Below are 230,686 nucleotides of genomic sequence, written 5' to 3'. Positions count from 1 at the left end.
AGAGCGGGGGATAAAACGCGCCGATGGTTCGCCCCAGCAGCTGATGGCGGCGATGGGCGCTAGGGTTGTTGAATTCAGTGGTGATGATTTGCGCACCTTAAAACAATCACTTATTAGTGAGCCTGCGGTGTTGTCGGCGGCGCAGATCGGCAGTCGTTTGCGGGTGTTAGTGCGCAGTGATATTGAGGAGCCACTCGCTTGGCTTAAACCTAGGGTCGCGAGCCGGGCCATGGAAGAAGTGCGCGCCAGTCTTGAGGATGTGTTTGTCACTTGCACTGGCGGACGGACTCCCGTGAATGCTCTGGGGGAGGCAAGCCATGTGGCGTAGAATTTTTGCAATAGTCATCAAAGAGCTTAGGCAACTGTCCCGGGATCGCATGACCTTTGGCATGATAGTGATGATCCCGCTGGTGCAACTGATGCTGTTTGGTTACGCGATTAATACCGATGCGCGTAATTTACCCGCAGGGCTAGTGAATTTAAGTGATTCCGCCTACAGCCGCGCCTTAATCAAAGCGGTAGAAGCAACCCAAGTGGTGGATTTTAAACGCACTTATTTCAGTGCTCAGGAGGCCGAGGCGGCCATTACCCGCGGTGAAGTGAAGGCCGTGCTGTACCTTGGCGCCGATCTCGATGAGCGCTTAGTGCGTCATCCCGCCTTTGCGGGCCATGCTTATTTATCACAACCCGTAGGCCAATGGCTGGTGGATGGCTCTGATACGGTTGTAGCTTCAACCATTCGCAGCCTAAGGCAAATGCCCTTGGATGAAATCGCGGGCAGAGCGCTAAAAACCAGTACGCCGAGTTTTGAAGTGGTGCAATATTTCAACCCAGAGCAGCGCTCTGTGGTCAATATAGTGCCCGGTCTGCTCGGGGTGATTTTGACTATGACCATGGTGATGTTCACCTCCGCCGCCATAGTGCGCGAGCGCGAGCAGGGCAATATGGAGTTTTTGATCACAACGCCAGTGCGGCCATTGGAGTTGATGCTGGGGAAAATCGTGCCCTATGTGTTGGTGGGGTTAGTGCAGGTGAGCATTATCTTAACCGCTGGGCACCTGTTGTTTGCTGTGCCTATCCGCGGCGGCTTAGATTCTATCGCCCTGGCGGCCATGCTGTTTATTTGCGCCAGTTTAACCTTAGGCTTAGTGATTTCAACCATAGCCAAAACCCAGCTGCAATCGATGCAAATGACGGTATTTGTACTGCTGCCCTCGATTCTGCTGTCTGGCTTTATGTTCCCCTATGAGGCCATGCCCATCGCGGCGCAGTGGATTGCCGAAGTGTTACCCGCCACCCATTTTATGCGGATGTCACGGGCCATAGTGCTGCGGGACGCCGAGGTGATGGATCTGCAGTTTGATGCCCTGTGGTTGATAGCGTTTACTGGCATAGGGTTATTGATCGCCAGTTTGCGCTTCTCTAAGCGTTTAGATTGAGTTTACAAAGTTCCATCAGTTGTTTTTGCTGAGTGGTGGGGGAATGGCCTAGGGGCATGGCTAATCCGACGGTGCGTTTAAGTTCGATATCGTGCAAGGGGCGAAATACAATATCGGGCTGTTCGAGTAATGCCGGTATCGCAGGGATCAGCGCGATACCTAACCCGGCTGCCACTAAACCTACGGCATATTCCACCGTTTGGATCCTCGCCCTGATCTGTAGCTTAATCCCTTCCATATCTAATAATTGTTGCAGACTCGTCAGGGCCTCACAGGGGGCGCGGTGAATAAAGGGCTGCTGATGCAGATCCTCTAAGCGAATCGTGTCCTGCAGACTCAGGCTAAAGGACGGTGGAATGGCGAGCAGGTAAGTGTCATGCCACAGCGGTAAAAAACTTTCCTGGGTGGTTAAGTCGCTGGTGGTGATGATCCGTGCATCGGCATCCTCTGTGGGCTCCACTAAGGTGAGATCCATATCCGGACAGGCATTGGTAAAATCCTTTAGTAACATACTCATACGCTGAACCCCGAGGGAGCGGATCAAGCCTAATTTAAAGGGAACTTGGATTTCAGGCTTACTGAACAGGGAGCTAATGGCCTTGGATTCATTCAATAGCCGTTTTGCCAATGGGTACAGTCGATGGCCCGCATCGGTTGGGTTCACGCCTTTGCCATGGCGCTGGAATAATTGGGTATTGAGCTCAGATTCTAGGCTTGAAATGGCCGCCGAAATCGACGGCTGGGCGATATAACAGTGTTTTGCCGCAGCGCTAATACTGCCTTTCTCAAACACCACTACGAAATAGCTTAGGGCACGTAAATTCATCTTTACCTTTGCGTAAAATATAGAAAATAACTATGGATGATAGAGGAAAAGAATATTTTTCCTAGGGCAAAATTATGCCTATGCTAGGCAAATTAGCAAGCGGTACCGCCCATGCGCGTACCTTATTACCATCATTTTCTGGAAAGGAATCGACCTATGGCCCGTGTTAACTTTGACTGGCAAGACCCATTGCAATTTAACTCCCTATTGAGCGAAGAAGAGCGGATGATCCGTGACATGGTGCATGAATATGCCCAGGAAAAGTTGATGAGCCGGGTGTTAATGGCTAACCGTAATGAGCATTTTGACCGCGAGATCATGAATGAACTCGGGGAGTTAGGCCTGCTCGGGGCAACTCTGCCCGAGGAGTATGGTTGCGCCAATAGCAACTATGTGAGTTACGGCTTAGTCGCGCGGGAAATTGAGCGGGTCGATAGCGGATATCGTAGCGCCATGAGTGTGCAATCATCCCTGGTTATGCACCCCATTTATGCCTATGGCAGCGAGGCGCAGCGACGTAAATATTTACCTAAATTGGCTAAGGGTGAATGGATCGGCTGTTTTGGTTTAACTGAGCCCGATGTCGGTTCAGATCCCGGTGGCATGCGAACCCGTGCCGAACGCATCGATGGCGGTTATCGGATCTCGGGGGCCAAAATGTGGATCACTAACTCGCCTATTGCCGATGTGTTTGTGGTGTGGGCAAAACTCGATGGCGTTATTCGGGGGTTCGTGCTTGAAAAGGGCATGAAAGGCCTCAGTGCACCTAAGATTGAGGGCAAGTTTTCCCTGCGGGCGTCTATCACGGGGGAAATCGTGATGGATAATGTGGAGGTGGGCGAAGAGGCCCTATTGCCCAATGTTGAGGGCTTGAAAGGCCCCTTCGGCTGCTTAAATAAGGCCCGCTACGGTATCGCATGGGGCGCGTTAGGGGCGGCGGAGTTTTGCTGGCATAGGGCACGTCAATATAGCTTAGATCGCATTCAATTTAATCGTCCACTTGCCGCTAATCAGTTGATCCAAAAGAAATTAGCCGATATGCAAACCGAGATCACCCTAGGGTTATTTACCTGTCTGCAGGCGGGGCGTTTGATGGATGCTGACTGCTTACCCGTGGAGGCGATTTCGCTTATCAAGCGTAATTCCTGTGGTAAGGCATTGGACATCGCCCGCCTTGCCCGTGATATGCACGGCGGCAATGGTATTAGCGATGAATTCCATGTGATCCGCCATGTGATGAACTTGGAAGCGGTTAATACCTATGAAGGCACCCATGATATTCACGCGTTGATTTTAGGACGGGCTCAGACGGGCATCCAAGCGTTTGGCTAGCCACTAAGGCTTTTGCTATCAGCCTGCGTCAGCTCCTTAAAACGGTCAATTGGGTGGTGAATAAATGGAAGACAGAGCGATTGCCCTCGACAGACAATTTGTCGAACGAGTGCTAAAGGAAGAGTTTCAACCTTTGAGTCAGGGTTGGGATCATAGGCAACTGGGCCTGAGCGATGCCGACTTTTTGGGCATGTTTGAATCTCAGCTTAAGAGTCGGTTAGTGGATCTTGAATCCCGCCGTATGCGTGCCCGCAACCAAGGTTTTTATACCATAGGTAGCTCGGGCCACGAGGGGAATGCCGCCTATGGGATGGCACTGCGCCCCACGGATATGGCGTTTCTGCACTACCGCAGTGCGGCATTTATGCTGGAGCGGGGCCGCCACGTGCCGGGGGAGACGCAGCTTTGGGATATGTTGTTATCCTTCGCCGCCTCCAGTGAGGATCCTATTTCCGGTGGCCGTCATAAGGTGCTGGGCTGTAAGAGTTTAATGATCCCGCCGCAAACGTCGACCATAGCTTCCCATCTTCCTAAGGCCGTTGGTGCCGCCTTGAGTATTCCGCTGACCGAGCGGCTTAATTTGCCGGCTAATTTGCCCAAGGATGCCATAGTCATGTGCAACTTTGGCGATGCGTCGGCTAATCATGCTAGCGCGCAGACGGCCATTAATGCGGCGGGCTGGGCCGCCTATCAACAGGTGCCGCTGCCGCTCATGTTTGTCTGTGAAGACAATGGCATCGGGATCTCAACCCCCACGCCTAAGGGCTGGATTGCAGCGAACTTTAGCCAACGTCCTGGCATTGAATATTTTTACTGTGACGGCCGCGATCTGCTGGATTGTTACCGTGTTAGTCGTCAGGCCGCCGATTATGCGCGCAGCAAACGTAAACCAGTATTTTTGCATGTTCGCACTGTGCGTTTAATGGGCCATGCCGGCAGTGATGCCGAAATCGCCTATATGAAGAAACAGCAAATACTCGATAATGAGGCCCAAGATCCTTTGTTGGTCAGTGCCGAGCAAATTATTCGCGCGGGATTGATGACGCCAGCGCAAATCGTCGCGCTATACGCCGAATTAAAGGCGAGGATTGCCGCCATTGCCGCCGTCGCTGTGACTCGGCCTAAGTTGACGACAGTCACCGCGGCCATGGCATCGATAGTGCCACCTAAACGCGAGTCGGCGCTCTTGGGGACTAATAGCTTGGGGACTGAGCTTTCCCCACAAGCGCTGGAGTCATTGTTTATCGCCGATAAGCTATCCCTCGGTAAGCCAGTGCATATGGGCAAGCTTATCAACTTAACCTTAACCGAGTTGATGGCGCGCCAGTCTAATATCGTTATCTGTGGTGAAGATGTGGGCAAGAAAGGCGGGGTGTACCATGTGACATCGCGCTTAGTGGAACGGTTTGGGCCTAATAGGGTGATTAACACTCTGCTGGATGAAACCTCGATCCTCGGGCTCGCCATTGGCATGGCCCACAATGGCATTTTGCCTATCCCCGAGATCCAGTTTTTGGCCTATGTCCATAATGCCGAAGATCAAATTCGCGGCGAGGCGGCAACGCTGTCGTTCTTCTCTAATGGTCAATTCACCAATCCTATGGTGATCCGTATTGCGGGCTTAGGGTATCAGAAAGGGTTTGGTGGGCATTTCCACAATGACAACTCGTTTACTGTGTTTAGGGATATTCCTGGGTTGATTTTGGCCTGTCCGTCCAATGGCCAAGATGCCATGGGCATGCTCAGGGAATGCGTACGCTTAGCCCAAGAGGAGCAGCGGGTGGTGATTTTCTTAGAACCCATCGCACTCTATATGACCCGAGACTTACACCAAACGGGTGATAATTTGTGGAGCGCCGAATACCAACACCAGCATCAGGCCCCAAGGTTGCCCTTTGGTGAGATAGGCCAATACGGTCAGGGTAAGCGCCTGTGTATTATCAGTTATGGCAATGGTTATTACCTCAGTCGGCAGGCTGAAAAGCGCTTAAGCGAGCAGGGTATCGACTGCACTGTGCTCGATTTGCGTTATCTGGTGCCACTCAATGAACAGGCCATCGCCACTGCGGCGGGCCAATGTGAACATATCTTGATTGTCGACGAATGCCGTCGCAGCGGATCTGTGAGTGAGGCTATCTACACTAGCTTACACGAGCACTTAGGTGCCCATTGTCCGCCGATCCTGCGCTTAAACGCCGAAGATTGTTTTATTCCGCTCGCGGATGCCGCGACGCTGCCACTGCCGAGTGTCGAGGGCATAGTGAGCGCCGCATTGGCCTTAGTCGGGCCTCAGGGACAAAGCACATTAAAGAGGGCATCGAATATGACGCCTTTAATGGAAAGGGAGGAGATAATTGAGAGGGAGGTGCAGCCATGAATACCATATCGATAGACGCCGCTAAGCCTAAGCAACGTGTCGTGGTTATCGCGCCGGGACGCGGCTGCTACAACAAGGAAGAACTCGGTTATCTGGCTCGCTTTCATCCTGATAAACAAGAGTTTATTGCCGATATTGATGCATATCGCAAAGCTCTAGGCCAAGTGGGTATTGCCGCCTTAGATGCCGAGGCCAAGTATTCATTCAAGCTACATACCCCAGGGGAAAATGCCTCGGCCCTGATTTACGCCTGTGCCATGGCGGACTTTATGGATATAGACACAGATCAGTTCGAGATAGTCGCAGTGACGGGAAATTCCATGGGTTGGTATATTGCCTTGGCATTAGCGGGGGCATTGGCACCCGAGGCCGCCATTGAAGTGATCAACACTATGGGCTCCATGATGTCCGAGGGCTTGATTGGCGGCCAATTAATCTATCCAGAAATGGATGAACAGTGGCGCCGAGATGCGACTAAAACCGCACTGCTCGACAAGGTGATTGCGGATGTTAATCGCCATGAGGGTTGTGAACTGTTTACTTCTATCTTCCTTGGCGGTTATCGCGTGTTGGCGGGCAATGAGGCTGGGCTAAAGCTTGCCGAGGAGCAACTGCCCCAGCTCGATGATCGCTATCCGATGCGTTTATATAATCACGGTGCATTCCACTCGCCCCTGTTGCATGGGGTATCAAACAAGGGTTTTGCCCAGCTGCCCTTGAGTCTGTTTCAAACGCCTAAGATCCCGCTGGTGGACGGCCGAGGTCAGATCTGGACGCAATACAGTACAGATACGACCAAACTGAGGGAGTACACTTTAGGCGAACAAGTGGTTGAGCCCTATGATTTTTCTAAGGCAGTTGCCGTGGCAATAAAAGAATTTGCCCCCGATAAAGTGATCGTGCTCGGGCCTGGCAATACCTTAGGTGGCCCTGTGGCGCAATCACTGATCGCCATCAATGGTTTTGGCTGGCAGACAAAGGCCGATTTCAGTGCCGCCCAAGGTAGCGAGCCCAAGTTAATTGCCATGGGCAATGAACAGCAAAGGCCAATGGCGCTGGCGGATTAAGTCATCAGTGTCTACGAATAGGGATAAGCTTTATCCCTATTTTGCCTAAGCCTTTTAGCATAAGTCGAATTCTCACTGTGGTTCACAATATATGGCTTACAAAATATGGCTTGCGAGCCCCCTTTGATATAACGCAAAGTTAAAGGTAAACACTTTGGGTAAGATATTGAATAAATGATGCTTAACTTGCATTTTCCCTATACAGCCAAGGTTATCCCAGGACGTTCAGTATGCCTCCAATCAAATGTAACTGTGCGATCGATGCGGTTGCGTTAATTCAAAGCGGCGAGACGCTGTGGACCCATTCCATGGGGGCAACCCCACGAGTGCTACTCGATGCGCTGGCCAAGCACGCACTCACTAAAGATAATCTCACATTATTACAATTGCATACCGAGGGTGCTGAATCCTTAAGTCATCCAAGTTTAAAGGGGCATTTACGCCATCGCTGCTTTTTTGGTGGCGTACCGACGCGGGCCTTGCTGCAAAATGGTGATGCGGATTATGTGCCGATTTTCCTCTCGGAAGTGCCCAAACTCTTTCGTAGCGGCGAGCAAAAAATCGATACCGCGATTATTCAAGTCTCACCACCGGATAGGCATGGTATGTGCTCCCTCGGGATTTCGGTCGAAGCGACACTCGCAGCCTGCCAAGTGGCGGGCAAGATCATCGCCCATATTAATCCGCAAATGCCGCGCACCCACGGTGATGGTTTTATCCATATCGACCGTTTTGCTGCTGTGTATGAAGAAAGTGCGGCACTGCCAATCCATTCCTTCGGCACGGGCGATGCCGTGAGTTTGGCGATAGGCAAAAATGTCGCCCAGTTGGTGCGCGATGGCGATTGCCTGCAAATGGGCATAGGCGCGATTCCCGATGCGGTGTTATCTTGCTTAACCGAGCATAGGGATTTAGGCGTTCATACTGAGCTTTTTTCTGACGGTATACTGCAACTGGTTGAAAAGGGTGTGATTAATAACAGTAAAAAGCGTTTTTACCCCGGTAAATTAGTGACAGGTTTTGCCCTTGGTAGTCAGAAATTATACGACTATGTGGACGATAATCCCGGGGTGATTTTTATGGATATAGAGCAAGTGAACGACACATCCATTATCCGAAAAAATCCCAATGTGATGGCGATTAACTCGGCACTACAAGTGGATATCTCCGGCCAAGTGTGCGCCGATTCTATTGGCACTAAAATCTATTCCGGTGTCGGTGGACAGATGGATTTTATTCGCGGCGCGTGTTTATCCGAAGGCGGCCGCTCAGTGATTGCCCTGCCAAGCACAGCTGCGGAGGGCACCATTTCCCGTATCGCCACTGTGTTATCCCCCGGTGCAGGTGTGGTCACCACTCGGGCCCATGTGCATTACATTGTGACCGAATATGGCGCCGCCAATCTGCGTGGCCGCAGTCTGCGGGAACGGGCACAGGCGCTGATCGCCATTGCTCATCCCGATTTTAGGGAGCAACTGAGCCGCGATGCGTTCGAGGTATGGGGATTAAGGGTGTAGTTTTAGAGTTTTTTAGTCGTTTTTAAAGCCTTGGAGAAGCCAACGCTATGAATCAAGAAGCACCTTTAGTAGCAGGAAAATAGTAGCAGGAAAAGCCATCTTAGACGCCGTAGAACAGCAAATAAAAAACAATGATCCACCTAAGGTAAAACAAACATTAAAACGACTAAAATCCTTGGGCATAAGTCGAAAGGAATCAATAAAATATATCGCCAGTGCCTTATCGATTGAAATATTTGGCGTACTTCAAAACGAAGAGGGATTTAACCCTCAGCGTTACAATGAAAACTTGGATAAATTACCAGAGCTGCCGTGGGAAGATGAATAAATAAACACCATATTTGTAATCGCAATGCTTGCTCGGCACGAAAATGATTCCCAAGACGGATAACTTTACGACCTTTTGTATTGACCAAGATGTATCGAATGTTTTGTTGCTATTAGTCTTGTTGTTTTATTCTATTTTATTGTTTTAATTTGATTTTTATCTATTTTAAATCAAATGCAGTTACCTGCGCGACACGCATAATCCTCCTCTTTATATCGATCTATTCGCGGCCTTTTACGCTGACATGTATCACTCTTTTACTTTTGTCATTCCCGCAATGCTTTCTCTTCCCTCTGAGGTTCATAATACATCCTCGGTTAAAATGTTATACATATGATGTATTTTATAGATTGGTTAACTAGGTCAATAAACGGCTATGAAAAAATCATTACTATTGCACTGGAGTTGTTTATTCATTTTTAAATTTGATATGGGGTATTTAAATGGAAGGTTTGCGCCGCCTGCTAGGAAACATGAAGGTAACCAATAAGTTAAGGCTTGGTTTTGGGATCTTGTTATTGCTGATATTTATTGTGGCAGCGGCTGGATACAGGGGACTTACCTCAATTGATATCAGCAGCAGTCGGGTGGAGTTTATTGCCAATGTCGATAAAGCATTGCTTGCGGCTAAGGCCACACGCTTAGAATTTATCGCAAATGGCGATTTAACCAAATTGAATGAACTCCAGAGTTTAATTGAAAATACAAAAAGCGGTTTACAGCAACAATTATCAGAGCCTAGCGATGCCAACGATCGGCAGTATCTTCAAGAATCGTTAGTCGCGATGGATAAGTATCATCAATCGATAAATCAGTTTAGTGATGTGTTTAAGCATAAACAGGAATTGAAAGTCACGGGGGCTCAAGTGGGAGCCAAGTTGGTTGCCACCTATGCGGAGCTGGTCGATAGAATGACCGATAGGGCCCAAGCGACACAAAATACTGAATTATTAAAAGATGCCTTAAGTGTTAGCCAGCAAATGACCATGTTACGTTATCACATTCGAGGCTATGTCTATGATGCTAGTGATCTTAATTTAAAAACGGCAAAAGATGCCATTGCCAAATTATCCCAGACTATCGCCACCCTTAAGGGGGAAGATACCGCACAAGCCATCCAGATATTGGATCGGTATGACCATGATATTGATGCTTTGGTCAAGGTTAACCGTGATATAGATAACCTAACCCAGTCAATGGGCGGCGCAGCACAAACATTGATGGTGGATATTCGTGAACTAGTTGACATTCAAAAGCATAAACGTGCAGACGCTGATGCCCAAGCAAAGGCCGTGGTACTTGGTGCGTTAATTGTTGCCTTGGTTGTCGGCCCCTTACTTGCTTGGTTAATCAGTGGACAAATAGTTGGGCCACTTAAACAAACCCTTCTTACGGCGAGAAAAATTGCCGCGGGTGATTTAAGCAGCACTATCCACTCAGAGCGTCAGGACGAGATGGGGGAACTATCGCGTGCCATGGGTGAAATGAATAGCACCCTTAAGCAAGTATTGACACAAATAGGTGATAGCGTAGTGCAGTTGGCTTCATCGGCTGAGGTGCTTTCTGCGGTCACTGAACAAAATAGTGCGGGTATGCAAAATCAGCGTAGTGAAACGGATCAAGTTGCTACTGCGATTAATGAAATGGCGGCGACAGTGCAAGAGGTGTCTACCAGTGCTGAAAATGTTGCGCTAGCGGCTAAAGAGGCGGACCACACCACTGCGATAGGTAATAAAAAAGTCATCGAAGCGGTCAGTCAAATCGAACTGTTAGCCAAGGAAATCGCGACTACGGCACATGCGATGGAGCGTTTACAATCGGAAAGCGATAGTATCGGTTCCGTCCTTGATGTGATCAAATCGGTTGCACAACAGACCAACTTACTCGCGCTAAATGCGGCCATTGAAGCAGCAAGGGCAGGTGAGGCGGGACGGGGATTTGCAGTGGTGGCCGATGAGGTGCGAAGCCTTGCGAGTCGAACACAATCCTCTACCGAAGAAATTGAAAATATGATTGTTAATTTGCAAAAGGGGACTCTAGAGTCGGTACAAATGATGACCAAAAGCCGAACATTGAGTGATGGCGCAGTGTCCTTATCCCGCGAAGCGGGTGAAATGTTAGTGGATATTGCCGATGCGGTTAGCCGTATTCAGGATATGACACATCATATTGCTGCCGCCTCGGAAGAACAAAGTGCCGTGGCAGAAGATATTAATAAAAGTATTGTGAGAGTTAGGGATATTGCCGAGCAAACCGCTGATGGCGCGGCAGAAACAGCGCGCTCCGCCGATGATCTTGCTAGCCTGGGTGTTACGCTAAAAGGATTACTAAGACGTTTTCAGTTATAGGCTCAATAATTCTCTAAGTGTCTGCTGTGGTAAATATTTGCACTGGTTGACTAATAGGGAAACACACTGGCTAGCCGAATTAAGCACCCACTAGAATGAGTGTGCTTAATTGATGGATACCAAGGCTACCAGTTTATTTTGAACATAAAAAACCAGCACAAGTGCTGGTTTTTTGCTGCTAGAAGATTGTCGTTATGCCTGCAGGTGATTATTTACCTGAGCAGCCATAGGTGGTGAGGTAAGTATCGGCCGCTTTAGCGTTGACGATACCATAACCAAAGTAGTTATCTTTGCCAGCAGTACCCGCATCCATTGCGGTGGCTTTTAACGCCTTACGAATTTGGGTACCTGTACATTGTGAATGGTTAGACCATACCAGTGCAGCCATACCTGATACCGCAGGTGTTGCCATTGAGGTTCCGCTCATAAAGCCATAATCCACTGAATCGATAGAGACTGTGGCATTTTGCGCTGCCAGCAAGCTTGCTCTGTCTTCTAATGCCGCACCGACTGCAGGAATAGAAGTCGCATTGGTATCACCCAGAGTGCCGTAGAGCATGCCCGCTTCATTGTTGATCAGGATTGCGCCAACACCGCCTGAGTTTTCGCAGTTCAGCACTTTATCGTGGAAGGAAATCACGCCGCGGTCGATAACACAGACTTTACCGTTGGCGCCAGAATCAACGGCTTGCGCTGTGCCCATAAAATAAGTGTTGCCCGATGCCGAACCTGCGTTTTCCATTGCAGATGAGGTTACAGCTGCGCCATCGGCGGTTAAGGTTGACGCGGTTGCCATGCCAGCAGGGTAGGTTGAGAGGGTATCGACACCGCCTGCGGTGACTTCAACACAGATACCATCGTCGTTGACGGCTTTTTTACCACGGCCGCTCAGGCAACTTGGAAACTGTGAGAAATCGGCAATTTTATTGTTTGCATCGTTAGCGCCGATCATCATGACCGATGGGTATCCCGCAGGGTAAGAGCGTACTGAGTTACCGTCGTTACCCGCGGCAGCTACCACTAAACCACCTGCGGCGGTAAAGGCATCAAAGGCGTTCTTTTCGGTATTGTTTGCCGCGCCGCCACCTAAGCTCATGCTAATAATGTTCGCACCCGCATTGCTACATTTGTTAGCTGCATAGGCTAAGTCAGATGAATAACCCCAACCGGATGCATTGAATACTTTAACAATGTGCATAGGTACGCCAGGTGCCATACCGACCACACCAATGTTGTTATCCGCTGCGCCAATGGTGCCGGCGACGTGAGTTCCATGTGGGCCACCGTTTTGGAACCAGTTGCCAGTACCTGAATCGTTATCGCCTGTGATGTTATTCCAGTTGAAGTCTGGGTTTGAGTTGTCTAAACCTGAGTCAATAATACAGACCTTAATGCCCGCATTTGGGTTGAAAGTCACTTGATTTGCACGGGATTGATATACGGCATAGGGCGTCACTTGCTGTGTCATTGGGTTGCCAGCATCGTCGTTATATAGCGCCATTGGAGTACGGCGTACGTCTTCTTCAATCAGGGTAATATGTGGGTTATTCAGTAGTCCTTTCACTTGCGCTAGGTCTTTCCCTGCAAAAGTCGCCGCAATAAACTCATCCCCTTCGAGTTTGATTTCGCCACCTAATTTTTTAGCGAGTGCCTTAACGACGCCCTTGTGTCCCGCTTCAACTTGAATGACATAACGATTGTCATCGGCTTGTGCTTGGGCGATAACGCCAACAGATAAAGCGATGATGGCACTGGCAATTTTGGTTAATTTCATTGTTCTTGCTCCATTTGTTATCAAAGTTATAAGTCCTAAGCTGCATGGAATATCTAACTGCATCCCTATGCTGCGACTAAAGTCTGAGTACTTAGGAAATTGCAAACTAACACAGGGAAAATTAATTAACAAATAAATAACACACGTGCAAAAATGTAACATTGTGAAGGTGTAAAAAAATAGTGACAGATTTTATGGGGATAAATAGGGGGTTGGTTGTCGCGTGTTGAGGTAAGCGGATGAAGCTAATGGATTTTTAATGCATTAGCTCTTGGGATGTTTGGGGGTGGCGGGCTTAAAAAGTGATCTAAATAAGCAATGTAGGTTATTTACCCATGCACTCTGCTAACAGCTTGATGAAAAAGTCGCTGCCTTTGCGCTCGCAAAAGGCGATATTGCGCTCTGGAATAGATTCGGGATCGGTATAGCTGGCTAAGGCTAATTCCATGCTGGCTTCGCGGATAATATGCAGAGTTGGATAGGGCGCGCGGTTGGTAAAATTGGCCGGGGCGTCCTGTGGTTCACCATCGAAACAGTAATCGGGGTGGAAGGTGGCGAGTTGATAAACACCTTCATACTCGTTGTCGATTAACTCGTCATTCGCCAGATCGACAAGGTCGAGGAAGGCATAAAAGCCCTCAAAACCTCGGGGCAGAATAAACAGTGTGGTTTCGGCGTCGGGGTGCGTGTCGAGATATTGGCATTCTTCGATCAATGCCTTAAGCACAGGCTTAACTTTAGTCTGCTCCACCACATGATAGCGAATACTGCCACGCTCGACTTCTCGTCTGGCGAAGGGGCAAATATTGTATTTCATGATCACTTTTTTGACCCAGTTATCGGTTTGTTGGGTGATCATGTCGATTTCGTGCATGGTGGTCGTTTGCTCTTGCTTAAAAATTAGGGGGCAATCATAGGGATGATGGACGCCACAAGCAAGACTGCCATAGTGATATTAAAGATCTTCTGTTGGCGCTCATTTTTTAAAATGCGTTTAAGGGCCACGCCAAAACCCAGCCAAACCACGGCGCAGGGGAAGGCGACACATAAAAATACCGCCGCAATAGTAATCACTTGCGGAGTTAAATCTTGCTGTACTGACGTGAATGTCGCAATTGCGCCCACGGCCATAATCCAACCCTTAGGATTTACCCATTGAAAGGCCGCCGCTTGCATAAAACTAAAGGGTTTAGCCACGGTTTTACCTTCCATCTTGCTACTGCTGTTGGCAATCAGCCAAGAGAGATACAAAAGGTAACCTATACCAACGACTTTAATGATTTGGTGAATGATAGGATAGGCTTGGAACAGTGCGCTTAAGCCTAAGCCAATCGCCAAGATCATGGTTGGGAAGCCAAGGCTGATGCCCATCAGATGCGGAATACTGCGTTTAACGCCAAAATTAACGCCCGATGTCATTAACATTATATTGTTTGGCCCAGGGGTTATCCCCGAAGAAAAGGCAAACAGCGCGATAGCGAGTATTAACTCCATAGATAGATCTCACACCTTTCGTTTTGGTTTTATGACATTGTGATTTAAGGGGATGTAGCTGACTGCAAATTAACTGCCGATAATAGAGCAATCCATCTATCCTAAGCCTTTGCAGGCGAAGCATTCTAGCGGTTAAAGAGCACCGCGCCTATACGGCATGGCGAGTTTATAAAGTAAAAATAATAACAAAATATGTTTAGGCGATACCCTATCGGGATAAACGGATTTAACACTATGATGCATATTGACTTTCGGTCTTAGAAATAACAACTATCCTTAAGTTTTCAAAAATAATAGAGGTAAGGGAGCAAGAGTATGAGTGCACTACAGCAAGTTTGCCGCCAATTCGTATTACTCGTGTGTGGCCTACTGAGTCTGACGGCCTGTGTGAGTATGGATGACAACGAACAACCGCTCAGAACCACCATAGTCATGTCGGGGGATCTGAGTCAGCTACCGTCATCTGCTATGACCTACAGTTGGCATCCGCAGTTGCAAAAAATCTTTGTTGACGACCGCTTGGATAAGCAAGTCGTATTGAAACATATGCAAGATACCCTCAAAAAATCCATGTTGAGTAAGGGTTATCGCTGGGTTGAAGATCCACAGTTGGCGGATTTCCAGGTGGGGTTTGGTGTCGCCATGGGAACTGAAATGACGGATGAGCAAATTTTAGCCGCCGCAGGGCTAGTCGCAGGCCTATCGACCGAGGGGGTTAATACTAAAAAATATGATAAAGGTTCGATTCTTATCAGCTTTTTTAGGCCCATAGGCGTTGCCGGACAACCCTATGAAATGGTGTGGCGGGTATTAGCCCAAGGTTTTGCCAATATTAAAGATATGGATGAGCTTACGGAGAGGTTTGATGGATTAGTTGAGGAAATGTTGTTAACCCTGCCAGCGACCCAAGTGGTGCAATAAAGGCGATGCAATAAAGCGGTTATCAGTGTTGAATATTTAAGGCGAGTAACATACTCGCTTTATATTTAGCGCGTATAGATTCGGTAAGTGTAGGGGAGCAGTTACCTCAAGCAACATTCCAACATCCCGTACAGTGAGTTTTTGGGAACTATTTTCGTGTTGTAACAATTATATGCTGGACAAGGTGTTACGTCCGGTTAGCACTTATAAAGGGAGATTATTATGACTCAAAGCATCTTTGTTAATTTGGCCGTCGAGAGCGTTCAGGATTCTCGCGCTTTCTACTCAGGTCTTGGTTTTGGCATCAATGAGCAATACAGCAATGAGCAGGCTGCCTGCGTCGTCATTGCGGATAATATTTATGTGATGTTGCTGGCTAAGCCGTTCTTCTCAGGTTTTACCGATAAGCCGATTGCCGATGCCCGCACCACGACAGAAGTGCTCAACTGTCTTGACTGCGAAAGTCGGCAACGTGTCGACCAACTAGTTAAGCTCGCAGAGCAACATGGCGGTAAAGCCTATCGTGAAGCCAAGGATCAGGGTTTTATGTACGGCCATGCGTTTGAAGATCCCGATGGGCATATCTGGGAACTTGTCTACATGGAAGCGCAAGGTTAGTGCATCCTCTTGCACATTCCTCTAAACCAAGCTTGTCCAATAATAGCGCGCGTTGCGTGAGGCCTAAGCTGTACACAACGCTGCGCGCCTATGTTTAATTAACCAGCCTATCTTAAGCTGACTTATTCCCTCGGTTGGAAATATGAGTCTCAAGAAATTCCTTTATAAAATCAAAATCATCCACATTTATTTCCCTAGGCGTGAACGACACTTGGCCGGAAATGTGGGCAAAGTTGATCGTCAAGGTGCGTATGCCTCTGCGTTTTGAGTATTTTGTACTGGCAATCTCATCCAAAGGAACAAACTGCTGCTTCATCTCAAAAAGATGAAATTCGGCATCGTAAACATGAAAAATGAGGCCTTCTTGATAGATATCAATGTAATAGCCATCTGGCCCCGCTTCGGCTAATTTCCTTTGTTCATTTTTAGCGGCTTTGCCTAGTCTTATCGATTCAGAAATGATCATGAAGACGAAGAAAAATGCCACCACAACGGCTAAAACGACCACAATAGTAAATCCTATATCCCATGGTTCTGTCGAAAGCGATGCGGTCAGTTCCTTCCAAGGACCGCTTGCTATTATCAGCGGGATTATCAAGAGCAAAAATATTCCAGATTGCTTACTACGTAATGTTTGTTGGAATGCACAGCGACGGATAAAATTTTGAGGTCCTTGTTTCATCAAGAATATTCCATATAAAGATGTTTTTTACTTTGGGAAGCCAAGCGCCATTTTCATTCATACGGAGGCAAGGCTTGAGTTCCTCGGGGTAATAATGAAACGGCGGCAATCAATTAGCCTATGCTCTGGCACAGTATCAATACTTCAGCATGAGCCTGTCGAGGTTTCGCTATCAGTGTGTTGATAGCTATGACAGATAGCAACACACTAAGTTGAATAAAAATGAAGATATATTAGTCGGTTAGATCCACGCTCACCTCATAGGCCGTGAATTTACGAATGTTAATCACGCCCGTATCGAAGATCAGATACTGGCCTTTAATCCCCTGTAAAATCCCGCTTACCACCCCATTTTTATCGAAGTTGTGGGAAGTGATCTTCTTCGGAAAGGTGTCTATGGGATAATGAATCGGCTGAATCGTTTCATCTAAACGCTCGATACTGTAATCGCCTTTTTGCATGCCGATTTCGTGCAACTTAGCTTCAATTTGCGGGATCAGTTCCGCAGCCTTAGCATTTAAATCGATATCGTCGGCGTGGCCCTTGAGCATCGCTTGCCAATGGGTTTTATCATTAACCAGTTTGGCCAATTCTACTTCGACTAAGCCTGAGAGTTGTCTTGTTGAGACTTTAAAAATCGGCAAACCTTGGGTGGCACCTTGGTCAATCCAGCGGGTGGGTAGCTGCGTATGGCGGGTAATACCGACTTTAACGCCCGAAGTATTTGACAAATACACATAGTGCGGTACAAAACAATGGCTCTGGGCCCACTCAGGTTCGCGGCAAGTGCCTTGATCGAAATGACAGGTTTCTGGCTTCATGATGCACATATCGCAACTGGCGAGTTTTTGCATACAGACAAAACAGTGACCCTGCGAATAACTCTTCTTGCTCTTTTTACCGCAGTTGCAGCAGAAGATATTGCCCGTGTGGGTCAAGGTTAATTTCTTTCCTATCAATGGATTGAGCGGGAGTAACTCATCACCGACAACGAGTTGATATTGCACTAGCTGCGCGTCATCTAACTGTACGCGCATCTTTTTTAGCGTTCCTAACATGGGTGTTCCTAGTTTTTATTATGTCACTGGGTTTGGTAAGACATCCAGCGCACTTATGTATTCGTCATTGCTTGGTGTGCAGTATACAAGATTATCCCGCCGAGTTTAGATAGGAATTCTCGATTGAGAGCCTTACTGCCATTTGTAGCTAATCAGGGCTTTCTCGTGGCGTAATAGTGTTAATAATTTGAGTGTCTTGATAAAAACCAGTAACTTAGCTGCCATTATTCATGGAGGTTAACGATGCGGATTGTATTAGGACTGATTTTTTTCTTGTCGATGCAGGTGATGGCACAGGCAGACAAGATGCAGATCCATTCTGAAATATTGAATGATGACATTAACTTACAAATCAAACTCCCCGAAACCTATGGCCATTCCAGCAATTTTCGTTATCCCGTTTTAGTTGTCTTGGATGGTTCGACACAATTTGAGCATATTGCCGCGAATGTCGGTTTTTTAAGTAGTTATGCCATTATCCCAGAACTGATAGTGGTGGGTGTCAGCTCGAATAATTGCTTAAAGTCGTTTACGCCGACCCAATTAGAACAGTTTAAAGACCGAAGTGGCGGAGCAGAGAATTACAGGCAGTTTTTAGAAACTGAACTACTCAGCAGCTTGAGCCAGAAATATCGCATTGCCGATTACCACATACTGTCGGGACACTCTATGGCTGGACTATTTAGCAGTTATGTGGCTTTGATACCCGATACTCGGTTTAATGCGGTGATATCAATCAGCCCAAGCCTTTGGTGGGACAATAATTGGTTTGTCCGCGAGTCCGCTAAGTTAGCCGTCACCAAACGGACAAAACCCATGCGTTGGTTTTTGAGTATCGCCAGTGAACCCAACGAGATGGCTAGTGCTTTTGCTGCCCAAATCACCCAACTGCAAAATACGCTGGGTAACAGCCCGACAGTGAAGCATCCTTCAGCCCAAATGTTGCAATGGTTTGATAAACGATTCCCCGAAGAAACCCATGACAGTACGCCGCTTATCGGCAATGTTGAGGCATTAAAGACGCTGTTTGCGAGCTGGAATGCGGTGCCCGAAGTCGCGGTGATGCCGTTAAAGGAGTTAAAGCAGTTCTATCACCAGCAAACGGCGGTCTTCGGCTATGAATTTCCGCTTTCTGCCCAGCAGTACAATGTCTATGGTCTCAAGGCCAGCTATGAGCAAAAAACGGCGTGGGGTGTGGAGATTTTACAGGAGGGAACAAAGGTGTTTCCTATGTCTGAGGTGCTTTGGGATAGCTTAGCAACCGCCTACGATCTTGATGGCCAAACCGCTCTCGCGATTGATGCTTCCAACAAAGCGGTGCAGTTGGCAAAGCAATCCGACTCAGTGTTTTTAAATGAAATCTTGAGTCAGGCCAAAAGCCTACAACGCCAGACGCGCCAGTAGGGCGCGGCGTAAAAGCTAACAGTATCGCAACATACTTGGACAAGACCCCCGCATCTGGGTAATCTTGTGATCCCTTTGAATGCCGAGGTTTTATCTTGTCTGCCAACCTGTTATTACTGCTTGCCGCCGCCATTTGGGGCTTTGGCTTTGTTGCTCAAACCTTAGGCATGGAACATTTGTCACCCTTTGCCTTTAATGGATTGCGCTTTCTTATTGGCACCTTCTCCCTCGTGCCATTAGTCTGGTTTTTACATAGACAACATAAAATCCATGTGAGCACCCCCAAGGAGTTTGCCATTGGCAGTGGTGTCGTGGGCTTACTGTTATTTGCGGGGGCGTCATTTCAGCAGGTGGGCCTACTCTATACCACAGCGGCGAATGCCGGATTTATCACCGGCTTATATATAGTGTTAGTACCGATCTTGGGGTTGGCACTTAAACATGCCACGGGCGCCAATACTTGGGTAGGCTGCGCCATTGCTGCGCTTGGACTGTATTTTTTAAGTGTTAAAGAGGGTATGACCATAGGTTATGGCGATGCGCTGCAGCTAGTCGGTGCACTCTTTTGGGCGCTGCACATTTTAGCCGTTGATCATTTCGCTAAGCGAATTTCCCCTGTGTTGCTGGCGATGATGCAATTTTTGGTCTGCGGCGTGCTTAGCCTAATGGTATCGGCGGTGATTGAGGTCACGACCCTCGATGGCGTGCTTGCGGCCTGGGGTTCGCTTGCCTATGCGGGGCTGATTTCGGTGGGCATCGCCTACACACTGCAGGTTTTGGCGCAAAAGCATGCTCATCCCGCCCATGCCGCGATTATTCTTAGCTTGGAAACCGTATTTGCGGCCATAGGTGGCATTCTATTTTTAGGGGAAAGTCTAGGGATCCGAGCCTTGTTTGGCTGTGCCTTAATGCTGCTTGGTATGCTGATATCCCAAGTGCCGCTGCGGTATTTGATCAAGTCTAGGCACGAGAAAATCAGTTAATTTATCGTTGAAAACGCCACAGTTTTATTCGCGGCGTTTTATCCGGCGATTGAGCCGCAGCCTTGTCTCTTCGTGAAGTTGGACGCCTTTAACGGCTCAGTTTATCCAGCACTAAATCGTCACCGAGGGAATAGAGGGATTGCACCAGTTGGTCCTCTTGGGCGAGGTCGGTTAAGCCTAAGCCAATAGTGGCCCTAAAGAGGGCGATGCCGGTATGGCCTGCGGTTTCAAATTGGCTGCTAAATTGCTCAATATTGATCCCCAGCGCCGTGATCCTATTCGAAATATCCAGCACCAATCCGGGTCTATCGTAGGCCACTAGGCTATAGGTTAAGCGCTTAATAGGTTTTGGGACTATGGCGGTTTTAGAGTAGGTAAGGCTGAGATTGTCTATGCATTCTAGGGCCTCAATCAACTCATCCATCCGCATTGAGGGAATTTCGAGTAGTAAAATGGCGGCAAAAACCCCGTCGATATGGCGCAGTTCGGAGTCAAGCCAGTTGCCACCATGACGGCTTACCGCATGGGCAATTTGTTCTACTAATCCTTTTCTATCAGGTGCTTGAAGTGTTATTAAGTATCGTATCATGGCAAATGACTCCTATATTTTTGTAAAAGGCACCTGTTTTAAAATTGGGTGTAACACAACTGTCATCTTTGCGTCATATAATCCAACGCACTTAGAATGAAGGATGTTGTTATTGCTCAGTTTACGTTCAAACAGTGTAAGCATAGCAGTTTACGGATCCTAGCGAAAAACTCACAGGCTTTAATAATAGAGGTTCTTAATGGAAAGTCAGGTCACTCAACCTGGTTCTGCACCGCACAGTATGCTTAAAGGCGGGCGTTCGAGTCGCAGGGCATTTAAGGATAAAGCGGCTCAAGTCGGAGTCACTATTGGCGGCACTATGGTGTTTGTAGCCCTATTGCTGATTTTCTTCTATTTGCTGTACGTGATAAAACCCATTTTCGATAGTGCGGATGTCACTCCCGTGAAGAGTGTGGGCTATCAGCATGCCGAGGTAGCGACCTTAATGGTGGGCGCCGATGAGCAAAATGAGGTGCTATATCGTGTGGCCGTTGATGGCCAAGTCGACTTTTACAGCGTTATCGATGGTAGCCTAGTTGCTAGCTTTACTCCGTCTCTGCCTGCGGGCGTGACAGTCACCACCGCCAGCGTTGCCGCGCCGAGTGAGCAGCGTTTTGCCCTGGGTTTAAGTAATGGGCAGGCGCTCGTGATCGGCATTGAGTTTGTTTTAACCTATCCCGATAACAAACGCTTAATCACGCCTAAGTTGCGTTATCCCGCCGGTGAAACCCCTATTACTGTGGATGAGTCTGGCAGTGAACTCCATAAACTGACCTTTACCTATACCTCAGACAAAATGAGTTTTGCCTATCAAGATGATCAGGGTGTTTGGCGTTTGAGCCGCCTCGAAGGTCAAGAAAATATGATGACCGAAGAAGTGGAATGGACCACCACTAACACCATCATTCCCGATGCACCAAAGAAAGTGGCACATCAATTGATGACCCCCGATCAGCGTCAACTGATGCTGCAAATGGGCAATAAAGTGTTTATCTATAATATCCGTGATGCAGAAAACATTGATTTAATGCAAGTGATTGATGCGGAAAAGGATAAGTCTAAGGTCAACAATATCGCCTTGCTTGCGGGTGCAAGTTCCATTCTGGTCAGTTATGACTCTGGGATGGTGACTCAGTATTTCCAAGTGAATGGTCCAAAAGGGCGTTTATACCAGGAAATTCGTGAATTTAACGATTTAGCGCCTATCGCGTCTATTGCCTCGGAGTTTTACCGTAAGAGTTTTGCCGTAGTCAGCCCAGAGGGAGAATTGTCCCTGCTTTACACTACGAGCCAACGTGAACTGTTTGATGAAAAGTTTGATATTAAAAATCCCGGTGTGATGGGCTTTAGTCCGCGCTCTAACGGCATAGTCGTCGAGGCCGATAAAAAGCTGAATATTTTCCATGTGGAGAACTCACACCCTGAGGTTTCTTGGAGCGCGCTGTGGAATAAGGTGTGGTACGAGGGATATCCAGAGCCTCAATTTGTGTGGCAATCCACCTCGGGCAGCGATGATTTCGAGGCTAAGTTAAGCCTAATGCCATTGGCCTTCGGTACTATGAAGGCGGCGTTTTATGCCATGTTATTTGCCGTGCCATTGTCCATCGCTGGCGCTATCTATACCGCTTATTTTATGTCACCTAAAGTGCGCGGCCTTGTCAAACCGACAATCGAAATTATGGAAGCCTTACCGACGGTTATCCTCGGCTTTTTAGCGGGTCTGTGGTTAGCGCCACTGATTGAAGAACACCTCCCCGGCATCTTGATTTTACTTATTCTCTTGCCGACTTCTATTCTCGGCTCGGCCTATGGCTGGAGCAAGTTGCCCGGCAGGTGGAAACAACGTTTACCCGAGGTTTATCAAGAGCTGATGCTGATCCCGGTGATTTGTTTTGTGGGTTGGTTCTCCTTTGCGATAAGTCCCATGATTGAAGTGGCGCTATTTGATGGTAACACTCGCCAATTTATCACCAACGAGTTAGGGATCACCTTCGACCAACGTAATGCGCTGGTGGTGGGTATCGCCATGGGCTTTGCGGTGATCCCAACGATATTCTCGATTGCCGAAGATGCGATTTTCTCTGTGCCTCGCCACCTGTCCAACGGCAGTTTGGCCTTGGGCGCAACGCCTTGGCAGACACTGACTAGGGTGGTCTTACTCACCGCAAGTCCGGGGATTTTCTCGGCGGTGATGATGGGCCTTGGCCGCGCTGTGGGTGAAACTATGATCGTGTTAATGGCAACGGGCAACACCGCCATCATGGAATGGAGCGTGTTTGAAGGTATGCGTACCCTGGCGGCTAACATCGCGGTGGAAATGCCAGAGTCGGCTATCGGCAGTTCCCATTACCGGGTGCTCTTCCTTGCGGCATTTGTGCTGTTCGTCTTTACCTTCTTCTTTAACACCATTGCAGAAGTGGTGAGACAGCGTCTACGTGAACGCTATAGCTCGCTGTAACGGAGATAAGATAATGACTTTAAATACTATTTCGCCAGTGACCTTGAGAGGTTTGTGCAATGGGTAAGTGGGTAAAATCAGGCTCGCCATGGATTTGGATGACGGGCGGCGCGGTGAGCATCAGTTTGATTGCAGTACTAGGCTTATTACTGCTGATTGCATGGCGCGGATTAAGCTATTTTTGGCCTGCGGATATTTATCAATGGGAACTTGAAGATAGCAGCGGAAACCGTTCGACCTTAATCGGTGAAATCTATGATAGGGAAGAAGTCCCCAGCGAGCGTTTGATTGCCGCCGGACATGTGTTTAAGCAAGACCCTGGCGAGTTTGTGACACGTTACTTAGTCAAAACTGGTAACCGTGAATTTGTCGGCCTAGATTTCCGCTGGATATTAGCAACGGATATTCTTAGCCGTACAACGCCTAGCGATGTAGCCATGATTGAGCGGGCAAAAAACGGTAACTTTTACGGTTATCCCGTGGCCGTGATTGAAAATGGCAAACGCTTAGATCTAGTAAACGATGCCATCGAATCCTCCTTAAATGAGCATATTGAGCGAGCGGTGTCGCTGTCGGATAAAGCGCTAAAACTGCAGAAGCAAGATATTGGTGCCATTAACTATGCGATTGAAAAACTGCGTTTAAAAGAGCGCCGTTACGAGCTAGATGGGGAACTCACCGACAGCCGTAAGTTAGAACTGGCTGCGGCGAAGGAGGCATTGCAACAAGATTACCTCGTGCTGGAGAAAGAGCTATTCGCCCTGAGGGACGAAGCGGCCCGTGACGCTGTGCTTGTCCGCGATATGCGCGGCGTCGAGGTCGAACTTAAGCTAGATACAGTGCTAGATGTCAGCTATGTCAATCACTTAGGTTTGATGGGGAAAATCAGCCATTGGTTTATTGGCATGGGGCGTTTTCTTGTGGATGACCCCCGCGAGGCCAACACTGAGGGCGGCGTTTTCCCAGCTATCTTTGGCACTGTTTTCATGGTGTTACTGATGGCAGTTATAGTGACGCCATTTGGGGTTGTCGCCGCCATCTATTTACATGAATACGCGAAGAAAGGCCCTATCACTAAGATGATCCGCATCGCGGTGATCAACTTAGCGGGCGTGCCCTCGATTGTGTACGGTGTGTTTGGTTTAGGCTTCTTCGTTTATATGATGGGTGGTTCAATCGACCAGTTATTCTATGCCGAAGCCTTACCCGCGCCGACCTTTGGCTCACCTGGGGTGATTTGGTCTGCATTAACCCTAGCGATTTTGACCTTGCCTGTGGTGATTGTCTCGACCGAAGAAGGGTTGAGCCGTATTCCGAGCGCGGTGCGCCAAGGCAGTTTGGCGCTTGGGGCAACTAAGGCCGAAACCCTGTGGCGGATTGTGATCCCAATGGCGAGCCCTGCGATTATGACCGGACTGATTTTAGCGGTTGCCCGCGCCGCCGGTGAAGTGGCTCCGCTGATGTTGGTGGGTGTGGTGAAATTAGCGCCGACATTACCATTAGATTTAAACTTCCCGTTTGTGCATTTAGAACGTAAATTCATGCACTTAGGGTTCCATATTTATGATGTGGGCTTCCAGAGTCCTAACGTTGAAGCGGCACGTCCTCTGGTATACGCAACGTCCTTCTTGCTGGTGACTGTGATTGTCGCGCTGAACTTGACGGCCATTAGTGTGCGTAACCACTTACGTGAAAAATATCGTTCGCTTGAGCATTAATCAGCGATTATCCTGAAAGTATTAGGACTGAATATGATTTCTATAGATTCGACAGCAATGAAAACCAACAACTTTGACTTAGCCAACTTGAGCCAGAACGATACCGCACTGGAGATCCGTAACTTAGACCTGCGCTATGGTGATAAACAAGCACTGTTTAATGTGTCGATGAAGATCCCCAAGATGCAAGTGACGGCCTTTATCGGCCCCAGCGGTTGTGGTAAATCCACCTTACTGCGCTGCATTAACCGCATGAACGACTTAGTCGATAACTGCCATATCGACGGCGAAATATTGCTGCATGGTCAGAATATTTACGACAAGAAAATCGATGTGGCCGCACTGCGCCGCAACGTAGGCATGGTGTTCCAGCGTCCTAATCCATTCCCTAAGTCGATTTATGAGAACGTAGTGTATGGCCTGCGCCTCCAAGGCATTAATAACCGCCGTGAATTAGATGAGGCGGCGGAGCGTTCACTGCGCGGCGCCGCCATTTGGGACGAAGTCAAAGACCGTCTGCACGATAACGCCTTTGGTTTATCTGGCGGTCAGCAGCAACGTCTGGTGATTGCCCGCGCGATTGCGATTGAGCCTGAAGTTTTACTGCTCGACGAGCCAACCTCGGCCCTTGACCCGATCTCAACCTTGACGATTGAAGAGCTGATCACCGAGCTAAAAACCAAATACACAGTGGTTATCGTGACCCATAACATGCAACAGGCGGCGCGGGTGTCGGATCAAACCGCCTTTATGTATATGGGCGAATTAGTGGAATACGCCGATACCAATACCATTTTCACTACGCCGAAAAAACGTAAGACCGAAGACTACATTACCGGCCGTTACGGTTAATCAGTGATCAAATAAACGCCACTGTCTAGGCGAGAGCCTAGACCTTGAAACAGTTGAGTAAAAGGTTGGCCAAATGGAAAATATGAATTTAAGTAAGCACATCTCAGGGCAGTTTACCGCTGAGCTGGATGATATCCGCAACCGCGTCCTGGCTATGGGCGGCTTGGTTGAACGTCAGTTAGAGCAAGCTATCGATGCCCTAAGCACCTTGGATGCCGAGCTTGCCCAGCGAGTGATCGATGGCGACCATAAAGTCAACGGTATGGAAGTCTCTATCGACGAAGAATGCACCCGCATCATCGCTAAGCGTCAACCCGCGGCGAGCGACCTACGTTTGATCATCGCCATTTCAAAATCCATTGCCGATCTGGAGCGTATTGGTGATGCCTGTGTGCGTATTGCCAAGGCCGCATTAGATAAGCGTTTGAATAATCAGCAGCCATTATTAGTCAGCATTGAAAATATGGGCCGCCATGCGACCCGTATGTTACATGCGACCCTCGATGCGTTGGCGCGTATGGATGCCGATTCTGCACTGGAACTGCATAAGGAAGATGCCAAGCTAGACCGCGAATACGAAGGCATTATCCGTCAATTGATGACCTATATGATGGAAGATCCACGCTCAATCCCAGACATATTAGACGTACTGTGGGCGGCGCGTGCGGTTGAACGTGTCGGCGATCGCTGTAAAAATATTTGTGAATACATTATTTACTACGTCAAAGGCAAAGACGTTCGCCATACTTCCTACGAAGATATGGAAAAGGATATGAAAGGTTAAACGCCTTTTATCACACTGTTGAATCAAAAAGCGCTCTGCCTAATCCGCAGAGCGTTTTTATTTTAAGGTGTTCAAATGGAAAAGGGCATTAGCCTAAACTGTCGGTTTGAAGGAGATACCCTGTACGCTTTGGAACAAAAGTGAGCTGAATTTTTCGCGGAATTATCTCCATTTTGGATAAACAAGAATAATCCCAAACGCTGAATTGTCAGCAGTGATGCGCTTAAGGATGTAACGCTTGGCTTGACGCTTTGCCTTTACACCATTTGCCGCAGTTATGCTGCTTTTTAAACTCGCACATGCTATCCCATCGACCGCTTATACCACTGTATTGATGGTGAAACTCTTTAGCTGAAGTAAGCCAAGCAGCGGGCGCAATGCCTAATTTATTGAGCAGTTTTGGCCCTTGATTATCGATATAACCTTTTTTATCAAGACGAATGGATCTGCCAGTCCAATCAATCAGTTCGAGATAATCGGCAAAATGAAACGGAATGCTAGGTTGCTGACTTAAATATGTTGAACCATCAAACTTGGTAAGGGACTTGTGTGTTATTTGCGGTCGTTTATTTGCGGATTGGGCCAGTATATTAAGTGAGGGAAAAGCGACATTTTGCGGGTTTAGCGAGCTAATTCGCGCTTGAGAAACCCGCTCCGTCGTTGGCAGCGGGGCTCGCCTGACGAATATTTACTCTGCATATCCTTTCCGCACTAAGGAAAAGCCAACAACACATTTTGATAAACCCTGACCATCTTGATAACGGAATGCCACCTTCACATTTGGATTATCTAGTGCACCTTGCAATGCATTAAGCTGCTGTTCGTTCAGCACTCGACTGCCACAGGAGGTGCCGCCCCAGCGGTATTCCTCATAAGTACCCGAGGATATTTTGGTGAGTGCTTTACCGTGGTACTGCAAGTACGTATCTGCGCTGGTTGTGTTTATCTCAAGAAAAACCAAGGGGAACTCCTCGGTATCCTCATCAGCTTGCACGCTGGTGGCTAACAGCCCGGAAATAACCGCTGCCGATAAGCCAATTACTTTTGCCAGTTTCATCTTTGACCTCCATTTTTATCTGCATTTGATAAATCAGATTAAACGTAGGTCTAAAGTTGTAGGCATGCCAGTTTGGGGACCATTGGTGCGGGCACAGTTTCGGTTAATCTGTACCATGGATAAGATAACGTATAAAAAATTAATATATAAATACAATAGGTAACGACTAACTGACACTTAACTTTATAGCTTCGGAGTAGAACAGGGGAAAGTTAAAAATAATTGTAAAATTTTAAGTCTGGTCGCTTAACTACAAGCACATCTTGCTATGCAAGTGCCTAGAAAAAGATATGCCTGTATTAAAAAATCTATTAGGGCTGTTAGCTCTGGCTGATAGATGAGCTATGGCATGGATGCCAAAAAGCGGCCATGGAGTGAACGGTAGTCTCGCTAACCACCCTAGCTCACCTGTTTCACATCGGCGTAGCCTGTAGGTTTTAAAGAAGATATGTGACACGCATTGGGACAGATGTGCGTTAGATTTAATGCACTAAAGGTGAGTAATAGCATTATCAAAGTTATGGCAACCTGATTAGATTCTTTGGCTGATATCCACTAACGCAGGCTTGCCATGGTGTTCACTCACCGACACGCAGCAAGTCCATCCGTGGATGCTTGACCGCCCCGTCCATGGGGCGGACGGTCGTCTCGCTAATCACCATGGCTAGCCTATTTGGCATTTGCGTAGTCTGTAGGTTTTAAAGAAGATATGTGACTCGTTTTGGGACAGAAGTGCGTTAAATATAGAAGGGCAAATACCACTAAATGACTTATTGCTTGGTTATTAAGTGCAGGCCCATATTGAAGGGCGAACCATGGTATTTGCTCGACGACACGCAGCTAGTCCATCCGTGGATGCTCGACCGCCCCGTCCATGGGGCAGACGGTCGTCTCGCTAATCACCATGGCTCACCTGTTTAACATCGGTGTAGCCTGTTTGTTTTAAAGCAGATATGTGACTCGTTTCTGGACATAAATGAGTCAGTGGCTTTGCTTGATTAGTGTTTGACGGATTACTTTATATATTGCAAAACGTCAAACCTAGTGGCCAAATTCACTCATCCTCTACAGAGGCGCAGTTTCAAATTCAAAATTTCGAAAGTAGAGCGGTTGGTATAAATCGTACACGACGCCGATGAATAAGCATCCATCGAGAGTCTCACTATCAAACTTTATATCTGACATATCAGCGCTTGTTCCTAAGTTGGCTACGCCTAAATTCCTTAGCAGATTCTAGCCACTTGGGTTGCTTTAAGTTGTCTACAAACCATCTGATGAATTTTTCAGAATAGCGAGGTCTTCCATCAATCACCCAACGCATATCGGACTTTGTCTGATTATTAATTTTGTGTTTATTCAACACGGCCTGAAAAGCACCACTCTTAATTGAAATGGTTACCTGCCGTTTGTTTATTTCGTCAAGGGCATCGTTCATATGGTAGGGGTGAGTAGCATCTGGGTCTTTAGTCTTCGTGATGATAATAGCCCCTTCACCGGCATCACCAACACTAAGCGATAGATCACTTTCATCTTCCCGTTTAACGAGAGCAAGCCTGTAATCAACAGGGATTGAGAACTCTGTAGAATCAATTTTTTTCGATGTTTCGTCAAAACGTTGAATGAATTTTGCTACTGATTGAGCAGCATGTTTACCATACAACTTTTGAATTAATGCTACTTCTGGAGCGGGGCCATCTACTACCAAGCTCAGCATACCCACACTTTGTCCAGCAAGAGGTGCATTCCCCATTTCGTTCCTATAACGTGTTTGATAGTTCAGTACGGTTGCTTGAAAAAGTCGGGATAATTGTGGCTGTAACTCTGGTATCAACAAATGGATGGCGTGGTCACGTAAATCAATAATCGTCTCTAAATTGATTCTGACAGGATCTTTTTCTTGCAGCCTCCGTTTAACCGCATCTGAAATGGATATACTTTTATCCCCATCGTAAAAGATTCTTTCATACCCTTCAGCCTTGAGGATCTCTGCTTTAAGTAGCAGCTCCCAAGCATTGACCATCATGATTGCAAAGGCTTCAACACGATTTTTCATACTTGGTCGGTTATACACCTCCAGCGCCAAAGTGAATGCATCGAGGCTCCGACTAACCAGTTTGTCGTGAAACTGCTCTTCAGGTGTTTTCTGCTTAACCTTTGCTGACTGACTCATTACCGCAAGGAATGCGTCATTTGATAAGGCGCTTATTCCTTCAATACGGTATTTGGTACGAGAATCAGCATGAAAAATGTACTTATCAAGTAACTTCTCATTAATGTACTTGTTGATGGAGTTTTTACTATACGTGGTGCGTTGGGCTACCATCTCTGCGGTAAAGGTAGTGCCGTTGTCTTCAAACTCCCTTAAAACATCAGCCAACGCGATCTGGTTATTATTCCTTGCCAATTTATTCACATCCTTCTGTAGATTTTGATAGAAGCAAGTGTTCTGGTCTAAGCCCTTAGAACAATAGACACTTTTCAGCATTACTAAAATTAAGTCAACAGGCAAGTACCTACCAAAGCTAGTTCAGTCATGCGAAACAAGAAATGGGGCTATAGCTTTTTAGCTAAACGAACAGCAGAAGTGTTAGTTAAGATTGGCATTGTTGCACCAGTGACCGTTGGCGACATGGATGTCGCCGTCGAGCCTATATGGATATATTCACGGCGTGTCACTGGGGAAGCAATGACAATTAATGCGTAATGCGCGTAGCTCAACTGTATTGCTTTGGGGCAATAGCTTTTTAGCTAAACGAACAGCAGAAGTGTTAGTTAAGATTGGCATTGTTGCACCAGTGACCGTTGGCGACATGGATGTCGCCGTCGAGCCTATATGGATATATTCACGGCGTGTCACTGGGGAAGAAATGACAATTAATGCGTAATGCGCGTAGCTCAACTGTCTTGCTTTGGGGCAATAGCTTTTTAGCTGAACGAACAGCTAAAGGGCTCGTGAGGATTGGCATTGTTGCACCAGTGACTTTCTAAAACATGGATGTTTTAGTAGAGCCCTTAGGGACGCTTCTTGTTAAATAAAGGGGCGGCGTGTCACTGGGGAAATAGTGGCTATCAATGCCGTTCAACTGACGATACCTATATCTTTCATGGGTAACTCAATTAAAACCACCTGCAGTTCTGATCGCATCCAGCTCGCAGAACTGACTGATGACACTTTACCTACTGTGCGCAGGCGGGCAGGTATTCGGATAATTCCAACAGATTACAATCAGGGTCACGGATATAGACAGAGTTGATGCGGCCGGTGGCGCCAGTGCGTAACACTGGGCCTTCAATAATCTCAACTTCAAGGCTGTTTAAGTGGTTGATCACTTCTTCTATGTTATGGCTGACTACAAAACACAGATCGGCACTGCCGGGCGTGGCGAGGGCGGCTTTCGGTTCAAACTCGGCGCCCGCTTGGTGAAGATTGATTTTTTGATCGCCAAAACCTAAGGCGATTCGGCCCTGACCAAATACCGACTTTTTCATCCCTAACACGCGTTGATAAAAGTCGACGCTGGCCTCGATATCTTTCACAGTTAACACTAAATGGTCTAGGCGGGTCACGCGCATCTTACTGTCCTCGAGGCTAATTATTGTTATATGGCTTGCTTTGGCCTTACCTTACATCAAGTGCTGGTGCAAAAGTGACACTGTGGTAGCATTTAACGCGTTTTTGGGCGTAAATATTTTATGCCTTTTTTTTATCCCATTGATTAAATGAGACTGTAATGAAGAAAACCTTAGCCCGTGGCTTAATGAATCTGCTCCCCATGGCGCTTAGCCTGTGGCTGTTTTGGTCACTGTTTGTGTCTTTAGATGGTTTAGGGATTTTTATTTTAGAGTTGGTAGGGATTAACCAACGGTTTGTCGGCCTAGGTTTTATGCTGGTGGTGGCCTTAGTCTTTGCGGTTGGCTTACTGTTTTCAGTTAGTCCAATTGTGTGGCTTTATGGTTGGCTTGAGCGCCAGTTGATGCGTTTTCCGCTATTTAAATCGGTTTATGGCAGTATCCGCGATATTGCTTCCTTGATGAATCGTGAAGGTAAGCCGACAAGCCAAAAGACTGTGTTGGTGAGGCAGGCGAATGGCAGTTTTGTGGTGGGATTTATTATGACAGACACGCCACCACAGCCCTTGCTCGATGCATTGCCAGAGGGGGATTGGGTGCCGGTATTATTTCAGCTAAGCTATCAAATGGCGGGGGTGACGAGCCTAGTCAAGCGGGATGATTTGATCCTTGTCGACTGGTCCTTTGAAGAGGCGATGCGTTTTAATTTAACGGCGGGCATTTCACAGACACCTAATTCGGCTACGGTTAATGCTAAACCTGCTTAACGGCTGCTTTGGTATTAAAAATTAAAATAACCTTCTTTTGTGGTATAATTGCATGGCGACTTTGTTGTTCGCCATTTTTTATGCTGATTATTCCAACAAAGCTTAGCGTTATGTGGTGTTAAATGCCACTGGTACTATGCGCAGGTTTTTATCGTTTAAATACCTATACCCAAACAACCTTATTACACAGCTTCGTATATTGAGGTCGGTTGGATATAAGTATGAGATAACAAGGTATTGCAGCAATGTTGCCTATGTTATTGATGCTTTTGGGTGTGTTAATACCGCGAGTGTTGGAATGATCGTGAGTTGACTATTTGGCTAAAGTTTAGAAGCTTAGGCTGGGGTCATCCATCGAAAACCTGTCACCACTAGGGGTATTCATGTCGATTAAATCGAGTATCAATCCACCAGTATTTTATTCGTCGGTCTTTTTTATCATCTTAATGGTGATGATCTGCGCCATTTGGCCAACCGAGGCCAACGTGTTTTTTAAGTCAATGCAGTCATGGATAGAAGTTAAAGCCGGTTGGCTTTACATTTTGGGCGTCGCTATTTTTATGATTTTCATCATCTTTGTGATGGTGAGCCGCTTTGGTGATATCAAACTTGGGCCAGATCATTCAGTGCCTGACTATAGCTATAAGAGCTGGATTGCCATGCTATTTTCGGCGGGGATGGGCATAGGCCTGATGTTTTTTGGGGTGGCCGAGCCAGTGATGCATTATCTGGCACCGCCCGATGCCACACCAGAAAGCCTCGCCGCGGCAAAAGAGGCGATGAAAATCACTTTCTTCCACTGGGGGATCCACGCCTGGGCCATTTATGCTGTGGTTGCCCTGAGCCTAGCGTATTTTGCCTATCGCCATAAATTGCCCCTATTACCCCGCAGTGCCCTGTATCCCTTAATCGGTGAGCGTATTCATGGACCGATTGGCCATAGCGTCGATACCTTCGCCGTGCTCGGCACTATGTTTGGGGTGGCAACCTCCTTAGGCTTTGGCGTGTTACAGGTCAATTCTGGTCTAAGTTATTTGTTTAAAAGCTTTCCTAACAACACCTTAGTTCAGGTCGCTTTGATTATTGGTATTACATTACTTGCAACCCTTTCGGTGTTTTCTGGGTTAGATAAAGGCGTTAAACGACTGAGCGAGCTGAACCTTGGGCTAGCGCTTATCCTATTACTTATCGTCTTAATCCTTGGGCCAACCGTGATGCTCTTGCAGGCCTTTGTGCAAAATACCGGTAGTTATCTAAGTGATATTGTTAATAAAACCTTTAACTTATATGCCTATCAACATAAGGAAGACTGGCTCGGTGGCTGGACTTTACTCTATTGGGGCTGGTGGATTTCCTGGTCGCCATTTGTGGGGACTTTTATTGCGCGAGTCAGCCGTGGCCGTACCATACGTGAGTTTTTAGTTGGCGTATTGTTTGTGCCATCGGCGCTGACCTTCCTGTGGATGACAGTGTTTGGCAACTCCGCCATCGACGCCATTATGAATCAAGGCGCAACCTACTTGAGCGAAGCGGTGAATACCGATGTGCCTGTGGCCCTATTTGCATTTTTTGAGCATATGCCTTTTCCGAGTCTATTGTCGGGGATAGGGATTTGTTTAGTGGTGACTTTTTTTGTGACCTCGTCGGATTCGGGATCCTTAGTGATCGATAATCTGACCTCGGGTGGGGATAATAACGCCCCCGTTTGGCAGCGGGTATTTTGGGCCTTACTCCAAGGTGTGGTGGCTTCAGTGCTGCTATTAGCGGGTGGTTTACAGGCGCTGCAGACGGCGGCCATTGCCAGTGCGTTGCCGTTTTTATGTGTGATGTTATTGATGTGTTTGGGGCTTTATAAAGCCTTGAAAGACGATTGGCTGAAGATCAACAGCGTGCAACTCCATACCACCAGTGTACAGTACGCCAAAACCAATATCAGTTGGGAAGAGCGAATTGAGGTGCTCGTTGCGCACCCAACCGAAGAAGACGCGCGGATATTTCTTAATAATGTGGCAACCCCGGCATTATCTAAGGTGTGTCAGCACTTTATGACTAAGGGCATAGTGGCCGATCTCGAATATTTAGACGGTAAAGTGCGGCTAGTGATCAGTAATGAAGTCCATTTGCCCTTTGTATACGGGGTACGTATGCGCTGCTTTGAGATTGTGAATCCCGTAGGTGAAGAATTAGAGCAGGGCAATACCTTGTACTACCGCGCCGAAGTTTACCTAGAGCAGGGCGGCCAGCATTATGATGTCATGGGCTATACCGAAGAGCAGCTCCTAGCGGATATAGTGACCCAGTACGAAAAATACCTGCACTATTTGCACCTTTCTAATGCCGACCAAGGTCACGTGGCTTAGGCGCTGCGGGCGCTTTGTTAAAACGGGATATATTGCCCCAAGTGATAACTCGGATTATCCTTGGGGAAATTATCAGTGGTTGTTTTTAGGTTAGGTGTGAGCATGTCAACAAATCAAGGCCAGAGTAAGTTAGACCAAGTGTTAGCCGAGGCGCGGGAATACAAAGCCAAACGCGAGAGCGGCTACCGCGAACAGGCGTTAAAACTGTATCCTTGGGTGTGTGGCCGTTGTACTCGAGAATTTACCCCGAAAAATTTGAGTGAGCTGACAGTCCACCACAGGGACCATAACCACGATAACAATCCATCCGACGGCTCTAACTGGGAATTACTGTGCCTGTATTGCCACGATAACGAGCATTCCCGCTTCGAAGAACTGATCCGTTACGGCAACACTACAGAAACGAAGCAAGCGGCGGCGACCTACAATCCCTTTGCCGATTTAAAGGCCATGATGAAGAAATAAACTGGGGTAAACGCTGAGCGGGTCTATTATTTTTTAGCTAAGCGTGCCTCTGCTTCTAACCATTTGGCTCGGCTCAGAATGTGTTGGTTTTCAGCGTCTGCAAACTGGGCTTTGCGGGCCGGAAGTTGGTTGATGATGGCAGCTTGCTCGGCTTCACTGGCATCGCGCCAGGCAACAATTTCGTCAATATGGCGAAAGCAGCCCATACAATAGTCTTCATCATTTAGGCCGCAGCGGGCAACGCAGGGTGAAAGCATGGGTCTCTTCTTCGTCTATCCCTTGCCGCGCTTTGTTAGCGGCGAGTAGTGGGAGTAGTTAGTTAGGTTAAGGCGCGAAATATTAGCAGATTCTCTCTTAAAGTCAGCTGTTAAACTCAGTCGTTAAAGTTAGCTTTAGTCTTACTGAACCATCACACGTATTTTTTTACCGGGCATCTAGTGAATCAAGCAAATCCTTTGAATACCTCTCGCGATAAAGAGCAATTTAGCCAGATTAATCGATTGCTCGAGCAGAGCCGCCCCCTATGGCAAGTGCGTGCCTTTGAGACCAACCTCCTGCCATGGCAGGCGGATTTCCCTTGTTTGGCACAGCGGCTGTGGGACATTAGTGATGATGATATCGATTGCCTAGATGCCGAGCAAGCTAGGCTAGTCAAGGCCCTCTTACCCGCGTTAACTCAAGATCTTCACCAGCGAGGGCTAGATTGGGATCTGTCTTTGTTGACGGAGGCGCCTGCGATAAGTGACGCGGCATTAGTGCAAACGCCTGAGATGCAATTTGAGGATAGTGCGCATTTCAGCGCCCATATTAAGGGGCGTAAATGGGCGCAAATTACCGCCTTTGTGCAGCATTTACCCGAGTATGATTTACCTGTGCTGGAGTGGTGTGCGGGCAAGGGCCACCTAGGTCGATTGATTGCTAAGACCCGCGGCGTCGATGTGGTCAGCCTCGAGTGGCAAGCAAAGCTCTGTGAAGAGGGGCAAACCTTTGCGCAACAATGGCAGTTATCCCAACGCTTTATCTGTGCCGATGCCTTTGCTATTGGGACTGATTCTGGATTAACGGCGGCAGGGTTAACAGAGTCTGGGTTAAATGATGGGCAAGAGAGCCCCAATCGAGCCAATGAGAATCCGTTGACGCGCCAGCAGCAGGCAGTTGCACTCCATGCCTGTGGCGATTTGCATGTGCGTCTGTTGAAACTTGCCACTGAAGCGGGCACGCGGGCGCTGGCGATTTCCCCCTGTTGTTATCATTTAATTCAAGCGAGCCATTATCAGCCGTTATCGAAGCTTGCTCAGCAGAGCACACTTAAGCTCAGCCGTCACGACTTGCAGTTGCCACTGCAGCAGAGTGTGATTGCTAATGCGAAACAACAGGCGCTACGCCATCAAGAAATCGCCTGGCGCTTAGGTTTTGATGCGCTGCAACGCCAACGTCGACAAATTGATGAATATTTGCCTTTACCATCGTTAAAGCAGAGCCAGCTCAGTGGCAGTTTTGCCGATTTTTGCCTGTGGGCGGCACAGCAAAAATCTGTCCTCATACCGCAACATTGTGATTTTGCGGCTTGGCTCGAACTTGGGCGGCAAAGGCAAAGATTGACTCGGCGTATCGATTTAGTGGCGCATTTATTTCGCAGCTTACTCGAGCGCTGGTTAATCCTCGATCGCTGCTGTTTTTTACAGGAGCACGGCTATCGGGTTAGTGTGGGCGAATTTTGTGCAAACAGTGTCACGCCAAGAAATGCGCTGATTTTGGCATTAAAATCGGACGACTAAAAATAAGTGTCTTAAAATGTGCTGTACAGCAATGTTTTTTATGAATTATTTCTGTATTAGTCAATTTGAAATTGATCTTGCTAGCGCCTGTGTCCCTAGGCTGATGTGAGTCAGTGTGAGACAAGTCTTACGCTGAAGATGGTTTTTTATTGAATCATCGGGCTTTTCTTGTTCAAATGTCGCATTAATGACGAATAACAACTGAAAGCTGGCCCTTAAGCCAGCCATTCTAGTGAGCGAATAAAACAGTTTCATGAAATATTCCCGCGTATTTATTAATAGCCTGGCCTATGAACTGGCGCCTGTTGTGGTCTCCAGTAGCGAGCTAGAGTCTCGTCTTGCGCCTTTATATCAAAAGTTCCGTATTCCTATGGGACAGTTGGCAGCATTGACTGGCATCACAGAGCGCCGTTGGTGGCCAAAAGGGCATCAATTGTCTGACGGGGCGATTAAAGCGGCCCGTAAAGCCATGGTTGAAACGGGGATAGATGTTGCCGATTTAGGGGCTGTGGTGTACACGGGAGTGTGCCGCGATCAGCATGAACCCGCGACGGCATGCCGCATTGCCGCCGAACTTGGCGTGTCAAAAGACACCGCGATTTACGATATCAGCAATGCTTGCCTTGGGGTGTTATCGGGCATTTTAGATATCGCTAACCGGATTGAACTCGGACAAATCAAGGCGGGTATGGTGGTGTCCTGTGAATCGGCGCGGGACATTGTTGATGTGACTATCGATAATATGTTGGCCGATCCCACTATGCAGAATTTTGCGCAATCCCTTGCGACCTTAACCGGTGGCTCTGGCGCCGTAGCCGTGATCCTGACCGATGGTAGCTTACCGCTTGCGAATGTGCGTCAGCATCAATTGCTTGGGGCGTCACACCTCTCGGCGCCGCAGCATCATCAGCTGTGCCAGTGGGGATTGCAGGAAGTGGGTCATAATATTTACCGCGAGTTTATGCGTACCGATGCGGTAACGCTCCTCAAAGAAGGGGTCGAGCTGGCGAAACACACTTGGGAGCATTTCCTCGAGCAGCGCAATTGGTTGGTCGAGCAAGTCGATAAAGTGATTTGCCACCAAGTGGGCGCATCGAACCGCAAGCAAGTGTTGAGTGCGCTCAATATTCCACCAGAGAAAGAGTTTCCGACCTATCAATTGTTGGGCAATATGGGCACGGTTTCTTTGCCCGTGACCGCCGCCATGGCCCACGATCAGGGATTTTTACGCCCTGGGGATCAGGTGAGCTTTCTAGGCATTGGCAGTGGCTTAAATTGCATGATGTTAGGCATTAAGTGGTAAAGGCGTCTCGCGCCTTTATCTGCACTTTTACCTGCATTAGTGTGCCAGTTGCCCCAATAATAGCGTCGATAAGCTTGGGTGGCTCATTCACATAGTTCGCTTACAAACTTCTCACTCGCATTAGCTCGAATAAATAAAAGATAGGAAGCGTCATGTTAGACACTCTGTTGCCCTTTAAACGTCATTTTCTGAGCCTTAATGGCAACAAGTTACACTATATCAACGAGGGCCAAGGCGAACCTGTGGTCATGGTGCACGGTAACCCTAGCTGGTCGTTTTATTACCGCAATCTTGTTAGCGACTTAAAAGACACGCATCAATGCATAGTGCCGGATCATATTGGCTGTGGCCTGTCGGATAAGCCGGACGATAGCGGCTATGACTATACCCTTAAAAACCGTATCGATGATCTCGAAGCCTTACTCGATAGCCTGAATGTTAAAGAAAACATTACTTTAGTCGTCCACGACTGGGGCGGCATGATAGGTATGGGGTATGCGGCGCGTTATCCTGAGCGGATTAAACGCCTAGTGATTTTAAATACCGGGGCTTTTCATTTACCCGAAACAAAACCTTTGCCGCTGGCGTTGTGGATCTGCCGTAATACGATACTCGGTACTGTGTTAGTGCGAGGTTTTAATGCCTTTTCGTCTATCGCCTCCTATGTGGGCGTGAAGCGCCAGCCGATGTCGAAATATATCCGCGAAGCCTATGTCGCGCCCTTCAATTCTTGGGCTAATCGCATTTCGACACTGCGTTTTGTGCAGGATATTCCGCTGAAACAAGGGGACAGAAACTATCAATTAGTCTCTGATATTGCTGCAAGTTTACCTAAATTTGCCAAAGTGCCGACCCTGATCTGTTGGGGCCTCAAGGACTTTGTGTTCGATAAGCACTTTTTAGCCAAATGGCGCGAGCATATGCCCCATGCGACAGTGCATGAATTTGCCGACTGCGGCCACTATATCCTCGAAGATGCCAGCGATGAAGTGATTGCGCATATCAAACACTTTATGGCCGATGATGTGCCTGCAAGGGCGCAATTAGAACAGGCCGCAGGCTAATGTCGCGCGTGCTTGGGGCCGATTTGTCAACCTCGCCCTGTGATGACTCTTCTACATCAATGGTGGGCAATGATGCCAATATTTGCCGTCATCTTAAACACGCGGCACATGTCATTCCCCATCACTTAGCGGTAGCTGTCCAAAAGGCTCAGAGTTCTGGGCTTTTCAATCAAAGCGGTGCCCTTAGCAAGCTAAGTTATCAAGAACTCGATTTTGTCAGTTTAGATAGGCAAAGCGATGCCATCGCCTTTGCCCTCAATGCCCATGGTATAAAACGAGGCATGAAGACGGTGTTGATGGTGACGCCAAGCCTCGATTTTTTTGCGCTGACTTTCGCACTCTTTAAGGCGGGGGTTATCCCCATTCTCGTTGACCCAGGCATGGGAATTCACAACCTTAAGCAGTGTTTTGTTGAAGCCGCGCCCGATGCCTTTATTGGTATCCCTAAGGCCCATATTGCCAGACGGCTATTTGGCTGGGGTAAGGGCAGTGTGAAATGCTTGCTCAATGTCGATAGCGGTAAGTTGGGCCTGTCAGCCAAGTTAGCGCAAATGGTGACGGGCGCCCCTAGCTTAGCATCGCTGCTAAGATGCCCAAGCGAGCAGGTTGAATATCCCATGGTTATGCTAAAACCCGATGATATGGCGGCGATATTATTTACTAGCGGCAGCACGGGAGTCCCAAAGGGCGTGGTCTATAGCCATGGGATGTTTGAGGCGCAAATTCAAGCGTTAAAAAACGATTATGGGATTGCCCATGGTGAGCGTGATTTAGCCACGTTCCCGTTGTTTTCCCTCTTTGGCCCGGCACTGGGTATGGCATCAATCGTGCCCGAAATGGATGCCAGCAAACCTATTACCGCCAATCCCGAGTTTTTGTTTGCCGCGATAGAGAAATATCAATGCAGCAATATTTTTGTTAATCCGGCTTTACTTGAGCGCTTAGGCCGTGCGGGGGAACTAAAACAACATAAATTGCCCAGCGTGCAGCGGGTGATCTCGGCGGGTGCGCCCGCGACCATCGCCTCTATTGCCAGGTTTCGTAAGATGCTGAGCCAAGGCGTGCCCATTTTAAACTCCTACGGTGCGACCGAATCCTTACCCATTAGCATGATCGCCAGCGATGCTCTATTGACCACTACCGATATTACCGATAACGGTGGTGGTATTTGCGTTGGCCATGGGATTAAGGGCGTAGATATAGGGATTATCGCGATTTCTGAAGAGGTTATTCCTTCGTGGGATAATGCATTACTGCTGAAAAACGGTGAAATTGGCGAGATAGTCGTGCGGGGACCTATGGTCAGTCAGTCCTACTATCAAGACGATAACCAACATAATAGCCAAAATAGCCAACGGCGCAGCGCAACGGCTGCGGCGAAAATCTGGGATGAAGTGACACAAACCTTTAGACATCGCATGGGCGATCTGGGGTATCTCGATGATCAAGGGCGGTTATGGATGTGCGGCCGCAAGGCCCATAGGGTCGATGCGACCCATAATGGTCAATTTGTTAAGCGATATTATTCGATCCCCTGTGAGCGCATTTTTAATACTCACCCCAATGTGAAGCGTTCCGCCCTTGTGGGAGTAACAGTGGCGAACGAGATAGCGCCGTTAATTTGTATCGAACTCGACCAATCATTGGTGTGTAATAAGAGCCAGCAGTTGTACCAAGAGTTGATCGCTATCGCCGAGCAATTTGCCCAGACTAAGGGGATAAGGCGTTTTCTTATCCACCCTGACTTTCCCGTAGATGTGCGGCATAATGCCAAGATTTTTAGAGAAAAATTAGCCATTTGGGCGCAATCACAGACGAAAGGTTGATACCTAAATGACAAACAATCCAAGTAAATATGGGGCTCTGGCACCATTGGAGTTGCAAGAGCAAACTGCACTCACTCAGCTTGCCTTAAAGGTAAGCCATGCTTTTGTCACTGGCGCGGGGGGCTTTTTAGGTAAGGCCATCTGTTTAAGATTGTTAGCCGCAGGGATTAAGGTCACAGGTTTTGCCCGTGGAGATTATCCTGAACTTACCTCCCTAGGTGTTGTGATGGTGCAGGGAGATTTAGTCAATAAAGACCAACTGCAACAGGCGATGCAGGGCTGCGATATTGTGTTCCATGTAGCATCAAAAGCCGGCGTTTGGGGGGATAGAGACAGTTATTTTTGCCCGAATGTGAAGGGAACGGCTAATGTGATTTCTGCATGTAAGGCATTAAAAATCAATAAATTAGTCTATACCAGCACGCCGAGCGTGACCTTTGCAGGGCAGGATGAGTCAGGTATTGATGAATCCACTCCCCATGCGGCTAAATTTCTCAATTATTACGCCCATTCTAAGTCTATCGCCGAGAAGATGGTGCTGGATGCGAACCAAGTTGGTGATATACCGCTTGAAAATGCCGATTCAGCCCAAGCCGCTATTCCTGCCACTGTCTCCGCGACTATCCCTGCCTCGACTCAAGTTTCTACACCCTATGCGTTAAAAACCGTCGCTCTGCGGCCGCATTTGATCTGGGGCCCTAATGATCCCCACCTTGTGCCTCGAGTGCTGGCGCGTGGCCGTTTAGGTAAGCTTAAGTTGGTTGGTCGTGAAGATAAGCTGGTTGATACCATTTACATAGATAACGCCGCCTATGCCCATGTGCTCGCCGCGCTCGAACTCTGTGAGCCCCAGCCAAAGTGTCAGGGGAAAGCTTATTTTCTCAGTAACGATGAGCCCATCACTATGGCTAAAATGTTGAACTTGATTTTGGCCTGTGATGGATTGCCGCCAGTGACCAAGCGAGTGTCTCGAACTGTGGCCTATATCGCGGGGGCGGTTCTCGAGGGCGTGTATCTTCTGTTAAAAAAACAGCAGGAACCGCTAATGACTCGTTTTGTGGCTCGTCAGTTATCCTGCTGCCATTATTTTGATATTAGCGCCGCGAAACGGGATTTAGGCTATCGTCCGCTGATCTCTATCGAAGAAGGGATGAAACGCCTTAAAGCATCCCGTTAAACAAATTGTCGGCAGATGAGGTGGCATGATGGGATGTAATGATTGCAACACTTCGATTTTTAAGCAAAAAATTGGCCGCTGCCGCGCTTGTATGTGGCAACTTGCTGGCTTATCCGCTATCGGTTGGCCCCTGTGGTGGTTTCTCTATTGGGAAACTCCGCGGCAAGTTGACTCCATCGCATTATTGTTTTTCTGCTCAGCCTTTACAGGCTTGTTGTTACTGCACCTTGTTGTGTTAGCGCTGCGCCGGATCCAAGGGCGCGAGTAACCCCTCTTTTTTAACAAAGGATCAAGCACCAGCGACTGAGTGCGTGCTCGTCTTGAGCCAAGGATACTCTTTGGGATATAAACGAATTTTAATCTGATTTTATAGTTATTTTATGCTGTTTCACTGATCTTTGTTTAACTAAGCTGTAAGATTACCCACTGTAATTAGGCCGAAAAATGTCGGTATTTTAGGTTGTTAAGGATCAATATGGAATTTTTTACCACGCTCTTTGTGGACTACCCGATTTGGGTTTGGCTAATGTTCTTTGGCTTTGTATTAGCCCTGTTGGCCTTTGATTTAGGTGTGTTGCATAAAGATCAACATGAAATCAGTGTCTCAGAAAGCTTAAAACTCTCAGCGTTTTATATTTGCATGGCGATGTTATTTGGCGCTTGGCTTTGGTGGTATCGGGGATCCACGGCGGGGATGGAATACCTGACGGGTTATCTGATTGAAAAGTCACTGTCTATGGATAACATATTCGTTATCGCGCTTATTTTCAGTAGCTTAGGTATCCCACGCCTATATCAACATCGAGTGCTGTTCTGGGGCATTATCGGCGTGATTGTGTTACGCGCCATTATGATCGGACTCGGTGCCGTGCTTGTGGCCAAGTATCAGGGCGTTCTCGTGTTGTTTGGCCTGTTCTTGATTTTCACTGGCGTGAAAATGTTGTTCTCGCAGGAGGAACATAGAGATATCCAAGATAATAAGCTTTACAAGTGGTTACGCACTAAGATGCGGTTTACGCCAACCCTGCATGGGGAAAAATTTGTGGTACGTGGTGAAGAGCACCAGCTAAGTCAAGGCTGGTGGGCGACACCGTTATTTTTGGCGTTAATTCTGGTTGAAACCGCGGATTTAGTCTTTGCGGTTGACAGTATTCCGGCCATATTTGCCATCACTCAAGATCCTTTTATTATCTATACCTCAAATATTTTCGCCATTCTGGGTCTGCGAGCCCTGTACTTTGCTTTAGCGGCTATGGTGCATCGTTTTGAGTACCTTAAGTATGCCCTGTCGGTGGTGTTGATCTTTATCGGTACTAAGGTCGGCTTAGTGTATTTCTATCATATAGGGTTAGTGGGCTTTACCATCCCAACGGCACTTTCCTTAGGGGTGACCTTTGGACTGTTAGTCGCTGGCGTACTCTACTCACTTTGGAAAACCCGCGGGCAATAGATTGAAAAGTAAAGCGGCTTAGTTTCTGTTGTATTTTTGCTTACATCCAACGGAATAAGCCGCTTTAGCTTCGGTCAGAATCTCCTTTCACATCTGCTCATCCTTATTCTTGGTAAAAGTGCATAAACTGTTCTATTTTTCCTATAGACAGAAACTTTTGGTCGGTGTTTTCAGGCTTAGGCATATTGGGCATGACAATCACTCGCCGCTTGTTTATCTCTACCCATTCGCTCCAATAACAATAAATTATTAGCATAATTAAATTAATTAGTTAAACCTTATTCCTAATGATTGACCTGCTGTTGAGCGTGCTTTGGCGTTCAGGGAAAGGGAGTTTGCAACTATGTCAATTACAACTATGTCAATTACAGCTATATCAAAAAAATTAAAAATGTATAACGCGAGCCAATAGCCTAGTGGGTTGGTGAGCATAATGAGGAGAAAGATCATGTCTATGGTGAGTGCGAAGGAATTTGCCCATTGGTTAATGAAACGATTTGAAGGGGTTGAAAAGGGCGTTAGTCTGACAAGGGAGGATATTAATCAGCTGACCGGGCGCCAAAATTTTTCGCTCGTGTTTGTCAATGATATTCACTATGAACTGATGCGTTTTGGCATCGCATTTGTTACCGATACGAGCCGAGACACTTATTACCTAGTGCGTGTCTTTGATAAGCCTTGGCGAACTCAGCTCGAACAGGAGTCAGAAAAGGATCTATTTTCTAACGTAGTATCCATGAATATCTTGCGTTAGCGACGCTAAATTGAATGCGTTACCTGGCGGCAAAAAGATGGATAGGGCTTCCCTTTTGGCGATTCGCTCGAAGCGCCAGTGATTGTTGACTGCAACCTCGCTACTTTAATCTTCTTTATTAACATGAAATTAACTTCACTTTTACCCCAGAGGGAGTGACCCTGTGTCATTTCACTTTTGTCCCCTTAGTTAGCCAGTCTTTACACTCAATTGACGCTGAAAAATGCAAATTCACTTGTTCTTCGGTGTACTTTTTCCTAAGGTAATTGCAAATGATTTTCACTGAGGCGTGCTATGAATACCCCACTGCAATTACAGGTTAAACATTGGCTCGAAAATGATCCCGATCCCGCTACACAGGCGCAATTACAAACCCTGCTGGACACCCAGAATGAGGCGGAGCTCAAGGCCCGTTTTGCCGGGCGATTAGAGTTTGGCACCGCCGGATTACGGGGTGTGGTGGGCGCAGGGCCCATGGGCATGAATCGCCTAGTTATTCGTCAAACCTCAGCTGGCCTTGGCGCCTATTTACTCGAACAGATTAAGGATGCCGCCGAGCGTGGCGTGGTGATAGGTTACGATGGCCGCCACGATTCACGTACCTTTGCCCATGATACGGCCAGCGTATTGACCGCCATGGGATTTAAGGTGCGGATCACTAGCAAAGTGGCGCCAACGCCGCTGGTGGCCTTTGGGGTGAAGCATTTTAATGCGGCAGCGGGCATTGTCGTGACCGCCAGCCATAATCCACCGCAATACAATGGTTATAAAGTCTATTGGGAGAATGGCGCCCAGATTATTCCGCCGCACGACTCGGGTATTGCTGCGCAAATTGAGCGCGCCGCGAATCAAGCGATTCCGTTTTTAGAACATGATGACGCGGTAAAACAAGGTAAGTTGATTCTGTTGCTGGATGATTTTTATCAAACCTATCGGAGCGGCATAAAGCAATCCCCAATGCTACAAAACCATACCGCCACTGAAAAAGTCAGCCTCGCCTATACGGCGATGCACGGCGTCGGGGCCGACATGGCCGAAACTGTGCTTAAGGATGCGGGTTTTAACCAAGTATATTCGGTGGCTGCCCAACGCGAGCCCAATGGGGATTTCCCAACGGTGAACTTCCCCAATCCGGAAGAAAAGGGCGCAATGGATCTCGTTATTGCCGAGGCGAAAAAACACGGCGCTATGCTCGCCTGTGCTAACGATCCCGATGCCGACCGTTTTGCGGTGGCGGTACATAAGGGAGCGGGCGAATACCAAATGTTGACGGGGGATCAAGTGGGCGTTCTCCTTGGCCATTATCTGCTGAGTCATGCCCCTGAACATCGAGGATTAACGGGGACGACCATAGTATCATCTAGCCTGTTATCTAAGATCGCCAAAGGCTTTGGCCAGCAAAGTTATACTACGCTCACTGGGTTTAAATGGTTGATGAATGTGGGAATAGTGAAGAATCAGCCCGAAAATCCATTCCTGTTTGCCTATGAAGAAGCCCTAGGTTACACCGTCGGTAGCATGGTGTGGGATAAAGACGGCCTGTCGGCGCTGGTGGCCTTTGCCCAATTAACCGCCGAGCTTGCCGCCAATGGGCAAACCATTTGGGATAGACTCGAGCACATTTACCGTGAGCATGGATTCCATTTAAATGCGCAGGTGAGTATTGCCTTAAAACCCGATACGCCGAAAATTGGTGCTTATTTGCGTGAGCATCCACCGTTGAAGATTGGTGAGTTAGATGTACTCTCCACCGATGATTTAAAGGCGCTTGAGCGGCGTTTTGCCGATGGCCGAGTCGAGAAAATCGACTTACCACCGAGTGATGTATTGACCTATTGCTTAGCGGGTGGTGCTCGGGTGATCGTTAGACCTTCAGGGACTGAGCCCAAAATCAAATGTTACTACGAGGTGGTAGAGCCTATGACGGCGGATGACACCCTCATCAGCGCCCAAAACCGGGCAACCCAGGCCATGGAGGCATTTATCGCGGCCCACCAAGCCAGTTTGCCGAAATAGACTGGGGTGTTCTAAGCTAAAAAATTCGCTTTTATGAAAAGGCTACTGACATGATGTTGTCAGTAGCCTTGTTTTATTCTTGTTGTTGCCCGCTGGTGGTCCAGATTAATAACCTTATGGATCATTGGTATTTTTCAACAAGGAGAAAGTGAAAATGTTATCTATTGCACCGTTAGTTTGGGGTGAAATTCCTGTCAGTGATATGAATCGTGCCATCGCTTTTTATCAGCAGCATTTTGGGGTTGAGTTTAAGCGTGACGATATGGAAGACATGGAATACGCCACCATAGTGACCGAAGACGTTAGCGCCGCCAGCATTGGGTTAGTCAAATGCAGCATGAGCCAACCGTCGATGCAGGGCAGCACAGTGTATTTGCATTTCAGCACCCAATTGCAACCACTCGTGGATAAACTCACCGCAGCGAATGTCAATATTCTGTTGCCAGTGACCCCGATTAAAGAAGGGGAGTGTGGTTATATTGCCCTCTTTGTCGACAGTGAAGGTAATAAAGTGGGTCTGTGGTCTAAGGATAAGTAGTCTCGAGTATTAAATTTTTAGCGTCGTGCCTTAAGGGCACGACGCTAACATTAACCTATTGGTTTAGATTTCTATGGAAGAAACAATAATGGACGTGGTTTATATTGATGCTCGACCGCTACTTGGGCTGAGCTGCCGCACTAACAATAGGGCTGAAATGTCCGCCGACAGCGCTAAAATTGGCGGCCTGTGGCAAGCCTTTTTTGAATCATCCCAGCTCACGGCTATGCTCAACTCGCCTATGTACGGCGTGTACTATGACTATGCGTCAGATATGAATGGCGAGTTTTCTGTGCTGGTGGGCAAGGCCATCGATGTTCCTGTCGATACCAACCCTTTTACACCGCTGGAGCTTGAAGCGGGCAAGTACCTTAAATTTACGGCCCAGGGTGAAATGCCCCAGTGTGTGATTGACCTTTGGGGACATGTGTGGGGTTATTTTAGTGCTCCAAATTGCCCACATCAGCGACGTTATCAAACGGATTTTGAGCTGTATCTCGGCGCCACTGAAGTTGAAATTTATATCGGGATTTTATAAAGCAGACCTTGAACTTATCTTAGTATTTGGATAAGCCAGTTTAAGTGGTTAAGATCCCCATTATTGCTCGTTACCTCCGTTTTAGGGGCCAATAACAGTCCATGCGCCGCGCCGATCGCCTATTTCAAATAGTGCAAATTCTGAAACACAAACGCCTGACCACCGCCTTGGAGTTAGCCGAGCGGTTAGAGGTCTCCACGCGCACGATTTACCGTGATTTGCAGGATTTGTGTTTAAGCGGCATTCCCATCGAAGGGGAGGCGGGCGTGGGCTATTTATTGCGCCATGAGGTGAATGTGCCGCCCCTCATGTTTAACGAAGCCGAACTCGAAGCGATTCAAGTCGGCATGCGTATGGTGCAAACTTGGGGAGGAAAAGAGCTTGGCAGCGCGGCGCGCCAAGCGATGATCAAAGTCGAAGCCGTGTTGCCTAAGCGATTACAAGCCTATCAATCCTTGATGTTCTCGCCGGATTTTTATTTAGATTCCAATGAGTTTCAATTCCTTGACCCACTACGTAATGCCGCGCAGCGCCGCGAGTACGTTAAACTCTTCTACCAAGATGTAAAACTTGATGTCACCGAGCGGGAAGTTAGGCCGCTCGCCATCTATTTTTGGCGCGGCACTTGGACCTTACTGACATGGTGTGAATTGCGGGCCGATTTTCGCAATTTTAGGGTCGATCGCATCACAGGATTATTAAAACTCAACCGCCATTTTGAGCTAACGCCGGGACAAGAGTTAGAAGATTATATTTGTCTGATGGATGAGCAGTATAAACATCAGGTTCTATAAATGCCGACAATCTTTACTAAGTAGCCTGCTGTAATATTGTAAGATCAGCGCCCGCGATGGCGTGTAGGTGTTGAGTAATTTTTTCTATCGGCCAATCCCACCAAGCGATGGCAATAAGCTCATTTATCACATCTTGCTCGAATCTCAGCTTGATCACTGTGGCAGGATTACCGCCAACCACAGCGTAGGGCGGCACATCTTTTGTTACCACGGATTGACTGGCAACAATGGCGCCGTGGCCAATTTTTACCCCAGGCATAATTGTGGCGTTATAGCCAATCCACACATCGTTACCGATACAGGTATCGCCCTTAAAAGGTAAATCTTCGGGATTTGTCGCCGCTTTCTCCCAGCCATTACCAAAGATATAAAAGGGATAAGTCGAAAAGCCAGATACTTGATGATTGGCGCCATTCATAATGAATTTCACGTCTTTCGCAATGGCGCAGAATTTACCAATAATCAGTTTATCGCCAACAAAGTCAAAGTGATAAAGCACATTCGACTCAAATCTTTCAGGCCCCGCAGGATCGTCATAGTAGGTATAATCGCCGACGATAATGTTCTCGCGAGTAATAAAGTTTTTAAGAAAGCCAACCTGAGGGAAGCCTTTCATCGGCGCTTTATCGTTGGGGTTTGGGCCTAACTGCGGACGCGAGTGGGGACTTGACATGAATACCTCAGTGCTTAAAAGAGTCGCTTACTATGCTAATGCATTGTCTTTTTTGAATCGTCGTACTTTGGTACGCATATTCTTCATCGGGGAGTAAGTGTTGAATTGGATCATACGGCCCAGAGTCCATTTATCGTACCAAGTTACGCCATATAACTGCTGATCACTGAGACTTGCAATCAGCGTTGACAGTTTTTCCATTGTTAGTTCATATTCATCAAGTAAATCAGCATATTGCCACTGGCAATATTCTCGGTGAAATCGCTCTGCTAATAATCCCAGTTGATTCCATTTATAGCCCGTATCGGGAAAATCAACTGGGAGTGCTTGCGATGTTAACTCGTACCATTTGAGCACTAATTTACCCCAACCAATAAGGTAAGCGACGGTATCACTTACACTAATTTGTGTACCTTTGATGTTTCCTTCTATGCTGCACACACGGGACATTTGGGCTGGGATTGAGCGATAGTCTGCCATCAATTTTTGGAAAACTGAGTGAATAGCCAATTCAAGTTCTTGTTTTGATTGGGGTACAGATGACATCACTACCTCGCTTATGTCAGATGCTTAGGCTGAGTTTAACATCATCTATTGGGCTGTTTAGTATTCACCTGTCACAATAAGCTCTTGTTCAATAGATTCAACCACTAAGGCAAGCGTACTATTGTCTCGCTTAAAGCCGACAGAGCAAATTGCCATCGTGCCGTTACCACAGGTTATTTCAGGGTAATCTGCTGTCATTGGCGTTTCATCTTCTGCTACGGGCGCTAATACCCAGCCAGCAGCCAATAAACTTAATTTCACCTCAGCGTATTTTTTGCCCCATAACGCGCTGGTGTCTTGTGCTGGAGCATATAAAGGCAATGCACCAAGGCTTAGCATGAGCAGTGGGAGAATTATTTTTCGCATGTAAGGCCTTAGTTCCTATATGATTTAGGGCGGTGGGTGAGTAAGGCTACCATATAGCAACGCTCACGTGCTTGATGATGAGACTATAAACCGTGTCACAATTAAGCACTTTCATTCCAGTGACACGCCATTAACTCATCCCTGAGGGCTCGACGACGGCATCCATGCCGTCAACGGTCACTTCCATGATAGTGCTTAATTTCGTTAATTCCGGTGTACCTTTTAGCCAGTTCCCACACTATCAATTTCCATTTTCAAGTCGGTACATCAGGGCATAAATTCACTTCTAGCCTTAAAAATATGTGGATGCTGGGATGGTCACCTCGGTCTCGGCATCGCAATGTGCCATGATTTAGGTGCACAAAATCTGACGCGAGGTGACCGATATGAACTATAAACTCATCAGCATTGATTTGGCAAAAACTGTCTTCCAAGTGGCTGCCTTCAATCATGACAATACCATTGCTTTTAATCGTAAAATCAACCGTTCTGCATTGCTCAATACCCTTAGGCAATGTGAACCGACATTAGTGGTGATGGAAGCCTGTTACAGTGCTAATTACTGGGGGCGGGCTATCGAAAAGCTCGGCCATACCGTCAAGCTTATCCCCGCCAGAATGGTAAAAGCCATGCTAGTCGGTAATAAAAATGACGCCAATGATGCGGTTGCCATCGGAGAAACCGCTGGCCGTCCTAAAGTGAGTCTACTTCGTCCAAAAACGGTCGAGCAGCAGGACATTCAATCTTTGCTGCGCATTCGTGAGCGCTTGGTGGAGAATCGTACCGCTAACTGCAATCAACTGCGTGGTTTCCTTGCGGAATACGGCCTGATTATCGCAAAGACTCGCCGCCAGTTGATGTTAGCCATTCCGCTCATTCTTGAAGATGCTGACAACGAGTTATCCACGGTTGCCAGAGGGTTTATTCAACGACTCTATGAGTTTCAGTTGTATTTAAATGAACAAATCGACCAGATTGCACAGGAAATATTAGCCCTTGCCCAAGCGATGCCGCTGTACTCCCTACTGCTAACCATCCCCGGTGTCGGTCCTATCGTGGCATCAACCCTATTAGCCAGCATTAATGAAGTGAATGATTTTAAAAATGGCCGGCAATTAGCAGCATGGCTAGGGCTAACCCCTTCACAGTACAGTAGCGGTACGACAAATCGGCTCGGCAAGATAACCAAGCGCGGCAATCAAACGCTCAGGCGGTTACTTATCCATGGCGCAAGAACCGTGGTGAACTGGTGCGATAAGAAAGACGACTCACTAAGCCTGTGGCTACAACGACTTAAACAACGCCAACACGTTTGCAAAGTGGCGGTCGCCTTGGCGAATAAGATGGCGCGGATGGTGTTTGTGGTGATGAGCCGCGGGCAAGCATTTGATATGGATAAGGCATGTAAAGTTGCGGCGTAATACAGCGTTTTTTGCGTAAATAGACTCAAAATGTAAATAGATAAATGTCCATCAAAGCACAACAGCGGTAATGGTATTAATGAGTTAAACGGTTTGTCTTACCCAAAACCTGATCGGGACAGTGGCCTTCGAGGTCATGTGGATGCCAAGGAGGGTAAGACGTCAATTTGGATCTCATTAGGGCGCAACAGACGCCGGATATATGTCGCAAGACCGCTAATCATTAACGACCGATACCCCGTTGTGAAAGGTAAATTATCGATTAACGTAAATGTAGTTTGAATAAAATGGGACATTGGCCTTGCTAACACCGAGGTGACCATATATGTCCTCACTCTTTTGCTCACTCTTGTTACTGCCATGGTTAGTAAGTGGCATAGCAGTAGTCAGCATGTAAGACGTTAACGAAATGCAGAAATGCTCACAATTACACTTTCAGATTTGCAGCTAATTATCTGTTTTTAAATATTAATTATATATTTTAGTTTTAACGCAGTGATTAAGGCCATACTTATATCCATGTCAACAAAAAATCATATCCATCAATATATCCATATAGCTATCCAACTGTGTAGCCATAAATTATATATCTATATGAAAAAATGGATGTTTTACTAATTTTTGTTAAGGCTATAGTTTGAAGTGTCATTACATTTGGAGCATTAGTATGAATACATCAGCACATGCGATTCAGAGAATGGGTCAACGCGGAGTAAATCAATTTATGGTCGATTTGGTCATGGAATTTGGATGCTGTGAATATCATAAAGGCTGTGAAATATATCTCATGACAAAGTCTTCTTGTAGGAGGGTTAATGATTATATTGGCCATCAGTTTGCAAAGCAATTGTTATCAAAAATAATTGGGGTTTATGTTGTTATAAGCGAAGGCACAATATTAACCGTTGCGAGGAAAAACAACCATTTCAAAAAGAATAGAAAGTAAAAAAGACAAAAGGAAGAGTAGATATGAAAAATGAAAATGAATCCAATGTCATAAATGACAAAGAATTATTTTATATTATGGCAGACCGAGTTGATGAAAAATATGACTTGATTCCTTTTTATAAAGAGGTAGCTAAATTACAAACAGAGTATTTTATAGAAAATGGCACTCTTTTAGAGAAGGACATAAGATTTTCTGGTGTTGACCTGTTTAGTCTAACACCAAATCAATTGTTTCGTACCGTTGAAAAATTGGATTCAGATTTGCTCGATAAACCATTATCTTCATTAACAAAAGAAGAGTGGGATATGGTCGTTGTTGATGATTTAGGTTTAAAGATATGGAGTAATCTTTATCATGAACTACATAATTATGTTTCAACTCAAGGTAATGATACCGAAGATAATGATGAAAGTTTACCTGATGACTTCGACTTTGATAGACTAAACCAAAGTTCCTTACGGACTTTGTTAGACTACTTTTTTACCCAATTGGAAATTGTAGGGATATCCGAATTAAAATTTAAATCATTTCAAAAAATAGACTGGGAATTGTTGAGTAGTTGTATATTTTAGGTCTTTGTTTTTAAAGGTGTAGGCGATTATTTGTATATGTTTGAGTTTCGGATCTCTAAGTATTTTGAATTGATGGATGTTGATTCAGCAATAATCAAGAAAGTAGTTAATTATAGTCTGGATGAACATATCTTCTTGAAGCAGTTTCCTCATGTGCTATTGGGGATGTGTAATTTTGCTATTTTGGATGAACCTGATATATATAACTCGCCTAACGAATACTCTAGTGAATATTCGAGTACATTGAGTTTGGCAAGAGAGTTATCTGGTCATGGTGAGTTTTTAGAAGACCAATTTAGTTTGTTGTATTTAGTTTTGATGCCTGATCTAAATAATAATCGTATGTTTCCTTGTTTTTTTTCGGATATTTCTGACTTTGGGGTTGATCTTTTTCCTATGAAAGATTTTTTGTATTCAAGGATTGATACTGATTCCGGAGATAAAATTCCAGAATATAGATTTTTTACAGACATTGGCTCCAATGGCTTTCCATCTGTAAGATTGTTTAAAGACGTTTTTTATAAAAATTATGAAATGATTATGGATGAGATGAAACGAACTGCTAAATATGCTTTAACACAAAACCCATATATAAATAGAAAATTGTCTATTTTGAAAGATCTTGAAAATATGGAAATGTTTTTTGATAGTGATTCAAAGTTAATATTGTAGAGGTGATTTATGGATGCTAAGTTTGACGCATTATTAAAAGGCTTTTATTCAGAGGCTAACTTGGTTTGTGGTTCTGAGGGGCTGTTCCAATCGATTTTTTATCATGAGGCCAGGAAACATTTTGAACAAAGCCAGATATGGCGAGAACAACCAGTAAACGGCGGAGCTATCGATTTCTGCATTGATGGTGGTGATAAGATATTTGCTATTGAGATTAAAGCTGGTGCAAATGGCCATCGAAATTCCTTGGCTAAGATGAAAGAGGTTGAAAGTAAAGGACTTAGTCACGATCTCAGGAAACTACAGTTTTTTTCTTCAGAATCTACTAAACCGGTAGAAACTTGGTTGATTTGTGTTGACTTATCTCCATTGGGAATAGCGTTTAATAAAGATGATATATTTTACTATTCAGAGTTTGCATCTTCATATGGAGCAAATTTTTCATATGCATCACAGTTGGAAAATTCATTTTATTGCTGGTATAAAAATGGAGAACGCTGCATAGAATTAAATGTTTCTGATTCTGATAGCGTTTCATCTATACAGGATTTATTTTCGTCTACAAGATTTTGGTCTCAGTTTTTTGATGAGACAGTTTCTGATTTTGGGTCTGAGTGTTCTCACGTTGGCTTACTTTATCATCATCTTAGAAAAAACGGACTGAATTATAATCAAGTTGCGGTAGAAGTTTTCTTTAACTGTAATAAGTACGGCGATAGACAATATAGAATACCGGATCTGGCTATTTTTGATAGACGTTTTAATGCACAGTTTCAGCTCTATGGTGATAGTAAGAAAATAGTCAAGAATGATCAGTTCAAGCTACCTAGTTTGGTATCAGTTATTGAGTTCAAAGGCGGTAGTTCATTCAAATCAAAGTCTTTAAAGGAACGAGAGAGAATGATTGAGGCTGATATTGATAAGATGTTAAGTCACATCATTCCAAACATCCAAATCGCCTCACAGACACTTAGTATGGACTCTGCGCAATCAAAACCAATATATATATTTGTTTTGACTGATTTTGACAAAAGACTTGAACCATTAATTATTAACTTAAGAGAGCGAGTGAACGGTAAAATAGACATTCGCTGGATAGGCGATTATTTATAGGCGATATATTCTGGGCTTGGAAACTGCATAAACCACTCCGAAGATAATAAAAATGCATAACGTCTTAGTATTTATGCGCTGCGCTGTTTGCAGGGCATAGTCGCTTGTTAGACTTGGTCGCTGCCACATCCGCATAAATTGGTATGAATGATGCTGTAGGAATTTGCTTTTTGCGGTAGCGGTTTTTATACCGTTTGATGGGTAATCGCTTGATATCGTTTTAGATGAGTGAGGACGCCCATAGTTTTCATGGTTACTCTTTCACATCATAATCCCTATATGATGTGTGCAATATCACTGCCATATGCTCGCGGTATTTGTGTTTCTATGTGCTACAGATTATGCAGAAATTAACTAATGCGAAGTCGGCTGCTGACGTGACCTTCGATGACATGGATGTCATCGTAGAGCCGCCATGGATGGCTTCACGGCGTGTCACGGAAGCAATGGAATTCGGCGTACCTGCTACAGGTGCAGAGTGCTTTGTTTTTGTTATTTAACGTAAGGTTTCGCTAATTTTGTGCCGTGAATCAAATCAGCCGCAAAGATCTTTGCGGCTGTTTTACTATTTGAAACTTTATATCTGAAAGCCGCTATTGGAAAATTCACTCTTCACAACTCGCTATTGCGCCACCATCGCCATTAGTGCGGGTAAAAACTCTTTATCTAATGCGGCGATTTCGCTTTGTTCAACCAGTACTTGATTGAGAATATCATGGCTAGTCAACGGGTTGGCTAATACCACACGAAACACCACGGTCGCTTGCCTAAAATAGCGGGCAGGGGAGATGCGGGTGCGGGATACAAAGGATTTACCCTGTTCGCGTTGGTGCTTTTGAATAAACTGGGTAAGCCCATCGAGCAGTTCATTAAAGCGCGCAAGTTTTACTGTGTCACCTTGCTCAATAGCAACTTGCATGGCGGCTTGGACGCGAGCGGGGACATAACGATAAGTCAGTAGACAAAGTTCTGGCTCAGTGACCAGCTCAAAATCCTGATGGGCTTTGATTTGTTCGGCAAAATAGCGCGCTTTTTCAAGGCTGTTGTTGATTAAGATTTCATAACCATCGCGGCCGATGATTTGTAAGCAAGCGTGCACTAACATCGCCATGCCGGGGCGTGAACCTTCGAGCGTTTGGCTGCCGAGATCCTTTGAACCGCGGCGCAGAATATATTCGGCGTGATGGGCAATGGCGTGGGCAAACTCAGGGTCTTTAAATAACACCATGCCCGCGCCCATAGGCACATACATTTGCTTGTGGGCATCGATGGTCACTGAATCGGCAAGTTCGATACCTGCGAGTAAGTGGCGGTATTTATTGGATAATAAACTCGCGCCGCCCCACGCCGCATCCACATGAAAATGGCTGTTTAACTCTTTTGCCAGCGCTGCTAACTCTGTTAACGGGTCAACATTACCTGTCTCTGTCGTGCCCGCCACGCCAACAATTGCCAATACCTTGATGTTTTTACTAGCAAGTTCAAGGGCGGCTTGGCGCATTTTAGCCACATCGACCTTGTTATCGCTGCCCGTGGGAATGCTGATGATATTGTCGCGACCGATGCCAAGCAGATCGACCGCTTTACCTAGGGAATAATGGCCGCGTTCCGAGACTAAAATCGCTAAATCGTCATAGCCATAGTGGCGTAGCGCCTTGAGTAATCCTTCGCGGCTGACGCCTTTAAACTCACCATCGGCCTTCAATAATTGATTGCGGGCAATCCACAGTGCCGTGATGTTGGCTACTGTGCCGCCGGAGCAAAAAGCCCCGAGGGAATGATTAGCGCTGTGCATCCAGCTTTGATAAAAATCCGTATCTTGGGCATAAATCAAATGGTGCATCATGCCGAGCACTTGTCGCTCAAGGGGCGTAAAAGCCTTAGAGGTTTCGATTTTGACCAGATTTTGATTCAGTCCCACCATCATTTTTGACAGCGGCAACACAAAGTAAGGTAGTGCCGACGTCATATGGCCGATAAAACTGGGCGCCGCCGTATGCACCGAATGGGCCACCAAGTTTTGCATAATTTCATCGGTGTAATCGGAGACAAAACGCGGCTGGGTTGGGATCTCAAAGGCCTGAAAATCGGTTTCAATTTCCGATAAGGGCTTTTCGAGCGCGGCGATGCTGTCACCCAAAAAGCCTGCTAAATCCTCGGAAAGCTTCTGCTCGATAATACTTAAGGTCGATTCTGCATCTTCCGGCACAGTAAATATGCGCATTAGACTGGCTTCGGATGCGGTGGCTTGGCGAGGGAGTTTTTGGGTCATGGGGCGTGCCGTCTATTAATTCTTATAGTGAAACCGCAAATTTGTTCAAAGAGTATAACCAAATCAGTGACTCTCGAAAGCAATCAAGGCGGATTACCAAAAAGGGAGCTCACTTTACTGCAAGGCCTTTTAGGCATCAAGCATTAAAATATCAAGCTCTCAAATATAACGCAGGCACGGCGGAGGAGTAAAAAACAAGGCGCCATTTGGGCGCCTTTGCTCGATTTCCCCTCGGCCTTATGGCTAAGGTTTACCTAACATCAGTACCGCACCGATATTTCGAGCGGTATTACAAAGGTTTAGCTTGGCATTGGCCAGCACATCATCGAGCGGACTTAAGTGCGGGATGATAGGGAAAATCGCCGCCATACCTTGATCCAGAATGGCATTGGCGTTGTCACCTAAGCAGCCCGCGATACCGATAGTGGGAATGCCCTGCAGTTTGGCTTGCTTTAACACGCCCATCGGGGTTTTGCCAAATACAGTTTGACCATCGATGCGGCCTTCACCAGTGATCACTAAGTCAGCGTCACGAATTTTGTCAGCAAGGCCAACGGTTTGCATTACAATCTCGACACCGGGTTTAAGCTCGGCATTTAAAAAAGCCATCACGCCAAGGCCCATACCGCCCGCAGCACCTGCACCGGCCTGTTCACGGTGATCGTTAATGCCACTTTGGGCTATCACATCGGCGTAGTGGGCAAGGGCCGTATCGAGTTGCTTAACCATCTCGGGTGTCGCACCCTTTTGCGGACCAAAAATCGCCGAGGCACCACGTTCTCCGCACAGCGGATTGTCAACATCACAGGCGACTTCGAAGGTGCATTGGCTCAGTAGTGGATGGGCGTTGGTCATATCGATACGGGCAAGATTGGCCAGCGCCGCGCCGCCAGAAGGCAAGGTTTTACCTTGGCTATCGAGCAATAAAATGTCCAGCGCCTGGGCCATACCCGCGCCGCCATCGTTGGTGGCACTGCCGCCTAGACCTAGAATAATGTGCTTTATCCCCCGATTAAGCGCATCACAAATCAGCTCGCCAGTGCCGTAACTGGTGGTAAGTAGCGGATTACGTTGCTCCCTTGGCACATGGTGCAGCCCTGAGGCTGAGGCCATTTCAATCACGGCAATGGCGCCATAATTTGCATGGCTCGCAGTGCCATTTGAACAATCGCCGAGGATGCCACCAAGGATGCCATAGTGCGCTTGCACTCTATTTCCGAGTGGTCCCATAACCTCTAAATTGACTATGCTGCCACCCGTGGCATCGACCATAGACTGCACAGTGCCTTCGCCACCATCGGCAACGGGAATTTTGACTATGTCGCAGTCGGGGATCACTTGCCTTAAGCCCTGTTCTATGGCGTTAGCCACTTCGAGTGCGCTTAAACTTTCTTTAAAGGAGTCGGGGGCGATAACTATTTTCATTAAAAATCCTACAACTAATTGGGCGCGGTATGCGCCCAAGGACACAGAATCAAATCAAGGTCAAAACAATATTAGAGCAAGACTAAGCTCAGCACATACACAGTCACCATGGCGGTAACACCTTGGATCAGCGTCGCCATAGTTTGTGCTTTATAGGCTTGCTTGACGCTCATGCGGCTAAATTGGGCCACGACCCAGAAGAAGCTGTCATTGGCGTGGGAAACTGTCATAGCGCCAGCACCAATCGCCATTACCGTTAATACTCGGCCCATATCGCTACCAAGGCCAATATCGCCCAGCATAGGCGCAACCAGCGCCGAGGTCGCAACTAAGGCCACAGTGGATGAGCCTTGGGCTGATTTAAGCGCCGCGGCAACGATAAAGGGCATAAAGATACCGACCCCGAGTGCCGACAGTGAAGTGCCTAAAAAGTCACCAATAGGTGTGGCTTTTAAGACTGCACCAAAGGCGCCGCCTGCACCTGTGATCAAAATAATCGGCGCCGCCGCGACTAAGCCTTGGCTAATGCGCTCGCTAAATTCACTGATTTTATTCTCACCCTTTAACAGCAGCAGGGATAAAAATAAGCCAATCATCAGGGCATTAACGGGTTGGCCGAGGAACACGAGCGCGTCAAACAACCCTTCTTTACCCAAAGGCGCTGAGGGGAAGTTAGCGATAGAACCTAAACAAATTAATACGATAGGCACAAAAATCGGCGCGAAGGCTTTGAGTGGGCTGGGCAGAGTGCCATAGCTTTTCTTTAGGGTTTCATAGTCATTGGCCTGTGCTTTTAGCTCCTCTGCGCCTTCACCATCGGGTTCAACATCGGCAAAACGGTTCGCCCATAACATGCCCGCTAAGGAGGCAACGGCGGCGACAAATAGGCCCACGCCGATCACTAAACCTAAATTAGACTCTAAACCTAAGTTACCCGCGGCGGCGATAGGGCCAGGTGTTGGCGGCACAAAGGTGTGTGTAGCGTAAAGCCCTGTGGCTAAGGCAACACTCATGGAGACGCTGGAGACCTTCATGCGGTTCGCCATGGATTGTTTAAGAGAGTTTAAGATCACAAAGCCCGAGTCACAGAATACGGGGATCGAAACGAGGTAACCGATAATCGACATAGTGAGCGTCGGGAAGCGTTTACCCAATAGTTTGATCACTACGTCGGCCATGGTAATGGCGGCGCCACTCTTTTCGAGAATAATCCCGATAATAGTCCCGAGCACAATTACAAGCCCGATATAACCTAAAATATTGCCAAAGCCCGTGGTAATGGTTTTGGCTATTTCACCGCTCGGTAAGCCATAGGCGAAGGCCGCGATAAAGGCGGCCAGAATCAAGGTTAAAAAGGGATGGAGTTTAAATTTTGAGGTCGCGATAACAATAAATGCAATCACGCCGATAAGAATAAGCACTAAGTTCATAGTTTGTCCCGTTCAGTTCTTGGCTGAAGTTTTTGAGTAAGTTTCTTTAGTGAGTTTTGACGGATATTGTAGGGCGCAGTGTTGATTTGGGCCTGAGTCCAAATGAAAACTGCTCTAAGGTCAGCTTATTATTGAATACTGCGGATTGAATAGCTTTGGCTAAAACCACGGAATTACCGCATTGTGATGGGTGATTTTTGTGCCCACGCACAAAAATCTTCGGCTGAATTCGAATTTTATAGGGATAATCTTGTCGAGAGGCGTTGGCAAATAGACTCATTTGCCAACGTTAAAAAGGAATAATTGGGTTTAGCTCATCGTCTTTATTGACGACGAATAAAGGATTCTACATAGGCAGCGGTGCGGGCATTGAGTATCGGATCGGCCGATGGGGCAATACCCTTAGGTAATAACAGCGGGTTGAAAATACCTTTATCGCATTGTTGAACTTGGGGATCGCTGTCTCGCTCACCGTTAATCACCACTTGGCCTACCAGTAAACGCCGACGAGTCTCAGGCCAGATAACCGTTGGGTCATTAATCTCATCACCCGTTTCGGCGAGTTGAATATACAAGTTCCATTGTGCCGGCTGGGTTTTAATGCGCTCGAGTAATTCGGCTTTTAAAAAATCGTCACTAAGATTAGCCAGTTCGCTGGCGGATAACGCCGCAGTGCCTGCAACGGGTTCAAAAATCCATTTACCCGCAACCATTTCACCCTGTTGTTCAGCGTTTTTTGCGGTGCTAAACAGGAAGCTATTTACGCCATAGTAGCGACTGTTGGCAAAACTTGGACTGGGAGGCAGCTGTTTTACATAATCAAAAAAGGCTTTGGCGCTGGGTTGATTGTCAATAAGCCATTGTTTACCTTCAGCGCCCTGTTTCACTTTGGTCTGAAAGGTAAAAAAGTCTTCTAGATTACTGGCGAAGAAAACGGGGACGTTAGTGGTGACAAAGTTAAGGTTTTCTTTATCGCCATCAATTTTGAGCGACATAAAGCGCCCTGGGGTTTTATCAGAAATCTGAGGGTTAGTACCGCCAAGGGAAAAGCGGGCTGTCACCTTAATAACATCTTGATTAAAAAGTGGAATCGCCAAGGTTTGTTGTAATTGTGGATCGGGTTTAAAACTGCCCGAAGTACAAAATCCCTTAGTGTGATTACGCAGTTTAACCTTTTTAGCCGCTTCGCGACTGGCCGCATCGGGTGTGCCATTGACGGCATCGACCAGTTCGGGAATGGTTTTCTCGGCGGCGATTAATGTCGGCGAAGTCAGTGCAATGCCGCTAATAAGGCAAGCCTTGGCGAGTAAAGTCAGTTTGATTGGGTTCATAGCAATTCCTTTCGATGGACTGAATCGAGCGTTCTAGAATATAGACGCGATACCTTATGAAACGATAGGAAAGGGGATACGGTATAAATCTTTCAATCGATCTGTTAATTAATGTCAAATTTTACTCAATGGTGCAGAAATAACGCCACCGCCGTCAGCTGCTAGTGTGTTTTTGAGCTGTTCGTGTCAATGGTTAAGCCATTTTGGCGTTAAGTTGAGCGAGTCGAAGTATCAATCAATTGCCCCAGATACAGGCTCAATAGCCCGTGCAGGGATTGGATATCTGTTTTAGTGAGCTGCTGAATTTTATCAAGGCGATACCTTAAGGTATTACGGTGAATAAACAAGGCATTAGCACATTGCTGCGCATCACCAAAATGGGTGATATAGGCGGCTAAGGTTTTGCGTAACTGGCCGTTTTTATCCGCCTTGGCGAGTTGCTGATAGGGCGTTGCCAGCGCCTGACCACGCCAGTCATGTTTAAGCCCTGCGAGTAACACTTGCAGGGAATAATCTTCGAATAGGTATTTAGTGCCTCCGGGGTGGAGTTGTTTACCTAGGCTCAAGGTTTCCTGTGCTGTTTGGTAAGAGCGCGCGATACCGCCTTTTTCGGGGAAAAAATGGCCTAGGGCAATCTTAAAGTTTAAATCCATCTGGGCGGGTAAACGTTGCAGTAACTTATCGATGCGCTGGTTTTCAAGCTCAGGATCCCATTGTTTGCCATCTAAAAAAGCCGGTTTTAAGATCACTAACTGCGACATAGATGTCATGGCGATTAAGTTACCGCGATCCGGGTTTTGCAGTAGATGTAACACTTGCTTTAGGGTTTCGCTGACGCGGGGATTTTGTCCATCAATGCTTTGCTCTGCATTGCTTAACCCATTAAAAGGGCTACTGACCTCGACAAGGGAATGTCGGTGCTTTTCACTGACCTCAATAATGGCCGCCACCCGTGGCAGGCTGATATCAATATCGAGTTGTTTAGCCCAGCGATATAGCTGCTCATCGTCAGCGGTTTGCGCCTTGATAAGCTGCAGAATAAATTCTTCCCGCTGGCGGTTCTCCCACTGCAATTGATCCTGCAGGTTGGCTTGTTCGACAATCATTTCGGCGGTCATTTTGAGCAACTCGCCGTAATGGGTTAACTCACTGGGATCGCCAGTAATGCCGATAACACCAATGATTTGTCCTTGATAATGCAGGGGTAAATTGATGCCGGGCTTAACGCCATGCAGCCCAGAGGCAACTTGCTGGCTGATTTCCACATTGCGATTTTGTGCAATGGCCAGCAGTGCACCTTCGTGGGTAGAACCAATACGTTTAGGATCGCCTGAACCTAGGATAACCCCTTGGCCGTTCATCACATTGATATTGTGGCCGATAATTTTCATCGTTCGACTCACAATTTGTTTGGCGATTTGCTGATCTAAAACGTACATAACTAACCTTAGATTTCAATCTATTAATAAATATTGCGTGGCTAGATTTACTGATAACTAAGCCAATAGCAAGCGCCTTTAAAAAAGCAGGCGTTTTTATAATCTTCTATAATCAAGCTGTATCAATATTGTTAAATTATTAACTGTGGTGTAACGAAGTCGTTTGTGAGCTCGTTTTATTTCTGACACTTTGTATCCGCTGAGCGCCGTTTATCCAGTACCGGAAAATGACAAAGGACATGAAAATGAAGATCTATACCTTACCTTCGGCTCTGGCTATTTGCATAGCGAGCAGCTTTCAAGCACAAGCAGTCGAAATAAAAGTTAATCATGGTCAATCGCTTCAGTCTGCGGCGGGATTAAGCCAAGGGCATAGTTTTAAAGAAACCAAGGCTATTACTACGGCCCGCGGGCAGAAAAAAACTAAAGAACAGCAATATTACAATGGTGTCTTGGTCTACGGGCATCATTTGGTTGTGAGCCATGATGGCTTAACACAAACCGCCATGGGTGAAGTCGCGCAAATTGGGGATGATTTTTCGGTGGAGGCGGGGATCACTCAAGGTCAGGCAATTGCGGCGCTGAATAAGCTATATCCGGGTTCGGCAGCCTCGGGTAAAAAAGAGGTGGAACTGGTCATTTTAATGGAAGATTCAATTCCTAGACTGGTTTATCGCGTTTCTTATTTGAGTGATCAAAATGACACTCTCTTGCGCCCTACGGGTTTTGTCGATGCACAAACCGGTGAGGTATTAAGGCATTGGAACGAGATCATGACCGCGAAGGGCGGCAAACCTGGCGGTGGTGGCTCGGGTGGCGGTACCAGCATTCCTTTTGATGCTACCGGCCCTGGTGGCAATGCTAAAATCGGTGATTATTACTACGGCAGTGATTATGGCTATCTAAAGGTAAGTGAGTCTAATGGTGTTTGCACTATGCAAAATACCAATGTGAAGACAGTTAATATGGCGAATGCGACACGCCGTGGCACAGTTTATTCGTTTGCATGTCCTGAAAATACCTACAAAGTGACTAATGGTGCCTATTCGCCGCTCAATGATGCCCACTACTTTGGTGGGGTCATTTTCAACATGTATAAGGATTGGTATAACACAGCGCCATTGAGTTTCCAGCTAGAAATGCGAGTGCATTATGGCCGCAATTATGAAAACGCCTTCTGGGATGGGGCAGCCATGTCCTTTGGCGATGGAGCCAGTTATTTCTATCCCTTGGTGAGCTTAGATGTGTCGGCCCACGAGGTGAGCCATGGGTTTACCGAGCAAAACTCAGGGTTGAATTACAGTGGTCAGTCCGGTGGTATCAATGAGGCTTTCTCGGATATTGCTGGTGAAGCGGCTGAGTATTATATGCGCGGCAGTAACGATTGGAAGGTGGGCTATGACATAGTTAAAAGCTCGGGGGCGCTACGTTATATGGATAATCCGCCTCTGGATGGGCGCTCTATCGGTGATGCTGCCGATTATACCAGCAGTATGGATGTGCATTACTCATCCGGTGTGTATAACAAAGCATTCTATTTGTTAGCGAGCAAAAGTGGCTGGAATACCCGTAAAGCGTTCGATGTCTTTGTATTAGCAAATCAGCTGTATTGGAATCCAACATCAAACTTTAATCAGGCCGCCTGTGGTGTGCAAACTGCGGCAAGTGATTATGGTTACTCGGTTGCCGATGTGACTTCCGCCTTTTCATCCGTTGGAGTGACTTGTCAGTAATGCACTGATTTGAATCTCCCTAAAACTAAAGCCTCGAGCAATTAACTCGGGGCTTTTTAGTTTGATGGGGGATGTGAAACCTCGAGCAATGTTGCGATCCTTTGCCTCAGCCTTGGCAGCATATCGCGTTCAAATTCGGGGTGCTGCTTAAGCCAGAGGTTATTGCGTGGGCTAGGGTGTGGCAAAACCATAAACTTGGGCCAATATTGCTGCCACTGCGCCGTTGCCTCTGTCACTGTGATGCTCTTTGCCTTTGCTTTTGCTTGAGTATTGGGAGTGGCATCAGGACTTATTTTTGTCTGGGTATCTAAAGCGGCGGTATCCATCCGATGAGCGGTTAAGTGGTAATCGATGGCGTATTGGCCGAGGATCACGACTAATTCTATTTGTGGCATCAGCGCCAGTAGTTGCCTATGCCAAGTGGCGGCGCATTCGGGGCGAGGCGCTTTATCGCCTTGCTTCTTACCGTTTTTCTCTATGCTTCCCGGAAAACAAAACCCCATTGGCACTATGGCAAATAGGGCTGGATCGTAAAATTGCTCCCGAGTGACATTTAGCCAATTGCGTAGCCGCTCACCGCTGGCATCGTCGAAGGGGATGCCTTTATGGTGGGTTTTAATGCCCGGCGCTTGGCCTGCAATTAAAATCCGTGCTTGACTACTGGCTTGCAAAATAGGTTTAGCTGGCAAAGGCAAATGGGCCTGACAAAGTGTGCAGGCCCTGATTTTTAGCAATAGCGTGTCCATGGCGGTTAAGCCTATTGGTTCCGGCGGTCGCTTTTGCGCTTGTTTCACCATAATGAATAGTTAAGCCAGTTAGGATTGGAACATGACTAGCGTTTGGTATAGCCAGTAGCCAAATAGGCCATAGCCACTCACTAAAGCTAAATAATTTAATAGTTTAGGCATTTGTTTCGGTGTAGAGGCTAAGCCAATATGGGCAACGATAATGGTAAAAAGTGCGAGCGGGGCAATGATATAGCTTAAGCCTAAAATCGTTAATGCCCCAAGACTAAGGATCCAGTCGGCTTTTGCATGGACGGTTTTATTGATTTGATGGAGCTGCAGTGGCAGCAGGATAAGACCGGTACCTATGCAGATAATGCCGACATTGAGGGCGAAATCGCTCCAGCCCCTGTGATCATAAATGGCAAGGGCGAGGGTAATCAGCGGCACAAGTAAGGCACTGAACACATGGCGCTTGGTAAATGTGTGGCTGCTATAGCGACCGGCAAAGAAAAATAATCCCTGTAAAAGAAGATTGATTAAGGTAAAGCCACCTAGGCCTAAAATGATAAATAGGCTGGCGGTGCCACCCGAGGGATCGAAGGCAATGGCGGGCACTGGGAGTAAACTTAGCCCGAGTAATGCGGGTATAGATGCCAAACGTTGAGTTTGAGCGTGTGAAAAATGATTCAACATGGTTTTAGACGATTAACGAAAAGATTGAATTAAGATCCGCTAAAGTGACTTAAAACTCAAGGAATAAGCTTTTTATGGGCGGATTTTCGCGCCAGAGTCTGATCTTATTCAAGAATTTGGCTTTTGTACTGCCGCATGTATTGCCACAATCCTTAAAATACATATAAACAAAAGCCCGCAGCAGCGGGCTTTTGGATGACAGCGAACCGTGCGCTAGAGTTTGTAACTCATACTGAGCATGATCATCTGTGCCGTGTAGTCATGGCTATTGCTACCAAAGCCTACGACGTTCCAGATCCCATCGACGGCGATATCATTGGCGGCGTCATTGTCCTTATAGTTCTCAACTTTGTAATCCAAGCGCAGCGCCATTTTGTCGGTGGCTTGATATTGAGCATATAAGTTAATGTTATGTACTTTGGCAAAATAATCGCCATAGTCGCCTGTGATACCTTGTCTAACTTGGGTGTTACTGTCGGAGTCTGAATAAGTGTAATCCAGTCCTAAACGTAACTTGTTCTCGAGCAGGTTGTTGTAGCTGATACCTGCGCCAAGGACGTCCACTTTATCCTCAATGAAACCTGTCCAAGTTGGGGTGCTGTAACTGCTGCTTCCCGCCTGTTCAGATTCAATGGTTTGGTGGTTGTAGAAGGCCGTTGCCAGTAAGTCTGCGGTGATCATATAGCTGATATTGGCATCATAACTGGTGTCTTTTGACTCAGTTAAACCAATCACAGTATCGGTATAATCATCGAGTGCGTAACGGGCACCGAAGTCGAGGGTCAGGCTGTCAATCGGCGTATGAGTGACGCGGGCTTCTACTTGGGTTCTGTCACGATCCGCTAGGTTGTACTTACGTAACAAACTGTTGGTTTCGGAAGATGTCCACTCAGAAGCTTGATATTCAGAGCCATCACGTTTGCCGTAGCTGCCCTTAACCCACATGTCCCACATCTCGAAGCTGTTGACTCTAAAACGTGCCCACACTGTGTTCTCATCCGTGGTTTCACGGTCTTGATAATCACGTTCGTCACGTTTGAAATCATAACCACCGTCTAGCTTCATGCCTTGGGTAATACGGTAATCTGCGGCCACTTTGAAGCGTTGACTGCGATTATCGTAAGGGGTGTTATAGGCCACCTTACCGTTGACATTATTGACGCTGATCTGGGTCCATTCTTCGATTTGGGTGTTGTTATCGCGGTCGTGGTAATCGTAACTACCTGATAAGCGAAGATCTTTGCTCACTTTACTGACGACTTTGAGGTTCATCCCGAGCAGATCCACTTTGGCATCAACGGCTTCTGTGGGCACTTGATAACCATAGCCAGAGGTGACTAAGGCTTGATCTTGGCTCATTTGCCCAGCCAGTATGCGGCCCGATAACACATTAGTGCTGTCGTTATATTGACCCATTAATGTCACTGTGTGTGACTGGTTGTCTGGGTCAAGGGCGATAGCACCTGAGGTTTGGGCACCAAAGGTTGGGTTGAATACGCTGTCAAAATTGAGCTGGTTATATTCGTTTTTGAAAATAGAGCCATTGTAGTTAAGTGCGGTGAACCAACGATCGCCTTTAAGCTTAACGCCAGCCTCTATGGTATCTGTGGTGTAATCCACAGGTTCGGCGAGCATCATCGATTGGTTGAAGAAACTGCCTGAGGTTTGTTTTAAACCGGTTTTTTCTTCACGCATATAATTTACATAGGTGCTCCACAGGGATTCGCCTTGGTACTCAAAGCCTAAACCTGTACGTTCGCGCTTGAGTGATAGCTCCAGAGAGTTCAGGCTATCCATCAATAGTGGCATTTGGCCGCTCGAACCTGCGGTAATCCAGTTATCGGGCAGGGTCAAATGGTCGCTACCCACACCTGAGTAGGGCGTTAGGGCGCTGTTGCTGTCATAGGTGGCAATTTGGCGGTAGTTAACATTGATATTGTACTGGCCTTGTTTGCCCGCATTCACATCTAAGCGGCCGCCATCCATGCCAAGTTGATAGGCTTCAACACTGGCACGGTAACCTTTTTCCCCTTTGTAGCTTAAATCGGCGTCGAGTTTACCCGCCACTTCATTGGATGTACCAAAGGCATTGGCGGAGCGAATATCGTCTTCACTGTTATAACCTACACCCACACCAACGGTGCCGGATGTGCCGGTTTCTACGACGCAGCCTTTACAGCTCCAAGCGGAGAGTTTGACTTTGTCGGTATTGGCATTACTGATGCCATAACCATCTGCTGCCACTGCAAAACCTGTGTTTGCCAATAACGCCAGAGTGATCAAATTGAGTTTAAATTTCATTTTCTCGTCTCCTTAGCGCTGTAATAGCTTGCCAGATGGATGGTTAGAACCATGGACCTGACTATGGCAGTTTAAGCAGCTTCTTCCACCCGTAAAGGCATTGTCACCAACATTTGAACCTAAACCAGTATTACCTAAGTAAGCGTTGCTGGCATGGCCATCACTGGCGTGACATTGCTGACACAGCTGCGGTGCGCGGGTTTTTAGCATGGCATCATTCACACTACCGTGAGGATTATGGCAGGTGACACAATTCTCAGTGACGGGTGCATGCTCCCACAATTTTGGGCCGCGTTTTTCGGCGTGGCAGGAGTAACAGGTATCATTAACGCTAGGTTTGTTAAGATCGGAATCTGTCATGCTCCCATGGGGATTATGGCAATCGCTACAGGTCATTTGCGCCCATTTGAGTGGGTGACTTGAGCGTTTGTTCATATCCGCTTTTTGCTTGGTATGGCAGCTGGTACAGACTTCCATTTCAGTGTTTTTTGATAACACTGGATCTTTAGCAACGTGCACTTGGTGACAAGAGGCACAAGCAACATCGGCGTTGTCATGGTGACCGCCATTCCAAGACATGCGTTTATCGTCTTGGTGACAGCTCATACACACGCTGTTTTGCTTGTCGGCACTTAAGGTTGATTGCTTACCGAAAGTGATCATCGGCTCGTTGCCGCCCTTGTTGTGCTGACCCATAGGGCCGTGGCACGCCTCACATTGCAGGCCAGCCATTGGGCTCTTAGAGGAGTCAATGGTGCCGTGGACACCTTTGAAAAGGTCCATCACTTTTTCAGATTTTTTATGGCACATGATGCAAGAATCTGCGCCTTTAGGGGAGTAGTTGCCTTCGGCAAACTTCTTATCTAAGGTCGCTTCAACTTGCTCAGGGGTCATTTTTTCATCCCACTTGGAGGCGTGAGCGCTCGGTGCGATGGCTAATGCCATAACTGCGGACATCATTAATGCCGGCAGTAGGTTTTTCATTTTGTGGCTGTTCTTCATAATAGGCTTCCCAATTTGTCCCAACAACATTCAAGAAAGGGGGAGCGAACTCCCCCTGCTTGGGCAAATTACATTTTCACTTGAGTGTGATCTGTTGGTGTGGGTTTGTGACAGTAGAAACAGGTTTCTGACTGCGCCGCTTGGTTCGCTTGAACATAGTCGCCATTCACAATCGCACCCATATTTTCTAGGCCGTGGCCGATAGATTCTGGCGCATGGCAAGAAGTACAAGTAGCGGTAATTGGGGTGGTGTATTTACCCGCTGAAGTTGCCAGTGCACCTTTAACCTTGAATGCATCTAGGTTGAAGTCGTTATGGCACTGAGTACATTCTTTGATCACGCCTTGCTCACCGTGAACAATGTGCAGTTTCATTTCGAAACCACCTTTATTTGCACCGCTCGCATAGGTGCCGTCAGGAGTATGACAGGCTACACAAGCGTCGACACCGACTATGGGGTTACCATTGGCATCTTTAGTGTGTGATAGTTGTTCTGTCATCACAAAGCCTGAATGGTGACCTTTGTGAAGCTCGAAGGTATCACTGTGACAACCTTGGCAAGTGCTGAAGTTAACCGAATTTACATGGCGCATGCTTGGGGCATTGCCGGATTTAGTACCAAAGACTAAGTCCGCTTTCATACTCGTGGTTGCGCTATCAGTCGTACATGCCGTTAGTGTGGTGCCTGTATTACACATTTCTAAACCGATAAAGGTAAAGGCTGTGTCGGTATCGCCAGCACCAAAGGGCAGTGCAGGTGTGGTGAAGACGAACTTACCGTCAACTAAGGTTACACCTTCTTGCAGTACACCATCTTTAACTAAGTCTTTTGCGATTTTCGCAGCACCACTACCTGGGCTCTTGTTGTAACCCATGATGGGGAAGTTAGGGCCGACGTTGGTGATGGTTTCTAGGCGTTTGATCTTACCTTGAACCGCTGCGGCATCCATGGCTTGACCGTTTTGATCAAGGATAGATACGGTCAATACTGCCGTGTCATCGGCTTGACCAGCCAGTGTGGCTGACATACCTAACTGAGCGATAACTGCTTTTTTATCCGCAGTCTTGCCAGTGTGAAGTTCAGTCGTCCAATCGCTGTTATGGCAGGCGATACAGTTGGAGTTGTCGAGCTGTTGTGAGTGGCCGTTACCCGCAGCGAAATCGACGGCGGTATGACAACTTCCACAAGTTGCGGCAGTTGGAATACGAGACCAATTGCTCCAATCTGGCGCGGCGTCATCTTGTGTATGACAGCTTTGGCAGCTTTCTAATGAACCTAAGGTTAAGTCTTTGTGTTTAGCGTGGACCAGAACGTTAAATTCTTTACCTACGCCCACTTTGCCTGCCGTGTGGCAAGTCGCACAGTAGTTTACATCGGAGTAAGCACCACCGTGTTTCACATTGGCTAAGTCTTGGTGGCAAGTGTTACAGCTTTCTGTGGCAACAATTTTGCGGCTGTATGTCGGGGTTGCACCCGTATCGGCAGTGAAGTCGACAAAGGCATTACTATTTGGAACCGGAGTACCATCGAGTAATGGGGTGTTATAGGCACGAATTAACACACGTTGGGCTAATTGTGCATTGTAGGTGACCTTAGCGTTTGCGGTCAGGTTCATTTTGAAGGTATAGCTGTAGTGACCGTTTTTCTGGTCAACAAAAGTACCTGGGCAAGTGGCGGCAAGATCACAGGTTTCATCGCCAAAGTATTGCCACTGTGAGGCATCGCCTGCACCCGTAGCACCCTGGGGGAGCAACTGTGCTGCTGCAAAGCGCATTTTTTGCAGACCAATCACAGGTAAGTCATCTTCGTTGGTGACGGTGAATTCAACACTAGGCACACCGTTGGTCACAACTGATTTGTTAAAGGTAAAATTAAGGGTTTGAATCGCTGGTGCAGGTTCACCACCAGGTTCGCCAGGATTACCATCTTTACCATCGCTGCCACCACAACCCGTTAAGGCCATAGTGACTGCACTTGCTGCCAGCAGCAGTGCGATTTTAGATTTTTGTGCGTTCATCATTTTTTTCCCTGCATAGGTTTGGCATTGCTTAAGTTTTTATGTTCTAGATCCGACAGATTCTATGTCTGTGTTTTTGGTCACTAGAGGCGACTTAAGTTGATGCTGGAAATAGAATTCCCCAAGGAAAGGCTAACCTAACATGCCGTTAAAATCTTCAAGGCCTTTGCTAATGTGTGACTTGGATCTTTCTATTTCTAAAGAGGTAGTTAAACCAGATGGGAAAAATGATTTTAGATCAAAAAAACAGCGAGTTTTGACGTTGAGATAATAAAAAGAGAGAGGTTTTATCCTCTCTCTTTAAAATGGTCACTTTACTTTATTAAGTATTATGACTAATTACCGTGAACTTCACGTAATTGAGTTGGTGTATGGCAAACTGCACAGCTTTCTGATGCACGAGTTTGAACATCGGCAGCACTGGTACCATTTAAGATACCACCGTTAGTCTCAATGTGAGATTTAGCAGAATCAGACAGATATTTCTGATGGCAGCTTAAACAAGCACCCGCATCGGACGATACCCAAATATCAGCACCATTGTTATTAGTATCACCATAGCGCCATGCACGTTCTGGAGCACGTCCTAAGGTAATACCTTTATCGGTATGACAGGTTGAACAATCAGTTTTTAGTACAGTACCTGATTGAACGCCACCATACTTCAGATAATGGCCTTCACGCTCGTGCGCTTTCCAAGCAAAGCTGGTTGGTATCTTACCGCCTGGATAGGCCGCATCATTTTTCAGGGTTTTGTCCGATGTATGACAAGTTTGGCAGTTGACGCCATTGTCATAATGGTGGATTTCTTGATTATGACAACCTTGACACTTAGCTGGGTCAATGATTTCACGGCGTACACCTGGTTTAGCACTTTGGTCAGCAGCTGTTCCGTTCCAAACAAAATGGAATGGAGCTTCTTTGATCATAACTTTGCGTACATTGGGTGTAGAACAATCGGTCATCACAACATCTGAAACACCGTAACCGCCGTTGTTGAAACAAACTTCAAGAGTTGACCATAGTTCGAAAGTTTTACCTACTGCGTCTGCAGGAAATACCATTTTACTAGCAGTTAACGAATAAGTTTTGTTAGCCGCATCAAATGTACCTTCCGATAGTGCAACGCGACGAGAAGAAGATGAAGCGTATTCAGGGTAGTTTTTATCACTATCCCATGCAATAAGCACTCTACTTGACTGATTTATGCTGGGTTTATCTACCGCATTACCAGAACCGTCTAAGATTTGGACTTTGAATGTTAATTTGCCATTGGCATCTGCTGCAATGTCAGTGAACTTAACGTTCATTGCTTCAGCATCTGTGTAAGCTTTTAGCACATCACCATGACGCTTAGCCGCACTGCCTGTGCCGCCGTAAGGCTCGGTAGCATTGTGGCAAGATGTACAATCTGTGCTGCTATGGTGGGCAGATGGTTTTTCAGTGTGGCAACCAATACAGGCTTGATTGCTTAAATCTGCTTTAAATAGATCAGCATTGGCTGGTGCGCCAGTTCCTTCAACGTGACAAGCTGAACACTCAGCCGCAGGTTTTAATGGGAAACCAACTTTGCCGTAGTCAATGACTTTACCGCCATAGCCGACAATTTTATAAGGAGCAGGTACTTCTGCACCTGTTGCATCAAAGGTATGGCGTTCGCCACCTTTGTGGATAGCATGGATCATGTAAGTGAATTCAATGCTATTGCCTGACTCTGGATCGCCTGAAGTTGCAGTATGGCAAGATGCACAGTTTTCAATATCGACACGACGACCACCGTGCAGTTCTAGACTTTCAGGTTGGTGGCAGGTGTAACAAGCTTGGATTGAAACGACATTGCGAGTTTGAATGCCTTCTGTTTTACCTGTTGATGGTTGCCAATCTAAGTGAGCATTTGCCGCCAATTGTGGTAATTGAAGTTCTAACGTAGCTCGCTGGGTAGCGTCTGCACTATAAGTGACGGTTAAAGGTTCAGTCACATTTGCAATGTTAGTTTGATAGGTGTAGCTATAACTACCATCGCCATTGTCGACTAAACATGTATCACACTTACTGGCTGATTCGACGTTAGCTTGATATTGTGCCGAAGGGTTTAAGTTATCAACGCCTGCTGGCGCAGTGCCGGGTTCTTTCTTGGCATTGATATAGGCTTGCCATTGGAGGCCACGATCAGCCGGTTTCGCTGGATCGGCTGTTGCTTCAGTAACGTGAGTCAGCTGTGCGATACCAAAACGTATGTCGTGATCTTTCGTTAAACCAAGAACGGCAACACCGTTAGCATTTTCCAATGTAAAGTTAACAGTCACTTTACCCGCTTCGACCGTAGCATTGGTAAAATTGGCTTTAAGTGTCGAAGTAGAGTCGATATTTACACCGACAACGCCTGGTTGACCGTCTTCACCATCTTTACCATCATCGCCACCGCAACCGACGAGTAGTAGAGAGAGTAAACCGGCACCCAACATCGCTTTTGTTGCGGTATTGAAATTGAACCGTTTCATCATGATATTTCCCTGCAATAGTTGTAATCATCATCAAATACTTTTGTAGATAAGAATAAATCTCATTACCCGCATAAGATGTGTGGAATTAGTTTTCCATCTGTAAGGCTAACTAAGTCACTGGTATTTATCAGTCATTTTAAGTGGGTAATGTGACTGAGATCTGACTATTTCTTTAGGGGTAGATGACTGCATAGTATGAGTTCCTTTTATATCTGCAGTTGCTGGCCTTTTAGACCAGCATCAGAGGGTTAGTTTATAGGGTGTATTTTAAGTACGTCGGCCATGGCACCTTGTCCATGACAGAAAGTGCAGGTTTCGGTGCCTGCGGTTGCATCGGCTTTGGTCCCCGCAAACACTGCACCTTGTTGCATCATGTGGCTATGGGTTGCATCGCTGGCGTGGCAGTTACTGCACACCGCCGCAATGGGGCTAGTGAATGTACCGTTATTGAGGGCAAGGGGTTGTACGGCTGGATTTAGCGGCAAGGCAACCGTAGAGATACCCGCGGCATCTTTGACATGGCACTGGGCACAGTTACCTATTTTCCCTGGGTAGTTTAGGCTTTCAAAGCCAGCAAACTGGCTGGTGTGAATACCGTGGATCAGTTGTTTAAAATCAAATGATGTCGCCGAAGGATTCGCTGCTGTGGCATCGGCCTGCATATTGGCGTTATGACAAAGCTGACATTGTCCTTCAAGATCATTACGCGAGCCGTGAATATTAAGCTTTTGATCGCCATGGCAATGACCACAGGTGGCATTACTGACGACAGTCCGGCGTCCTTCGGTGCTTAGGGCCGACATATCAAAATAGCTGTGGCTGGATTTAATCACTAGTACTTCTGCGAGTTCAGTACTGCAGTCCACCAGAACGCTGTCTTTAGCACAAATTCTACCTTGAATCGCCAATCCGCCATGGTCTGCTTCTGTGCCCGCTGGCACGGTAAGACCCGATATAGTGTAGGTATAAATACCATTCGCACCCGATACGGGGAGGGATTCAAGGAGTTTGATTGAACGAGCCGACCTCGTTGAATAATCAAAGCTGGTCCCCCAGTTAGCATAAACTCTTAGGTCATTGATGAATTTGAGTTTATCTGCACTTTCGTTATATACGCTTCCTGTGCTTGGGTTCATCAGTTTAACGGCGACTGTGACAGTACCATTGGCATCCATACTGGCACTGGTGATGCTAGGGCTAAATTGTTTGAGTGCTGCGGTTTGAGCTTCATCGCTGTGTACACTGGCGGTCCACTCTGCGTTATGGCAAGCCACACAATTACTATTATCCATTTGTACTGGATGGCCTTCTCCCGCGGGGAAGTTTATTTGTGTGTGACAGGCGCCACAAGCTTGCATTGTCGGGACTCGATGCCAGTTTTGCTGTTCGGCTAACTCTGGGTTATCGGCATGACAAGTTTGGCAGTCACTCGTCGATTGTGGGAATCCGGTTAAATGTTTGCTGTGGATCATCTGTGGGAAAATATCTGCAGGGTTACTGACTTTTTTACTGTTATGGCAGGTGACGCAGGTTTCTACTTGGTTATATTTACCGCCGTGGAAAGTCAGGTCGCTGTGGCAACTGTTGCAGGTTTCTATGGTGACTAAGTTACGGGTGTAGGCGACGGTTTGTCCGGATGATTGCCAGTCATAATGTTGATTCGTGGTCGGTAATGGGGTGCTATCGGCAAGGGTATCACCGCCGATTTTGACTACCATTCTTTGGGTCGCATCGGGGATAAAAGTCACGCCATTCATACCATTGAACGGGGCGCTGAAGGTGTAAGTGTAGTGACCGTTTTTATGATCTGTCAGACTGCCTGGGCAACTTGCTGCGCAGGTTTCGGCGGTAAAGTGTTGCCATTCGCTGCTATTTCCCGCCCCCGTAAAACCTTGGGGAAGCAATTGCGCAGCGATAAAGGTGGCCGATGGAATACCAATAATGGCCTCGTCATCTTGGTTACTCACTTGGAAGTCAACTTGAGCAATGCCTTCCTGTAGGATGACTTTATCCACTGTCAGGTTAAGATCGGTAATGGTGAGTGCTGGTGGCTTGCCTGGTTCACCTGGATTGCCGTCTTTTCCATCATCACCACCGCAGGCGGTAAATAGGGTGACTAAGGCCAGCATCAGACTGAATTGAGTGCTAAATTTTGCAAACTTGTTCATATTTCTATCCTTGGAATACGCTGTAAATGCCTAAGTTACATTTGGTAGCTTAAGGTCAAGCCTAGGTAATGGGCGTTATAGTCATGGTTCATATCGCCAAAACTGAGCACATTGGGGATGCTATCCCACGTCGTGCCTTGGTTTTGCCAGTTAGCATCTTGATATTTCTCGAATAACCAATCGACGCGCAGCGACATACTCTCGGCAAACTTATATTTGGCGTAGGCATTAATATTGTGTTTGCGGGCGTAGTAGTCGCCGTAGGGACTGGTGATACCATAGGTGACGTCGGTGTCACTCTGACCATCGGAGTAGCTATAGTCCAAGCCTATGTCGAGGTGGTTATCGAATAGATTTTGATAGACTATGCCTGCGCCAATAAGGGTGGATTTTTCTTCGGATGTACTGTACCAGTCGGGGGTTGAGAAGCTGTTACTGCCTGCTTGGTCCGAGTCGCGCCAATCCTGATTGAGGAAAGCATTTAAACTAAGATCATTACTGAAGGCGTATTGCGCCGACATGTCATAACCTAGGTAGGATACTTGGGTTAAGCCCACGGAGGTATGGTGATAGTCATCGTCGACACTGTGTAAACTTGCGCCGAGAGAGAGCCCCATATCGCTCTGATAATCAGTGTGTAAGGTGACTTTATGTCTTTTCCTGTCCGCAAGGTAGGATTTTCGTAACCAAGGATTACTGGGGCTCTGGGTTGTAGTTACAGGATCGTATTCACTGCCATCACGCTCCAGTGCTTCTCCTTTTAACCAAGCAGACCAGCTGGGTGAGTAGCGATAACTCAGTTTCGCAAATACGCTGTACTCATCGACGGATTGCCGATCAAGCTCGGTGTAATCATTTTCATCACGAATGTAGCCCGCTTCGGCATAGGCTGATGATGTAAAACGGTATTTACCTTTAAGCTCGAACTTTTTGGTTTGTTTATCATAGAGGCTGTTTTGCGCCGTGCCCTGATGAAAACTGTCGGTGATAACCTGTGGGAAGTCTAATTTATCGGTTTTATTGTCCCTATCTTGATAGTTGTAGTTTGTCTGCACGCTGAAATCTTGGGTGATCCGCCCTGAATATTTCAGGATCATCTCTAGGATATCCACTTGGCCTTCTAGGCTATCTGTGGGTAATACAGGTGAGGGACCATTGATAGTGGCAGGGACAAATGCCTCATCTTGGGACATGCGGCTAAAACCTGTGTGCATGAGTACATTATGACCATTGGCACCACCGGAGGCTTCTGCTGCCACTCGGTAGGCCTTATTGTCAGGGTCAACTGCATTTTGCCCTGTGTATGCGGCACCAAAGGTGGGCGTGTATGCCGATTGCCACTGCAATGCTTGATGATCATTTTTATATTGGCTCATCTGGCTATTGATACCAGCCTGCCAACCCGTACCACTAAAATAAACGCGAGCGTCGACTTGATCGTTACTGTCATCAATGGGTTGAGCGAGCATCACGCTATTGGTGAGTATATTCGCGCTGGTTTTCTTAGCTCCGCTGCGGTCTTCATGTTGGTAGCTTAGTGAGGCTTTATATTGGCTGCTCGATGATATTTTGCCCGCATAGTAACCACCGAGTGTGAAGCGGTCCCGCTGCAGGCTTAAATCTTGATTAACAAGGCTGCTCTGCAACATAGGCATAGTTTGCGTGGTGCCGCCCGTGACCCAGTTATTGGGTAACAGCATCTTATCTTGTTCTGCAACGTAGGGGCTCTTTAACTGATTGTGGTTATAGGTTGCTAAGCCCCGATAACCTAAGTTGATTTGATAGTTGCCCGGTCTTCCCGTGGTGAGTTTGGCCGAGCTTGCATCATAACCTAAGTTATCGACAACGAGTTCGGTTTGATAACCCGTCGGTGTTTTGTACTGCATATCGGCACCGACGGCGCCAACGAGGCCATCCTTATCCGTTTCTGTCATATTTCCGAAGCGACTGTCTTCGCCATCATTGTAGGCGAGGGTGGCACTTACCTCGCCAATATGGCCCGTTTTAGGTTGGCATTGCTTACAACTCCAGGCCGCAGTTTTAATGCTATCCCGATTGGCTTTTTGTAGTTCATAGCCTTCGGCATGGGCTTGAGTGAGGGCACTACTTATCGCCCAAGCAAGCACAGTGACTGAAAAACAAGTGTTATGATGAGACATTTTAGCTATTTGCATGATCATTCCCTTGTTATCTCTGTAGTAACTTGCCCGATGGATGGTTTGAACCATGTACTTGCCCATGGCAATTCATACAGGAATTTCCAGAGGTGAAGGCATTGGTTTGATTGCCGAAGTAAGCATTGCTGCTATGGCCATCTGACGCGTGACACTGCTGACACAACTGGGGTGGCTTACTAATTAACATTGCCTCGTTCACGCTACCATGGGGGTTATGGCAATTGGCACAGTTGTCTGTGACTGGGGCATGCTCCCATAGCTTGGGCCCCCGTTTTTCGGCGTGGCAGCTATAGCAATTTTCATTCACGCTCATTTGTTTCAAGCTCGAATCGTTCAAGCTGCCATGGGGGTTATGGCAATCGCTACACACCATTTGTTGCCACTGTAATGGATGGGCTGAGCGTTTGTGGATGTCGGCTTTTTGCTGGGTATGACACTGGCTACAGATGGCGACTTCATTGGTTTTATCACTGATAGGATCTTTTGCGGTATGAACTTGATGGCAGCTACTGCAGGCAATGTCGGCGTTATCGTGGTGGTTGCCTTTCCAGGCAATGCGCTGGTCATCATTGTGGCAACTCATACAAACACTATTTTGTTTCTGAGCCGGTACCGGAGAATTTTGGCCAAAGGTGATCATCGGCTCTTTGCCACCTTTATTATGGGCACCGAGCGGGCCGTGGCAGGCTTCACACTGCAAGTCAGCCATAGGGGAGTCTTTAACATTGGGATTGCCATGCACACCATCAAATATTGCCATTACCACAGCACTTTTTTTGTGGCACATCAGGCAAGTATCTGCTCCCTTTGCAGAGTACTGACCTTCGGCAAATTTTTTGTCTAATGTTGCTACAACTTCCTCTGGGCTTTTATCATCCCAGGGGGTTGCGGGGGCCGAAAGGCTCACTATTGCCAACATAACAGCAAACATAGCTTTCACTATGTCATTGAACTTTAGCCTTATATCCATGTTCATCTTTTCCCGAGTGCGTTTTATTTGTTATTTTTCAAGCTTTCGACATTGCTAATTTAGCTTAATTAAGCTGATTAATATTAGAACACCTTTATGACAACTGCTTAACATTTTTGTGGGATTTTTGACTGTAAAGAAGGATGATTTCGCTGGTTATAATGACTAAGTGTGATTTAGATCACGCCCTTGTTAGATGACTGTTTGTTTACCTTCTTTTTAACCTTGGGGAGCGGATGAGGTTGAATATGGATTTTTATTTTAAGCTGGCCGTTTATTCATGGGGATTTTTGTCACATAATACCCAACACAATTGAAAACTATTATCGTTACCAGTCAAAAATATTGATCTAGGTAAAATTATTCGGTTTATGGCTCAGTTACAATGGGCACAGTTTTTCAAGCTGAAGCGGTTGCAAGGTGGAATACGTAATGAAGTTAAGCGAGCTCAGTCCCGGTGATCGTGGCATTATTTCTGAAATCGGGCGATTAGATCTGCCGCAAACAGTGAAGCGCAAATTATTATCTATGGGGATCACGCCGAATACGCGATTTGCTTTGATCCGACGTGCGCCTATGGGCTCAGGTTTAGAATTGGATATTCGTGGTAGTAAACTTTGTATGCGCAGAGACTTGGCAGACATCATTGAGGTGGAAAAGGCGAATGACTAAGCAGTTTCATTGCGTCACCGTCGGTAACCCTAATGCGGGTAAATCGACACTCTTTAACGCGCTGACTGGCGCGAATCAACAGGTCGGTAACTGGTCCGGTGTGACAGTTGAGAAGAAAACGGGTCATTTCACCTTAAATGGTGCCGATGTCTATCTGACGGACTTGCCCGGCATTTATGATTTATTGCCCGCGGGCAGCAGTTGTGATTGTTCCCTCGATGAGCAAATCGCGCAGCAATATATAGCCGAGCAAAGGGTTGATGGCATTATCAATTTAGTCGATGCCACTAACATTGAGCGGCATTTATACCTTACGGCCCAACTGCGAGAGCTCGCGATTCCTATGGTGGTCGTGCTCAATAAAATTGATGCGGCGATCAAACGCGGCATCAAAGTTGATGTGCAGAAAATGAGCCAAGAGCTGGGATGCCCAGTCATCGGTGTTTGCTCACGGGATAGCGCCGATGTCGCTAAAGTACAAGCACAAGTACTGGATTTGCTCCAAGGCAAAGTGTCTGAAGCACCATTAATGCTCAATTATGATGCGCAAATTGAAGCGGGTGTGAGCTTACTTTGCAGCAAAGATCCCCAATTAAGCCGTGGCCGTGCCTTGGCAATGCTCGGAAATGGTTCGGGTTGCGGTAGCTGCAAGAATGCCGAACTGCAGGATGAAGTGAATACGTGCACTGCGCAAATATCGTCGCAAGGCCATGATATTGAAGTGATGGTTGCCACCACAAGGTTTGATTTTGTTGAGCGTGTTTTTAAAAGCTCAGTGAAAGCGGATGACTTTCTGACACTGACCGACAAACTCGATAAGCTGGTGTTGCATCCCGTACTTGGCATTCCCGTGTTTTTATTTGTCATGTACTTAATGTTTATGTTCAGCATCAATATCGGCAGTGCCTTTATCGATTTCTTCGATGTGTTTGCTGGCGCACTTTTTGTCGATCACTTTGGTTCATTCTTGACGAGTATGGGATCACCAGACTGGCTAGTCACCATCTTAGCGGGTGGTATTGGCCAAGGTATTCAAACGGTATCGACCTTTATTCCTGTGATTGCCGCGCTGTTCCTCGGTTTGTCGGTGCTTGAAGGTTCTGGTTATATGGCTCGTGCCGCGTTTGTGGTCGATGGTTTAATGCGCCGTATCGGTCTGCCAGGCAAAGCCTTTGTGCCTATGATTGTGGGCTTTGGTTGTTCAGTACCTGCGATTATGGCGACACGAACCCTAGGCAGCGAGCGTGAGCGTATTGTCACCGGCATGATGGCTCCTTTTATGTCATGCGGTGCTCGTTTACCCGTTTATGCACTCTTTGCTGCGGCCTTTTTCCCAGACTCTGGGCAGAACCTGGTTTTCTTACTTTATATCCTGGGCATTTTTGCCGCGATTGGCACAGGTTTATTGCTAAGAAGCACCTTATTACCGGGCACTAGCAGCGCGGTGGTGATGGAGCTACCCAGTTACGAATTGCCTAAGCTTAAGGCTGTTATGGTCCGTACAGGCAAACGCACTAAGAGCTTTATTCTCGGTGCGGGCAAAACGATTGTGCTGGTGGTGACCTTATTAAACTTTATCAATGCCATTGGTGTTGATGGCACCTTCGGTCATGAGGATAGCCAAGCATCCTTGCTGAGTGTTGCGAGTCAAAAGGTGACGCCAATATTTGCGCCAATGGGAATCGAGCAGGAAAACTGGCCAGCCACGGTGGGAATTATTACGGGGATTTTTGCGAAAGAAGCCGTAGTCGGTACCTTAAACAGCTTGTACAGCACTGCAGCGCCCGCTGATGAAGAACTGACACCATTAAGTGAAAGTTTTAATGCAGCTCTGGCGACGATTCCTGCAAACTTGTTTGGAATAGATCTTGAAGATCCGCTCAAGTTATCGGTTGGTGATTTGACCAATAAAGAAGCGATAGCAGAAGAGCAAGGTGTGGCGACATCGACCTTCGGTGCTTTGCAAACTGGTTTCAGTGGTCAAATTGCTGCGTTCTCTTACTTGCTATTTATCTTGTTGTATACGCCTTGTGTTGCGGCTATGGGGGCTTTAGTCAATGAGTTTGGTTCTCGCTGGGCAACCTTTGCCGCGACCTGGACTTTTGCTTTGGCCTATGGCTCGGCCACCGTTGTGTACCAAGGGGCGACCTTTAGTGCGCATCCGCTGCAATCGAGCCTGTGGATTGGTTTCTTCCTATTGGCTTTAGCGGGATTTTACCTTTGGCTTAAACGTAAGGGAAAAAGAACGCAGCAGATCATTCCTGGGATACGTATCATTACTGAATAACAAATGTCAGCCCAGTGAAGACAAAGATAAAAGCAGCTTTCATGGCTGCTTTTATTGTTTTACTATCACGGCAATAACCCATACTGCCTAAAAGCCAGAGTTTTTAGCACTAGGCATTGTAACTAGTAGTGATCTGTAGGATCATGCTGGTTTTCTTAAAATTGCCATTGTTCGCAAAGAGGAATTCCATGAGTCATGTGGACACTGAAGTACGTCCGAGTAACTTTATTCGTAATATCATAGATGAGGATCTGCAAAGTGGTAAGCACACGACTGTGCAGACTCGTTTCCCGCCAGAACCAAATGGCTACTTACATATAGGCCATGCTAAGTCTATTTGCCTAAACTTTGGCATAGCGCGTGACTATAAGGGTCTATGCAATTTACGTTTTGACGATACCAATCCTGAAAAAGAAGACATTGATTATGTTAATTCTATTCAGGCGGATGTGCGTTGGCTTGGATTCCAGTGGGATGGTGATGTTCGTTATTCATCCAATTATTTTGACCAGTTACATCAATATGCGGTGGAACTGATCAATAAAGGCTTGGCCTATGTGTGTTTCTTAAATGCCGATGAAACCCGTGAATACCGTGGCACTCTAAAAGAGCCGGGCAAAAATAGCCCATATCGCGATACTTCTGTAGAAGAGAATCTGCGTTTATTTGAAAAAATGCGTTTGGGTGAATTCAAAGAAGGTGAGTGTGCGCTGCGTGCCAAAATCGATATGGCATCGCCCTTTATGTGTATGCGCGATCCGGTTATTTACCGCATTCGCTTTGCACATCATCATCAAACGGGTGATAAGTGGTGCATATATCCTATGTACGATTTTACCCACTGTATTTCCGATGCGCTGGAGCATATCACCCATTCGCTGTGCACATTAGAGTTCCAAGACAACCGCCGTTTATACGACTGGGTGCTCGATAATTTAGATGATTTCCAAGCACCAAACCGTACTCGCCAGTACGAGTTTTCCCGCTTGAATCTCGAATATACCTTGATGTCTAAGCGTAAACTTAACGATCTGGTGACTCGCAAACTCGTATCAGGCTGGGATGACCCACGTATGCCAACGATTGCTGGCCTACGTCGTCGGGGCTACACACCCGCATCAATCCGTGAGTTTTGTCAGCGTATTGGCATTACTAAGCAAGAAAATATGATTGAAGCGGCCATGCTCGATGCCTGTATCCGTGAGGAGCTCAATGAGCATGCACCGCGGGCGATGGCCGTTTTACGCCCATTAAAAGTGGTGATTGAGAATTATCCAGAAGGACAAATTGAGACCATTCAAGCGGCTTCTCATCCAAGTGATGAGAGCATGGGCACCCGTGAACTCGCCTTTGGCCGTGAAATATTGATTGATGTCGCCGATTTTAAAGAAGAAGCCAACAAGCAATACAAACGCTTAGTTACCGGTAAAGAAGTGCGTTTGCGTAATGCCTATGTGATTAAAGCTGAGCGTTGTGAGAAAGACAGCGAAGGCAATATCACGGCGGTTTACTGTACTTATGATCCTGAAACCTTAGGTAAAAACCCAGCTGATGGTCGTAAAGTCAAAGGCGTAATTCACTGGGTTGAGGCTTCTAGCGCCAAACCTGCAGAATTCCGTTTATACCAACGTTTATTTACCGATCCAAACCCTGCAGCGGCAGAGACTGTGGATGAAGTATTAAATCCTGAGTCTTTAGTGGTGGTAAATGGGGTGGTTGAGGCTAGTCTAGTGAATGCGCCAGCCGAGAAGGCTTATCAGTTTGAGCGTGAAGGTTATTTCTGCGCCGATAATAAAGACTCAACGCCACAGCATTTAGTCTTTAACCTCACGGTTGCACTGCGCGACTCTTTTGAATAACAGTTTGAATAAGCGTTTGAATAAGTGTTGCACTGATATGTTGATTGAACGTTAGGTCAAGCTCGACGACTCACCGATAAAAGAGAAGGCCCATAGATGTTATCTAGGGGCCTTTTTTATTTTCACGGCTTCTTTATTTTTACTGAATAGGACAAGCTAGTGCCAATAGGCTTTCGCCGTTATAGATACTGGCCGTTATTGATACATAGGGCCAAATCCTAAACTCCAAAGGATCACACTCGTAGCCATTAATCCTACGAGGAGCACAAGACCCGCAGTAACCATGGAACTGGCGTAGATAAAGCCTTTCTCCTCAGGAATATTCATAATGATAGGTACGCCAGCGTAGAGTAAGTAGACCGAATAGGCCAAACCAATCAGCCCAACAATCATAATAAACCAGAGTACGGGATAAAGTGCTGCGAGCCCCACCATAAACAAGGGAGTTGCAGTGTAGGAAGCAAGCTCTAATGCTTGCGTAAAAGTTGGCTGTGCATCGAAGGTTTTTGCCATCCAATAGGCTAAATAGGCGAGGGCGAATACACCGCCAATCAGACCTAGATACATGCCCGCAGACATAAACATCGCGCTTTGAGGTGTAAGGTAAATAGGATCGCCAGCCCCAGGATTCCAGCCTATATATGCCGTGGCAATAAAACTGCAAATCGCAGGGATTAAGGCAATAAGTAACACATGACTTAAGCTACTTTTGAGTGCCTCATGGTTCTTTTCAATCGTTTGCCACTCTTGTTTTGGATGAGTGTATAGCCCCATTAAGTGATTTAGTATCATTATAATTATCCTTGTTCAGCATTGATGGATGGCTCGCCAAACGTCAGACGAGCTGATAACAGCTCTGCAATTGGGGTTAAAACGATCTCCTGTCTTTTTTAACCCAATTGGTTTCACCCTTGGGATCCGTCTTAGTGATCCGGATCTCAGTTCTTTAGAGTGTAGATTATTTATTGGACAAAAAGTTCAGGCCGTCAAGTTTACTGAAAGCTAATGCTACAGCTTATGGCTAAATATGCGTAAGATAGCCTGATTTTTTTTAATGAGGTTGAGTGAGCTATGCAGCAATTATTGGCCCCTATTCATGCTTTTCTTCGTTGTGAAACGCCCCAAACTTGGATTGATATCGCACGTGCAGAGGCTTCTTTAGACGAGTTACTCATAGATCACTGTAATTGTGAGTTAAAGGCCGCTCAGACCGCTATGTTCTTGTTAAGACGTTATGCCTTGAGTAAGGACAGCGGCCGCTCGCTATTAACATGGGCCAAACCCTACGAGGAGTTTGTGTATCTTAAGGATCGCAATATTGAGCAATTTCTTGCCCGCGATGTAAAAAAGAATGAATTGGTCGCACAGTTGCTACCTAATGAGCACTTTACATTTGCACAAGACCTTATTCCACCACTGATCCGATTGATTAAGGAAGAGTTCCACCACTTCGAGCAAGTATTGGAATTGATGCACGCCAGACACATTCCTTACCGAAATATCCGAGCTGGCCGTTACGCCAAGGGCATGATGAGCCATGTGACAACCCATGAAAAAGATATCCTGAGGGATAAACTCATTGTCGGAGCGTATATCGAAGCTCGCTCCTGCGAGCGTTTTGCTAAGCTAGCGCCTTATTTAGATGCGGAATTAGGCAAATTTTATGTGTCTTTACTGCGCTCAGAGGCGAGGCATTATGAAGACTATTTAAGTTTGGCGCAGTTGGTTTCACCTGAGGATATCAGTGAGCGGGTGGCCTATTTTGGTGAGCGGGAAGCAGAGCTGATTATAGCCGCGGATGATGAATTTCGGTTTCATAGCGGGCAACCCCTATAACCTTGCCCATGCTTAATCGAGTGACGTAAATGGCTGTGATAATGATTAACGGCTCTGTCGAGCCGTTAATATGTTTCATTGTTTGTCTATTGTGTTGAATCGAATGATAAAGATGCTGTATCGAAGGGTAATCGAATTAAATTAACACCTTCGGGACTCACACTGAGCACACTGCCTTGTTCGTACCAATCTCCGACTACAATGCGCTTATTGCCATTATCAAGTTGATGAATAGCAGGTCTATGGGTATGACCATGGATCATATGTTGAGTGTGCGTTTGGGTAAATAGCGCATCGACAGCATTGGGCTCTACATCCATGATAGTGTCGCTTTTTTGCTTGTTACTGCTCTTACTTTTGCTACGGATCTTATCGGCAATACCTTGGCGCCTTTTTTTAGACAGGCAACCGTAAAGCCAACGGGCGAGGGCAAAACTACGTAATTTTCTAAAGCGTTGATAGGCTTTATCTAAAGTGCATAGGCTATCGCCGTGCAAAATGACAGTGTCGACACCGTATAACTTTAGACAGGTGACTTCGGGTAAAATCTGCATGCCAGCAGCGCGGGCAAAGTGTTTGCCTAGCATAAAGTCACGATTGCCGTGGATAAAATACACCGGCAGTTTATGTGACACTTGCTTAAGCTTTTCGGCGAGTTCAAGTGCAAAAGGTGCGGCGATATCATCGCCAACCCAGACCTCAAACAAATCACCAAGAATATAAAGCGCCTCGGCATCATCGAGCCCAGTGTCGAGGAAACGAATAAAAGCTTGAGTAATATCAAGGCGATCTGCACTTAAATGCAGATCGCCTATAAATAGAGTTCGCATTCGCAGGGATTATGCCGCAACGCTGACTTTTTCAATTACAACGGCTTCTAATGGCACATCTTGATGCATGCCGCGATTGCCTGTGCTCACCGCTTTAATTTTTTCGATAACGTCCATACCTTCAACGACTTCACCGAATACACAATAACCCCAGCCTTGGGTCGTTTCTGATTTAAAATCGAGGAATGTATTGTCGTTCACGTTAATGAAAAACTGCGCTGTAGCTGAATGGGGATCAGAAGTACGCGCCATGGCGATAGTACCAGTGCGATTTGATAAGCCATTGTTGGCTTCGTTTTTTACTGGCTCACTGCAGCGTTTTTGGTTCATATCCGCAGTAAAACCGCCACCTTGGATCATAAAGCCATCAATTACACGGTGGAAAATCGTGCCGTCGAAGAAACCTTCGTCAACATATTTCATAAAGTTTGCTACGGTTAATGGGGCTTTTTCAGCATTCAGTTGCAGTTTAACGTCGCCAAAATTGGTGTGTAATGTGATCATGTTTTCATACTCTCTGTAAATAGTGGCGCGATTCTAACTTATCTCGGATTGCGCGCAAAGTGCAGTATTCAAAAGCCGTCCGGCCATGATAAACTGACCCCTTGATTTTACTCCTGAATGTACTATTGAAGAGAATGCCGATGTTGAAGATTTACAACAGTATTACCCGCCAAAAACAGGAATTTAAGCCAATCAATCCCGGAAAAATTGGGATGTACGTGTGTGGTGTGACCATATACGATCTCTGTCATATTGGTCACGGGCGTACTTTTGTTTCCTTTGACATGATAGTGCGTTACCTGCGTTATGTGGGTTATGAGGTGAATTTTCAGCGCAATATTACCGATGTCGATGACAAAATTATTAAACGCGCTAACGAAAATAATGAAAGTTGCGAAGCCTTAACCGAGCGTTTGATTGGTGAAATGCATCGGGATTTTGATGCATTAAATATGTTGCGCCCTGACTTTGAGCCACGGGCAACCCTACATATTGAAGAAATCATCGATATGGTTGAGCGTTTGCTTGAACGTGGTCATGCCTATGTTGCCGCCGATGGCGATGTGCTATTTAGCGTGGCATCTTACCCTGATTATGGCCGTTTATCTGGGCAGAATTTAGATCAACTGCAAGCCGGTGCTCGAGTTGAAGTCGACGAAAACAAACAAAATCCAATGGACTTCGTGCTGTGGAAAATGTCTAAACCCGGCGAGCCAACGTGGGAATCACCTTGGGGACCGGGGCGTCCTGGCTGGCATATCGAATGTTCAGCCATGAACAGCAAACATTTGGGACTGCACTTTGATATTCATGGCGGCGGCTCAGATTTACAGTTCCCACACCATGAGAATGAAATTGCCCAGTCTTGCTGTGCCCATGACACGCCATACGTAAACTATTGGATGCACACGGGCATGGTGATGGTTGACCGCGAAAAGATGTCAAAATCCCTAGGCAACTTCTTCACCATTCGCGATGTACTCGGTCATTACGATGCCGAGACAGTGCGTTACTTCCTGTTATCGGGTCACTATCGTAGCCAATTGAATTACTCTGAAGAGAATTTAAAACAAGCTCGTTCGGCGTTAGAGCGTTTGTATACGGCGATTAAAGATGTCGACTTGACCGTTGCCGCTGCGCCTGCACAGGAGTTTGTCGCTAAATTTAAAGCGGCAATGGACGATGACTTTAATACGCCTGAAGCCTATTCCGTCCTCTTTGACATGGTGCGTGAGATCAATCGCTTAAAACTGACCGATATGGCTCAGGCATCTGCACTGGCTGTGGCGATGAAACAATTAGCCGATGTACTGGGGCTGTTAAGCCAAGAGCCAGATGCTTTCTTTAAAGGCGAGGGCAGTGACGATGAAGTGGCAGAAATTGAAGCCCTAATCGTTGAACGTAACCGTGCTCGCAGCGAAAAAGATTGGCCCGCCGCCGATGTGGCGCGCAATCGTTTAAATGAACTTGGCGTGGTATTGGAAGATGGCCCAAGTGGCACCACTTGGCGTAAGAAATAAGCTGATTAGCTATATTCTTCAATCAAGATAAGCTTCAGCCAATAAAAAAACCTGCATAATGCAGGTTTTTTTATGCTTGCCGAACCTAGAACCTAGAACCTAGAACCTAGAACCTAGAACCTAGAACCTAGAACCTAGAACCTAGTCATGATACTGCTCGGCGGCATATAAGGTATTTTCTAATAGGCTGGCAATCGTCATCGGGCCAACACCGCCGGGAACCGGGGTGATAAAGCTGGCATTTTGCGCCGCCACTTCATATTGCACATCGCCGACTAAGGCGCCGTTATCTAAGCGATTAATACCCACATCAATCACAATCGCACCGGGTTTTATCCACTCACCGGGAATAAAACCGGGTTTACCCACGGCAACTACGACTAAATCAGCTTGGCGGATTTTTTGCTCAAGGTTCTTAGTAAAACGATGACATGTGGTCGTTGTGCAGCCAGCCAGCAGCAACTCTAAGGTCATAGGACGGCCAACAATATTCGACGCACCAACCACAACTGCATCTAAACCATAGGTATCGACGCCAGTGGATTTTATGAGTGTCATAATGCCCATCGGCGTACATGAGCGCAATACCGGAATACGTTGTGCTAAACGGCCAACATTATAGGGATGGAATCCATCGACATCTTTATCGGGGCGAATTCGCTCGATAACCTTAGAGTCTTCAATATGAGCTGGCAATGGCAGTTGCACTAGGATGCCGTCAATGCTTGGATCATCATTGAGGTTATCGATGAGTTTGAGTAATTCTTCTTCGGTGCAGCTTGTTTCGAGATCATATGAACGGGAAATAAAGCCGACTTCTTCACAGGCCTTACGTTTGCTTCCAACATAGACCTGGGAGGCAGGATCGGCTCCCACTAATATGACGGCTAAACCCGGTACGCGTTGTCCAGCCTCTTTGCGGGCGGTGACTTTTTCACGAAGTTGAGTGCGGATGGATTGAGCAATCGCCTTGCCGTCGATTATTTGGGCTGTCATGGGTGTAGGATATCCTTTATATGGGCGATGGTTAAAACGGTAGTTAACACAGAGATTGGCAATCGCGGCTATTTTAACAGGACCCAGCAATTGTGTCATGGTTAAAGCCAAGGTCGAATAGACAAAAAAAGCCGTATTAGCCTGATAATTCAGCACCTAGAGTCAATCACTAAAAAAATCGTTGACGGGTGTAAAGTGAGGGGATAAGATGCGCTCCGTTCTCAGGCAGATGTGTTCATCTAGTACTGAAAATGTAAGACCTTCGGTGATTAGCACAGTCCGGTAGCGCATCCAGTTTTTGGATGAGAGCGGACCAGAGGGAATCCTCTGAGTTGATACCCAATAAAATGTAAGACCTTCGGTGATTAGCGCAGTCCGGTAGCGCATCCAGTTTTTGGATGAGAGCGGACCAGAGGAAACCCTCTGAGTTGATACCTAATAAAATGTAAGACCTTCGGTGATTAGCGCAGTCCGGTAGCGCATCTGGTTTGGGACCAGAGGGTCAGAGGTTCGAATCCTCTATCACCGACCACTTTATTGCTATTTGCTCATCGAGTTTAATTGAATTCGAATGAGTGAATAACATGGATAGCCAAACGCTATCCAACGCCGGTTAGGATGCAGATATTCTGTAAACCATGCGCCCGTAGCTCAGTTGGATAGAGCACCCGCCTTCTAAGCGGGTGGTCGCAGGTTCGAATCCTGCCGGGCGTACCAGTTTCAGTGGTGATTGTAGCTCAGTTGGTAGAGTCCCGGATTGTGATTCCGGTTGTCGTGGGTTCGAGCCCCATCAGTCACCCCATTTTTAGTACTTAGAGTACAAAATAAAAAAAGCGACCTCGGGTCGCTTTTTTTATACCCCAGATTCGGCTGTTGAGGCTCGACTCTGCAGAAAACGGTGGCTATAATGTCGCGTCTTGATAGATATCAACTATGAGCGACCTGTGCCAAAAGCCAGTAGTGGTGGGCATTGTAGTCAAATTTAATGATCAAGAAACGAATACCTGAATAGTTGATGACTCGGCTATTACAAAGGACGTTAGACAAATTTCGAGGTAAAACAATGCAAGTTTCTGTTGAAGCAACCCAAGGCCTAGAGCGTCGCCTGACCATTTCTGTTCCTGCGGAACAAATTGAAAAGCTGGTTAAAGACAGTTTACAACGTGAAGCTAAGCGTGCTCGTATCCCAGGTTTCCGTCCTGGTAAAGTGCCTGTCACTGTTATTAACAAACGTTATGGCGCGGCAATTCGTCAAGATATCACCGGTGAAGTCATGCAACGCAACTTCATCGAAGCCATCATTGCTGAGAAATTAAACCCAGCAGGTGCACCGACTTTTATTCCTGGTTCAACTGATGGCGAAAAATTCGAATTTATCGCTACCTTTGAAATCTACCCAGAAGTTGAGCTAAAAGGCTTAGACTCGATTGAAGTTGAACAACCAAAAGCACAAGTGACTGACGCTGACGTTGACACTATGATCGAAACTTTACGTAAACAACACGCGACTTTCGCGGCTGTTGAGCGTGAAGCTGCCGATGGCGACAAAGTAAAAATGAACTTTGTTGGCTCAGTTGACGGCGTTGAATTCGAAGGCGGCAAAGCGGACGATTTCGAACTGCAATTAGGTAGCGGCCGTATGATCCCTGGTTTTGAAGCCGGTATCTTAGGTCACAAAGCGGGCGAAGAATTTGTCATCGACGTGACTTTCCCAGAAGAATATCACGCTGAAAACCTGAAAGGTAAAGCGGCTAAATTCGCCATTACACTGACTGAAGTGCAAGCGGCTAGCCTGCCAGAAGTCAACGATGAGTTTGCTGCTCTGTTCGGTATCAGCGAAGGTGGCTTAGAAGCGCTGAAAACTGAAATCCGTAAAAACATGAACCGTGAACTTGAGCAAGCGTTAAAAGCTAACGTGAAAGAGCAAGTGATCGCAGGTCTGTTAGCAAACAACGACATCACTCTGCCAAAAGCATTGATCGATGGCGAAGTTAATGTACTGCGTCAACAAGCGATGCAACGTTTTGGCGGCCAAGCGGCTAACATGCCAGAACTGCCAGCTGAACTGTTCACAGAACAAGCGGCCCGTCGCGTTAAAATCGGTCTGCTATTAGGCGAAGTCATCAAGACTAACGAACTGAAAGCAGAAGACGAGCGCGTACAAGGCCTGATCGCTTCTATGGCGTCAGCCTATGAAGATCCAAGTGAAGTTATCGCTTACTACAACAGCAACAAAGAACTGATGCAGAACATGCGCAACGTTGCTTTAGAAGAGCAAGCGGTTGAAGCACTGCTTAAATCTGCCAAAGTGACCGAGAAAGAAGTTGCTTTTGAAGAATTTATGAACAAGGCTACCGGTCGCGCATAAGCTAAGCTTGACTTGATTAGCTGTTCGCCATTTATAATGGCTCGTATGAGGCTCCTCATGCGAGCCATTTTTATTTAGGGAAGTGAATAATGCATAATGCGTCAGACATACAAAGTGCTTTAGTGCCTATGGTGATCGAACAGACTGCTAAGGGTGAACGTTCATACGATATTTATTCTCGTCTATTGAAAGAGCGGATTATCTTTTTGGTGGGTCAAGTTGAAGAACATATGGCTAACCTGATTGTGGCGCAGTTGTTATTCTTGGAATCAGAAAGCCCTGATAAAGATATTTTCTTATATATCAACTCACCTGGCGGCTCAGTTACTGCGGGTATGGCGATTTATGATACCATGCAATTTATTAAGCCTAACGTGAGCACCGTGTGTATTGGCCAAGCGGCCAGCATGGGCGCCTTCCTGTTAGCGGGTGGCGAGAAGGGTAAACGTTTCTGTTTGCCAAACTCTCGGGTGATGATCCATCAACCACTGGGTGGTTTCCAAGGTCAGGCTTCCGATATCGCTATTCACGCACAAGAAATTATCGGCATCAAAAATAAGCTCAACCTGATGCTTGCCGAGCACACTGGCCAGCCACTCGAAGTGATTGAGCGCGATACCGATCGCGATAACTTTATGAGTGCAACTCAAGCCGTGGATTACGGTTTAGTTGACGCTGTGATGACAAAACGCGGCTGATTTTTGCTTTTGACTGGGCTATGCTCTGTAAAAGGTTAAGCAAGTTTAAGACTGGCAGTAGAGCAGACTGCAAATGAGGTAATTAATGGGCGACAACAAAAATAATGGTGACAGCGGTAAATTGCTGTACTGCTCTTTTTGCGGTAAGAGCCAGCATGAAGTGAGAAAACTGATTGCTGGTCCATCAGTATACGTATGCGATGAATGCGTTGAATTATGTAACGACATTATTCGTGAAGAGATTAAAGAGATCTCTCCAAAACGTGATAACGATAAACTGCCAACGCCACATGAGTTGCGTGCGCATTTAGACGATTATGTTATTGGCCAAGACCGAGCCAAAAAAGTGCTCTCTGTTGCGGTTTATAATCACTATAAACGCTTAAAAAATTCATCCCCTAAAGATGGGGTTGAATTAGGCAAAAGTAACATTTTGCTGATTGGCCCAACGGGTAGTGGTAAAACGCTGCTAGCAGAGACACTGGCGCGCTCATTAAACGTACCTTTCACCATGGCCGATGCTACCACTTTGACCGAAGCGGGTTATGTGGGTGAAGACGTTGAGAACATCATTCAAAAATTGCTGCAAAAGTGCGATTACGATGTTGAGAAAGCCCAGCGCGGTATCGTTTATATCGATGAAATCGATAAAATTAGCCGTAAGTCAGACAATCCATCGATCACCCGTGATGTTTCAGGTGAAGGTGTGCAGCAAGCACTGCTTAAGCTGATTGAAGGCACTGTTGCCGCGGTTCCACCCCAAGGTGGCCGTAAGCATCCACAGCAGGAATTTTTACAGGTTGATACCTCTAAGATCCTGTTTATCTGTGGTGGCGCATTTGCCGGACTTGAAAAAGTGATTGAGCAGCGTGCCCACGTTGGCTCAGGCATCGGTTTCGGTGCGCAGGTAAAAGGCGAAAAAGAGAAGGCGACGATTTCTGAAACCTTATCTCAAGTTGAACCCGGTGATTTAGTCAAATATGGCTTGATCCCTGAGTTTATCGGCCGTCTACCTGTGGTTGCGACACTGACTGAACTCGATGAAGAAGCCCTAGTGCAAATTCTATCTCAACCTAAAAATGCCCTGACTAAGCAATACAGTGCGTTATTTGAGATGGAAGGCGTAGAGCTTGAGTTCCGTGAAGATGCACTAAAGGCGATTGCCCATAAAGCCATGTCCCGTAAGACGGGTGCCCGTGGTCTGCGTTCAATTGTTGAAGGTATTTTACTCGATACTATGTACGACATTCCTTCAACCGAAGGCGTGGTGAAGGCCGTCGTTGATGAGTCAGTGGTCAATGGTGAGTCTGCACCTATCCTGATTTATGAGCGAAATGAGGCGCAGGCGGCTTCCGGCGAGCAATAATCGTACTGTTTGAAAATAAACTGAAAAACAAGGAGTCCAATGGGCTCCTTTTTTCGTATTGACCATTGAAACTGATTAAACCGTCCCAATATACTCCATTATCAATCCCATTCACCAAAACGGAATCGAACTATGACCCTAGAGCGTGAAGCGCATATCGAACTCCCCGTGCTGCCACTGCGAGATGTGGTGGTCTATCCCCATATGGTAATTCCGTTGTTCGTTGGCCGAGAAAAATCGATTCGTTGTCTCGAAACGGCAATGGCCCAGGATAAACAGATTATTTTAGTGGCGCAGCGAGATGCCGAGCTCGATGAACCCACCAAAGATGATATTTTCGATGTTGGTACAGTTGCCTCTATTTTGCAGTTACTGAAATTGCCTGATGGTACGGTAAAAGTGCTGGTTGAAGGTGGCCGTCGCGCCCGTATCACCCGTTATACCCAAGAAACTGAATTCTTTGTGGCTAAGGCTGAGTATCTGGAATCAGAGCCGCTGGAAGACAAAGAAGAAGAAGTGCTAGTGCGCAGTGCCATTGGTCAGTTTGAAGGTTATATCAAGCTGAACAAGAAGATCCCGCCAGAAGTCTTAACCTCGTTATCGGGTATCGATGAAGCGGCGCGTCTGGCGGATACTATGGCCGCACATATGCCACTTAAGCTTGAAGATAAGCAGTCTGTACTTGAGATGGTCAACGTCGGCGAACGTCTGGAATATTTAATGGCGATGATGGAATCGGAGATCGACCTTCTGCAGGTTGAGAAACGTATCCGTACCCGCGTTAAAAAACAGATGGAAAAAAGCCAGCGTGAGTATTATCTGAACGAACAGATGAAAGCCATCCAAAAAGAACTGGGTGACTTAGATGAAGGCCATGATGAGTTTGAAGCCTTAAATCGTAAGATTGAAGAGGCTAACATGCCAAGCGAAGCGAAGGAAAAAGCCCTCGCCGAGCTGAACAAATTACGCATGATGTCACCCATGTCGGCGGAAGCCACAGTTGTGCGCAGTTATGTCGATTGGATGACGTCAGTGCCTTGGAGCCAACGCTCTAAAATCAAACGTGATTTAGCCAAAGCCCAAGAAGTGCTCGATACCGACCATTATGGCCTGGAAAAGGTTAAAGAACGTATTTTGGAATACCTCGCGGTACAGAGCCGTGTGCGCCAGCTCAAAGGGCCAATCCTGTGTCTCGTTGGGCCACCAGGTGTGGGTAAAACGTCATTGGGTCAATCCATTGCTAAGGCAACTGGGCGTAAGTATGTACGTGTAGCCTTAGGCGGCGTGCGTGATGAAGCGGAAATCCGCGGACATCGCCGTACTTATATTGGCTCTATGCCGGGTAAAGTCATTCAAAAGATGGCCAAAGTGGGCGTGAAGAACCCGTTATTCCTGCTCGATGAAATCGACAAGATGAGTTCTGATATGCGCGGCGATCCCGCTTCTGCGTTATTAGAAGTATTAGATCCTGAGCAAAACGCGACCTTTAACGACCATTACCTCGAGGTCGATTACGACTTATCCGATGTGATGTTCGTGGCAACGTCTAACTCTATGGATATTCCTGGGCCGCTGCTGGACCGTATGGAAGTTATCCGTCTGTCGGGTTACACCGAAGATGAGAAGCTAAACATTGCTAAACAGCATTTGTTGACCAAACAAATTGAGCGTAACGGTCTAAAAGCCAATGAAATCCATGTGGATGACAGCGCGATTGTCGGCATTATCCGCTACTACACCCGTGAAGCGGGTGTGCGTTCGCTTGAGCGTGAATTGTCGAAGATTTGCCGTAAGGTCGTGAAAATGATTTTGCTGGATAAGTCAGTTAAATCTGTGACAGTTAACCAAGAAAACTTGAAGTCATTCCTCGGTGTACAACGTTTCGATTACGGCAAAGCCGAGTCGAAGAACCAAATTGGTCAAGTGACTGGTTTAGCTTGGACACAAGTGGGCGGCGATTTACTGACGATTGAAGCAACATCGGTTCCGGGTAAAGGTAAGTTGACTTATACAGGTTCACTTGGCGACGTAATGCAAGAGTCGATTCAAGCGGCGATGACAGTCGTTCGCGCCCGCGCCGAGCAGTTAGGTATCAATGGCGACTTTTACGAGAAGCGTGATATCCATGTGCACGTACCAGAAGGCGCAACGCCTAAGGATGGTCCATCGGCCGGTGCGGCCATGTGTACCGCTTTGGTTTCAAGCTTAACGGGTAACCCAGTACGTGCCGACGTAGCCATGACAGGTGAAATTACCTTACGTGGTGAAGTGTTACCTATCGGCGGTTTGAAAGAAAAACTGCTGGCAGCACACCGCGGCGGCATAAAATTGGTGCTTATTCCAAAAGAGAACGAGCGTGATTTGGAAGAAATTCCTGCCAATGTGATTGCCGATTTAGAAATTCGCCCCGTGCGTTGGGTCGATGAAGTGTTAAAACTGGCTCTAGAAAGACCGGTTGAAGGCTTCGAAGTGGTTAAAAACTTGGCATAACGCAAGAAAATGCGCTACCACGCTAAAAAAAGTGAAAAAAGGGGCTTAACAAAGCGCAGACCTGTGGTAGCCTAGGTCTGTGGAGAGCCAGCTGCTCCAAGCCCTTGGCGCAACTGGCTTTGAGCTGTATCCAGTTTTATTTCTTTGGTTTTCGAACTCAGCTTGAACTTTGAATTCAAGCTTGTTATAAAAGCCTCCGCAGACCGCTCTAGAGACGGATTTGGTTGCGGCGCAAAAAAAATTACATTCAAGGGGATGACATGAACAAATCTGAACTAATCGAGAAAATCGCTTCTGGTGCTGACATTTCTAAAGCCGCTGCTGGCCGTGCACTGGATTCTTTTATCGCTGCTGTGACTGAAGGTCTGAAAGAAGGCGATAAAATTTCTCTTGTTGGTTTTGGTACTTTTGAAGTGCGTGAGCGCGCTGAGCGTACTGGTCGCAACCCACAAACGGGTGAAGAAATCAAAATCGCCGCAGCAAAAATTCCTGCATTTAAAGCAGGTAAAGCTCTGAAAGACGCTGTCAATTAATTTTTGATATCGTAGCCTTTGTAAGGCATTCGTAATGATAAGCACTGTTTAATCAGTGCTTTTTACGAATTGAAAGTAATGGATTTTGACGTTTTACATCAACCATTACTCGGGGTTTTAGCACTTACCTGTGGTAGCGTCTGAATTATCCCCATAAATTACAGAAAGGCGCATCTCAAACTGATGCGCCTTTTTATTTTGTTAATCGCAACAAGCGAGAAATCTGATGTTAGAAAAGATCCGCGACGGTTCGCAAGGCGTGATAGCTAAAGGCATTCTCGTACTTGTGATTTTATCTTTTGCATTTGCAGGTGTCAGTAGCTACTTAGGCTCAACAACTGACGTACCCGCCGCAGAAGTCAATGGTGACAAGATCACTAAAGCCGAGTTAGAGCAAGCCTACCAGAGCGAACGCTCTCGTATGGAGCAACAGCTGGGTGAAATGTTTGCTGCATTATCTGCCGACGAAAAATACCTAGAAAGCATAAAGCAGAGCGTGTTAGAACGTTTAGTTGCCGATAAACTCATCGACCAAGCCGCACATGCTATGGGTCTGAGAGTGTCTGATGAGCAAATTATTGCAGCTATTAAAACAGAACCTGCTTTTCAAACTGACGGTAAATTTGATAACGAACGTTATCAAGCGATTTTGCGCCAGTTAGGCTATCAGCCACAAACCTTTAGAAGCATGATGCGCGTCGATATGACTCGTCGCCAGCTGACTGCGGCCTTAGTAGGTACCGAGTTTGTGTTGCCCGGTGAAGCTAAGCAATTAGCTGAACTGCAAGGTCAAACCCGTGATATTCGTTACTTGGTGGTGGATTCTGCGCCATTCCTTGCCAATGCCAGTGTTACCGATGAGCAAGTGAAAAACTACTACGATGCTAACCAAGGGCAATTTATGAGCCCAGAAAAGGTGAGCCTAGAGTACGTTGAGCTAAATACGGCTGATTTTGCTAAAAATAGCCCTATTTCGGACGAAGAAGCGCAGGCTTATTACGATGAGCACAAAGCCCAATATGTGGCGAATGAAAAGCGTCTAGCGGCTCATATTCTGGTTACTATTGATAGCGATGAAGCTGCCGCAAAAGCCAAGGCGGAAGATTTAGCTAAGCAATTAGATAATGGTGCCGATTTTGCTGAATTAGCGAAAGCTAACTCCGACGATACCTTGAGTGCAGAGCAGGGCGGTAAGCTGGAGTGGTTTGAACCCGGTGTGATGGATCCAACCTTCGATGCTGCGTTATTTGCGTTAAATAAGGGTGAACATTCAGGGGTTGTTAAAACTGATTTTGGTTTCCACATCATTAAATTACTCGATGTGCAAGCGGGTGCAACAGTGCCTTTTGCCGACGTGAAAGCTAAAATTGTGGCCCAGTTGCAGGACAAGAAGGCTGTCGACCAATTCTACAGTTTGCAAAGTAAGTTGGCCGATACCAGCTACGAGGTACCTGATACCTTAGCTGAAACGGCAAAAGCCGTAGGTATTGCGGTTAAAACCACTGCACTCTTTTCCCGCGACGATGTTCCCGCTGAGTTTAATAAGCCGGATTTTGTAAAGGCAGCCTTCTCAGAAACGGTTATGTTAAAGGGCTTGAACAGCGAAGTGATTGAACTTGCGCCTAACCACGTGATTGTTATCCGTGCCAAAGAGCATCAGGATGCAGGCACTTTGCCATTAGCGACTGTGAAGACCGACATCACGGACCGTTTGAAGCAAGAGCAGGCGAACGATGCCGCCCGTGCCAAAGCGCAGGAAATACTGTCACAGGTTAAAGCGGGTGCGACCGATATCGCGCTAATCGCTAAAGCTAAATTGGGCCGTGGTGAGCAAACTATTGACGCTGCCATTGTGGGCAAAGTGTTCCAAATGCCAACACCGAGTACTACCCCTGTGGTGGATACTGTGGCTTTAGCCAATGGGTATGCCGTGGTCGCGCTGGATAAAGTCAATGCCGCTGAGAGTGTTAGCGATGAGCTAGTCAATGCGCTTAAGCAACGTTTGAATGCGCAATACAGTGAAGCAGACTACCGTGGCTTGATCGACTCACTCAAAGCCAATGCCGAGGTATTGTACCCGGTAGAAGGTTAATCTAAGTATGGATAGCGGCCAAGGCTGTTATCTCTAATAGATTGAATAAAAAGGCCAAGTGAATTCACTTGGCCTTTTTGTTTGCGTATTTCTCTATGACTTAAAACGAAGAATTAATCATCCACTCCAATCATTACGCTGCTCGCTTTGATAAGTGCATAAGCTGAATCGCCAACTTTAAGCCCTAAACGTTCGCAGGATGCTTTAGTGACCACGGAGGTGAGCACTACGCCCGGTGCGAGTTCAATCGTGACCTCGTTATTCACTGAGCCGATTTCGATGGCGGTAATTGTGCCACTAAGGGTATTGCGTGCACTGATCTTCATTTTTTTGTCCTTATGCTACCTGTGAAAAGTCATCCTAGTTTAGCCTATCGACCTAGTTTTGCAGCAAATAAAAACACCACCCTAAGGTGGCGTTTAGTATTAACGCTGGTAATTCACGGGAATTAGAGTTCGATCACATCAAATTCAACGTAAGGATTTACATCAGCGTCGTAATCAATCCCTTCAATGCCAAAGCCGAAGAGTTTAATAAATTCAGCCTTGTATTCTTGATAGTCAGTAAGTTCAGAGAGGTTCTCTGTGGTGACTTGGGGCCATAAATCGCGGCAATGCTGCTGAATATCTTCACGCAGTTCCCAGTCGTCCAAACGTAGACGATTATCGCTGTCGGTTTCAGGCTTGGCACCGTCGGCGCGGAATAGGCGCTCGCTGAACATGCGATAGATTTGCTCCATACAACCTTCGTGTAGCCCTTCTTGGCGCATTTTCTTAAATACCATAGCGATATACAGTGGCATTACAGGGATAGCTGAACTGGCTTGAGTCACAACGCTCTTGAGCACTGCTACATTAGCGCTACCACCGGTTGCGGACAGTTGCTCATTTAAGGCTTTTGCTGCGCGGTCCAGATCCATCTTGGCCTTGCCAAGGGCCCCATGCCAGTAGATTGGCCAGGTCAGCTCAGTGCCGATATAGCTATAGGCTACTGTTTTGCAGTTATCGGCTAGTACACCAGCTTCTGATAAGGCTTTAATCCACAGTTCCCAATCTTCGCCGCCCATAACAGTGACGGTATCGGCAATTTCCTGCTCAGTTGCGGGCTCAACGGTCGCTTCAATAATGCAGTCTTTATTGGTATCAACGGCAGTTGCGGTATAGGTTTCGCCAATGGGTTTTAAAGCTGATCGGATAAGCTCACCTGAATCTGGGTGTTTGCGCACAGGGGAGGCCAGTGAGTAAACGACCATATCGATTTCGCCGAGATCTTGCTTAATAAGCTCGATGACTTTTTGCTTTGCTTCATGGCTGAAGGCATCGCCGTTAATGCTTTTTGAATACAAGCCTTCGGCTTTTGCAAACTTATCGAAGGCGGCGGAGTTATACCAACCGGCAGTGCCAGGTTTGGCTTCTGTACCTGGCTTTTCGAAGAACACGCCAATGGTCGCTGCATCGCTACCGAAAGCGGCGGCGATACGTGAAGACAGACCGTAACCGCTGGATGAGCCGACCACTAAAACTTTTTTAGGGCCATTAGCGATTTTGCCTTTCGCTTTGGTTAAGGCGATTTGTTCTTGAACGTTTGCTTCACAGCCAACGGGATGAGTGGTGGTACAAATAAAGCCACGAATTTTTGGTTTGATAATCATGTTTAAGCTTCTTCTATCAAAATAGCCAATAGGATAAATATTTCAGCGAGTAAATGGCATCTATTTTTAACCAATTCGCCTGATTATTTAAGTGGTTGGAGCAGTTTAACGCTTGTGAACAAACAGGCTCTGCTCTTGGATCAGCCTCTGGGTGTATTCATGTTGTGGCGAGTTAAATATCTGTTCTGTTGGGGCTTTCTCAACCATAACCCCCTTATGCAACACCATAATTTTATCGCTAACATGGCGAATAATATTGAGATTATGGGAGACGAAGATATAAGACAAGCCGAGATCTTTTTGCAGTTTCAGTAATAAATTTAGAATTTGTGAGCGTACAGAAAGATCAAGAGCCGTTAATGCCTCATCGGCAATAATAATCTTAGGATTGAGCATAAGAGCCCGCGCCACCGCGACCCGTTGCTTTTGGCCTTCGGAGATCATATGCGGATAGAAATCAGCATGCTCCGGCAATAAACCGACTTTCCTTAAGGTGTCTATAACTTGGCTATGACGCTCTTTGGCCGAGAGATCAGTATTAAACCGCAGTGGCTCATCGAGCAACTGACCAATAGTGAGTCTGGGATTGAGTGAAGTATTAGGATCTTGGAAAATCATCCTGATCAAGCGGCAACGCTGTTTGATGTTGCGGCTATCTAAGGCTTCACCCTCAAAGTAAATTTCACCGCCGCTGCGGGGTTCTGCACCGACTAATATGCGCGCAAGAGTACTCTTACCCGAGCCCGCTTCACCGACTATGGCTAAGGTTTCGCCACTATTGAGCTCAAAAGAAACGGGGGCTAATGCATCGTTATATTGGCGTGAAAAGCCTCTATAACCTGTATCATATCTTTTATAGAGATCGTTAACTTTAAGCAGTGGGATCGTCATTTGTTGTTTCGCCGTGGTAAGGGAAATGGCATGCAAAGTAGCGGTCTTTGATATGACTCAAATTTGGCTGATTAACACATTTCTTTTGTGCTTCGGGGCACCTTGGCCCTAGGCGGCAACCAATGGGAAGATGTTGTAGCGCAGGTGCTGAGCCTGGGAGTGTTGGCATGATAGCCTTGTGCGCTTTGATGCCCGAGTAGTCAGGCATGTTATCGAGTAATGCCTTAGTGTAGGGGTGATAGGGGGTGGCAATCAGTTCCTCGGTCGGTCCCGATTCCATCACTTGGCCACAGTAGAGTACTGATAAGTGATCACACCACTGGGCTAAGGTTTCAAGCTCATGGCTGATGATCAAAATCGACACGTTTTGCAGTTGATTGAGTTGGGATAGTAAGCGAAAAATCTGGGCCTGAGTGCTAAGTTCCATGGAGTTTGTCGGTTCATCGGCAATCAACAGTCGCGGTTGATTGGCGACGGCCATGGCGATCATCACCTTTTGGCATTCACCCTCGGACAATTCCCAAGCGTAGCTCGCCATGACTTTCTGTGGGTCTTTAATACCGACCTTATGTAGCCATTTTTGAGCGGTGAGTTTGGCATGTTTATGCTTTTGCCAAAAATAGGCTTTGGGATTTTTGGGCATAGCCTGCATCAACTGACTCCCAACCGTTTGGGCTGGGTCGAGGCTACCCGAGGGATCTTGGAAAATCATCGCCATATCTGAGCCCATCAGATTGCGGCGCTCCTTTGAACTCATCGCCATCAGATTATTACCGTCCCACATCATGCGATCGGCGGTAATAGTCCAATTGGGGCCTGGGATCCCAAGAATGGCTCTGGCCAACAAACTTCGTCCAGAGCCGGATTCACCGACTAGGCCATGAATCTCCCCCGCATTGAGCGTTAGGCTGACCTTTTCGAGTGCCCGCACTCTGCCGTGGGGCGTATCGAGTTCAATCGTTAGATTTCGTACGTCGAGTAAAGGCATAAGTTAGTTTCTGATGGGCGCGAGCGCCGACCGTAGGCCATCACCAACCAAATTAATGGCCAGCACACTAAAAAGAATCGCTAATCCCGGAATCGTTACCGTCCAAGGTGCGGTCAATAAATTATCTATGCCCTGAGCCACCATAGCTCCCCATTCCGGGCTTGGCGCCTGTGCGCCTAAGCTTAGAAATCCGAGGGCGGCTATGTCTAAAATAGCGGCAGAAATGGCTAAGGTCGTCTGAATGATCACCACTTCCCAGACGTTTGGCATGATGACATACCAAAAAATTTGCAGCGAGTTGGCACCATCTAATCGCGCTGCGGTAACGTATTCTTTTTGCAATTCCTCATGCACAGATTGATGAATGGAACGCACAAACTGGGGAGTTAAGGCGATACCAACGGCCCAAAACACATTTTCAAGCCCTGGCCCCATCACGGCCACCACTAAAATGGCCATCAAGAGTGACGGAATTGACAGCAGCGCGTCGAGTAAATGACCGAGGATACTGGATTTCAAGCCGCGCATCATGCCGGACAATGAGCCGATAATAAAACCCGTCACTAGGGCGGTAATTACGATTAAAAGTGCCATGCCGAAGGTCAAATGGGCACCGTGCAGTAAACGGCTAAATATATCGCGGCCGAGATCATCAGTCCCTAAAAAATGAGCAACTGTACCCGAAGGGTCCCAAGATGGAGGCAATAATAACGCTCTAGGATCTTGGGCTTCTGGGGGAAAAGGCGCAATCATAGGGCCAAACAGCGTTAGCAAAAGCAGGAATGCAATCGTCCACAGCCCCGCCAAGGCAAAAGGGTTGGCCGAAAAATTTTGCCATACCCGCATCATAGGGGAGGCGATTTGATCTTCTTTATAGATTTTAACTGGCGGCATAAAGGTCTTTTCTGCTCAGTGGATTGAAGACAGTATGCAATACTTCAATCAAGATACTTAGGAAGATGATCAGCAAGGCAACAGCCAGAATACCCCCTTGGATAACAGTATAATCCCGCTGATAAATTCCCGATACCAACCATGAGCCGACCCCGGGCCAAGAGAAAATCATTTCGACCACAATGGCATAGCTGGCAAAGGAACCAAGCATTAACCCTAGGTGCTTAAGCACAGGGATTAAGGCATTGGGTAAGGCATGGCGCAGAATGATAGTGCCAGTGTGCATTCCCCGGGCTTCGGCGGCGCGAATAAAGGTTTGATTCATCACATTCATCATGGCTGAACGGGTGCTGCGAACGACCACGGTAAAAGGTAAAACGGCTAAGGTTGTTGCGGGTAAGACAATATGTAACAGCGCATCTTTAAAGGCTGACATGCTGTATTGTGACTCAGAAAGTAAAATATCAGCTAACATAAAGCCAGTGATCGGCTTAATCTCATACAACAAGTTAAGCTGTCCCGAAATAGGTAACCAGCCCAGGTCGACCCCAAACCAGAGCGACAGATAAAGCCCCAACCAAAAAACGGGCACTGAATAGCCCGTAAGGGTAATGGCCATAATGGTATTCTGGGTGAGTTTATGCTGGCTTTGAGAGGCTAAAACCCCGAGCGGCACCCCTAAGCCAATAGCAATGATTGCCGCCATAATCGCTAATTCAAACGAGGCAGGAAGCACAGCACGTAATTCTTCGGCAACGCTTTGGTGAGAGGTGACCGATACCCCTAAATTCCCGCTTAATCTCTGTTGCAAATACGCAAAAAATTGCAAAGCTTGATTATCATTTAATCTGTAGTCTTGCTCTATTTGCACCAATTGGCTTGCCGTAGGGGCATGAATGCCCGTCAGTGCAAAGCTACGTTCAACGGGAAATAATCCCGTGCTGTAAAACAGCACCCCAATCATCACCAAGGATGTCGCAAGAAAGAGATAAAGGCGTCGCAAAAGGTATCTGAACATCAGCGAGCCTCCTGCGGAGTTTGGCTTGTATGGGCAAAGGAAATGCCTCCAAAGGGAGTGAGTTGCATGTTGTGGACATTGCTACGAGTTAATGCAACACGTTTGGCGTGGGCTAAATTCACCATAGGCACTTGGTCGGCTAGAAAGGCCTCGGCCTCTTGGTAAATGGCTTTACGTTCTGCCTGGGATGACATCTCTCGGGCTCTATCTAAAATGGCATCAAATTGGCGATTACACCAGCGAGAGCGGTTGTTGTTCGACTGCATTGCCGAGCAACTGAGTAACGGAGTGAAGAAATTGTCAGGATCGCTATTATCGGCATTCCAGCCAATAAGCACTGAGTCATATTCATCGCGGCTGAGTCTTTGACTAAATACACTCCAGTCATAACTAATAATATTGACCTTAACGCCGATATTCGCTAAATCAGATTGAATTAATTCTGCAGTTTTCAATGTATTAGGATTATAAGCTCGGGCTACTGGCATGGCCCAAATATCGATACTGAGATTTTTTATTCCCACGGTTTTGAGTAAGTCCCGTGCTTTTTGTGGGTTGTAATCGTTCAGACCTTTATTGTTGTCGTAGGCCCAAGAGGCGGGGGGCAGCACCCCTGTAGCCTCAATGGCGGTATTTTGGTAAACAGCCCGCAGGATATTTTGTTTATCGACCGCATAGGCGAGGGCGCGGCGTACGCGAACATCATCTAGTGGTGGCTTTAGGGTGTTAAAGGCCCAAAATGCAACGTTGAGCCCAGGTTGGGATTCAATGGTTAACTCGCTATGTTGTTTGATAACAGGCAGTTCACCCGCCTTAGGTAGTGCTGAAACGCTGCAATCCCCCGCGATAAGTTTAGCCAGCCTGACCGTACTTTTGGGGGTTATATCAAATACCAGCATATCAATTTTTGCTGGCTCGCCCCAAAAATCGGGATGACGGCGGTAGCGAATATATTCGTTTTTAGCGTATTGGACTAAGGTAAATGGCCCTGTACCTATGGCAAAGTGGTCGACGTTTTCAGGATGACCAAGGGCTAACTGCTGCTCGGCATATTCAGCGGATAAGATCACTGCAAAGTCGGTCGCTAAATTTGATAGAAAAGAGGCGTCTTTGCGAGCTAAATAAAAAACGACTTCATGGTCATTAATCTTTTTTATTTCTTTGACTTGCGCTGAAAAGCCAATGCTTTGGAAGAAGGGATATCCAGTATGAGAGACCCTATGGTAAGGGTGTTGAGGATCAATGATACGATTAAACGAAAATAACACATCGTCGGCATTAAAAGTGCGAGATGGGGTAAAACGCGACGAGTTTTGGAACTTGACATTTTCCCTGAGGACAAACCGGTAGCTTAGGCCATCCTCTGACATTGACCATTGGGTCGCCAATGCCGGCACGAGTTTGCCTGATTGAGTATCGTAGTCGACTAAGCGGCTATAAATTTGGTGCGAGGTGGCGTCGATAGTGGTGCCAGAGGTCACCAATTGCGGATTAAAAGACTCGGGATTCCCTTCGGAGCAATACACCAAACCAGAGGGAAGTTGTTGGGGGCCACACCCGACCAACAACCAACTCATGCAGCAAACTGCAGTTGTTAGGCACAGGCGTCTAATTAGCACACTCATTTATAAATCATTATTTTATCGACTATGAAAGGCTATTTTAGCAGTGCATCTCCCCCGTGGGCAATCTGCTTATGCTTTATCGAGTAAATTGTACTTTTTCAGGATGCCACGCAGCTGGTGATAGCTTAATCCTAAAAGCTCAGCCGTCTTTTTCTGATTATATTGGCTGTTTGAGAGTGCCTGCTGCAACAAGTCCATCTCGTACTTCTCCGTTTGCTCTTTGAAATCAAGCGGAAAATTAAAAGTATTCATTGCAGGATCATTGTTGGTAACCGCTGCCGATTCGAGTGTTGGTACAACTTGGGGCGTTGCGGCCACTGCTGGCGCGACTAAAGGTAGTTGACGCTCGCGGGTCTTGACCCGAGTTTGGGGCCGATACGGTGACGCAAAAGGGTCGAGTGTAATATGATCGATTGGCCTATTTTCACCACCATTGCGATAGACGCTGCGCTCGACCACGTTTTTCAGCTCACGGATATTACCCGGCCAATCGTGGCTCATTAATTGCTCGACCGCGCGGGTGCTAAATCCACTAAAGAGTTGCAGCTTTAATTGGCGGGCCATGCCAACGGCGAAGTATTCCGCCAGTGTCATAATATCTTCTGGGCGGCAACGCAGCGGCGGCAGCGTGATCACATCAAAGGCAAGCCTATCGAGTAAGTCGGCACGAAATTCGCCAGCTTCAGCCAATGAGGGGAGATCTTCGTTAGCGGCGCAGATTAAACGGACATCGGCCTGCACGGTTTTACTGCCGCCGACCCGCTCAAATTCGCCGTATTCAATAACGCGTAGTAGCTTTTCTTGGATAAGCCCTGAGGTATTGGCTAATTCGTCGAGGAATAAGGTGCCGCCGTCGGCGCGCTCAAAGCGGCCTTCGTGTTTGCCTTTGGCGCCGGTAAAGGCGCCAGACTCATGGCCAAACAATTCACTCTCGAGTAAATTTTCACTCAAAGATGAACAGTTTAGCTTAATAAAACTTTGATCCCAGCGCTTAGACAGATAATGTAAGCGTTCGGCAATCAGCTCTTTACCTGTGCCACGTTCACCAATAATCAGTACGGGTTTAGACAGGGGCGCAATTTGCGACACATGTTCTAACACTTCGAGTAGGGCGTTGGATTGACCGATAAGGTTGTCTTGCTGAAATTTATTATCCACGATATTTTTTAGTCTTTCGCGCTAAAAATTGGTGAAAATGATAATAAGTGGCTTGGAGCGTAAAAGGAAGTAAAAGTTAATTTTTTGTTTAACTTGCTGTATTTTAATAATAATTAAAAGTTGGCACGGTTAGTGTATTACCCTGTACGAGACCAACATCAATTTGAGGATAGGATTATGGGAATTTTCTCTCGTTTCGCCGATATCATTAACTCTAATATCAGCGCATTGCTGGATAAAGCCGAAGACCCAGAAAAAATGGTTCGACTGATTATCCAAGAAATGGAAGACACACTCGTTGAAGTGCGTTCGACCTCAGCTAAAGTATTAGCTGAAAAGAAAGAGCTGCAACGTCGTATCAACCGCGTGTTAGAGCAAGTGCAAGATTGGCAAGATAAGGCTGAACTGGCACTGTCGAAAGACCGTGAGGACTTAGCGAAAGCCGCTTTAGTTGAAAAACAAAAAGCGACTGGTTTAGCAGACACGCTGAATCAAGAATTAACTGTTATTGATGAGCACATTGCACGCTTGAAAGATGAAGTGAGCATGCTGCAGGAAAAGCTGCTCGATGCTAAAGCGCGCCAAAAGACCATTATTCTGCGCACTCAAACCGCGTCATCGCGCTTAGAAGTGAAAAAGCAGTTAGATTCAAGCAAAATCGACAACGCTATGCTCAAGTTTGAGCAATATGAGCGCCGTGTCGAAGGCTTAGAAGCCCAAGTTGAATCCTACGATCTTGGCGGTAAAAAGACTTTAGCCGATGAGTTTGCGGCGCTGGAAGCGGAAGACTCTGTGAATGCAGAACTGGCAGCGCTCAAAGCCAAGGTAAAAGCTAAAGCGCCAATTAAGTCAAAAGAATAACAATTCAGAGGTGAGTTATGGATATGGACGTACTGATGGCGCCGATTATTATTTTCATGGTGATAGTCGCGCCAATATGGTTAGTTCTTCATTATCGCAGTAAGCGACAAGTGAGCCAGGGACTCACTGAGGAAGAGTTTTCACAACTCAATGATTTGATTGCTAAAGCCGACAAAATGGCGGCGCGCATTGAAACCTTAGAGGCCATTCTGGATACAGAATCGCCCGAATGGAGGGGGAAACATGAGAGGATCTAATGGCCGTACTTTGTACCGCATTCCCCAGTCCGGCAAAATAGCAGGTGTATGTGCAGGGATTGCCGAGTACTTTGCGATTGAAACATGGTTAGTGCGTGTGTTGACTGTGTCTATCTTCTTACTCGGTGGCTCAGGTGTGGTGTTTATCATCTATGTTGCCCTGTGGGTGATTTTAGACATCAAGCCTCAAAAGTCGTACGATAGGGACGATATTGAGGTGAAGAAGAAGCCGTGGCAGTCGGGAGAGCCCGCAAAGCAAGCACTGAGCGACGTGAGTCGTCAATTTCGAAATTTGGAAGTCAGGCTGCAAAATTTAGAACGCCACGTCACCTCTGACAACTTTGATTTAAAAAGACAAATCAATAGTTTGTAACCCTTCTAAAGGGCGGACATGTCCGCCCTTGTTGCTTAATCTCTTTTCCATTCCAGTGTATAGTCAACATCACTTGACATAAGTTAACATCATTCGACATAAGGGAAGTCTCTATGGGAATGCTTGATGCCTCGCTCCATAAAATAACCCAAAAGGGCCAATCCCTGTTACATCGCACCGCGGACCGACATTTACGTTTGGCGGTGACGGGGCTTTCTGGTGCGGGAAAAACCGCGTTTATCACCGGGTTAGTCAATCAGTTACTCAATTCTGGTCCTGTATCTAGCTTAACCCATGCCCGTAATAACAGCGCTTTGCCATTGTGGCAGGTGAGCCGTGAGCAGCGTTTGCTCGGGGTTAAGCGTGCCATGCAGCCGGATCTGGAAATCGCCAGTTTTGATTATCAAGGCGCCATGTTAGCGCTCACTTCCGAACCTGCGACTTGGCCTGCCTCCACCCGCACGATTTCAGAGCTACGCTTGGCGATTAAATACCAGCCGCAAAAGGGCTTGCTGGCCAAGTTTTCCGATACCGCGACCTTATATTTAGACATAGTCGATTATCCCGGCGAATGGTTACTCGATTTACCTATGCTGCGCCAAGACTTTGTCCAGTGGTGCCGTGCCCAGCAAGTTCGCATCGAGAATCTTAAAAGCTCACCCTTGTATGCCCAGTTTGAACAATCTTTGATGTCATTGGATTTAGCCGCCAGCGCCGATGAACAGCAATTGAAACTGATTGCCGATCAATATCAGCTATTACTCAATGATTTAGTGCATGTGCAAGGGTATTATCAAGCGCAACCCGGGCGCATGTTATTGCCGGGCGAATGGCAGGGCGCTCCCTTATTGGCTTTTTTCCCCCTGTTATTTGTCAGTGATGAAAAGTTCACTGAACTTTCGCAAAGCGATAAACACAGTGGCTTCCATGTGCTTGAAAAACGCTATCAAGAATACGTCGCTAAAGTGGTTAAGCCTTTCTATAAAAACCATTTTGCCGGTTTTGACAGACAGTTAGTACTCGTTGACTGTTTTAGTGCGTTGAATCGCGGTAAAAAGCAATTTGAGGATATGGGCGCGGCGCTCAACGCCATTATGGAAAGTTTCCATTTTGGCCAATCGAGTTATTTACGGCGTTTATTTGCCCCCCGCATCGACCGTTTGTTATTTGCCGCGAGCAAGGTTGACCATGTGACCCGTGATCAGCAGGGCCATGTGTTGTCCCTGTTAACTGATATGTTGAAACACAGCCAACATTTTGCCAGTTTTGATGGTTGTAAAGTGGAGACGATGGCGATTAGCGCCATCAAGGCGACTCGCCATGGCATGGTAACAACCCAAGAGGGCGAGGTGGAAGTTGTGCAGGGGACGGGACTCAACGGTAAAGCCCTGACCTTGTTTCCCGGCGAAGTGCCTATTCGCTTACCTGAACCCGATTTTTGGCGTGACCAAGGGTTTAACTTTATCGGTTTTGCACCGCCGAGCAATGTGAATGTTGACCCCTCTCAAGTGCACTTTGAGCATATTCGTCTCGATCATCTGCTGCAGTACTTACTGGGAGATAAGTTGGAATGACGTTAAAGCTATCGGATAACCCAAATGAACAGGCTGCCAATTCATCTGCCAAAACAGCTGAACGCTCGGCTGAGCAATCAGTTGAACAATCCATTGAACAACAGGCAGTTAAACAGCAGGCCATTAAACAAAAGCCGCTGAAAAAGCAGCAGCTGTTTGACCCACAAGTCGTTGAGCTTAAATCCAGTAAAGAGGAACTCAAAGGCGCGAAAGCCTTTGATCCCCATACGCCAGTGCAAGAAATCACTACTGATATTGAGGAATTAATGGATGCGACACTGTCCGCCCATCCCAATATGATTGATGCTAAATCCGTATCGCCTCAACTGGTTAAATCACGCCGTTGGTCCTGGCTCGCCCGTTTAGCAGTATCGAGTTTATTGCTGCTCGTGGTCGTTCAAACGGGATTAGGGCTGAGGGATGCATGGCTTGAGAGCCCTTGGTTGTTCAGTTTTTATGGTGTAGTGCTTGGGGTCGTCAGTACGTGGGCATTAGCGGGCGCCGTCAGTGAATACCGTAAGCTTAAGCGGCTCAAACAGGTCGCCGATACCCAAGAAACGGGCGCAAGGCTGGCGCAGAGCATGCAAATGGGTGAGGCTGACAGCTTTATCGATAACATAGTGTGCCACTATGGCGACAGCCAAGGTTTGCAGCAACTTCGCCGTTCATTAAAAGATGAACATAATGATGCCGAGAAGGTCTTGTTATTCGAGGATTTAGTGTTAACTGAGCGGGATGAACTGGCCAAAAAAGTGGTGCGACGCTATGCGGCAGAGTCGGCGGTGCTACTGGCAGCAAGTCCGTTAGCTGTGCTCGATATGGCGATCATCCTATGGCGTAATCAACGTATGCTGCGTGATGTGGCCCGCTGTTATGGTATCGAACTAGGTTACTGGAGCCGAATTAAGCTTATCCGCAGTATCATCATTAATATTATTTATGCGGGTACCAGTGAGTTAGTCACGGATTTAGGGACGCAGCTGTTATCGGTTGAAATGACAGGTAAATTGTCAGCTCGCCTAGCTCAAGGCTTAGGCGGCGGCATGTTAACTGCGCGCCTTGGATATCAAGCCATGGCACTGTGTCGGCCGATTGTGTTTAGGGAAGAGCAAAGGCCTAAATTGTCTAAAGTGCATCAGGAATTGTTAATTGAGCTGAAGCAGTTTTCAGGCAAGCTGTTTACTAAAGAAGGCCGCGACGCATTAAAAGGCCAGTTCGCCGATGTTGATGACAAAGTTTCTCGGTCGGCTAAAGATAATCCAAGAGAGTAGATGCTTTAAATATCAAATAGTGTCTGATTTAAATGGTTGAACATAGATGCGCTAGTGGGTTTATTCCTTAGCGCATTTTTTATGATTTTTTGCCGAGCTTGAGTAGCTATGTAACAAGTTAATTACACTTTGTGCGCTGCTATTTTCTCCGTGCCACTGGCTTAAGTGTTTGGCCGCGTTATGGTAGGGCTTATTCGATAGGGCTAATGTTTCATTAACTTATCTATTGGATTATCCATAACGCGGGCATTGAGCATCCCAAACGAACAATCAATCAAGAACGGAAATCGCTTAATGCCAATTACAAGGAGCTAGGTATGCAAGATGAGTCAGGCAAGATGTGGAAGGCGGCAACACAGGTTATTCATGGCGGCCACGAACGGGAGGCTTTTGGCGCCTTAGTGACGCCGCTTTATCAAAGTGCGACTTTTGTGTTTGAGTCGGCGCAGCAAGGTGGTGAGCGATTTGCGGGTGATGAACCGGGGTATATTTATACTCGCTTAGGTAATCCGACAACCGCCGAGCTTGAGCGTAAAATGGCGATTTTAGAAGGGGCAGAAGCCGCCGCTGCGACCGCATCTGGTATGGGGGCGGTATCCGCTGCATTATTGGCTAACCTGCAGATGGGCGATCATTTAGTGGCATCCAATGCCGTATACGGCTGTACCTTTGCCTTAATGACGTCCCAGTTTGCGCGCTTTGGGATTGAAGTGTCCCTAGTGGACTTTTCATCGGTAAAAGAAATAGAAGCGGCAATTAAAGCCAATACTAAGGTCATTTTCTGTGAAACCCCAGTTAACCCCCATTTGCAGGTGTTTGATTTAGCAGCAATTGCGACTATTGCTAAACGTCATCAGTTGGTCAGTATTGTCGACAATACCTTTATGACGCCATTACTGCAGCGGCCGCTGGATTTTGGTATCGATTTGGTGATCCACAGTGCAACTAAGTATCTCAATGGTCATGGTGATGTGATTGCGGGAATAGTGTGTGGCAGTGAAGAGCAGCTCCATAGAGTGAAGTATGAAATCTTAAAAGATATAGGGGCTGTGATCGCCCCACGATGCTTGGCTTATCCTACGCGGCCTTAAAACCTTAGATGTGCGTTTACAACGCCATTGTGATAGTGCCCAGCGCGTGGCGGAGTTTTTAGCACAACATCCAAGTGTTACGCGAGTTTATTACCCCGGACTGAAATCCCATCAAGGGCATCAATTTATGGGTAAGCAGATGAAACGCGCTGGTGGGGTGATCGCGTTTGAGTTGGCGGCAAATTTAGAACAAGCCATGGCCTTTGTGGGTTATCTAGAGTTATTTTCTATCGCGGTGAGCCTAGGGGACGCTGAATCCCTCATTCAACATCCGGCATCAATGACGCACTCTCCCTATACGCCAGAGGCGAGGGCAGAGGCTGGGATTGGCGATAATCTACTGCGAATTTCTGTTGGTTTAGAGGATTGTGATGACATTATTGCCGATCTAAGCCAAGCCTTAGGGAGATTGGCATAATGGCAAAGTAGCGCATTTGACTGCGGTAAAAATGGGGCGCAAGTAAGCGCTCTATTTTTTGTTCAAGCATGCCTGAATAGGCCTTAAGTTTAGTGATAGATAATATTTGTTGTGGTGATTTGGTAATTCAGCAGACCTTAGTCTATTTTTGATTTGAGGCCACGGAAGTAGGACGAAAGGCCGAATATCATGGAAAGAGGAACTATTATGAAAACCACACTCAATATAACGGCTATTGCGAGTGCCATTGCGCTTACTGCATTAGTAGCCATCCCAGCAATCGCAGCGGATCCCGTCAAAGAAGCCACTAAAGTACAGACTCAAGCAAACATGGATGTGAAAGATGCGGCATCGGAAGCGAAAAAAGCGATGCCTGATACCGCACAAGTCAATATCAATACCGCCTCCGCTGAACAGTTACAAATGTTGAAGGGGATCGGCGCCGCTAAGGCCCAAGCCATCATAGATTACCGTACTCAAAATGGTAAGTTTAAGGCGGTTGATGATTTAGCGAATGTATCGGGTATAGGTGCAAAACTGATTGAACAGAATCGACATTTGATAAAGATCTGAGTTAATAATCCGTATTGACTAATGATTATTTGAGCGTACTAACGATGAAAAGCCTACAAATGTAGGCTTTTATCATTTAAATACGATGCATACACAATGGCACACGCGGCGGTTTGCCTATAGATTGTCCAGTTAAGCGGGATATTTGCCAAATGGGTGGATTAGCACTTGATCCCTTAGGTGCCATAGGGGATAATCCGCGTCGTTCAACTAATGTCCTCACTTAATTGTGGGCTGTTATTTGAAGTTATGGTGACCCTAGGGTCCCCCCGCAATGATAACTTGTGAACTCGGCCAGGCCCGGAAGGGAGCAACCGCAGCAAGCGACTCGTGTGCCGGGGTGTCGGCTCTAGGGGAACCTCCAATCTCTGCTCGTTTATCCTCTTTTTAGCAAACGTCCACTTTTTTAGCTTCACATTTTACTATTTTGCTAGCGAATACCGCCTGCAAAAATTAATATTCTGTTTCTTCCTGCAACCTTTTTTGTAGATTCTGCTTGAGGAAGGCTCGGGATTTTTCCAATGCGGCTTGAATTTCTCGCTTCAATTCCTGTAACTCGTTGTAGTCTTCAAAAAAGTAAGTGTCGACGAGGTGGCGTATATAACGCACGGGCAGTTGGTTGAGGGTTACACAACAGAGATCGGCTAAATAATCCTCTGGCAGTTCATCCATAAGTCCTTCATCGGATAACATTTCCATTAAGAGAACTTCGTAATAATTACGGATTTCGAGTTGCATCGCTGTGCTCCATGATGGTTTTTATTGAGTGTGCTACCACAAATGGTTTGCCGCAATAAAAAGTTGGCTGTGTCTTTGGCTTAATTGTAGTGTGTCTCTGCTATAACCGCCGCCTATCACAGCTGCAATTGGAATATTTGCCGATTTTGCCATTGATAATACAGTTAAATCCCGTCTGAATAGCCCTTCTTGGCTGATGTTAAGTAAACCGAGATCGTCATCTTGATGAATATCGACCCCTGCATCATAGAGGATTAGATCCGGCTGATGGATCCGAATAAGGAGGGCGAGCGTTTGCTCAACGGTTTCAATATAGGCTTTATCATCGGCGCCCTTGGAAAGCTCAATATCATGGTGGGAGCTTTGTTTACGGCTAGGGAAGTTTTCTTTGCAATGGATTGAGCAACTGATGATCCCATTATGCCTATGGCTCAGGGTAGCGCTACCGTCACCTTGGTGAACATCACAGTCAAAGATGAGCACCCTATGGAGTTGCTTTTCTGCAGTGACTTTTTGGGCAGCGATGATTAAGTCATTGAAAATACAGTAACCACTGCCAAAGTCATAGTGCGCATGGTGATAACCACCGGTTAAATGCAGACTAATGCCATGCTCGAAAGCGAGTGAGGCCGTGAGTGTGGTGCCCGCCACTGAATGTAAAGTGCGCTCGACTAAGGCTTCACTCCAGGGAAAACCAATTCGTCTGAGCGCCGCAGTTGGCAAAGTGCCGGCGATAAACTGCTCAACATACTCTTTTTGATGCACTTGCATGACATCCAGTGCCGTCATTGCGATGGGTGCGTGAAACTGCGCTGGTGTGGCAAGCTGATTATCGAATAAGTATTGCCGAAGGTTTGCGTATTTAGTGGTGGGAAATCTGTGATGAGAGGGAAGCGCCAGCTTGGAATAGCTGGCGTGATAAACCAATGGGATCATAGTCAATATCGACTAAACCTTGTTAGCGCAAGGTGTTATAGCTGTGAAATCGCCCAGCTCATAAATTCTTTGCGTGTTTTCTCATCGGCTTGTAGCCACCAATACTGCAACATTTGCTGGGGATTGGCTGTCGCAGCCTTAGATGCATCGACTGGTGCCGTTAATGACGTTGCATTGACAGCGGCTTGGGTAGCGGTGGGCGCCGATGCTACCACGACGGCCGCAGCCCCTGCTGCCCCCGTTGCTGTAGCAGCCGTACCGGATACATCAACGGCTTGGTTACCACTGAATAGACGGGAAACAAAACTTTCTTCTTCAATATCGGTATTGGCAACTTGGTAGTTGACTTGGCCCTTGTCGCTGCGGGTTAACACTACCTGTGGGTTTTGAGCATAGGACTTAGGTTTTTTGACCACTTCGCCTTCGGCGGCCTGTAGGTGGTATTGATGATCACCATCGACTTCTAAGGTCACGATAAAAGGAGCTGATTTTACAAAGGTTTGGCTATCACTAAAATCATCTTCAACCATCTCATGGTAACGGATGGCGATTTTGTGAGTTCCGGGGGCCAATTCTAAGCTGCTCTTGTGATTAAATACGCTGGACTCGACTTTTTTACCATCGAGGGCAAGGTATTCGAAGGACATGGGAATATTCAGATCTGCAGCAAAGGCTGAGGCAGAGCCGAGTAACACGAGCAGACTACTGATTGGCAAAAGTGATTTCATTATTGTTCCTTAACGATTATGGCTCTGATGCGGACGTTCGAATGCTTGAATGCGATCTTCTATATAACTGATAGCTTGTCTGCATTTCCCTAAACGACGATGCATCAAAAGGATGTCATTTTGCAAACTGATTTTGTCAGCACTATGACAGTTTTCAAGTTTTGATTCCATTTCTGCAATTTTTTGCTCAAATTTTTTCGCCCAGTTTAAGTGCTTGTTCAGTTCTTCGTAAATTTCATGGCTATTTTGTAACACATTGCTGGCGATCCAGCCAAATCCGCTTTCTTGATGGGATTGGGCTTGGCGCTTAGCAAAACGTGCGCGGCTACTGGCGCGTTGCTGATTTTTTGATTTTAAATCAATGGATGTGGTCAGGAGTGCACGTTTTACCGCTGTGAATCTATCTTGAATGCGTTCACAACTCAACGCGATAGTGTGATGCGCGAGTTTGAGATTAATTTGTTTTTCCAACTGACTGATGCTACTGCGGATTTGCTCAATGCAGGGCATTAACTGGGCACCATGCTGAATAAATAACGATTGGTTAAAACGCTCAGTATCCTGCAAGAGTTTTCGTTGCTGCGGTGCGAGGTGGTTATCGTACAGAATGACTTCCTGCTCGAGTGCTTTTAGTTGATTTTTCAGGATGCTGAGTAGCTGCTTTGTATTCAAAACCATGCACTCCAAACTAAATTTGCCGCAATCGCTAGGACAATTAACACAAATAAAGGCCGAATAAAGGGGAGGCCCAATTTAATTGCACAACGGGCGCCGATAAACGAGCCTAACATCATGCACAAGCCCATCCAAAGTCCTATTTGCCATTGGACTTGCCCAAGCCAAGCAAAAATGGCTAAGGCGGTGAGATTGCTGGTAAACGTCATCGCACGGGCAAGGCCGCAGCTGTGAAGCAAGGGTAATTTATAGAGTGAACCTGCGCTGACGGTCCAAAATGCGCCAATGCCTGGGCCAGCAAAGCCATCATAGGCGCCGAGGATCAGTCCTTGTAGTCCTTGTTTTTGTCTCGGCGGTGGTTGAGTCAATGCCTGACAATCGGTATCGGATATCGCGTTTGGGCTGACTAAGCTATAAACAGCGATACCGATTATCAGTAAGGGTAAGATCTTTTCGAGCCACTGTGTGTCTAGCAAATAAACTAATAGGCTACCAAGGATAGCCCCCACAAAAGTGGCAATAAATGCCATGTACCAGAATGCGGGTTTAAACAGATGTTGGCGGTAGTAGGTCCATGCCGCCATCGATGAGCCAAAACTTGCTGCGAGTTTATTTGTGCCAAGGGCTGTGTGTGGGGCAATACCAAGGGTTAAGAGTGCCGGAATTGACAATAGACCACCGCCGCCAACTACGGCATCGATAAAACCAGCGATTAAGCCAATGACTGCCAACAGGGCCCAGTTGCTGGGCTCGAGTAACAACTCCAAATTTAAATCCTACTCTATGACACGTCTAAAGGGAGGCAAGGCATCTAACAGGGATTTACCGTAACGTTTAGTCACTAAGCGCCTATCTAAAATAGTGACGCGGCCATAATCCTGTTCTTTACGCAGTAATCTACCACAACTTTGGATGAGCTTGCGCGAGGCATCTGGAATGGTCAGTTGTAAGAAGGGGTTGCCACCTTTAACTTTGACATATTCCGCATGGGCTTGCTCAACGGGTGAGGTGGGTACCGCAAAGGGCAACTTAGTGACAATCAGATTGGTCAGATAATCCCCCGGTAAGTCGAGTCCTTCTGAAAAACTGCCCGTACCAAACAAAATGCTAGGTTCACCTTTATCACACTTGGCTTTATGATTTTCGAGCAACTGTTGCCGTGGGGCATTGCCTTGGATAAGCAGCTCAGTGGTCAGTTTACCTTCAAGCAATTCAACCACTTTTTCCATTTGCCAATAGGATGCAAATAGCACTAAGGTTGCCATTTCTCCCTCAATTAATTCAATGATTTGCTCGGCTAACTCCTCGGTATAGGCATCATCCGTAGGCTCAGTCTTCATTTTGGGTAAATAAAGTGTGGCATTATTGGGGTAATCGAAGGGAGATTGCAGTGCTAAATAACGACTCCCATCGTTAAGGGATAACCCGACCTGATGGGCGAAGTGATCAAAGTTATTGAGTGCACGTAGGGTGGCACTGCATAACACGACCCCTGCGGCCTTTTGCCACAGCATAGATTCGAGCATAAAGCCGACTTCTATGGGGGATGCACTAAACAGATAATCCACTTGTTTTCCCGTGATAAGTTCAATCCAGCGTGCCATTGGCGCACCTTTATGGGTGTCCTCCTTGGCCATCATGCGCCATAGTTTTTGCAAATTCTCGAGGCGCTGTAACATAAACCCCATTTCGGCTTGCAGCGCTTCGGACTGATGTTTGGGGATATCACCGTCTTTAATGGCCTCGGTGAGCAACAATTGCATCTTGTTAAATTGCTTAAGAGCAAGATTGGCTGTGGTGGCTAAGTTTTCAGCGGGGGTCCTAAGGGCCTCAGGCAGCTTGCCATGCTCGAAGCGATAACGGCTTTCTGGGTTGGCAAATTGTTTAGTTTGGGTATCGCAATAATGGGCGACTTGATTAAGCTGGCCGATAAGATCGCCAATATGGTCCTGCATTGCCTGTGCTGGGGCGATGATATTATTGCTTTTTATCTGATTTTGTAATTTTGCGCTGGTCTTACCGACCTTTTCAAGCCAATCGGCGGCGCCCCTCAGGGTTGCCTGTGCGCTGGAAAAATCCCGCGCCACAATGGGCAGATGGTGGGCTTCATCGATAACATAAAACACCTCTTCGGGATCGGGCAGGATCACGCCGCCACCTAGTTCTAAATCGGCAAACAGCAAACTGTGGTTAGCGATCAGTACATCCCAGGTATCGACGTCTTCACGTGCCTTGTGGAAGGGGCAATTCCTATGACTCGCCACTTGCCGATGACAACTGTGTTTATCGCAGGCGATTTGCTGCCAAAGATGATCTGGGATGGGTGTCGATAGCGTATCGAGTTCGCCATTCCAGCGACCTTCGGTATAGTCCTTTAGCAATTCATGCAACATGGCAATTTGGCTGTTATCGGGCTTAGTTTGCCACATGGCCATTTGGGTACTGTTATCGTCGCCAATCAACATGGCAAGCTTGGACAAACAGACATACCGCTGGCGACCTTTTACTAGGCCGAAGCGAAAGTTTAACCCAGATTGCTCAAGGAAGAAGGGCAGATCTTTGTGCAGTAACTGCTCCTGAAGCGCGACAGTCGCGGTGGCAATACAGACCTTTTTTTTGCTTGCTAAGGCGAGCGGAATAGTCCCCAAAATGTAAGACAATGATTTACCAATGCCCGTACCCGCTTCGACCACAATAATGCGCCTGTCTTTGTCGTAATCACCGGCGAGGGTCTTAGAAATTTCGGCCACCATATAATTTTGTTCGCGGCGCGGCCTAAAATTAGGCAAGGCGCTGGCGATATCTTTATAGATGGCGCGGATCTGGGTTTTTACATTGTCAGGTAACATGCGTCATTACTTTATCGAATTAATGCTGTACATAATAACAGTGATTGCATAGCCTAAGAAACTTTTCTGCCATTTAACGGCATTTAAATTGGAAACCCATGCAGATGAAGCCTGAGACTATGGCACCAATGAGTGTACAAGGTCGAGTCTTAACCCGCCATGCGAGCCAACGTGATGGGCATTTAGTGTTGCAATATTATTTGGCAACTGAGCAAGGCCCTGTGCTGGTGGAAGTGCACGATACGGAATACCTCTGTTTTTGTCATCAAGTGGATGTGGCCGCCCTACAGTTGCAGACGCCGGGCCAAGTCCTACGATTTGTCCCTTTAGCCCTAAAAAGCTTCAAAGGCGCTGCCGTGGCTGGGATTTATGCCAAATCAAGTAGCACAATGCGGACCGTGCAAAGGATTGCGAAGGACGCCGACATTCCCTTATTTGAGGCGGATATTCGGCCAGAACAGCGATTTTTAATTGAGCGTTTTGTCGCCCTTGATGTGGCTTTTTTAGGGCATTTCTCTGCGACGAGTAGCGACAGTCTTGAGGCTAATTCGCTGCCCGTGTTTATCGCCGAGCGGGCTAAGAGTATTGCTCCTTTAACGGTGGTGAATTTACGCTGTATCTCACTGGATTTTGAATGTAACTTTGAGGGTTTACTCTATTCGGTCGCGCTATATGGTCAAGACAGTAGCCAAGTCGAGGGGCAAGGCAGCCTCAAGCAGACTTATGAAAAAGTGATTATGGTGGGCGAAGCTGAATCAAACGCCCCCGAGTATATTGAATGGGTGACCGATGAAGCAGCACTTATTCATCGATTAATCGCGTGGTTCCATGAGTTTGATCCTGATTTTATTATCGGTTGGTCGGTGGTGACTTTTGACTTGGCGTTGTTATTTCGCCGAGCACAATTGCATCACATTCCCCTTCGAATTGGGCGCGGCGGTACTTTACTCGAATGGAAAGTTGATAATAAATTCCGCCCAGAAACCTTGAGCCTACCAGGCCGTGTGGTACTCGACGGTATAGATTGGCTTAAGGCGGCGTTTTATCATTTTGAGCGATTTTCCCTGGAGTTTGTCTCCCAAGCGCTGCTAGGTGAAGGCAAAGCGATTCATAACGTTGATAATCGTGTGCAAGAAATCGATGCACTTTTTGCCAATGATAAGCAGGGCCTCGCACACTATAATCTTACCGATAGTCGCCTCGTTTGGGATATTTTTCACCATACGCAGTTATGGGATTTTGCCCTTGCAAGGGCTGAACTGACGGGGTTAGAGCTTGGGCGCGTCGGTGCTTCGGTCGCTGCATTTAATCATTTGTACTTACCTCATTTGCATAGAGCGGGCTATGTTGCACCCGATACGCCAGCGAGTCAGGGGATAGAGAGTCCCGGCGGTTATGTGATGGACTCTGTCCCCGGACTATATCAGCATATTTTAGTTTTTGATTTTAAGAGCTTATATCCTTCGATCATTCGCACTTTTCTGATTGACCCTAAAGGGTTGATCGAAGGGTTACAGTTGCCCGAGTCAGAATGCGTCCCTGGGTTTCTTGGTGGGCGATTTAGTCGCCAGCAACCCATTTTACCTAAACTCATCCATAATCTTTCCGAGCAGCGTGAAAAAGCCAAGCGTGAATCGAATGCGCCCTTATCCCAAGCTATTAAAATTATTATGAATTCGCTTTATGGTGTTTTAGGTTCCCAAGGGTGTGTATTCCATGATGCCAAGTTGGCGAGTTCGATCACTATGCGTGGCCATCAAATTATGAAGCAAACGCGGGCTTGGATTGAAGACATGGGATATCAGGTGATTTATGGCGATACCGACTCGACCTTTGTATGGTTAGGTACAGATCCTGAGCTTACAGATGTTGCCAAGTTAGGTAAGACCATGGCTGCACAAATTAACGCTAAATGGCAGGCAAAAATTAAGCAGGAATTCCAACTTGAGAGTTTTCTTGAATTACAGTTTGAGCGGCATTATGAGCAATTTTTTATGCCGACTCTACGAGGTTCGCTGGAGGGCAGTAAAAAACGCTATGTTGGCGCTTGGCGAAACGATCAAAATGAACTTGAAATCACCTTTAAGGGGATGGAGCAAGTTAGAAGCGATTGGAGTCCTCTGGCGCGAAACGTTCAGGCTGAATTGTACAAACGCATGTTTAATCAAAGGGATATTAGTGGTTATCTCGCATCGGTGATTGATGAGCTCTTAGCCGGAAAGCGGGATGATGAGCTTATATTTCGCAAGCGGATGCGGCGTAATTTGGAGGAATATACCGCCAAAGCCTCTCCCCATGTCAAAGTGGCAAAACAATTATGTGAACTAACAGGAAAAACTTCATTTGGCAAGAGAGGTGCGCAGATTGATTATGTTATCACACTCAATGGTCCGGAACCTGTACTGTACAGAACGTCGGTAATTGACTATCAATATTATATTGATAAACAGATCCGCCCCATCGCCGAGCCTGTATTTTCAATAATGAAACTAAACTACATGGGCATTACATCGAAACAACTGTTGTTAATATAGTGTTTTTATTGTTCTTTACCTGTTGGCTTTGCTGGTGGTTGTAGCGTTGCAACCTGTTTTGTAGTGGTTAACTGGTGTATTTTTGTGATGCTAATCGACATATTCTTTAGGTTTCGCTTTGAGAGCTCGTTGAAAGTTTGCTACCCTCAAAGGGAAATTGTAAGGAAATATAACAACGGAATGACGTTGATAGAACATAAACGAAAAAGGTTAAGCACCAAATGAATAAAACGTTAGTAGCAACTGCGTTAGCAGCAATATTCCTCGCTCCAACCGTCTCGGCAATTGAGATCTACAAAGACGATAAAAATGCCGTCGAAATCGGTGGATTTATTGATGCTCGCGTAATCAATACGCAAGGGGAAACTGAAGTTGTTAATGGTGCTTCTCGCATTAATTTTGGTTTTAGCCGTGAACTGACCCACGGCTGGAATGCATTTGCCAAATTAGAATGGGGTGTTAATCCCGTTGGTAGCAGCGACATCGTTTACAACAATCGTTTTGAATCTGTTCAAGATGAGTTTTTTTACAACCGCCTCGGTTATGCGGGTATTTCCAATGATGACTATGGAACGATTAGCATTGGTAAGCAATGGGGTGCTTGGTACGATGTGGTATATAACACCAACTACGGTTTTGTATGGGATGGTAACGCCGCGGGTGTTTACACATTCAACAAAGATGACGGCGCGGTTAACGGCGTAGGCCGTGGTGATAAACTGGTTCAATACCGCAATGCATTTGGTGATGTGAGCTTTGCGGTTCAAGCCCAATTGAAAAACAGCAGTTTCTACACCTGTGATGTTGAAAATATCACCGAAGAAGCTTGTGAGGCACGTTGGAACCAAGGTGAAGCTGACGCGCAGCAAGTGACTTATAACTATACCTATGGTGGAGCTGTTACCTACAAAGCAACGGATATGTTGAGTTTAATGGCGGGTATTAACCGTGGTGAATTTGATATTGATTACGGTAATGGTGATCAAAAGACTGCTGTTGACCTCATCTACGGTGCGGGTATTACTTGGGGTAATTTTGACAATAACGGTTTCTATGCTGCTGCTAACGTTAACAAGCAAGAAAATCACGATACCGATAATATTGGCCGATTAATCAAAGACGCTTATGGTATTGAAACCTTAGTATCTTACAAGTTTGACAATGGGTTACGTCCATTTATCTCTTATAACCTGTTGGATGCCGGTAAGGATTACGTGATTCAGCCAAACTTTAACGCCGATCCTAATGATGTATTTAAACGTCAGTTCGTGGTTGCAGGGCTGCATTTTGTCTGGGATCCGAACACTGTTCTCTATGTAGAAGCACGTAAAGATTTCAGTGATTTCACTAGTGCCAATAAAGAACAAGAAGCTAGAATGTCAATTTCAGAAGATGATGGCATCGCAATCGGTATCCGCTACACTCTGTAAGAGCAACATTTTATAAAGTAAGCGCTAAACTAAGCTCAATGTTTTTATTGCCAAATGCCAGTCAGCCATGACTGGCATTTTTGTTTGCGTAATACGCATATCGATAAGCGCTTTAATATCAATCTTGGTTGTTTTGGGAAAATGAAACAAAATTGACTGTTTAAAAGGTGAGCAGTTGTCGAGTTAACTTCTACTTCAGGACGCCGTAACTTACATTTTAAAGCCGTTCTCAATGAGCATATTTTTTTGTAAATGGAAGACTATTTTTTGTTAGATCAAGGGCATAAATCTTAGTCGCTCTAAACTTGCTTTTAAGCCAACATGTTACTTTGAATGATTTTAACTTTACTTAAGATGTTGATTTTTATATTTTTTGTTTAATTCGGCCATTTTAAAATGCATTACTATTGTAATTCTGTGGTTGTATTTGTTGATTTTATGTTTCCCATGTGTTTTTATTGTGTCGCCTATACGTAGCTTTGTGGCGCATTTGGTGCCTAAAGGTTGCTCAAAGTAAAAAATAATAAATAACAAATATCCAGGGAGATAGACAATGCATAAGAATAGCTTATTGGCTAAATCAGTACGTTTTGCGTTGATTAGTGGTGTTACTGCCGCAACGTTAAGCGTGCCTGTTACTTTTGCTGCTGAAGAAGACGGCGCGAAAGTTGAACGTATCGAAGTTACTGGTTCACGTATTAAACGTAGTGATCTAGAAGGAGCTTCGCCTGTAACAACAATCACAACTGAAGATATGAAAGTTGAAGGTAACTTTACCGTTGCGGACGCACTTCGCAACAGTAACCTTAACTCTTTCGGCTCATTCTCTGAGCGTTCTGGTAGCTCTGCACAGTCACAAGCGACTATCGATCTACGTGGTGCAGGTTCGGCCCGTACTTTAGTGTTGATCGATGGCAAACGTTTCCCTGGCTCTCCAACTCTTGGTGGTGCCTCTGCTAACTTGAACGCCATCCCAATGGCAGCCGTTGAACGTATTGAAATTTTAACCGATGGTGCGTCATCAACCTACGGTTCAGATGCGATTGCGGGTGTAGTTAACATCATCATGAAGAAAAACTATCAAGGCATTGAGTTCAATGTCGGCGGTGGTTCACGTGAACGTGATGGTGGCTTAACAAGCAAAGAATTCTCTGTCGTTGCTGGCTATCAGATGGACAAAGGCAATCTTACGTTTGCATTTGATCACCAAGATCGTGAAGGCATTGCAGATGCGGACCGTGATTATACCGCACCAAGTTTAAACGATTTGAACGGTGATGGAGAAATTCAGTTCGAAGAAGCTATTGGTTGGAGCCAATACGGTGCAACTGTTCGCAGTCCCGATAAAACGATGAAACTAGCGTCACCACTTTGTGACGATTTGGAAGCAAAATATGGCTCTGATAAGTTTCAAACTATTAAAGCAGATAACGTATCAGGCCCAGGTCATACTTATTGTGCTTTTGCACCAGCTAACGTTTCATATAACAAAGCATCTGTAGACCGTAATACAGTATATGTTGATGCTAACTATGAAGTTGCGGAAGATGTGGAATGGTTTGGACGTATAATGTTCACTCAGAACAACTCATTTGGCCGTTATGCTCCTCCTGCCGCACCTTGGAACAACATGGATGCTGATAACCCACACAACCCTTTTGGTGAGGATGGTGCTACAGGTTATTTCCGTTGGGTAGATATTGGTAATCGTGATGGGAACGTTGACGATTATAACCAAGATTACTTAACCGGTTTACGCGGAACTATCAGTGCTCTGAATGATGCAACTTGGGAAGTCTATTATCATCATAATATTGCAGACAATAAATCTATTGGTGAGTATTATTTAAGCTATTCTGGCTTAGCATATAATGAGGCCAATGGTATTGATCTCGGCTCTGAAGCCGGTGTTAATAATATGAAAGCAACGACATTAACTCAGGACAGTGCAACTTTCCAACAATGGAACGCTGGTATCGGTTTCGATGCATTTGAATTGCCTGCTGGTGCAGTTGCCCATTACTTTGGCATGGAGTATTTCGAACAAGATTACTCTTCTGTTTATGATGCTCAATCCGAGGCTGGTTTAGTCGGTGGTAGTGCTGGTAACTCCGCAGGCGGTGATCGTCAAGTTTGGGCTGCATTCTATGAAGCAGTATTACCTATTACTGATACTATTGAGTTAAACCTTGCTGCTCGTTACGACGATTATAGCGATTTTGGTAATAACGTTGCGCCAAAGGCTGCCGTTCGTTGGCAAGTGCTAGAAAATCTAGTTCTTCGTGCATCATACTCTGAGGCTTTCCGTGCTCCTGCCTTAGACCAATTGTATGCAGCAACAACATTCAGTGCAGAGTATGGTACTGACTATCCATATTGTGAATCAAATGGCATTAGCGAAACTGCTTGTTTGGAAACACAGTATGATACATATATCACTGCAAACAAAGACTTAGGCCCTGAAACATCTGATTATATCAATTTAGGTGTGGCGTGGGATGTTCTTGATAACTTTGGTGTTAAAGTCGATTACTTCGATTTAAATATCGATGATGTAATTAGTCAGCGTAGCATTACTAACGTTATGGAAGGTATTGCCTCTGGTTCTTTGACGGCAAATGATACTTTCTATGTCTTACGTGCACCAGGTACAGGTGGCGCTCTAGGTCAAGCGTATGAAGTTGGTACAGGTTATGGTAACGGTGATAAATTAGAAATTGAAGGTGTGGATGTTACATTAAACGGTAACTTAGAAACTAGCTTTGGTGACTTCTCTTTTAGCTGGACTAACAGCTTTATCCTGAGTTATATAGAGGAAGTCGAAGGCGGTTCTGAAGCAATTGATACCGCTGGATGGAATGGTCAACCTGATTATAAATCTGTATTTACTACAGTTTATAAAATTGGTAACAACTCTCTATCATGGAACATGAACTACACAGATTCTACATATGAAGATAAAGAGTCTGGTAGTTTGGATTCATGGTTAATTCATAACATCAGCTACGGTTATGACTTTGGTAACTATGGTTCAGTGTTACTCGGTGTTAATAACTTAACCGATGAAGATCCAGTCTTAAGTTCTTCAGGTGCTTATGAAAACCCTGATTTATATAACAACTATGGCCGTGAGTATCGTGCTAGTTATACTTTGAAGTTCTAATTCTAGATATTAGAATTTATATAAGGCCAGCAAATATGCTGGCCTTTTTCTTTATAAATGGATAATAAATTGGGTGGAGCATGAAGCAACATTGGAGTGAATATTGGAAACAAGGCCATTTGACTTCTTTTGGGAGTGATTTTGAAAGAAATTATGCTGGTATTTTACGCGATGTTTGGTTTCCAATTTTTGATGGACTTAAGCCTGGTTTCGAAGTTCTAGATGTTGCAACAGGCAATGGAGCGATACCATTATTAATTAGAGATTATTTAGGTCAATCTAATATCAATGGTCGGGTTAGAGGTATTGACTATGCTGAAATACACACCTCTATTAATGAACATGATGGTCAGATAGCGATTGATTTGATTGGTGGGGTAAACTGCGAATCAATTCCATTCGAAGCACAAGTGGATTTAGTGACATCCCAGTTTGGTATTGAGTATTCAAATGTGACTGAATCACTAGTGCAAATATCTAATATTTTGAAAATTGGCGGGCGTATTTCACTTGTATGTCACCATTCTGATTCAGTGATTATGGTTCGTAACAAACGGATTTTGGCGATAGTTCAAAATGGTTTGGTAGCTGAGCTTATTGATAACCTGCATTTACTAGTTGAAGCAATGGGAGATATTTTCGATAAGTCAGATTTACAACGATTGAAAGAAGACGCTATTTGTGAAAAATTGCGTATGAAAGTTAACCATCAACTAGGCGAGCTTGTTGCTATTGACCAGTCGGCATTACAAGACTCTGAAATTTTAAATTATGTAATGACGTTCTTTAAAAAAGGTATGTTTTGGTCAGTAAAAGATAAAAAAAATTATCTTAAATTTATTCAGCAGCAAATCAATAACTTAGGGTTAAGACTTACGGAGCTAATTAATGCGGCATTAGATGTACCTAAACTGGCTGGCATGGCAACACTACTGAGTAGTGTTGGAGTAAGGCTCTCCTCAATTTCAACATTAAAAACAGATGATCATCAAATAATCGCTTGGCACTTAGTATTTGATAAGTTGGTTAAATAATTGTTAATTTAGCGCGTTGTATATGACATGAAAGACCAGACTGACACTCAAAATGTTCATATAATAACCTTCCATGGTAGGTTCGTTTTGAAACACTTATTTCTATGACTTTTCATTCACGCCAATTGTTGACACAGGTCAACATTTTGTGAAATGATGCCAGCGGGTCTATGCCTGCAGAGGCATAGGAAAGGGAAGAAAAAACTAAGAAACACAAGAGAAAGACGAACTTACAGTATTTATGGCCTGACGCATTTGTTGCTGAAGGAGATGTTGCTGGTAAGTTAAACCTTTTTATTCACTTCAAATTGGTTGGGAACTATGTCCAAGGTAAGTAATAGAACAAAAATCGCTACTGCACTTGTTGGCGTGCTGGCATTAGCGAGCAGCAACTTCGTGGTTGCAGATCCTCTTGCCGACGCGCAAAAAGCGGATAGTTTGATCCACGCTGATGCCGCTGCGTCGCAAAAGAATGTTGATAAGTATTTCGATCAAGCACAAGACATGCTTTTTGAGTATGGTTCTGTAGCTGATGAGCGCGAGTCACTGAAGTCGTACAACGATTACGTTGCCAGCTTAGTTGCTGACCAGCAAAAGTCTATGGACGCGATTCAAAACGACATTAATGGCGTTGATAAATTACGTCAGGGCGTAGTGCCTTTAATGTTTAAAATGGTTGAGTCTTTAGAGCAATTCGTTCAATTAGACTTACCATTCAACTCTGAAGTACGCGCTAACCGCGTAAAAGAGTTAAAAAGACTGTTAAACACAGCTGAAGTAACCCTAGCTGAAAAATACCGTTTGATCCTTGATGCATACAGTATCGAGCGTGACTATGGCAGTGCTGTAGATGTTAACCAAGGATCATTAAGCGTTGATGGTAAAGAAGTGTTAGTTGACTTCTTCAACTTAGGTCGTGTTGCTCTTTATGCACAAAGCTTAGATCAAAAGACCGGCTGGATTTATAACTCTCAAACTAAGTCTTGGGATAAGTTAGAAGATAGCTACCTGCGTGAACTGACAAAAGGTATTCGCATTGCCCGTAAACAAGGCGCTCTAGATCTATTCGCATTACCAATTCCTGCTGCGGAGACTGCACAATAATGAAGAAGTTAATTACTACAGCTGTATTAGCTGCAAGTTTTTCTTTAACTGCTGGTATGGTTAGCGCAGCTGATGCACCTAAGACCATCGATCAACTATTGCAGCAAGTTAAAGTTGACCGTGCTGCTGAAGGCAAAGTGAATAGCAAGCGTGAGCAAGAATTCCAAGCAGAACGTGGCGATAAAGCTGCGCTGTTAAAACGCGAGAAAGATGCTCTAGCTGCTGAAAAACAACGCGGTAAAGATTTGAACCAAGCGTTCTTAGATAACGAGCGTAAAATCGCTCAGTTAGAAGAAGATCTGAAAACTGCTCAAGGTGACTTGGGTGAGATGTTTGGTGTAGTTAAAGGTGAAGCCGGTGATTTTGCTGGTAAACTGGCAAGTTCAAACGTCAGTGCTCAATATCCAAATCGTGACAAGTTTGTTGCCGATTTAGGGGCTCGTAAGCAGTTGCCTAAGATTGAAGAACTAGAAAAGTTTTGGCAGGAGCAGCTATTTGAAATGGCTGAATCTGGCAAAGTGGTTAAATTTCAAGGTTCTGTAACAGCGATTGACGGTTCGGTTAAGACCACTACTATCCACCGTGTGGGAGCTTACAACTTAACTGCAGATGGTAAATATGTTGTATTTAATCCAGAGTTAAACTTAGTACAAGAACTGTCGATTCAACCTGAAGGTTATCAAGTTAGCTCAGTCAAGAAGTGGGAGCAAATTACTTCTGGTACAGCTCCTTTCTATATTGACCCAGCTCGTGGTGTATTGCTGAACATTTACACCAACAAAGCTAGTTTTGAAGACCGTTTAGAATCAGGCGGCACAATTGGTTATATCATCTTAGTATTGTTAGCACTTGGCTTATTAATTGCTGCTGAGCGTTTCATTGTGCTGGCTGCTATCGGTGCAAAAGTTAAACGTCAAGCTAAGAATGTTGATAATCCAGGTAACAATGCCCTTGGTCGTATTTTGAAGGTTTACCATGAAAACAAAGATGTTGATGTTGAAACATTAGAGTTGAAATTGGATGAAGCCATTCTGAAAGAAACACCAGCATTAGAAGCTCGAATCCCTATTTTGAAAGTTATTGCGGCTATCGGTCCAATGTTAGGTCTGTTAGGTACAGTAACGGGTATGATTGCAACTTTCCAAAGTATCCAGTTATTCGGTACTGGCGATCCAAAACTGATGGCTGGCGGTATTTCTATGGCACTAGTAACAACAGTTCAAGGTTTGGTTGCCGCACTGCCATTGATGTTACTGCATGCAATGTTAGTTGCGCGTAGCAAATCAATTACCCAAATTTTGGAAGAGCAAAGTGCGGGTATTATCGCGGCGCATGCTGAGAAGAGGGCGGACTAATGATGTTATACCTGATGGACATTTGGGATTCCGTCAGGGGCTTCATGGCCGCTGGAGGAAACGTCCTTTGGCTGGTTGCGTTTGTATTGTTCGTCATGTGGGCTTTGATGATCGAGCGTTATTGGTACCTTAAGTGGATTTCACCAAAAAAACATCGAGCTATCATCGCTGCATGGGATGCAAGAGAGGAAACCACCTCTTGGTACGCACACCGTATCCGTGAAGCTTGGCTGTCCCAAGCTAGTCAAGAGTTGAACGATCGCATGCTGATGATTAAAACCTTAGTAGCCATTTGTCCTATGATAGGTTTGTTAGGTACCGTTACCGGTATGATTTCAGTGTTCGATGTGATGGCAGTTCAGGGGACGAGTAATGCTCGTTTAATGGCGGCCGGTATTTCCATGGCTACCATGCCCACAATGGCGGGAATGGTGGCAGCATTGTCCGGGGTGTTTGTTAGTACTCGGCTTGATCAACAAATGAAAATCCGGTTAGAAAAGCTAAAAGACCGCATGCCGCACCACTAGAGAGAGATTGAACATGGCACGTAAAAAGCATTCCAGTGTAGATGAGGAAGCGCAAATTGACATGACCCCGATGCTAGACATCGTGTTTATTATGTTGATCTTCTTCATTGTGACAACGTCATTCGTAAAGCCATCTGGTTTGGATTACAACAAACCAAAGGCTTCACAAGCAACTTCGAAACCGTCTTCTAACATTTTTATTGGTGTCAGTAAGAATGGGATCATTATGATGGAAAACCGTCAGGTTGATATCGAGCGTGTAACTGCAAACGTTGAGCGTATGCTCGCAGAAGCACCTGAGGCAGCAGTAATGATCCAAGCGGATAAAGATACCACTCATGGCTTAGTGGTTAAAGTATTAGACCAAGTCAAAGCGGCCGGTATAGATAAGATTTCGGTATCTGCGGGGAACGATTAATATGTTAAGAGCACTAGTATCGATCATTATTGGTGCTGCTGTGACTTTGGGATTGTTCTGGTTTATGGCTTTTCTGGTCGGGGGCGGCGCCCAGCGCGCCGAAACCTCAACCGAGACTCCAGTGATCGAAATCACCATGGACAGACAAGATTCAAAAGCACAGAGCAAACAAAGGGTCGTACCTCAACCTCCGCCACCACCAGCACAGCCTGAGAAACCTCAAGCTGCGCCGCCAGAAACATCATCAAATATTGATACGGCAATGTCGTTCAATATGGGGGGCGTGGAAGCGGGTGGTCATAGTGCCGGTGGTTTTAAGCTGGGTAATATGATGAACCGCGACGGTGATGCGACTCCTATTGTTCGTATTGAGCCTCAGTACCCAATAGCTGCAGCACGTGATGGCAAAGAAGGTTGGGTACAATTGCGCTTTACCATTAACGAATTAGGTGGTGTTGATGACGTTGAAGTTATCCAAGCCGAGCCTAAGCGTTTATTTGATAAAGAAGCCGTTCGCGCACTGAAAAAGTGGAAATATAAGCCAAAGATTGTTGATGGCAAACCACTTAAGCAACCAGGTATGACAGTGCAACTTGACTTCACTTTAGATAAAGGAGGCAACTAACGATGCGTAATGCTAATAAAATCGCAGCTTTATTATTGCTTTCTCTTTGTGGTGGATTTTCTGTTTCATCTGCGGTCGCGGCTGAAAAGTGTGAAATTGATAAACGCCAGGCTAAAGCTGTAGGTGAAGGGGCCGCGAAGAAAGTTCAGAAGTCTTTCGAAGCTTATACTAATGGCCAACTTGATGAAGCTATTGCTATTTTGCTTGAAGCAAATGCTAGGAATGATTTTGATAAAGCCTATGTAGCACGTATGCTTGGTAACTTTTATGCCGAAAAAGGCAAAATGGATACCGCGATCAAATACCTAAAACAAGCCGTTGAGGCGGATATTTTAGGTGGAACTGATCATGCTGCGACTCTACGTCTTTATGCTGATTTGCTGTTACAAGAGAAGAAGTTTAAGGAAGCGATTCCTTATTACTACAAGTGGATGGATTTCACTTGTAAGGCCGATTCTCAAATGTATCGTCGTATCGGTATTGCGCATTCAGAACTGAAGCAGTGGGATAAAGTGATTGAAGTGGCTGATAAGGGCCTTTCTCTCGCTGAAGCTCCTGATAAAGGTCTGTATCAGATGAAGCTAACGTCTTACTTCAACCAAAAGAAGTATAAACAAGCCGTTGGTGTGTTAGAAGTCATGGTGCCTTTATTCCCGGATGACGGCAGATTATGGGTTCAGTTAGCACAGTTTTATCTGATGGTAGAAGACTATGATAAGTCTCTTGCAACCTACGATTTAGCTTACAGAAATGGTTTCCTTGATAGTGCGGGTAATATTACTCGTTTAGCACAGCTGATGGCGCAGAAAGGTGCACCATATAAAGCCGCTAAAATCTATCAGAAACACATGAAGTCAGGTTTGATCGCTGAAGACGCAAAAACGTTTGAAATTTTAGCGGGTTTCTACCAAAACGCGAAAGAGTTTAAACAAGCCGCTGAGTTTTATGGTAAAGCTGCTGCGATCAGTAATGATGGTAAACTTTATTTGAAACAAGGCCGTTTATTGAGCTTAGATGAAAAATACGCAGAGTCGATCCCTGTGCTTGAAAAGGCAATTTCGCTCGGTATTGAACATCCAGGTGAGGCAAACTTTGAGTTGGCTTTAGCTCATTTAAGTTTGAAACAGTACAAGTCTGCTTATAATCGCGCAGTATTAGCTGCTAAAGATAAGAAGACTGAGAAGAGTGCAAATAGCTATATCTCTTATATTAAAGAGAAAGCACGTATGCACAACGTCACACTGTAATCCTTAGTCTGTATTAACAGCGTACTAAAAGCCCCTATCTAGGGGCTTTTTTATTGAAGCCTTATCAATACTTGGGATTGCTGCAGATTTTTCTCTAACTCCAAGGATAATTTCGATACGTTGGTAAATAGGGTTTCAATTTTCTGCTCTTGTGTTGGTAAACAAATACAAGCAGCGAGTTTATAGTCAATTTTTAGTTTGTGGTTTTTACCAAAATCCTGATTAAACGCTTGTATATGCTGTTCAATTCGCTCCAATACCACCTCAGTACCTTCTTCATCAATGTTAAATAAACCTAAGGCAAAATGGTTATGATCTAGCCTTGCAATCATATCCGTTGCCCGCAGCAGGGCTTCTTGTACTTGTTTAGTGAAGAATTCGAGTAAATGGGGTTGTTTGACTGTTTCATGAATGTGGGGGCACAGATACAATAGTGCCAAGCTTTGGTGTTCCCTCATATGCCGATGCCATTCTCGGTTAAATACTTCCATGAAATAGGTTTGATTGTAGACCCCGGTTTCTGGATCCCTAAATCCCGAGTTGCGAAATGAGTAGATCATAGATTAACTCCGTTAGCAGACTTTTTACTAAGTATAGGAACTGTTCCGCTATCACGGATCTAAAAGGAGAAATATAAAAAATGAAATTGAATTTATTGGTGGGAACGATAGCGTTACTTTTTGCTGTGCAAGGTTGCTCTAAGCCAGAGGTGACCTTAGCTGAACAAACTAGCTCACCTAATACCACAATCCAAAAGGCTGATGAGCAGACAGCTGAACAGCGTTATGTCGCCCTCGTCGATGCCTATTTTAAAGATTATCTAAGACTCGAGCCTATTTACGCGACTTTTGTTGGTGTGAACGATTATAACGATCAGTTTGGTGGCGATTTGACCGAAGAGTATCTAAAGGCACGTCATGAGCTAAATACTCGCTACTTAGCTCAAGCAAAGGCAATTGATGCTGCGCAATTACCCGCTGATTTACAATTAAGCTATGCACTGTTTGTCTATGATCGTGATATGGCGCTGGTGGATGAAACTTTCCCATCACGCTTTATGCCGATCAGCCAGTTCTACAGCACTGTGATTACTATGGTGCAACTCGGCAGCGGTGAAAGTGCGCAACCTTTTAATACAGTTCAAGATTACCGTAATTGGGGACAGAGAGTCGAGGGGTTCATCAAATGGATCCAATTGGCGCAAAATCGCATGAACGAAGGGATTGAGAGCAAAGTGGTGTTACCAAGAGTGCTAGTGGAGCGGATTATTCCACAGCTCGACACTATGCTAACAACGGATGCAACTCAAAGTATTTTCTACTCGCCAATATCGCACTTTCCTGAAAGCTTTTCCGAGCAGGATAAGTCCACATTAAGTGCGTCCTATCAAGCGATGATTAGCGAGCGTCTGGTGCCTGCGTTGACTGGGCTTAGGGATTATTTCAAACAAACCTATTTACCTAAGGCCCGCGCGACCGATGGCTGGTCTGGTTTACCCAACGGAAAAGCTTGGTATCAACACCTCGCAAATTCACATACAACGACTGCGATGCCAGTGGATGAAATCCATCAAATTGGTTTAAGTGAAGTGGCACGGATCCTTTCTGAAATGGATAAAGTGCGTGAGCAAGTGGGTTTCAAGGGTGATTTAAAAGCGTTTTTTGCCTCTTTATCTTCCGAACCACAGTATTTTTATACTGATCGCCAAGGTTTAATCGATGGCTATATGGTGCTTAAAGATAAAATTAACCAAGTATTGCCGCAGTATTTTAATGTTATGCCTAAGGCTGATTATGTGGTTAAACCCGTCGAAAGCTTCAGGGAACAATCGGCAGCGGGTGCATCCTATGAATCGCCAGCCGTGGATGGTACTCGTCCTGGGGTGTTTTATATCAATACCTATAATTTAAAAGCGCAGCCTAAATGGGGTATGACGACGCTATCTTTACACGAGGCCGCACCTGGGCACCATTTCCAAATTGCGATTAAACAAGAGCTAACCGGCGTACCTGAGTTCCAGCGTTTCAGTGGTTATACCGCCTTTGAAGAAGGTTGGGCGCTATATGCGGAATACCTTGGTATCGAGATGGGCTTATTTAGCGATCCTTATCAATATTTTGGTAAGCTCTCCGATGAAATGCTGCGGGCAATGCGTTTGGTTGTGGATACAGGGCTGCACGCTAAAGGGTGGAGCCGTGAGCAGGCGATTCAATATATGAAGGACAACTCGCCCATGGCCGAATCTGATATTGTGGCCGAAGTTGAACGTTATATGGCGATCCCTGGTCAAGCGCTTTCCTATAAAGTGGGTCAGTTGAAAATTCTGGCACTGCGTGCCCGCGCCGAAAAGGCTTTAGGTGATAAGTTTGATTTAAAGGCATTTCACGATCAAATCTTAACCTCTGGCTCATTACCTATGGCTGTTATGGAGCAGAAAATTGACCGCTGGATAGCGTTGAACCAAGCGTAAGCTGTTCACACAACAGTTATTTATATTAAAAGTGAGAGACGGTATTTTTAGTTCTTTTTAATTAAACAGAATGTTTTTATACTGGGCATTCTCACCCCGTTTGGAACAGTTAACTGAATGGGAACTACATGATATTTGGGGCAAATGTCTCATGATCTTCAACGGAGTTTTATTATGGTCCAGGCAACAGCAAGACATTTGTTAGTCAGCAGCGAAGAACAGTGCCAAGCGCTCAAACAACAAATTATAGACGGTGCGGATTTTGCGCACCTTGCCCGTACACATTCTTCTTGTCCATCGGGGGCTCAAGGTGGTGAACTGGGCTCATTTGGCCCAGGTATGATGGTGCGTGAGTTTGATGAAGTGGTCTTCAGTGCGCCATTGAACCAAGTCCAAGGTCCAGTGAAAACTCAATTTGGCTATCATTTGCTGGAAGTGACCAGTCGCGGTTAATTGTTGAGCAGTAGATAAAACGGCAGCTTATGCTGCCGTTTTCTTTTATAAGCCCTTATCACGGAGTCGCTATGTTAGAACTCTATACAGATAGACTAAAACTCAGAAGCTTACACGAGAGAGATTGGGAGCATTTTTATATGCTGCATCGCGATCCACAAATTAATCAATATGTCCGTATTCCTGAGTCAGAAGAGGTGATCCGCGCTAAGTTTCAGCAGCGTTCAGATACTTGGTTTTATGGCTCAGGTGAATGGCTCACCTTAGCCATTGAGACGCTTGATACTGGCATGTTTGTTGGGCTGACGGGGCTCTATTGCCAGAGTATGGAGGACCAACGTGCAGAAGTGGGTTATTTGCTCGCGAAAGAAGTCCATGGGAAAGGGTATGCGACCGAAAGCCTGCAAGCCGTGATTGACTGGGGTTGCTTGAGTTTTGATGTGCATAAATTTGTTGCCCATTGTGCCCAAGATAATCATGCCTCGGCACGTGTACTTGAGAAATGTGGTTTCAGACTTGAAGGGATACTCAGGCAGGAATTTAAGATAGGCGAACAATGGTTTGACGATTGCGCCTATGGGTTACTGAGCGCCGAAAGGCAAAGATAATTGAAATTTCTGCATCGCAGAGGACATGCTGCTATAATGCCGCAGGTTTATTTTTAGAGGCGTGTTTAAGTGGCGCAAATTAATCAGTTAGCTTTGCATTCTGGTGATGATTTCATTGAGTTGTACAAAGTATTAAAAGTACAGGGCATGACGAATGCGGGCGGTGAAGCCAAGCATTTTATCGACGAAGGCCTAGTCACTGTCAATGGCGAAGTGGAAACGCGTAAACGTAAAAAGATCGTAGCGGGCGATATCGTCAGTTTTAACGGTGAATCAGTTCAAATCATTGCGGCTGAATAAGCCTATCCAGTGGAGAAAGATATGCAATTTCCTGATGATGATAATGGCAAAATGCTGGCCGCAATGGCTGACGCAGGCATCGACTTAACTAAAGCGTTAGATGTTGATTTCTTTTTGGTTTTTGATGACCAACGTGATGCTGAGTCTGCATTAGAAGAATTAGCTAATTCTGATTTAGACGGTGAACTTGAGCTCAATCTGAACGATGAGCTGGGTAAGTGGGAAATTATTGCCTGCATCAATATGGTGCCTGACTACGATGATTTAGTTGAGCAAGAGACTATGCTCAACGAATTCGCCGCAGAGTTTGGCGGCATGACCGATGGTTGGGGTGTCATGCAACACCAAGACGGTGACGATGAGTTTATGGACGATGATGACCATGTCCACGATGAGCATTGTCAGCACTGATCCAATAGGGTCACGGTTAAATAATAAAAAACCACCGCAAGGTGGTTTTTTCATATCTAATTAATTCCTTATGCAGTGACTGTTGGATGTAGTGTGTGGATATGAGTTGTTCAATCTTTGAATACACTTTTATCGCAGCAGTTAGCCCAATAAATTAATCGCAAATAGATCAATGACGATAGGGCGCAAAGATCTCCAACAACCAGTCGATAAAGGCTTGTACTTTGAGTGGCATACTCGGGGATTTTGGAGTGAGCAAATAGTAGGCATATGGGCTGATAAAGTTAGCATCGAAGGGGATCACTAGGCTGCCGTTTGCGAGTTGATCTTCAATAAAAAATCGTGGGATGAGTGCCGCGCCCATCCCACTGGCCGCAGCTTGGCTCAACATATAAAAATGTTCAACCCCAAAGGTTTGTTCCTGGGTGAGTTTAAGTCCGACTTTTTCTGCCCAATATTCCCATAGCTCTGGTCTGGTAGTGTGCTTAAGGAGAGTGACGCTATTAATATCTTCAATACACTGAAGCTTAGGTGCTAGCGAGGGAGCACACACAAGGCATAAATCCTCATCCATCAGTTTGATATAGTTGACCCCTTTGGGTATGACAGTGCTGCTACGAATGGCGATATCGTAACGGCCTTGGCTAAAATCGACGGCAAAATCCCCAATAGAGAGATCCACATACAAGTGTGGATAGCGGGATTTAAACTGCTCCATTCTTGGGATTAACCAGTTGATGGTTAAACTGGGCAATACGTTTATCGCTAAGCTTTGTGGCACCGCACTTTGGCGGCGTAAATCCCCTGTGGCACTGGAGAGAGTTTGCAGCGCAGCTTGCACATGGGGTAAATAGCGTTTGGCTTCATCGGTTAGTCCGGCTTTTTTGTGTAAGCGTACAAAGAGCGCAAAGCCAAGATAATCCTCTAATATTTTGATCTGTTTGCTGATCGCGCCATGGGTGACATGCAACTCCTTGCTGGCGAGTGTCATACTTTGCAATCTCGCGGCAGCCTCGAAGGCGCGAAGGGCATTGAGTGGTGGCAAATCGGGAAACATAGCGATATCCAAGCATACTGACATGGGCCAAAAATAATGGTTTAGTGTGACTTTATCTCACGCTATGGCGACAATAACTCCTTTGCGTTTATAAGGCAAACGCAGTCTAATGCACTGCAATGACACCCATTTACCTAAAAAGAATCATAAATCATGCTCGAGTTTGAACTCACTCTACAAATTGCTGCGTTACTTTTTGCCGTTGCTATGGTGGCCGGATTTATCGACTCCATCGCCGGTGGTGGCGGTTTACTGACAATACCTGCCTTGATGTGGGCGGGTTTACCGCCAGCGGTTGCCTTAGGTACAAATAAACTCCAAGCCTGTGGTGGCAGTTTTTTTGCGAGCCTGTATTTTGTGCGTAAAGGACTCGTTGATCTTAAATCTGTGAAATTGTCGCTCTTTTGCGCGTTTATCGGCGCGGCATTGGGCACTATTCTCGTTCAGTTGGTTGATACTAAAGTGCTGGAGCTGGTCTTGCCCTTTTTGATTTTAGCCATTGGTTGTTATTTCTTATTTTCGAAAAAGATTTCTGAAGACGATAAGCATCAAGTGCTGACACCGACTGCGTTTGCGTTCACCGCGGCTTTAGGTGTGGGCTTATACGATGGCTTTTTTGGCCCAGGCACGGGCAGCTTTTTTGCGCTGGCCTTTGTGTCCCTTGCGGGCTTTGGTCTAGCAAAAGCCACGGCCCACGCCAAACTACTTAATTTCTCGACTAACATCGCTTCGCTGATTTTTTTTGCCTTGGGCGGCAAAGTGATTTGGTTATTGGGCTTAGTAATGCTAGCAGGGCAAGCGATTGGCGCAACCTTAGGCTCGCGTCTGGTTGTCACTAAAGGCACTAAGATCATTAAGCCGTTAGTCGTGACTATGTCCCTTGCCATGAGTTTTAAACTGCTGGTGAATCAATATCAGCTGTTTTGATCGATTGAGTCAATTTAGGGTATTTCCATCCTGCGTGGATGGAAATTCCTCCGCGTGTTTCTAATTCATTCACTCCTTTTGCTTTGGCTATACACTGTTAGGTTTTTTGCATAGTATAACCTGTCATTTCTCATGCACTTTTTGAGTTTGTTCCCATTGTTTTTCTTGTATTACTCAGTGCGTTACATTATCTGCGTTTGGCCAAATTACAGCCAATATGAATATCAGCCCTCGGTTTGGCTGCAATAGGGTTTAAGAGCGATTATGAAATTTATCCACACCTCAGATTGGCACATAGGCCGTCAGTTACACAATCAGTCATTACTGGATGATCAGGCCTTTGTGCTCGATCAAATTGTGGCTTTGGCAACGGAACATAATGTCGATGCCGTGATTGTGGCGGGGGATATTTATGATAGATCGATTCCGCCAGCCAATGCGGTCGCGCTATTAGATAATGTACTCAATCGGCTAGTGCAGGATCTTAAACTGCAAGTGATTATGATTGCCGGTAACCATGATAGCCACGAGCGCTTAGGGTTTGCGGCCAAACAAATGGCGGCAAGTGGATTACATATTATAGGGCCGCTTAGCGCAGCACTTTCGCCTATTAGGCTAGAAAGCCCAACGGGCGCCGCCTATTTTTATCCGTTACCTTACGCTGAACCTGCCACAGTGCGGCAAGTTTTTGAATGTGAAGCACCAAGCCATGAGGCCGCCATGGCACTATTGCTTGAACAAGTGCGTCAGCATGATAGCCAAGGTTTGCCAAAAGTGGTGATAAGCCATTGCTTTCTGGATGGTGGCAGTGAGTCGGAATCTGAGCGACCACTGAGTATTGGCGGCGCCGACAAGATATCGCCAGCACTATTCACTGAGTTTGATTATGTCGCCCTTGGGCATTTGCACGGACCGCAATACAAGGGCGCCGAACATGTGCGTTACTCAGGATCGATTTTGAAGTATTCCTTTAGCGAACAGCATCAACACAAGTCGGTGACTTTAGTTGAGCTTGGCGCACAAATGCCGATGGATATTCGTTTATTACCGTTAACCTCGATGCGTGATGTTCGGGTTTTGGAAGGGGTGCTAGCTAACCTCATTGAGCAAGGTAAAACCGATACAAAGCGTGATGATTACCTTATGGTTAGGCTCCTCGATAAACACGCTATTTTGGATGCAATGGGTAAACTCAGAGCCGTTTACCCTAATGTGCTGCATTTAGAACGCACAGGGCTAATGGCGGGGCAGCAACAAGTCGCTTTGAGCCGGGATCATATCAAAAAAGGCGAGATGGATATGTTTTGTGACTTTTTCACTCAAGTGTCTGGCGAGTCATTAACGCAGGCGCAGCAAGCTGTGATGGATGAGCTGTTGACTAAGCTACACAATGAGGAGCGCCAAGCATGAGACCGCTACATCTTTCCATGTCTGCCTTTGGTCCCTTTGCTACGACTCAGACGATTGATTTCACTGCATTAGGTCATAATCCGTTATTTCTGATCAATGGCCCAACGGGCGCGGGTAAAACAACCTTGCTCGACGGCATTTGCTTTGCGCTCTATGGTAAAACCACGGGTAACGAGCGTGAAGGCAGCCAAATGCGCTGCGATATGGCAGACAATAGCTTGCTTACAGAAGTCACTTTCAGTTTTCAACTGGGCAGTGATAGCTATCGCATCCGCCGAGTGCCGGAGCAGGACAGAGTCAAAAAAAGTGGTGATGGCTCGACGGTGCAAAAGAGCGAAGCGCAGCTCTATAAAATTGACGCCGATGGCAATGAAAGCTTATTAGTCGCCAGTAAAGTGTCCGAGGCCACCGCTGAGATTGAAGCCCTAACCGGGCTCGATGTGGAACAATTTCGCCAGGTGATGGTGTTACCCCAGGGCAAGTTTCGTGAATTGTTAATGGCGGATTCTAAGGCACGTGAACTGATATTTAGTCAGTTATTTCAAACGAATATTTACCGCCGGATTGAAGATACCCTAAAAAATAAGGCTGCTGACATCAGCGCCCTAGTGAAAGACCAACGCAGTCGCCGCGATGGCATTTTGCAGAGTGCGGGCCTAGCATCTGATGACGAGCTTAGCAGCGAATTAGCCAAGCTCACGCCTGAACTGGCGCTCGCCCAAAGTGCGAAGGAACAGGCATTACAGCAGCAACAATTAGTGATTAAAGTAAATGATGCCGCCCAGCATCTACAGGCTGAATTTGCACAGTTGGATGCCTTAACGCAAAGTGTAGCTGAGCTCGATGCCCAGCAAGAGAGCATAGCCGCGCAAACCCACAAGTTAAATTTAGCCAAGCAAGCGCAGCGCTTAGCGCCCATGGTTGAGGTGTTTGTGGCCCGTGAGCAGGAAGCCAAGGCGGCCAATCTTGCCTTGAGTCACGCGCAAACGGCACTGACTCAGGCCAAGCAAGCCTTTGATGAGGCTGAGCTCAAAGCGCAAGATTTGCCTGCGTTGGAGGCCTCGCTACTCGAGCAGGAACAAGTTAAACAGCAACTGAATACGCTGGGGCCGCAGCTTAGGGAGTTGGATCAACTCAATAAAACCCTAGAGCAGGAGCGAGCGCAGTTAGTGAGGGCGAAAGCGCAGCTTCAGGGCAGTAAAAATAAGTTAACCGCCGTTACTCAAAAACGTTATGAACTGGAGTCTGCTCTGCCACCACTGCAGGCCAGTAGTGAAACTCGACTCTCACTGCAGCAGGCGCACCAACAGCAGCAACAGTTATTATCTACCTATCAGCAATGGCAGCAAGTAGCGGCAAAGGTCGCGGCGACACAGGCTAAAATTGCCGAGGCGAAAGCCCAAGGGCAACAGCTCAATGTCCTGCATCAGCAAGCGCAGCTTGCGCATAAAGCCTTATTAATGACTTGGCACCAAGGGCAGGCCGCCATTTTGGCTAAGCAATTACAGCAAGATGCGCCTTGCCCCGTCTGTGGTAGCCACATTCACCCGCAGCCAGCACAGAGCCAAGAGGCGCTCCCGAGTGAAGAAGCGCTGCAAGTGGCGCAAGAGGCAGAAGCGACGGCCCAAGAAATTCTGAGTAAAGCCAGAGCGGAATACCGTGGATTACAGGCACAGTTAGAAACCCTGCAACAACAAGTGCAGGATCTTGCTACCCAATTGGGTACAGCGGTTGATATTCCTGTAGATGAACATACGCAAACCCTGTCGCAATACGCTTTCTCACTCGCGCAGGCCGAGCAAGCGCATCAACATTTGCAGCAGTTACAACAAGAGATTGCCCTGTTGCACGCACAGGAAACGCAGCTGCAACAAAAGCTGGAGCAAGGGCAAGCTCAGGACAACGCATTGCAATCTAAAGTGGATTTATTGCAGGGGCAGTTAGCGCAAATGCAGCAAAGCGTGCCATCGGCGCTGGCAACGCTTGAGGCATTAACCGCAGCGATAATGCAAAACCAGCAAACTCTTAGCCAAATTAAACAACAGATTGCGAGCGTGAGGGAGCGTCAGCAACAGGCCGGGCAAACCTTTGTTGCGGCAAAAGCTGCGCTTAATGGGGCCGAAAATGCCGCAGAGGTTGCATTAGCCCAACAAACCCGCGCCCAGCAGCAACTCAATCAGCAACTCGTCGCTGCTGGTTTTGTCGATCAACAGGCCCTATTTGAGGCCATGCTAGATGAAACGCAACTGCATGCATTGGCAAACGAGATTGAAACTTATCAGCAACAGAGTGCGTTGACTAAGGCCCAGTGCGAACAGTTAGCTCTTAAGCTTAAAGATAAAGTGCCGCCCGATAGCATTAAGCTTGCTGCCGAGCTTGAGTCGGCGCAGCAAGCATTGCAAGTGGCAGAGCAGGCATGGCAGCTACTTCACACTCGCACAGTATTACTGACGCAAACCCAAACCCAATTGAGTCTCGCAGATACGAAGGCTAAGGCCTTAGAGAATGAATATGCGGTTATCGGCACACTTGCCGATGTGGCTAATGGAAAAACCGGCAATAAAATCAGTCTGCAACGTTTTGTATTGAGCGTACTGCTAGACGATGTGTTGCTCGAAGCGAGCCATAGGCTACATCTGATGAGTAAAGGGCGTTATCGTTTGCTCCGTAAGGAAGATAGGGCAAAGGGTAACAAAGCGTCTGGACTTGAGTTAGAAGTGGAAGATGCCTACACCTCAAAAGTGCGTCCGGTGGCGACCCTAAGCGGCGGCGAAAGCTTTATGGCGGCATTATCTATGGCGCTAGGGTTATCCGATGTAGTGCAAGCCTATGCGGGAGGAATTAAGCTCGATACCCTGTTTATCGATGAAGGTTTTGGCAGCCTTGATCAGGACTCATTAGAACTTGCCATTCGAACCTTGATGGATCTGCAATCCTCTGGCCGCATGATAGGGTTGATCTCCCACGTTTCTGAGATGAAAGAGCAGATAAATACCCGTATTGATATCCTAAAAACCTCCCATGGGAGTGAAATTGCAATCGTTTTGCCTTAGTCAGGGTTTACCGTGATAATGACTTTATAACAATATGTTTTAAAAGATAAATTTAAGTTCGTTTCAGTATTTATATAGAGAGATATAGAGCATGTAACAGGTTTAAAATGCAAACTGGCGCATATTTTTAGTAAATAGTGTCGCAAAACTGTGAAATAGCGTTTGTCATAATCGATTTTTTGAGATAAGTTGACAAAATTAGGGCTTCCCCCAAAGGGACTGATTCAAAAATATAACGCCATAACGATAACAAAAGGTGAAAGCGTTGCAGACAGGCAAACCCACATTTAACTATTTTTCGCAAACCCGTTTGCAGAATTTATCGCCCACCCACAAGAATATTCTTTTAGTGGGTGGTTTGTTGATTGGCGCAGCCATGCTAATGCCCAATGCTAATCACGTTGTGCCGACCGCACAGCGAATTCCCGTTACCCTCGATCTTGACAATATTTTACCTCCGGTATCAGCACCCCTTGAGCAAGATCCCATAATAGACAACAGCCCTGATTTCGAGCGTATTATTGCTTCAGGTGATACTTTAAGTAGTTTATTTTCTAAGGCGGGCATCGATCAGCAGACTATGTATAAAGTATTGGAGGCAGACTTAAACGTACTCGCCCTCGATACCTTATTACCCGGTAACCGTATGCGGTTTTGGCTGGATAATGAAGGCCAACTGCAAAAATTAGAACTTTACTTCAACGCAGCACGCCAAGTGGTATTTACTCGTTATGAAGACGGCAGCTTTAACGTTGAAGAAGTGAATGTGGAAGGTGTTTGGCAAAATCGTATTGTGACTGGAGATATTAAAGGTTCATTTTACGTTTCTGCTCAAAAAATGGGTTTAGCAGCCGCCGATATTCAGCGTATTGAAGATTTACTCAAAGAGAAAGTGAATTTTGCACGGGATCTACATGCAGGAGACAAATTCTCTGTTTTGGTAAATGATCAATATGTTGAAGGTGAAGCGACGGGTAGCAGCCAAATATTAGGCGTGAGTATTAAAACGGGCCGTTCTGAAATTAGTGCATTCCAACATACCGATGGTAGTTATTATGATGCCAAAGGCCGAAGTTTAGTGCGTGCATTCCAGCGTATTCCGTTGACTAAACAGCCACGAATGAGCTCTCGTTTTAACTCCCATCGCAAGCATCCGATTACTGGCCGTATTTCTCCCCATAATGGTGCTGACTTTTCGGTGCCTATTGGCACTAAGGTCATTGCGCCTGGCGATGGTGTCGTGAGTTTAGTCACCGACCATCAGTTTGCGGGTAAATATATAGTGATAGAACACGGTGGTAAGTATCGCACCCGATACCTGCACCTTTCTAAGGCTTTGGTGCGTAAAGGACAACGGGTAACTCGCGGTCAAGTTATTGCTTTATCAGGTAATACGGGGCGTTCGACGGGGCCCCATCTACATTATGAATTCCATGTTAATGGTAAGCCTGTCGATCCGATGAAGGCCGATATTCCGATGTCGAGTCAATTAGCAAATCAAGAATTGAATAGCTTTGCTAATACGGTTAAAAGTCGCCAAGCTTTAATGAATTTGGGTTAATTAATTTACTCAATCGGCGATTTTTCAAAACCGATTAGATGAATTAAAAAATGCCGATGAAATTTATTTTCATCGGCATTTTTTATTGCTTTGTTTATTTTTTGTTAAAGCTAAAGGCAGTTATGCGATACGCTGTTTTAACTCGCTTGGCGCTTTTGCATTGCCTTTAAGGCACATTTGCATAGTCGTCCTTTTAAAGCTGGACAGCCACTACAGGGGGATTTTTTATAGGGACGCAGTGCAAAACTGCGGCCCGTCGGTGAGGGGGATAAACGTTTAATGACGGCCGATGACAGGAAACTTGCATCATTAGCGGCAATAAACTGGGCTTTAGCGAGTTTTAATTGCTTTTTAAGTGCAGGCTTGTCGAGATGCTTAATGTGCTGTTTAGTGAGGTGGTCGGATAATAGTTGACTTAAATATTTACGTTGAGCTTTTTTACTTTGCAATCGAGTATCTGGATTTAAATTCGCCGTGGCGTTAGACACGGGTGACATGAATTTCATCGAAGCCGATATTTCAACCGATTTAGCCTGTTGCTTTTGCAGTTTTTTTGCTTGTTTTTTACACCACTTTTCAAGCTTTTTATCAATATTCGGCTTTTTCATACGATCTGACAATGGCTGATAACACGAATTTATTCTAAATGAAAATTATTATCAGTCAATATCGGGTGGTATAAAAATGAGATGCAAAGGAAAAAACTGTGACTAAGTCGTGTAAGGTGATGTATTTGTATCTATGCAGGTGAGTAATAAGCGCAAATCAAATTCGAACTGGTGGTAATCTGGCTCCATATAAGTACACAGATTATAGAAAGCCTTATTATGATCTTTTTCTTTAAGATGGGCTAATTCATGTACTACGACCATTCGAAGTAAAGGCTCGGGGACGCGTTTTAATCTGGAAGATATACGAATTTCATTCTTAGCTTTAATTTTGTTCCCTTGTACCCGTGATACATAGGAATGTAAGCCAAGTGCATGATGACTAATGCTAATTTTGTCGTCGAAGATCACTTTTGACAAAGGTGAGGATTGACGCAAGAAGCGGTTTTTTATCCCTTGGGTATAGTCATAAAGTGCTTTATCACTGCGAATATCATGGATTTCAGGATGACGGCGTAGGAGGAGTGCGGGTAAGGTTCCTGCATCTAGATGCTGTCGTACCTGTTGCTGGATATCGGGGCTATAGCCGCTTAAATATTTTAATAATGGCATAGGAAGTTGGCTCCGAATCGCTTCGGAGCCAATAGTCTGGGTATTAGGCTTTACCAAAAATACGACGGTTTTGCTGTGCGAAAGCGGCCTCAAAGGCCCCCTGTTGCACACGCTTAAGATCTAAGCTGTCAAAATCGACTTGGGGTGGGTTGCGTTTATTTTGCTCTTTGATCGTCACTGGGGATAGCAAAGTCACTGGTAGTTCGCCTAACTGAATGGCGGCTTCTAGTTTAAAACTCGTTGCAGAACCTGCTAACTTACCTTTTTGTTCACGCTCAATAATCACTATTTCATCGACTTTGTAGTCTTGCATTAACTTATGGAAAGCAAAATGAAAGTCACGGATCGCCTCTGCGGTTGCCGATTGCGAAACACTGAAGGACACCTTACGGCACTCAGGCACATTAAAGGTCTCACCTTCATAACTTAATAAACTGATAATGGCTTCGCCACCTTTTAACTCAACACCACAAACTCTCATGTTACACCTTCAAAATATCAATAACTGCGCTATTGTAGCTGGAATGCGGCTCAGAGAGCTTACGACATGGATCCCAGCCAGTTTCAAGTTGATGGTAATGAGCCTTAGTATTCAGTTACCATCAACGCCAATTTAAAAATTAAACTTCTTCAGTATCATTGTCTTGCAGCAAGGGGGCCGCGGGCTTTCTACGCATTGGCGCATCGCCTACATCGACGCCCGTAATAAAGCGTTTATCACGGGATGGCGCGGCTTTAGCCGCTTTAGCCTTGATGCTGCCCTTTGCTGGCGCTGTTTTAGCGATTCGTTTTGCCGGTGGCTGTTTAGACTTATCTTTAAGACCGCTAAATTTTGCTTCTAGCCCAGGAATAACACTGATTTCAAATGTTTTTCTGAGGAAAACTTGGACTTTCTTGAAGTTATCCCAATCCTTTGGCCCTACGAGTGATATTGCATCGCCTTTGGCTCCTGCACGACCGGTACGACCAATACGATGAACGTATTCTTCGGCAAACTTTGGCATGTCGAAGTTAATGACTAATGATACGTTAAGCAGGTCCAATCCACGGGATGCCACGTCGGTAGTGACTAAAACTTGCTGCTGCCCACGGGCAAATTGATCCATGATCTGATTGCGGGCGGTTTGCTTTAACTCGCCACTGAGTGCTGCCGTTGCAAACCCGTGAGCCGAGAGTTTGGTCGCTAATCGTTCGGTATCAGGACGCGTCGCTGTAAAGATAATCACTTGTTTATGCTGTTCATCTTGCAGTAAACGCGTTAATAGAGCCTCTTTATGATCTAAATGATCACAGAGGAAAATACGCTGATGAATATCGTTATGCTCACTGTGGGCTGCGCCTATGGCCACATGGGCAGGATTTTTCAACAAAGTTGCAGCAATATCATTGATTTCACTGTGATCTAACGTTGCCGAGAACATTAAGGTTTGACGGCGTTTATGATCCGCTGCTTCATTGATGGCCTTAAGTTGCGGCGCAAAACCTAAATCCAACATACGGTCGGCTTCATCGAGGATGAGCAGTTCTAGTCCGTTGAGGAATAAATGTTTTTGTTCTAAATGATCCGCAATTCGCCCCGGTGTTGCAACGATAAAATGTGGTTCTTTGGCGAGGGCTTTAGCTTGATCGTTAAAGTTTTCGCCCCCCAGAACGCTAATGGCCTTGTATTGAGTATTGGCAACGAGTAAACGAAGTTGGCTATAAACCTGATGGGCTAGCTCGCGGGTTGGTAATAAAATCAATACTCTAGGATCGCGTTTGGTGAGTGCACGGGTAGATATGACTCTTTGCAATGCTGGCAGCAAAAACGCAAGGGTTTTACCCGAGCCTGTTTTTGATGACGCCATTAAATCTTTACCTGCCAATGCGATAGGCAGTGCTTGTTCCTGGATGGCGGTAGGGGCAGTGATCCCCATATGCTTTAAGCTTTGTAACAGACGCTGGTCCAGAGAAAAATCGGTAAATTGCAAAGGTATATCCCCTAAATCTTAGTAAGGGCAGATTATAGCCTTAAACGGCTGTTCTCAGCTATCCACATCGATAATTATCTCGCCATTAGTGCTAAGTTGCTGCCAAAAATAGGGCAGATAATGTTAGGGTTCAATATTTATTTACATTGATGTTACAACCACTTAATTCCATCTATTTCACTCTCTATGGTCGAAATGTTGGGATTTTAGGTTATTCTGTGACCGAGTCTATTTAGGGGGAACATTTTATGGTCAAAGGATCAGCACCAACTATTGGCATCGCCTTAGGCAGTGGCGCGGCAAAGGGGTGGGCACATATTGGGGTGTTAAATGGATTGGCTGCGCTGGGCATTAAACCCGATAAAGTGGCGGGTTGTTCCATTGGCGCTTTAGTTGGGGCGGCCTATGCCCACGATCATTTGCCTGAACTCGAAGAGTGGGTGCGTAGTTTTTCGAGCTGGGATGTTCTTGGTCTAATGGATATTCGTTGGCGTAAAGGAGGATTGATTGGCGGCGAAAAAGTGTTTGATGTGCTGCAGTCTCGCATCGGAGATCTGACTATTGAACAACTTAATCGGCCTTTTGCGGCGGTCGCAACGGATTTATATTCGGGTCAAGAGATTTGGTTCCGCCACGGCGATTTGCGCCAAGCTGTCAGGGCATCTTGTTCTATGCCGGGGATTTTAGCGCCTGTGCGCCAGGGAGATCGCTGGTTAGTTGATGGCGCAGTAGTGAATCCAGTTCCTGTGTCCGTTAGCCGTGCTATGGGAGTGGATATCGTTATTGCTGTCGATTTAAACGGATACCATTCGGGGCGATTGCAAGTATTGCCTGTCAATATGACCAGCCAAAAGGTGACGGAAGCGTCTGATTTACCCGCTCGACAAGAAACGGGCTTTATGGATTTATTCGCCCGTGGCCGGGAATATGTTAGCAGTTTGACCGATAAATTTTCCCTAGGGACTAAATCCAACCCAGGCATGATTGCCGTGATGTCCCAGTCCATGGGGATTTTAGAGCAAAGACACAAACGGGTTCGCCTAATGGGCGATCCGCCGGATATCCTTGTTGTGCCAGAAGTTGCCAATATTGGCACTATGGAGTTTCACCGCGCCGATGAGGCGATTGCCGCAGGTGAGGCTGCCGTTGCGAAGGTGGCCCATTTGATAGAGGCTGCGATGTGGAAGGGCTAATGTAGACGGAAGGGCTGAAACTGTGCCGCTTTAACTCAAAGATTTGAGTTTTAAAACAATTGGCTTATTTTTTGCTTTAAAAAGTCACGCAGTTTTAGACGCCGAATATTTGACATGAGTTCTATTTTAAATACCTCAAATCTTAATCGCAGCAACACCAGTATTGCCGATGCCTACGGCCTCAATAGCCAAAAAGCGAGCACGGCCAAGACGGAATCGAGTACTGAAAAACCCTCATCCCAGAAAGGCACGGCTCAGACCGAATCGGCGGGGGCAGATGCGATTGCACTGTCACCACGGGCGCTGCGGGCACAAAAAATCCAAGCGATGTCGAAGGATTTTTTTTCTAACGGTCAATTCAGTGTAACGGATATTCCTGCGTTAGTGTCTCGTTTACAGAAGGATGGCATCCTCTCGGAGAGTCAGCTTGAACGTCTATCGCAAAATGGGATTAATCCACTTACTACAGAGAAGACGAACACCCAATCTCTGCAGGACTTCATCGATGATGAGCTTAAGTCACTGAGTAAAACGTCTCCTAACAGCCCATTGATCAACACCTTAGCCGATGCTAAGCATGTACTAACGAATATGGATGATGCCCAGTCCCCTCTTTTAGCCCAAAAAGCGGCCAAAGTGTTTGGACAATTAACGGATTATTTAAACTCAAATCCTCCCATGACGGACACGCAAAAGCAGCAATGGCAGGGACTTAAATCCACCATGCAAGTGGCCTCGTCTATGGGATCTCAGCAGTCGGCCCTTGGGCAGTTGAGTAGTTATTTAGCTTTGGCAAAGCGTTAACTAGCCTGCTTTTTTACTCAGGTCAAGGCTCTACTTGCAGATCATAGGGCTTTGCTACAGTTCTTCTTTGTTCTTTTCTTCCATCTTCTAAATCATGATCTGGATCATGGAAGTTTCAACACCGATATCGCTTAATGCTCTATATATTGTGCTTACTGATTATTTAATCACTATATATAGTGTTAATTTTAGTCGAGATGGAGAGGAACTGAACAATGCCAGTCGTGATTAAGCGGGATGGTTGCCGCACGCCTTTTGATGAGACAAGGATAAGAGATGCAGTTATCGCCGCTGCAAACTCAGTTGGGATAGAGGATGCCGACTATGCCGCCACCGTGGCCGCTTGTGTCAGTCAACGGGTGGCATCTTTAGCCGAAGTCGATATCCACCATTTGCAAGATGCCGTTGAAAATCTGCTGATGGAGGGACCCTATAAGTCATTGGCTCGGGTGTATATTGAGTATCGCCATGATAGGGATATTTGCCGCGAAGCCACCAGTAAATTGAATTTAGAAATTCGTGGTCTGGTTGAGCAGAGCAATGCTGCGCTGCTGAATGAAAATGCTAATAAAGACTCGAAAGTTATCCCGACCCAGCGGGATTTACTCGCGGGGATTGTGGCTAAACATTATGCCAAGAGCCATATTTTGCCAAAGGATGTCGTGGCTGCCCATGAAGCAGGGGAAATCCACTACCACGATTTAGATTATTCGCCATTCTTCCCCATGTTTAACTGCATGCTGATTGATCTGGCTGGCATGCTAACCCACGGTTTTAAAATGGGTAATGCCGAGATTGAAACACCCAAATCGATCTCAACGGCAACCGCTGTCACCGCCCAAATCATCGCCCAAGTGGCCAGCCATATCTATGGCGGTACAACCATCAATCGAATCGATGAAGTGTTAGCGCCCTTCGTGGCAAAGAGCTATGACAAACACTATCAAGTTGCATTGAACTGGCAGATTAAAGATGCCAAGGCTTTTGCTACGGCGCAAACCGAAAAAGAATGCCACGATGCTTTTCAGTCACTCGAGTATGAAGTCAATACCTTACACACGGCTAACGGCCAAACACCCTTCGTTACCTTTGGTTTTGGTTTAGGCACTTCGTGGGAGTCACGCCTGATTCAGCAATCTATGCTCAAAGTGCGCATGGCCGGCCTAGGAAAAAACCGTAAAACCGCGGTCTTCCCCAAATTAGTGTTTGCCATTCGAGATGGTATTAACCATAAAGCGGGCGATTGCAACTACGATGTCAAACAAATGGCCTTGAAATGCGCGAGCATGCGGATGTATCCCGACATTTTAAACTACGAGCAGGTTGAAAAGGTCACTGGTTCATTCAAAACGCCCATGGGATGTCGTAGCTTTTTAGGCACCTATAAAGAAAATGGTGAGCTGGTCCATGAAGGGCGTAATAACCTCGGGGTGGTAAGCCTTAACCTGCCACGCATTGCCCTAGAGGCCAAGGGGAATGAAGCCGAATTTTACCGTATTTTAGATGAACGCCTATTACTTGCCCGCAGGGCCCTAGATACCCGTATTGAACGTTTGAACGGCGTGAAAGCCCGAGTGGCCCCGATTCTTTATATGGAAGGTGCCTGTGGCGTGCGCTTACGTGCCGATGACGACATAGCTCAGATATTCAAAAATGGCCGCGCGTCTATCTCATTAGGCTATATAGGGTTGCATGAAACCATCAATGCACTCTATGGCACAGAACACCATGTCTTTGATAATGCAGCACTGCGTGAAAAAGCCGTGGCAATCGTGGCCCATTTAAAAGCGGCAACAGAAGCGTGGAAGAACGAGACAGGTTATGGGTTTAGTTTATACAGCACGCCAAGCGAGAGCCTGTGCAGCCGTTTTTGTAAACTCGATGCAAAACAATTTGGTGTCGTCGCAGGCGTCACGGATAAGGGATATTACACCAATAGCTTCCATTTGGACGTTGAAAAGCATGTTAATCCCTATGATAAGATTGATTTTGAACAACCTTATCCCGCCATCGCCAATGGTGGTTTTATCTGCTACGGCGAATATCCCAATATGCAGCATAACCTAGAGGCGTTGGAAAATGTCTGGGATTACAGCTATAGCCGCGTGCCTTATTACGGCACGAATACGCCGATAGATGAATGTTATGACTGTGGTTTTACAGGGGAATTTAGCTGCACGAGTAAAGGTTTTACCTGTCCTAAATGCGGTAACCACGAACCGAGCAGAGTGTCGGTGACCCGCCGAGTCTGTGGCTATTTAGGTAGCCCAGATGCCCGGCCATTTAACCACGGCAAGCAGGAAGAAGTGAAGCGCAGGATCAAGCACTTGTAACATTTCTGAATCATTTCATCTAGTACACTGAGCTTGAGGCGCAGCGGGATACACCTTGCTGCGCCGCATGTTTTAGCCGACTTAGGATCGGGCGGCTCATCGGGAACTGACATTATGAATTATCACCAATATTATCCCATCGATGTGGTCAACGGCCCCGGAACCCGTGCCACCTTGTTTGTCTCGGGTTGTGAGCACCAGTGCCGTGGTTGCTATAATCAAAGCACTTGGGATGTGCGCTCTGGGCATCTGTTTGATCAAGCAATGGAAGATAGAATTATTGCCGATCTTAAGGATACGCGTATTGTGCGCCGTGGTCTGTCACTCTCTGGCGGCGATCCACTGCTACCTGCAAATGTCGAGGCTATTCTGGCGCTGGTTAAGCGGGTAAAAATAGCCTGTCCCGAGAAAGATATCTGGCTGTGGACGGGTTATGTACTTGATGAGCTCACCGACTTACAAAAAGCCGTACTTGAGTATATCGATGTGCTGGTGGATGGAAAATTCGAACAAAGCTTAGCTGACCCAAGTTTGGCTTTCCGCGGCAGCAGCAATCAGAAAATACGTTTGTTATAAAAGCGGTAACGAGGATCGTCAACTTGCTGTTATAATCCCAAACCTTGACACAGATGCTAGCACTAACAGGCGAAGATATTACTGTGGCTAACTTAGGTAAATTAAGGTAAGAGAATGAATTTAAAGCAAGAACTGCAGCAGCTAAACGATAAATTAGATAAATTTCGTCGTAAACTTGCTGCGGCAGAGCAAAGGGGCGATGATGCGATTATTGCCCAGTTTAAACGCGAAATCGCTGCGGTCACTAAGCAAATTAGCAGTGTGAAGGGTCAGCAGACGCGTCTATTAAACAAGCAGGGTAGCGATATCCAACATTTGCCCTTCCACCGTGCGCTGACGAAAGCCGAGCAGGCCGATATGGGCCAGCTGAAAAAATCCGTTAAAGGTTTAGTCGTGGTTCACCCCATGACAGCTTTAGGGCGTGAAATGGGACTGACTGAAGTGACCGGTTACGCACCAGCAAAGTTTTAACCCGAGTCAGCCGTTTAGCTCTGTTGAGCACCAAGGGATTGGCAGCATAGCTTCGAATATCGATGCTGTGTTTGCGGCCCTAATAGGCTAAAAGTCACTGGGATGCGTCAAGATTGCGATTGAGTACAAGGTATTCTAGTTGGGATTGATTCAATCACAACAGTTTTCTTGATGGCGTAAAACGCTTTAGAATAGGGCGCTTCATTGGCTAAGTGCCTAATTACGGTTTTGTTTTTATGGATGTTCCCTCGTCTCATGGAATGAGAGTTGTCGTTAAGGTTAAGTCATGTCGATAAAATATGTCGCGACGTCAAAATTACCCACTCCTTGGGGTGTGTTTGCCATGCATGGTTTTGAAGATACAGAAACCGGCAAAGAGCATGTTGCACTCACGTTTGGAACTCTCAGTGCGGATGAGCCAGTATTAGGCCGTATCCATTCAGAATGTTTAACCGGTGATGCCCTATTTAGCCTACGTTGTGACTGTGGTTTTCAGTTACAGACCGCGATGCAAAATATTGCCGAAACGGGCAGTGGTTTTATTCTGTATCTGCGCCAAGAGGGGCGAGGCATTGGTTTATTAAATAAGATCCGCGCCTACGAGTTGCAGGATAAAGGGGCTAATACGGTCGAAGCCAACGAACAGTTAGGTTTCCCTGCGGATATGCGTAAATACGATATGATTAAGCCTATGCTTGAACAGATCGGTGTGAAGCATGTGCGTTTGATGACCAATAATCCTCGTAAAGTCAAAGCGATGAAAGATCTTGGAATTGAAGTTGTTGAGCGAGTACCATTACAGGTCGGTAAAAATCGCTATAATGAAGCTTATTTAAAAACTAAGTCTACCGAGCTTGGGCATATGATGTCTGAACATCATTTTATGGATGAAGATGAGTCGCCTCTAAGCTGAAAAGTCTACCGATTAAGTGCTGAACATCAGGACTGTTAGAACAAATTGAGCAATTTTTTCAGTCGGCTATTATTCACGGTTTTTTCTGTGCCTACGCTGTGTATCGGCGTTATTGCTTCTATGGTTGCGTGGGCACAGGATGTTTCTGCTGCCTCCCTCACATCGAGCCAATCATCGACGGATCCTTTGGTAACAATATCCGCCGATTCTCCCATCGATGGTAAGAACAATCCCAATTCCGCTTATGCCTTTGGCAGCTATCTCGGCACTGGGGTTTATCGCGCCGCAGAACAGAATGCGACCGTTGTCAGTATTCCTTTAACCTTTGATTTACAAAAAGAGAAAGACAGCCGGACTTGGCTGCGTATTCCTTTATCCTTCGGTTTTTTTGACTACTTAGCTAGGGACTTAACCGAAGGAGAATTACCTTCTTCGGTGGGCACTATGACGGTGACGCCCGGTGTGGAGCATCATTGGCAGGGGAGTGAGAATACCCGCATGGAAGCCTATTTTGACCTCGGGTTCGGCACTAACTTCGATACCAATGATAATGTGGCGATCTTCGCCTCCGGCGTGAGTAGTCTTTACGATTTTACGTTTGCGGGTGAAGAGAGCGTTTGGGTGTCTCGCTTACACTTTGCGGGCTACAGTGAGCGGATTGGTACATTAACGGATCAATTTGCGGTGTTGCAAAGTGGTGTCGATATTGGACTCTCACCGCGCTGGCAATGGTGGAATATACAGGTCCAACCGAGGATTTTTGCCATAGGGTATTGGTATTTTAATGAGCTGAACTTTAGCAGTAATGCCGAGGAAGATACTTTAGTCTCAGGCAGCTATGAAGTGGGTGCTACGCTCGCGTTCTCAAAACCCTTGGGTGGCGATTTACTCGGGGTTGACCGTATAGGGCTCAGTTACCGTACTGGTGATGGGTTAAATATCTGGCGATTGGTGTTTAGTTTCCCGATTTAGTCGTAAACGTATTCAGCCCCAGCAAAGTTAAGGGGCAATTTTTAAGGCGCAATTCTTAAGAAACGCCTCTCAATAAACCCTTCCAACAAGGAACCCTACTCAAGGGGCTAATTCTCAAAGGTGGGTGATGTCACTATCCCGCCGACTCTTGGGCATCGCGCATTTTTTTATCCATTAACACCGCTACTTGATTACTGAGTAGCATGATCTGCTCTTGGATCAACTTACGTTGCTGTTCTGCCGTCTTAGAGTTATCGCCTGCGAGTTTAGTGAGCATTTCCTGGAGTGCTTTTATTTGCTCTTTTATGCGTTCAATTTGTCCATCGATAAGCGATGTGGGTTCTTCAGCATCGGCGCTTTCGGCTTGTTGTTTTTTCTCTGCGTTACTGCTTCGCAATGCTGCGCCCACTTCCGTCGCTAAAGCTGCGCGCCCAGCATCGGATATTGACACACTTGCTTGAGTGTCATCGCTTTGGGGATCCGCTGTCGCGGTTGAGGTTGCCGTTTGAGTGGGAGCAATAAAGGCGTTTGAGACGGATTTAAATTCCGAACTATTGGCCGCGATGTTTAATCCATTAATGTTCATCGGATATTCCTTATAACGCTTGATGTATAGAATTTAACCTATATCGGCGGCGGTCCAAAAAACTAGAGTCGATTAACCAATAAATTATCGGCAATGGGCTATCGTTGGGGCGTTGTGTGTGCAGCCCTTTGTTGTCTAAAGGGCTGCGTTAGGCGGTGCTGTTTGAGACTTACTGTTTTAGCGGTGCTGTCGGTGTGAGGAGGCGTTAGTCCCGCGTTCCCCAAATATGACTGTTGACATTGCTATCAGTGGCATTGCTATCAGTGACAGTCGGCTCAGTCCCTTTGCTCGGCTTTTTATTCGAAGCCATACTTTTAGGGGGAGCAGCCTTAGCCCTGTGGGGAGCAGAAGTGCTCGCCTCTGGTTTAACCGGTAGGGGGAGTTTATTGGCTTTTAAGTATAAATATTCCACTTTTTCCCTTGCCCAGTCGGTTTTTCTTAGGAAGCGTAGGCTCGATTTAATGCTGGGATCATGGGTAAAACAACGGATTTTGATCCGTTCGCCCAATTCTTCCCAGCCATAACGCTCAACGAGGTCGGTGATAATGGTTTCTAATTTTATACCATGCAGCGGATTATTGGCTTGAGTCATATTTTACATATTGCAGTGAGCTATGGCGGGATTATAGCAGTTTAGTGGCTGAAGTTAGAGCCTATTTATGGGCATAAAAAAACAGGCACTATTGAAAGTGCCTGTTTGGGATCATTTGCTTAGATTAAGCTTGTTAGACGCTTACGCTTCGTCGGGTAACTCCGCATCGCTATCGACTTCGCCTTTACCTTTGGTTTTGACAATTAAAAGCCCTGTAATCACTAAGGTAGAGATTACCCCTGCAATGGTAGATAAGGTCATAGGTAAACCCGCACCTAAGGTCGCAGAGTTGAGCAAGAAGGTGATCACGACTGTGGTCATAAACATGGCTGGAATAGTACAAATCCAGTGCAGTTTATTATGGCGTAGCAGATAGGCTGAAGCTGTCCACAGCATAAGCACTGCAGTCGCTTGGTTCGCCACACCGAAATAGCGCCAAATCACCCCAAAATCGACTTGAGTCAGCAGACCACCAATCACAAACAAAGGTATCGCAAGCACTAAGCGTTTAGGTAAGGTCACCTGTGGCATTTTAAAGAATTCAGCCAAAATCAGACGGGCTGAGCGGAAGGCGGTATCACCTGAGGTAATAGGCAGGATAATCACACCTAGGATAGCCATAAACCCACCGACAGCGCCTAACAAGCCAGTAGAAGCCTCATATACGACGTTAGCAGGGTTACCAGCCATACCAGTGCTAAGGCCTTCAACACCACCGAAGTAAGAGAGTGCAATCGCACACCAAAGTAGCGCAATAATACCCTCACCAATCATGGCACCGAAGAACACAAAACGGCCATTTGTTTCATTTTCAACACAACGTGCCATTAAGGGAGACTGGGTTGCATGGAAGCCTGAAACGGCACCACAAGCGATAGTGATAAATAATGCAGGCCAAAGTGGCATGTCATTTGGATTTAAATTTTGGAAGAAATCGCCAGCTTGTACATTGGATAGTAAGGTATGCTCGCTCGACAGAATAATGGCGAAGGCCAGTCCAAAGGACATAAAGAACAGTAGGGCGCCAAAAAATGGGTAGAGTCTGCCGATAATTTTATCGATAGGAACGACAGTCGCGATCAGATAATAAACGAAGATAACACCTACAAAAATGCTGACATCCCAACCTGTCAGTTTGCCAAGCAGGCCCGCTGGTGCCGAAATAAACACCACGCCTACGAGCAGTAGCAATATGATTGCAAACACATTCATAAAATGTTTTGCACTCTTGCCTAGGTATTTGCCTGCGAGGTTAGGCACGGATTGGCCACCGTTACGAACGGATAACATGCCCGAGAAATAATCGTGAACCGCACCGGCGAAAATACAACCGATCACAATCCATAGCATAGCTGCAGGGCCATAGAGCGCACCGAGGATAGGACCAAAGATTGGACCCACACCAGCGATATTAAGTAGTTGGATTAAATAGACTTTACCCTTTGACATCGGCACGTAGTCGACGCCATCCGTTTGGCTGTAAGCCGGTGTTTGACGTTTAGCGTTAATGCCGAAAACTTTTTCAACAAAGGCGCCATAGATAAAATAACCGCCGATCAAAAGACCGACACAGAGTAGGAACCACATCATTTTTGTTATCTCCCCATTTGAGTTCAGCAAAGTGTAAACAAATTGTTTACCTAAAACAGGGTGATTTAGTTAAGAGGTCGATAATGCAGTGCCAGCGGCAATAGGATAGCGTGAGCGGTTACATAGGTATGTCTTATACCCAAGCTACCTGAAGATACGAGTTTCAGAGCGCCTAGGGTGCTTCAATTCAAGGCGCATCAATGAAAGAATGTGGGCCACCTTTTGAATTGATGCAACACGGAAGTGGAGTGCCCTAGGCGCTCCGTCCCGGCGGGTTTTAACGCACTTTATGCTGTGTTGGTTATTTTTAACTTAGCCCACTAGGTCTGCAAATAACCGCCTTGCCTAAAGCGCGTTAAGTTCCCGCTGAATCCTGCATCTTCAGGTTGTTTGGGTATATAAGTATGCATCGCCCTGAGCGGTATTCTGCAACGATTAAATGGCATTATTGAAAACCAAACAATTGCTTAAGGCTTTTAAGATAACGGCGCGATACGGGCACTTTGTCTCCGAGTAAGGTGGTGACCTCGGCGCCAGTATCGAGCAACTCAATCTCGGCGATAGCCTTTGGTGAGATAAGATATTGACGATGACAACGCACGAGCGGCGTTTTTTCCTCTAGTACTTTCAACGTGAGTTGGGTGTGGACTTTTCCCTTATTGCAGGCGACATGGACGCCGCTTAAATCACTAAACACGTATTCCACATCCCCAATAGGAATGACTTTTAACTTGCTACCGCTGTAGCAGGGCAAGTGCTCGAGGCGAGATGGTGCAATAGCGCTGACGGCCTGTGGTGTAAGATCTTTGCGAACACGCTTAAGGGTTTGGTTGAGTCTGTCGGCATCTATGGGTTTGAGTAAATAATCGAAGGCATGGCTATCGAATGCCTTTACGGCAAACTCATCATAGGCGGTAACAAACACGATTTTAGGTAAGGTTTCAGGATCGAGCATGGCAATTAACTCCATCCCTGAGATCCGTGGCATTTGAATATCGAGGAAAACCAGTTGGGGCTTTTCCTTAGCAATGGTTTGTAGCGCCTCGATGGCATTAGCGCATTGGCCGATAATATCTATGTCGGCTTCTTGACCGAGGAGATCGGCGAGTTCCTCACGAGCAAACAGCTCATCATCCACAATTAAACAAGTGATCACGTGTTTGTTTCCGTTGATTCTATGGGGAGACGAATGGTGATTTTAGTGTATTCATCCGGCTCGCATTCTACTGTGATGCCATATTGTTCGCCAAATAGGTTTTGGATCCGTTTATGGACTAAGTTCATCCCCAGCCCTTCAGAACCCGATACTGGCTGATATAAACCTGCATTATCCGTGACATCTAACGTTAAAATATTGTCTTCTAGCTTGCCTGTTACTTTGATTTGCCCTTGCTCTATCATATGGGATGTGCCGTGTTTGACGGCATTTTCTATGATAGGTTGCAGGGTAAATGCAGGCACTTTGCAGTGGTAGAGTGACTCAGGTATGGCGATGTTAACTTGTAATTTATCAATAAAACGCGCCTTCTCAATGGTGAGATAGGAGGCGATGTGATCGAGCTCATCTCCGAGTGTGACTAGGCCTGTGGTGCGCTTTAGATTTATCCGTAAAAACTGCGATAATTGTTGTAATAGCTGTTTTGACATATCAGGATCGCGTTTGATAATCGCACTGATAGTATTGAGCGCATTAAATAAAAAGTGTGGATTGACTTGGGCTTGCAGCAGTTTTAACTCCGCCTGTGTGAGTAAGTTTTGCTGTTGTTCGAAGCGGCCATAGAGAATTTGGTTGGATAGCAAGCGTGCTATACCTTCACCTAAGGTGCGATTAATATTCAAGAACAGCTTATTTTTAGGTTCATACAATTTAATGGTGCCTATGACCTCAGTGTCACTACGCAAGGGGATCACTAGACTCGAACCGAGTTTGCATTGGGCTGAAATCGAACAGGCATAGGGCGTTTCGACGCCATCGGCAAACATCACCTTATTTTGATTTATGGCCTCAAGGGTGATTTTTGATGAAATAGGCGTGCCAGGAATATGGTGATCGGCGCCGATCCCGATAAAGGCTAAAAGTTTTTCCCTATCCGTAATTGCGACTGCACCAACATTGGTCTCTTCAATCACAATTTGCGCCACCTTGCCGCTGCTTTCCTCATTAAAACCTTTAGAAAGTAAACCCACACTGCGTTCGGCAATTTTGAGGGCTTTAGTCGAAAAGCTGGAGGAGAGTTTATCGAACATCGTCTTTTGATCGCGGATCATGCTCATAAACAGCGCTGCACCGATGGAGTTAACGAGTAACATCGGCGGCGCAATTTGACGAACAAGTTCCCATGCATCGTCAAATGGGCGTGCAACCAACAGGATAATGCTCATTTGCATCATCTCAGCGTAGAAGGTAACTAAACACACGAGTAATGGATTGTAGATAAGTTCGCTCTTACCCGCTCTGCGTAGATAAAAACTGATCATCCCCGCCGAAAGGCCTTCTAGTGTCGTCGATATGGCGCAGGCGACATCGGTAAAACCGCCCATACTGTAGCGATGCAATCCCCCCGTCAATCCAACTAATAATCCGGTTACTGGACCGCCTAATAAACCACCCAGAACGGCACCCATGGCGCGGGTATTGGCAATCGCACCTGAGGTTTGCTCGCCAAAGTAGGTTGCCATAATGCAGAAGCTGGAAAAATTAAATAGATAAAAACTTTGTGGGGTAAGCGTGGTGAGGTTTCAGCAAATAGTTTAAAAAGCGGTGTTTTACTGACTAAGTAAACAATCACTAAGTACAGTGACATCTGCTGGGTGAGTAAAAGGATCAAGGACATAGAGGCTCACATTTTCGTCACAGATGTCGGCGCCGCGGACCAAATTAATAGTATGTGCGCGAGATCAGGGTTCAAATTCAACAGTTCGGCTATAAAGAGCAATCTTAATTGCATCTTTTGGAGGATACATGTCCGACTCTGTTCACGGTCATGACGTTATGGCGCTGATGGTAGCTCAAGGAAGCCCCATTTTAAAGCATGAATTGATCGCCCTTATGGCGCAGAAATTTGGTGATTCTGCGCGTTATCACACTTGTAGTGCTGAAAATCTCACTGCAATTGAGTTGCTAATCCTACTCACGAGTAAAGAGAAGCTCCAAGAAACGGCGCAGGGAATGACACTCGTCGCTGGACGGCAGTGCCATCATTGAGATCGCTAAATAGGTTTAAAGGAAGATAATTGCTGCTGATTAACGCTCATCCTCATCTTTATGGACGATTCTGTGTTGCTCGGCGGCAGTGCGTTGGCTGAACTCTTCAATTAAAATCCGCAATAAGCGAGACTTAGCAACTTTAGTGTCCTTTGACAGTATATCGAGTTGGGAGATACTGGTTTCTGTGAGCGTAAAAGTGGCGTGTCGGTATATTTTGGCCGACTTTTTATCTAAGCCCCGTTGGACATTTGTCGGCGGCGCAGCTAAAAGACTCGCCTTACCTAAGGCGTAGTTATTGGCATCCTCAATAAAATCATCGACAGAAACCGGCGTGATGATTTGTTTGGGTTTCTTGCGTTTAAGATCAGTTAAGCTCATAGCTATTTTCTGGTGGTAAAGTGAATAACTCATCCACTATGGCGCGAATTTCATCAGCGGCTTTACCATCTGGCTCAATTTCGATGACCGAAGAGCCTTTTTCCTCACTGTCATCATAAATGTTACGGCAAAAGGTAACAGAGTTGAGCACCCTTAGCCCAAAGGATTGCACTACGTCTTTTGCCTCTAAAATACGCTTAAATTGTGTTGGCAGAGCAGGGCATTGCGTTAGCACTATGGTGGCCACCATTTTAGGATTGACCATCTTACAGGTACTTAGCATATCTTCCATATGGGGGAGGGTTTTAAGATCTCGCCTCTTAGGCCTAAGGGGGATCACCACATAGGTCGCTACCGACATAGCGGCACGCATTGCGAGGTTATCCTGACCACCACAGTCAACAATCACGTAATCGAAACGTTCATTCAGGCTCAGTAAGTCATTGCGAATTTTGCCATAGAGCTGGATACAGTTGATGGCGGGCAAACTGGGATCATTGTTTCGGGCTTGGATCCAATCTGAAGTGGTTCGCTGTGGATCACAATCGACCATCAGGACGTTGGCATCGAATTTCTGCTTAATATAAACCGCGAGGTTTTGCGCGAGACAACTCTTGCCACTTCCTCCTTTCTCACCACCTACCAACAAAATCATAGTGACGTCCCCTGCGTGGATCTTTCAATTAATTCAGTGTAGAACAGCCCGGCTTACCCTGCGTAGCTTAAGTCAAATTAAAGCAATTGCATGGCGATATGGTAGCTTTGCTCGTGGCATTGAGAGCAACGGCATACTTGGCCCTTAACGGTATTTTGCTGGGTGGTGTTGGGATTAAAAGTGACTTCGATTAATTCACCCAGCGCGAAAGGTTTTTTATAGTCGAATAAAATACCTCTTCTGGCTAAATCGATACAAACGCCTTCATCTGTGTGTTCGACTCCCAGTTGATCGCTCCAATGTAGGAGGATACGTTCCGCTTCCATATCCACTCGCAGTGATGTGCGTTTTTCTTCAAAACCAGTAGCATGGTCACCCATAACTCGATTGCCCCGTAAATAATTGATCCTAGTAAAACTTAGCATAATTGCTTTTTCACAGAATACCAATGTGAAAGCTAGGTCTTTGATAATAGTTTTAAAACGAGGACAGCAGGTGCTAGTGAATGAGCCTTCAATAGCACCAACTCAGGTGATTGATTAATTGTCGTATTCTTGATTTTTAGGGTAAGGCATTTTTAATTGACCCCAACGGATAACGATCACAGTTCCCGCTAAGATCAAGGTTGAAATAGAAATCGCCGCAATGCGCCAATCATCCATGCTTTTCATATCTAAAATCAGGTAACGGGCTAAGGCCACAATAGCAATATAGAGTGGCATACGTACCGGGAGTTTGCCTGACTCTGCGTAGTTAGCCACCATGGCTAAAACTTCGAGATAAATAAACAATAAGAGCAAGTCAGCAAGTGCGACCGAACCAACTGAGAAAATGTGAACAATTTCTTGTCCGATGGCGACGACGGTGGCGATGGCGATAATGATTAATACTAAATGCTCTACGGCTTTTAGCCCTTTGGCACCGTATTGGCGATAAAATGGCATAACAACTCCCTACTAAATATTTTTATAAATAGTAACAGTAAAAATACGTTAGTAGGGAAAAGTGCGGGAATTCTCTGTGACTCAATTCACAAGATATGAATTGGTCACAGAGAAATTGACAAGCTTAACCTGGACGTCCATCGGCCCTAGGTTGGCAGAGCATTGGGCCATAACAATAGCAGAAGCAGCCAAAGGCTAAGATCCAGCCACTAATAGCTCCTAGCAGAAACTCACTTGACCATTGGGTGAGTATCCCAGCGAATACTCTAAGGAGGGTTGCTAATAAGATGAGAATAAACCCGAATACCACAGGACGCGGTGGCTTAAGTTGTCGACCCGTATGACCGAGGGATACCCGTGACATCATCGCGAGTATCATGCCGCCTAAACCGCCTACCGTGATGGCATGCATGCCAACCGAGAGTGGCAGTCCTACGGCAATTAATGCCAATCCTATGGGAATGCACAAATAGCTTAAGTGTAGCGACCATAGTAGTGGGACTCCCCAGCTTGCCCGCCATCCCCAGCGATTCCAACGTAGCAACAGCACTAGGCCTGCCAGCCCTGCTATGACTCTGATGCTAAGTTCATGTTGTAAAAACAGGCTCATCGTTAAGGCGAGTAAACTGGCAAAGCTTAACCATTCAAGCCAAGGTAGTGAACTTTCGCGCTGCCATTGGGTTGCTCGCTCGGTGAAAAAGGGGATAACGCGGCCACCGAGTAGGGCGACGATAATGCTGATTACCAAAATTGCGCCATATAACCCATTGTTAATCCACTCAAACTTTTGGGTAAGTAGCCCGTAATAACTGGCCGCATTAAGTAGGGTGAGCAAGCTTAAGATCGGGATAAAGACAAAATTACGCCATTGACGCACTAGGATAACTGCAATGGCGAGTAATAAGGCGGTAAGGGGTAAAAAGAGTAAATCGAGTACCATTATCAGAGTAAATGGTATTCCAAAGGGGGCGAACAATAAAATCCGTGGTAGTAGCCAAACACAAAAGAGTCCGAGTAAGGCTAAGCCTTTTACCCCAGGTCGACCTGTCCAGTTTTGTACCGCTGTGAGTAAAAAACCAGCGACGACGGCACATGTAAAACCAAAGATCATTTCATGGCCATGCCACCATAATGGATTGAGTGTGCTAGGTAATACATTTATCCCTGAGAGAAAGCCCCCCCAGACAATCAATGCAAACACGCTAAATACACTGGCAAAGAGGAAGAAGGGTCTAAAGCCTAATCGAAAAAGTGCCATTTTAGGTTGGAGGTGCGCGGGCTCGTCGATGTTTAACATAAAATATGACTTAAGTTGGGAGAAAACTTGCCATATTTTAAGCTGCAAATTAAATGGATGTATATATCCCATAGTGAGTACTTGACTAACACAGTTGGGTATTGCAGCTATTTTAGGGAGGGATTTAGAGGGGAGTTGATACTGTGTTTAACGTCAAGCCAGCTTAGGCCCAGAAGCATCGTCTGGGCTATATATTGCTAGCGTAAGCGATTGAATTACTTATTCTTACGTTTTTGCCATTTAAACATAATGGAGTATTTCCAAAGGTTGCTGATCAGCAAATAGCCCGTTGCCGAAAAAATTACGCCTAATGTTAAACAGCCTAATAAAAAGGCCGGGCCAATAGTGGCCAGCGAGGCTTCAATCCACTGCCAACTTGCCTCGAAGGCAAATTCCTGTGGCGCATGGCCGAGGATTTTTGCGCCTAATAGATAAGCACCATAAAACATTACGGGCATAGTTAAGGGATTTGTGATCCATACTAAAGCGACCGAGACGGGGATGTTGACGTTAAAGAAAATAGCAAATGCCGCGGCAACGACCATTTGAAATGGCATAGGTATCCAAGCCACAAATAGACCAATAGCAAAGGCACCAGGGGCTGATTTTCTGTTCAATGCCCACAGATTAGGGTTGTGCAGTAATCGTCCGAACATGCGTAAGTGTTTATGCTCACGCAAAGTTTCAGGCTTTGGCATATATCTTTTTATTAATTTTTTTGGCATAGGCTGAAATTGCTGTCTTAACTTAATTCACTATGAATCGATTCATCTTTGGCTTTAGTGCCACCTTGTTGTCGGCAATGTTGTGGCCATCGTTGCCGCCAGTCAGTTATTTATCCTATCTTTTCGTTGGGGCCATTATCCTATATCAAAAAGCCCCCATTTGTTCGGGTGGACTCTTTGCTATGGTTTGGCTAACTGGTTTTTGCTTAGGATTATCTAGGCAGGATCTTCCAGTGTTACAACAACCTATTCAGGTGAGGGGCGAAATCATATCACTAGTTAGTCAAAACAGCGACTGGCTAAGTTTGGATATCGCCATCATTAAACCAAATTTAATCTTAGGGCCACAGGCTAAGTTAAGGCTGACTTGGAAGGAGCCCCTTGAGGTTGAAGTGGGCCAGGTTTGGTTATTTACCTTGATGCCTAAGAGCATCTCGAGTGTTTTAAATCAAGGTGGATATAACGAACAAAAGCAATTGATTAGCCAGCATATCGTCGGGAAAGGAAGAGTTATAAAAGCTGAGTTGCTCGAATCCAGTCCTTCATTACGAAATCGGCTTATTACACAGCTAAGCCCACAACTGTCGACATTGCCACAGGGGGACATACTGCTGGCGCTTATTTTAGGCGATAAGCGGCTTATCTCCCAAGAGAGGTGGCAGGCACTCAGGCAAACGGGGACGGGCCATCTAGTTGCTATCTCTGGTTTGCATTTATCTGTGGTGACTGCATGGATTTATGTATGCGCCTTGTTTGTACTGATCCGCTACGCCCCCAATCCGAGCCGTCGAAATATAGTGCTTTCCTTAGTGCTTGCCGGTGGCGGGGCGCTTTTTTATGCCTATCTCGCTGGTTTTGGGGTATCGACCCAGCGGGCACTGGTGATGATCCTACTATTGATGTTGTTGAGCCTATTAAAGCGTTTTTCTAGCCCTTGGGAACGCCTATTATTTGCCTTATTTGTGGTGTTGTTGATTGACCCATTATCGTGTTTAAGTGCTGGATTTTGGCTGTCATTTTGCGCGTTAGCGATCATTTTATACACCCTAGAAACGGCCCCAAAACCGCGACTTTTGGCTGAGAATGCTAATCTTGCGGTACGTTTGGGGGCAGGTTTAAAGCAGTTCTGGTCGATTCAGTGGCGGCTAAGCCTCTGCCTTGGGTTAGTGCAAGCGATTCTTTTTGGGGGGATGAGCGTCCACAGTTTATGGATGAATATGCTTGTCGTGCCCTGGTTTAGTTTTGTGGTTATTCCAATGGCGATGGCGGGATTTGCGTTTTGGTGGCTGAGTACACTTTGGGAAGCCTCATGGATAGGGTTATTGCGCCTAAGCGATTGGATGTTAATGCCCTATGACAAATTATTAGATATCAGTGGCAGCTTGCCAGCCCACTGGCAAGCTGTGCCAGAGAGTGCTTTGGCCATCGGGCTTTTTGCATTATTAGGAGGAATACTTTGGCGTTATATCCCTCGCCAGTATCAATACTGGCAATGGTATGTCGTGATGGGGTGCTTCTTTATCCCACTAATATTCATTGTTTTATCTAAATGGTTACCACTTAAATCATCCTCTTGGACAGTGCATCTATTAGATGTTGGCCAAGGGCTCGCCGTAGTGGTGGAAAAGGATGGCAGGGGGCTCATTTATGATACTGGCGCCGCATTTGGTGATAATTTTAGTTACAGCGAACGGGTGATTGTGCCGTTTTTGCACACTAAAGGTATTGAAGAGATAGATTATATTTTTATTAGCCACAGTGATAACGATCATGCAGGCGGTGCTGCCGTACTCGTTCAAGCTTATCCGCAGGCTCAGTGGATAACCGATGTGCCTCATATAGTTGGGCAGGCTTGTCGTCCTAACCAAATAGAATGGCAATCGCTTAACTTGTCGGTTCTGTCACCTGACACAGCCATCGCGGGGAATAATGGTTCCTGTGTGCTGCGGATCGGTGATGGTCTGCAGAGCATATTATTGACCGGCGATATCGAGAAGGAAACGGAGGCAAGATTAATTAGACAGGCACAGATGCAGTCAACACCTTTAGCGAATCAGGTGCTTATCGCGCCACACCACGGCAGTAAAACCTCATCGACCGATGCTTTTATTGATGCCGTTGCACCGGAACTCGTATTGTTTCCTGCTGGGCTTGCTAATCGATATGGATTTCCTAAGCCCGCAGTTGTAGAGCGATATCAACGGCGCAATATTATGTATCTAACAACAGGGGAAGAGGGGCAAATTAGTGTGATTTTTCAGCAGAATGAGCGGATCGTTAAAACCTACAGGCGGGATTTAGCGCCATTTTGGTACAACCGCTTGTTTAGATTTGGTGACTTGATTAATCCAGAGTAGAATGGCTACTTTGCCATAATTTAGTGTTATCAATGACAGCATCTCCTAAAGACGAAATGTGGACAGTTTTCAAACGATTACTGGGCTATCTTAAACCGATGAAGGGCATGTTTTTGCTTTCTGTTACGGGACTTATTATCTATGGTCTCGTCGATGCGGCTTTTATCGCTTTCATCGGCCCTTTTATCGATAAGGGTTTTTCTAGTGGAACGCCCGCGGCCATCAGTAATGGCATTGCCTTGCCAACGAGCCAAGGCTTCCATGCCGACAACAATATACTGATGATGGCGCCCATCGTTGTTATTTTAATGTTTTCCCTGCGCGGTTTTGCCAATTTTGTGTCGACCTACGGCATCTCGTACATGAGTGCGCGACTGATCATGGATATGCGTCAGCAAGTATTTGAGCATTATCTCAGTTTGCCTGTGAGTTATATGGATAAGGAAAACACCGGAAATTTGATTTCTAAGGTGACCTTTGACACTGAGCAAATTGCCCGAGCTTCGGGTAGCGCCTTGATCTCCATCGTCCGCGACAGTGTGACTGTGATGGGGATGTTAGTGCTGATGTTTTATAACTCATGGAAACTGTCCCTGTGCATTCTGGTGATCGGCCCCATTATGGGATTAGTGATCACTGTAGTGAGTCGCCGTTTCCGTAAAGTCTCTAAGCAGATTCAAACGGCCATGGGCGGCGTAAGTGCCACCACAGAGCAGATGATCAAAGGCCATAAAAACGTCTTAGCCTTCGGTGGGCAAGAAACCGAAGTGGCTCGTTTTGCTAAGGTTAATGATCAAAATCGTCATCAAAATATGAAGTTAGCCGTAGCTCAGGCAATCAGCCAGCCGCTGATCATGGTGATAGGCTCCTTCGCATTGGCATTTGTATTGTATGCGGCCAGTTTAGATAGCATGAAAGCCGATCTGACCGCTGGGACCTTTGCCACTATCCTCGGGGCAATGATGGCCATGTTACAACCCATTAAAAACCTGACTAAGGTCAATGCTGAATTTCAGCGGGGTATTGCCGCTTGTACTACGGTATTTGAACTGCTAGATACCCAGCCCGAATCCGATACTGGTACTTATACCGTTGAGCGAGCAAAGGGGAATTTACGTTTTGAAGGGGTGAGCTTTAGCTACGACGGACAGGAGCGACTCGCCCTAGATAAAGTGGATTTTGAGGTAAAACAAGGGCAAACCTTAGCCCTAGTTGGTCGTTCTGGATCGGGTAAATCGACCATTGCGAGCCTAGTGACGCGTTTTTATACTGGGCTTGAGTCCGGTGATATTCTACTCGATGACATCAGTATCTACGATTACACATTAAAATCCCTGCGAAATCAGGTGGCCTTGGTCTCCCAGCAGGTGACCCTGTTCAATGACACTATTGCCAACAATATTGCCTACGCCTATCCAGGTTCAGTCACCCGCGAACAGATTATCCAAGCGGCAACCTTAGCCCATGCGATGGAGTTTATTGAGCATCTGCCCGAAGGGCTCGATACCCAAGTGGGTGAAAATGGTGTCTTACTCTCCGGTGGACAACGCCAGCGTATTGCCATCGCGCGGGCCATGCTACGTGATGCGCCTGTGCTTATCCTCGATGAGGCGACATCGGCACTGGATACTGAGTCTGAAAAAGCGATCCAGCAGGGCTTAGATAATTTGCGGCAAAATCGTACCTCAGTGGTGATTGCCCATAGGCTCTCCACGATTGAGAGCGCCGATCAAATTCTGGTGGTCGATCAAGGCCGTATCGTTGAGCGTGGCACCCATAAGTCCCTATTGGAATTGGGTGGTATGTACGCCAAGTTGTATCAAATGCAATTTGGTCATTAGATGCAGGCACTCGTTAATAAAATTTGGTATCACGGTCATCCACTGCAGTGGCTATTGCTGCCGTTTTCAGGGTTATTTGCGCTGATCACTGCGGTGCGCCGCGGTTTATTCCGTCTTGGCATTAAATCCCAAACAAGTCTACCAGTACCTGTAATTGTGGTTGGAAATATCACAGTCGGCGGCAGTGGCAAGACACCAACGGTTATTTATCTTATCGAGTTACTCCGAGCAAAGGGATTTACCCCAGGGGTGATTAGCCGGGGGTATGGCGCGGATATTCGAGGCGTTAGAGTCGTTTCAACCGGAGCAAGTGCTGCTGAGGTTGGGGATGAACCGGCGATGATAGTGGCCCGCACTGGGGTGCCTATGGTGGTGGGGAGTAAAAGGGTTGACGCGGCTAAAACCTTGATCAGCGAGTTTAGTGTCGATGTGATCATCTGTGACGATGGGCTACAGCATTATGCGCTTGGGCGGGATATTGAGCTGGTGGTGATCGATGGTCAAAGGGGATTAGGTAACCAACATCTTCTCCCTGCAGGTCCACTCCGTGAAGGTGCTTGGCGGCTCGAACAAGTGGATTTTGTGGTGGTTAATGGCGGTCCTGCTAATGACGGGCAATTTGCGATGCAATTGCTCCCTACAGAGGTGAGGGCGGTAAAGGGAGGCGCTGTGAATGGGCTATTTGATAAAACTCAGCCTCTAATCGCTATGGCTGGAATTGGTAATCCCGCGCGTTTCTTCGACTCTTTGCAAGCCGAGGGCTACCAGTTAGCCTTATCCCACGGGTTTGATGATCACCAAGCCTATGATAAAAAACAGTTATGTGATTTGGCGAAAGATTTTCCGTTGATGATGACCGAAAAAGATGCGGTTAAATGTCGCGATTTTGCACAAGAAAACTGGTGGTATTTGGCGGTCAATGCCAAGCTATCCCCACAATTTGATGAGCAGCTGTTAAACCGTCTTCGCGATGTGGTTGCAGCGAAACAAGGAAACTTTCATGGCATTCGATAAAAAACTTTTAGATATAGTAGCTTGCCCAGTTTGCAAGGGAAAACTTGAGTATGATAAGGCAGCGCAGCAGTTGATCTGTAAAGCCGATAAATTGGCTTACCCTATCACCGAAGGTATCCCTGTGTTGCTGGAGAATCGTGCGATTCCGCTCACTGACGCCGTTTAATCTCAAGACTGTGATGCGCGTCCCTGATACGCGCATCGCATTTATACCAAGCGTATCAATTATGTAGATTAATAATTCACAAATTTTTGCCTGTCAGTCGCTGTCGCCCCTTCCTTACATTCGCCGCGGATCTCTCCCCGCCCAGATTCAATGATCCGACTCAGTTCGAAATAGCCCTCACGGCAGTACCCCGTCATTTCTAAGGTTTTAGTGAGGCCGAGCACGACCTGTTCCCCCCAAACTTCGAGAATGTCTTCATGCTCTTTTCGGCTTCGACGTTGTTCGCGGGGATCTTGGTCCATCTGCCGCATACGCTCTTCATGGGGAAGTGGGCGTTCAGCCATATCACGACTCGATTTATCTTCGACTAAAGCCGCCTGATAGGTAAATAGCTTTAGGCCATCGGCTTTAATCTCTGTGGTCAATTTATCTTTTAATTTACCCGCCAACTCCGCGGGGTCTATCGGCGCACTACTGCAGGCAATAAGGGTAAAGCAGCCGAAGATGGCGAGACTGAGTGATTTACGGGACATAATAAACGTTAACTCTTAGGTTATTAACTCCCAGAAGAATACCTTAATATGGCGGCAAATATCATAGATTTATGGCATTTTTTGCCAAGTGCGACTAAGCCATTTAAGCTCTACTAATTTGCCGTGTCGTCAATAAGGGATTTACATCAATGTGGGAGTTCTGGTCGAACCGATTAACGCAAATTGAATGGACCTTAAATCCAGTGCAACTGATGGCTTTATTGCTGTTAGGGCTATGGGTTTATGCCATTTGGCCGAAGGAGGAGTTACAACAAGTTATTAAAAATAAAGGATTACAGTGGCGATTGTTGCTAGTCCTGGTGGTGATTAATAGCCTGTGGATGTTGAATGCCAGTATCCAAATTGGGTTACATCTGCACTTTTTAGGATTAGTGACCTGTTTGTTGATGTTTGGCTGGCGCTTAGCCACTGTGGCTTTACTTCTACCGAGTGCTTTTTTTAGTGTTTTTGTGTTGAAGCAACCGGGGGAATTTGGCGCGTTTAGTTTATTTTCCACGGCCATTCCGTTGTTTTTATCTTTTATGTTTTACAGTCGCAGTTATCATCTTTTCCCTAAACATATTTTTGTCTTTATCTTTGTGGGAGCCTTTATCAATGCGGGGTTATCGACGGTATTTCATCAGTTAAGTTGGGCGGCTTGGCTTTGGTTAGCTGCCGATTACGATTGGGGAGTGTTAGTCGATAATTATTTGATGTTGATCCCTTTGCTGGCGTTTCCGGAGGCCTTATTAAATGGGATGGCGGTGACATTGCTGGTGGTGTATCAACCCCAATGGTTGTTTGATTATTCTGATCGTGAATATTTGTGGCGTAAATAGAGGCAGTGAATGTGAACAGCAAAGGCACGCAGTATTCACTGCGCGCCTTTGACGCTATGCGAAACGTTGGTCTAAGTAACTGATAATATCCTTAGACCATATAACCATTGCACCCCATCATTTGCTTCGATACGCAAACAAGGGACTTGTTGTTTGCCACCTTGGGTGGTGAGTTCATCTTTGTGTGGCGACTTTTTAGCATCGAGTGTTTGGATATTGAGCCCTTGACGGCGCATCGCGCGGCGGACTTTGACGCAAAAAGGACAGGCTGGATATTGATAGAGGGTCAGAGCTTGCGTTTGGGCATCGATTTTTTGTTGTTCGGCTAGGGGACGATGACGCTTTTTAGGTGTAAAAACAAAGTTTAACAATAAAATGATCCGGCCTAAAATCCAACGAATAATAAACATGTTTACCTCAAATAATCAGGGAATAAGGATTGTCATCGGCATTTACTGCCATGCTATTTTGCAATCCAACTTTGCAATCTTTAGCGTGCTTAGGGCAAATTCCTGTGTGAAAGGGATTATTTCGCCCGCTTTTGCCTAGGGCGCCAAAGTGTAACCTAAGCCACTAGGCTGACCAACAGTTAAGTCGCAAACCCTGTGCTAGATGTATTAACGCCCAGCAATGGCTGGGCGTTAACTTATTTGTTGGATAAAGCAATGGTGATTTAGTTAGACAATTTATGGTACATCTATTGTCATATTAACTTGCGCGGCATCTTGGCTGAGTGTCACTCGGCTCTCGAGCAAGAAAATCCGCTCAGGTGCTATGCCCTTCGACTCAACGAGATAGGTTTTGACTGTTTTTGCCCTTTCTTGAGCGAGATCCCCAAGCATACCGTCGGTGACATTCTGGGCTTTTACGCACAGGTTATAGAGTGCAATGTGCCAACGGGTCGTGATTTCATCATCCGTTAGTGGAGTGTCTTTGGCGTCATTGATAACAGTGTCCTTAATCAACTGCGGATCCGCTGCCACTTCCTGCTCGTAGAGTTTGACTAATGCCTCGGCCAGAGGCCCTTGAGTTGGAAATTGGCTGGGGCTTAAATCTGCCGGTAATTCACTAAACTGGATGTTGGCCAGTTTGGCTAACTTACGCTTCATCATGCGCTGGGCGATGGTTTGACTGTCGTTAATGGCATCGACGCTACCTTCAATACTGAGTTTTAGCATAGGCCTATCGGTTAAGGCGCTGGCAAGTTTATCTAGGCTTTCTTGGGCTTTGCTATCGAGGGCAAAATTACCCGCGCTGAAGCTGATTTTATCTAAGGTTTCATCCGAACCAACGAGGCCCGCGAGGAAGGAGAAGGGTGCGGTTACCACCTTAGTGATCACATTGGTGAGCGCCGTCATAATGATACTGCCGACACTGAAACTGGGAGAGTCTAAATCCCCTGAGACTTCCATGCCTAAGTCGATGACGCCATTTCGATCCTGTAACAGGGCAATGGCTAAAGTGATGGGTAAACTGGTTGCTAAATCACTATTACTCGGTTTGCCAAGTTTGAGCTGATCGATCACTAAGTGATTACTGCCCTTAAGTTGGTTACGTTCGAGCTGATAGTTGAGTGCAAGTGACAGCTGCCCTTTATCGATATAGTAACCCGCATAGGTACCCGAATAGGGATTGACCGAGGTGAGTTCAACACTTTTAAAGACTAAATCAAGGTCAAGATAAGGCATATCTAACAATGGGTTAATATCACCTTTGAGGGTAACTGGGGCATATTTATCAATCTTGCCTTTTATATCGACCGAAGCTTTTGTCCCCGGAGTTGACGATAAATGCTTGATATTTCCTTCCAGCTGTTCAATGCCCGAGGCAAAGTTTGGTGTTAAGGAATTATCGGCAAAAAAGGCCGAGCCTTGGCTAAAGCTTATCTGTTGAATATCCAAACTTAGCTCTGGTCGCGCAGATACCGCTGGTGTTGCCGATACATCACTCGAAGCCTTTGGGGTGGAGGCCGTTTTGACCACGTTAGTACCTGTCTTAGACTCTGGGGGATTGATAGCCGCGCTTTGTGTAGTTGGACTTTGCGCGGCGGGCATCTCAACAATCAGATTGCTAATATTGGTGCTTCTATCTTTCGCGATAACAACCTTAGCGTAGGGCTGATTAAAGGCTAAATGATCAATGTCGATTCGATTCTTTTGCTGGTCAAAATCCAACTGATTAATGTGCATTTTCTGCCATTTCACCAATGGAGCATTACGCAAATTGTCCAGAATGGTTAAATCATCCAGCTCAACACTGCCCCGATAAATGGCTTGACCTTTAGCATCGGCACTGACTTGCCCCGCGGTGCTAAGGACGCCGCCCTTGAGTTGGATATTTACATAGGGGGCTAAGTAGGGCTGAAATTGCGCTAATACGAGTTTATCCACTTGTAGTTTCGCAGCAATTGCACCAGCGGTGGCATCAATTTGACCTTGGGAGGCGAGTTTGCCTTGGCCATTGACGGCCAATGAGACCTCATAATCAATGGGATCCTTTAAATCACTCACTATCGCTTGGGTGGCTAGATCCAGTGGATAGATGCGCCATTGCTGGGCTGTTGTGCTGAGTTTGTGTTCCGTAATATTGATGTCGTAATTTTTGAGGCTGAGTCCATCGAGTTGGATTCGCCATGTCGGTTCTGCCACTGCTTGGGTTGTTGGCTTTAGATCCGTGTTTTCGGCAATATTGGCGGCAGCATCCTGGCGTTGACTTTCGTTATCTGGAGCCGTGCTTTGGTCTGGATTGGAGGTCTGTGATGCAATCTGGGATCTGGGCGTCAATAGCCTTTGGAGATCAATACCTTGTTCATCAAACAGCGCGTGTAGCGCTAAGCCTTCACTGTGTAGCTGTTTGATGTGGATTGTTTGTTGCTGCAGATCCGTGTCAATACCATCAACGGCCAACAGGGGAAGATGGATAACTTGCTGTTCTTTATTAATTATATTGAGTTTCTCAAGAATTACTTGGCCACGATCGGAGTGCAGCTGTAAGGGCATATTCTCTGATAACTCAATTTGATAATCTGTTTTCGCGCTGATTTCGCCGTTGTCTAGGGCGACGTAAAATTGCTCATCGATAAATTGCCACAGAGGTGCCAATTTGAGCTTGGCAATTTGGACATCTCCAACCACCTTAAGTGGCGAAAGTTGAAACTGTCCCGCGAGGCTTACTTCCCCGTCATGCTCATCCTTAAGTTGCACTGCGTAGTGGTTATTGGCCAGCAAAGGGGGGATATTCGAAGTGTTATTTGCAGCAGCGGGCTCAGTTTTAGGCTTGGGTTGCTCCGACGGGGCGGCAGTTGTGTTTAGCGCTTGCCCCTTTGTCGCCATAGTGTACTCAGTATCTAACTGATTGAGTTTTATGTTGATACTAGGGTAATTAACCCGGGCTTGAGCGATATGATCATCGAAGCTAAATTTGCCTGCGGTTAAGGTGAATTGCCCAAGCATGATGCGTAGGGGCTTAGTGGGCTCCTTGGGTTCTGCCGCTGTGGATGGCGCCGAATTTTGCGCCAGTGTTGTCAGTATATCGTCAAAATTAAAGCTTTCTTTGCCTTGCTGTTGAGTGCGACGGATCTCAACATATGGGCCTTGTAGATGAACATTTTCAATGACGAGCGCTCGATTAAACACCGATTGCCAAAAGTTGACCTCGAGTTGAATCGCATCAATACCGGCAAATGGACTATTGTCTTTCTCATTTAGCGTAAACTGAGTTAATTCTACTTGATAAGTAAAGGGATTGAGTCGCAATTCTCCCACAGAGACTGGGCGGCCTAAGAGTTGGGATATTTTCTCTGGAGCGAAAGACACTAAGGTGTAGGGGATAATGAGCCCTAGGGTGATGACATAGCTTAGATAGGCCGTGGCCAAATAGGCAAAAATTCTTTGGTATTTGGGGCGTTTAAAGAAGGCATATTTTAAACGTGAGAGCTGGGTCATCATAGTAGGATCAAGGCTCCAATGCGCAAACTAGCGCTAAATCTATCCATAAATGATGACATTCTAGCGAATAATACTTAGTTTTACACATATTGTTTTCCATATTTTCGAGTAAAATCTGAGTATTACCTTATGGTTACTCATCTAACCCTAAGCTGACATTAAAGGGCAACTTCTATTTTACAGTTGTACTTTTTAACGCTTGTGATCACGTAATAACCCCAAATGAGTCGTGCTTAGGGCGCAGGCGAAAGAAAGAGAGCCGCAAAATAAGGTTAGGATTTGGCATAGCTTATCGCTGCAATCAGGGCTCCCTGTGGATCTTTTATCCAGCAAAACCGACCAACCTGTGGAATATCCTCCGGCCCAAACAGGACTTCTCCCCCCAGTTTTTTGGCGTTAATTGCCACTAGGTCTACATCGTTAACCGTAATGTAACCTGTCCAGTGGCAAGGGAGGGTGGGGATTAAATTATCGGTTATACCGCCTATGCTAGCGCCTTGATTCTCTATGATATGGTACTGACCGTGCGGCATTTTAACGGTTCTAAATTTCCAGCCAAAAATCTCACCGTAAAATCCCATGGCCTCTTCGGTATTATTTGTTGTGAGTTCATGCCAGCTTAATGCTCCAGCAGTGTTAAAAGCAGAATCCATAAGCATTTCCTTAAATTTGACAGAAAAATCTAGGATAGAAGTCGGGTGCCTTGCTAAATTGCCGACCAAGTCGTAGGTTCACCATGCCGATCTCGCCTAACACTTAGCATCGAGGGCGTTATATCCCATTGACCAGAGTGTGAGGGCTGCTTTTAAGCTTGGCTTATTGTGATGGGTGCAGCTTAGATCGGAATAGCCACTTAGAGTGTAGTTGAGGCTTTGTAATAATTCATAAAGTGTTACGGAAATATTCTGCTGCATTTGTATAAACGAAAATTTATAACACATTGTTAAATTTGATAATAAATAACAGTGGTACCCAGTTCATTTGATTATGTTGGTTTGCAAGAGTCGGTTTTTTTAGTCCGTATTTTGCCGATGTTTTTTATGACTCGGACCATTAGACCTATATCCCATTCGCTTGCTAATATAGCGCAGTTTTGCATCTGATTGATGGAATAAAGGGGAATTGAGATTGAATAAGAGTTTAGCGACAAATGTGTTGGCGGCCATCTGTGTTTTGTTGGGTTATGGATTGGCTTCGCCCATTTTGTTCAATGTGGGTTTATTTGCATTATCTGGAGCTATCACTAACTGGCTAGCCGTGTATATGTTATTTGAGAAAGTGCCTGGATTGTATGGTTCGGGAGTTGTGCCATCCCGTTTTGAGGAGTTTAAGGCGGGCATTGCCCATCTTATGATGAAGCAGTTTTTTACCACTGAGAATATCGATCGTTTCCTCTCTGAAAAAGAAGGGATCAGCCACATAGATTTAGCCCCTGTGATTGATAAGGTGGATTTAGCGCCTGCATTTGATGCCTTAGTGACTACGGTCGCACAGTCATCCTTTGGGGGAATGTTATCTATGTTTGGCGGCACTGAAGCACTGATGCCACTGAAAGCACCTTTTATCGAAAAAATGAAATCGTCACTGGTTGAGATGGCTCAAAGTGATGAATTCCATGAGTTATTAAAACAGGAAATTGAACAGCCCAATGTGATGGCCGATTTGCAAATGAAAATTGCCAATATCGTTGAGCAACGCCTCAATGAGCTAACGCCACAAATGGTGAAGCAAATAGTGCAAGAGATGATCCAAACACATTTAGGTTGGTTAGTCGTGTGGGGCGGGGTGTTTGGCGGCGTGATTGGACTTGTTGCAGCCTTGATCCAAGGTTAATCTGGGGTTTAAAGCTCCCTAAAGCTGGGAGCTTAGGCTTCCATTTTTAGCTAAGAATTTTATTCACTTACCAGAGGCGCTATGAATCATCATCACAGTATTAATTATCTGGAAATCCCCAGCCGTGATATCGCAAGTTCCAAAGCCTTCTTTAATAAGGTGTTTGGTTGGAAGTATGTGGATTACGGCCCAGAGTATAGCTGCTTTATGGATGTGGGGATCACGGGTGGGTTTTATCAGGCGGATGTGAATTTTACACTTGTGCGTGGCTGCCCATTGATTGTCTTGTATAGCAATGATTTAGAGAGTACCCAAGCTTCGGTTATCGCAGCGGGAGGAAAGATTACTACTGAGATATTTAATTTTCCCGGGGGAAGACGATTCCATTTCACTGAGCCCTGCGGTAATGAATATGCCGTCTGGTCCGAGTGAGCCGCTCACAAATCCCTGTGTCAGAAACTGTTGTTTGGATGAACAAGATATTTGTTTGGGGTGTTTTCGGCACCTGGATGAAATTTTAGCTTGGCGGTCGATGTCAGAAGAAGAGCGTTGTTGTTGCTATGTCAAGATGGCGGAACGCAGGGAAATTCAGCAGGCGAAATGGATGACTAAAAAATAGCGCGGTGATAGTGCTTACTCTATCACCGCGCTATGGGAAATATTGTCAGACAGGGTCGACAACAATGTGTTCAAGTTCAATCGCCGCAACTGTGTGGAGTGCATCCATGGTTGCGCCCACTAAACTGATTTTCCCTTGGGAAGACTCGATAAGCACGGCCCGGCTTATCTCACTGAACTCACGATTGTGGCGAGTGAGATTCGATAAGGCCATTTGCATTGGCAACATTGAGGGGTTAAACGCGGCATTTTCGGCGTAACGTCCACAATAGGTTGCACCATCGGCCGTTTCAAGCACGACGGCCGCATAACTTTGAGTGTAAGGAGCATAACTCAAGCCTGCGTGATCTAAGCCTTCGATGATCATAGGATCGCTACTGTCGAGCGCAAATGCCATTTCGTGCTTTGCCAGTAAAGGTGAAGTGACATTCAGATCCGTAGGACCAAAAGCATAGGGTAAATAATAGGCTAGCGAGTGACTGTCTTGGGCTGGTAGGTGAATGGCTATCTTAGCTCCATCGACCAACTCATTCATAAATTGGCGGCAATGACCACAGGGGCTTGCATTAACAATTATATCAACGATTTGGCTTTCACCACTGAGCCAAGCATGACTAATCGCGCTTTGTTCTGCGTGCACTGAGTGGAACAGGGCTTCTCCGGGTAGCTCTAAATTGGCACCCATATAGATATCACCACTCTTGCCCTTGGCAATTGCGCCGACGTAAAACTCACTGATCGGCGGTTTAGCCAGTGCCGCTGCTATGGGTAATAATGCGAGTAATACTTCTGCCTCGGTCATCTTGCTGGCACGCGTTAACTCAGCAAGTTGTTGTGCATCAATGTGTCCAGCAAAGTTTTGATGCAATAAGGGAATAAGTGCATCGGCCAACGGCGTTGGCAACTGGGTTATGCTGCGAATAAATCTATCTTGCATTTCCCGATTCCTTGTTTGTTAAGTTCATGGAATAACATTCTAGTAATTTTGTTACAGTATAAATGCGAGTTAGCTCGCGTTTATGGGCTCAAAACCTGTACCTAAGTGCATTTCTGATGGAATCTACACTCATTTCGTTACGATTACTTACGCTAAAGAGTGAGTGTTTTTAACTAATTGATTTTATAAGTATCTTTTATTGATTAAAGTGCTCGCAAATAGTGACATAAAGCTGTCAGCAATTTTTGTTTGATTTCATCGGCCTCAGTATCTTGAAGTAGATTTTCAAGTTTCAGCAAATAATCTTGATCTGCTAAACGGCCTTGGCAGAATTCACGCCAACGCTGTGACTCTTGATAATCCAATAGCTCTGGGTAGTTTCGGGCGCGATAACGAAACAGCATTTCAGGGATGCGAGCATCGTCAAATTGCAATTCGAGTGCGGCTAGATTTTGCGGTAGGGTATGACGGATTATTTCCATTTTGGCTTTGTCCGCGGGACTAAAAAAACCTCCGGAATACAACATTAAATCGGGATCCGTTGTCGAACTCTCCCCATCGAGTTCAAACAATTGTGCCAGTTTCTCCCTAAGCTCCGGATGACTCTTCAAGCGTTTATATTGCTCCCTTGCGAAAGCTTTATCGATATTGAGTCTCGCTGCCTGCGCATCGTCCAGAATTTTAGCCGAAGTGATAAAAGGGCATTTATTTAAATGGATTTGTTTGACCGGAATAGGTAACTCATCTTCGGCCAAATCGGCTCTTGCGGTGTACATTCGAGTCTTAATTTGTTCTACATCAAGCTCAAATAGCGGCGTTAAATCCATCGCTAAATTAACGCAGATCACGGCATTCTTGTTGATTGGATGATGGGCAACGGGCGCAATTAATGTAGTACAACCCTGTTGGGCACTGATCTTTGAGCTAACATGGGCCAAAGGCTGCATGTTGAGCACATCAATCTGATCGGCAACCGCTTGTTTTCGACGCAGATCAAAATAATATTGGTAGAGTTTGGGCTGTTTTTCTTTGATCAGTTTGGCCATGGCTATAGTTGCATAAACATCGGACATAGCATCATGGGCTTTTTCATGGCTTAGACCATTTGCCTGGGTGAGGTGCTCTAATTTAAAGCTAGGTGAGCCATCTTCTTTTAATGGCCAGTTAATTCCTTCGGGTCTAAATGCGTAGCAAGCGCGAACTAAATCAATGATATCCCAGCGTGAATTGCCATTTTGCCACTCCCGAGCGTAGGGATCGATAAAATTACGGTAAAAGCCGTAACGGGTCACTTCATCATCAAATCTAAGGGAATTATAACCCGCGACACAGGTATTGGGCTGGCTAAAAAGTGCCTGAATACGTCCCATAAACTCCGTTTCGGCAATGCCTTTTAAATTGGCCAATTGTGGGGTGATCCCCGTGATTAAAATGGCTTCGGGGGAGGGGAGATAATCGCTGGCCTGTTTGCAGTAAAAGGTCTCGGGTTCACTAATAATATTCAGTGCTAAATCGGTTCGAATACCCGCAAATTGTGCAGGTCTATCCTTTGCGGGATGAGTCCCGAAAGTCTCATAGTCGTGCCAGAATATACTTGGCTGGAATTGTGTAGACATAATTTAAATCAAATGACCGTTTGTCGAATATTAGCATCTTAACACTGAAACCCCTTGGAAGCACATTTGCCCTGTGTCTAGGACGAGGAATTATATTGAAAAGATAATCGCTTAACAGGTGATTTTTACCTCGTTTGAGCGTTACAATTCAGCCTGAAAAGGGGAATTAATGTCTTATGTATCATCAATATCTAAATGAACCTATGGTCCTCGATGCCGATAAAGCATCAATTATGACCTTATCATTGCCTGCCGATATCAGTGATTTTATTGTGCTACAAGCAATGAGCGCACCTCTATTAGAGTTGATTGTGGTTGCCGATGGGACTCAACCTAAAATCGCGATTCGGTTTCAGCCACTGATGGGGCTTAAGTTAAACTCTGTGCCCTCTGAACAGATCCAATTTTCTAATTCAATTCAGCGCTCGTTTGGGCAAGGAATGCGTCTCTACAGTCGTATGGGGACCGCGCCTAAGTTTTGTGCCGCGGAGCTACGTACCGGAGTTTCTTTCAAATTAGATTTGAATGACGGCCTGTGTTTGGCATTACAATCGACCTCGAAATTTGAGTTAGTGCCATTAGAGTCCGATTTAAGAGTGCTACATGAGCCGCAGGTACTGCTTATGGCTAAAGCGATATTGGCAAGGCAATACGATTATGGTGCGTCATCGGAAGCTCTTGCAATATATCTGACTGAAATTGAACAGGTTAGAGCTGAACTGCAAACCTTTTTACGTGGAGAGTTAGGGCAATATCATGCCAGTTTAGCCGAAGAGGCAATTAGACTCGATCCTTTATTGCAACAAAAACGCCAATGGATGTTTCGAACTTATACTCATATGTTTGAACGTCCGAACTATAACCGCGCCTCTAATGATGCACAAAGTATCGATAAATCCTTGAGAAAACTCGAATGCTTCGAACTACTCGCCACCCCCGAGCTGATACAGATGGTTGAGCGATTAATGGAAGATGAAGCCTGAATTTGCTTGTTATCATCAGTAAAATTAATAGTTTAGTAAAAATTATAGAGCCCGAATATGTCATACTTATGTCCCCTTTGCGGCTTGCCGCTTACGCTGGCCGAACGCACTTGGGGCTGCCCGCGACAACACAAATTTGATATAGCCAAAGAAGGCTATGTGAACCTGTTACCAGTACAAAAGAAAAACTCTAAAGATCCCGGTGATAACAAACAAATGATGTTTGCTCGGCGGGAGTTTTTAAATGCGGGTTATTATCAAGGGCTGAGCGATAGGGTTAATCAACTGGCATTGGAATACGCAGGCAGAGCGCAGCAAGTCCTCGATATCGGTTGTGGGGAAGGTTATTACAGCCATCGTCTATACCATATACTCACACAGGAACACCCCTGTCATTTTCAAGGGTTGGATATTTCTAAATCTGCGATCAAGTATGCCGCCAAGCGTTATCCTCAATTAGAATTTTGTGTTGCGAGTGCCTATGAGATGCCAATAGCATCACACAGTATTGATTTGGCGATTCGGATTTATGCTCCCTCAAAAAATGAGGAGCTGCAACGGGTAATGGTCAATGATGGTATTCTCATTACCGTTTCACCCGGCCCAATGCACCACTTTGCCTTAAAGCAGCAAATTTATGCCGAGCCAAGGTTGCATCCTAAGTCTGATGCCAGCATCGCAGGGTTTGAATGCTTACATCAGGAGCGACTTATGTCGCAACTTGAGCTAAAAGACAGTGAACATATTGCCCATTTTCTGGAAATGACGCCCTATGCGTGGAGGTTTACCGCAGAGCAGAAACAGCGCTTTGCCCTAGATGGGCTTTGCTGTGAACTCGATTTCCAAATTGAAGTACATCGCATTTCAAAATAACAATCAGATTTAAGCTATTGAAATAAACTATTTAAAATGCTTAACTGTTATTGCTAAACCGTATGAACATTCATGTTCTACGGGCCGGTTGAAAAACCCTAAGTTGAATTAGGCAAAATAAATATTTCAAAGTGTCGCAGTATGTTGACTTATCTTTAGAATGGTTTATAGTCTTACTAGCTTGAAGGTTGGGCTTATATTTATGTGTTCAATACGACCAGTTCGTCCTGTAAACATAAGTAATACCGGCATTTTCCAGCTCCACCGCCGTTAAGGCTTTAATTTTTTATTTACAGGATTTATATCATGTCTCAAGTTACTGGTGTTGTTAAGTGGTTCAACTCTGATAAAGGTTTCGGATTCATTGAGCAAGAATCAGGTCCAGACGTATTCGTACACTTCCGTGCGATCAACTCTGACGGTTTCAAAACTCTTGACGAAGGTCAAAAAGTGTCTTTCACTGTGACTCAAGGTCAAAAAGGTCCACAAGCTGAAAACGTAACCATCATTGGTTAATTTTCAGTGTCGTTAGCTAAGCGCTAATGATAATGGATTTAAAGAGCTGTGGTTTATACCATGGCTCTTTTTGTTTGTGTTGAATTTATACCTCAGCTCCTTCCGCGTTCTTTTTTTTCTGACAAATTTTTCCGATAGTTACCTCTTCTTTTATACCAATCACATTAAATATCTAATTAGTTCAGAGCCTCACAGGCATCTCACTCCAAGGCGCATTGACGCAGAAATGGTCATTCCCTTTTAAGTCAATGCAACACGGGAGTGTATGGCTCCCGAAGGGTGGCTGATGTTCACTCCATGGCTGCACGCTTTATACTGCGTAAGGCTTTCTACAGAGCACCACTATGCCTCTAAGCCTTCGCCTTGTCTAAAGCGCGTTGAACCCCCACTGAATGAACAGATATTTAATACGATTGGTATTAAACATTAACGCTTATGAATCGAGTTTGTCATCGGCGACTTTATAGTGTGGATCATCAAGCAAATTGACCTCGACCAGATCACCCGCTTTTCTCAGTAGCGCTTTACAGTCGGCACTCAAATGGATTAAGTGCAATTTTTTACCTGCATTAACATAGCAGCGTTCGGCCAGTGTATCTATTGCCTCTAGTGCCGAGTGGCCGGCTACACGGGAGTTTTTGAAATCAATAACTACGTCCTGGGGATCTTGGGATGCGTCGAATAACTCTAAAAAGTTAGCAATTGATCCAAAGAATAGCGGCCCATTGAGTTCGTACACTTTCCACCCCTGCGCATTCTGGCTCACATTGACACTGATATGTTTAGCGTGTTGCCAAGCAAATACCAACGCTGATACTACAACACCGACAAATACCGCAAAGGCAAGATCGGTAAAGACAGTCACGGTCGTCACTAGCACAATAACGAAGGCGTCATGTTTTGGCACTTTACCCATAAATTTAAAGCTGGCCCATTCGAAAGTGCCGAGTACCACAATAAACATCACTCCGACTAGTGCAGCTAATGGGATGATCTCAATGAAAGAAGCACCAAATAAAATAAAAATCAGCAGTGCGATAGCTGCAGTAATGCCAGATAATCTGCCGTGTCCTCCTGAATTAATATTAATCATTGACTGGCCTATCATGGCACAGCCACCCATGGCGCCGAAGAAGCCACTGGTGATATTACCTACACCTTGTCCAACACACTCTCTATTACTGCGGCCGCGGGTATTGGTCATTTCATCGATAACGGTGAGCGTTAGTAGTGATTCAATGAGTCCAACCGCCGCAAGGATGAATGAATAGGGCAAAATGATATACAAGGTTTCAAAATTAAATGGGACGGCAGGAATGGCTGTCCCGTCCTAAGATAGGTTGACAGTTTTTAGGCCAGCTCCAGTAGCTGGCCTTTTCTATTGTGCACCTGATTAGGGGTTGCCATATTCAAACTCAGATGCGGTCTCATATCGTTGTATATTGCTATCGATTCTCTAACAAGTATCTTCAGCTCCGCAAATGTCCTACATCGGTGCAGTAAAAACTCCTGCTTCAGTATGCCATTCACTCTTTCTGCTAATGCATTTTGGTAGCAATCATAACCATCCGTCATTGACGGCTGGATTTGGCTCGCCTGAAGCGCATTCTGATAAACTGCTGAGCAGTATTGTAAGCCTCTGTCTGAGTGATGCACCGCGTTGCCAATATAGCGTTTATCTTTTATGGCCATTTTTAACGCTTTCACCACACTCTCGGCTTTCATGTCTTTACTCACGTGATGACCGACTATCTTACGAGAACTCGCATCGGTGACCAGTGACAGGTAGTGCACACCTTGGTCTGACTCAAGATAGGTGATATCGCTGACCAGTACATGCCCTGCATCATGTAGTCCTTCCTCTTTCAGCAGATTAGAATGCTTCTTCATCCAGTGTTTGCTGAACGTGGTTTTTGTGTAGCTTTTCTTCGGTTTAACCAGCAAACCTTCACTTCTCAAATAGGTAAAGAACCCATCTCGCCCGAGTTTAATATCGTGTTCAACCAGCTTGGATTTTATCAACGAGTAGAGCTTACGGGCCCCTAACCTTGGCATATATTTACGCCAGTACTGGACCCAGTCTTTGATGACCGATAGCTCAGCTCTACGACGTTCCATTCGAGCAACTGCCTGATAAATACCTTGCCTCGACATACCCGCAGCACGACATGCGGCTGCGAGGTTTATTTCTCCGTTGCCTTTTGCTTGCCAGACGTACCGGATAAGTACTTTTTTTTGAGGCCAGCTCCATATTCATTGTCCATGATATCAACCATGCCATTGAGGATTTGGTTGCGCAGTTTCTCTTCTGCTAACTCACGTTCAAGGCGCTTGATCGTTTCGGCAGGGGTTTCTTTTGACTTAGGCATAAGGGGATGCTGAAAAGGTTTCGACCAATCGAGTCTACCATGTTTTCGAAGCCAAACGAGTACGGTTGAACGGCCTTGAATACCAAAACGGCCTTGGGCTTGTTTGTACGTCATTTCGCCTTTTTCAACACGCTCTACAACGCCTAATTTAAAGGCTAAGGTGTAATCTCGTTGTGTGCGCTTACGGCTTGAGTTAATTGATGTTGTCATAAAGAAGTCCTCTTTATGTCAACGTATTTCAGAATGTCCCGTCCTGAAATAAAAAAGCCATGCAGTTGCATGGCTTTTTTGAGTGGAAAAGGCTTACGCTTATGGGCGCGCCATATCCGATTCTGCGCTGTTAGCCAGTTTTACCTTAGGTGCCGAGGCTTCGTCGGTTGTATTCGAGTCGTATTCACGTCCCTTAGGTACTTCGACTTGGGCTCTTACTTCAACCACAGGCTTAGTCATATCCGACGATACCATAGCTCCAAAGCGACTGGCAGCTTTAGGCTTGCTTGTCACTGTATCCGTCACTTGCGGATTAACCGTCGTCGAAGCCACTTGAACTTTCGCCTGAGGTTTAGTGATTGCGGCAGGTTTTGCCATCGGAGCCGATGCGACAGCTTTAGCAGCGTCTTTTGCGGTTTCTTTTACCACAACAAGGTTCTCTACTGCGGGTTCTATGTTGACCTCAGCCGCTTGGGCCGTTGCTTCAACTATAACCGCGTCGTGAGTAACTGCTTTTGCTTCTGGCTGCGGGTTTGTTACAGCTGTCGCTTCTGCTTGTTCTGTTACCTGAGCTTTGATGTTTGACACGGCAACCTCTGGTGCTATTGCAACCTCGGTTTCAACAACAGCAACGGTTTCATTTACTGCGGTTGTTACGGCTTCCACTGGCGCGGCAAGATTAACCATCTCTACTGCTTGTTCAACCGGTGCCTGTGCTACAACGACTTCGGTATTTGTTACTGGAGTCGATGCTGCCACGGGGGCGCTTATCACTTCGCTTGGGTACTCTTGATCAGCACCTAATTCATCGTTAGGAATGAATTGGGCTGGCGCGGAAGTACCTTGCTCATCTTCATCGCGGCGGCGACGTTGACCAGCAGCGCGTAGATGACGTGGACTACGACGACTACGGCGCTGTCCATCGCGGGATTCGCGTTTGGCTCTTTCTTCTGCGTCGATATTATCCGCATCTGTTTCAGTTGCTTGTGAATCAACAGTCATCTCGGCAACATCGTCTTTGATTTGGTCAGCACTGCCAGTTTCAGCACCATCAGTTGAGGCTAAGGGCGTGTTAACTGTGTCATCGATATTCACAGCAGCGGTTTCAGTTGCATTAGCTTGAGTTTCGGTAAGTTCTGCGGCGATGTCGGATACTTCCTTCACCTGGGCCGTTTCTTTACGTGGCTGACGACGTGCACGGGGAGCTTTGGCTTCTGTTGGCACTTCCTGCGCGATTTCTGCTGCCACCGCGGCATTAACCGCCGCGACTTCAGCTAACAGGGCTTCTTCTTGAAGGCTGCTATCTGGCGTGTTGCTACCATTGTCAATACGCACTTTGCGGCGCATATTACGACGTTGGCGACGTTCACGGGCGACTTCTTGCTTAGGGGCATCATCTGCTTCAATGTCGGCAACAACCTCTTTTGGCGCTTGTACACGTGGCTTAGGTTCGGCTTTAGCTGGACGTTTAGCCGCTTCATCTTTCTCGCGTACTGGACGTTCTTGTGTGCTGACTGCTGCATCTGTCGGTTTTTTTGGATTGCGGCTACGCGGCTCACGAGTGCCTTCTTTTGCTTTGTCGGCATCTTGGGCATTGCGTGGGCGGCGAGTGTCATTACGACGGTTACGTCGATTTGCGTTAGACGCACTGGTATCAGTTGTTTTAGTTTCAACAACTTTTACGGGTTCGATTTTCTCACTTGGCGCAAACATGGCACTGATTGCACTCACAAGCTTGCTGAAGAAGCCTGATTGTGGCGCTTCAACTTTCACCGTTGGTGATGGCGCTTGCTCCACTTTTTGTGGTGCAGCAAAACCTTTTAATGCTGGCTCTGGTGCTGCGGTACGTTCTAGCTTGCGCGGTTCGTACAGTTTGGCTTCAGGATGCTCAATACGTTTGTAGCTAGATTCGCTGATTTCATCATCACTGCGGTGACGGATCACGCGGTAATCTGGCGTCATCATGTGCGCATCGGGGATCACATACACTTCAACATCGTGACGTTGCTCTGTGATGCGAATGGCTTTGCGTTTCTCGTTTAACAAGAAAGCCGCTACATCCACAGGCACAATCGCTTCGATTTGAGAGGTGTTTTCTTTGATGGCTTCTTCTTCCATCAAACGTAAAATCGACAGTGCTAAAGACTCGGTACTGCGAATCGTACCTTGGCCATGACAGCGAGGGCAGATATGTGCAGCGGATTCTTCTAAGGATGGACGTAGACGTTGACGCGACATTTCCATCAAGCCGAAACGAGAAATACGACCTAATTGAACGCGGGCGCGGTCATGGTGCACGGCATCACGTAAACGGTTTTCCACTTCACGCTGATGGCGCACTGGCGTCATATCGATAAAGTCGATCACCACTAAGCCACCTAAGTCACGTAGGCGTAACTGACGGGCAATTTCATCGGCGGCTTCGAGGTTAGTATTAAGTGCTGTCTCTTCGATATCGCCGCCTTTAGTGGCGCGGGCAGAGTTGATATCGATTGAGGTTAAGGCTTCTGTTGGGTCGATAACAATCGAACCGCCCGATGGCAGACGCACTTCACGTTGGAAGGCGGATTCGATTTGTGATTCGATTTGGAAGTGAGTAAATAACGGTACTTCGGCTTCGTACAGTTTTACACGCTCAACAAAATCAGGGCGAACTAAGGCGATATGTTGCTTAGCTTCTTCAAAAATACGGGGATGATCGATGAGGATTTCGCCCACATCACGGCGTAAATAGTCACGAATAGCGCGTACGATCACGTTACTTTCTTGGTGAATTAAGAAAGGCGCGCCCTTAGTTTGTGCCGCTTCAGTGATTGCTGCCCAGTGGTGCTGCAGAACTTTTAAGTCCCACTTAAGCTCGGCTGATTCTTTGCCTACACCGGCGGTACGCACGATAAGCCCCATGCCTGCTGGCACTTCTAAATCGGCCATCGCTTCTTTTAACTCAGTGCGCTCATCACCTTCGATACGACGGGATATTCCGCCTGCACGTGGGTTGTTTGGCATTAACACTAAGTAAGAACCCGCTAGACTGATAAAAGTCGTTAATGCAGCGCCTTTATTGCCGCGTTCTTCCTTGTCAATTTGGACAATAACTTCCTGTCCTTCGCTGACCACTTCTTTGATATTTGGGCGACCTTGGAACGAATATCCCTTAGGGAAATATTCTCTGCCGATTTCTTTTAGTGGCAAAAAACCATGGCGATCGGCACCGTAGTCGACGAAAGCGGCTTCTAAAGAGGGTTCTACGCGGGTAATTTTACCTTTGTAAATATTGGATTTTTTTTGCTCATGACCTGGACTTTCAATATCTAGATCATACAGTTGTTGCCCATCAACAAGGGCAACACGCAACTCTTCTGATTGAGTTGCATTGATTAACATACGTTTCATGATGACGTCATTCTTCTTTAAATAGAGGTCATCAAACAATCGCGTTTCGCTGCATTACGGGCCTAGCAGTGGTCGACTGAGCCTCACGGCTGGTGTGGCTAGGCAAGGTGCGCATTACTGTTAGACGCAGTCGCTGCGTGTCGCATCCTATTTATGGCTTATTTTTTAATGATTACAAAAACAAGGAATTCGTTGTAAAACATCAACCAACCCCATAAATTCTTTAGTTTCGTTCCGGTAATGCCCAAGTCGAATCGGTTTGTCTGACGACAAGTTAAAATATTGTTCGAAATCGGGGAGAAAAGCTCCGGGAAAACCTCGTTAAAACAAGGTGATTTTCTCGATTTAATCGTAAAAACGTATTTGTGGTATTTTTACTCAATATACGATTTGCAAATCAATGAGTTGCTATCAAGAAAATGTTTTTTTATCCGTAAAACTTTCCGCTTGGGATTGGGGTCTTGTGAACACTTTATTCACGGCTTATCCCTAATCGCTGGTGAAATATAGCAATAATCAAAAAATTCAGCAATGGAAAGGCACAATTCTTCTCAGTTGTTGTACAATGGCGGCCGTTTTAGTCAGATGGCGCATCATGAATACAGTATCCACCCCACAGCAACAGGTTCAATTGATCACTATCGATGAAGATCATTTCGAACAGCGAATCGACAACTTTTTAATGACGGCTCTTAAGGGCGTGCCTAAGAGCATGATCTACCGCATCGTCCGTAAGGGCGAAGTACGGGTCAATAAAAAACGCATCAAACCTGAGTACAAGTTGCAGATGGGTGACATAGTGCGTATCCCTCCCGTCAGAGTGGCGGAGCCGGATAATCGTACCGCACCTTCGGCTAATTTGAGTAAGGTGTCGCAGCTCGAAGATCGTATCTTACATGAAGACAATCATTTAATTGTGCTCAACAAACCTGCGGGCATTGCCGTGCATGGTGGCAGTGGTGTCGATTACGGTGTGATTGAAGCGCTGCGTTCCTTAAGGCCACAACAAAAGTTTTTAGAATTAGTACATCGCCTCGATAAAGACACTTCGGGGGTGTTACTGGTTGCCAAAAAGCGTAGCGCACTCAAGCATATGCACGATCAACTGCGCTATAAAAAGATGCAAAAGGACTACTTAGCCTTAGTGAAAGGGGAGTGGTCTGCACAGGATAAAGTCGTCAAACAACCTCTACTGAAGATCACGCTAAAATCCGGTGAACGCATTGTGCGTGTGAATGCTGAAGGTAAACCTTCTGAAACGCGCTTTAAGATTATGCAGCGCTATCAAGGCTGTACCTTAGTTCAAGCCAGTCCTGTGACGGGCCGAACTCACCAAATTCGGGTGCACTGTCAATATGCAGGTCACCCTATTGCCTGTGATGATAAATACAGCGAGCAAGGATTTGATGACAGCATGCGTGCACTCGGCCTTGAGCGTTTATTCTTGCATGCGGCTGAATTGATGTTTATTCATCCTGAAAACGACGAAGTGATGCGGGTTTCTGCGCCCTTAGATGACAATTTGTCACTGGTTTTGAGCCGACTTAAACGCGTCTAAAACGGTTAAATATACATTTTATGCTTTACGGACGATGATGTTTTATGAGAGTGCAACCTAATCGGTTTGATGCCAGAAAATATGATTTAGTGATTTTCGATTGGGATGGCACTCTGATGGATTCCATCGGTAAAATCATCGTTTGTATTGAAAATATGGCGAGGGCGTTCACTTTACCTATCCCAGCCGAAAGCGATATTCGCGATATCATCGGCCTTTCTATGACAGAAGCGCTGCGAGTCCTGTTTCCACAGGGACTCAATTCCTGCGTTTCTTCTACATATTCTCAGCATTCGCACTCTAAAAATGAATTTAGCCAAGGCGAAGATGATGAGTATCAGCAGATGCGCGCCGAATTTAAAGCACAGTATTTGCATTTAGACACCACGCCAACGCCGCTCTTTGCACAAACGCCCATTTTAATTGATGACTTGTATAAGCAAGGCTACCAATTAGCCGTTGCAACCGGTAAGGCCCGCGCGGGGCTTGAGCGCGTCTTTGAGCAAACAGGCTTAGGTCGATATTTTGTTTCATCCCGCTGCGCCGATGAAGTGCACAGCAAACCCCATCCTGAGATGATCTCAAGCTTACTAAAAGAATTGAATATCGCCCCTAACCGAGCTTTGATGGTGGGCGATTCCTTGCTGGATTTGACCATGGCGGCCAATGCCGGAATTGATAGCGTTGGTGTGACCTATGGCGCCCACAGTGCCGAAAAGTTGCTACGGGCAAAACCTATTGCCTTGATTGACTCACCCGCGCAATTACTGCGATACCTCTAACGCTTTCATGCTAAAGCTGTAATAGCTGTCCCAGCGCCGTAAGTGAGAACATCTATCCCTTGGGCTAACAGCATTTCCGTCAGTAATATCAGTGGCAAGCCCACTAAGGCATTGGGATCGCGACCTTTAAGCTCTGTAAATAATGCAATGCCCAGGCCTTCACTCTTAAAACTGCCCGCGCAGTAGTAGGGCTCTTCCTTTTCTACATAGGCGACAATCTGTGCATGGCTAAGGTGCCTGAAATGCACAGTGAAGGGTTCAACCTCAGCGGTCATCGCACCCGTTGCGGCATTATAGAGTGCAAGACCCGTATAAAAGGTGATGGCCTTGCCAGAGGCTTGGGTGAGCTGGGCAACGGCATTATCAAAATGATGGGGTTTACCGATAATCCTGCCATCTATTACGGCGACCTGATCTGAGCCTATGATCAGGCTATCTGGGAAAGATTCTCCCCCAGCAAGGGCTTTGGCTTGTGCGAGCCGCAGCACTAGAGCCTGCGCAGACTCGTCCACCTTTGGCGTTTCATCAATATTGGGATTACAGCATTCAAAGGCTAAACCCAGTTTTCGCAGTAATGCTTGTCGATACACAGAGGTTGACGCTAACACTAAATGGGGAGGCATATTGGCGATGTCCACAGCTTTAATAGGTCGTTATTGTCGCGAATCTTGGCCAGAAAGTGCAAGCCTTTTGTATTTCGGCGTTTCTTTTCGATGAATGTCGCTATTTTAGGCGGCTTACGCTTGTATGCCTTCGCTTGCTTGGGTAAAATTTCGCTTCCGTTAATTTCAATGTTGGGGCTGGAGAAGGGCTTAAGTTGCAGACTGGGACTTAAGTTAGAAATTTTTCTTTGACTCTAGCGTTTTCAAACTATAATATGCGCGCCTTATGCAAACAGTAAAGATACCGGTTTCAATTGATCCATTTCGTGCTGCCTCGAGTCGTATGACTTATCAGGGCGTAGTTCCTGGTGTGCAGCTGAAAAGATTAAATGAGTTATGTGCCGGCGACTGTTCCGATGTGGCAGTGTCGCTTGAATGTGGTGTGGATTTACAGGGGATAGTCTACCTGAAAGGGAAGGCTGTGACGGAGCTCACTCTGATATGTCAACGCTGCATGACGCTATTTACCACTGAGGTTACGGTCGAGTTTTGCTTCGGTCCATGCCGGACTAAGGCAGAAATCGATGAGCTCCCGGATGCGTATGACCCAATTGAGTGCAATGAAATTGGCGAAGTACGTCTGCATCAATTGATCGAAGATGAATTGATAGTCGCTATGCCGATAATCCCTATGCATGAAGAAATTGATTGTAATATGGGATCTAAAGACATAGTTGTAGGCGAGATCGAACCCGCTCAAGAGGAGCGTCCAAATCCGTTTGCAGTGTTAGAAAAACTGAAGAGCAAGTAATCTAGGAGACAGGGCCAATGGCTGTACAACAGAACAAAAAATCTCGTTCAAAGCGCGGTATGCGCCGTTCACATGACGCACTGAGCACTGCTCAGCTGTCTGTAGACGCTACCAGCGGTGAAATCCATATGCGTCACAATGTGACTGCAGATGGCTTCTATCGCGGTAAAAAGGTAATCAACAAGTAATTTGTTGGTTTCCTAATGACGAGTCTGACGCTTGCGTTAGATGCGATGGGTGGCGATCATGGCCCCCACGTCACAGTGCCTGCAGCCTTGCGGGCACTAAAATTACACTCTTTTCTTAAAATCATTTTAGTCGGTGATAAGACTGAAATTGATGTCTATTTGCGCCAAGCTGAACCTTTACTACTTTCCCGTATAGACGTTATCCATACAGATGAAGTCGTCAGTATGACGGATAGACCCGTGCATGCTTTACGTACCCGCAAGAATAGTTCCATGCGCTTAGCCATTGAATTAGTGAGGGATGAGCGTGCGGCCGCGTGTGTCAGTGCCGGCAATACGGGCGCGCTGATGGCCATGGCAAAGGTATTATTAAAAACCTTGCCAGGAGTGGATAGGCCTGCGCTTGTCAGTTGCTTACCTTCTGTCACTCAAAAGCCCGTCTATTTGCTGGACTTAGGTGCGAATATTTCCTGTGATTCTGAAACCTTATTCCAATTTGCCGTAATGGGTTCAGTGCTCTGTGAAGCGGTGGATAAAAAATCTCGCCCAAAAGTGGCTTTACTCAATGTCGGTACTGAGGAGATTAAGGGTAACGATCAAGTTCAGCAAGCCGCGCAGATCCTGCAAAATACCGATCAGATCAATTACACAGGTTTTATCGAAGGCGATGAAATCTATTCCGGTAACGTGGATGTCATCGTTTGTGATGGTTTTGTGGGTAATATCACGCTTAAAACCTCTGAAGGCATTGCCAAGTTATTGGTACATCAGTTAAAACGGGGACTAACCCAAGGTTTATTCGTGCGTTTTTTGGCAAAACTCATCGCCCCTCGTATTCAGGCGGTCCTCAGTCAGATGAACCCCGACCACTATAACGGAGCAAGTCTGATAGGATTGCGCGGAATAGTTGTAAAAAGCCATGGAAATGCGGATGAAACTGCCTATTTACAAGCAATTAGTTTGGCAGTAACTGAAGCTCAACGTCGACTCCCTGAAATGATAAAAGATCGTTTAGAGTCGATTCTTTTAGATATAAATAACTGATCCCTCCTTATGCATACAAAAATTCTCGGAACTGGTAGTTATCTACCGGTGCAGGTGCGTAGCAATCAAGATTTGGAAAAAATGGTAGAAACCACTGACCAATGGATTGTTGAACGTACGGGTATCTCTGAACGTCGCATTGCGGCCTTCGATGAAACCGTTTCTACTATGGGCTATCAAGCGGCATTAAAAGCGCTGGAGATGGCGGGCATTGATGCATCAGATTTAGACATGATCATTTGTGGCACCACCAGTGCGGCAAATGCTTTTCCGGCCGCTGCCTGTGAAATCCAAGCCATGCTTGGGGTTCATACTATTCCGGCCTTCGATATTGCGGCCGCATGCTCAGGCTTCGTATATGCACTTTCAGTCGCCGATCAATTTGTTAAAACTGGTGCTGCAAAAAAAGTGCTAGTGATTGGTGCGGATGTGTTGTCTCGCCTATGTGAGCCAGAGGACCGCACGACTATTATTCTGTTTGGTGATGGTGCCGGCGCTGCCGTTATCGGTGCATCCGACGAACCCGGGATTATTTCAACCCACATTTATGCCGATGGTCGTCAGGGCGATTTATTGAAATGTGCTTTTCCGCCGCGTCAAGGCGAAACCTCTGAAGCGGTCGGCTTTATGACCATGAAGGGGAACGATGTTTTTAAAGTGGCGGTGACTCAGTTATCCCATGTCGTGACTGAAACACTGCGGATAAATAATATCGATAAGTCAGAAATCGACTGGTTAGTGCCACATCAAGCTAACTTTCGCATTATTAACGCCACAGCGAAAAAACTCGATATGAGTTTAGATAAAGTAGTGTTAACCCTCGCGAAACACGGCAATACCTCCGCTGCTTCTGTGCCTATTGCACTCGATGAGGCCGTGCGTGATGGCCGTATTCAGCGTGGACAATTATTATTGCTCGAAGCTTTCGGTGCTGGGTTTGCGTGGGGCAGCGCGTTAGTGCGTTTCTAAAAATTTTCATCTAAGTGACATAGGCTTATGTTTATCTTAGAGATGTAAATCTTTTTCAATAAATTAAGTTCGCCATAGGTAATTTGAATATGGAAAATATTGCTTTTGTATTTCCTGGCCAAGGTTCACAAGCTTTAGGTATGTTAGCCGAACTTGCCGAGTCACACGCCATCGTTGGGCAAACCTTTGCCGAGGCGAGTGAGGTACTAGGTTATGATCTGTGGGCATTAGTGCAAGAAGGTCCCGTTGAAACCTTAAATGAAACCGATAAAACCCAGCCAGCACTTTTGGCTGCAAGTGTTGCCATTTGGCGTGCTTTTGTAGTATCGGGTAAAGCCATGCCAGCTATGCTTGCAGGGCACAGTTTAGGTGAGTATTCGGCTTTAGTGTGCGCCGGAGTTATGGATTTTAAAGACGCGATCAAACTAGTTGAGCTACGCGGCCAACTGATGCAACAAGCGGTTCCTGCTGGAACGGGTGCTATGTATGCCATCATTGGTTTAGATAACGAGGGTATCGCTAACGCCTGCGCCGAATCGGCTCAAGGTGAGGTGGTAAGCCCAGTTAACTTTAACAGCCCTGGCCAAGTCGTGATCGCAGGTCAAAAGGATGCAGTTGAGCGCGCCGCCGCAGCGTGTAAAGCGGCTGGTGCGAAAATGGCGGTGGCTTTACCTGTCAGCGTGCCATCCCACTGCGCATTAATGAAGCCTGCCGCAGATAAACTTGCGGTTGCGTTGAACGATGTGGTGTTTTATGCACCTAAAATCACTGTGATTAATAATGTCGATGTGGCTTCTCCAACGTCAGTCGATGAGATTAAAGATGCATTAGTACGTCAGTTATATTGTCCAGTCCGTTGGAGTGAAACCGTTGAACTGATGGCCGAAAAAGGCATTACGCAACTGGTGGAGTGTGGTCCTGGTAAAGTATTGACGGGACTTACAAAACGAATTAATAAATCACTTTCTGCCCAAGCGGTTAATGATGTTGCTTCATTTGCAGCATTAACTGAGTAAGGAGTTTGTATGCGTTTTAGCTTGAATTTAACCGGTAAAGTGGCCCTAGTTACGGGTGCTAGCCGTGGTATTGGCCGCGCCATTGCCGAAACATTAGTCGAAGCGGGTGCGGTTGTGATAGGAACTGCCACAAGTGAGAAGGGCGCCGCAGCAATCCAAGAATATCTGGGTGACAAAGGTTTTGGTTTAGTGCTTAATGTCACAGATAGTCAATCAATCACCGATTTATTCGCCTCGATCAAAGAAAAAGCGGGTGATGTTGATATTCTAGTCAATAACGCGGGTATCACCCGTGATAATTTGCTGATGCGAATGAAAGATGATGAATGGCAAGATATCATAGATACCAACCTGACATCATTATTCAGACTATCAAAACCTGTAATGCGTACCATGATGAAAAAGCGCTTCGGCCGTATCATCAATATCGGTTCAGTGGTAGGTACTATGGGTAATGCAGGTCAGGTTAACTACTCGGCAGCAAAAGCCGGTTTGATTGGATTTACAAAATCTCTTGCAAGAGAGGTTGCATCTCGTCAAATTACGGTTAATGCTATCGCTCCTGGATTTATCCAGACCGATATGACTGATGAGCTGACCGAAGATCAGCAAAAAGCTATCATGTCTCAGGTTCCGATGGAACGATTAGGGCAGGCGCAAGAAATCGCCAATGCAGTGCTCTTTTTGGCCTCGGATTCTGCCGCTTACATCACAGGCGAAACTTTGCATGTGAATGGCGGAATGTACATGGTTTAAGGGCGGATGGCAGGGATACTGTCGCAACTGAGTAGTGATCTGTATCAATTGGTCGCTAAATTTCGTGGTTAGACCACGAAAACTAAGCTTGCATTGTCAGCCAAATCTAATAAACTACTCGCAATCTTACGCAAGTGCGTAATTTGAATAGGAAAGAAAACTAATGAGCAACATCGAAGAACGTGTAAAGAAAATCATTGTAGAGCAACTGGGCGTTAAAGAAGAAGACGTTAAACCAGCGGCATCTTTCGTTGACGATCTGGGTGCAGATTCTCTGGACACTGTTGAGTTGGTTATGGCTCTGGAAGAAGAGTTCGATACCGAGATCCCTGATGAAGAAGCTGAAAAGATCACTACTGTTCAAGCAGCGATCGATTACGTTTCTAAGAATCAGTAATTCTGAATTCTTGAGAACAGGCGGCAAATATGCCGCCTGTTTTTGTTTTATCCCCGCTAAACTCTGCAGTAGTGCCATTCAATCGTCTCTGGATCCCGTATAACCTTTATCCATGAGATGCTCGCCGCAGATTGGCGAACAATTTCCATGATAGAAATGCATTTATCTGTCATAACTTAATCTATTTAGCATTCAAAAGGTGACTGCCGTGTCTAAACGTCGTGTAGTGGTAACCGGTTTAGGATTAGTAACTCCCGTGGGTAATACCGTCGATACTTCTTGGACGGCTTTGCTTTCTGGTAAGAGTGGTATTGCACCGATAACCAAATTTGATGCCAGCGAATTCACCACTCGTTTTAGTGGTTCTGTAAAAGATTTTGATGTGGAGCAGTACTTAACTAAAAAAGACGCCCGCAAGATGGATCTTTTTATCCAATACGGTATGGCGGCTGGCATCCAAGCTATCCAAGATTCGGGTTTGGATATGAGCAAAGAAAACCCTAGCCGAGTGGGCACAGCTATAGGTGCGGGCATGGGTGGTATGTGGTTGATTGAACAGAACCACAGCGCTTTGATCAATGGCGGTCCTCGCAAAATATCCCCCTTCTTTGTGCCAAGCACCATTATCAATATGATTGCCGGCCATTTATCGATTATGTACGGTATGACGGGCCCTAACTTTGCCGTTACTACTGCCTGTACTACGGGTGTGCACAATATTGGCTTTGCGGCGCGCACCATTGCCTATGGTGATGCGGACGTGATGGTGGCCGGTGGTGCAGAAGATGTGACCTGTCCATTGGGTGTGGGTGGTTTCGGTGCCGCTAAGGCGTTGTCGACCCGTAATGACGATCCCACCGCGGCGAGCCGCCCTTGGGATAAAGATCGCGATGGTTTTGTGATTGGTGATGGTGCTGGCGTGATCGTGATGGAAGAGTATGAGCGTGCTAAAGCGCGCGGTGCAACCATTTACGGTGAGTTAGTCGGTTTTGGTATGAGCGGTGATGCTTTCCATATGACATCGCCACCAAGCGATGGTGCTGGCGCAGCCGCGGCTATGGTTAATGCCATTCATGACGCTAAATTATCACTGGAGCAAATTGGTTATATCAATGCCCATGGTACCTCGACTCCTGCGGGTGATAAGGCCGAAGCGGCAGCGGTTAAGTCGGTATTTGGCGATCACGCCTATAACTTGCTCGTCAGCTCTACTAAGTCAATGACTGGCCACTTATTGGGTGCTGCAGGCGCGGTTGAAGCGATTTTTACTCTGCTTGCACTGCGCGACCAAGCCGTGCCACCGACCATCAATTTGGATAATCCAGATGAAGGCTGTGACTTAGACTTCGTTGCCCATACCGCCCGTGATGTGAAGTTAGATTACGCCTTGTGTAACTCCTTCGGCTTTGGTGGGACTAACGGCTCATTACTGTTCAAGAAAGTGTAAAACACGGATTGGTAGTGTAAGAAGACAATGAAAAATGCGCCGTAGGGCGCATTTTTTATGGGTTAAACCGGATTCTTTGGCAAGGCTAATCATAATTATCTTTACGCTAAGGGGTATTTCTATCGTAAACTCAGCTTATTGCACGAAAACATTAGCCACAGAGGCTAAATAAGTTGAGGTTATATGGCTGGTATCGATAGACAGAGTACCCTGAGATTTTTGTCAGAGCCTGCGGATGTCAATTTTGGTGGTAAGGTCCATGGCGGCGCGGTGATGAAGTGGATCGATCTCGCGGCCTATGCCTGTGCCGCAGGTTGGAGCGGTAAATATTGTATTACCGCCTATGCGGGCGGTATTCGTTTTGTGCAACCCATTTTAGTGGGCAACATAGTCGAAGTCAGCGCTAAGGTGATTTATACGGGTAAGACCTCTATGCATATCGGTATCGATGTACGGGCGGGCGATCCTAAGGTTTCCGAGCGTCATCTCACCACCCACTGTATTGTGATCATGGTGGCGGTGGATGAAAACGGCCAGCCTACACCCGTGCCTGAGTGGATACCACAGACTGAACATGATATTCATTTGCGGGATTCTGCGCTGCGCTTGATGGAAATGCGTAAAAAGATTGGCGCCGAAATGGAAGCCCATGTGGTGAAATAGCACCATAAATTAAATCAACAAAGGCGCTTATGGCGCCTTTGTTGTTTCTGCCGAAAAGTGCGTTTGCCTCTCGGTCCGATTTCAACCTGACGCTATGTGGGATGAATGTTAAACTGCGCCATTATTTTTACTGTCCATTGACCTAAATTAACATCCTCAATTGAACCTATAGATTGAAACACTCATTGGCACTTTTTTAGTATTTGTGATTGAGGTTTAGCGATAACATATTGGGCAGACAAAACACGACCGATTCAACAATTTCTAATTGATTTACCCTGTTTACCTATTTGAGGATCACTTCATGGCAAAAGTCGCATTTATTGGTTTAGGCGTAATGGGATATCCCATGGCGAGGCATTTACTGAACAAAGGCCATGAGGTCACTGTTTATAATCGCACTTTTGCCAAGGCGCAAACTTGGGTCGACACCTATGGCGGACGTTGCTGCCCAACGCCCAAAGAGGCGGCAATAGGCCAAGATATTGTGTTTACTTGCGTGGGCAATGATAACGACCTGCGTGAAGTTGTATTAGGCAGTGATGGCGTTATTCATGGGATGGAAAAGGGCACTGTGTTGGTTGACCATACCACGGCTTCGGCCGATGTCGCCCGTGAGCTACATAAAGTCTTAGCCGAAAAGGGCATTGATTTTCTCGATGCGCCCGTGTCTGGTGGTCAAGCGGGCGCCGAAAATGGCGTATTGACTGTGATGGTTGGCGGCGATGAAGCTGTGTTTGCCCGGGTTAAACCCGTGATTGAAGCCTTTGCCCGCTGCGCCGAGCGTTTAGGTGAGGTTGGTGCTGGGCAGTTAACTAAGATGGTGAATCAAATCTGTATCGCGGGTGTGGTGCAAGGTTTGGCGGAAGCATTACAATTTGCCCGTAAAGCGGGCCTCGATGGCGAGAAAGTGATTGAAGTGATCAGTAAAGGCGCGGCGCAGAGCTGGCAAATGGAAAATCGCTACAAAACCATGTGGGGCCAAAGCTATGATTTTGGTTTTGCCGTCGATTGGATGCGTAAAGATTTAGGCATCGCCCTAGAAGAAGCTCGCCGCAATGGTTCACACTTGCCATTAACCGCGTTAGTCGATCAATTTTATTCAGAAGTGCAGGGCATGGGCGGTAACCGTTGGGATACGTCTAGCCTGTTAGCGCGCCTAGAGAAATCGGCGAAATAAGCTTATAAAAACTCAGATTTCGCAGTGATAAAATGCCCAGTCCCGATTGCGTTGGCAAATAGGACTGGGCATTTTTGTTTGTATCGTATTTTGACTAGGATTTAGAACTAGATATTAAGCTCTAGATTTTAAGCTCTAGATTTTAAGAAATAGGATATAAAATCGTTAGTCTTTCCAGCGAATATGGGTCACTAAACTGTGGGTTTCACCGGGGGCAAGCACGACTTTATCTTCTAATACATTGGCCGCTTCTAGGCAGACCATGGCCAGATAATCTTCTGGATTAAACCGGCCAAGGCGTTGTGACTTTTCAATCCATGGATTCCATAATACGGCGGATTGGCTGTTCTCGCGGCTGACTTCAATTATCCCCTGCGGCGTATGCAATAATTGCACAGGGCCGAGTTCGGTATAAACACGATCCGTTTCGCGATCAAAGCGCACTTCATCCGTGGTTTGTGGATAAGGCCCCTCGGCAAATTCGATGTATTTAGCGCCACTAAAACCGCTGGCTTTGAGTTGATGGATATCCTCAATCGGGAAATAAGTGTGCAGCGCCTGGGTCAGCGTCACGGTTTCATCTCCTAGGTTGGTATTTACAAGGCTAATGCTTAGGGTATCACCTAGGGTGAATAACACGCTGACCTCAGTGTTATGCGGCCAATAGATTTTATCTTGTTCACTGATTTTTAAGCTAAAACGTAAATCCACTAACTGATTACGCATCTCGACCGATTCCAGTGCCCAAATGCGGGTACGGGCGAAACCGTGTTGGGGGAAGTTTGCTTCACTACTCATACCAAACCATGGCCAACATACGGGTACACCGCCACGGATCCCATTACCGGGTTGATAATCGTCTGCCGATGAAACCCATAGCAAAGGTGGTTTGCCTAGGGGCTGAAAATAGTCTATTTGCGCGCCCTGCAAAAAAATTCTTGCCTGACATAAGGCCGTGTTGACCTCGACATAATCGAGCTCGTTAGCGTGCTTTTTAGTAGTGACAGAACCCATAGTCGCAATATCCTTAACTCTGCTGCATATCAGAAAAACAGGCAGTTAGCTTACAAAGTTTTCCGCGATAACATAAGGCTTTGTTGCGATCAATTTACGGTTTCGCTGTTTGATTGTGTAAACAAAAGTCACTGTCCTTAGGTTCTAGTGCTTCCTTTTTCAACAGATTTAGCTAAAGTGGTCAGAGCACCGAAGTGGTCAGATCACTTAGTTGAGTTGCAGTCTAACAAGAAAAGGGAAGCGATTATGCCAGTTTATCAAGCGCCGCTGCGCGACTATCAATTTATCCTCAATGAAATGTTACATATTTATCAGCAAGATGCACTTAAGGGATTCGATGAAATCGACCCAGACCTTGTCGATGCGATCCTGCAGGGTATGGCCGACTTTAGCACTGAAGTCATGCTGCCGCTTAATAGTGTCGGCGATCTGCAGGGCTGTAAGTTGGTCGATGGCAAGGTGGTTACACCTGAGGGTTTTGATAACGCCTATCGGCAGTTTGTTGATAATGGTTGGCCGACGCTTACCTGCGATCCCGAATTTGGCGGCCAAGGTTTACCCGAAGTGGTGGGAATTTTTGCCACTGAGATACAAACGGCAACGAACATGGCCTTTGCTATGTATCCGGGTTTAACCCATGGCGCCTATGCCGCCATTCATGCCCACGGCAGTGATGCGCTCAAGCAAAAATATTTAAGTAAACTGGTCAGCGGTGAATGGACTGGGACAATGAATTTGACCGAGTCCCACGCCGGCACCGACTTAGCCTTATTACGCACCAAAGCCGTGCCAGTCTCTGACGGCGTTTTTGCTATTACCGGTGAAAAGATTTTTATCTCCTCAGGCGATCATCAACTTACAGACAACATAGTGCACCTGGTATTAGCTCGTTTGCCGGATGCGCCTGAAGGCGTGAAGGGAATATCTCTATTCGCTGTGCCGAAAGTGCTAGTAAATAGCGACGGCAGCCTAGGCGCGCCGAACACTTTATACGCTAGCGGCCTTGAACATAAGATGGGCATTCACGGTAACTCTACCTGCGTAATGGTGTTTGAAGGTGCATTGGGCGAGCTTGTTGGCGAGCCGCACCAAGGACTGCGCGCCATGTTTACTATGATGAACCAAGCGCGTTTAGGTGTGGGCGTACAAGGGCTGGGTGTGTCTGAGATTGCCTATCAAAATGCGCTGGCCTATGCCAAAGACAGATTACAGAGCCGCGCTTTAAGCGGTGCCAAAGCCCCCGAAAAAGCCGCCGATCCGATTTTGGTTCACGGCGATGTGCGCCGCATGTTGCTGTCGCAAAAAGCCTTTAATGAAGGCGCAAGGGCTTTAGTTGGACAACAAGCTTTGTGGCTTGATGAAGCCGAGCGCCATACCGATCCTTCCAAAGCGAAAGCGGCATCTCAATTAGCGGCACTGTTTACGCCCGTAGTAAAAGGTTTTATCACTAACCGCGGCTTTAATGCCTGTGTCGATGCACAGCAAGTGTTTGGCGGACATGGTTATATCCATGAGTGGGGTATGGAGCAATTTGTGCGTGATAGCCGTATTGCACTGATTTATGAAGGCACTAACGGCATTCAGGCATTGGATTTAGTGGGTCGTAAGTTGCTTAGCGACCGCGGCGCGGCGATGCAGCAATGGTCGGTTTTAGTGACTGAGTTTATTAAGTCACATAGCACCAATGCGGCGATGCAACCTTATGTGAGTGGTTTAATGGACTGTGCGGGTGATTTGCAAAAGGCTAGCGGTTATTTAGCTGCACAAGCTGCGACCAATCCTGACATTATCGGCGCAGCCTCTATGGCTTATCTGGAGTTGTTTGGCGTGACTGCACTGGCGTGGATGTGGGCCAGAAGTGCCGCGGTGGCATTAGCGGCGTTGGAGCAGGGCACCGAAGAAACCGCGTTTTACCAAGCTAAATTGAAAACCGCCGATTTCTATATGGCTTACTGGGCGGTACAAGGTCGCAGTCTGCGTAAGCAAATCGAGCAGGCGAGTGAGATGCTAACATCGCTTGATGAAAGTATTTTTTAACTTAGCTTTGTTAAACCATCTTCAGAGCCAGCATTAGCATGCTGGCTTTTTTATTGGCGGCTTTATAGGTTGTTTTATTGAGAGTTTCACTGACTTTATATAGATAAGGGAGAGATTTATCCGTGGTGAGAATGGAGCCGCTAAGGCTAACCCTGTCTTTACAATTGTAACAAAATCCTGTGTATGTAAATTTAAATGAGAATCATTGTCATCTTTGCATCAAACTTTATAATGACGACCAATTAAATATGACAAGGGTAAACCGCTGGTTTGCTCAATATGCCGGGGTATTTTGTGAAATCTCGTTTCGCCTATTCATTAATCGCACTCGCTTTAGCTCAACACTCTTGGGTGTTTGCCACTGAAAAACCATTAAAAAATGACATCGACCCTAGCTCGGATACGGTTCAGTCTGATGTTATTCCTGCTGATGATGCCTCTGAACCTGACGCTAAGTTAGTGACGCCCGAACGCATTGCTGTCCATGGCCGCGCAATGCAAATGTACGTCGATAAAGAAACCACGGTTGGCACTAAGACGGCCATTAATGTGATGGAATTGCCGCAGTCGGTGCAAGTGCTGACCGAGCAATTAATCGTCGACCAAGCCGCGCGCAATATTACCGATTTATACCGCTCTATCGCGGGCGTGAGTGAGTTTAGTTATTCCGGCGTGACCTTTCGCGGTTTCCGCGACGATGCCAACGTTTTTTATGATGGGGTAAGGGGCGATCCCTATTCGGGATTTTCTGTGCCGCAACTCTTTAACGTGCAGCGGGTTGAAGTGTTAAAAGGCCCTGCATCGGCACTCTATGGCGGCGGAGAACCCGGCGGCATGATCAACTATGTCACTAAAAAACCGACCTTTGTTGAGAGTAAAGAGCTGAAATTAAGCACGGGTAGCGAGGATATGATAGGTGGCTCGCTGGATTTAACCGGCGGTCTTACTCAAAATCTCGCCTATCGCTTTGGCGCCTATTATCAGCAGGAAGATAGCTTTCGCAATAATGCCGATAGCCAAAATGCCGAAGTGGCGGGTGGGTTACTCTACGAAATCAGCGATGATACTAAGCTCACCACCACCTTCGATATTATTAAGCAGGATTTAGGCGGCAATCGACTGCGCGGCGTTCCCGTCGATGATGCGGGCAATTTCCTTGTCGCTCCTTCCTATAATGCCAATGAGAAGAGTGACTTCCAGAAGATGAATGCACTGGTGCTGCAATCGATTCTCGATCATCAATTTACCGATAACTTCTCGGTCAAGACTCAGGTCCGCTATCTGAATAATGATTCGGATCAGCAATACCATGAATCGAGAGGTTGGGTCGATGTGAATGGTGATGGTAAAGCCAATAGTGCAGATGGCACCATTAAGCGAGAATACCGCGTACAATCAAGGGCTAATGATGAAATCAGTTTAACCAATGATTTTGTCTACGCTTTCGATGCCTTAGGTTTTGAACATGAATTCCTGTTTGGCGGCGATTACCACTATGTGGAAACCGAGTATCACTACAAGCTCGCGACTAGCAAGGAAGGTGTGGGTAATCTCAATATCTTTGAGCTGAATTACGGAGAAACTAATCCGAGTACTTATCAATTAAAAGACATGGATACCGACGGTACCCGTGCTAACCGTTATGGCATTTATGTACAGGAACATTTGCACTTTAATGAGCAGTGGTCATTGATTGCCGGTCTGCGTTTCAGCCAGTTTGATGATTACGATAAAAAGACCGGTTTCTCCTTTAGTGATAATGCGATAACGCCAAGGGCTGGGCTGAATTATCGCCCAATCGATTCAATGTCCTTTTATTTGAATTACTCAGAAAGTTTTAATCCAGCGTCATTATCGGACCAAGAGGGTATTCAAAGTGACGGTGCACTCGATCCAGAAACCGGTAATCAAATTGAACTTGGAATGAAAAACGAATGGCTTGATGGTCAGTTTATGACCACGCTAGCTGTGTATCGCATTGAAAAGCAAAATGTTGCCCAAGCTAACCCTTTAGATACTGGCGATGACGATGGTATTCCCGCTTTGCTTAATTTGGGGGAAGTAGAGAGTCAAGGCGTTGAATGGACGCTGGTGGGGGATTTAACCGATAACCTGACCGTCACGGCAAACTATGCCTATAACGAGACCGAAGTGGTTAAAGGAGTCACGAACGATAGCCTAACCAATACCTTTGATAGTAAACATTTTGCCAATACACCGCGTCATCAAGCAGGGATATGGACCCGTTACGATATCAATGCACTCGATTCGGCGATTGCCTTTGGCATGGATTACGTCGGCGAGCAGTACAGCCTCGATGGCCAAACGGTGAAGCCACATACGATTTTTGATATGAGCTGGACGACCCAGTGGGACCAAACTCAAGTCCGCTTAAATCTTAAAAATATCTTCGACAAAGAGTATGCCGTCAGTGGTTTTAGCGAGCGTAATGGCCATTTCCCCGGTGAGCCGCGCAATATCACCCTTGAACTGAGTCATAAGTTCTAATGCATTGATGTGAAAAGAGCTTGTTCGTTAAGGATGATGAACAAGCTTGAACAAATGGGTCAATCTTGCGCGAATAATCCCCCGTTGCTCTGCCAGTATTCGTGCCTTTAGCGCGGATTAGTCCAGTTAGGCTTATCATCTTAATAGTGTTTTCCTATTAAGATAATAGTTTCTATCCGTTATATTTTCTCATCCAGCTTGTTTAGACTCGCCTTATATGAATTATTCGATAAGGTTTTCCTATGCACGCCGTCAGCCACTTAGCCTCCAAATACGCTCAATCTAACGCTAGCCCACAGGTAGCCCTGATTGCAGAGGGTGGTGGTCAGCGCGGCATTTTCACCGCAGGCGTGCTAGATGCTTGGCTTGATGGCGGATTCGATCCCTTTGATTTATTTATTGGTACTTCGGCAGGTTCGCAAAATTTAACCAGCTTTTTAGCCAGACAAAAGGGTTATGCCAAACGCTTGATCCGCGGTTTATCGCGCCATAAACGCTTCTATCGACTCGGTCGCGGGTTAGTCGGCGGCAATGTAGTCGATTTAGATTGGTATTTTGAGCAGACACGACAAGGGATGTTCAAATTAGATCTTAATGCGGCGACGGCCTCACTCGGTCATCGGCAGTTACTGATCACAACGACGAATGCCAATGATCGCAGGGGGTATTTTTTAAGTCCAAACAGTAAAAGCCAGTGGCGCGAATTACTTAAAGCCTCTAGCGCATTACCATTTTTGTATAAACAAGGGGTGAAACTCACGCCTTGGCTAAATGACAATGCCTGTAATAGTGACAAGGCTGCTAATAACGGCGCGGCTAATCATAGCGCCTCTAATCACGGCACAGCATTAAGCGAAGATATCGATAGTGATTTTTACCTCGACGGCGGTTTAGCTGCGCCTTTACCTGTGCGTGAGGCCTATCGTCGTGGTGCCCGCAAAATTGTGGTGATCCGTACTGTGAGCGAGGATTTTCAGGCGCAATCGGCTTGGGTGCATAAGCTAAAATCGTGGATTTGTGTTTCTGGTTTTTGCCCGAAAACCATAGATTACTTAGTGCAGCACGAACAAGCCTATCAGGATGAATTGGACTTTATCGCTAATCCGCCTGGGGATGTGGAGATAGTGCAGATTTTTGCTGCTGAAAATTTGCAGAGTAAATTGCTCGGCAGTACCGATGCGGATTTACGCCATGATTATCATGAGGGGCTGAGTGCTGGAAAGCAGTTTTTAAGCTTAGATCCTATGGTGTTGACGCAGAGTAATGCTTATTTTCAAACTCAAGTGCAAACCAATGCGCATACTCAAATCCATAATCAAGCTCACTCTCAAATCCAGCCATTCAGTGCGCTGTCGGCCTAGTTTGGTATTTTAGCTAAGTCACCATTTTGTAGGCGAGTAAGCAATAAAAGTAAACAGCATCAAAATACAAGCGCCACCCTAGGGTGGCGCTTGTGGTTGGCTGTATTAGCCAGTTTATCAATCTAGCTGATCCACTTAGCTTTTTAATTTAGCGTATTAACCTAGTTTATCAACTGAGCACTTTAACGTTAGGTCATTAATAACTTGCGGTGTGTACTGAACGTACTGCTCGGCCCGATGGGTCGATAATGCCGCGTAGGCTTTCGTCCCAAGCCAGTGCTTCTGGCGTTGAACAGGCGACGGATTTACCGCCTGGAACCGTTTCAGCGGCGCCGCTCAGTGGATAATGTTCTTCAAAGAAGCAGCGATAGAAATAAGCCTCTTTGGTTTCTGGCGTGTTGTATGGGAAACGGAATTTGGCGTTTGCCAGTTGCAAATCATCGACCTGCGCCGCCGCATGTTCTTTCAAACCGTCAATCCAAGAGTAGCCCACGCCATCACTGAATTGCTCCTTCTGACGCCATGCTACTTCCTTTGGCAATTTGTGCTCAAAGGCTTTACGCAGAATGTGTTTCTCGATACGACCATCCTTAGACATTTTCGCTTCTGGGTTGATGCGCATCGCCACATCCATAAACTCTTTATCTAGGAAGGGCACGCGGGCCTCTAATCCCCAGGCGGCCATGGCTTTGTTGGCTCGCAGGCAGTCGAATAGATGCAGCTTATCGAGTTTGCGGACTAATTCCTCGTGGAATGCCTGTGCGTTTGGCGCTTTATGGAAGTATAAATAGCCGCCAAATAGCTCGTCAGCACCTTCTCCAGATAACACCATTTTAATGCCCATAGCTTTGATTTTACGCGCCATTAAATACATAGGTGTGGCGGCGCGTATGGTGGTGACATCGTAGGTTTCTAGGTGGTAGATCACTTCTTTAATCGCATCTAAGCCTTCTTGGAAGGTAAAGTTGATCTCATGGTGAATAGTGCCAATGGCATCGGCGACTTTTTTGGCGGCGATTAAATCCGGCGCACCCTTAAGACCGACTGCAAAGGAGTGTAGCTGCGGCCACCAAGCGCCCGTTTCACCATCATCTTCAATACGGCGCTTGGCAAAGGTTTGAGTTATAGCTGAGATAACCGATGAATCTAAGCCACCCGAAAGCAACACACCATAGGGCACGTCAGACATTAATTGGCGTTTAACCGCCGCTTCTAATGCATCACGCAATTCTTCTTGGCTGGCTGGGTTATCTTTAACCGCATCATAGCTTTGCCAATCGCGAGTGTAGTATTTAACGGCTTCACCATCCTTTGAATAGAGATACTGGCCAGGTTGGAATTCTTCTACGGTTTTACATACCGGCATCAGGGCTTTCATTTCCGAGGCAACATAGAAGTTACCCGCAGCGTCACGGCCTGTGTATAGCGGGATGATACCCATGTGATCGCGGCCAATTAGGTAGCAATCTTGGGCTTTGTCATATAACACAAAGGCGAAGATACCGTTTAATTTATCAAGAAATTCAGTGCCATATTCTTGATACAGCGCCAGAATGACTTCGCAGTCAGAGTTGGTTTGATAGCTGTATTTATCACCTAGCTGGGCTTTGAGTTCTTTATGGTTATAGATTTCGCCGTTGACCGCGAGGATCAAACTGCCATCTTCAGTCAGCAGCGGCTGGGCACCGTGTTCAATGTCAACAATCGCTAAACGCTCGTGGGCAAGAATCGCCTTATCACTGGCATAAATACCTGACCAGTCAGGGCCGCGGTGGCGCATTAGCTTAGACATTTCCAGCGCGACTTGGCGCAGTGCTTTGGCATCGGATTGGATATCTAAAATCGAAAAGATTGAACACATAGTACAACTCCCACACTGTCTGTCATTTGAGGATGTCTCAATTGAGGTTTAATGTGCCAGCAATTTAGCGTTTTGCCAAACACTGTTTTTAATGTTTTATCTGTTTATTGGTGTTTTTATTGATTTAGCTGTTTGTTTTTAACGATTTTAATTGAGAATAATTCATTAAATTCGAGTTATTTTTGATGATTTGCTTTTATTGTTTGATTTGGCGCGAAGAGTTTTGGGGAATTCACAATGTGTTTTAAAAAAGTGCCGATGAGAGAAAAACTGCGAAAAAGATCGTAAATGTCGAGCCCACAGGTTTAAGTGTTTTATTTTTAATCAGTTAATCCGTCGAGTTTGATATCAAAAGCTGACATAAGCCTTTTCATAATGACGCGGTGGGATAGGAATTTAGTGATAACTGCGTTTTTGTGAACTGAAAACAAAAAAGCACGTGAATGGTTCACGTGCTTTTCGATCTTGTTAGGCGTTTTGCCTTGTAGGCTGAGATGGCGCTTTATTTCGCAGGCGCCAATAAGAGACGACTAACCGAGCAGGCTTTAGCAAAAAGTCACTGAACTATTTGGCAGCCGTTTCTGACATTGTTTGGGCAGGGCGCAGGCTATTAAACTCTGTGCCTTGATAGTACCCCGGCCAGGCTTGGCTGTTGCCCAAGGTGCGCGTGACCTGATAGTAGACTTCTAGATCCTGAATCGCGCCGCTTAAATCCCAGTCTTCACGGTATTCATCGCAGACATTGTGATAACAGCCCTTCATTGTGGCTTGCATCTGGGTTTTATAGGCCGCAGTGGCTTCATCAACGGGGTCGCTACCGCCGCCGGCAAATACCGCTGGCACGCCCAGTTTGGCAAAGCTGAAATGATCTGAACGGAAGAAACCACCCGAAGCGGGATTTTTCTCACCCATGGCGATGCGGTTCTGTTGTTTGGCTGCATCGATAAGGTAAGTTTCTAACTCGGATTTACCTTTGCCGACAATGGTAAAGTCCTTGGTTTTGCCATAGATATTGGTGCTATCGAGGTTTAATACCGCCACGGTTTTATCGATAGGATAAAGTGGATTAGCGGCATAATAACGTGAACCGAGTAAACCTTGTTCTTCACCTGTGGTGGTAATAAAGGTGACCGAGCGCGCTAAACCGTGGCCTTGTTTGGCATTGTCGGCTAATTGTCTGGCGATTTCTAAAATGCCAGCAATGCCCGATGCGTTGTCCATGGCACCGTTATAAATTTTATCGCCTTCTTTACTGTCATCTTTGCCAATATGGTCCCAGTGGCCAGTAAACAGGATCTGCTCGTCAGCTTGTGTGCTGCCGGGGAGTGTGGCGACCACATTGTAGCTATTGGCGTATTCGGCTTTGTTTTTAAAGGCGATGTTGGCCGTTTGTTCAAGGGGTAAATTGATTGGGCTGTCGGCGGCGCGCGCCATTAAGTTCGGCAGTGATAAACCTGCTTTATCAAACAGTTGAGTAGCGGCATCTAAGCTTAACCAGCCTTCAACTTGTACTCGGCTATCCTGTTCGGCTTTACTTAGCACCAGATCTTGCTGTGGCCCAGTCCAACTATTTTCGATTACGGACCAAGGGTAAGAGGCGGGCTCAGTATCATGGATAATTAATGCGCCGAGTGCACCTTGGCGGCTCGCTTCTTCAAACTTGTAGCTCCAGCGGCCGTAATAGGTCATGGCTTTGCCGTTAAACTTCCCTGAGTCTGGGCGGGCAAAGCCGGGATCGTTGACTAAGATCACCGCGATTTTGCCTTTCATGTCGAGATCTTGGTAATCATTCCAATCATATTCGGGTGCATTTACTCCATAACCAACGAAGACTAATGGCGCGTTTTCAATATTTACACCACCGTTATCATGGCGGCTACTGAGCACCAGATCTTTTCGGTATTGAAAGGGTAATCCTGCCAGCGTGACTTGCTGAGCTTCATCTGCGGTATAGCTGACCATAGGCACAGGTTGTAAAAAGCTGCCTTGATACGCGCCCTTGAGCCCCATCTCTGTAAAGGCTTTGCTTAAATAGTCCAAGGTGAGTTTTTCACCCTGAGTGGTTGGCGCACGACCTTCAAATTCATCGGATGACAGGGCTTTAATATCATTTCTAAAGCGCGCTTCATTAAACTGCACGGGCTTGAGTTCAGCCAAGGTGCTGTTGCCATCGGGTTTCGATGCATTCGGACTACAGGCACTGAGCATAGCCAGCGCACAGAGGGGATACAGACGTCGCATAGGTTAATCCTACTGTTGTTTTAATTAAGGAATTTTAGATTTCTGTTAATCAATCAGAAGCGAGGCTTATCATGAAGCAAGCCGCTGTGAGTCACAAGGCTGAGCGGCAGGGGAATGTGTTACTTAATGTTGCTTTACCCTATGCAATACGCCTTTGATTTGGCGAATTGCATAGGCACTGTTAGCTAAAATATCTGGTTCGACGCTGGGTTAGATAACTGTAAAGAAAATGGTTTAAACAACGTCTATATCGCCAGCGCAGGCAAACACATGGTTCGGGCGGAAGGGTTCTTTATCGATATCTTCAAGCTTACTCACGCCACTGGTGACTAGAATGGTTTCAAGCCCCGCTTGGAAGCCCGCTAGAATATCGGTGCGCATATTGTCGCCTATGATGACGGTATTTTCAGAGTGGCCATCAATATGATTAAGCGCCGAGCGAATAATCCATGCGCTTGGTTTGCCCACATAGAAAGGTTTTCTACCTGTTATACGTTCAATGGGTGAGCAGAGTGCGCCGCAGGCCGGGCTGTAGGCTGGGCCGTGGGTGTCGGGGTTAGTGGCAATAAAACGCGCGCCGCGGGCGACAAACCCTGCTGCCTTATGGATCATATCCCAGTTGTAGGAGCGGGTTTCGCCGACAATCACAAAGTCGGGGTTGATATCGGTAATGGTAAAACCCGCTTTGTAGAGTTCGTGGGTGAGTGCGCCTTCACCAATCACAAAGGCTTTACTGCCTTCTTGGTGTTTTAAAAAGTCGGCGGTGGCCATGGCGGAGGTGTAAAAGCATTCTTCAGGAATATCAATACCGGCGGCGCTTAAACGGTTTTGCAGATCCTTACCCGTTTGTACCGGGTAGTTGGTGAGGATCACCAGAGGATTGCCTTGTGCCAGAATACGCTGGATAAATTTGTCGCTGCCGGGGATCAGTTTATTGTCGTGCAGTAGTACGCCATCGATATCGCAGATAATATTTTTCATCTAAAGAGTCCCTAATATGCCGAGCAAAAAATCATTTTTCGTTAAGTTATCTAATGCCACATTGCCCCAGAAAACAATGCTTTTGTAGAAAATAGTTAAAAAAATAGAGACCCTAAGGTCTCCATTTGTGATCTTGCTACCATTGCTTTAAAGCGGAACTAATCAGGCGCGTAACCGCTCGGGCCGATAGGATTGCCATCAAGATAGGCTTGGCCGTTTTGCATGTTAAGGCGCTGATGGCTGAACCATTTTACCACCAGAGGATAAATCGCATGTTCTTGCTCATGCACGCGGGCGGCGAGCATTTCTGCCGTATCGTCCTCATAAACGGGGACTTTAGCCTGTAAGATCACTGGGCCTGCATCTAGCGCTGGCGTGACAAAATGCACGCTGGCACCATGTTCACTCTCTTTGGCGTCAATGGCACGTTGATGGGTGTTTAAGCCAGTGTATTTAGGTAACAGTGACGGATGAATGTTGATCATTCGGCCTAGATAATGATTCACAAAATCATCGGTTAGAATGCGCATAAATCCTGCCAGTACGATTAAATCGGGCTGGTACTGTTCAATTACTGTCATTAAACGTGCATCGTATTCAGAGCGAGATTCACCTGGGTGAGCTATCACGCAGCTGGTATCAATTTCGCCGTGGTGGGCGCGCACTAGGCCATAGGCATCGGGTTTATTACTGATGACTCCGACAACTTCGGCCTGCAGATTATCGTCGCAACCGTCGATAATCGCTTGCAGGTTACTGCCATTTCCGGAAATTAATACTACTACACGACAGCGCTGGGGCATTACAGGATCTCCACTTGCTCTTCATTGCCTTCGCGTTCAGCGATAGCACCGATAAGCCAAGCTTGTTCGCCTTCGGCTGCGAGCAGTTCAAGGGCGGCATCGACTTTATCGGCTGGCAGCGCGACTATCATGCCAACACCACAGTTGAAGGTACGGTACATTTCATACTGTGCAATGTTGCCGTTTTCCATTAACCAACTGAAAACGGCGGGCCATTGCCATGAATCACCTTGGATAACGGCTTTGCAGTTTTCAGGCAGTACGCGAGGGATATTTTCCCAGAAGCCGCCGCCAGTAATGTGTGCCATGGCATGGATATCTGATGCTGCGATCAGCTTCAGCAATGATTTAACGTAAATTTTAGTTGGTTCTAACAGATGTTGGATCAATGGCTTGCCATTGAGGTCCTGCTGAGGATCTGCTTGGCTCACTTCTAATACTTTACGGACTAAAGAGTAACCATTTGAATGAGGGCCGCTCGAGGCTAATGCGATAAGTGCATCACCCGCTGCCACTTTGCTACCGTCAATGATGTCGGCTTTTTCAACTACGCCCACGCAGAAACCTGCCAGGTCGTAATCTTCACCTTCGTACATGCCTGGCATTTCAGCGGTTTCACCGCCGATTAACGCACAACCAGATTGGAAACAACCTTCGCCGATACCGTTAACAACAGAGGTCGCAGTTTCAACATCTAGTTTGCCTGTCGCATAGTAATCGAGGAAAAACAGTGGCTCAGCGCCTTGAACGATTAAATCGTTCACACACATAGCAACTAAATCTATGCCGACTGTGTCGTGTTTTTTATAGTCGATGGCTAAACGCAGTTTAGTGCCCACACCGTCGGTGCCAGAGACTAAAACAGGTTGTTTGTATTTAGTGGGGATTTCACACAGGGCGCCAAAACCACCTAAGTTGCCCATAACTTCTGGACGACGGGTACGTTTAACGGCAGCTTTAATGTTACTTACCAGTGCATTACCTGCATCGATATCAACGCCGGCATCTTTATAGCTCAGTGGGGTAGGAGTGCTCACGGAGGATCCTCTCGGGTACATCGTTATTGGATTTTATGCGGCGGTATTCTATCAGCTTGTGCTAGGGGTCGAAAGTCATGATTTGGATTTATCCCAATTGGTATGCGATTTTTGCCTCGAATGAGGGACATTTCAGTTTCAATGCCGTGGGATTGCTCACAAAACAGTTAATAGGTGTGTGTATCTTAAGCAATAGGAAATGAATCTTGGGAGATTGCTCACGATTAGCCCGAATGGCAAAACTTTATGTTTTACCTAATAAACAAATCAACTAGAATCTGAAAAATTTGCCTAAGATAATACGCGAACAAAAGTAGGAGAGAAAAATGAAAGTTGTCGAGGTTAAACATCCCTTAGTGCGTCACAAAATCGGCCTAATGCGTGAAGGTGACATTAGCACTAAACGTTTCCGTGAGCTAGCCGCTGAAGTGGGTAGTTTACTAACCTATGAAGCTACCGCAGATTTCGAAACTGAAACTGTTACGATTGAAGGTTGGAATGGCCCGGTTGAAGTCGACCAAATCAAAGGCAAAAAAGTCACTGTCGTGCCGATTTTACGTGCTGGCCTTGGCATGATGGACGGCGTACTTGAGCATATTCCCAGTGCGCGTATCTCAGTTGTCGGTATTTACCGTGATGAAGAGACCCTAGAGCCAGTCCCTTATTTTGAAAAGTTAGCCAGTGATCTGAATGAGCGTATTGCGCTTGTTGTCGACCCTATGCTCGCAACGGGTGGCTCTATGATTGCCACCGTGGACTTATTGAAGAAACGCGGTTGTACTTCAATCAAAGCCTTAGTGTTAGTGGCTGCGCCTGAGGGAATTAAAGCCCTAGAAGCGGCGCATCCTGATATCGAGTTATACACCGCCGCTATCGATAAATGCTTAAACGAGAAAGGTTATATCCTGCCAGGTCTTGGCGATGCGGGTGATAAAATCTTTGGTACTAAATAACGCTAAAGTGACCGTGAATGCTCGGGTTGAGCATTATTAAACGAGATCTTATTCGAACCTTCAAAAAGCGAGTACTGCGAACGTGGTGCTCGCTTTTTTGTTGCGAAGTCACTAGTGCTGCTAATGGTTAACGATATCGTGCAGTCTGACGCTATCGACCTTGACGGATTAAAAAAGCTCACCGAAAATCAATTGCATAGTGATTTCGTTAATTAACCAACAGTGGTGGATTGATTTGCAAGCTATGGTCAAATGTAAACAGCTGTTTTACAAGATTTTCAATGGCATATTTATCCACTGCGCTTTGATGAGCGCCTGCGTGATGGTTCCGCTGCCAGTAGAAGCAAACACTTTAGTGGAGGCTCGTTTGCAAGAACGAGCCAATGCGGCTTTGGGAGTGATGAGTTTCGCATTGACTCCTGATGTGACAACGGGATCGCTTTCATTGAGTAATGCTCCGGAAAATAATCCAGATCTCGCTATGACCACGCTGGGCGGTGGTGCGACCATGAGTCAAGAATTCCCTATCTATCTTGAAGGGACGATAGGCTACAGTCGCTACGACCCGACTTTTATCGTCAGTGATGGCGAAACCGAAAAACGGCTGCCCACGAAATGGAACAGTATCGCATTGACTGGCGGTATTGGTTGGGATTTTCCCGTCGCTGAGGATTTGAAATTCCGACCAGTATTTAATTTCTCCTTTGGTCGTGTCTCGAGCGACTTGAAGGTTGCCAGCTCTGCAATTGAATTCAAAAGTGGTGATGAACTTGAGTTCCTCGATAACGGTAGCTTGGACGCGTATGGCCTAGGTGGTTCAGCGGTTCTCGATTACGAACACTACCGCCAAGATTATGAAATTGATGTTGAGTTTCGTTACTCTCATATTCAATTAAACAGCTTTGGAGATACTCCTGAAGCCTTACAAGGTAGTGTCAACGCCCAGCTCTTGAGCCTTTGGTCACGCTGGCGTGCACCAACGGGTTTAACACTGCTAGATAAACCCCTGCGCTATGTGCTTGAGGCAGCGCGCACAGAATATCTTGGTGATATGCGCGGTGCATTAGGCTTTAATGCCCTCAATTCACTTGGTGCTGGCCTAGAACTCGACTCCAGCCAATATGGCATTATCATTACCCGAACTCGTTTGGTTGTGCGTTACCAATTTGGTGACCATGTGCAAGGCACCTCAGTCGGGATAGCGGTGAGTTTTTAGCTTAGTGAAGGTCATGTATTTTCCCCAAAAACGGTAAAAAAAAAGCAGAGACATCTTTTGGTTGTCTCTGCTTTTTCTGCAAACTAAGCTTCTTAATATTCAGCGCAACTTAACATCCAGCTCAAACTCCACATTCGAAAGCTATATGATTTACAGCACCATGGCCGCAATCCAGCCAAATACTAACAGTGGAATATTGTAGTGAATAAAGGTGGGGATCACGCTGTCACGAATATGGTCGTGCTGACCATCGGCATTTAAACCTGCAGTGGGGCCTAAGGTGGAATCCGATGCTGGCGAGCCCGCATCACCCAGCGCCGCGGCCGTGCCGACTAAGGCAATCGTGGCCGCTACCGAAAAGCCAAAACTTAATGCCAGTGGTACATAGATAGTCGCAATAATTGGGATCGTCGAGAAAGACGAGCCAATCCCCATAGTGATCAGTAGACCAACCAATAGCATCAAGAAGGCGGCGAGGGCCTTATTATCGCCAATCAATGAACTCAGTGATGATACGAGCGTAGCCACTTCACCGGTTTCTTTGACTACGGCGGCAAAGCCTGCGGCGGAAATCATGATAAAGCCGATATTGGCCATCATACGCACGCCTTGGTTAAAAATATCTTGGTCTGCAACGTGCTTTAAGGCACCCGAGAAACTGAAAATCATAAAGCCGACTAAGGCACCAAAAATCATCGAGTCGGTTTCAAGTTGTACGACTAAAGTGGCTAAGATTGCCAGTGCGGCAATGATGATATTGCGTTTGTTGAGATTTTCTTCGGGCTCAGCAACCAGCACTTTAGCCTCGTCGTAAGTCCGAGGTTTGCGGTAACTGATAAATACCGCTGTGATTAATCCCACAACCATACCCGCAGCAGGGATTAACATGGCTGGCGGAATTTGCTCGCGTGCAGCGGCTAAGCCATTGCTGGTTAAGTTCGACAGCAAAATGTCATTTAAGAAGATACCACCAAACCCAATCGGTAAAATCATGTAGGTGGTGACTAGGCCGAAGGTCAAAACGCAGGCGACTAAACGACGGTCGATGTTCAACTTGGACATTACATGCAAGAGGGGCGGCACTAAAATCGGAATAAAGGCGATATGGATCGGCAGAATGTTCTGGGATGCCATCGACATAACCAGTAGCGATAGCAATAACAACCAGCGCACCCAGTTAGTATTAGTGTTATTCGGCTCTTGTCCAAGGCTGCTGATGATGCTTCTAGATATCAGCGTCGTTAAGCCTGAATGGGATAATGCGACAGCGAAGGCGCCTAAAAGGGCGTAACTGAGCGCAATCTGTGCGCCGCCACCTAAGCCGGTATTGAAGGCATCTATGGTTTGATGCAGATCCATTCCGCCTATCAATCCCGCCACGAGGGCGCTGACGGTGAGGGCGATTACCACATTCACCCTAGCTAAACTGAGTGCTAACATTAAGCACACTGCAATTACGACTGCATTCATTATCAATTTTCTTAATTCTGTAAACCAAAGGCGGTATTTTTGACTGTAAAGACCCTGTATGTCCAGTTTGCAAAAGCCTAATCTGGAAAATATCTGGAAATGTGAACATGCTGGGTTTTGTCTGTTAGTCGAATGTGGCTTGCTTCGCACACGGGATACGCAGATTGCTCTATCCTTAGTCAGGCAAAACGGAAATGCCCTTGAAAAATGTGATATTGGTCTTAAATAGGTTGTAAGGCACAGCACACGACTTATAATGCCTAAAGATTTGATTGGTAAGAACACCTTTTAATCAGTAAGGATTTAACTCGACCTAGGTTGAAAAGACATACTGACTAAAGGGCATCTTGCCTTACACTTAGTTCAACTCATAGATGGAGATATAAAATGAGCGTATTAGTAGGCCGTCAGGCTCCTGATTTTACTGCTGCAGCTGTATTAGGTTCTGGCGAAATCGTAGATAGCTTCAACTTAACTGCCGCGATCAAAGGCAAGCCAGCGGTGGTATTTTTCTATCCACTTGACTTCACTTTCGTTTGCCCATCAGAGTTGATCGCTTTCGATCACCGTATGGAAGAGTTCACTAAGCGTGGTGTGGAAGTGATTGGTGTGTCTATCGACTCTCAATTCACCCACAATGCATGGCGCAACACCCCAGTTGAAAAGGGTGGCATCGGCCAAGTGAAATACACTTTAGTTGCTGACGTTAAACATGACATCTGCAAAGCATACGATGTTGAGCACCCAGAAGCGGGTGTGGCTTTCCGTGGTTCATTCCTGATCGACAAAGAAGGCATGGTTCGTCATCAAGTCGTTAACGATCTGCCATTAGGACGTAACGTCGATGAAATGCTACGTATGATCGACGCACTGCAATTCCACGAAGAGCACGGCGATGTTTGCCCAGCAGGTTGGGAAAAAGGCGACAAAGGCATGAACGCAAGCACTGAAGGTGTTGCGGCTTACCTTTCTGAAAACGCAAGCTCTCTGTAATTAGCGTTAGTTTTTAGAGATAAAAGCTGCCCTCGGGCAGCTTTTTTGTTTTAGGTGGGATTATTTCAGGACTAGACAAGGCCTTTTTTTGAGCGTTTATGCTGAAAATGAAGCGGAGTGAATAGGAAATCGCCAATCAATTCAATATACAACAAATTTAAGTTTACACAGGTATAAGAGATAGCTATTATCTCGCTCGTTCGGAGGGGTGGCAGAGTGGTTTAATGCACCGGTCTTGAAAACCGGCGTGGGTTTATAGCCCACCCAGGGTTCAAATCCCTGCTCCTCCGCCATATTCAGTCAAAAAGCCGCTAATTTATTTAGCGGCTTTTTGCATTTTAGCTATTTGAACCCTTGGGTTCCTCATTCGAATCGCAGCTCCTGTGCCGTATTAAGTCAAAAAGCCGCTAATTGCTTAGCGGCTTTTTGAGGATTTAGGGAGTTGCTTGGCGCGACTCCCCGTTATCTGTTTCAGCCTTATTGTCTTGAGCGTCCTGGGATAGCAGGGGCCAACCACCTAGCACCTTCCAACGATTGACTATGTAGCAAAAGAGCTCCGCAGTGCGTTCGGTATCATATAGGGCGCTGTGAGCTTCCTTATTATCGAAGGGAATGCCTGCCATCATACATGCCTTAGCAAGCACGGTATGGCCAATGGCAAGTCCTGCCAATGTAGCGGTATCGAAGGTGGCAAAGGGATGAAAGGGCGAGCGTTTTAAGTCGCAGCGCTCAATGGCTTTACTCACAAATCCATGATCGAATGCGGCATTATGCGCCACTATGATGCTGCGATGGCAATCAGAGGCTTTTTGAGCTTTTTTTACCGCTTTAAAAATCTCTAAAAACGCTTCTTTTTCACTAACAGCGCCCCGTAATGGGTTGTTAGGGTCGATACCATTGAAGGCCAAGGCTGCGGGTTCTAAATTTGCCCCTTCAAATGGTTCTATATGAAAATGCAAGGTTTTATCTATTCCCAGTACTCCCTCGTCATCCATTTTTAACAGGGTGACGGCTATTTCAAGCAACGCATCGGTTTGAGAGTTGAAGCCCGCGGTTTCGACATCAATCACTACGGGAAAGTAGCCCCGAAATCGGTGTTTCAATTTGTTCGCGTCGCAAATGTCGCTCATTAAAGTACCCAAGAAAATTTACAGGGCGCTATTATGCTTAATGTGCTCGGGTGTGTCATGCTTGATTGGTGGTTTTATGAGCTAAAGGTACTAAAAAGTTTGCCGATAAAGCCATGTAACCGAATAAACATGAGTATAGGCAATGTGGCGAAAACTGATATTAGTATCAATTTTATGCGTTCCAGCAACTGCAATGGCAGAGTTGCGCCACTATGTGGCCTCTTTAGGTGAGTCCCAATGGCGAGTGAGTGAGAACACTCCTATTGTTTGCCGCCTCGAGCACGATATTCCCTCCTATGGTAAAGCGATTTTCACTAGCGAGGCGGGTAAGCAGCTCAATCTGAATTTTACCTTAGATATGTGGGTTAAACCCGATCAGGTCACCAATGCTACTTTACTGAGCCGAGCTCCCAAATGGCGCCCTGGTGTAGTTTCTAAGGAGATTACTTCACTGCGTTATCAAAAATATTTTAATGGTGAAGTGCCTAAACGTGCCGCATGGTCGATGCTGGCGGAGTTGAGTCGGGGTATGGAGCCGACCTTTTACTACGCCGATTGGTATAACGAATCCAATAAAATTGCAGTAGGGCTCTCCGCGGCAAACTTTGGTCGCAAATATGCTGAATTTAAGGCGTGTTTATCCCATTTATTGCCCTATAGCTTTGAAGATATCGCCTTTACTGTGCTGAATTATGACGAAGGTGGCACCGATTTAACGCGTTTTTCTAAGCAGCAGTTAGCTCGAGTTCAAGAATATCTGGCTTACGATCCTGAGGTTGAGTTAGTGCTGGTGGATGCGTATACCGATAGTTATGGCGGTCGCTCCGTAAATCAGAAAGTATCGGATAAGCGGGCGGAATCGGTAAAAGAGTTCTTTGTCGCCAGCGGTATTCCCCAAGAGCGTATCGTTACAGAGGGACACGGTGAGCGTCGTCATGTGGCTTCTAACGATGATATGGAAGAAAGGGCGCTTAACCGCCGTGTGGTAATTCGGATCAGTAAGCCTATGTAGCGCTGGTTTAATTTTTATAATTCAAACTGCTAAGTTGTTTTCAATGCCAAGTCATAGACTTGGCATTGCCATTTCTACATGTGATAGCGCGATCCGTATTGCAGTTAAGCTCAAATTTCATGTTATCAGCGAGCATTAGGATAATGAATTTTTCTTATTTTTCGCGTTTGCGAGCAGGCAGTCGTTAAGCCGTTAAAACAAGTGCAGGGAGGCGAAGGCATAAATATTGATAGAGCTTAGAGTCGATGATTGAGCTAACCAGGGTGAGGTAAGCAGAGGTGTGTTTTAAATGAATAAAAAAAAGCCCGCTTAATCTAAGCGGGCCGCAAAAATAATGCATTTGCAATCAACAAATTGAAGGAAGGAAGTCAAGCATAAGAACCAGAGATGAACTGCCGTGTTGGGAACACACCAGTTTAAAAGTTCTTTGTTTTCCATATCTGCATGCAGATATCTGCTGAAAACGAGCGTATTCTATGGTGAATACTGTGGCAAAACAAACGAGAAAAATTGCCCATAAACATTAGTAATTCTAATGGTTATTAAAGTGATCTATATCACTTAAGTCACTATTAACCTTGATTAATAAGTTATCAGTCATTATTAGTGCATAATAATACACTTCAATAGGCTTATCCTTGCTGCCATTTTGTTAAATTCACTATTCAAGTAAAAAATCGTCATATTAAACTACGTCATTGCCATGGAATTTTTTACTTGTATAGTACTTGCTGAAAAGGCCTTAAGCCCGAAACCACGAGAAGGATTATAAGATGGCATTCAGATTTCGCCTTGCAAAACAAGGTTTGTTAGTGGCCACATTGGGAATGGCACTCGGTGCCTGCCAAAGTGGCAATGCGCCAGAAGATGCAGCGCAGCAAGTCAGCGCCAATAAATGGGTTTACCCCGAGACGAGAAAAGACGACTTAGTTGAAACTATTCATGGCGTGGCGGTGGCGGATCCTTACCGTCACCTCGAGGAAAACACCCCAGAAACGGAAAGTTGGGTCAAAGAGCAGCAAGCCTTTGGTCAAGCGTATTTGGCGAAAATCCCCAATAAGCAAGCTGTGGTTGACCGTATCACCGAGCTGTGGAACTACGAGAAAATTTCTGCCCCCTTCGAGAATGGCGATAATCAGTTTTACTATCGCAATGATGGCTTACAAGCGCAATCGGTACTCTATGTAAAAGGCAAGGATGGCATTGAGAAACCCGTCTTGGACCCCAATACCTTATCTGCCGATGGTACAGTGGCGCTTTCTGGCGTATCGGTTAGTAATGACGGTAAGATTTTAGCTTACGGAGTTTCTAATTCGGGCTCTGATTGGCAGCAATGGCAGTTTATCGATATTGCGACGGGAAAGAGGCTTGGCGATGAACTGAAATGGATTAAGTTCTCCAGTGCGGTATGGGATAAAGAAAACCAAGGTGTGTTTTATACCCGTTATGATGCTCCTGCCGGTGGGGATGTTTTAGCCGATGTCAATTTCAATCAAAAAGTGTATTACCATAAATTAGGCACAGATCAACGCCAAGATTTATTGATTTATGAGCGCCCACAGAATAAAGATTGGGGCTTTGGTATTGATGTCTCCGAGAAGGGTGAATATTTATTATTATCGATTTCTCAAGGTACAGATAAGCGTAATCGTTTCTTCTATAAATCTTTATTTGAGCCTAAATCGCAAGTGGTGGAATTGATCCTCAACTTAGAGGCTGAATATGAGTTTTTAGGTAACGATGGTGCGGTTTTCTATTTTAAAACTGATTTAGAGGCGCCAAACGGTAAAGTGATTGCCATTGATACTCGCAATAGCGATAAATCCCAATGGCAAACCATTATTCCCGAGTCTAAAGATCCGATTAATAATGTTGCCATGATTAATGATCATTTAGTCGTGAGTTATTTACACGATGTATTGGGGCAATTATCGATTTTTAGTATGGGCGGGCAGAAGCGCCAAGACGTCGCATTACCAGGTTTAGGCAATGTGGCCGGGCCCTTTGGTAAGGCGAGTAAAGACTATTTCTACTATGTCTTTAACAGCTATATTCAACCCGAAACGACCTATAAGTTTGACTTTAAGACTTCAGAGTCAACGGTGTTTGCTAAACCTCAGGTGTCCTTCAACCCCGATGATTATGTATCTGAGCAAGTGTTCTATACCAGCAAAGACGGTACGCGCGTGCCTATGATGCTGTCCTATAAAAAGGGTTTAGTTAAAAATGGTCAAAACCCAACGCTGTTATATGCCTATGGCGGCTTTGCGATTTCGATGACACCCCGCTTTAGCCCTGCCAACATTGCATGGTTAGATATGGGGGGCATTTATGCCGTACCTAGCCTTCGTGGTGGCGCTGATTACGGTGAAAGCTGGCACCAAGCGGGGATGTTCGACAAAAAACAAAATGTGTTCGATGACTATTTTGCCGCAGCCGAATATCTAGTGAATGAAAAATACACCAACAGCACTAAACTTGGCGCCTATGGTCGTAGTAACGGTGGTTTGCTGATGGGGGCTGCATTGACGCAACGTCCTGAACTGTTTGCCGCCGTATTACCTGCGGTCGGTGTGCTCGATATGCTGCGTTTCCACAAGTTTACTATTGGCTGGGCTTGGACCAGCGAATACGGCAGTGCCGATAAGGCGGAACAATTCCCTGCATTGCTGGCCTATTCGCCTTACCACAATGTCAAAGCACAGGCTTATCCTGCGACTATGGTGATGACCGCCGATCACGATGATCGCGTAGTGCCACTGCACAGTTTTAAGTTTGCCGCTATGATGCAAGAAAAGCAGCAGGGCGCTGAACCTGTGATCATGCGTATTGAATCTAATGCTGGTCATGGCGCTGGGAAGCCGACGGCGATGAAGATCGATGAATTTGCCGATATCTACAGTTTCCTCTGGCAAAGCTTTGGCCTCACATTGCCGCAAAGCCTCGCAAAATAGCGAACTATGTTAATGAAATGGGGTCGTTAGGCCCCATTGTTATTTACAAATCCCTCAATTGCGCGCAAACCCGTGCTATCCCTATCTATATCTTCGTTGGGTCATTCACAAGTCTTGTTTCCCTAGGTATAGTAAGCGTCAATTTTTCAACCAAAATTTGCTTATTCCAAATGACGTTTTATTGGCCCATTTCTGTCTATTACGAAGATACCGACGCTGGCGGTGTTGTCTACCATTCGAACTACCTCAACTTTTTCGAGCGTGCGCGAACCGAATGGTTAAAGGCACTAGGCGTAAATCAGACAGCACTGTTAGCCAATGATACTGCGTTTGTTGTTAAGCGGGCGGAACTCGATTTTAGAAAAGCCGCGCGTTTTGAACAGAACCTTATTGTAGAAACTAAGGTCATAGAGTTGAAAAAGGCCTCGTTGGTATTTCATCAACGTTTGGTTGATCATCAGGGAGACTGTTATTGTGAAGGCACAGTGCTGGTGGCCTGTGTTGCTTTATCACGTATGCGTCCCCGAGCTATTCCCTTAAATATTGTGCAGGAGTTTGACAGTGCAAGCTGATATGTCGATTGTTGGGTTATTTTTACAAGCCAGTTTATTAGTGAAATTTGTGATGTTCACTTTACTTTGCTTGTCGGTGATGTCTTGGACGGTGATTTTACAACGCCGTAGTTTATTGACATCCGCAAAAAGTAAATCGGCAAAATTTGAAGATAAATTTTGGTCAGGTGTTGATTTAAACCGCCTATATAAAGAATTATCGGCTCGTCCAGATAATACGGGCTTAGAATCATTATTTGTCACCGGTTTTAAAGAATATTCACGTCTGAATAAATTAAATAGCAAAGTACCCGATGCCGTGATGGATGGGACATCACGGGCGATGCGCGTGACCTTATCCCGCGAATTAGAAAAGTTAGAGGCCAACTTACCCTTATTAGCGACCATAGGTTCAACTAGCCCTTACATAGGTTTATTTGGTACGGTATGGGGGATTATGAACTCATTTATCGCTATCGGTTCGATGGAAAACGCGACCTTAGCTATGGTTGCCCCCGGTATTGCTGAAGCTTTGATTGCAACGGCTATGGGTCTGTTTGCTGCAATCCCAGCTGTTATCGCCTACAACCGTTTCTCGACTCAGGTTGATAAATTGGAAATGGCCTACGCCAACTTTATGGAAGAGTTCTCCAGCATTTTACATCGCCAAGCGTACAGCGAGAAGGAAGGGGTATAATGCAACCAGCTTATCAGCGCAAACGTCGTCGCCCCGTTGCCGAAATCAACGTGGTGCCCTATATCGACGTCATGCTAGTGCTGCTCATTATTTTTATGGTAACAGCGCCGATAGTCACCCAAGGGGTCAAAGTAGAATTGCCCCAAGGGGCTGCAGAGGTATTACCCTCGGACAGTAAACCGCCTGTGGTGGCATCCATTGATGGTGACGGTACTTATTACCTCAATAAAGGCGGTTCGACCAATACAGAAATGGATTTGGAAGAGTTGGCGACTGAAGTAGCTGCGATCATAGTGACTGAACCAGAGCGCCCTGTCGTAGTGAAGGCCGATAGAAATATTCCCTACGATAAAGTGATCCAGTTAATGGTGACTTTGCAAGGCGCTGGTGTGCCATCAGTCGGTTTGATGACGGATTCACCCAAGGAGAAATAGGTGGCGGATAATTCAAATCTTGCATTACCTCTGTCAATTTCAGCAGGTATTCATATTGGCGTGATAATTATTCTGGCCATTGGCATAGATTTCACCCATAAACCTGTGCAAGTGCAACAAGTTAGCGCTCCGGCAGTTCAAGCTGTTATGGTTGACCAACAGAAAGTGGCTAACCATGTGGAAAAACTGAAGCAGGAAAAACGCGAGACAGAGCGGCGCGAGCGCGAACGACAAGCAGAGCTTGAGCGTAAAGCGCAGGAGGCAAAGCAAGCTCGTGAGCGTGAACAAGCTCAGATTAAAAAACTAGAGCAAGAACGCAAACAGCAGGAAATTGAAACCCAAAAGGCAAATGAGGCCGCTAAAGTCGCGCAGGTGAAGCAGCAGCAGGAAAAGGAAAAAGCGCAAAAGGCAGAAGCCGACCGCAAGCTGAAGGAACAAGAGCGTAAAGTAGCTGAAGAAGCAGCGCAAAAAGCGGCTGAAAAGCGTAAAGCTGAAGAAGCGGCAGTAGCCAAAGCGGAAACCGAGCGTAAGCAGAAGGAAGCCGAAGCTAAGGCAAAAGCAGAGGCAGAAGCTAAGGCCAAAGCGGAGGCAAAAGCCAAGGCCGATGCAGAAGCGAAAGCAAAAGCCGCAGCTAAGGCAAAAGCGGATGCGGAAGCTAAAGCCCGCGCCCAGCAGGAACAGGAAATGGCCGATGCGTTAGCGGCAGAGCAGGCCGCTTTATCGCAAACCATGAATAAGCAAATGCAAAGCGAAGTAGGCAAATATACCGCCATGATTAAATCAACGATTCAGCGTAACTTAGTTGTAGATGAGTCGATGCGTGGTAAAAGCTGTAAAGTGTCAGTGCGTTTAGCTAACGACGGTTTTGTGATCAGCAGTCAAACGCAAGGTGGCGATCCTAATGTTTGCCGTGCGACCAAAGCGGCGATTCAAAAGGCAGGTAAGTTGCCTGTTTCTCCGGATCCTGCGGTTTATAACTTGATGAAAGAAATTAACTTAATCGTTGAACCAACGTTTAATTAAAGGAGTCCCATGAAAATTTTGGCAAAATGGTTAACATTGGTGGTACTGCTTTGTACCACCCCAGCAAAAGCAGCATTGGATATAGTGATCACCGAGGGTGTGGATGCGGCGCGTCCGATTGCCGTGATGCCTTTCGTATGGCAAGGCGCTGGCGCACCACCACAGGCGATTGCCGATGTTGTGATGTCAGATCTTGTGCGTAGCGGTACGTTTAAACCTTTAGATGAGTTAGGTTTTCCCCAACGTAATATCGGTACATTGGCTCAGTTCCAAGCGAATGCTTGGTCTAGCGTAGGAGCCGAAGCGTTGGTTTTAGGGTCTGTTAAACCCTATGGCACCGATCAGTTCCTTGTTAGCTTCGCTTTAATCGACTTAGTTAAAGCACAAAACCAAGCTCTGAAGGGGCCAGTGAGTGCAACTGAGTTTTTGATGGACAGTCGTCAAACTGTGATCTCTGCGGCTCAATTTCGCCAATATGGGCATAGAATTAGCGATATCGTCTATGAAAAGTTGACGGGTATTCGTGGCGCATTTTTAACTCGAATCTCCTATGTTGTAGTCAATCATACGCAGAAAGCACCGTATCAGTTGATGATTGCCGATTATGATGGTTATAACGAGCAGATGTTACTCCGCTCACCCGAGCCGCTAATGTCTCCGACTTGGTCACCCGATGGCCGTCGTTTAGCCTATGTGAGTTTTGAGAACAAGAAAGCGGAGATCTTCGTTCAGGATCTATACACTCAAGTACGTACTAAAGTGAGCAGTTTCCCTGGCATCAACGGCGCACCAGCGTTTTCCCCCGATGGGAAGTCACTGGCGGTGACGTTATCCAAGGATGGTCAACCTGAGATCTACGTGATAGATATTGCGACTAAAGCCATCAAACGCATAACTAACCACTATGCCATTGATACTGAGCCATCTTGGTTTCCTGATGGTAAATCCTTGTTATTTACCTCTGAGCGCGGTGGTAAACCCCAGTTATATCGCGTAGATTTAAATTCAGGCAAAGTCACCCGTGAAACCTTTGAAGGTGAATGGAATTTGGGCGGTTCAATCACCCCTGATGGACGTAGCATGATTTTCGTCAATCGCACAAATGGTAAATTTAATATTGCGCGTATGGATCTGAATACGCGTTTTATGCAGGTGCTAACATCAACACGCTTGGATGAATCTCCCAGCGTGGCCCCTAATGGTACTATGGTGATTTATGGCACTACGTACCAAGGCAAGCAAGTTTTAGCAGCTGTTTCTACGGACGGACGTTTTAAAGCCAGATTACCGGCAGGCCAAGGTGAGGTGAAATCACCTTCTTGGTCTCCGTTTCTCTAATGTATTACCTTGATTTATTAACATTTAATTTTATAAGGAACACGTAATGGATCTGAACAAGTTGTTAAAAGCTATGTTGGTAGCACTTCCAATTATGGCTATTAGTGCATGTAGCTCAACTTCTGAATCAGAAACTGATGCAATGGGCTCAACAAACGGTTCTGGTAGCGAACTGAATGGTGGCGTTCAAACCGGTGGTGTTGGCGGTATGTTGTCACCAGAAGAGCAACAACGTCAGCAATTGGAAGAGTTGAGAAAAGAGCACATCATTTACTTCGACTTTGACCGCAGTGAAGTTCAAACCGAATTCGCCGCTGTATTAGAAGCCCACGGTACTTACTTAGTTGAACACCCAAGTGTGCGTGTGCTGATTGAAGGCCACGCCGATGAACGTGGTACACCAGAGTACAACATTGCACTAGGTGAGCGTCGTGCTAAAGCTGTGGCTAAATACCTTCAGGGTATGGGTGTACAACTAAGCCAAATGAGCATCGTGAGCTATGGTGAAGAGAAGCCACTAGACTTCTCTCGCACTGATGAAGGTTTTGGTAAAAACCGTCGCGCAGTTTTAGTTTACTAAGATTGAATTACGGAGAGTAACACCATGAAACGTGCCGTCTTAATTACGGCAATGTTCTTCGGCGCAGGAGCTGCAGTTGCAGCTCCTGCTCCTGTTGAAGACCTTGCTGGTGGTTCAGGTGATGACAGACTCGCTCGTTTAGAGCGCATAGTGAAATCGAGACAACAAAGCGAACTTGATATGCAGCGTCGTCTGGATACTCTGCAGCAGGAAGTTCTTGATTTACGTGGTTTAACCGAACAACAAAATTACCAAATAGAGCAGATGCAGCAACGCCAGCGTCAGCTTTACGATGAAATTGCCAATTTATCTTCTAAAGCTGCCACACCAGCCGCTGCAACCCCGACAACACCAGCTGCTGTTGCAGCTACCGCTAATGCGGCGGCAAGTAGCTTAAGTGAAACGGCAAGCTATGAGGGGGCCGTCAACCTAGTGTTGAAGGAGCGTAAATATGATGATGCTATTCCAGCATTTCGTGCCTTCATCAAGCAATATCCCGATTCAGTCTATGCGGCAAATGCTAACTACTGGTTAGGACAACTACTATTTAATAAGAGTGAATTTGCGGAAGCGAAGCAAGCCTTTAATACTGTGGTGGTGCGTTTTAGCGATTCAAATAAACGTGGCGACAGTTTAGTGAAGCTTGGCATGATCGCCGAGAAAACGGGCGACAAAGCGGGTGCAACCCAATACTACCAACAAGTCGTGAAAGACTACGCAAACAGCGCAGCGGCACGGATCGCACAGCAGCAATTAGCCGCAATGAAAGCCTAATTAACTAAAAAACATACTCTTAGTCTGTTTTTCATGCAAACGACAAAAAATTGGGAATTTGCGCTTGCATGGGAAGATGAAAAAGGTATTATAGGCGCCCTCAGAGCGGCAAGGTCGTTCGGGGCGCAAAATACCAGTAAATGGGTCGTTAGCTCAGTCGGTAGAGCAGTTGGCTTTTAACCAATTGGTCGAAGGTTCGAATCCTTCACGACCCACCACTTACTCTAGTAAATAGAATAAGTTAGCGGTATTTGAAGTGTAGTCAATTAGTTGGGTCGTTAGCTCAGTCGCTTATTTTATAAAGCAAGGGCAGTAGGCTTTTAACCAATCAGTCGAATGGTTTTAATGCTTCACGATTCACCACTTTACTGAAAGTGCATAAATCAGCGCAACACCAGATGGGTCGTTAGCTCAGTCGGTAGAGCAGTTGGCTTTTAACCAATTGGTCGAAGGTTCGAATCCTTCACGACCCACCACTTTACTGAAAGTGCATAAATCAGCGCAACACCAGATGGGTCGTTAGCTCAGTCGGTAGAGCAGTTGGCTTTTAACCAATTGGTCGAAGGTTCGAATCCTTCACGACCCACCACTTATCAACGAGTTAAGCCGTTCGATAAGTAAAATTTTGAACATCGCAGTACCTTAATGGGTCGTTAGCTCAGTCGGTAGAGCAGTTGGCTTTTAACCAATTGGTCGAAGGTTCGAATCCTTCACGACCCACCACTTATTATCAACATTACAAATGCCAAATAATAAGTGAACAGTTTATCGCAATACCTAGATGGGTCGTTAGCTCAGTCGGTAGAGCAGTTGGCTTTTAACCAATTGGTCGAAGGTTCGAATCCTTCACGACCCACCACTTATTATCAGCATTACAAATGCCAAATAATAAGTGAACAGTTTATCGCAATACCTAGATGGGTCGTTAGCTCAGTCGGTAGAGCAGTTGGCTTTTAACCAATTGGTCGAAGGTTCGAATCCTTCACGACCCACCACT

The 230,686-nt window shown here is 46.2% G+C and carries 199 protein-coding genes, 11 tRNA genes, 1 other RNA gene and 5 pseudogenes (1 of these 216 cut by a window edge); 134 read left to right on the top strand and 82 right to left on the bottom strand.

Going from position 1 to position 230,686, the window contains the following annotated elements; genetic code table 11:
* On the top strand, positions 1-328 hold the 3' end of the coding sequence (locus tag MJO46_RS05275) for an ABC transporter ATP-binding protein (RefSeq protein WP_253988413.1). Its footprint begins 629 nt before the window's first position; the window shows 328 of its 957 coding nt (coding positions 630-957); its start codon lies off the left edge, out of view; it ends in the stop codon at positions 326-328.
* Positions 318-1,439 carry an ABC transporter permease gene (locus MJO46_RS05270; RefSeq protein WP_253988412.1) on the top strand — a complete coding sequence of 374 codons (1,122 nt, stop codon included), beginning with the start codon at positions 318-320 and terminating at the stop codon, positions 1,437-1,439. Before MJO46_RS05275 ends, MJO46_RS05270 begins: the two co-directional genes overlap by 11 nt.
* Here the strand turns inward: MJO46_RS05270 and MJO46_RS05265 are convergent.
* Positions 1,423-2,265, bottom strand: a complete 843-nt coding sequence (locus MJO46_RS05265) for a LysR family transcriptional regulator (protein ID WP_253988411.1) — start codon at positions 2,263-2,265, stop codon at positions 1,423-1,425. The two genes, MJO46_RS05270 and MJO46_RS05265, sit on opposite strands and share 17 nt — an antisense overlap.
* Before the next feature lie 156 nt (positions 2,266-2,421).
* Here MJO46_RS05265 and MJO46_RS05260 point away from each other — a divergent pair, with 156 nt between their 5' ends.
* From MJO46_RS05260 to MJO46_RS05240, 5 genes are all read left to right on the top strand, one after another.
* The gene (locus tag MJO46_RS05260) at positions 2,422-3,597 is read left to right on the top strand and encodes an acyl-CoA dehydrogenase (protein ID WP_253988410.1); all 1,176 of its coding nucleotides are present in this window, start codon (positions 2,422-2,424) and stop codon (positions 3,595-3,597) included.
* Between the two features lie 64 nt (positions 3,598-3,661).
* Positions 3,662-5,974: an alpha-ketoacid dehydrogenase subunit alpha/beta gene (locus tag MJO46_RS05255; RefSeq protein WP_253988409.1), complete on the top strand. Its 2,313-nt coding sequence runs from the start codon at positions 3,662-3,664 to the stop codon at positions 5,972-5,974.
* Positions 5,971-7,041, top strand: coding sequence for an ACP S-malonyltransferase (locus MJO46_RS05250; protein WP_253988408.1), 1,071 nt, complete (start codon positions 5,971-5,973; stop codon positions 7,039-7,041). Before MJO46_RS05255 ends, MJO46_RS05250 begins: the two co-directional genes overlap by 4 nt.
* A 230-nt stretch (positions 7,042-7,271) precedes the next feature.
* Positions 7,272-8,558 (top strand): acetyl-CoA hydrolase/transferase family protein, encoded by a 1,287-nt coding sequence (locus MJO46_RS05245; RefSeq protein ID WP_253988407.1) that lies wholly within the window; start codon positions 7,272-7,274, stop codon positions 8,556-8,558.
* 801 nt (positions 8,559-9,359) lie between these two features.
* Entirely contained in the window at positions 9,360-11,234 is a 1,875-nt protein-coding gene (locus tag MJO46_RS05240) for a methyl-accepting chemotaxis protein (protein WP_253988406.1), read from the top strand.
* 208 nt (positions 11,235-11,442) lie between these two features.
* Here MJO46_RS05240 and MJO46_RS05235 read toward each other — a convergent pair whose 3' ends face one another.
* From MJO46_RS05235 to MJO46_RS05225, 3 genes are all read right to left on the bottom strand, one after another.
* Entirely contained in the window at positions 11,443-13,008 is a 1,566-nt protein-coding gene (locus tag MJO46_RS05235; protein WP_253988405.1) for a S8 family serine peptidase, read from the bottom strand.
* 325 nt (positions 13,009-13,333) lie between these two features.
* Complete coding sequence (locus MJO46_RS05230) at positions 13,334-13,882, bottom strand: DUF1415 domain-containing protein (protein ID WP_253988404.1); 549 nt, start codon at positions 13,880-13,882, stop codon at positions 13,334-13,336.
* A 26-nt stretch (positions 13,883-13,908) separates the two neighbouring features.
* Entirely contained in the window at positions 13,909-14,502 is a 594-nt protein-coding gene (locus MJO46_RS05225; RefSeq protein WP_253988403.1) for a LysE family translocator, read from the bottom strand.
* Positions 14,503-14,817: 315 nt separating this feature from the next.
* On the opposite strand from MJO46_RS05225, the gene MJO46_RS05220 reads away from it, so the two are divergent.
* Entirely contained in the window at positions 14,818-15,423 is a 606-nt protein-coding gene (locus MJO46_RS05220) for a DUF4136 domain-containing protein (protein ID WP_253988402.1), read from the top strand.
* 222 nt (positions 15,424-15,645) lie between these two features.
* Positions 15,646-16,041: a VOC family protein gene (locus MJO46_RS05215; protein WP_253988401.1), complete on the top strand. Its 396-nt coding sequence runs from the start codon at positions 15,646-15,648 to the stop codon at positions 16,039-16,041.
* A 112-nt stretch (positions 16,042-16,153) separates the two neighbouring features.
* Here MJO46_RS05215 and MJO46_RS05210 read toward each other — a convergent pair whose 3' ends face one another.
* Entirely contained in the window at positions 16,154-16,723 is a 570-nt protein-coding gene (locus MJO46_RS05210; protein WP_253988400.1) for a hypothetical protein, read from the bottom strand.
* Between the two features lie 233 nt (positions 16,724-16,956).
* Positions 16,957-17,781, bottom strand: coding sequence for a DUF2797 domain-containing protein (locus MJO46_RS05205; RefSeq protein WP_253988399.1), 825 nt, complete (start codon positions 17,779-17,781; stop codon positions 16,957-16,959).
* A 243-nt stretch (positions 17,782-18,024) separates the two neighbouring features.
* Here MJO46_RS05205 and MJO46_RS05200 point away from each other — a divergent pair, with 243 nt between their 5' ends.
* Both MJO46_RS05200 and MJO46_RS05195 read left to right on the top strand, forming a co-directional pair.
* Positions 18,025-19,185, top strand: coding sequence for an alpha/beta hydrolase (locus MJO46_RS05200; protein ID WP_253988398.1), 1,161 nt, complete (start codon positions 18,025-18,027; stop codon positions 19,183-19,185).
* Positions 19,186-19,280: 95 nt separating this feature from the next.
* Positions 19,281-20,168 (top strand): DMT family transporter, encoded by an 888-nt coding sequence (locus tag MJO46_RS05195; protein WP_198782937.1) that lies wholly within the window; start codon positions 19,281-19,283, stop codon positions 20,166-20,168.
* A gap of 88 nt (positions 20,169-20,256) precedes the next feature.
* Here MJO46_RS05195 and MJO46_RS05190 read toward each other — a convergent pair whose 3' ends face one another.
* The gene (locus tag MJO46_RS05190) at positions 20,257-20,757 is read right to left on the bottom strand and encodes a glycine cleavage system protein R (RefSeq protein WP_253988397.1); all 501 of its coding nucleotides are present in this window, start codon (positions 20,755-20,757) and stop codon (positions 20,257-20,259) included.
* Positions 20,758-20,956: 199 nt separating this feature from the next.
* On the opposite strand from MJO46_RS05190, the gene MJO46_RS05185 reads away from it, so the two are divergent.
* The 4 genes from MJO46_RS05185 (at position 20,957) to phoU (ending at position 26,569) form a co-directional block, all read left to right on the top strand.
* On the top strand, positions 20,957-23,215 hold the full coding sequence (locus MJO46_RS05185; RefSeq protein WP_253988396.1) for an ABC transporter permease subunit: 2,259 nt from the start codon (positions 20,957-20,959) through the stop codon (positions 23,213-23,215).
* Positions 23,216-23,274: 59 nt separating this feature from the next.
* Entirely contained in the window at positions 23,275-24,933 is a 1,659-nt protein-coding gene (gene pstA / locus MJO46_RS05180) for a phosphate ABC transporter permease PstA (protein ID WP_253988395.1), read from the top strand.
* 33 nt (positions 24,934-24,966) lie between these two features.
* Positions 24,967-25,785 carry a phosphate ABC transporter ATP-binding protein PstB gene (gene pstB, locus MJO46_RS05175; RefSeq protein WP_023267463.1) on the top strand — a complete coding sequence of 273 codons (819 nt, stop codon included), beginning with the start codon at positions 24,967-24,969 and terminating at the stop codon, positions 25,783-25,785.
* 73 nt (positions 25,786-25,858) lie between these two features.
* A complete protein-coding gene (phoU, locus tag MJO46_RS05170) occupies positions 25,859-26,569 on the top strand; it encodes a phosphate signaling complex protein PhoU (RefSeq protein WP_253988394.1) in 711 nt (236 codons plus the stop codon).
* Between the two features lie 223 nt (positions 26,570-26,792).
* On the opposite strand, the pseudogene MJO46_RS05165 reads toward phoU, so the two are convergent.
* From MJO46_RS05165 to MJO46_RS05155, 3 genes and pseudogenes are all read right to left on the bottom strand, one after another.
* Positions 26,793-27,236 (bottom strand): annotated as a pseudogene (locus MJO46_RS05165) (alpha-amylase family glycosyl hydrolase); the annotation flags it as partial.
* A 21-nt stretch (positions 27,237-27,257) separates the two neighbouring features.
* On the bottom strand, positions 27,258-27,626 hold the full coding sequence (locus MJO46_RS05160) for a hypothetical protein (protein ID WP_253988393.1): 369 nt from the start codon (positions 27,624-27,626) through the stop codon (positions 27,258-27,260).
* A gap of 1,186 nt (positions 27,627-28,812) precedes the next feature.
* A complete protein-coding gene (locus MJO46_RS05155) occupies positions 28,813-30,039 on the bottom strand; it encodes a DUF3644 domain-containing protein (protein WP_253988392.1) in 1,227 nt (408 codons plus the stop codon).
* A gap of 120 nt (positions 30,040-30,159) precedes the next feature.
* Between MJO46_RS05155 and MJO46_RS05150 the strand changes: the two genes are divergently transcribed.
* Positions 30,160-30,330, top strand: a complete 171-nt coding sequence (locus MJO46_RS05150; RefSeq protein WP_253988391.1) for a hypothetical protein — start codon at positions 30,160-30,162, stop codon at positions 30,328-30,330.
* The gene (locus tag MJO46_RS05145; protein ID WP_253988390.1) at positions 30,323-30,511 is read left to right on the top strand and encodes a hypothetical protein; all 189 of its coding nucleotides are present in this window, start codon (positions 30,323-30,325) and stop codon (positions 30,509-30,511) included. The genes MJO46_RS05150 and MJO46_RS05145 overlap by 8 nt, the downstream gene beginning before the upstream one ends.
* Positions 30,512-30,803: 292 nt before the next feature.
* Here the strand turns inward: MJO46_RS05145 and MJO46_RS05140 are convergent, their stop codons facing one another.
* Positions 30,804-31,199 (bottom strand): VOC family protein, encoded by a 396-nt coding sequence (locus tag MJO46_RS05140; RefSeq protein ID WP_253988389.1) that lies wholly within the window; start codon positions 31,197-31,199, stop codon positions 30,804-30,806.
* A 158-nt stretch (positions 31,200-31,357) separates the two neighbouring features.
* Here MJO46_RS05140 and MJO46_RS05135 point away from each other — a divergent pair, with 158 nt between their 5' ends.
* The 3 genes from MJO46_RS05135 (at position 31,358) to MJO46_RS05125 (ending at position 34,788) form a co-directional block, all read left to right on the top strand.
* Positions 31,358-31,963, top strand: a complete 606-nt coding sequence (locus MJO46_RS05135) for a DUF502 domain-containing protein (protein WP_253988388.1) — start codon at positions 31,358-31,360, stop codon at positions 31,961-31,963.
* A 383-nt stretch (positions 31,964-32,346) separates the two neighbouring features.
* The gene (locus MJO46_RS05130; RefSeq protein WP_253988387.1) at positions 32,347-34,323 is read left to right on the top strand and encodes a BCCT family transporter; all 1,977 of its coding nucleotides are present in this window, start codon (positions 32,347-32,349) and stop codon (positions 34,321-34,323) included.
* A 102-nt stretch (positions 34,324-34,425) separates the two neighbouring features.
* Positions 34,426-34,788 carry a YajD family HNH nuclease gene (locus MJO46_RS05125; RefSeq protein ID WP_007647030.1) on the top strand — a complete coding sequence of 121 codons (363 nt, stop codon included), beginning with the start codon at positions 34,426-34,428 and terminating at the stop codon, positions 34,786-34,788.
* A 26-nt stretch (positions 34,789-34,814) separates the two neighbouring features.
* On the opposite strand, the gene MJO46_RS05120 is transcribed toward MJO46_RS05125, so the two are convergent.
* Complete coding sequence (locus MJO46_RS05120) at positions 34,815-35,045, bottom strand: DUF1289 domain-containing protein (protein ID WP_253988386.1); 231 nt, start codon at positions 35,043-35,045, stop codon at positions 34,815-34,817.
* 198 nt (positions 35,046-35,243) lie between these two features.
* Between MJO46_RS05120 and MJO46_RS05115 the strand changes: the two genes are divergently transcribed.
* The 12 genes from MJO46_RS05115 (at position 35,244) to MJO46_RS05060 (ending at position 48,026) form a co-directional block, all read left to right on the top strand.
* Complete coding sequence (locus MJO46_RS05115) at positions 35,244-36,566, top strand: methyltransferase (protein ID WP_253988385.1); 1,323 nt, start codon at positions 35,244-35,246, stop codon at positions 36,564-36,566.
* A gap of 253 nt (positions 36,567-36,819) precedes the next feature.
* Positions 36,820-37,869, top strand: a complete 1,050-nt coding sequence (locus MJO46_RS05110; protein ID WP_198782951.1) for a 3-oxoacyl-ACP synthase III — start codon at positions 36,820-36,822, stop codon at positions 37,867-37,869.
* 152 nt (positions 37,870-38,021) lie between these two features.
* Complete coding sequence (locus MJO46_RS05105) at positions 38,022-38,933, top strand: alpha/beta fold hydrolase (RefSeq protein ID WP_253988384.1); 912 nt, start codon at positions 38,022-38,024, stop codon at positions 38,931-38,933.
* A 59-nt stretch (positions 38,934-38,992) separates the two neighbouring features.
* A complete protein-coding gene (gene oleC, locus MJO46_RS05100; protein WP_253988459.1) occupies positions 38,993-40,759 on the top strand; it encodes an olefin beta-lactone synthetase in 1,767 nt (588 codons plus the stop codon).
* 7 nt (positions 40,760-40,766) lie between these two features.
* Positions 40,767-41,936 carry a 2-alkyl-3-oxoalkanoate reductase gene (gene oleD / locus MJO46_RS05095; RefSeq protein ID WP_253988383.1) on the top strand — a complete coding sequence of 390 codons (1,170 nt, stop codon included), beginning with the start codon at positions 40,767-40,769 and terminating at the stop codon, positions 41,934-41,936.
* Between the two features lie 28 nt (positions 41,937-41,964).
* Complete coding sequence (locus MJO46_RS05090; protein ID WP_198783517.1) at positions 41,965-42,204, top strand: DUF3624 domain-containing protein; 240 nt, start codon at positions 41,965-41,967, stop codon at positions 42,202-42,204.
* 207 nt (positions 42,205-42,411) lie between these two features.
* Positions 42,412-43,386 carry a TerC family protein gene (locus tag MJO46_RS05085; RefSeq protein ID WP_253988382.1) on the top strand — a complete coding sequence of 325 codons (975 nt, stop codon included), beginning with the start codon at positions 42,412-42,414 and terminating at the stop codon, positions 43,384-43,386.
* Positions 43,387-43,834: 448 nt separating this feature from the next.
* Entirely contained in the window at positions 43,835-44,140 is a 306-nt protein-coding gene (locus tag MJO46_RS05080) for a hypothetical protein (RefSeq protein WP_198782955.1), read from the top strand.
* 294 nt (positions 44,141-44,434) lie between these two features.
* Complete coding sequence (locus MJO46_RS05075; protein WP_253988381.1) at positions 44,435-46,156, top strand: phospho-sugar mutase; 1,722 nt, start codon at positions 44,435-44,437, stop codon at positions 46,154-46,156.
* Between the two features lie 154 nt (positions 46,157-46,310).
* On the top strand, positions 46,311-46,694 hold the full coding sequence (locus MJO46_RS05070; protein ID WP_253988380.1) for a VOC family protein: 384 nt from the start codon (positions 46,311-46,313) through the stop codon (positions 46,692-46,694).
* Positions 46,695-46,782: 88 nt separating this feature from the next.
* Positions 46,783-47,232, top strand: a complete 450-nt coding sequence (locus MJO46_RS05065; protein ID WP_253988458.1) for a GyrI-like domain-containing protein — start codon at positions 46,783-46,785, stop codon at positions 47,230-47,232.
* A gap of 101 nt (positions 47,233-47,333) precedes the next feature.
* Positions 47,334-48,026, top strand: a complete 693-nt coding sequence (locus MJO46_RS05060; protein WP_253988379.1) for a YafY family protein — start codon at positions 47,334-47,336, stop codon at positions 48,024-48,026.
* A 16-nt stretch (positions 48,027-48,042) separates the two neighbouring features.
* On the opposite strand, the gene MJO46_RS05055 is transcribed toward MJO46_RS05060, so the two are convergent.
* From MJO46_RS05055 to MJO46_RS05045, 3 genes are read right to left on the bottom strand one after another with little or no spacing between them, the layout of a single operon-like run.
* Positions 48,043-48,699, bottom strand: coding sequence for a Vat family streptogramin A O-acetyltransferase (locus MJO46_RS05055; RefSeq protein ID WP_253988378.1), 657 nt, complete (start codon positions 48,697-48,699; stop codon positions 48,043-48,045).
* 30 nt (positions 48,700-48,729) lie between these two features.
* Positions 48,730-49,245 (bottom strand): ClbS/DfsB family four-helix bundle protein, encoded by a 516-nt coding sequence (locus MJO46_RS05050; protein WP_253988377.1) that lies wholly within the window; start codon positions 49,243-49,245, stop codon positions 48,730-48,732.
* Positions 49,246-49,302: 57 nt separating this feature from the next.
* Entirely contained in the window at positions 49,303-49,611 is a 309-nt protein-coding gene (locus MJO46_RS05045; RefSeq protein ID WP_253988376.1) for a hypothetical protein, read from the bottom strand.
* 386 nt (positions 49,612-49,997) lie between these two features.
* Between MJO46_RS05045 and MJO46_RS05040 the strand changes: the two genes are divergently transcribed.
* The 6 genes from MJO46_RS05040 to MJO46_RS05015 all read left to right on the top strand — a co-directional run bounded on the left by MJO46_RS05040 (position 49,998) and on the right by MJO46_RS05015 (position 54,838).
* Entirely contained in the window at positions 49,998-51,032 is a 1,035-nt protein-coding gene (locus MJO46_RS05040; protein ID WP_253988375.1) for an IS110 family transposase, read from the top strand.
* A 667-nt stretch (positions 51,033-51,699) separates the two neighbouring features.
* Entirely contained in the window at positions 51,700-51,978 is a 279-nt protein-coding gene (locus MJO46_RS05035; RefSeq protein ID WP_253988374.1) for a hypothetical protein, read from the top strand.
* Between the two features lie 23 nt (positions 51,979-52,001).
* Positions 52,002-52,553: a hypothetical protein gene (locus MJO46_RS05030; RefSeq protein ID WP_253988373.1), complete on the top strand. Its 552-nt coding sequence runs from the start codon at positions 52,002-52,004 to the stop codon at positions 52,551-52,553.
* 72 nt (positions 52,554-52,625) lie between these two features.
* The gene (locus MJO46_RS05025) at positions 52,626-53,225 is read left to right on the top strand and encodes a hypothetical protein (protein ID WP_253988372.1); all 600 of its coding nucleotides are present in this window, start codon (positions 52,626-52,628) and stop codon (positions 53,223-53,225) included.
* 9 nt (positions 53,226-53,234) lie between these two features.
* Complete coding sequence (locus MJO46_RS05020; protein ID WP_253988371.1) at positions 53,235-54,338, top strand: hypothetical protein; 1,104 nt, start codon at positions 53,235-53,237, stop codon at positions 54,336-54,338.
* Between the two features lie 341 nt (positions 54,339-54,679).
* Positions 54,680-54,838 (top strand): hypothetical protein, encoded by a 159-nt coding sequence (locus MJO46_RS05015; protein ID WP_253988370.1) that lies wholly within the window; start codon positions 54,680-54,682, stop codon positions 54,836-54,838.
* A 122-nt stretch (positions 54,839-54,960) separates the two neighbouring features.
* On the opposite strand, the gene panP is transcribed toward MJO46_RS05015, so the two are convergent.
* The 5 genes from panP to MJO46_RS04990 all read right to left on the bottom strand — a co-directional run bounded on the left by panP (position 54,961) and on the right by MJO46_RS04990 (position 62,235).
* On the bottom strand, positions 54,961-56,610 hold the full coding sequence (gene panP, locus MJO46_RS05010; RefSeq protein WP_253988369.1) for a pyridoxal-dependent aspartate 1-decarboxylase PanP: 1,650 nt from the start codon (positions 56,608-56,610) through the stop codon (positions 54,961-54,963).
* A 243-nt stretch (positions 56,611-56,853) separates the two neighbouring features.
* Positions 56,854-58,035: a glycerate kinase gene (locus tag MJO46_RS05005; protein WP_253988368.1), complete on the bottom strand. Its 1,182-nt coding sequence runs from the start codon at positions 58,033-58,035 to the stop codon at positions 56,854-56,856.
* Between the two features lie 71 nt (positions 58,036-58,106).
* Positions 58,107-59,465 carry a GntP family permease gene (locus MJO46_RS05000; protein ID WP_253988367.1) on the bottom strand — a complete coding sequence of 453 codons (1,359 nt, stop codon included), beginning with the start codon at positions 59,463-59,465 and terminating at the stop codon, positions 58,107-58,109.
* Between the two features lie 323 nt (positions 59,466-59,788).
* Entirely contained in the window at positions 59,789-60,796 is a 1,008-nt protein-coding gene (locus MJO46_RS04995) for a catalase family peroxidase (protein WP_253988366.1), read from the bottom strand.
* 209 nt (positions 60,797-61,005) lie between these two features.
* Positions 61,006-62,235, bottom strand: a complete 1,230-nt coding sequence (locus MJO46_RS04990; protein WP_253988365.1) for a sugar diacid recognition domain-containing protein — start codon at positions 62,233-62,235, stop codon at positions 61,006-61,008.
* A gap of 245 nt (positions 62,236-62,480) precedes the next feature.
* Here MJO46_RS04990 and MJO46_RS04985 point away from each other — a divergent pair, with 245 nt between their 5' ends.
* Positions 62,481-63,968, top strand: coding sequence for a M4 family metallopeptidase (locus tag MJO46_RS04985; RefSeq protein ID WP_253988364.1), 1,488 nt, complete (start codon positions 62,481-62,483; stop codon positions 63,966-63,968).
* Positions 63,969-64,024: 56 nt separating this feature from the next.
* Here the strand turns inward: MJO46_RS04985 and MJO46_RS04980 are convergent, their stop codons facing one another.
* The 9 genes from MJO46_RS04980 to MJO46_RS04940 form a co-directional block, all read right to left on the bottom strand.
* Positions 64,025-64,714: a uracil-DNA glycosylase family protein gene (locus MJO46_RS04980; RefSeq protein WP_253988363.1), complete on the bottom strand. Its 690-nt coding sequence runs from the start codon at positions 64,712-64,714 to the stop codon at positions 64,025-64,027.
* A 69-nt stretch (positions 64,715-64,783) separates the two neighbouring features.
* A complete protein-coding gene (locus tag MJO46_RS04975; protein ID WP_253988362.1) occupies positions 64,784-65,389 on the bottom strand; it encodes a hypothetical protein in 606 nt (201 codons plus the stop codon).
* A gap of 213 nt (positions 65,390-65,602) precedes the next feature.
* Positions 65,603-67,690 (bottom strand): MtrB/PioB family decaheme-associated outer membrane protein, encoded by a 2,088-nt coding sequence (locus MJO46_RS04970; RefSeq protein ID WP_253988361.1) that lies wholly within the window; start codon positions 67,688-67,690, stop codon positions 65,603-65,605.
* 12 nt (positions 67,691-67,702) lie between these two features.
* Complete coding sequence (gene mtrA / locus MJO46_RS04965) at positions 67,703-68,692, bottom strand: decaheme c-type cytochrome MtrA (protein ID WP_253988360.1); 990 nt, start codon at positions 68,690-68,692, stop codon at positions 67,703-67,705.
* Positions 68,693-68,760: 68 nt separating this feature from the next.
* Positions 68,761-70,713, bottom strand: a complete 1,953-nt coding sequence (locus MJO46_RS04960; RefSeq protein WP_253988359.1) for an OmcA/MtrC family decaheme c-type cytochrome — start codon at positions 70,711-70,713, stop codon at positions 68,761-68,763.
* 332 nt (positions 70,714-71,045) lie between these two features.
* On the bottom strand, positions 71,046-73,214 hold the full coding sequence (locus tag MJO46_RS04955; RefSeq protein WP_253988358.1) for an OmcA/MtrC family decaheme c-type cytochrome: 2,169 nt from the start codon (positions 73,212-73,214) through the stop codon (positions 71,046-71,048).
* Between the two features lie 248 nt (positions 73,215-73,462).
* Positions 73,463-75,382, bottom strand: a complete 1,920-nt coding sequence (locus tag MJO46_RS04950) for an OmcA/MtrC family decaheme c-type cytochrome (protein WP_253988357.1) — start codon at positions 75,380-75,382, stop codon at positions 73,463-73,465.
* 35 nt (positions 75,383-75,417) lie between these two features.
* A complete protein-coding gene (locus tag MJO46_RS04945; RefSeq protein WP_253988356.1) occupies positions 75,418-77,556 on the bottom strand; it encodes an MtrB/PioB family decaheme-associated outer membrane protein in 2,139 nt (712 codons plus the stop codon).
* Between the two features lie 13 nt (positions 77,557-77,569).
* The gene (locus MJO46_RS04940; RefSeq protein WP_253988355.1) at positions 77,570-78,535 is read right to left on the bottom strand and encodes a DmsE family decaheme c-type cytochrome; all 966 of its coding nucleotides are present in this window, start codon (positions 78,533-78,535) and stop codon (positions 77,570-77,572) included.
* 426 nt (positions 78,536-78,961) lie between these two features.
* Here MJO46_RS04940 and MJO46_RS04935 point away from each other — a divergent pair, with 426 nt between their 5' ends.
* The 3 genes from MJO46_RS04935 to glnS all read left to right on the top strand — a co-directional run bounded on the left by MJO46_RS04935 (position 78,962) and on the right by glnS (position 83,347).
* Positions 78,962-79,201 (top strand): FeoA family protein, encoded by a 240-nt coding sequence (locus tag MJO46_RS04935; RefSeq protein ID WP_007647118.1) that lies wholly within the window; start codon positions 78,962-78,964, stop codon positions 79,199-79,201.
* Positions 79,194-81,488 carry a Fe(2+) transporter permease subunit FeoB gene (gene feoB / locus MJO46_RS04930; RefSeq protein ID WP_253988354.1) on the top strand — a complete coding sequence of 765 codons (2,295 nt, stop codon included), beginning with the start codon at positions 79,194-79,196 and terminating at the stop codon, positions 81,486-81,488. The genes MJO46_RS04935 and feoB overlap by 8 nt, the downstream gene beginning before the upstream one ends.
* A gap of 188 nt (positions 81,489-81,676) precedes the next feature.
* Positions 81,677-83,347: a glutamine--tRNA ligase gene (glnS, locus tag MJO46_RS04925; protein WP_253988353.1), complete on the top strand. Its 1,671-nt coding sequence runs from the start codon at positions 81,677-81,679 to the stop codon at positions 83,345-83,347.
* Positions 83,348-83,542: 195 nt separating this feature from the next.
* On the opposite strand, the gene MJO46_RS04920 is transcribed toward glnS, so the two are convergent.
* The gene (locus MJO46_RS04920; protein ID WP_253988352.1) at positions 83,543-84,139 is read right to left on the bottom strand and encodes a Yip1 family protein; all 597 of its coding nucleotides are present in this window, start codon (positions 84,137-84,139) and stop codon (positions 83,543-83,545) included.
* Between the two features lie 279 nt (positions 84,140-84,418).
* Between MJO46_RS04920 and MJO46_RS04915 the strand changes: the two genes are divergently transcribed.
* The gene (locus MJO46_RS04915) at positions 84,419-85,183 is read left to right on the top strand and encodes a tRNA isopentenyl-2-thiomethyl-A-37 hydroxylase MiaE (RefSeq protein WP_253988351.1); all 765 of its coding nucleotides are present in this window, start codon (positions 84,419-84,421) and stop codon (positions 85,181-85,183) included.
* Positions 85,184-85,269: 86 nt separating this feature from the next.
* Here MJO46_RS04915 and MJO46_RS04910 read toward each other — a convergent pair whose 3' ends face one another.
* Together MJO46_RS04910 and MJO46_RS04905 are read right to left on the bottom strand one after the other, a co-directional pair.
* The gene (locus MJO46_RS04910) at positions 85,270-86,013 is read right to left on the bottom strand and encodes a UDP-2,3-diacylglucosamine diphosphatase (protein ID WP_253988350.1); all 744 of its coding nucleotides are present in this window, start codon (positions 86,011-86,013) and stop codon (positions 85,270-85,272) included.
* 9 nt (positions 86,014-86,022) lie between these two features.
* Positions 86,023-86,517, bottom strand: coding sequence for a peptidylprolyl isomerase (locus MJO46_RS04905; RefSeq protein ID WP_253988349.1), 495 nt, complete (start codon positions 86,515-86,517; stop codon positions 86,023-86,025).
* 140 nt (positions 86,518-86,657) lie between these two features.
* Here MJO46_RS04905 and cysS point away from each other — a divergent pair, with 140 nt between their 5' ends.
* Entirely contained in the window at positions 86,658-88,037 is a 1,380-nt protein-coding gene (gene cysS / locus MJO46_RS04900) for a cysteine--tRNA ligase (protein WP_253988348.1), read from the top strand.
* A gap of 141 nt (positions 88,038-88,178) precedes the next feature.
* Here cysS and folD read toward each other — a convergent pair whose 3' ends face one another.
* Positions 88,179-89,033 (bottom strand): bifunctional methylenetetrahydrofolate dehydrogenase/methenyltetrahydrofolate cyclohydrolase FolD, encoded by an 855-nt coding sequence (gene folD / locus MJO46_RS04895; protein ID WP_253988347.1) that lies wholly within the window; start codon positions 89,031-89,033, stop codon positions 88,179-88,181.
* A 455-nt stretch (positions 89,034-89,488) separates the two neighbouring features.
* On the opposite strand from folD, the gene MJO46_RS04890 reads away from it, so the two are divergent.
* The 9 genes from MJO46_RS04890 to MJO46_RS04850 all read left to right on the top strand — a co-directional run bounded on the left by MJO46_RS04890 (position 89,489) and on the right by MJO46_RS04850 (position 98,580).
* Positions 89,489-89,565, top strand: a tRNA-Pro gene (locus MJO46_RS04890).
* Positions 89,566-89,673: 108 nt separating this feature from the next.
* Positions 89,674-89,750 (top strand) — tRNA-Arg (locus tag MJO46_RS04885).
* A gap of 9 nt (positions 89,751-89,759) precedes the next feature.
* Positions 89,760-89,835: transfer RNA gene (locus MJO46_RS04880), tRNA-His, on the top strand.
* A 261-nt stretch (positions 89,836-90,096) separates the two neighbouring features.
* Positions 90,097-91,401, top strand: coding sequence for a trigger factor (gene tig / locus MJO46_RS04875; RefSeq protein ID WP_253988346.1), 1,305 nt, complete (start codon positions 90,097-90,099; stop codon positions 91,399-91,401).
* An 89-nt stretch (positions 91,402-91,490) separates the two neighbouring features.
* Complete coding sequence (gene clpP, locus MJO46_RS04870) at positions 91,491-92,099, top strand: ATP-dependent Clp endopeptidase proteolytic subunit ClpP (protein ID WP_007647146.1); 609 nt, start codon at positions 91,491-91,493, stop codon at positions 92,097-92,099.
* 85 nt (positions 92,100-92,184) lie between these two features.
* Positions 92,185-93,465, top strand: a complete 1,281-nt coding sequence (gene clpX, locus MJO46_RS04865; protein WP_198782991.1) for an ATP-dependent protease ATP-binding subunit ClpX — start codon at positions 92,185-92,187, stop codon at positions 93,463-93,465.
* A gap of 132 nt (positions 93,466-93,597) precedes the next feature.
* Complete coding sequence (lon, locus tag MJO46_RS04860; RefSeq protein ID WP_198782992.1) at positions 93,598-95,955, top strand: endopeptidase La; 2,358 nt, start codon at positions 93,598-93,600, stop codon at positions 95,953-95,955.
* Between the two features lie 260 nt (positions 95,956-96,215).
* Positions 96,216-96,488, top strand: a complete 273-nt coding sequence (hupB, locus tag MJO46_RS04855) for a nucleoid-associated protein HU-beta (RefSeq protein WP_006081127.1) — start codon at positions 96,216-96,218, stop codon at positions 96,486-96,488.
* Positions 96,489-96,714: 226 nt separating this feature from the next.
* The gene (locus tag MJO46_RS04850; RefSeq protein WP_253988345.1) at positions 96,715-98,580 is read left to right on the top strand and encodes a SurA N-terminal domain-containing protein; all 1,866 of its coding nucleotides are present in this window, start codon (positions 96,715-96,717) and stop codon (positions 98,578-98,580) included.
* Between the two features lie 113 nt (positions 98,581-98,693).
* Here MJO46_RS04850 and MJO46_RS04845 read toward each other — a convergent pair whose 3' ends face one another.
* The 8 genes from MJO46_RS04845 to pspF form a co-directional block, all read right to left on the bottom strand.
* Complete coding sequence (locus MJO46_RS04845) at positions 98,694-98,906, bottom strand: molybdopterin-binding protein (RefSeq protein ID WP_198782994.1); 213 nt, start codon at positions 98,904-98,906, stop codon at positions 98,694-98,696.
* 122 nt (positions 98,907-99,028) lie between these two features.
* Positions 99,029-100,231 carry an enoyl-ACP reductase FabV gene (fabV, locus tag MJO46_RS04840; RefSeq protein WP_253988344.1) on the bottom strand — a complete coding sequence of 401 codons (1,203 nt, stop codon included), beginning with the start codon at positions 100,229-100,231 and terminating at the stop codon, positions 99,029-99,031.
* A gap of 105 nt (positions 100,232-100,336) precedes the next feature.
* A complete protein-coding gene (locus tag MJO46_RS04835) occupies positions 100,337-101,122 on the bottom strand; it encodes an ATP-binding cassette domain-containing protein (RefSeq protein ID WP_253988343.1) in 786 nt (261 codons plus the stop codon).
* Positions 101,103-102,110, bottom strand: coding sequence for an oligopeptide/dipeptide ABC transporter ATP-binding protein (locus MJO46_RS04830; RefSeq protein ID WP_253988342.1), 1,008 nt, complete (start codon positions 102,108-102,110; stop codon positions 101,103-101,105). Before MJO46_RS04830 ends, MJO46_RS04835 begins: the two co-directional genes overlap by 20 nt.
* 3 nt (positions 102,111-102,113) lie before the next feature.
* Positions 102,114-103,004, bottom strand: coding sequence for an ABC transporter permease subunit (locus MJO46_RS04825; RefSeq protein ID WP_253988341.1), 891 nt, complete (start codon positions 103,002-103,004; stop codon positions 102,114-102,116).
* Positions 102,991-104,022, bottom strand: coding sequence for an ABC transporter permease subunit (locus tag MJO46_RS04820; RefSeq protein WP_253988340.1), 1,032 nt, complete (start codon positions 104,020-104,022; stop codon positions 102,991-102,993). Before MJO46_RS04820 ends, MJO46_RS04825 begins: the two co-directional genes overlap by 14 nt.
* A complete protein-coding gene (locus tag MJO46_RS04815) occupies positions 104,022-105,647 on the bottom strand; it encodes an ABC transporter substrate-binding protein (protein WP_253988339.1) in 1,626 nt (541 codons plus the stop codon). The genes MJO46_RS04820 and MJO46_RS04815 overlap by 1 nt, the downstream gene beginning before the upstream one ends.
* 69 nt (positions 105,648-105,716) lie before the next feature.
* Positions 105,717-106,805, bottom strand: coding sequence for a phage shock protein operon transcriptional activator (gene pspF / locus MJO46_RS04810; RefSeq protein ID WP_253988338.1), 1,089 nt, complete (start codon positions 106,803-106,805; stop codon positions 105,717-105,719).
* A gap of 177 nt (positions 106,806-106,982) precedes the next feature.
* Here pspF and pspA point away from each other — a divergent pair, with 177 nt between their 5' ends.
* The 8 genes and pseudogenes from pspA to ffs all read left to right on the top strand — a co-directional run bounded on the left by pspA (position 106,983) and on the right by ffs (position 113,579).
* On the top strand, positions 106,983-107,666 hold the full coding sequence (pspA, locus tag MJO46_RS04805) for a phage shock protein PspA (protein WP_253988337.1): 684 nt from the start codon (positions 106,983-106,985) through the stop codon (positions 107,664-107,666).
* Positions 107,667-107,683: 17 nt separating this feature from the next.
* The gene (gene pspB / locus MJO46_RS04800; RefSeq protein WP_253988336.1) at positions 107,684-107,923 is read left to right on the top strand and encodes an envelope stress response membrane protein PspB; all 240 of its coding nucleotides are present in this window, start codon (positions 107,684-107,686) and stop codon (positions 107,921-107,923) included.
* The gene (pspC, locus tag MJO46_RS04795) at positions 107,910-108,296 is read left to right on the top strand and encodes an envelope stress response membrane protein PspC (RefSeq protein WP_198783003.1); all 387 of its coding nucleotides are present in this window, start codon (positions 107,910-107,912) and stop codon (positions 108,294-108,296) included. Before pspB ends, pspC begins: the two co-directional genes overlap by 14 nt.
* A gap of 113 nt (positions 108,297-108,409) precedes the next feature.
* Positions 108,410-109,870: a YcjX family protein gene (locus tag MJO46_RS04790; RefSeq protein WP_253988335.1), complete on the top strand. Its 1,461-nt coding sequence runs from the start codon at positions 108,410-108,412 to the stop codon at positions 109,868-109,870.
* A complete protein-coding gene (locus tag MJO46_RS04785) occupies positions 109,867-111,141 on the top strand; it encodes a TIGR01620 family protein (protein ID WP_253988334.1) in 1,275 nt (424 codons plus the stop codon). Before MJO46_RS04790 ends, MJO46_RS04785 begins: the two co-directional genes overlap by 4 nt.
* Before the next feature lie 317 nt (positions 111,142-111,458).
* Positions 111,459-112,650: pseudogene (gene megL / locus MJO46_RS04780) on the top strand (methionine gamma-lyase).
* Positions 112,651-112,857: 207 nt separating this feature from the next.
* Positions 112,858-113,223, top strand: a complete 366-nt coding sequence (locus MJO46_RS04775; protein WP_253988333.1) for a ComEA family DNA-binding protein — start codon at positions 112,858-112,860, stop codon at positions 113,221-113,223.
* Positions 113,224-113,481: 258 nt separating this feature from the next.
* Positions 113,482-113,579: signal recognition particle sRNA small type (ffs, locus tag MJO46_RS04770), an RNA gene on the top strand.
* A 97-nt stretch (positions 113,580-113,676) separates the two neighbouring features.
* Here ffs and MJO46_RS04765 read toward each other — a convergent pair.
* From MJO46_RS04765 to dinG, 6 genes are read right to left on the bottom strand one after another with little or no spacing between them, the layout of a single operon-like run.
* Positions 113,677-113,961, bottom strand: a complete 285-nt coding sequence (locus tag MJO46_RS04765; RefSeq protein WP_007647196.1) for a late competence development ComFB family protein — start codon at positions 113,959-113,961, stop codon at positions 113,677-113,679.
* 33 nt (positions 113,962-113,994) lie between these two features.
* A complete protein-coding gene (locus MJO46_RS04760) occupies positions 113,995-114,903 on the bottom strand; it encodes a histone deacetylase (RefSeq protein ID WP_253988332.1) in 909 nt (302 codons plus the stop codon).
* 29 nt (positions 114,904-114,932) lie between these two features.
* Positions 114,933-115,625, bottom strand: a complete 693-nt coding sequence (locus tag MJO46_RS04755) for a DUF2057 domain-containing protein (protein WP_253988331.1) — start codon at positions 115,623-115,625, stop codon at positions 114,933-114,935.
* Positions 115,626-115,634: 9 nt separating this feature from the next.
* Positions 115,635-116,297 carry a primosomal replication protein gene (locus MJO46_RS04750; protein ID WP_253988330.1) on the bottom strand — a complete coding sequence of 221 codons (663 nt, stop codon included), beginning with the start codon at positions 116,295-116,297 and terminating at the stop codon, positions 115,635-115,637.
* Entirely contained in the window at positions 116,294-117,067 is a 774-nt protein-coding gene (locus MJO46_RS04745) for a TSUP family transporter (RefSeq protein ID WP_253988329.1), read from the bottom strand. Before MJO46_RS04745 ends, MJO46_RS04750 begins: the two co-directional genes overlap by 4 nt.
* A 9-nt stretch (positions 117,068-117,076) precedes the next feature.
* Positions 117,077-119,149: an ATP-dependent DNA helicase DinG gene (gene dinG, locus MJO46_RS04740; RefSeq protein WP_253988328.1), complete on the bottom strand. Its 2,073-nt coding sequence runs from the start codon at positions 119,147-119,149 to the stop codon at positions 117,077-117,079.
* Positions 119,150-119,253: 104 nt separating this feature from the next.
* On the opposite strand from dinG, the gene MJO46_RS04735 reads away from it, so the two are divergent.
* The 10 genes from MJO46_RS04735 (at position 119,254) to MJO46_RS04690 (ending at position 132,586) form a co-directional block, all read left to right on the top strand.
* On the top strand, positions 119,254-121,683 hold the full coding sequence (locus MJO46_RS04735; RefSeq protein WP_253988457.1) for a DNA polymerase II: 2,430 nt from the start codon (positions 119,254-119,256) through the stop codon (positions 121,681-121,683).
* A 221-nt stretch (positions 121,684-121,904) separates the two neighbouring features.
* Complete coding sequence (locus tag MJO46_RS04730; protein ID WP_253988327.1) at positions 121,905-123,113, top strand: porin; 1,209 nt, start codon at positions 121,905-121,907, stop codon at positions 123,111-123,113.
* Between the two features lie 553 nt (positions 123,114-123,666).
* The gene (locus MJO46_RS04725) at positions 123,667-126,276 is read left to right on the top strand and encodes a TonB-dependent receptor (protein WP_253988326.1); all 2,610 of its coding nucleotides are present in this window, start codon (positions 123,667-123,669) and stop codon (positions 126,274-126,276) included.
* An 80-nt stretch (positions 126,277-126,356) separates the two neighbouring features.
* Entirely contained in the window at positions 126,357-127,310 is a 954-nt protein-coding gene (locus MJO46_RS04720; protein ID WP_253988325.1) for a class I SAM-dependent methyltransferase, read from the top strand.
* A 321-nt stretch (positions 127,311-127,631) separates the two neighbouring features.
* Entirely contained in the window at positions 127,632-128,414 is a 783-nt protein-coding gene (locus MJO46_RS04715) for a DUF3450 domain-containing protein (RefSeq protein ID WP_253988324.1), read from the top strand.
* Positions 128,414-129,769, top strand: coding sequence for a MotA/TolQ/ExbB proton channel family protein (locus MJO46_RS04710; protein ID WP_253988323.1), 1,356 nt, complete (start codon positions 128,414-128,416; stop codon positions 129,767-129,769). Before MJO46_RS04715 ends, MJO46_RS04710 begins: the two co-directional genes overlap by 1 nt.
* On the top strand, positions 129,769-130,296 hold the full coding sequence (locus tag MJO46_RS04705) for a MotA/TolQ/ExbB proton channel family protein (protein ID WP_253988322.1): 528 nt from the start codon (positions 129,769-129,771) through the stop codon (positions 130,294-130,296). Before MJO46_RS04710 ends, MJO46_RS04705 begins: the two co-directional genes overlap by 1 nt.
* Positions 130,297-130,309: 13 nt before the next feature.
* Complete coding sequence (locus MJO46_RS04700) at positions 130,310-130,714, top strand: biopolymer transporter ExbD (protein ID WP_011071947.1); 405 nt, start codon at positions 130,310-130,312, stop codon at positions 130,712-130,714.
* A 1-nt stretch (position 130,715) separates the two neighbouring features.
* The gene (locus MJO46_RS04695) at positions 130,716-131,339 is read left to right on the top strand and encodes an energy transducer TonB (protein ID WP_253988321.1); all 624 of its coding nucleotides are present in this window, start codon (positions 130,716-130,718) and stop codon (positions 131,337-131,339) included.
* Positions 131,340-131,341: 2 nt separating this feature from the next.
* Positions 131,342-132,586, top strand: a complete 1,245-nt coding sequence (locus tag MJO46_RS04690) for a tetratricopeptide repeat protein (RefSeq protein WP_253988320.1) — start codon at positions 131,342-131,344, stop codon at positions 132,584-132,586.
* 50 nt (positions 132,587-132,636) lie between these two features.
* Here MJO46_RS04690 and MJO46_RS04685 read toward each other — a convergent pair whose 3' ends face one another.
* Positions 132,637-133,146 (bottom strand): diguanylate cyclase, encoded by a 510-nt coding sequence (locus MJO46_RS04685; RefSeq protein WP_253988319.1) that lies wholly within the window; start codon positions 133,144-133,146, stop codon positions 132,637-132,639.
* 80 nt (positions 133,147-133,226) lie between these two features.
* Here MJO46_RS04685 and MJO46_RS04680 point away from each other — a divergent pair, with 80 nt between their 5' ends.
* From MJO46_RS04680 to MJO46_RS04660, 5 genes are all read left to right on the top strand, one after another.
* Positions 133,227-135,056 (top strand): DUF885 family protein, encoded by a 1,830-nt coding sequence (locus MJO46_RS04680; RefSeq protein ID WP_253988318.1) that lies wholly within the window; start codon positions 133,227-133,229, stop codon positions 135,054-135,056.
* A 174-nt stretch (positions 135,057-135,230) separates the two neighbouring features.
* Positions 135,231-135,509: a peptidylprolyl isomerase gene (locus tag MJO46_RS04675; RefSeq protein ID WP_253988317.1), complete on the top strand. Its 279-nt coding sequence runs from the start codon at positions 135,231-135,233 to the stop codon at positions 135,507-135,509.
* A gap of 71 nt (positions 135,510-135,580) precedes the next feature.
* A complete protein-coding gene (locus MJO46_RS04670; RefSeq protein WP_253988316.1) occupies positions 135,581-136,117 on the top strand; it encodes a GNAT family N-acetyltransferase in 537 nt (178 codons plus the stop codon).
* A gap of 69 nt (positions 136,118-136,186) precedes the next feature.
* The gene (locus MJO46_RS04665; RefSeq protein WP_253988315.1) at positions 136,187-136,417 is read left to right on the top strand and encodes an RNA-binding S4 domain-containing protein; all 231 of its coding nucleotides are present in this window, start codon (positions 136,187-136,189) and stop codon (positions 136,415-136,417) included.
* A gap of 21 nt (positions 136,418-136,438) precedes the next feature.
* Positions 136,439-136,828 carry a ribonuclease E inhibitor RraB gene (locus MJO46_RS04660; RefSeq protein WP_198783026.1) on the top strand — a complete coding sequence of 130 codons (390 nt, stop codon included), beginning with the start codon at positions 136,439-136,441 and terminating at the stop codon, positions 136,826-136,828.
* A gap of 169 nt (positions 136,829-136,997) precedes the next feature.
* Here MJO46_RS04660 and MJO46_RS04655 read toward each other — a convergent pair whose 3' ends face one another.
* Positions 136,998-137,885 carry a LysR substrate-binding domain-containing protein gene (locus MJO46_RS04655; protein WP_253988314.1) on the bottom strand — a complete coding sequence of 296 codons (888 nt, stop codon included), beginning with the start codon at positions 137,883-137,885 and terminating at the stop codon, positions 136,998-137,000.
* Positions 137,886-138,038: 153 nt separating this feature from the next.
* Here MJO46_RS04655 and MJO46_RS04650 point away from each other — a divergent pair, with 153 nt between their 5' ends.
* The 4 genes from MJO46_RS04650 (at position 138,039) to MJO46_RS04635 (ending at position 144,836) form a co-directional block, all read left to right on the top strand.
* Positions 138,039-138,812 (top strand): TSUP family transporter, encoded by a 774-nt coding sequence (locus MJO46_RS04650; protein WP_253988313.1) that lies wholly within the window; start codon positions 138,039-138,041, stop codon positions 138,810-138,812.
* A 264-nt stretch (positions 138,813-139,076) separates the two neighbouring features.
* Positions 139,077-140,222, top strand: coding sequence for an exonuclease SbcCD subunit D (locus tag MJO46_RS04645; protein ID WP_253988312.1), 1,146 nt, complete (start codon positions 139,077-139,079; stop codon positions 140,220-140,222).
* Positions 140,219-143,275, top strand: a complete 3,057-nt coding sequence (locus tag MJO46_RS04640; protein WP_253988311.1) for an AAA family ATPase — start codon at positions 140,219-140,221, stop codon at positions 143,273-143,275. The genes MJO46_RS04645 and MJO46_RS04640 overlap by 4 nt, the downstream gene beginning before the upstream one ends.
* 265 nt (positions 143,276-143,540) lie before the next feature.
* A complete protein-coding gene (locus MJO46_RS04635) occupies positions 143,541-144,836 on the top strand; it encodes a peptidoglycan DD-metalloendopeptidase family protein (RefSeq protein WP_253988310.1) in 1,296 nt (431 codons plus the stop codon).
* 137 nt (positions 144,837-144,973) lie between these two features.
* Here the strand turns inward: MJO46_RS04635 and MJO46_RS04630 are convergent, their stop codons facing one another.
* From MJO46_RS04630 to MJO46_RS04615, 4 genes are all read right to left on the bottom strand, one after another.
* A complete protein-coding gene (locus MJO46_RS04630; protein WP_253988309.1) occupies positions 144,974-145,444 on the bottom strand; it encodes a hypothetical protein in 471 nt (156 codons plus the stop codon).
* 102 nt (positions 145,445-145,546) lie between these two features.
* Entirely contained in the window at positions 145,547-146,056 is a 510-nt protein-coding gene (locus tag MJO46_RS04625; protein ID WP_198783032.1) for a M48 family metallopeptidase, read from the bottom strand.
* 43 nt (positions 146,057-146,099) lie between these two features.
* Complete coding sequence (locus tag MJO46_RS04620; protein ID WP_253988308.1) at positions 146,100-146,537, bottom strand: DUF3010 family protein; 438 nt, start codon at positions 146,535-146,537, stop codon at positions 146,100-146,102.
* Between the two features lie 139 nt (positions 146,538-146,676).
* Positions 146,677-148,026, bottom strand: a complete 1,350-nt coding sequence (locus MJO46_RS04615) for a DEAD/DEAH box helicase (protein ID WP_253988307.1) — start codon at positions 148,024-148,026, stop codon at positions 146,677-146,679.
* Between the two features lie 248 nt (positions 148,027-148,274).
* Here MJO46_RS04615 and rssA point away from each other — a divergent pair, with 248 nt between their 5' ends.
* The 7 genes from rssA (at position 148,275) to MJO46_RS04580 (ending at position 155,288) form a co-directional block, all read left to right on the top strand.
* Positions 148,275-149,219 carry a patatin-like phospholipase RssA gene (rssA, locus tag MJO46_RS04610; protein ID WP_253988306.1) on the top strand — a complete coding sequence of 315 codons (945 nt, stop codon included), beginning with the start codon at positions 148,275-148,277 and terminating at the stop codon, positions 149,217-149,219.
* A gap of 114 nt (positions 149,220-149,333) precedes the next feature.
* Positions 149,334-150,023 (top strand): hypothetical protein, encoded by a 690-nt coding sequence (locus MJO46_RS04605; protein ID WP_253988305.1) that lies wholly within the window; start codon positions 149,334-149,336, stop codon positions 150,021-150,023.
* A gap of 215 nt (positions 150,024-150,238) precedes the next feature.
* Complete coding sequence (gene nrdD / locus MJO46_RS04600) at positions 150,239-152,356, top strand: anaerobic ribonucleoside-triphosphate reductase (protein ID WP_253988304.1); 2,118 nt, start codon at positions 150,239-150,241, stop codon at positions 152,354-152,356.
* A 114-nt stretch (positions 152,357-152,470) separates the two neighbouring features.
* Positions 152,471-152,932 carry an anaerobic ribonucleoside-triphosphate reductase-activating protein gene (gene nrdG, locus MJO46_RS04595; protein WP_253988303.1) on the top strand — a complete coding sequence of 154 codons (462 nt, stop codon included), beginning with the start codon at positions 152,471-152,473 and terminating at the stop codon, positions 152,930-152,932.
* A 114-nt stretch (positions 152,933-153,046) separates the two neighbouring features.
* Complete coding sequence (locus MJO46_RS04590; protein WP_253988302.1) at positions 153,047-153,403, top strand: YibL family ribosome-associated protein; 357 nt, start codon at positions 153,047-153,049, stop codon at positions 153,401-153,403.
* A gap of 286 nt (positions 153,404-153,689) precedes the next feature.
* Positions 153,690-154,316, top strand: a complete 627-nt coding sequence (gene ribA / locus MJO46_RS04585; protein ID WP_253988301.1) for a GTP cyclohydrolase II — start codon at positions 153,690-153,692, stop codon at positions 154,314-154,316.
* Positions 154,317-154,436: 120 nt separating this feature from the next.
* A complete protein-coding gene (locus tag MJO46_RS04580; RefSeq protein WP_253988456.1) occupies positions 154,437-155,288 on the top strand; it encodes a hypothetical protein in 852 nt (283 codons plus the stop codon).
* Between the two features lie 133 nt (positions 155,289-155,421).
* Here the strand turns inward: MJO46_RS04580 and MJO46_RS04575 are convergent, their stop codons facing one another.
* From MJO46_RS04575 to MJO46_RS04555, 5 genes and pseudogenes are all read right to left on the bottom strand, one after another.
* The gene (locus MJO46_RS04575; protein WP_253988300.1) at positions 155,422-155,874 is read right to left on the bottom strand and encodes a FlxA-like family protein; all 453 of its coding nucleotides are present in this window, start codon (positions 155,872-155,874) and stop codon (positions 155,422-155,424) included.
* A 205-nt stretch (positions 155,875-156,079) separates the two neighbouring features.
* Positions 156,080-156,466, bottom strand: a complete 387-nt coding sequence (locus MJO46_RS04570) for a VF530 family DNA-binding protein (protein WP_253988299.1) — start codon at positions 156,464-156,466, stop codon at positions 156,080-156,082.
* Positions 156,467-156,607: 141 nt separating this feature from the next.
* The gene (locus tag MJO46_RS04565) at positions 156,608-158,056 is read right to left on the bottom strand and encodes a carbon starvation protein A (protein ID WP_253988298.1); all 1,449 of its coding nucleotides are present in this window, start codon (positions 158,054-158,056) and stop codon (positions 156,608-156,610) included.
* Positions 158,057-158,501: 445 nt separating this feature from the next.
* Positions 158,502-159,212 carry a two-component system response regulator BtsR gene (gene btsR, locus MJO46_RS04560; protein WP_253988297.1) on the bottom strand — a complete coding sequence of 237 codons (711 nt, stop codon included), beginning with the start codon at positions 159,210-159,212 and terminating at the stop codon, positions 158,502-158,504.
* Positions 159,209-160,890: pseudogene (locus MJO46_RS04555) on the bottom strand (LytS/YhcK type 5TM receptor domain-containing protein). Before MJO46_RS04555 ends, btsR begins: the two are co-directional and overlap by 4 nt.
* 128 nt (positions 160,891-161,018) lie before the next feature.
* Here MJO46_RS04555 and MJO46_RS04550 point away from each other — a divergent pair.
* Complete coding sequence (locus MJO46_RS04550; RefSeq protein WP_253988296.1) at positions 161,019-161,261, top strand: YecH family metal-binding protein; 243 nt, start codon at positions 161,019-161,021, stop codon at positions 161,259-161,261.
* Between the two features lie 39 nt (positions 161,262-161,300).
* Here MJO46_RS04550 and MJO46_RS04545 read toward each other — a convergent pair whose 3' ends face one another.
* The 6 genes from MJO46_RS04545 to MJO46_RS04520 all read right to left on the bottom strand — a co-directional run bounded on the left by MJO46_RS04545 (position 161,301) and on the right by MJO46_RS04520 (position 165,263).
* Entirely contained in the window at positions 161,301-161,642 is a 342-nt protein-coding gene (locus MJO46_RS04545) for a replication protein RepA (protein WP_198783047.1), read from the bottom strand.
* Positions 161,629-162,297, bottom strand: coding sequence for an AAA family ATPase (locus MJO46_RS04540; RefSeq protein ID WP_198783048.1), 669 nt, complete (start codon positions 162,295-162,297; stop codon positions 161,629-161,631). Before MJO46_RS04540 ends, MJO46_RS04545 begins: the two co-directional genes overlap by 14 nt.
* Positions 162,298-162,374: 77 nt before the next feature.
* Complete coding sequence (locus tag MJO46_RS04535) at positions 162,375-162,677, bottom strand: PilZ domain-containing protein (RefSeq protein WP_253988295.1); 303 nt, start codon at positions 162,675-162,677, stop codon at positions 162,375-162,377.
* A gap of 159 nt (positions 162,678-162,836) precedes the next feature.
* Complete coding sequence (locus MJO46_RS04530) at positions 162,837-163,241, bottom strand: phosphate-starvation-inducible protein PsiE (protein ID WP_198783049.1); 405 nt, start codon at positions 163,239-163,241, stop codon at positions 162,837-162,839.
* Between the two features lie 124 nt (positions 163,242-163,365).
* Positions 163,366-164,538, bottom strand: a complete 1,173-nt coding sequence (locus MJO46_RS04525; protein WP_253988294.1) for an NnrS family protein — start codon at positions 164,536-164,538, stop codon at positions 163,366-163,368.
* Positions 164,539-164,753: 215 nt separating this feature from the next.
* The gene (locus MJO46_RS04520; RefSeq protein ID WP_253988293.1) at positions 164,754-165,263 is read right to left on the bottom strand and encodes a DUF2062 domain-containing protein; all 510 of its coding nucleotides are present in this window, start codon (positions 165,261-165,263) and stop codon (positions 164,754-164,756) included.
* Positions 165,264-165,295: 32 nt separating this feature from the next.
* Between MJO46_RS04520 and MJO46_RS04515 the strand changes: the two genes are divergently transcribed.
* The 4 genes from MJO46_RS04515 to MJO46_RS04500 are packed head-to-tail and all read left to right on the top strand — an operon-like array spanning position 165,296 to position 170,641.
* Positions 165,296-167,620 carry a DNA internalization-related competence protein ComEC/Rec2 gene (locus tag MJO46_RS04515; RefSeq protein ID WP_253988292.1) on the top strand — a complete coding sequence of 775 codons (2,325 nt, stop codon included), beginning with the start codon at positions 165,296-165,298 and terminating at the stop codon, positions 167,618-167,620.
* A 32-nt stretch (positions 167,621-167,652) separates the two neighbouring features.
* A complete protein-coding gene (gene msbA / locus MJO46_RS04510) occupies positions 167,653-169,461 on the top strand; it encodes a lipid A export permease/ATP-binding protein MsbA (protein WP_253988291.1) in 1,809 nt (602 codons plus the stop codon).
* Positions 169,462-170,475, top strand: coding sequence for a tetraacyldisaccharide 4'-kinase (gene lpxK / locus MJO46_RS04505; RefSeq protein ID WP_253988290.1), 1,014 nt, complete (start codon positions 169,462-169,464; stop codon positions 170,473-170,475).
* Entirely contained in the window at positions 170,462-170,641 is a 180-nt protein-coding gene (locus MJO46_RS04500) for a Trm112 family protein (protein ID WP_253988289.1), read from the top strand. The genes lpxK and MJO46_RS04500 overlap by 14 nt, the downstream gene beginning before the upstream one ends.
* Before the next feature lie 68 nt (positions 170,642-170,709).
* Here MJO46_RS04500 and MJO46_RS04495 read toward each other — a convergent pair whose 3' ends face one another.
* Positions 170,710-171,174 carry a hypothetical protein gene (locus MJO46_RS04495; protein WP_253988288.1) on the bottom strand — a complete coding sequence of 155 codons (465 nt, stop codon included), beginning with the start codon at positions 171,172-171,174 and terminating at the stop codon, positions 170,710-170,712.
* A gap of 149 nt (positions 171,175-171,323) precedes the next feature.
* Between MJO46_RS04495 and MJO46_RS04490 the strand changes: the two genes are divergently transcribed.
* Positions 171,324-172,013 (top strand): energy-coupling factor ABC transporter permease, encoded by a 690-nt coding sequence (locus MJO46_RS04490; RefSeq protein WP_253988287.1) that lies wholly within the window; start codon positions 171,324-171,326, stop codon positions 172,011-172,013.
* Positions 172,014-172,067: 54 nt separating this feature from the next.
* Here the strand turns inward: MJO46_RS04490 and MJO46_RS04485 are convergent.
* The 3 genes and pseudogenes from MJO46_RS04485 to MJO46_RS04475 form a co-directional block, all read right to left on the bottom strand.
* Positions 172,068-172,423: pseudogene (locus MJO46_RS04485) on the bottom strand (glutathione S-transferase N-terminal domain-containing protein).
* 276 nt (positions 172,424-172,699) lie between these two features.
* Positions 172,700-175,960 carry a DUF748 domain-containing protein gene (locus tag MJO46_RS04480; RefSeq protein WP_253988286.1) on the bottom strand — a complete coding sequence of 1,087 codons (3,261 nt, stop codon included), beginning with the start codon at positions 175,958-175,960 and terminating at the stop codon, positions 172,700-172,702.
* A gap of 272 nt (positions 175,961-176,232) precedes the next feature.
* Positions 176,233-176,613 carry a VOC family protein gene (locus MJO46_RS04475; protein ID WP_253988285.1) on the bottom strand — a complete coding sequence of 127 codons (381 nt, stop codon included), beginning with the start codon at positions 176,611-176,613 and terminating at the stop codon, positions 176,233-176,235.
* A gap of 475 nt (positions 176,614-177,088) precedes the next feature.
* On the opposite strand from MJO46_RS04475, the gene MJO46_RS04470 reads away from it, so the two are divergent.
* From MJO46_RS04470 to MJO46_RS04460, 3 genes are all read left to right on the top strand, one after another.
* A complete protein-coding gene (locus tag MJO46_RS04470; protein ID WP_253988284.1) occupies positions 177,089-177,793 on the top strand; it encodes a DUF445 domain-containing protein in 705 nt (234 codons plus the stop codon).
* An 81-nt stretch (positions 177,794-177,874) separates the two neighbouring features.
* Positions 177,875-178,225, top strand: coding sequence for a VOC family protein (locus tag MJO46_RS04465; RefSeq protein ID WP_253988283.1), 351 nt, complete (start codon positions 177,875-177,877; stop codon positions 178,223-178,225).
* Positions 178,200-178,412 carry a DUF1289 domain-containing protein gene (locus tag MJO46_RS04460; protein ID WP_253988282.1) on the top strand — a complete coding sequence of 71 codons (213 nt, stop codon included), beginning with the start codon at positions 178,200-178,202 and terminating at the stop codon, positions 178,410-178,412. Before MJO46_RS04465 ends, MJO46_RS04460 begins: the two co-directional genes overlap by 26 nt.
* A gap of 45 nt (positions 178,413-178,457) precedes the next feature.
* Here the strand turns inward: MJO46_RS04460 and cdd are convergent, their stop codons facing one another.
* Together cdd and sbcB are read right to left on the bottom strand one after the other, a co-directional pair.
* The gene (gene cdd, locus MJO46_RS04455) at positions 178,458-179,348 is read right to left on the bottom strand and encodes a cytidine deaminase (protein WP_253988281.1); all 891 of its coding nucleotides are present in this window, start codon (positions 179,346-179,348) and stop codon (positions 178,458-178,460) included.
* A gap of 203 nt (positions 179,349-179,551) precedes the next feature.
* Positions 179,552-180,964, bottom strand: coding sequence for an exodeoxyribonuclease I (sbcB, locus tag MJO46_RS04450; RefSeq protein WP_253988280.1), 1,413 nt, complete (start codon positions 180,962-180,964; stop codon positions 179,552-179,554).
* A gap of 176 nt (positions 180,965-181,140) precedes the next feature.
* Here sbcB and MJO46_RS04445 point away from each other — a divergent pair, with 176 nt between their 5' ends.
* From MJO46_RS04445 to MJO46_RS04435, 3 genes are all read left to right on the top strand, one after another.
* Complete coding sequence (locus tag MJO46_RS04445; protein WP_253988279.1) at positions 181,141-181,947, top strand: hypothetical protein; 807 nt, start codon at positions 181,141-181,143, stop codon at positions 181,945-181,947.
* A gap of 57 nt (positions 181,948-182,004) precedes the next feature.
* Positions 182,005-182,820 carry a 23S rRNA (guanine(745)-N(1))-methyltransferase gene (rlmA, locus tag MJO46_RS04440; RefSeq protein ID WP_253988278.1) on the top strand — a complete coding sequence of 272 codons (816 nt, stop codon included), beginning with the start codon at positions 182,005-182,007 and terminating at the stop codon, positions 182,818-182,820.
* 306 nt (positions 182,821-183,126) lie between these two features.
* Positions 183,127-183,336: a cold-shock protein gene (locus MJO46_RS04435; protein WP_011789734.1), complete on the top strand. Its 210-nt coding sequence runs from the start codon at positions 183,127-183,129 to the stop codon at positions 183,334-183,336.
* Between the two features lie 433 nt (positions 183,337-183,769).
* Here the strand turns inward: MJO46_RS04435 and MJO46_RS04430 are convergent.
* From MJO46_RS04430 to rne, 3 genes and pseudogenes are all read right to left on the bottom strand, one after another.
* Positions 183,770-184,657 (bottom strand): annotated as a pseudogene (locus MJO46_RS04430) (SulP family inorganic anion transporter); the annotation flags it as partial.
* A gap of 29 nt (positions 184,658-184,686) precedes the next feature.
* Positions 184,687-185,915 (bottom strand): IS3 family transposase gene (locus tag MJO46_RS04425; RefSeq protein WP_253987867.1). Its coding sequence is split into 2 segments (ribosomal slippage): positions 184,687-185,573 and positions 185,573-185,915, totalling 1,230 coding nucleotides; the frame shifts between segments, so codons are not numbered across the junction.
* Between the two features lie 99 nt (positions 185,916-186,014).
* The gene (rne, locus tag MJO46_RS04420; protein ID WP_253988277.1) at positions 186,015-189,308 is read right to left on the bottom strand and encodes a ribonuclease E; all 3,294 of its coding nucleotides are present in this window, start codon (positions 189,306-189,308) and stop codon (positions 186,015-186,017) included.
* A gap of 595 nt (positions 189,309-189,903) precedes the next feature.
* On the opposite strand from rne, the gene rluC reads away from it, so the two are divergent.
* Positions 189,904-190,866 (top strand): 23S rRNA pseudouridine(955/2504/2580) synthase RluC, encoded by a 963-nt coding sequence (gene rluC, locus MJO46_RS04415; RefSeq protein ID WP_253988276.1) that lies wholly within the window; start codon positions 189,904-189,906, stop codon positions 190,864-190,866.
* A gap of 44 nt (positions 190,867-190,910) precedes the next feature.
* Positions 190,911-191,648: an HAD-IA family hydrolase gene (locus MJO46_RS04410; RefSeq protein ID WP_253988275.1), complete on the top strand. Its 738-nt coding sequence runs from the start codon at positions 190,911-190,913 to the stop codon at positions 191,646-191,648.
* Positions 191,649-191,653: 5 nt separating this feature from the next.
* Here MJO46_RS04410 and MJO46_RS04405 read toward each other — a convergent pair whose 3' ends face one another.
* Positions 191,654-192,271, bottom strand: a complete 618-nt coding sequence (locus MJO46_RS04405; protein WP_253988274.1) for a nucleoside triphosphate pyrophosphatase — start codon at positions 192,269-192,271, stop codon at positions 191,654-191,656.
* Positions 192,272-192,536: 265 nt separating this feature from the next.
* Here MJO46_RS04405 and yceD point away from each other — a divergent pair, with 265 nt between their 5' ends.
* The 10 genes from yceD (at position 192,537) to MJO46_RS04355 (ending at position 200,721) form a co-directional block, all read left to right on the top strand.
* A complete protein-coding gene (gene yceD / locus MJO46_RS04400) occupies positions 192,537-193,061 on the top strand; it encodes a 23S rRNA accumulation protein YceD (RefSeq protein WP_198783072.1) in 525 nt (174 codons plus the stop codon).
* 17 nt (positions 193,062-193,078) lie between these two features.
* Positions 193,079-193,249 (top strand): 50S ribosomal protein L32, encoded by a 171-nt coding sequence (rpmF, locus tag MJO46_RS04395; RefSeq protein ID WP_006081226.1) that lies wholly within the window; start codon positions 193,079-193,081, stop codon positions 193,247-193,249.
* A 15-nt stretch (positions 193,250-193,264) separates the two neighbouring features.
* On the top strand, positions 193,265-194,293 hold the full coding sequence (gene plsX / locus MJO46_RS04390; RefSeq protein ID WP_253988273.1) for a phosphate acyltransferase PlsX: 1,029 nt from the start codon (positions 193,265-193,267) through the stop codon (positions 194,291-194,293).
* Between the two features lie 9 nt (positions 194,294-194,302).
* Complete coding sequence (locus tag MJO46_RS04385; RefSeq protein WP_198783074.1) at positions 194,303-195,262, top strand: beta-ketoacyl-ACP synthase III; 960 nt, start codon at positions 194,303-194,305, stop codon at positions 195,260-195,262.
* Between the two features lie 89 nt (positions 195,263-195,351).
* Positions 195,352-196,278: an ACP S-malonyltransferase gene (gene fabD / locus MJO46_RS04380; RefSeq protein ID WP_253988272.1), complete on the top strand. Its 927-nt coding sequence runs from the start codon at positions 195,352-195,354 to the stop codon at positions 196,276-196,278.
* A 9-nt stretch (positions 196,279-196,287) separates the two neighbouring features.
* A complete protein-coding gene (gene fabG / locus MJO46_RS04375) occupies positions 196,288-197,034 on the top strand; it encodes a 3-oxoacyl-ACP reductase FabG (RefSeq protein WP_253988271.1) in 747 nt (248 codons plus the stop codon).
* 163 nt (positions 197,035-197,197) lie between these two features.
* Entirely contained in the window at positions 197,198-197,431 is a 234-nt protein-coding gene (gene acpP, locus MJO46_RS04370; protein WP_006081231.1) for an acyl carrier protein, read from the top strand.
* A 208-nt stretch (positions 197,432-197,639) separates the two neighbouring features.
* On the top strand, positions 197,640-198,878 hold the full coding sequence (gene fabF, locus MJO46_RS04365) for a beta-ketoacyl-ACP synthase II (RefSeq protein ID WP_253988270.1): 1,239 nt from the start codon (positions 197,640-197,642) through the stop codon (positions 198,876-198,878).
* 183 nt (positions 198,879-199,061) lie between these two features.
* Positions 199,062-199,541, top strand: coding sequence for an acyl-CoA thioesterase (locus MJO46_RS04360; protein ID WP_007647435.1), 480 nt, complete (start codon positions 199,062-199,064; stop codon positions 199,539-199,541).
* A gap of 304 nt (positions 199,542-199,845) precedes the next feature.
* Positions 199,846-200,721, top strand: a complete 876-nt coding sequence (locus MJO46_RS04355; protein WP_253988269.1) for an NAD(P)-dependent oxidoreductase — start codon at positions 199,846-199,848, stop codon at positions 200,719-200,721.
* A gap of 165 nt (positions 200,722-200,886) precedes the next feature.
* Here the strand turns inward: MJO46_RS04355 and MJO46_RS04350 are convergent, their stop codons facing one another.
* Complete coding sequence (locus MJO46_RS04350) at positions 200,887-201,735, bottom strand: D-hexose-6-phosphate mutarotase (protein WP_253988268.1); 849 nt, start codon at positions 201,733-201,735, stop codon at positions 200,887-200,889.
* 246 nt (positions 201,736-201,981) lie between these two features.
* Here MJO46_RS04350 and MJO46_RS04345 point away from each other — a divergent pair, with 246 nt between their 5' ends.
* The 3 genes from MJO46_RS04345 (at position 201,982) to MJO46_RS04335 (ending at position 207,641) form a co-directional block, all read left to right on the top strand.
* Entirely contained in the window at positions 201,982-203,772 is a 1,791-nt protein-coding gene (locus tag MJO46_RS04345; RefSeq protein WP_253988267.1) for an acyl-CoA dehydrogenase C-terminal domain-containing protein, read from the top strand.
* Between the two features lie 294 nt (positions 203,773-204,066).
* A complete protein-coding gene (locus MJO46_RS04340; protein WP_253988266.1) occupies positions 204,067-206,280 on the top strand; it encodes a TonB-dependent receptor in 2,214 nt (737 codons plus the stop codon).
* 242 nt (positions 206,281-206,522) lie between these two features.
* Complete coding sequence (locus MJO46_RS04335) at positions 206,523-207,641, top strand: patatin family protein (protein WP_253988265.1); 1,119 nt, start codon at positions 206,523-206,525, stop codon at positions 207,639-207,641.
* A gap of 196 nt (positions 207,642-207,837) precedes the next feature.
* On the opposite strand, the gene asnB is transcribed toward MJO46_RS04335, so the two are convergent.
* The 5 genes from asnB to purM all read right to left on the bottom strand — a co-directional run bounded on the left by asnB (position 207,838) and on the right by purM (position 214,564).
* Positions 207,838-209,502, bottom strand: a complete 1,665-nt coding sequence (asnB, locus tag MJO46_RS04330) for an asparagine synthase B (protein ID WP_253988264.1) — start codon at positions 209,500-209,502, stop codon at positions 207,838-207,840.
* A 564-nt stretch (positions 209,503-210,066) separates the two neighbouring features.
* Positions 210,067-211,743, bottom strand: a complete 1,677-nt coding sequence (locus tag MJO46_RS04325) for a M28 family metallopeptidase (RefSeq protein WP_253988263.1) — start codon at positions 211,741-211,743, stop codon at positions 210,067-210,069.
* 234 nt (positions 211,744-211,977) lie between these two features.
* Positions 211,978-212,724 carry an HAD-IIA family hydrolase gene (locus MJO46_RS04320; protein ID WP_198783085.1) on the bottom strand — a complete coding sequence of 249 codons (747 nt, stop codon included), beginning with the start codon at positions 212,722-212,724 and terminating at the stop codon, positions 211,978-211,980.
* A gap of 158 nt (positions 212,725-212,882) precedes the next feature.
* Entirely contained in the window at positions 212,883-213,527 is a 645-nt protein-coding gene (gene purN / locus MJO46_RS04315; RefSeq protein WP_253988262.1) for a phosphoribosylglycinamide formyltransferase, read from the bottom strand.
* Positions 213,527-214,564, bottom strand: coding sequence for a phosphoribosylformylglycinamidine cyclo-ligase (purM, locus tag MJO46_RS04310; protein ID WP_253988261.1), 1,038 nt, complete (start codon positions 214,562-214,564; stop codon positions 213,527-213,529). The genes purN and purM overlap by 1 nt, the downstream gene beginning before the upstream one ends.
* 326 nt (positions 214,565-214,890) lie before the next feature.
* Between purM and upp the strand changes: the two genes are divergently transcribed.
* Both upp and MJO46_RS04300 read left to right on the top strand, forming a co-directional pair.
* Entirely contained in the window at positions 214,891-215,517 is a 627-nt protein-coding gene (gene upp / locus MJO46_RS04305) for a uracil phosphoribosyltransferase (protein ID WP_198783088.1), read from the top strand.
* A 199-nt stretch (positions 215,518-215,716) separates the two neighbouring features.
* Positions 215,717-216,733 (top strand): hypothetical protein, encoded by a 1,017-nt coding sequence (locus MJO46_RS04300; RefSeq protein ID WP_253988260.1) that lies wholly within the window; start codon positions 215,717-215,719, stop codon positions 216,731-216,733.
* 150 nt (positions 216,734-216,883) lie between these two features.
* Here the strand turns inward: MJO46_RS04300 and MJO46_RS04295 are convergent, their stop codons facing one another.
* The gene (locus MJO46_RS04295) at positions 216,884-218,203 is read right to left on the bottom strand and encodes a Na+/H+ antiporter family protein (protein ID WP_253988259.1); all 1,320 of its coding nucleotides are present in this window, start codon (positions 218,201-218,203) and stop codon (positions 216,884-216,886) included.
* A 387-nt stretch (positions 218,204-218,590) separates the two neighbouring features.
* Here MJO46_RS04295 and MJO46_RS04290 point away from each other — a divergent pair, with 387 nt between their 5' ends.
* A complete protein-coding gene (locus tag MJO46_RS04290) occupies positions 218,591-219,196 on the top strand; it encodes a peroxiredoxin C (protein ID WP_198783091.1) in 606 nt (201 codons plus the stop codon).
* Between the two features lie 202 nt (positions 219,197-219,398).
* Positions 219,399-219,489 (top strand) — tRNA-Ser (locus tag MJO46_RS04285).
* A 141-nt stretch (positions 219,490-219,630) separates the two neighbouring features.
* Here the strand turns inward: MJO46_RS04285 and rnt are convergent.
* Entirely contained in the window at positions 219,631-220,326 is a 696-nt protein-coding gene (gene rnt, locus MJO46_RS04280; protein WP_253988258.1) for a ribonuclease T, read from the bottom strand.
* A 142-nt stretch (positions 220,327-220,468) separates the two neighbouring features.
* On the opposite strand from rnt, the gene motY reads away from it, so the two are divergent.
* The 16 genes from motY to MJO46_RS04200 all read left to right on the top strand — a co-directional run bounded on the left by motY (position 220,469) and on the right by MJO46_RS04200 (position 230,684).
* Positions 220,469-221,338 (top strand): flagellar protein MotY, encoded by an 870-nt coding sequence (motY, locus tag MJO46_RS04275; RefSeq protein ID WP_253988257.1) that lies wholly within the window; start codon positions 220,469-220,471, stop codon positions 221,336-221,338.
* 773 nt (positions 221,339-222,111) lie between these two features.
* The gene (locus MJO46_RS04270) at positions 222,112-224,292 is read left to right on the top strand and encodes a prolyl oligopeptidase family protein (RefSeq protein ID WP_253988256.1); all 2,181 of its coding nucleotides are present in this window, start codon (positions 222,112-222,114) and stop codon (positions 224,290-224,292) included.
* Positions 224,293-224,462: 170 nt separating this feature from the next.
* Positions 224,463-224,864, top strand: coding sequence for a tol-pal system-associated acyl-CoA thioesterase (gene ybgC / locus MJO46_RS04265; RefSeq protein ID WP_253988255.1), 402 nt, complete (start codon positions 224,463-224,465; stop codon positions 224,862-224,864).
* The gene (gene tolQ / locus MJO46_RS04260) at positions 224,854-225,540 is read left to right on the top strand and encodes a protein TolQ (RefSeq protein ID WP_253988254.1); all 687 of its coding nucleotides are present in this window, start codon (positions 224,854-224,856) and stop codon (positions 225,538-225,540) included. The genes ybgC and tolQ overlap by 11 nt, the downstream gene beginning before the upstream one ends.
* Positions 225,540-225,974, top strand: a complete 435-nt coding sequence (gene tolR / locus MJO46_RS04255) for a protein TolR (RefSeq protein WP_253988253.1) — start codon at positions 225,540-225,542, stop codon at positions 225,972-225,974. Before tolQ ends, tolR begins: the two co-directional genes overlap by 1 nt.
* Positions 225,975-226,997 (top strand): cell envelope integrity protein TolA, encoded by a 1,023-nt coding sequence (gene tolA / locus MJO46_RS04250; RefSeq protein ID WP_253988252.1) that lies wholly within the window; start codon positions 225,975-225,977, stop codon positions 226,995-226,997.
* A gap of 9 nt (positions 226,998-227,006) precedes the next feature.
* Positions 227,007-228,335 (top strand): Tol-Pal system beta propeller repeat protein TolB, encoded by a 1,329-nt coding sequence (tolB, locus tag MJO46_RS04245; protein WP_253988251.1) that lies wholly within the window; start codon positions 227,007-227,009, stop codon positions 228,333-228,335.
* Between the two features lie 46 nt (positions 228,336-228,381).
* Positions 228,382-228,915, top strand: a complete 534-nt coding sequence (gene pal, locus MJO46_RS04240; RefSeq protein ID WP_253988250.1) for a peptidoglycan-associated lipoprotein Pal — start codon at positions 228,382-228,384, stop codon at positions 228,913-228,915.
* Between the two features lie 24 nt (positions 228,916-228,939).
* Complete coding sequence (ybgF, locus tag MJO46_RS04235; protein WP_198783100.1) at positions 228,940-229,689, top strand: tol-pal system protein YbgF; 750 nt, start codon at positions 228,940-228,942, stop codon at positions 229,687-229,689.
* Positions 229,690-229,831: 142 nt separating this feature from the next.
* Positions 229,832-229,907 (top strand) — tRNA-Lys (locus tag MJO46_RS04230).
* 54 nt (positions 229,908-229,961) lie between these two features.
* Positions 229,962-230,052: transfer RNA gene (locus MJO46_RS04225), tRNA-Lys, on the top strand.
* Between the two features lie 37 nt (positions 230,053-230,089).
* A tRNA-Lys gene (locus MJO46_RS04220) sits at positions 230,090-230,165 on the top strand.
* Between the two features lie 37 nt (positions 230,166-230,202).
* Positions 230,203-230,278: transfer RNA gene (locus MJO46_RS04215), tRNA-Lys, on the top strand.
* A 58-nt stretch (positions 230,279-230,336) separates the two neighbouring features.
* A tRNA-Lys gene (locus tag MJO46_RS04210) sits at positions 230,337-230,412 on the top strand.
* A 60-nt stretch (positions 230,413-230,472) separates the two neighbouring features.
* Positions 230,473-230,548 (top strand) — tRNA-Lys (locus MJO46_RS04205).
* A gap of 60 nt (positions 230,549-230,608) precedes the next feature.
* Positions 230,609-230,684 (top strand) — tRNA-Lys (locus MJO46_RS04200).
* Positions 230,685-230,686: the final 2 nt, after the last annotated feature.

Source organism: Shewanella sp. KJ2020, assembly GCF_024197625.1.
Lineage (GTDB): Bacteria > Pseudomonadota > Gammaproteobacteria > Enterobacterales > Shewanellaceae > Shewanella.
Note: the sequence above shows the minus strand (reverse complement) of the source record. Positions and strands in the feature narration are given on the sequence as shown.

Coding starts and splice junctions, on each gene's coding strand:
- MJO46_RS05270 (WP_253988412.1), top strand. CDS start 318: ATGTGGCGTAGAATTTTTGCAATAGTCATCAAAGAGCTTAGGCAACTG.
- MJO46_RS05265 (WP_253988411.1), bottom strand. CDS start 2,265: ATGAATTTACGTGCCCTAAGCTATTTCGTAGTGGTGTTTGAGAAAGGC.
- MJO46_RS05260 (WP_253988410.1), top strand. CDS start 2,422: ATGGCCCGTGTTAACTTTGACTGGCAAGACCCATTGCAATTTAACTCC.
- MJO46_RS05255 (WP_253988409.1), top strand. CDS start 3,662: ATGGAAGACAGAGCGATTGCCCTCGACAGACAATTTGTCGAACGAGTG.
- MJO46_RS05250 (WP_253988408.1), top strand. CDS start 5,971: ATGAATACCATATCGATAGACGCCGCTAAGCCTAAGCAACGTGTCGTG.
- MJO46_RS05245 (WP_253988407.1), top strand. CDS start 7,272: ATGCCTCCAATCAAATGTAACTGTGCGATCGATGCGGTTGCGTTAATT.
- MJO46_RS05240 (WP_253988406.1), top strand. CDS start 9,360: ATGAAGGTAACCAATAAGTTAAGGCTTGGTTTTGGGATCTTGTTATTG.
- MJO46_RS05235 (WP_253988405.1), bottom strand. CDS start 13,008: ATGAAATTAACCAAAATTGCCAGTGCCATCATCGCTTTATCTGTTGGC.
- MJO46_RS05230 (WP_253988404.1), bottom strand. CDS start 13,882: ATGCACGAAATCGACATGATCACCCAACAAACCGATAACTGGGTCAAA.
- MJO46_RS05225 (WP_253988403.1), bottom strand. CDS start 14,502: ATGGAGTTAATACTCGCTATCGCGCTGTTTGCCTTTTCTTCGGGGATA.
- MJO46_RS05220 (WP_253988402.1), top strand. CDS start 14,818: ATGAGTGCACTACAGCAAGTTTGCCGCCAATTCGTATTACTCGTGTGT.
- MJO46_RS05215 (WP_253988401.1), top strand. CDS start 15,646: ATGACTCAAAGCATCTTTGTTAATTTGGCCGTCGAGAGCGTTCAGGAT.
- MJO46_RS05210 (WP_253988400.1), bottom strand. CDS start 16,723: ATGAAACAAGGACCTCAAAATTTTATCCGTCGCTGTGCATTCCAACAA.
- MJO46_RS05205 (WP_253988399.1), bottom strand. CDS start 17,781: ATGTTAGGAACGCTAAAAAAGATGCGCGTACAGTTAGATGACGCGCAG.
- MJO46_RS05200 (WP_253988398.1), top strand. CDS start 18,025: ATGCGGATTGTATTAGGACTGATTTTTTTCTTGTCGATGCAGGTGATG.
- MJO46_RS05190 (WP_253988397.1), bottom strand. CDS start 20,757: ATGATACGATACTTAATAACACTTCAAGCACCTGATAGAAAAGGATTA.
- MJO46_RS05185 (WP_253988396.1), top strand. CDS start 20,957: ATGGAAAGTCAGGTCACTCAACCTGGTTCTGCACCGCACAGTATGCTT.
- pstA (WP_253988395.1), top strand. CDS start 23,275: ATGGGTAAGTGGGTAAAATCAGGCTCGCCATGGATTTGGATGACGGGC.
- pstB (WP_023267463.1), top strand. CDS start 24,967: ATGATTTCTATAGATTCGACAGCAATGAAAACCAACAACTTTGACTTA.
- phoU (WP_253988394.1), top strand. CDS start 25,859: ATGGAAAATATGAATTTAAGTAAGCACATCTCAGGGCAGTTTACCGCT.
- MJO46_RS05160 (WP_253988393.1), bottom strand. CDS start 27,626: ATGAAACTGGCAAAAGTAATTGGCTTATCGGCAGCGGTTATTTCCGGG.
- MJO46_RS05150 (WP_253988391.1), top strand. CDS start 30,160: ATGCGAAACAAGAAATGGGGCTATAGCTTTTTAGCTAAACGAACAGCA.
- MJO46_RS05145 (WP_253988390.1), top strand. CDS start 30,323: ATGCGTAATGCGCGTAGCTCAACTGTATTGCTTTGGGGCAATAGCTTT.
- MJO46_RS05140 (WP_253988389.1), bottom strand. CDS start 31,199: ATGCGCGTGACCCGCCTAGACCATTTAGTGTTAACTGTGAAAGATATC.
- MJO46_RS05135 (WP_253988388.1), top strand. CDS start 31,358: ATGAAGAAAACCTTAGCCCGTGGCTTAATGAATCTGCTCCCCATGGCG.
- MJO46_RS05130 (WP_253988387.1), top strand. CDS start 32,347: ATGTCGATTAAATCGAGTATCAATCCACCAGTATTTTATTCGTCGGTC.
- MJO46_RS05125 (WP_007647030.1), top strand. CDS start 34,426: ATGTCAACAAATCAAGGCCAGAGTAAGTTAGACCAAGTGTTAGCCGAG.
- MJO46_RS05120 (WP_253988386.1), bottom strand. CDS start 35,045: ATGCTTTCACCCTGCGTTGCCCGCTGCGGCCTAAATGATGAAGACTAT.
- MJO46_RS05110 (WP_198782951.1), top strand. CDS start 36,820: ATGAAATATTCCCGCGTATTTATTAATAGCCTGGCCTATGAACTGGCG.
- MJO46_RS05105 (WP_253988384.1), top strand. CDS start 38,022: ATGTTAGACACTCTGTTGCCCTTTAAACGTCATTTTCTGAGCCTTAAT.
- oleC (WP_253988459.1), top strand. CDS start 38,993: ATGGTGGGCAATGATGCCAATATTTGCCGTCATCTTAAACACGCGGCA.
- oleD (WP_253988383.1), top strand. CDS start 40,767: ATGACAAACAATCCAAGTAAATATGGGGCTCTGGCACCATTGGAGTTG.
- MJO46_RS05090 (WP_198783517.1), top strand. CDS start 41,965: ATGGGATGTAATGATTGCAACACTTCGATTTTTAAGCAAAAAATTGGC.
- MJO46_RS05085 (WP_253988382.1), top strand. CDS start 42,412: ATGGAATTTTTTACCACGCTCTTTGTGGACTACCCGATTTGGGTTTGG.
- MJO46_RS05080 (WP_198782955.1), top strand. CDS start 43,835: ATGTCTATGGTGAGTGCGAAGGAATTTGCCCATTGGTTAATGAAACGA.
- MJO46_RS05075 (WP_253988381.1), top strand. CDS start 44,435: ATGAATACCCCACTGCAATTACAGGTTAAACATTGGCTCGAAAATGAT.
- MJO46_RS05070 (WP_253988380.1), top strand. CDS start 46,311: ATGTTATCTATTGCACCGTTAGTTTGGGGTGAAATTCCTGTCAGTGAT.
- MJO46_RS05065 (WP_253988458.1), top strand. CDS start 46,783: ATGGACGTGGTTTATATTGATGCTCGACCGCTACTTGGGCTGAGCTGC.
- MJO46_RS05060 (WP_253988379.1), top strand. CDS start 47,334: ATGCGCCGCGCCGATCGCCTATTTCAAATAGTGCAAATTCTGAAACAC.
- MJO46_RS05055 (WP_253988378.1), bottom strand. CDS start 48,699: ATGTCAAGTCCCCACTCGCGTCCGCAGTTAGGCCCAAACCCCAACGAT.
- MJO46_RS05050 (WP_253988377.1), bottom strand. CDS start 49,245: ATGTCATCTGTACCCCAATCAAAACAAGAACTTGAATTGGCTATTCAC.
- MJO46_RS05045 (WP_253988376.1), bottom strand. CDS start 49,611: ATGCGAAAAATAATTCTCCCACTGCTCATGCTAAGCCTTGGTGCATTG.
- MJO46_RS05040 (WP_253988375.1), top strand. CDS start 49,998: ATGAACTATAAACTCATCAGCATTGATTTGGCAAAAACTGTCTTCCAA.
- MJO46_RS05035 (WP_253988374.1), top strand. CDS start 51,700: ATGAATACATCAGCACATGCGATTCAGAGAATGGGTCAACGCGGAGTA.
- MJO46_RS05030 (WP_253988373.1), top strand. CDS start 52,002: ATGAAAAATGAAAATGAATCCAATGTCATAAATGACAAAGAATTATTT.
- MJO46_RS05025 (WP_253988372.1), top strand. CDS start 52,626: ATGGATGTTGATTCAGCAATAATCAAGAAAGTAGTTAATTATAGTCTG.
- MJO46_RS05020 (WP_253988371.1), top strand. CDS start 53,235: ATGGATGCTAAGTTTGACGCATTATTAAAAGGCTTTTATTCAGAGGCT.
- MJO46_RS05015 (WP_253988370.1), top strand. CDS start 54,680: ATGCAGAAATTAACTAATGCGAAGTCGGCTGCTGACGTGACCTTCGAT.
- panP (WP_253988369.1), bottom strand. CDS start 56,610: ATGACCCAAAAACTCCCTCGCCAAGCCACCGCATCCGAAGCCAGTCTA.
- MJO46_RS05005 (WP_253988368.1), bottom strand. CDS start 58,035: ATGAAAATAGTTATCGCCCCCGACTCCTTTAAAGAAAGTTTAAGCGCA.
- MJO46_RS05000 (WP_253988367.1), bottom strand. CDS start 59,465: ATGAACTTAGTGCTTATTCTTATCGGCGTGATTGCATTTATTGTTATC.
- MJO46_RS04995 (WP_253988366.1), bottom strand. CDS start 60,796: ATGAACCCAATCAAACTGACTTTACTCGCCAAGGCTTGCCTTATTAGC.
- MJO46_RS04990 (WP_253988365.1), bottom strand. CDS start 62,235: ATGTACGTTTTAGATCAGCAAATCGCCAAACAAATTGTGAGTCGAACG.
- MJO46_RS04985 (WP_253988364.1), top strand. CDS start 62,481: ATGAAGATCTATACCTTACCTTCGGCTCTGGCTATTTGCATAGCGAGC.
- MJO46_RS04980 (WP_253988363.1), bottom strand. CDS start 64,714: ATGGACACGCTATTGCTAAAAATCAGGGCCTGCACACTTTGTCAGGCC.
- MJO46_RS04975 (WP_253988362.1), bottom strand. CDS start 65,389: ATGTTGAATCATTTTTCACACGCTCAAACTCAACGTTTGGCATCTATA.
- MJO46_RS04970 (WP_253988361.1), bottom strand. CDS start 67,690: ATGAAATTTAAACTCAATTTGATCACTCTGGCGTTATTGGCAAACACA.
- mtrA (WP_253988360.1), bottom strand. CDS start 68,692: ATGAAGAACAGCCACAAAATGAAAAACCTACTGCCGGCATTAATGATG.
- MJO46_RS04960 (WP_253988359.1), bottom strand. CDS start 70,713: ATGATGAACGCACAAAAATCTAAAATCGCACTGCTGCTGGCAGCAAGT.
- MJO46_RS04955 (WP_253988358.1), bottom strand. CDS start 73,214: ATGATGAAACGGTTCAATTTCAATACCGCAACAAAAGCGATGTTGGGT.
- MJO46_RS04950 (WP_253988357.1), bottom strand. CDS start 75,382: ATGAACAAGTTTGCAAAATTTAGCACTCAATTCAGTCTGATGCTGGCC.
- MJO46_RS04945 (WP_253988356.1), bottom strand. CDS start 77,556: ATGCAAATAGCTAAAATGTCTCATCATAACACTTGTTTTTCAGTCACT.
- MJO46_RS04940 (WP_253988355.1), bottom strand. CDS start 78,535: ATGAACATGGATATAAGGCTAAAGTTCAATGACATAGTGAAAGCTATG.
- MJO46_RS04935 (WP_007647118.1), top strand. CDS start 78,962: ATGAAGTTAAGCGAGCTCAGTCCCGGTGATCGTGGCATTATTTCTGAA.
- feoB (WP_253988354.1), top strand. CDS start 79,194: ATGACTAAGCAGTTTCATTGCGTCACCGTCGGTAACCCTAATGCGGGT.
- glnS (WP_253988353.1), top strand. CDS start 81,677: ATGAGTCATGTGGACACTGAAGTACGTCCGAGTAACTTTATTCGTAAT.
- MJO46_RS04920 (WP_253988352.1), bottom strand. CDS start 84,139: ATGATACTAAATCACTTAATGGGGCTATACACTCATCCAAAACAAGAG.
- MJO46_RS04915 (WP_253988351.1), top strand. CDS start 84,419: ATGCAGCAATTATTGGCCCCTATTCATGCTTTTCTTCGTTGTGAAACG.
- MJO46_RS04910 (WP_253988350.1), bottom strand. CDS start 86,013: ATGCGAACTCTATTTATAGGCGATCTGCATTTAAGTGCAGATCGCCTT.
- MJO46_RS04905 (WP_253988349.1), bottom strand. CDS start 86,517: ATGATCACATTACACACCAATTTTGGCGACGTTAAACTGCAACTGAAT.
- cysS (WP_253988348.1), top strand. CDS start 86,658: ATGTTGAAGATTTACAACAGTATTACCCGCCAAAAACAGGAATTTAAG.
- folD (WP_253988347.1), bottom strand. CDS start 89,033: ATGACAGCCCAAATAATCGACGGCAAGGCGATTGCTCAATCCATCCGC.
- tig (WP_253988346.1), top strand. CDS start 90,097: ATGCAAGTTTCTGTTGAAGCAACCCAAGGCCTAGAGCGTCGCCTGACC.
- clpP (WP_007647146.1), top strand. CDS start 91,491: ATGCATAATGCGTCAGACATACAAAGTGCTTTAGTGCCTATGGTGATC.
- clpX (WP_198782991.1), top strand. CDS start 92,185: ATGGGCGACAACAAAAATAATGGTGACAGCGGTAAATTGCTGTACTGC.
- lon (WP_198782992.1), top strand. CDS start 93,598: ATGACCCTAGAGCGTGAAGCGCATATCGAACTCCCCGTGCTGCCACTG.
- hupB (WP_006081127.1), top strand. CDS start 96,216: ATGAACAAATCTGAACTAATCGAGAAAATCGCTTCTGGTGCTGACATT.
- MJO46_RS04850 (WP_253988345.1), top strand. CDS start 96,715: ATGTTAGAAAAGATCCGCGACGGTTCGCAAGGCGTGATAGCTAAAGGC.
- MJO46_RS04845 (WP_198782994.1), bottom strand. CDS start 98,906: ATGAAGATCAGTGCACGCAATACCCTTAGTGGCACAATTACCGCCATC.
- fabV (WP_253988344.1), bottom strand. CDS start 100,231: ATGATTATCAAACCAAAAATTCGTGGCTTTATTTGTACCACCACTCAT.
- MJO46_RS04835 (WP_253988343.1), bottom strand. CDS start 101,122: ATGACGATCCCACTGCTTAAAGTTAACGATCTCTATAAAAGATATGAT.
- MJO46_RS04830 (WP_253988342.1), bottom strand. CDS start 102,110: ATGCCTTTACTCGACGTACGAAATCTAACGATTGAACTCGATACGCCC.
- MJO46_RS04825 (WP_253988341.1), bottom strand. CDS start 103,004: ATGCCGCCAGTTAAAATCTATAAAGAAGATCAAATCGCCTCCCCTATG.
- MJO46_RS04820 (WP_253988340.1), bottom strand. CDS start 104,022: ATGTTCAGATACCTTTTGCGACGCCTTTATCTCTTTCTTGCGACATCC.
- MJO46_RS04815 (WP_253988339.1), bottom strand. CDS start 105,647: ATGAGTGTGCTAATTAGACGCCTGTGCCTAACAACTGCAGTTTGCTGC.
- pspA (WP_253988337.1), top strand. CDS start 106,983: ATGGGAATTTTCTCTCGTTTCGCCGATATCATTAACTCTAATATCAGC.
- pspB (WP_253988336.1), top strand. CDS start 107,684: ATGGATATGGACGTACTGATGGCGCCGATTATTATTTTCATGGTGATA.
- pspC (WP_198783003.1), top strand. CDS start 107,910: ATGAGAGGATCTAATGGCCGTACTTTGTACCGCATTCCCCAGTCCGGC.
- MJO46_RS04790 (WP_253988335.1), top strand. CDS start 108,410: ATGGGAATGCTTGATGCCTCGCTCCATAAAATAACCCAAAAGGGCCAA.
- MJO46_RS04785 (WP_253988334.1), top strand. CDS start 109,867: ATGACGTTAAAGCTATCGGATAACCCAAATGAACAGGCTGCCAATTCA.
- MJO46_RS04775 (WP_253988333.1), top strand. CDS start 112,858: ATGAAAACCACACTCAATATAACGGCTATTGCGAGTGCCATTGCGCTT.
- MJO46_RS04765 (WP_007647196.1), bottom strand. CDS start 113,961: ATGCAACTCGAAATCCGTAATTATTACGAAGTTCTCTTAATGGAAATG.
- MJO46_RS04755 (WP_253988331.1), bottom strand. CDS start 115,625: ATGAAATCACTTTTGCCAATCAGTAGTCTGCTCGTGTTACTCGGCTCT.
- dinG (WP_253988328.1), bottom strand. CDS start 119,149: ATGTTACCTGACAATGTAAAAACCCAGATCCGCGCCATCTATAAAGAT.
- MJO46_RS04735 (WP_253988457.1), top strand. CDS start 119,254: ATGAAGCCTGAGACTATGGCACCAATGAGTGTACAAGGTCGAGTCTTA.
- MJO46_RS04730 (WP_253988327.1), top strand. CDS start 121,905: ATGAATAAAACGTTAGTAGCAACTGCGTTAGCAGCAATATTCCTCGCT.
- MJO46_RS04725 (WP_253988326.1), top strand. CDS start 123,667: ATGCATAAGAATAGCTTATTGGCTAAATCAGTACGTTTTGCGTTGATT.
- MJO46_RS04720 (WP_253988325.1), top strand. CDS start 126,357: ATGAAGCAACATTGGAGTGAATATTGGAAACAAGGCCATTTGACTTCT.
- MJO46_RS04715 (WP_253988324.1), top strand. CDS start 127,632: ATGTCCAAGGTAAGTAATAGAACAAAAATCGCTACTGCACTTGTTGGC.
- MJO46_RS04710 (WP_253988323.1), top strand. CDS start 128,414: ATGAAGAAGTTAATTACTACAGCTGTATTAGCTGCAAGTTTTTCTTTA.
- MJO46_RS04705 (WP_253988322.1), top strand. CDS start 129,769: ATGATGTTATACCTGATGGACATTTGGGATTCCGTCAGGGGCTTCATG.
- MJO46_RS04700 (WP_011071947.1), top strand. CDS start 130,310: ATGGCACGTAAAAAGCATTCCAGTGTAGATGAGGAAGCGCAAATTGAC.
- MJO46_RS04695 (WP_253988321.1), top strand. CDS start 130,716: ATGTTAAGAGCACTAGTATCGATCATTATTGGTGCTGCTGTGACTTTG.
- MJO46_RS04690 (WP_253988320.1), top strand. CDS start 131,342: ATGCGTAATGCTAATAAAATCGCAGCTTTATTATTGCTTTCTCTTTGT.
- MJO46_RS04685 (WP_253988319.1), bottom strand. CDS start 133,146: ATGATCTACTCATTTCGCAACTCGGGATTTAGGGATCCAGAAACCGGG.
- MJO46_RS04680 (WP_253988318.1), top strand. CDS start 133,227: ATGAAATTGAATTTATTGGTGGGAACGATAGCGTTACTTTTTGCTGTG.
- MJO46_RS04675 (WP_253988317.1), top strand. CDS start 135,231: ATGGTCCAGGCAACAGCAAGACATTTGTTAGTCAGCAGCGAAGAACAG.
- MJO46_RS04670 (WP_253988316.1), top strand. CDS start 135,581: ATGTTAGAACTCTATACAGATAGACTAAAACTCAGAAGCTTACACGAG.
- MJO46_RS04660 (WP_198783026.1), top strand. CDS start 136,439: ATGCAATTTCCTGATGATGATAATGGCAAAATGCTGGCCGCAATGGCT.
- MJO46_RS04655 (WP_253988314.1), bottom strand. CDS start 137,885: ATGTTTCCCGATTTGCCACCACTCAATGCCCTTCGCGCCTTCGAGGCT.
- MJO46_RS04650 (WP_253988313.1), top strand. CDS start 138,039: ATGCTCGAGTTTGAACTCACTCTACAAATTGCTGCGTTACTTTTTGCC.
- MJO46_RS04645 (WP_253988312.1), top strand. CDS start 139,077: ATGAAATTTATCCACACCTCAGATTGGCACATAGGCCGTCAGTTACAC.
- MJO46_RS04640 (WP_253988311.1), top strand. CDS start 140,219: ATGAGACCGCTACATCTTTCCATGTCTGCCTTTGGTCCCTTTGCTACG.
- MJO46_RS04630 (WP_253988309.1), bottom strand. CDS start 145,444: ATGAAAAAGCCGAATATTGATAAAAAGCTTGAAAAGTGGTGTAAAAAA.
- MJO46_RS04625 (WP_198783032.1), bottom strand. CDS start 146,056: ATGCCATTATTAAAATATTTAAGCGGCTATAGCCCCGATATCCAGCAA.
- MJO46_RS04620 (WP_253988308.1), bottom strand. CDS start 146,537: ATGAGAGTTTGTGGTGTTGAGTTAAAAGGTGGCGAAGCCATTATCAGT.
- rssA (WP_253988306.1), top strand. CDS start 148,275: ATGGTCAAAGGATCAGCACCAACTATTGGCATCGCCTTAGGCAGTGGC.
- MJO46_RS04605 (WP_253988305.1), top strand. CDS start 149,334: ATGAGTTCTATTTTAAATACCTCAAATCTTAATCGCAGCAACACCAGT.
- nrdD (WP_253988304.1), top strand. CDS start 150,239: ATGCCAGTCGTGATTAAGCGGGATGGTTGCCGCACGCCTTTTGATGAG.
- nrdG (WP_253988303.1), top strand. CDS start 152,471: ATGAATTATCACCAATATTATCCCATCGATGTGGTCAACGGCCCCGGA.
- MJO46_RS04590 (WP_253988302.1), top strand. CDS start 153,047: ATGAATTTAAAGCAAGAACTGCAGCAGCTAAACGATAAATTAGATAAA.
- ribA (WP_253988301.1), top strand. CDS start 153,690: ATGTCGATAAAATATGTCGCGACGTCAAAATTACCCACTCCTTGGGGT.
- MJO46_RS04580 (WP_253988456.1), top strand. CDS start 154,437: ATGGTTGCGTGGGCACAGGATGTTTCTGCTGCCTCCCTCACATCGAGC.
- MJO46_RS04575 (WP_253988300.1), bottom strand. CDS start 155,874: ATGAACATTAATGGATTAAACATCGCGGCCAATAGTTCGGAATTTAAA.
- MJO46_RS04570 (WP_253988299.1), bottom strand. CDS start 156,466: ATGACTCAAGCCAATAATCCGCTGCATGGTATAAAATTAGAAACCATT.
- MJO46_RS04565 (WP_253988298.1), bottom strand. CDS start 158,056: ATGATGTGGTTCCTACTCTGTGTCGGTCTTTTGATCGGCGGTTATTTT.
- MJO46_RS04550 (WP_253988296.1), top strand. CDS start 161,019: ATGTCCGACTCTGTTCACGGTCATGACGTTATGGCGCTGATGGTAGCT.
- MJO46_RS04545 (WP_198783047.1), bottom strand. CDS start 161,642: ATGAGCTTAACTGATCTTAAACGCAAGAAACCCAAACAAATCATCACG.
- MJO46_RS04540 (WP_198783048.1), bottom strand. CDS start 162,297: ATGATTTTGTTGGTAGGTGGTGAGAAAGGAGGAAGTGGCAAGAGTTGT.
- MJO46_RS04535 (WP_253988295.1), bottom strand. CDS start 162,677: ATGGGTGACCATGCTACTGGTTTTGAAGAAAAACGCACATCACTGCGA.
- MJO46_RS04530 (WP_198783049.1), bottom strand. CDS start 163,241: ATGCCATTTTATCGCCAATACGGTGCCAAAGGGCTAAAAGCCGTAGAG.
- MJO46_RS04525 (WP_253988294.1), bottom strand. CDS start 164,538: ATGTTAAACATCGACGAGCCCGCGCACCTCCAACCTAAAATGGCACTT.
- MJO46_RS04520 (WP_253988293.1), bottom strand. CDS start 165,263: ATGCCAAAAAAATTAATAAAAAGATATATGCCAAAGCCTGAAACTTTG.
- MJO46_RS04515 (WP_253988292.1), top strand. CDS start 165,296: ATGAATCGATTCATCTTTGGCTTTAGTGCCACCTTGTTGTCGGCAATG.
- msbA (WP_253988291.1), top strand. CDS start 167,653: ATGACAGCATCTCCTAAAGACGAAATGTGGACAGTTTTCAAACGATTA.
- lpxK (WP_253988290.1), top strand. CDS start 169,462: ATGCAGGCACTCGTTAATAAAATTTGGTATCACGGTCATCCACTGCAG.
- MJO46_RS04500 (WP_253988289.1), top strand. CDS start 170,462: ATGGCATTCGATAAAAAACTTTTAGATATAGTAGCTTGCCCAGTTTGC.
- MJO46_RS04495 (WP_253988288.1), bottom strand. CDS start 171,174: ATGTCCCGTAAATCACTCAGTCTCGCCATCTTCGGCTGCTTTACCCTT.
- MJO46_RS04490 (WP_253988287.1), top strand. CDS start 171,324: ATGTGGGAGTTCTGGTCGAACCGATTAACGCAAATTGAATGGACCTTA.
- MJO46_RS04480 (WP_253988286.1), bottom strand. CDS start 175,960: ATGATGACCCAGCTCTCACGTTTAAAATATGCCTTCTTTAAACGCCCC.
- MJO46_RS04475 (WP_253988285.1), bottom strand. CDS start 176,613: ATGGATTCTGCTTTTAACACTGCTGGAGCATTAAGCTGGCATGAACTC.
- MJO46_RS04465 (WP_253988283.1), top strand. CDS start 177,875: ATGAATCATCATCACAGTATTAATTATCTGGAAATCCCCAGCCGTGAT.
- MJO46_RS04460 (WP_253988282.1), top strand. CDS start 178,200: ATGAATATGCCGTCTGGTCCGAGTGAGCCGCTCACAAATCCCTGTGTC.
- cdd (WP_253988281.1), bottom strand. CDS start 179,348: ATGCAAGATAGATTTATTCGCAGCATAACCCAGTTGCCAACGCCGTTG.
- sbcB (WP_253988280.1), bottom strand. CDS start 180,964: ATGTCTACACAATTCCAGCCAAGTATATTCTGGCACGACTATGAGACT.
- MJO46_RS04445 (WP_253988279.1), top strand. CDS start 181,141: ATGTATCATCAATATCTAAATGAACCTATGGTCCTCGATGCCGATAAA.
- rlmA (WP_253988278.1), top strand. CDS start 182,005: ATGTCATACTTATGTCCCCTTTGCGGCTTGCCGCTTACGCTGGCCGAA.
- MJO46_RS04435 (WP_011789734.1), top strand. CDS start 183,127: ATGTCTCAAGTTACTGGTGTTGTTAAGTGGTTCAACTCTGATAAAGGT.
- rne (WP_253988277.1), bottom strand. CDS start 189,308: ATGAAACGTATGTTAATCAATGCAACTCAATCAGAAGAGTTGCGTGTT.
- rluC (WP_253988276.1), top strand. CDS start 189,904: ATGAATACAGTATCCACCCCACAGCAACAGGTTCAATTGATCACTATC.
- MJO46_RS04410 (WP_253988275.1), top strand. CDS start 190,911: ATGAGAGTGCAACCTAATCGGTTTGATGCCAGAAAATATGATTTAGTG.
- MJO46_RS04405 (WP_253988274.1), bottom strand. CDS start 192,271: ATGCCTCCCCATTTAGTGTTAGCGTCAACCTCTGTGTATCGACAAGCA.
- yceD (WP_198783072.1), top strand. CDS start 192,537: ATGCAAACAGTAAAGATACCGGTTTCAATTGATCCATTTCGTGCTGCC.
- rpmF (WP_006081226.1), top strand. CDS start 193,079: ATGGCTGTACAACAGAACAAAAAATCTCGTTCAAAGCGCGGTATGCGC.
- plsX (WP_253988273.1), top strand. CDS start 193,265: ATGACGAGTCTGACGCTTGCGTTAGATGCGATGGGTGGCGATCATGGC.
- MJO46_RS04385 (WP_198783074.1), top strand. CDS start 194,303: ATGCATACAAAAATTCTCGGAACTGGTAGTTATCTACCGGTGCAGGTG.
- fabD (WP_253988272.1), top strand. CDS start 195,352: ATGGAAAATATTGCTTTTGTATTTCCTGGCCAAGGTTCACAAGCTTTA.
- fabG (WP_253988271.1), top strand. CDS start 196,288: ATGCGTTTTAGCTTGAATTTAACCGGTAAAGTGGCCCTAGTTACGGGT.
- acpP (WP_006081231.1), top strand. CDS start 197,198: ATGAGCAACATCGAAGAACGTGTAAAGAAAATCATTGTAGAGCAACTG.
- MJO46_RS04360 (WP_007647435.1), top strand. CDS start 199,062: ATGGCTGGTATCGATAGACAGAGTACCCTGAGATTTTTGTCAGAGCCT.
- MJO46_RS04355 (WP_253988269.1), top strand. CDS start 199,846: ATGGCAAAAGTCGCATTTATTGGTTTAGGCGTAATGGGATATCCCATG.
- MJO46_RS04350 (WP_253988268.1), bottom strand. CDS start 201,735: ATGGGTTCTGTCACTACTAAAAAGCACGCTAACGAGCTCGATTATGTC.
- MJO46_RS04345 (WP_253988267.1), top strand. CDS start 201,982: ATGCCAGTTTATCAAGCGCCGCTGCGCGACTATCAATTTATCCTCAAT.
- MJO46_RS04335 (WP_253988265.1), top strand. CDS start 206,523: ATGCACGCCGTCAGCCACTTAGCCTCCAAATACGCTCAATCTAACGCT.
- asnB (WP_253988264.1), bottom strand. CDS start 209,502: ATGTGTTCAATCTTTTCGATTTTAGATATCCAATCCGATGCCAAAGCA.
- MJO46_RS04325 (WP_253988263.1), bottom strand. CDS start 211,743: ATGCGACGTCTGTATCCCCTCTGTGCGCTGGCTATGCTCAGTGCCTGT.
- MJO46_RS04320 (WP_198783085.1), bottom strand. CDS start 212,724: ATGAAAAATATTATCTGCGATATCGATGGCGTACTACTGCACGACAAT.
- purN (WP_253988262.1), bottom strand. CDS start 213,527: ATGCCCCAGCGCTGTCGTGTAGTAGTATTAATTTCCGGAAATGGCAGT.
- upp (WP_198783088.1), top strand. CDS start 214,891: ATGAAAGTTGTCGAGGTTAAACATCCCTTAGTGCGTCACAAAATCGGC.
- MJO46_RS04295 (WP_253988259.1), bottom strand. CDS start 218,203: ATGAATGCAGTCGTAATTGCAGTGTGCTTAATGTTAGCACTCAGTTTA.
- MJO46_RS04290 (WP_198783091.1), top strand. CDS start 218,591: ATGAGCGTATTAGTAGGCCGTCAGGCTCCTGATTTTACTGCTGCAGCT.
- rnt (WP_253988258.1), bottom strand. CDS start 220,326: ATGAGCGACATTTGCGACGCGAACAAATTGAAACACCGATTTCGGGGC.
- motY (WP_253988257.1), top strand. CDS start 220,469: ATGTGGCGAAAACTGATATTAGTATCAATTTTATGCGTTCCAGCAACT.
- MJO46_RS04270 (WP_253988256.1), top strand. CDS start 222,112: ATGGCATTCAGATTTCGCCTTGCAAAACAAGGTTTGTTAGTGGCCACA.
- ybgC (WP_253988255.1), top strand. CDS start 224,463: ATGACGTTTTATTGGCCCATTTCTGTCTATTACGAAGATACCGACGCT.
- tolR (WP_253988253.1), top strand. CDS start 225,540: ATGCAACCAGCTTATCAGCGCAAACGTCGTCGCCCCGTTGCCGAAATC.
- tolB (WP_253988251.1), top strand. CDS start 227,007: ATGAAAATTTTGGCAAAATGGTTAACATTGGTGGTACTGCTTTGTACC.
- pal (WP_253988250.1), top strand. CDS start 228,382: ATGGATCTGAACAAGTTGTTAAAAGCTATGTTGGTAGCACTTCCAATT.
- ybgF (WP_198783100.1), top strand. CDS start 228,940: ATGAAACGTGCCGTCTTAATTACGGCAATGTTCTTCGGCGCAGGAGCT.